This window comes from Streptomyces tagetis (genome assembly GCF_018069565.1).
Classification (GTDB): Bacteria; Actinomycetota; Actinomycetes; order Streptomycetales; family Streptomycetaceae; genus Streptomyces; species Streptomyces tagetis.
Genome location: NZ_JAGPNL010000002.1, coordinates 1 through 229,016, shown reverse-complemented (window position 1 = coordinate 229,016; position 229,016 = coordinate 1). Strand labels below are relative to the sequence as shown.

Sequence of the window (229,016 nt, the reverse complement as noted above, 5' to 3'; positions counted from 1 at the left end):
CGGAAGGTCGTCCGCAAGAAGGCGCCGGAGGGCTTCGTCGCCTGGTCGGAGACCACCTTCGAGAAGCTCATCGCCTCCGAGCCGGAACCGCTGACGTCCCGTTTCCGGGTGACGCACACGATGCTGCTGTCGGTGATCGCCCGCCCCGGCAACGCCTTCGACGCCATGCGGCACCTGCTGGAGGACAACCACGAGCCCCGCAGGCAGCAACTGCGGCACATCCGGCGGGCCATCGCCATCTACCGCTCTTTGCTGGACGGCGGGATCGTCGAGAAGCTGGACTCCCCCGACTCCGAGGGCCGCATCGTGCGCCTGACGGTGGACCTGCAACAGGACTTCGCGCTGAACCAGCCGCTGTCCACGTTCGCGCTCGCCGCCTTCGAACTGCTCGACCCGGAATCGCCCTCCTACGCGCTGGACATGGTGTCCGTCGTGGAATCCACGCTGGACGACCCGCGGCAGATCCTCGCCGCCCAGCAGAACAAGGCGCGCGGCGAGGCCGTGGCCGCGATGAAAGCGGACGGCGTCGAGTACGAGGAGCGCATGGAGCGCCTCCAGGACGTCACGTACTCGAAGCCGCTGGAGGAGCTGCTCTTCCACGCGTACGACACCTACCGCCGGAGCCACCCGTGGGTCGGCGACCACCCGCTGTCGCCGAAGTCGGTCATCCGTGACATGTACGAGCGGGCGCTGACCTTCACGGAGCTGGTCTCGCACTACGAGCTTGCCCGCACCGAGGGCATCGTGCTGCGCTACCTCGCCAGCGCCTACAAGGCCCTCGACCACACCGTCCCGGACGACCTGAAGTCCGAGGACCTCCAGGATCTGATCGAGTGGCTGGGCGAGATGGTCCGCCAGGTCGACTCCAGCCTCCTGGACGAGTGGGAGCAGCTCGCCAACCCGGAGGAGATGACCGCCGAGGAGGCCCAGGAGAAGGCCGACCAGGTGCGACCGGTCACCACCAACGCGCGCGCCTTCCGCGTCCTGGTCCGCAACGCCCTGTTCCGGCGCGTGGAGCTGGCCGCCCTCGACCAGGTCGCCGAACTCGGGGAGATGGACGCCGAGGCCGGCTGGGACGCGGACGCCTGGGGCGAGGCCATGGACGGGTACTGGGACGAGTACGACGACCTCGGCACCGGACCCGACGCCCGCGGGCCGAAGCTGCTGGTGATCGAGGAGGAACCGCGGAACAGCCTGTGGCGGGTCCGGCAGATCTTCGACGACCCCAACGGCGACCACGACTGGGGCATCAGCGCGGAGGTCGACCTCACGGCCTCCGACGCCGAGAGCCGGGCGGTCCTCCGTGTCACCCATGTCGGCCAGCTCTGAACGCGGGAGAACCTCACCGATGACGAACCCGGCCGAGAGCCTCGTCTCCCTGCTCGACCTGGAGCGGATCGAGGTCGACATCTTCCGTGGCCGCAGCCCCGAGGAGTCCCTGCAACGGGTCTTCGGCGGCCAGGTGGCCGGCCAGGCGCTGGTCGCGGCGGGCCGCACCACGGAGGGTGACCGCCCGGTGCACTCGCTGCACGCGTACTTCCTGCGCCCCGGACGCCCGGGGGTGCCGATCGTGTACCAGGTGGAACGGGTGCGGGACGGGCGGTCGTTCACGACGCGGCGGGTCACCGCCGTGCAGCAGGGGCGCACGATCTTCAATCTGACCGCTTCCTTTCACCAGCCTGAGGAGGGAAGTTTCGAGCACCAGCAGCCGCCCTCGCGGAAGGTGCCGGGGCCCGAGTCGCTGCCGACGGTCGCCGAGGAGATCCGGGCGCACCTGGGCGCGCTGCCGGACCGGTTGGAGCGGATGGCCCGCCGTCAGCCCTTCGACATCCGTTACGCGGACCGGCTGCGCTGGACCCCGGAGGAGGTGAAGGGCGCCGAGCCGCGCAGCGCGGTGTGGATGCGCGCGGTGGGCCCGCTCGGCGACGACCCGCTCGTGCACACCTGCGCTCTGACGTACGCCAGTGACATGACGCTCCTGGACGCCGTGCGCATCCCGGTGGAACCCCTGTGGGGGCAGCGGGGCTTCGACATGGCGTCGCTGGACCACGCCATGTGGTTCCACCGGCCGTTCCGCGCCGACGAGTGGTTCCTGTACGACCAGGAGTCGCCGATCGCGATCGGCGGCCGTGGTCTGGCCCGCGGCCAGATCTACGACACGCAGGGGCGTCTGCTGGTCTCCGTCGTGCAGGAAGGGCTGTTCCGCGCCCAGTAGGTCACGGATGCCCGCGCCGCAGCCGGCCCAGCAGCACGCGGAGGGCTCCGGGCCTCCGGTCCGACGGTCGTACCGGTGCCCGGCGGGTCCCGTCGGGCGACGGCCGGGAAACCGGGCGCGGGACGGTGCGGCTCGGGCGGGCCGACGGACCCGGCCGGGATGCCGGGCGCCCCGCGTGCCCGGCGCGGACCGGCCGGGGCTGTGGACGGTGGACGCGCGGGGGCACCGTCCCGCGGCCTACCCGGCGGGGTGTCCGGGGCTCCGGAAGCGGGCGTGGTGCCGCACTGTGCTGTCGGGCAGCCTCCGTCTCGGCGGCCAGATCGGCCCGGAGCCAGTCGGCCTCGTCGCCTTCGCACGCGGTCGTGATCGACTCGACGATGTGTGCCGCCGGGGAACCCGGCGGGCCCTGGACCGGCGGCGCCGGGCGAAGTACGCGCAGGTGGGAGCGCTCGTAGGGGTCCGGGACGATGTCCGAGACATGGACCGGGTCCAGTAGTGAGGCGACGGCCGCCGCCCGTTCCCACGGCGCGTCGCTCCGGCGGAGCAGATGACCCAGGTACCGGCCCCGCCAGTTGCGGGGCCGCAGGTCCAGCCCCGCGTCCAACTGCTCCCGCAACCCCTCGGGCATGCGGCGCCTGAGCAGGGCGGTGTTCCTGCCGTCGGCGGCGAACTGCCGCAGTTCCCCGGCCTGGTACAGCCAGACCACGGCCCGGTACCGGTTGAGATGGAAGGCGACGGGCACGAGGAGCCCCAGCCGGGCGAGGCGGGTGAACCGGGCCTTCGTGATCTCCATGAGGGCCGCGCCCTCCGTGGTCCCCACCGTGCGCACCTCTTCGCGGAGCGCGTCGGGGAATCCCTCCTCGGCACGGAGCCGCTCGATCTCGGCACGGGTCACGCGACGTCGGCCGCGCTCCGCCTCGTCGGGTACGGTGCGGACCCGGCCCTGTTGGACGGCGATGTCCAACTCGATCCGTTTGAGGCCCAGTTCCCGTGCCGCCTGGCCCACAGCGACCGAGCCGTCGCGGGCGGCGGTGATCTGCTCGGCGAGGGCCGTGCTCTCGTGTGTGACGGTGTTTCCGGACATGGCTGGTCTCCCCCGTGGAGTGTGCCGGCCGACGCGGTCCGCGCCTGCCTGGTACAGAACCGTAGCCGCCGCCGCGAGATCCGAGGCAGGCCTGTGGACAACTCCGCGCCAGCCCCTGTCCGAACTGTGAAGCCCCTGGTCAGGGCGTTGCAGGAGGCGTCTGTCCGGGCTGCCGGGCATCGATGTCGAGATGCTCGCCGACCCGGTTGACGAGTAACGTCATCTCGTAGGCGACCCGCCCTATGTCGGACTCGGCGCCGCTGAGCACGCACAGGCAGCTTCCCGCCCCCGCGGCCGTGACGAACAGCAGCGCGTCGTCGAACTCGACCATCGTCTGCCGGACCCCGCCCGCGCCGAAGTGGCGCCCCGATCCCTTGGCCAGGCTGTGCAGTCCGGACGAGACGGCCGCGAGGTGTTCCGCGTCCTCCTGTCGCAGGCTGGTGCTCGCGCCGGTCACCAGCCCGTCGTTGGACAGGATGAGCGCGTGCCGCACGTGTTCGACACGCTCGGTCAGATCGTCCAGCAGCCAGCCGAGCCCATGCTTCTCCGCCATGTTCGGTCTCCCCCCTGTGGTCCCCGTACGTCGTCCCCTGATGTGCGGTCTCCCCCGGTCGGGGGTTCTGTCCGCCAGCCTTCACCACGGCCGGGCTCGCGGCAAGGAGGATGCTGGTATGGCAGAGAAGATGACCGAGGAGCAGTGGCGGGCCTTCGTCTCGGACGGCACCCGCACGGCAAAACTCTCGACCGTTCGTGCCGACGGCAGTCCGCACGTGGCACCGATCTGGTACTTGCTGGACGGTGACGAGGTGGTGTTCAACACCGGCAAGGAGACCGTCAAAGGACGCAATCTGCTCCGGGACGGACGGGTCGCCCTGTGCGTGGACGACGACCGGCCGCCGTTCGCATTCGTCGTGATCCAGGGGCGGGCCCGGCTCTCGGAGGATCTCGACGACCTCCGGCACTGGGCCACCCGGATCGCGGCCCGTTACATGGGAAGGGAGCGCGCCGAGGAGTTCGGTGCCCGCAACGGGGTTCCGGGAGAACTCCTCGTGCGTGTGGCCGTCGACAAGGTCATGGCGCTGAGCGCCGTGGCGGACTGAGCCCTCGCCCGCCGGCGTGTGCCCGGGACCGGCCGGACGGGGTCGTGCGCGCGTCAGCGGACGGAGTCGAGCAGCCGTGCCGTGTGCACGCGCCCGGCGTACTCGACGAGGCTGCTGAGCACGTGCTTCCCGGAGTTCCGGTCCCGCGCGTCGCAGAACACCACCGGTGTCCCGGCATCCAGGTCCAGGGCGCGCAGGATGTCGGGGGCCGCGTAGCGGAGGGCACCCGTGAAGTGGTTGACGGCCACCACGAACGGGATGCGCCGCTGCTCGAAGTAGTCCACGGCGGGGAAGCAGTCCTGTAGACGCCGGGTGTCCGCGAGGACGACCGCGCCGAGGGCGCCCTGCGCCAGGGTGTCCCACAGGAACCGGAACCGGTCCTGGCCGGGCGTGCCGAAGAGGTAGAGGAAAAGGTCGGGCAGCATGCCGATGCGCCCGAAGTCCATGGCGACCGTCGTCGTGGTCTTCGCGTCGGTGTCGTGGCGCAGGTCGGTGCCGTGCGCGCCGCGCGTGTCGGTGAGGTGCCGGCCCGCCGCGCCGTGGGGTTCCTCCGTGCGCACCGGCCTGATCTCGCTGACCGCGTCCACCAGGGTGGTCTTCCCCACGCCGAATCCCCCGGCCACCAGGATCTTCAGGGCCAGTACGTTCAGGTCGCCCACGGGGGCGCCGGGGTGCTCGGGGACCATCCATCACTTCTCTCGGGAGTGCGGGCAACGGTCGACGCGCGTGCGTGCCTGCCCGGAGCCCCGCTCAGCCTCCTGTGCGGTCCCGGCCCCGGTGCGGGACGCCTGCATGATGACAACCGGGGGCGTTCTGCGCACGATGGGACCACTTTGCAACTGTTCTGACCGCCCGACGATCGTTCGATGACCGATCGACTCATGCAGCAGCACAGAAGCAGGCACACATGTGCCGTAAATGATCATTAGCGTTCATGGGCCCAGGACGGGTTTCGTGCCTCTCCCTCTGCCACCCCGGGGCGGCGGTACCCCGTGTGCGGGTGCCGCCGATGGGGGATCATGCGGTGCATGAGCGACGACCACACCCACGTCCGGGAGTTCTTCACGGCCCGTGCCGCCGAATGGGACCTCCGGTTCCCCGACGACGGACCGGCCTACACCGGTGCGGTCACGGACATGGGCCTGCGGGCGGGGGACCGCGTCCTCGACGCCGGGTGCGGCACCGGACGCGCGCTCACGCCGCTGAGGGCGGCGGTCGGGCCGTCGGGCGTGGTCGTCGGAGCCGACCTGACGCCGGCCATGCTCCAGGCCGCCGTCCGTGCCGGAAGGGACCGCGACGGGGCTCTGTTGCTCGCCGACGTCGCCGCGCTCCCGCTGACTACGGAGGCGTTCGACGCCGTGTTCGCGGCGGGTCTCGTCGCCCATCTGCCCGATCCGTCCGCGAACCTGCGCGAGCTGGCCCGCGTCGTGCGTCCCGGTGGGGTGCTGGCGCTCTTCCACCCGATCGGCAGGGCGGCACTGGCTGCCCGCCAGGGGCGCCGGCTCACGTCGGCGGACCTGCGGGCAGAGCACAATCTCCGCCCGCTGCTGGCCGGTTCCGGGTGGAGGATGACGTCGTACGCCGACGAGGACGCCCGGTTCCTCGCCCTGGCCCTCCGCGAGGCCTGACGGCCGAGGCGGTCACGGGTACTTCGGCCGCTTCGGAAGACTCCGGTGCGGTGTGTTCATTCGGCGGGCGCCGCCCCGAGGTGACGTACGGGGCAGCCGCCTGTGCCGGGGACCGGGTGGGTACCCAACTCGGCCACCCGGTAGCCGTTCGGATAGCCCTTGACCTCCCGGTTCTGCCGGGCGTGGTGCGGGACACGCCGAGGCGGCAGCAAACGCACGGCACGCCCGCGCAGACGGACGGCACGCCGGACGAGGGCACGGGTGGCGGGGCTCGGCGGGTCGTAGCGGAAGGCCCTCAGCAAGGGCTCGTCGAGCAGTGCCAGGGTCCCGGCGCGCAGTGCGGGGGCGAGTGGACGCGGGTACCAGGAGGTCATGAGGTCGAGGGTGGCGTCGGATACCCGGCGCGCACCCTCGTCCCACCCGAAGTGGGCCTCCTCGTAGGCATCGAGGCAGCTCTCGAACTCCTCGTAGGTCTCGGGGATGTCCTTGATCCCCATGTGGCGTCCCAGTGTGCGGTAGTAGACGGCGCCGGCGACGGTCTCGTGGCGGGACATCCGGCGCCAGCCGTACGCGTCGATCCAGCGTTTGGGCATGACGACGAAGGTGCACAGGACGTAGCGCATGTCGTCGTTGGTGATGTCGTAACTGCGGTGCATCTGGTTCATCCGGCGGATCGCGGTGCGTCCCTGCACGCTGCCGAAGCCGTGCTCGACGACGGCGTCGAGGAGCAGGACGGTGTCGTCGTAGCGCTTCTGGCTCCGGGCGGTGAGTTCGGCGGTCTCGGCGAGCAGCCGGCCGACGCTGGGAACGGCGTAGGTGCGGTAGAGGGCCAGTTCCAGGGCGCGGGTGTAGTCCCAGGGGAACTCGTAGGCGGAGGAGAGCCGGTGGATCTCCCACGCGTCCCGGTAGGGGTCCATCCGCCGGATCTGTTCGAGCCGTTCGAAGCGCTTCACCGTGTCCGTCCCTTCCGCAATGGAACCCCAACTCTACGTTGAGTGGCGGGAGATATACGGTCAGCGTTCGCCGAGGACACGGCGATGTCCCCTGCTCCCGCTTCCGGCGGCTCGGCGTCACGACACGCGCGGCCGGGCGTGTCGTCGCAGCCGGTCAGGAGCTCCGCGGCCCGGGTGTGTCGGGGAGTCGTGACAATCGGCTTCCCCTCGCACTAGGGTGCGCGCCGTTGACGGAACCGACGGGGAGGCTGGGATGGCCGAGACGCAAGGGGACACCGTCACTGGCGAGGACGATGCGCTCTATGTGCTGACGGCGGTGTTGCTGACACCCGCGAAGTTCCCCAGTGTGCTGGGTGACGACTATCCGGAGGCTTGTGCGGCGCTCGGTCTGACACCCCTGGCCGACGGCTACGGTCTGGTGCTCGGCCAGGACGGTGACGGCGCCCGGTGGACGGTCGTGATCGACGACGTGTCCCTGGTCGCGGTCGCCGTGGCGTCCTGGGACTGCGGTATGGAGTACGACCTGTCACCGGACGAGAGTTCGGTCGTCACGGCTCTGCCGGGCTGGCCGCTCGCGGTCGCCGTGTCCGCGCCCGGCGTACCCGCCCCGCACGATCCCGTTCCCGGGGCGGGTGACGGTCCCGCGCTGGCCCCGCCCGACACCACGGGGTGGGGTCCCGCGCAGCGGCGTCTCGGCGCCGACGAGATCGCGATGCAGTGGGCGCGGTGGCGGGACCAGGTCGACGACGCCGATTTCCTGGTGCCGGACGGGGTTTCCGTACCCGGGGACGGTGCCGGACAGGACGTGGCGGAGCGCACGGACCACGGGCCGGGGCGGGATGCGCCGGGCGGCATCGCGGACAGGCCCGGCAGCCCGGAGGGGGCCGGCGGCAGCGGGCGCGGTGGAGTCCGCCGGGTGCTCGCGGAGGCGCGTGCCTACGTCGACACGCCGCCGCCGCTCGGCAGGGTCCGGTCGTCGTTCGCGCCGGGCGAGGCGCGCACGCTGCGGGCGGACGGCCCCGGCTGGTCGCTCGTGGCGAGGACGGACGACATCGCGTTCGTGCTGCTGGACGAGGAGCCCGGCGAGGTCCTGCCGGTGGGGCGTGGACCGGAGCTGCCCGGCCTGCTGGCAGCGCTGGACGAGATGGCGGTCCGCCCGACCTGACCGCGCTCGGGCGGCTCTCGGGCGAGGCGGGGCGGCCGGGCGGACGTCAGCGGTCCATGCAGGTCAGCGGCCGGCCGGAGCGAAGGGGTCCGGTGCCTGGGTGTACGTGTCCGAGACGTTGCCGGACAGGTGGATGTCGTCCGGGTCCAGCGTCATCACGGGTGCGCCGGGTGAGAGGTCGAAGGCGCCCAGTTCGGTCCACAGGAGGTTCGGGCTGGTGCTCAGCTCGAAGAAGTACCGCTGGTTGGTCAGATCGCACACCGTGCGGTATTCGGTGTTGTACACGGCGAACCTGCCGGACGCGTACGGGGCGCCGAAGGGCACGGAGGCGTTGCGGGTGATGGCGAGCACGGCGGCGACGGCCTGCCGTTCGTTCTCCGGCTTCGGCAGCAGGGCGCGGAAGTAGGCGGCGCGCTGGAAGCGGTCGACGGGGTTCACGTTGCCCGGCAGCGGGACGTCACTGGCGGCCTTGTCGTAGCCCAGTTCGCGCGCCTTGCGCACCTGCTCCTCCAGCAGGCTTCGCTGTTCGTCATAGGCGGGCGCGTTGGTCATGACGGTGTAGGCGCGGTCGTGGTGCACGACTTGCTCGCCCGCGATGTGCTCGATGATCGCGGAGTCGCCCCGGGCGTCCTCCAGGGCGACGTGGACCGTGGCCGCGAATCCGTTCATCTCGATCATCACGAGCTGAAAGGTGTCCAGGAGCGCGAGGGCTTCCTCCACGGTGGCGGCGTTGTCGAGGAGGTACTGGACCCACAGGCCCATGTGCAGTCCGGGCCGGCCGGGGTCACGGGGGGCGAGTTCGGTGATGTCCAGGTAGAGCATGTGGGCGGCGAGGCCGCGCTCGTTCAGGCCGTCGACCGTGCCGGCTCCGTAGACGGTCGTCACGAGGCTGCCGAGTCTGCTCGTCCAGGTGAGCGGATTCTCCGCGATGACGGTCTGGCCGCCCAGTTCGCCGCCGTCGCGCTCCAGTCCCTGCGGCAGGACGGTGAGCACGGGGTCGGTCGACTCGGGCCAGTCCATCGTCCGGCCGGACAGCACGGCGAGATCGTTGTCGTTCCACAGGACCCGCGTACACATGGGTGAGCCCCTTGTCTCCGGAGGGTGGGATGCACTTCGCCCACAGCCCTTCCCCGTCGGCCCTCCCCCGCCACGACGACGGGGGCAGGCGTACATGGATGGACGAGTGAGGGTCCTCCGGATGCCCGCCATGCGCCGGGCAGCCTCGCGCCGGGCCCGCGCCCGCGCCGGCCCGTGATGTATCCGCCCGACGGAGGCACCCGCGTCACCCGCGCGAGGAAGGAGCCCCGCCGGTCCCTTCCTCCCCCGAGCGGGCGAACCGACGCGGGTGACTCCGTGCGGGCCCGCGCCGACGACCGGGTGCAGGCCCCGGCGGTCAGGCGGTCAGCGGCCGATCTCCTTGCGGGTGACACGGCGCAGCCGGCGACGCTGCGCGGGGTCCAGCGCGAGGTACGCGGCGGCCGGGACTCCGAGGACGATCAGCAGGGCGGCCCACCAGGGCAGCCAGATCAGCAGGATGAGCCCGACCGCCACACCCCCTGCGGCGATCTTGGCGTTGTTCGACATGGTGTCGCCTCCTTCGCGGCCTTCGCCGCTCTCTGTCCTGAAAACGGGTCCGCGCCACCCGCGGTTCCGTGCGGCGACCCTGAGACGCCCCTGAGACGTCCCCCAGACACCCCTTAGGTGCCCGCCGAAGCGGTCCGGGGAACCCTCGGCGGTGTTCGCCCGGAACCCTCCACCGCCATGGTGACTCGGAACCCGCCTTCCGCGCGTCCCTGGGAGGGGTACGGTGCGGGCCGACGCGCGGGCGCCGGGTCAGGGCGCGAGGGCGCCGGTTCGGCGGAGCAGGGGCAGGACGTGGTCCGTGAGGGCGGGTGAGAGGTGGACGTCCGGTTCGTCCCCGGTGATCCACTTCATGTGGGCCAGCTCGGCGGCGGGCCGGGGCGGACGGTCGATCCCGGCCTGGAAGACGGTCAGGTGCAGCGGCACGCCCTCCAGGGCGGCGACGGATTCGACGCGGTCCAGGAGCCGGGGTTCGAGGGGTTCGACGCCGAGTTCCTCGTCCAGCTCGCGGATGAGGGCTTCGAGGGGCTCCTCGCCGTGGTCGGGCTTGCCTCCGGGGAGGTAGAAGACGTCCGGCGCCGCCCGCTTGCTCACGACCAGCAGCCGCCCGCGTTGGATGATCACCGCGGCGATGACCACCAGCGGTTCTCCCCCGCCGACGCCCGGGTCCGCCGTCACTCCGCTCTCTCGTGTCATGAGGACCATCCTTTCAGGGCTCTCCGGAGCCCTTGACCACGCTCCACACGCGCGGGGACTCGCCCTCGGCCCTCGGCCCGGCGTGTCCGGCACGCGGGTCCGCCTGCCCGGCCCGCCGACACGGAAGCCGCCCCGGCCCACCCGAGGACGGGAAGACGGGAGCGGCGTTCCGGAGAGCGGGTCGGTCAGCGGACGCCCATGAGGTGGTCCATGGCGAGCTGGTCGAGGTGCTCGAACGCCATCCCGCGCGCAGCCGCGGCCTCGGCGTCGAAGGTCTCGAAGGCGGTGGGGTCGGCGAGCAGGGCGGCCAGTCCGTCCTCGGCGGTGGGCCGGGCGAGGTCGTCGAGCCGGGCGGCGGCGAGGGCTTCCCGTACGGCCGGGTCGGCGCGGAAGGCGGCGGCCCGGTCCTTGAGGATGAGGTAGTTGCGCATGCAGCCGGCGGCGGAGGCCCACACGCCGTCGAGGTCCTCGGTCCGCGGCGGCTTGAAGTCGAAGTGCCGCGGGCCCGCGTACCCGGCGCGCTCCAGCAGGTCGACGAGCCAGAACGCGGACCGCAGGTCGCCCGCCCCGAAGCGGAGGTCCTGGTCGTACTTGATGCCCGACTGGCCGTTGAGGTCGATGTGGAACAGCTTGCCCGCCCACAGCGCCTGCGCGATGCCGTGCGGGAAGTTCAGCCCGGCCATCTGCTCGTGGCCGACCTCCGGGTTCACCCCGTACAGCTCCGGGCGCTCCAGGCGCTCGATGAAGGCCAGCGCGTGGCCCACGGTGGGCAGGAGGATGTCGCCCCGGGGCTCGTTCGGCTTCGGCTCGATCGCGAACCTCAGGTCGTAGCCCTGGGAGACGACGTACTCGCCCAGCAGGTCGAATGCCTCCTTCATGCGCTCCAGCGCGTCGCGCACGTCCTTGGCCGCCCCGGACTCGGAGCCCTCACGGCCGCCCCAGGCGACGTAGACGCTCGCGCCCAGCTCCGCCGCCAGGTCGATGTTCCGGATGGTCTTGCGCAGCGCGTAGCGGCGCACGTCGCGGTCGTTGGCCGTGAAGGCGCCGTCCTTGAACACGGGGTGCGTGAACAGGTTCGTCGTCGCCATCGGCACCTTCATGCCGGTGGCGTCCAGCGCCTGACGGAACCGCTTGATGTGCTCCTGCCGCTCGCTGTCGGACGAGCCGAAGGGGATCAGGTCGTCGTCGTGGAACGTGACGCCGTGTGCGCCCAGTTCGGCCAGCCGGTGCACGGACTCCACCGGGTCGAGGGCCCGCCGCGTCGCGTCGCCGAACGGATCACGGCCCTGCCAGCCGACCGTCCACAGACCGAACGTGAACCTGTCCTCGGGAGTGGGCTGGTAGTTCATTCCGCGGCTCCTTACTCACTGACGGCTATTTCGTCATGGCAGTTTACAAATTAGTATGCAGATGCACCCCTGGGAAGGGACACGGTGTCCCCGACGGAGCGGATTCCGGGCCGAGTGGTCCGGCAGCACGACGAAACCCAGGCCAATGGCCCGAGAGCCGCGGAAGAGGGAGTAGCCCGATGTCAGCACCCGAGGGTCCGCTCGTCGTCGGTGTGGACTCGTCCACCCAGTCCACCAAGGCGCTGGTCGTCGACACGTCCACCGGCCGGGTCGTCGCCTCCGGGCAGGCGCCGCACACCGTGTCCACCGGGGCCGGCCGCGAGAGCGACCCGCGCCAGTGGTGGGACGCCCTGTGCGAGGCCCTCGGCCAGTGCGGTGACGCGGCCCGCGAGGCCACCGCCGTGTCGATAGGCGGGCAGCAGCACGGGCTCGTCACACTGGACGCCGACGGCGAGCCGGTCCGCCCCGCCCTGCTCTGGAACGACGTGCGCTCCGCGCCGCAGGCCCGCCGTCTCGTCGAGGAGCTGGGCGGGCCCAAGGCGTGGGCGGAGCGCGCGGGCAGCGTGCCCAGCGCGTCCTTCACGGTCACCAAGTGGGCGTGGCTGGCCGAACACGAGCCGGACGCCGTGCGGGCGACCAAGGCCGTGCGCCTGCCGCACGATTACCTCACCGAGCGGCTCACGGGTCAGGGCACCACCGACCGCGGCGACGCGTCCGGCACCGGCTGGTGGGCATCCGGGACGGAGTCGTACGACGAAGAGATCCTCGCGCGCGTGGCGCTCGATCCGGCACTCCTTCCGCGTGTCGTACGGTCCGGCGAAGTGGCCGGAACCGTCCGGGACGCGCAGGGCCTGCCCTTCTCCAAGGGGACCCTCGTCGCCGCCGGCACCGGCGACAACGCTGCCGCCGCGCTGGGCCTCGGCCTGCGTCCCGGCGTGCCGGTGATGAGCCTCGGCACCTCGGGCACCGTGTACGCGGTCTCGCGGCACCGGCCGGCGGACCCGACCGGCACCGTGGCGGGCTTCGCCGACGCGCGGGGCGACTGGCTGCCGCTGGCCTGCACCCTCAACTGCACGCTCGCCGTGGACCGGATCGCGGCTCTGCTGGGCCTGGACCGGGAGGCCGTCGAACCCGGCACGGACGTCACGCTGCTGCCCTTCCTGGACGGCGAACGCACGCCGAACCTGCCCCACGCCTCCGGCCTGCTGTACGGGCTGCGTCATGACACGACCGCGGGCCAGCTCCTCCAGGCCGCGTACGACGGCGCCGTCCACTCGTTGCTCGGCGCGCTCGACCTGGTCCTCGACGAGGACGCGGACCCTGCCGCTCCGCTCCTGCTGATCGGCGGCGGTTCGCGCGGGGCGGCCTGGCAGCAGACGGTACGGCGTCTGTCGGGCCGCCCGGTCCAGATCCCGCAGGCGCGGGAGCTGGTGGCGCTCGGGGCCGCCGCGCAGGCGGCCGGGCTGCTGACCGGGGAGGACCCGGCGGCGGTCGCCCGGCGCTGGGACACGGCCGCGGGTCCCGTGCTCGACCCCGTGGAGCGCGACGAGGCGGCGCTGGACAGGATCGCCGGGGTGCTCTCCGACGCCGCGCCGCTGGTGGAGCGGGGTCCCGGCAGCCGGTGACGGCGGGGCCGTCACGGGGGGGGCGTCAGGGAGCGTGACGGGGAGGCGTCACGGGGGCCGCGCCGGAGCCGGCGAACGGTGACCGTGGCGGCCGTACGGCACGACGCCGACCGGGCTGGACGGTACGGAGGCGGACCCTCCGTACCGGGAGCGGTTCTCGCGGGGTCGGCTGCTTCCGCGCCGTGGGCACTCCCCCGCGCGCGTGCCCACGGGTTTGCGACGCGCGTGCCCGTGGGTTCGGGACGTGGGTGCCCGCGGGTTCGGGGCGTGCGTGCCCGCGGGTTCGGGGCGTGCGTCCGCCCGACCGCGCGGCCGGTCCGGGTCGCGGTGACGGTGCTCCCGGCGGGCGAAGGGCACCGCTCGCCGCACGGCCGGACCGCCTGGACAGAGGGAGAGACCCGCGTGGCGTACGCCGTGGACGGGGGACCGAGATGCGACCGAGGACTGACGCAGGCATGACCGCACAGCCGAACGAATCCCAGCCGGGCCGCCCCGGACGCGCGCTGCCGGACACCCAGCGCGGGATGCGTCGCCGCAACCTCTCGCGCGTGCTGCACGCCGTCGGCGCCGAGGGGCCCCTGTCGCGCGCCGGCGTCGCCTCCCGGATCGGACTGACGCGGGCGGCGGTCTCGACCCTCGTGGACGAACTCATCCGCTCCGGCCTCCTGGAGGAGCTGGGCCCCGAACGCCCCTCCAGGGTGGGCCGGCCCGGCTGGGCGCTCGCCCTCAGCACCCACGGCCCGGCGGGGATCGGGGCGGAGGTCGGTGTCGACCACCTCGCGGTCTGCGCGGTCGACCTGCGGGGCACGGTACGGTCGCGGGCCGTGCGGTACGGCAGCAACAGGGGACGGTCCCCCGAGTCGGTCATCGAGCGGCTCACCGGCCTCGTCCGGCGTGTCGTCGCCGAGGCCGAGGCCGAGGGTCTGTGGCCGGCCGGGCTCGCCGTGGCCGTGCCCGGCCTCGTCGCCCGCGACGCGCGGACCGTCGTACGCGCCCCGAACCTCGACTGGCACGACACCGACCTCGCCGCCCTCTTCCCGTCGGACGTGCCGCTGACGGTGGACAACGAGGCGAACTTCGGCGCGCTGGCCGAGCTGTGGCTCGGTGACGGCACGCCGAGCGACTTCCTGCACGTCTCGGCGGAGATCGGCATCGGCGGGGCCGTGGTGGTCGACGGGCGGCTGCTGCGCGGGACCCGCGGCTTCGCGGGAGAGCTGGGGCACGTGCCGGTCTGGCCCGACGGTCCGGAGTGCCCCTGCGGCGGGCACGGGTGCCTGGAGCAGTACGCGGGTGAGAAGGCGGTGCTGCGCGCTGCCGGGCTGGAGCCCGGCGAGGACCGGGTCGGGGTGCTGGCCGGGCGCGCGGCGGAGGGCGACGAGAACGTACGGCGGGCCCTGCGCGAGGCGGGCACCGCGCTCGGCATCGCGCTGACCGGGGCGGTGAACCTGCTGGACCCCGAGGCCGTGGTGGTCGGCGGCGCGCTCGCCGCGGTCGCACCGTGGCTGCTGCCGTCGCTGCGCGAGGAACTGTCCCGGCGAACGGCCGGTCCGGCCTGCCCGGTGTCCGCGTCGGAACTGGGGCCGCAGGGTCCGCTGCTCGGCGCCGCGCACTCGGTGATCCGGGGGGTACTGGACGACCCGGCGACGGTGGCCGAGCGGGCCTGAGGCTCCCCACGGAGCGAACTGCCGACGAGCGGGCCGTACGAGCCTTCGACCGCCGGGGGCAGCGGCACGTCCCAGGCGCAGCCGTGAAAGCACGTCACCCGCGGCGGGGCACCTTGGCGTCCGGCCACTCCCCCGGCTCGCCGCCTCGGCGGCCTGCCTTCCACAAGGCTCCGTCAAACACCCGATCGGGTGAAGGAGTTATCCACATTCCGGCGGCCGTCCACGGAACCGGTCCGCCTCCTGCAACCCAACCCGCCCTGGCCGTAACGTGATTCCCGCGGGGCGCGACAACGCGACGGCCGTGGACGACCACGCCCGCACCCCCGTGCCCCGCATCACCCCCACCACCGAACCACCAGAGTGACCGAGCATCAGGTATCCGGCAGACCGAGGGAGCACCTCACCACCGCAGCACTCAGGGTGCCTCGGCTGGTCCCCCCACCGACGAAAGGCAGTCCGTATGGACCGGGACATGGAGCAGACACAGGCGAAGGCCACGACGCCGTCGCCGAGCAGACGCGGGCTGCTGCTGACGGGAGCAGCGCTCGCCGCCGCCCCCTACGCCCTCTTCTCGGGCACCCGGGCCGCCGCGGCCCAGCCCGGGGACGACGAGCCGAAGCTCACGGCCGCCCAGCCCGAAGACGATCGGTCGAGGGCCGTCGACTACCCGACCGCAGACTGGCAGGCGGCGGACCCGTCCAACTACAGCAGGTCGAGCCGCCCCGCCGCCTACCCCCTCGACTACGTGATCATCCACGTCACGCAGGAGACCTACGCCGACACCCTGTCCATCTTCCGCGACCCGGAGAGAGCGGTCTCCGCGCACTACGTCGTGCGATCCGCCGACGGGCACGTCGCCCAGTGCGTCGCCGAGACGGACATCGCCTGGCACGCGGGGAACTGGGACTACAACACCCGCAGCATCGGAATCGAGCACGAGGGCTGGGTGGACCGGCCGGAGTACTTCACCAACGCCCTGTACGAGGAGTCGGCCCGGCTCACCGCCGCGATCTGCACCAAGTACGGCATCCCCAAGGACCGGGCCCACATCCTCGGACACCACGAGGTGCCGGGCAGCGACCACACGGACCCGGGTCCGCTGTGGGACTGGACCCGCTACATCAGACTCGTGAACTTCGCCTGACCCCGGCGACCCGCCACGCCCGGACGACCGGGCCGGCCGGAAAGGTTGTCCGCGCGTACCCGGGGAGCAACCATGTCCTCCACCATCCCATCGCTGTCCGGGGAGGCCGAGATGAGCGATTCGTGGCTGGCTCTGGAACCGGGAGCCGACCCCGTCGAGCGCGCACGGACACTGCGGCGCGCACACGAGACCTTCACCCGGGCGGGCACCGTGTCACGGCCCGTGCGGGACGTGGTGGCCGCGTCATGGCGGCGGTCGGTGCGAGCGGGGGTCGGCCCGGACGGCACCGCGAGCGTGGAACTCATGGACGCCGACCTCAGCGCGTACCGGGCCGACCATCCGCTGGCGCGGGTGATGCCGCTCGTCCGTGAGCTGCTGGGCACGTTCGCCGCCGACGGAGAACACCTGCTGGCGGTGTGCGACGCGCACGGCAGCCTGCTCTGGGTCGAGGGACATCGGGCGACCCGGCGCCGGGCGGACCGGATGAACTTCGTGCCGGGTGCCCGCTGGGCGGAGTCGGCGGTCGGCACGAACGCGCCGGGTACCGCGGTGGCCGTCGGCCGGCCCGTCCAGGTCTTCGCGGCCGAGCACTTCATACGCCGTGTCCAGCCCTGGACGTGCGCGGCGGCTCCGGTCCACGATCCACGGACGGGGCGGGTGCTCGGCGCCGTGGACATCACCGGTGGGGACGGGCTGGCGCATCCGCACAGCCTCGGCTTCGTGCAGGCGGTCGCCCGCGCCGCCGAGTCTCACCTCGCCCTGTCCGCCCCGGAGCGGCCGGCGGAGGATCACGCCGAGCTGACCGCGCTGGGCCGCGCCGAAGCGCTGCTGACCACCGGAGGCCGCAGGGTCCGGCTCAGCCGGCGGCACAGCGAGATCGTCGTCCTGCTGGCCCTGCACCCGGAGGGGCTGACCGGCGACGAACTGCTCTGCGCGCTGTACGAGGACGAACGGGTGACCCCGGTGACGCTCCGCGCGGAACTCGCCCGTCTGCGCGGGGTGCTCGGACCGGGTCGGCTGGCGTCCCGTCCGTACCGGCTCACCGTGCCCGTGGAGTCCGACATCGCGGTGGTGGAGCGGCGGCTGCGTTCCGGGGCGATCACGAAGGCGGCGACGGCGTACGCCGGTCCGCTGCTGCCTGGCTCGCAGGCCCCCGCCGTGGTCCGGATGAGGCACCGGCTCGCCGACGCCCTGCGCAACGCGCTGATCGCGCGCCGCGACCCGGACCTGCTCGCCGACTGGGCGCACGCTCCCTGGGGCGAGGACGACCTCGACGTCTGGCGAGCACTGGCCACGGTCCGCCCCACCGCGGCGGCCCGGTCGCGGCTGGCCGCCCTGGAGTCCGAACTGGCGGTGCCGGGGAGGTGGTGAGACAGGGCGGACGACGCGCGGGAAGGGAGCTGCTTGCCAGGGGCCGGCGGCCCCGGCCGGCCCCTGGCAAGCGCCCGCCCTCACCCTCACGGTGCGGGGGGGGTGCCGGGAGACACGCAACGTCCCCGCAACCTCCGGCTCCCTACTCTCGCCTGGAGAGCTGTCCAACGGCGGGCGGCACTCGATCAGGGAGGCATCAGGATGACCCGTTACGCGGCGCCCGGCACCGAGGGCGCGATCGTCTCCTACCAGTCGCGGTACGACCACTTCATCGGCGGCGAGTACGTGCCGCCCGCGCGAGGCCAGTACTTCGAGAACCCGTCTCCGGTGAACGGGAAGCCCTTCACGGAGGTCGCCCGCGGTACGGCGGAGGACGTGGAGCGGGCGCTCGACGCGGCCCACGGGGCGGCCCCGGGCTGGGGACGGACCCCGGCGGCCGAGCGCTCCGGCATCCTGCTGAAGATCGCCGACCGGATGGAGGCGAACCTGGAGAAGCTGGCGGTCGCCGAGAGCTGGGAGAACGGCAAGCCGGTGCGCGAGACGCTGGCGGCCGACATTCCGCTGGCCATCGACCACTTCCGGTACTTCGCGGGCGTGATCCGGGCTCAGGAGGGTTCGCTCGGCGAGGTCGACGACGACACGGTCGCGTACCACTTCCACGAGCCGCTGGGCGTGGTCGCGCAGATCATCCCGTGGAACTTCCCGATCCTGATGGCGACCTGGAAGCTCGCGCCCGCGCTCGCCGCCGGCAACGCGGTGGTGCTGAAGCCCGCCGAGCAGACGCCGGCCTCGATCCACTACTGGCTGAGCCTGGTGGCGGACCTGCTGCCGCCGGGCGTCCTCAACATCGTCAACGGTTTCGGCGTGGAGGCGGGCAAGCCGCTCGCGTCGAGCCCCCGGGTGGCGAAGGTGGCGTTCACCGGGGAGACCACGACGGGGCGGCTGATCATGCAGTACGCCTCGGAGAACATCAAGCCGGTCACGCTGGAGCTGGGCGGCAAGTCCCCGAACATCTTCTTCGACGACGTGTGGGCGCGGGACGACGACTTCCGGGACAAGGCGCTGGAAGGCTTCACGATGTTCGCCCTGAACCAGGGCGAGGTCTGCACCTGTCCGTCGAGGGCCCTGATCCAGCGAGGCAACTACGCCGAGTTCATGGAGGCGGCCGTCGCCCGTACCGAACGGATCACGCCGGGCCACCCGCTGGACACCGACACGATGATCGGCGCGCAGGCGTCCAACGACCAGTTGGAGAAGATCCTCTCCTACCTGGACATCGGCAGGCAGGAGGGAGCCAAGGTCCTCACCGGCGGGGAGCGCCTGGAGCAGGAGGGCGAGCTGAAGGGCGGCTACTACGTCCAGCCGACGATCTTCGAGGGCAGCAACCGGATGCGGATCTTCCAGGAGGAGATCTTCGGCCCGGTCGTGGCGGTCACGTCCTTCGACGACTTCGACGACGCCATCAAGACCGCGAACGACACGCTGTACGGCCTCGGCGCGGGGGTGTGGACCCGCGACATCAACACCGCGTACCGCGCCGGCCGCGCGATCCAGGCGGGACGCGTCTGGACCAACTGCTACCACGCCTACCCCGCCCACGCGGCGTTCGGCGGCTACAAGCAGTCGGGCATCGGCCGGGAGACCCACAAGATGATGCTGGATCACTACCAGCAGACGAAGAATCTTCTGGTGTCGTACTCGCCGAAGAGGCTGGGCTTCTTCTAGACACCGAACAGGGCGCCTGACCAGGGCAGGTGCCCGGCAGGCGCCCCTCTCGGCGCGCATCTGAAGCAGCGAGCCGAAACGCGTCCTTACTCCCGATGCCTACCACCCCTGCCCCGGCTCCGACCAGCGGTTCCGGGGCATTTCCGGGCCGAGGAGCCCTCAGCGGAGGCGATCCATCCGTGCTCCCAGCGGCTCACTCCGCCTCGCGGACAGGGGGGAAGCGAAGGGCGTGCGTCATGAGAGGTGAGTCGGTTGCTCGTGTGTGTGCTCGCCCGGCCCAAGGCCGTCCTCGGCGTACGGACGTTCCTCTCACTTCGTCATCGACCGGGCCATCATGGTGAGGGCCTCGCGTCGCGGCATCGACAGGAGCGTGGCGTAATTCCCCCGGTAGTGCGGGCTGGGAATGTACGTCGGCCCCTCAGCCAGGTGCTCCAGTGCGCAACGGGCGACATCCTCCGGCGACATCAGGTCTTGCAGGCTCGCGGGATCGATGCCTTGCAGGCGCGGCGCCTCCGTGTCGGTGGCCCCCGGGCACAGGGTCAGGACGTCCACGCCCGCGGGCTCGAGTTCCGCCCACAGCGCTTCGCCGAGAGCATTCGTGTAAGCCTTGGTGGCCGAGTAGACGGCCGAGTACGGACAGCCCAGCAACCCTTCGACCGAGCTGGTGAAGAGCACACCGCCACGGCCCCTCAGTCTCATCCGGGGGACCAGGGCGTGCGCGAGTCGCATGGGTGCCAGGCAGTTCACCGCGAGCATGGACGAGAGGACATCGGCGTCCGTGTCCTCGAACCTTCCCTTCACACCGAACCCGGCGTTGCTCACCAACAGGCCCACATCCAGACCGTCTACCGCCTCGAGAATCCGGGCGGGCGCCGCCGGATCAGCGAGATCGGCCTGCACCACGGTGGCGCGCACCCGGTACTGGTCCCGCAACTCCTCAGCCAGCCGCCGCAGTCGATCGCCTCGTCGGGCGACAAGAACGACGTCAAGGCCGCGTCCGGCCAGTTGGCCGGCGAATGCGTATCCGATACCCGAGGAGGCGCCGGTGACCACCGCGACCGGACCGTACCGCTGGGCGAAATCAGTCATGCCACATCATCCTCGTCGTGTGTGCCGTCAGAGCAGCCCGCGACCGCTGGTCGGTGGCCACGGGTGCTTGCTGTCAGGCGAGTTGGGTGCCACCGTCGGCACACGGCACCTGGCCGGTGACAAACGCCGCCGGGTCGGATGCCAGGTAGACGACCGCCGCCCCGACCTCCGAATCGGTCGTACACGGCGTCGCGCAGGGCGGCCACCTCCGTCCGGTCGGTCACGTGGGCTCGGTGCCAGAAGGCGTCCGCCGCACCACGGTCACGCAACCCCGCACGCCTTGCGTCCTTGCTCTTCATCGCGGCCCGCGATCGGGACCGCCGCCCCTTCCCTCGCGAGGGCCGCAGCGGTGCTCCTGCCGATGTTGGCACTTCCGCCGGTGACGACGACCGAGCGTCCGGCCAGGCCGGTGTGCGTGTCCCTCTCGTCCCGCGCCGGGGCCGTAGACCGGCCCCGCATGCGATGTGCCGGCGGTTCGCTCTCGTGGTGACATCCGCACGACCGGAGTCACCAGGTCACGGGCAGCTCGTGCAGGCCGTAGATCACCGCATCGTACTTGAAGCGGGTCTCCTCCAGCGGGACCGCCGCGCGCAACGTGGGAATCCGGCGGAACAGCGTCGGGTAGAGCACCTGGAGTTCCAACCGGGCCAGTGGCTGGCCGATACAGTGGTGGGTACCGCCGCCGAATGCCTGATGCTGCCGGGCATTGCGAGTGATGTCGAGGCGGTCGGGGTCCTCGAAGACCAGAGGGTCGCGGTTGGCGAGTTCCCCGAGGAGAATGACGCCTTCCCCGGCCGAGATGGTCTTCCCGGCGATCTCGATGTCCTCCACGGCGGTGCGCCGACGGCCGAGGTGCACGATGCTGAGGTAGCGCAGCAGTTCCTCGACGGAGTCGACGACGACGTGCTGGTCCTCCGCGTCGCGGATGGCGGCGAGCTGCTCGGGATGCTGAAGCAGCAGCAGCGTGCCGAGACTGATCATGTTGGCGGTCGTCTCGTGGCCTCCCAGAAGCAGAAGGACGCCCATGGTGGCCGCCTCGCGCCGGGTCAGCTCGCCCGCCTCGACGTGTCGGCCCAGTTTCGACAGCAGGTCGTCACCCGGTTCGGCGATCTTCTCCCCGATCAGACCGTCGAGGTACTGCGACAGCGCCGCGTGGGCGGTCTGACGCTGTTCTCCGGTCGCCACGGCGGACACCAGGGTCTTGCTGTTCGTCTGGAAGAACTCGTGGTCCGCGTAAGGAACGCCGAGCAGTTCGGAGATGACCAGAGAAGGCAGGGGCAGAGCGAGGGCCTGCACGAGGTCGACGGGCTTGGGGCCGTCCAGCATCTCGTCGATGAACGTGTCGGTCATCCGCTGGATGCCCGGACGCATCGCCTCGACTCGCTTGATGGTGAAGGTGCCACTGATCATCCGGCGCAGCCGTGCGTGCTCAACATCGTCCATGCCCACGAAGCTCAGGTCGGGCCGCGCGTGGGGGTGGCTGTACTGAGGATCGACCGGGCTGGGGAAGCCGGGGTTGGCGAAGTCGACACTCAGCCGTGGATCGGCCAGGAGGGCCTTTTGCTCGGCGTGACCGGTTACCACCCAGGGGGTGCTGCCGCCCCAGGAGCGGACACGGCTGACCGGTCCGCCGTCCGCCAGTGCCCGCATCTGTGGGGACGGAGCGAACGGGCAGGACGCCGAACGGGGCGCCGGGAAGTCAGGAATGGCCGTCGTGTCGGTGGGTACGGGGTGCGTCGTCATGGTGGTTCCTAAAGGTGGGCTTGAGAAACTGTGTGTAACGGATGGTTGACGGCCCGGCGGATGTCCGCCCACGTGGTCTCGTCGGACGAATCACGTGGCGCCGCATCCCCTGCCGTTGGGGGGGGCACACCGCCGGGCCCGTCCGGGAAACGGGAGCCGTCTTTGGGTACAGGTCGCGAGGAGGGCGGCGCCTCGCCGCGATCACGGCGTGGCAGGCTCCGGCGGTCGCGTGTACTGATCGACGATGCTCGCCCGGTGAAGACGTGCTTGCCGGGGCATCTTCCAGCCGAGTACGCCCATCGGTCCTCGCGGACCGTTGTGGCGTACCACGAATCGGCTTTCGCCGGGGTCGCCCTCGACGATCTGGGCCTGGGAGTCGGCTGAGGGCAAGCCGTATGCCTGCAGCTTCACGTCGAACTGGTCGGTCCAGAAGTACGGCACCGGGAGATAGGGGCGATTCTCACCGAGGATGTCGGCGGCCACGGCCAACGCCTGTTCCGAGGCATTCGTGCGGTTCTCCAGTCGAAGCAGCCGTCCCAGCCCCTGATGGTGCCAGCGAGCCACGTCTCCGACGGCCCACACCCCCTCGGCGGCGCGGCAGTGCTCGTCGCACACGATGCCGTCGTCCAGCCGTAGGCCGCTGTCCGCCAGCCAGTCGGTGGCAGGCAGGCCGCCGACAGCGGCCACGACCACGTCGGCCGGCAGGTCCTCCCCGTCGCTCAGTCTGACACCCGTGACGGCGCCGTCCCTGGACACCAGTCCCTCCAGCAGCACTCCGCTGTGAAGGCAGACGCCATGGCGGCGGTGAAGATCTGCGAGGTGGTCTGCAACGAGCGGTCCCAGTTGTTCGGTCATCGGGGCGGGCTGCGGACCGACCAGGCAGACTTCCAGCCCCATGGACCGGGCGGTGGACGCCGTCTCCGCACCGAGTACGCCGTCGCCCACGACGACGACCCGCTCGGTCTTGAGCAAGGCAGAGCGCAGGCGGACGGCGTCACCCACGGTTCGTATGACGTGTACGCCGCTCATGCCGGCCTGGTCCGGCAACTCGCGCGCTTTCAGACCCGTGGCGATGACGATCGCGTCGGCTGTCACCCTCAGCCCCGAGGCGGTACGGACCCGGCGGCCGTCGGCGTCCAGTTCTACGGCTGGATCGCCCAGGACAAACTCTGCGGCCAAGGCATCCAGCGCTTCCTTCGGACGTAACTGCGCACGGGTGGTGTCCCAGGCTCCGGAGAGAACCTGCTTCGACAACGGCGGCCGGTCGTAGGGCAGTTCGCTCTCGGCGCCCACCAACGTCAGACGCCCGTCGAATCCCTTGCGACGCAGCGCCTCGGCGGTGCTGAGGCCGGCTGCGGAGGCACCGACCACCAGCACGTGCTGGGGAGTGTTCACGCCTTCTCGTCCAGATGGATGGCGGCGGCCGGGCAGACACTTGCCGACTCGCGTACCACGTCCTGGTGTTCGGCGGCGGGTTCGGCCTCCAGCAGGACGACGATGCCGTCGTCGTCGCGCTGGTCGAAGACCTCGGGGGCGATGAGCACGCACTGGCCGGCGCCGCAGCACTTTTCCTCGTCAACGGTGATTTTCATCATGCTTCCTGAGTGTGGGGGTGGGTGATCGGAGCCGCGAAGAGGCCATAGACGGCATCCTCGAGCTCATTGGCGGTGTCCGACCAGGTCTGGGACGGCACGGCCGTTTCGTCGGCCAGGTCCCGTTCCTGCTCGGCACAGGTGTGGGTGATGAGATGACGGGCCATGGCACCGCGCCTTCGGCGGACCCCGGCGGGAAGCCCGGCCAGGTGTCGTTCCAGCCCTCGAATCACGACGGCGAGCCCAGGCCGTGCGAGTGCGTCCTCGGTGACCAGGTTTCGGGTCACCGGGTCAGTGAGGACCTGAACCATGCATCGGGCCTGCCAGGACGGGCTGCCCAGCCCGGCAAGGTGCTCGGTCACCGGCCGCACCAGGCAGCGCACCCAGGCGCGTAGGTCGGCACCCTCCGCGACCTCACTCGCGTGGCGGGCTCGCAACAGGTCGACCGCTTCGCCGTGCCGGGCCATGACGGCGCGAACCAGATCCAGCCGGGTGCCGAAGTGGTAGTTGACGGCCGCGATGTTGCCTTGGCCGGCGGCCTGGCTGACGCTCCGATTGGAAACCGCCGCCAAACCCTCCTCGGCATAGAGCTGTTCGGCCGCCGTGAGGATCGCCTCGCGGGTGGCCACCGAGCGAGTGTTCACGCGGGGCCGTCCGACGCTCACCACGTGACGGGCAGTTCGCGCCGGGGAGCGGTGAGCATGCCGTCGTGGCGACAGAAGTCTCCGGGGTTCACGGGGAGGCCCAGCGTGGGGAGCCGCTCCAGCAGTACGCCAAGCACGGCTTGGAACTTGGTACGGGCAAGGGGCCGGCCCAGGCAGGAGTGCCGGCCGGAACCGAACGTGCCGTTGCGGTCGAAGCGCAGGGTCTCTTCCACCGCTGACCTGATCTGCGAGCGATCGGCGAGGAGCAGTTCCCCTCGCGCGTGGTCGGCTGACAGGTGTGCGGCCATCGTGGCGATAGACCCGGCTGTGGTCTCGTGATCGGCCGGCAGCGGTGCCTGCCCGGTGGCGACCAGACCCTCCTCGGGCATCGGCGCACCCTGGCTGTCGCTGCCGAGAAGGAGCCGGCTGATGAGGTCGCCTCCCGGCGCGTCCCACTTCGTCCTGACGAGACGCGACATGCAGTCGGCGACGGCCTCGTGTGCGGACTCGTTCTCCTCACAAGAGGACTTGGTGGTGTTGATGACCAGGCAGTCCCGCCGCAGCTCTCCCCACTCGGTGGGCGGCTCCGGGGCCGCGGGCGCGGTGAACGGGTGACCAGGCGCCGCCTCCGGGCCAACATCCTTCATGGGTACTCCAGTTGGGGGAGGGAGAACCGTCTCGCAGAAGCAAATCGCACGGCTTCAAATAAATCAAGCGCTTGAATTAAATGGCCGGAACGTGTGCTTCCAGAGTCGTTGGAGCCGGTCGGCGGCCCCGCACCCGGCCTGGCGAAAACCCCCCGAGCAGGAACCCGTGGCCGCTCCGACCTCACGGCCGCGCTCCACGTCGGGCCCGCCGGGCCACAGAAGAGGCCCAGATCAGCGTCACCCAGCCCTTCGGCCTCGTGGCCGACAACTGGGCCACCGTCGTCACCACCCCGCGTCCCTCAGCCTGGCCTGGGCGAAACACGCCGGGACCGTCGCACGCCGCAGCGGCCTCACCGCCACACCCGCCGAGGGCGTCGCCCCGCTCCACGACGAGCTGCGGCTCAGCATCGTCCGGATCGCCACAATCACCGGTGCGGAACCGGCGACGGCATCCGTCCTCCTTGCAATCCATCTCCTTTGGCTGGGTGGACTGTTGGCTGTGGCGGGGATTGTTGAGTGGCTGGTTCCGGACGAGTTGTGGGAGCTGTTCCAGCGTGTGGTGCCGGAGGCGCCGTCGCGGCCTCAGGGTGGTGGCCGGCGCCGCCATGGTGACCGGGAGGCCCTGGCGGCGATCGTGTTCGTGGCAACGTCGGGCTGCACGTGGCAGCAGTTGCCCTCGGCGTCGTTCGGGCCGTCCGGTGCGACGACCCCCCGCCGGTTCACCGAGTGGACGAAGGCCAGGGTGTGCGCCTAGCTCCACCGCCTGGTCCTCGACGAACTCGGCCCCCGTGGCGACCTGTACTGGTCGAGGTACGCGATCGACTCGGTGAACATGCGGGCTCTGAGAACGGCTCCGCCGGTGCCGGTCGACGTCCACGTCACCGGGGCGATCCCCGCTGGTGCGGGGAGCAGTCCCGGAAAATGTAGGGGATGGCGCCGGAGGTGGGGCCATCCCCGCGGGTGCGGGGAGCAGACCATACCCCTAGTAGTGGGCAGTACACCCCCGGGGCCATCCCCGCGGGTGCGGGGAGCAGCCCTCGGAGTATGACCGGCTGCCCGCACACAGGGGGCCATCCCCGCGGGTGCGGGGAGCAGCGGAGCAAGCCTCCGAACGTGCTCATGCGCTGGGGGCCATCCCCGCGGGTGCGGGGAGCAGGCTGGATGGCCTGCGAGTTTACTGCCGTCAGGGGCGTTTTCCGCGCACTTTCTTCGATTCCGGCAAATGGGGCACAGATTGCTTGATGGACATCAGCCTCTGCCGAAGCGTCAACGCCTGACGCCCCTGCGCCAGGTCGGCGCCCCTCGCGCAGGCCAGCCGCAATGAGCTACTTTCCCTGAGCTGTTGCAGCAGGTCTATTGCCACGGTCAGACCGGCGTTCGCCCGCTATCACGCCACCCCGGGCATGCCAGGAGGAGATCCAGGGTCTCCTGCTTTGAGAGCGTCTTGCCCTGAGAGATCGGGGTGCTGTCCGCATTGGCCTGCGGGAAGACAACCAAAGCTCAGTGTGCGCGGCTCGTCGCTGGGCGAAGACCTCCAGGGCTTGATCCCGCACAGGTCCTGTACGGGCCGGCAAGGCATCGCCTGCCGGACGAGGCGCCCGCCGACCGTCAAGTAGGCCACCTTCATTCCCGCAGGTCAGCAGCTATCTCACTCGCGCACCACCAGCAGACCAAGAACCTCCTGGTGTCGTACTTCCCGAAGAAGCTCGGCTTTGTCGGGGCACGGGGAAAAGGGCGCCTGAGCAGCGGGTCGAGATGCTGCCTCAGCCCGGATATGTCCCACCGGTCCTCAAGTCGCCCGAGAGCTACCTCGCAGGACTCGATCTCCGCGCGACAACCGTCTGGATCAGCGGCCTCCTTCAAGCCCGTTGGTCACCACCGCGGGTAGTTCCTAGCGGACCCACATCTCCCAGTAGCCGTTGTTCCAGCGGCACTGGAACTCGGTGTAGCCCTGCCTGTTCTCCTGCATGTACGCCGTTCCCTCCACCTGGCACGTGTGGTGGTCCCTGAACCCGGCGGCATGGTGGAAGCCGTCGGGGTCGGTGGCGGCCGACGCCGAGCCCCCGGTCAGCACGACGGCGACCGCCGCGGCCCCGACAACGGCAGCGACACGAGAACGCCACGCCTTCATGTATCTCTCCTTCACGGGCGGAGCCGGGCCGGCGGCCCCTCGTACGGTTTTCGCAGACACAACGACTGCGTCGCGGGGAAGGTTCAACCCAATCACGAGCAAGGCGACTTGGGGCTCTGTGGTGCTGACTCGCGCGCCGTGACTTGATCCACCCAGATTCTAATGACATCCATTTTCATGTATCGTTTCCCTTCCATCACCGATCACGTCCGGAGGTCCTCATGGCCGTGCCCAAACGCAAGATGTCGCGCAGCAACACCCGGCACCGTCGCGCGCAGTGGAAGGCCGCGACGCCCCAGTTGGTGACGGTCACCGTGGACGGTGTGCCGTACCTCGTCCCCCAGCGGCTGGCCAGGGCCTACGAGCGCGGTCTGCTCCGTCCGGACGGCTGACCCCGGGGGCCCGGCGAAGCCCTGCCCCCTTCCGGCCGCTGACAAGGGCAGGCACTACCGTCTTCAATGGCGGCGTGGCCACGTCGATACCCATACCCCCGCCCCCGCCCGTCTGCCCGGAGACGATCGCGGGTGGCGCTGCGCTGGACGAAGTCCTGGCGTGTCTCCGCGCGCGGCGGCCGGTGTTCCACTCCGAGGCCGATCTCCAGCACGGTTTCGCCCTCGCGGTGGGCGAGGTCGCGCCGGAGGTCAGGTGCCGTCTCGAGCTCCCGGTGCGCGGGAGCGGCGCCTCGGAGTACCTGGACCTGCTGTGCCTGGGGCCGGCGGGGCGTACGGCGATCGAATTCAAGTACGTCACCCGGAAGTGGTCGGGTACGGCGGGGACGCCTCCCGAGGAGTACGCCTTGCGCGGGCACAACGCGCCGGACCTCGCGCGCAGGGACTTCCTGCGGGACGTGGGAAGGCTGGAACGCTTCTGCGACCGTGAGGACCAGAACGGGCTGGCCCTGCTCATCACCAACGAGGCGGCCCTGTGGCGCCCCAGGCAACGCGGTACGCCCACCAGGGACGAGGAGTTCCGCATCCACCACGGCCGCGAACTGAGCGGCACCTTGCTGTGGGCGGGCGGTTCCTTCCCCGGCAACACCCGAGTGCTACGGGGCGCCTACACGCTCGCCTGGCGTCCGTACAGCCGGTTGGAGGGAGCGAGTGGCGAGTTCCGCTGCCTCGCGGTGTTCGTCACTCCCGGACCGGCGCGGCCCCGGCCGCCGCACGAGGCGTGACCAGGGGGCTCCCTCCGCACCGGCGTGCCCTCCCCAGGGGCCTTCCGGTCAGTGCGTTGACGTGTCGAACGCGACGAAGCGTAGTTCCGAGGTGTACCGGCGTCCGGCGTCGTCCCGGAGCCAGGTCTGCTCCGGGGTGGGCAGCATCTCCGTGAACGTGACCATGCCCTGTTGGTCCCGGCGGGCCAGCCGGCGCAGCGCCTTGGCGAGGATGGTGACGTAGACGGGGCTGTCGAAGTCCACGTAGAAGGGGCGGGACTCGGTCGGCGAGACGACGAAGACGTAACGGGGCAGGCCGAGTCGGGCACGCCAGCGGCGGGCGCGGACGAAGCGGCGGGCCTCGTCCTTGTCGTCGGCGAAGCCGGCCCCCGCCGCGGGCAGTCGCCAGGTCTCGCGGGCCACGGTCATGCGGTCGATGGTGACGCGCGGAGTGTGGTCCTCCGGTGGCAGGAGCCGGAAGAGATCCATCGACAGGGTGGTCAGGACGTGCGAGAAGACGTCCGTGACCGGAAATCTCGCGCCGTCCGGGAGCCGGACGACGAGGTCGCCACCGTCCTCCTCCACGACGGTGTCGGCGCTGCGTACGGACCGGGGACGGGTGGGGTCCGCGGTGAAGTCGGTCAGGGCGACCTGGTAGTCCTGGGGCCGTATCAGGGTGTGCCGGACCCGGGTGGACAGCCGGGCGCGGTGCTCCTTGGGGAGCAGCGGCAGCAGGCGCGGGCCGGGGTGGTCGCGGTCGGTGAGACGGAGCAGTTCGCCGACGTCCGGGTGCTGGTGGGTGAAGAGGGAGGCGCCCAGCGTGTTGGCGGCCAGGTGGAGTTCACCGAGGACGAGGGTGAAGTCGCCGCGGGCCACCGCCTCGGTGCCGTCGGCGGCGATCATGATGTCCGGGCTGAGGTAGCGGGCCGCCGTCCAGCCGCCCGCGCCGGGGAACCCCTCCCGCACCGCCGCCTCGATGTCCGCGGAGCGGACGTCCACGCGGCGGGCGCCCTCGGGGACCTTGAGGACGCGCCGCCACAGGGCGGTGAACTCTTCCTGGAGTTCGCCCGCGGTGGCGCGTACGGGGCCGTGCAGCACCGGCAGGCAGGCGAACCAGAAGGCGGCCAGGTCGACCGGGCCCTCGGCGGCGAGGCGTTCGTACACCGGACGCATGCCGGTCCGCAGCGCGGCGGCGAGCCGTGAGGTGAGCCATCCGGCGCTGTCCATCAGCAGCCGCAGCGGACGCAGCGCCTCCAGCACCTCGGGGCCGAGGCGGGCCGTCGCGGAGCGCCGGGAGTCGTGGTAGACCAGCGCCCGGCACGGCGCGGTCGACGCGGACTTCTCCCGTACGGCGGCGGTGTCGGTCAGCTCGGTGAAGTCCCGCTCCAGATCGGTCATCGCGCCGACCAGCGCGTCCACGTCGCGGGCGTCCGCCACCGCCGCGCGCCCCTCCTCCAGTCGGTCCAGCGCGGCGAGGCCCCGACGGCGCGGTCCGGGTGCGCCGACGGTCTCCAGCCAGCTCCGCAGGTACCGGTCCGGGTGCGTACCCGCGGGGACCTCCAGGCGCCAGGTCACCCAGCGTCGGGCGACCAGGCCGGCGAGTACGGAGGGCACGTCGAGGTCCGGGAGGGCGGCGGTGATCGCCCGTGCCGGGCGGACGCCGTCGCAGAGGGCGAGGACGGCCGCGGTCTCGGCGGGGACCGTCACCGGCCGCCTGCCGGGTACGCGGACCTGCCGGCCGTCCACCGTGACGAAGGGCACCCGGCGGGGGGCGATCCACTCCCGCAGGCCGGGGTCGGCGTCCAGCGTTCCGGCGAGCGCGTCGATGCCCCAGCTCGCCCAGTAGACGGTGGACTCGGCGACCAGACCGGACCCCGTGCGGAGGGCGGCACCGGACGTCTCGGCGTCCCAGCGGCCCCAGCCGACGGGTCCGAAGAAGCCGATGGTGTCGTTCTTCACGCAGAACCGCTGCCAGTAGTGGGCGACCAGTTCCTCGCGCTGGCGGGGCATGCTGCTGCGCTTGTCCACGCCCGGCGTCCAGCGCAGGAACGGCGCGATGCCCGAGGTGAGCACCGGGCGGTTCTGCCAGGCCACGGCCTCCCGGAAGGACGGCATGCGGGCGATGTCCTGGAGGGTGTGCGCGCTCTCCACGGCGGCATCGGCGAAGAGCCGGGAGAAGTCCTCCCAGCGGGCGCCGTCGAGGGGGGCGTCCGCGTCGAACTTGTCGGCGGCCTCGGCCAGTCCGGGCGGGGCCAGGCGCAGCACGCCGTCGGCGGGGAAGCCGGGGCCGCGCAGGGCGAACTGCTCCCACAGGCGCCAGCGGCCGAGTGACGGCAGGAGGTCTTCGGGCATGGCAGGGCTCTCCTTGCGAGCGCGGGGGCGGACGGGCGGGGGCACGAGGCGTGCCGGGCGGGCAGACGGGCCGGGGGCACGAAAGGTGCCGGGGGCGGACGGGCAGGCAATAGGAAACGCGCCGGGAGCGGACGGGCAGGGGGCACGAAACGTGCCGGGCGGGTGGAATGGCCGCCGGGCGGCGGGCGTACGGGGGGCGGCGGCCCGCACCCGCCTCCCGGTCCCGGTGCGGGTGCCTCGCGCCGGCGTCGGGGACGGGTGGGTGCGCGGGGGGAGCCGTGGGGTCAGGGGCGGCCGTAGTCGGTGTCGACGACCTCGGCCAGGTCCCGTGGCGTGGGGTAGGCGAAGACCAGGGAGACCGGCACCTGCTCGCCGAGGATCTCCTCCAGGCGGCCGGTGATCTGGAAGGCGGTGAGCGAGTCGCCGCCCGCCTCGTAGAAGTCGGTGTCCTCGGTCAGGTCGGGCAGGCCGAGCACCTCGCGGAAGATGTCGACCAGCAGGTCGGCGGTACGGGTGGCGGTGGCGGCGTTCTCGGTCATGACGCGTACTCCTCGGTGGTGGGTGCCACGGTGTTTTCCGTGGGGTCGGCGGTGCTCGTGTGGTGCAGGACGTGCAGGCGGGCGGGTGTGTTGCCGCCGGAGACGACGGCCACGGCCCGCTCGCGGCGGCCGGCGCGCACGGCTCCGGCCAGTGCGACGGCTCCGCTGGGCTCGGCGTCGACGCCGAGGCGGCGCAGCAGGGCGAGGGCGGCGAGGATCTCGTCGTCGCCCACGGCGATCAGGTCGTCGACGCGGTCACGGATGATCGGGTAGGGGACGCGTCCCGGCCGCTGGCCGCGCAGGCCGTCGGCGACGGTGGCGCAGGGCGGCACCTGCACCGGGTGCCCGGCGGCCAGGGAGCGGGCGTAGCGGGGGCCCCGGTCCGGTTCGACGCCGACGATCCGGACCGGACGGTCCGCTGCCGCGAGGCAGACGCCGGCGAGGAGGCCGCCGCCGCCGGTCGGGACGTAGACCGTCTCGGTCTCGGGGGCGTCGGCGATGACCTCGGCGCCCACCGTGCCCTGGCCGGCGACCACCAGGCGGTGGTCCGAGGAGGGCACGAGGGTGGCGCCGGTCTCCCGCGCGAGCGCGCCGGCGTGTTCGTCCCGCTCGGCCACTCCCCCGCCGACCCGGACGGTCCGGGCGCCCGACGCGCGGATGGCGGCGGTCTTGGCGGGGTCCGCGCCCGCCGCGAGGACGACGGTCAGGCGGACGCCGAGGGTGTGGGCGAGCCGGGCGAGGGCGATGCCGTGGTTGCCGGACGAGCCGGTGACGACCCGCTCGGCCCGGAGCGCCAGGAGGGCGTTGGCGGCTCCGCGGATCTTGAACGAACCTGCGTGCTGGAGGTGTTCGGCCTTGAGCAGCACTTCCGTGCCGTGCGCCGCCGGGACCGGTCCGCTCAGCAGGGGCGTACGGCGGACGTGGGGGGCGATGCGGGCGGCGGCCTCGGCGACGTCGGCGGGGCCGGGCGTGGTGCCGGCCGTGGACGGGCGCACGCCGGTGGCGGTCACCGGGCGCTCCCCACAACCAGCCGGCGGCGGATCAGCGTCGCCGGGCCCGGTCTGGTGACGGCCGGGGACGGACCCACACCGGTGGCGGTCACCGGACGCTCCCCACAACCAGCCGACGACAGACCGCCGTCACCAGGACCCGGTCCGGTAACGGCCGAGGACGGACGCACGCCGGTGGCGGTCACTTGGTGCTCCCTACGACCAGTCGGCGGCGGTCCGTCTTGCCGCTGCGGGTGGTGGGCAGCGTGTCGTGGCGCTGGAAGTGACGGGGCATCAGGTGTGGCGGCAGCGAGCGGGCGAGGTGGGCGCGCAGTCGTGCGTCCTTCGTGGTGGCCAGGTCGCCGGTGACGTGGGCCGTGAGGTAGGCGCGTCCCCGCTCGTCGGTGTGCGCGGTGACCACGGCGCCGCTGACGAGGGGGTGGGCGAGCAGGGCGCCCTCGATCTCGGCGGGGTCCACACGGTAGCCGCGGATCTTGACCTGCCGGTCGGTGCGCCCGGCGTAGGTCAGGCCCCGCGGGCCCCAGCGTCCGAGGTCGCCGGTGCGGTAGAGGCGGGCGCCCGGCGGACCGTAGGGGTCGGGCAGGAAGCACTCGGCGGTGCGGTCCGGGCGCCCGCCGTAGCCCCGGGCGACACCGGCCCCGCCGATGTACACCTCGCCCACGGTGCCGTCGGGTACGGGCGCGAGGCCGGCGTCGAGCACGCGGACGACCGTGCCGGGGCGGGGTGCTCCGACCAGGTCCGCTGCCGCGTCGGGCTCGGCGGGGACGCGGTGACGGGTGGTGGTCATGGTGCACTCGGTCGGGCCGTACTGGTTGACGAGCGTGCCCGGGACCACCCGCCGTCCGCCGGCGGCCAGGAAGGGGCGCAGGGATTCGCCGCTGGAGGCGACCAGGGTGACGCCGGCCAGCGGGTCGGGCAGCTCCGGTTGGCCGGCCAGGTGGGCCAGGAAGGACGGGGTGGTGCTGAGCAGTGCGGTCACCCGGTGTGCGCGCACGGTGTCGGCGAAGTCGGCGGGCCGCAGCAGCCGGGAGCGTTCCACGATCACCAGTCGTCCTCCGGCGAGCAGCGGGGCGAAGGTGTCCCGGATGGAGGCGTCGTAGCCGAGCGGGGCCGTCTGGAGGGCGACGGTGTCCGGGCCGAGGCCGAAGGCGCGGGCGGTGTCGCGCAGGTAGGCGTCGAGGGCGTGGTGCTCGACGAGGACGGGGCTGGGTTCACCGGTGCTGCCCGAGGTGTGGCTGACGTAGGCCAGGGCGTGCGGATCGACCCGGGCGGGCGGTGTCGCGGGCGTCTTTGGCGGGGTGACGGGGCCGTCCAGCGGGACCGTCCGCAGGCCCGGGTCCGGGTCCAGGGCGCGGAGGTGCGCGGAGGTGGTCAGCAGCAGTCGGGTGCCCGCGCTGCGGACGAAGGCGGCGAGCCGGTCGCGGGGCTGGGTCACGTCGAGGGTGAGGAAGGCTGCTCCGCGGCGCAGGACCGCGGCGATGGCGGCCACCGCGTCGGCGCCGTGCTCGAGGGCGATGGCGCACACCGTCTCCGGCCCGGCCCCGTGGTCGCCCAGCAGGCGGGTCAGCTCATCGGTGCGTGCGGCGAGGCGGCCGTACGTGACGTGCCCCGCGGGGGTCTCCAGGGCGATGCGGGCCGGGTGGCGGGCCGCGTGTGCGGCGAGGTCGTCGGCGACGGTGCGCATCACGCCTCCCGGGTGCCGGTGACGGTCAGGTCGACGGCCACGAAGCGGAGTTCGGAGGTGTAGCGCTGCCCGTCGGCGTCGGTGAGCCATGCCTGCTCGGGGGTGGGCAGCATCTCGCTGACCTTCAGGCGGGCCCCGGGGTCCTTGCGGGCGAGCCGGCGGGCCGCCTTGGCGAGGATCGTGACGTACACGGGGCTGTCGAAGTCGACGTAGAACGGCCGGGGTTCGGCCGGGGAGACGACGAACACGAAGCGGGGCAGGTCGTGGCGGCGCTGCCAGTGCCGGGCGCGGACGAACCGGCCTGCCTCGCTCTTCTCGTCGGCGAAGTCGACTTCGGTGACGGGCAGTTGCCAGGTCTCCCGGGCCACGGTCAGGCGGCCGATGGTGATGCGCGGGGTGTGCTCGCCCTCGGGGCGGAGCGTGAAGCGGTCCATGACGCGCTGGGTGAGGGTGTTGGCGTAGGCGTCGAGGACGTCGTGGACGGTGCCGTCGGGCAGTACGGCCCTCAGGCGTCCGTCCCGTTCCTCGACGCGGACGTCGGCGCTCGGCACCGAGTTCGGGCGGTGCGGGTCGCCGGTCTGGTCGACCAGGGTGACGTAGTGGTCCTCGGGCCGGTCCAGGGAGGGCCGGCTGCGGGTGGACCACTTCAGGGGAAGCTCCTTGGGCAGGGTGGGCAGCAGGCGGGGGGCGGGGAAGTCGCGGGTGGTCTCGGCGACGAGCCGGTCGCGGTCGGGGTGCTGGTGGACGAAGAGGGAGGCGCCCATGGTGTTGAGCGCGCAGTGCATCTCGCCGAGGACGAGGTCGACGTCGCCGCGGGCGAGGGCGTCCGGGCCCTCGGCGACGACCAGGACGTCGGGGCTGATGTAGCGGGCGAGGGACCAGCCGTCGCCGGGCTCGGCGAACTCGCGGCGCACGCGGTCGGCCAGTTCGGCCGTGGTCAGGCGGACGCGGCGGGCGTCGGGGGGCAGGTCGAGGACTCGTGCCCACTTGGCGCGCAGTTCGGCCTGGGCGGTGTCGATCAGGTCGCCGGCGTCGGGGTGCGGGGAGGGCAGGGTGTGCATCCACAGGGTGGCGAGGTCCACCGGTGTGCCGTCGGCGCTCAGGCGGGCGTGGACGGTGCGCAGGCGGGCGCGGATGGCGTCGGCGAAGCGGTTGGTCATCCAGCGGGCGGCGGTCAGGCACAACTGGAGGGGTTCGAGGTGCTCCAGCAGGGCGGGGCCGGCGGTGGCGGTGGCGGAGCGCCGGGCGTCGGAGTACACCAGTCCGCGGCAGGGGGCGGTGCGTGCGCCCTTGGCGCGCTGGGCGTCGCTGTCGGTGAGGGCGGCGAAGTCGGCCTCCAGGGCGCCGATCGCGGCGGTCAGCGCGGGGGCGTCGGTGCCGGCGGCGCGTACGGCGTCCCGGCCGCGTTCCAGCACGGCGAGCTTGGCGAGGGCGCGGTCGCGGGCGGCCTCGTCGGGGACGCGTTCGAGGATGCGGCGCAGGGCCCGGTCGGGGTGGGTGGCGGCGGGCACCTCCAGGCGATGGGCGACCCAGCGCCGGCGGACCAGGTCCGCCACGATGCCGGCGGCCTCGTCGGGGTCCAGCTCCAGGTCGGCGGCGATGGCGGCCGTGTGCCGGGTGCCGTCGCAGTGCCGGAGCACGGCCTGCCGGAGTTCCCCGACGGGCTGGGCGGGCCGCCCCGGGACCCGTACCGTGCCGTCCTCGCAGCGTACGAAGGACATCCGGCGCGGCGGGACCCATCGCATCAGCTCGGCGTCCTCGGCGAGCACCTTGGCCAGGGCGTCGACGGCCCAGCCGGAGAAGTAGACCTCCTGGGCGGCGAGGAAGCCCTGTCCGGCGTCGACGGTGACGGCGTGCGGTGCGGCCGGGTCCCAGCGGCCCCAGCCGACGGGTCCGAAGAAGCCGATGGTGTCGTTCTTCACGCAGAACCGCTGCCAGTAGTGGGCGACCAGTTCCTCGCGCTGGCGGGGCATGCTGCTGCGCTTGTCCACGCCCGGCGCCCAGCGCAGGAACGGCGCGATGCCGGTGCGCAGCACGGCCGGGTTCTGCCAGGCCAGGGCCGCCTGGAAGCGGGGCCGGGCGGCGATGCGCTGGAGGTGGCGGGCGGTGTCGACGGCCGCCGCCGACAGTTCCTCGGCGAAGTCGTCCCACTCGGGTCCGGACAGGTCGGTGCCGGGGCGGAACTTGTCGGCGGCCTCGGCCAGTCCGGGCGGGGCCAGGCGCAGCACGCCGTCGGCGGGGAAGCCGGGGCCGCGCAGGGCGAACTCCTCCCAGAGCCGCCAGCCTCCGCCCGGTAGCAGGACCGGTGCGTGCTCGTCCGACATCACGTGCTCCTTCCGGAAAGGGGGTGCGGGCCGGCCGGGCGGTGGCCGCTCGGCCGGACACCGGGCTCCCCGGCCGGACAGCACCGTCCCGCGGCGGGGCGGTGCGCCACCAGAGAAGATCCGGCAGCAACGCGCGCCGCCGGTTCGGCTCGTTCGTCCCTGCCCCGGGCGGGCGGGTGCCCGGCACGCTGTCGGCGTCGGCCCCGACCTGCGGCCGGCCCCACCACCTGCGGGAGGTTCACCATGACGCAACCCGACTCCACGACCGGCGCGGGCGCCGACGAGGTCCGTCCGGACACCGACGAGGTGTACCTCGTGGTGCGCAACGACGAGGAGCAGTACTCGATCTGGCGGGCGGACCGCGAGGTGCCCGCCGGCTGGCACCCGGAGGGCATGCGGGGCGGCCGGCAGGAGTGCCTGGACCACATCGGCGTGATCTGGACGGACATGCGCCCGCTCAGCCTGCGCCGCCGGCTGGCCGGGGCAGATGTCTGAGCCACGGTCGGGCCGGCTGCCGGCCCCGCCCGCGCACGCCCCGCCGCCGGCGCCGTCCGGGCTGCTGTGTCCGGCCGTGCTGGACCTGTCCGGGGTACGGCGGCGGACGCGGGCGCCGGGCCCCCGGGTCCTGCGGGGGCCGCTGGAGCTGTACCTGGCCCGTGTCGGAGCCCAGGACGAGCGGGCCCTGCGGGACGCGCGGGAGCTGCTGGACGCGGAGGAGCGCGAGCGGGCCCGCGCGTTCCGGCACGACCGTGACCGGACGGCGTACGTGGTCGCGCACGCGGCGCTGCGCGACGTGCTGAGCGTGTTGCTCGGCGTGCGCGCCGAGGCGCTGCCCCTGGCGCGGGAGCCGTGCGCGGGGTGCGGCGGGCCGCACGGGCGGCCGGTGCTGCGCACCCCGGGTGTGCACTTCTCCCTGTCGCACAGCGGTGACCTGGTGCTGGTGGCGCTCGCGCCGGCGCCGGTCGGCGTCGACGTGGAGGGGCTGGCCACCAGCCGGGCGGTGCTCGGCGCCCAGTCGGCGCTGCACCCGGCGGAGGCGGACGAACTGGCGCGGCTGCCCGCGCACGGGCGTCCGGCCGCGTTCACCCGTGCCTGGGTGCGCAAGGAGGCGTATCTGAAGGGCCTGGGCACGGGTCTGGTGCGCGATCCGGCGCTGGACTACGTGGGCACCGGGCCTCTGCCGGCCACCCCGGCACCGGGGTGGAGCGTGCGGGACGTCCTGGTCCCGGCGGGGTACGCGGCGGCGGTGGCCCTGCGCGTGCCCTGACGCCTTTCGGCGGAACACGGAGGAACGCGGAAGAACGCGGAAGAACGCGGAAGAACGCGGAAGAACGCGGAAGAACGCGGAAGAACGCGGAGGGGACCGGTCCGGTGGACCGGTCCCCTCCGTCGTGCCGCGGTCGTGCCGCGGTCGTGCCGCCGCCTGGCCACCGGCGAGCCACCGCCGAGCCGCCGCCGGGCCCCCGGCCCCCGCGCGGTCCGCCGTCCGCGCGGGGCCGGGGGCGCGATGCCTTCACCAACGGCTCACCATTCCACCGGAGTCGACGCGCTACGATCACCCGCGTGACCGCTCCGGAACCGACCATCGTCGCCACCTCCGGAGGTCATCGCGTCGGCGCGCGCACCCGGGTCCTCTTCGATGCCCTGGTCCACCACGCGGTCGATCTCTCCGGTGTGCACGGCAGGCGCCCCCGCGTCCTCTACCTGGGCACGGCGGTGGGCGACGCCGAGCACGTCACGTCGCGGGTGGGCGAGGCCGCCCGGGTGGCGGGCTTCGACCTCACCCCGCTCCACCTCTTCCCGATGCCGAACGTGGAGGACGTCGAGGGCACCGTGCTCGGCCACGACGTGGTCTGGGTGATGGGCGGATCGGTGGCCAACCTGCTCGCCGTGTGGCGGGTGCACGGGCTCGACGACATCCTGCGGCGTGCCTGGCGTGCCGGGGTGGTGCTCGCCGGGGTGAGCGCGGGTTCCCTCTGCTGGTACGAGGGCGGCACCACGGACTCCTTCGGCCCCGAACTCCGCCCGGTCACCAACGGGCTGGGGCTGCTGCCGTACGGCAACGGGGTCCACTACGACAGTGACGGCGGCCGGCGGCCGCTGATCCACCGGCTGGTCGCCGAGGGCGTCTTCGCTTCGGCGCACTGCACCGACGACGGCGTGGGACTGGTCTACCGAGGCACCGAGCTGGTCGAGGCGGTGGCGGAGCAGCGGGACAAGGGCGCCTACGTGGTGTCCCGGGACGGCGACCGGGCCGTGGAGGAGCGGATCGAGCCCCGCCTGCTGCCCGCCCCTCCCGGCTGACGGCCGCCCGGGGGCGCGGACGGCCGGCCGCGGGAGCCGGAGGGCACCCGCGGCCGGGGCGGACCTCTTCGGATCGCCCCGGGCCATGGCGCACCCGGTCACACCAGGCCGTGGCGTACGGCGTGGGCGACGGCGTGGGCCCTGTTGCGGGCCTGTAGCCGGGCCATGATCTCGTAGATGACGTTCTTGACGGTGTGTTCGGAGCAGCGCAGCAGCAGGGCGATGTCCGCGTTGCCGTGGCCCTCGGCCATGAGGCGCAGCACCGACGCCTGACGCGCGGTCAGGACGGGTCGGCCGCCGCGTCCGGCCGGGTCCGCGGAACGTGGCCCGCCGGTCAGCAGGTGGGAGAGTTCCGGGTAGGGAATGCTCGGGTGCGGGTGGGTCGCGCGGCGTACCGCGGCGACCAGGTTCTCCTCGGTGAGGTCGGCGGTCCGCAGGACGGCCGCTCCGGCCCGCAGCGCGAGCCGCAGGTCCGTCCGGCCGACGGTGTCGCACACGAGGACCAGGGGGCCGGTGTCCCGACGGCCGTTCAGGGCCCTGGCGGCGTCGGTGGTGGCGACCACGGTGACGGTCCTGGTCCCGCCGTGCTCCGGCGCGCAGGCGAGCCCGGCCCGGCGGGCCACGCAGCGGACACGGTCCGCGCCGGGCAGGGGCGCGATGCGCAGGACGACGGGTGCGTACGTCGCGCCGGCAACGGGCGCCGGGGGCGCGGTGGTCACGCCGCCGGCACCGGGCGCCGGGGGCGCGGTGGTCACGGTCGCGGTCACAGCAGGCCCGCCCGGAGCGCGTAGGCGACCGCGTGGGCGCGGTTGCGCAGCCGGAACCGCCGGGTGATGTCGTGGACCACGGTGGTGACGGTGCGCGGCGAGTAGGCAAGCCGCTGGGCGATCTCGGCCGTCTCGTGGCCGTCGGCGAGCAGCCGCAGCACCGAGCGTTCCCGGTCGGACAGCATGCCGTCGCTCCAGCCCCCGGTGGTGTACCGGGCGTCGGCCGGGCGGTCCAGGAGCTGTTCGAGCAGGCGGGGTGGCAGGGTGCAGTCGTCGCGGGAGGCTGCCAGCACCGCGTGGGCGAGGCGTGGCGCGTCGGCGTCCCGCCGCGGCAGCAGGCCGCGGGCACCGGCGGCGAGGGCGTGGAGGGCGTCGGCGGAGGCGAGGGCGCCCGCCACCAGGACGACGGCGGGGCTGTGCCGCAGGGCGCGGGTGGCGCGCACCATGTCGAGTTCGGCCGGTCCGGGGCGGTCCACGGTGAGGACGGCGACCCGCGCGTCCGCGGGCTCGCACACGGTCAGGTCCGGGCAGGCCAGCAGGGTGGTGCGCGTACCGGTCTCCAGTACCGGGTCGAGGGCGACCACGCCGACGGTCACGGGTGCTCCCATCTGCTACTCCTAGGAAGTTCGTCCGCCCGGTCGTGCGCGCTCCGGGCCGGTTCTGCGGTGGGGACTGCGGTGGGCACTGCGGGGTGGCACTGCTGTGAGGGCTGTGAGGGCTGTGGGGGGGGACTGCGGTGGGGGCTCGCATCACCGTGCGGCGGGCGGGGGTTCGCCGGCATCGGTAACCGGTCCCCACCTTTCCGGCCGGCCGGGCCGCCCCCGTCCGTGCCGGCTCCCCCGCGCCCGCCTCGCCGCCCGCCTCGCCGCCCGTCGCGCGGCGGTCGCCGGCCGGCCGGTGCGACGGCGGTGATCTGCGGGGGGAGGCGCCGGCGCCGCCGCGGGGGCGGCGGGAACCGGCCCTGGGGGTCCGTCCCCCTGAGGAACGGGGCGCAGAGGGGTCCAGGCACACGCCGGGCGCGGGCACCAGGGCCGAACGCGCGGAACCGCGTTCGGCCCGGCGTCCCGTTACCCATGGACACCTACCGGGTGCCCCCAGCCGCCGACCTGCGGTTTCCCCCCGGTCCCGGGCCGGCCGACGGGCCGGGTGCGGCGGGGCCGCGCAGAATATGGGGGACGCCTACCCATGTGGGGGTCACCGGGGTCTGCGACCTTCTTACTCGTGACTGAGACCGCCGGCCCCCCGGCTCCCCGGAGCACCGCCCTCCCGCCCTCGTGGTGGGCACCGGCGCTGTCCCTCGCGGAACGGCTCGCCGCCCCCGGCCTTCCCGGGGCGCCCGCCGAAGCCGCCGCCGGCCCCGCTCCGTGGGCCGCCGGGGACGCCGAGGGCTTCGCCCTGCGGCTGGCCCACCTCGGCGTGGAGGAGGCCACGGCCGCGGCTCTGGCCGCCGAGCCCGCCGAGCGGCTGGCCGCACGGGCCGCCAAGCCCGACTGGGCGCGGTACACCGAAGCCGTCCTCGCCGGAGCCTTCCCGGAGCCGGCCGGCCGAGGGGGCGAGGGACCCGACGCCTTCGCCCCGGTCGTACGGCCGCTCGTCGCCGCCGCCACCGCGCGACTGGCCGGACTGCTGCCCGCGGGTGCCGAACAGGACGTGTGGCGGGAGGCGTTCGCGCGGCGGCTGACGCGCCAACTGGTCCGCCAGGCGGCGCGGACCCTGGTCCACGAACTCGACTCGGCGCGGCGCGGCGGACGACTGGCCGGTGCCGGGCCCCGGGAGCGGTTCGACGCCTTCGTCGCCGCCACCGGCACCCGGCAGGGCCTCGGCGCGCTGTTCGCCTCCCGCCCGGTACTGGCCCGCATGCTCGCGCAGACCTCGCTCGACGCGACCGCGGCCACCGCCGAACTCGCGGCCCGTTTCGCGGCCGACCGGGAGGAGCTGACCGCCCGGCTCCTCGGCGGGCGCGACCCGGGACCGCTCACCGGGGTGGATCTCGGTCTCGGGGACGCCCACGAGGGCAACCGGTCCGTCGCGGTCCTGCGCTTCGCCGGCGAGCGGCTGGTCCACAAGCCGCGTCCGCTCGGCCAGCACGCCCTCCTCGACGAGCTGGTGGCCTGGCTCAACGCCAAGGTCCCCGGGCTGGAGCTGCGCACCCCGCGCAGTCTGCGCCGCGAGGCGTACGGCTGGCTGGAGTTCGTCGAGCACCGCTGGTGCCGGTCGGTGACCGAGACCGACGCCTTCTACCGGCGTCAGGGCGCGCTGCTGGCCCTGCTGTACACGGTGGACGGCGCCGACATGCACTACGAGAACGTCATCGCCTGCGGCGACCAGCCGGTCCTGGTGGACGCCGAGACACTGCTGCACACCGGGCTCGCGCAGGCCGTGACGGCCGGTGCCGACCCGGCGGCGGAGGCGCTGCGGGCATCCGTGCACCGCACCTGTCTGCTGCCGCACCTGCTGATCGGCGAGCACGGGGCCCTGGACATCTCCGCGCTCGGCCGCTCCACCGACGGCACCTACCCGAGCGAGGGCCTGCACTGGCGGGACAGCGGCCTGGACACCATGCGCGCCGTGCGCGGACCGCTGCTCAGTCCCGCGGCGCAGAACCAGCCGCTGCCCGCCGGCCGCCTCCTGGAGGGCGCCGACCACAGGGCCGCGCTGCTGGAGGGCTTCCGTGCCGCGTACGCGGCCCTCGCCGCCGACGGCGACGAACTGCTCCGCGAGGACGGCCCGTTGATGTCCGGCGCGGACCGTCCCGCCCGGCTCGTCGCCCGCGCCACCCGGCTCTACGCGACACTCCTGGAGGAGTCCGCCCACCCGTCGCTGCTCGGCGACGCGCTCGCCCGGGAGGGGGTCTTCGCGGTGCTGTGGACGGAGTCCGAGCACGACGAGCCGCGCCGGCGGCTGATCGAGCACGAGACGGCGGCCCTGTGGCGCGGTGACGTCCCGCTGTTCACCCACCGCCCGTCCGGGACGGCGGTGCGGGCCGACGACGGCACCTGGCTGCCCGGTCTGCTGCCGGTGGCGGGGGTGGCCTCGGTGCGGGAGAAGATCGCCCGGATGGACGAGGTCGACTGCCACGACCAGGAGTGGATCATCACGGCCACGATCGCGGCGCGGGGTGCGGGCTCCCCGCTGGGGCGGCCCCGGTCCGAGCTGGCGGTGGAGCCGGTGCCGGCCGTCGCGCCCGACCCGTCGCGGCTGCTCGCCGCCGTGTGCGGGATCGCCGACGAGATCGCCGCCCGCGCGGTGCGCGACGGCGACCGGACCAACTGGCTCGGCCTGGAACGGGTGTCCGGCCCGCACTGGGCGGTGCTGCCGATGGGCGCCGGACTCGCGCAGGGCTACTGCGGAGTCGCGCTGTTCCTGGCGCACACGGACGCGCTGGCCGGGGCCGGCCGGTACACCGCGCTCGCCCGGGAGGCGATCCGCCCGCTGCCCGCACTGCTGAAGGCCCTGGCCGACGATCCCGAACTCAGCGCGGCGGCCGGGCCGGGCGCCTATGACGGTCTCGGCGGCATCGTGTACGCGGTGCTGCGGCTGTCGGCACTGCTCGGCCCGGAGCCGGCCGAATGCCTGCCGGACGCGCTCACCGCCCTCGGACACGCCGCGTCCGCCTCGTCCGATCCGGGGTTCGCCACCGGTACGGCCGGGGCCCTGACCGCCGCCGTCGCCGTGCACGAGGCGACCGGCGACCCGGCGGCGCTGCGGCTGGCGACCGCCCTGGCGGACCGGCTGCTCGGCGCGGTGTCCGGCCCCGAGGGGGCGCCGGGGGCCGCCGCCGACGCACGCGGCCTGCCCGGCGGTTTCGCCGACGGCGGCGCGGGCATCGCGTGGGCCCTGCTGCGGTACGCCGCCCGCCTTCCCCGGCGGACCGCCGCCCACACCGCCGCCGCCCGGACGTTGCTGGAGACCGCTTCGCGGGGCACCGGGGACGCGTCCTGGTCCGGCGGGCTCGCCGGGGCGGCGGCCGTCGCCGCCCACCTGCCCCCCGTACCCGGGTCTCCGGCCGCGGCGTGGCCGGTGGACCCGGAGACGCGCCCCGACCTCAGCCTCGGGCAGGGCACCCTCGGCACGCTGGAGGCCCTGGCCGTACGTGCCGGAAGGGGCGAGCCGGCCGCCGCCGCACCGCTCGCCCGGCACACCGGACGGGCACTCGCCCTCGTCGAGGCGCGGAACCACCGCTGCGCCACCCCCGACCGCGTTCCCTCCCCCGGACTGCTCGACGGGCTGTCCGGCATCGGGTACGGGCTGCTGCGCCTCGCCCACCCCGGCACCGTCCCTTCCGTCCTGCTCCTGTCCCACCCCGGCCACCGGCCGGCAAGGCACCGCTGAAACACGGCACTTCCACCTCCGCCCCGTACCCGCCGTACGGACATCAGAAGGGGAACACCCATGGACCAGCACCTGAACACCACCGCCGCCGCGTCCACCGCGACCACCGCCGTGGACACCGCAGCGAACACCGCAGAGGAGCGGGACGCGGCGGGCGGGATCACGCTCACCGGCCGCAACCGCGCCTGCGCCCGCGCCCGGGTCCTGGCCGGGATGGTGCTGACCAGCGGCATCGTCATCACGCTGACCTCGCTGGACACCTCGGTCTCCGCGCCGAGCTGATCCCACGCGGTCGTCACCTCGCGTGATGGCGCGGGTCCGGGGGACGGGCCCGCGCCGCGGCGCGCGCGGCGGCACCGTCCGCTCCCGCCCCGGCGGCGGGCCGTTCGGCGCCGGGCCCGGCGGGTTCACGGTGCGTGATCGCACCGATGCGGGCTGCCCCGGATTCCGGCATTCTGACTATCATCTGCGTTCATGCGTTCCCATGCGCCTTCCCTCGTCGGGCGAGACCCCCAACTCCGCCTGCTCGACAGCGCCTTGGCCGAGGCGCGAGAGGGACGGGGCGGTGTCGTCCTCCTGGTCGGTGAGGCCGGGGTGGGCAAGTCACGGCTCGCGGCGGAAGCCGTGGGCGGCGCGCTCGGCGCGGGGATGCGGGTACTGCGCGGACGCAGCAGCACCACCGGCCCCGCGGTGCCCTTCCGTCCGCTGACCGAGGCGCTGATGCCGCTGTTCCGCGGCGGCGAGCCCTTGGACGACACGGCCCTCGGCCCGTACCGGCCGGTCCTGGGGCGGCTGATACCCGAGTGGGACACCGGGGAGCGCGAGAGCACCTCCATGGTGATCCTGGGCGAGGCGGTGCTGCGGCTGCTGCTGGCCGCCGGGCGCGGGCAGGGGCAGTTGCTGCTGCTGGAGGACCTGCACGACGCCGACCCGGAGACCCTCGGCGTCCTGGAGTACCTGGTGGACAACCTGGAGTACACGCCGGTGCTGCTGCTGGCCACCGTGCGGACCGACTTCAGCGACGCGCTGGACCTGGCGCAGTCCGCCCGCCGCCGGGGCGTGGCCACCCTCGCCGAACTGCCGCCGCTGACCCGGTCCCAGGTGGCGGAGATGACGGCGGCGCACCTGGGGGTGGACGGCCCCGGCGAGGTGCCGCCCGCGGTCGGGGACCGTCTGTGGGAGGACAGCGCGGGCAGCCCCTACCTGGTCGAGGAACTGCTCCAGTCCATGATCGGGGCGGGCACCCTGGTGCAGGGCGCCGACGGCTGGCGCACCGTCGGCGATCTGCGGCGGGACGTCTCCTCCACCCTGGCCCGGGGCATCCTGCGCCGTATCGACCGGCTGGGCGCGCAGGGCCTGACGCTGCTGTCGGCCGCCGCGGTGCTGGGCCGCCGCTTCCCGCTCACCGTGCTCCAGCACATGACGGGCGTCGACGACCGGACCCTGCTGAGCCATCTGCACGCGGGCGTCGCCGCCCGGCTCGTCATCCCGGACGAGCCCGCACCCGACTGGTACTCCTTTCGCCACTCCCCCACCGTGGAGGCCCTGTTCACCCAGATGACGCCGGGCCAGCGCGCGGAGCTGTCACGGCGCGGGGCGCGCGCCGTCGAGGAACTGCACCCGGGCCTCGACGGCGACTGGTGCGCGCTGGCGGCCGGGCTGCGCTGCGAGGCCGGGGACCGGGTGGAGGCGGGGCTGCTCTACGCGGACGCCGGCGGGCGGGCCCTGGCGGCGGGCGCGCTGGGCTCCGCGGTGACCCTGCTCAGCCGGGCCGAGGGGCTGCTGGCCGAGGCCGGTGATCCGCAGGCCAGGGCCGCGGTCCTGGAGGACCTGCTGCCCGCGCTCGCCGAGGCCAGCGACTTCGCCCGCGCCTTCGACCTGGCCGAGGACCTGCACGCGCTGGGCGGGGCCGGGCTGAGCGCCGTACGGCTGGCCACGCTGCACACCCGGCTGGCCAAGGTGGCCCACACGGCGGGCCGGTGGAGCGACGGCAACCGGCAGGTCGCCAGGGCCCGCGAGGTCCTGGCGGGGGCCCCGGACGAGGCGACGGCCGCGGCCGTCGACGTCACGGCCGCCTACCTCGCCCTGGACACCCCGGGTCCGGACCGCACCCAGCACGCGGAGAAGCTGGCCCGCTCGGCCGCCGACACCGCCGAGCGGCACGGCCTGCCGGTCGTCGCCTGCCAGGCGCGGGAGCTGCTGGCCACCGTCGCCCGCGAACGGGACCCCGAGGAGTCCGCCGACATGCTCCGGCAGGCCCTGCGGACGGCGGAGCGGCACCGGCTGCCCTTGCAGCGCATGTACGCGGCCACCCGGATGAGCGGCAACGCCTGGCTCGCCGAGGGGGACACCTCCGGCCTGCTGGCGGCCCGCGAGGAGGCGCTGCGGCTCGGCTCGGTGAACATCGTGCACACGGTGGACGGCATCCTCGTCCTGGACGCGGTGCTGCGCGGCGACCACGGGAGCGCGCGGTCGGCTGCGGCGGAGTGCCTGTCGGTGGCACGGCGGCTGCGCCTGGCGCCCGTCGTGCGGTACGTCCTGATGGCGCGGGCCACCCTGGAGGCGCACCGCGCGGACCGGGCGGCGATGGAGGCGACCCTGGCGGCGTTCACCGAGTGGGACGGCGCGGGTTCGCAGGAGGAGCCGCTGAGCCTCGGCCTGGCCCGCGCCTTCTGCGCGCTGCTGGAGGAGGACCGTGACCTGGCCCGCGCCGAACTGCGGGCGGTGCAGTCGCTGGAGGCGGGCAACCCCTCCACCTACCACCTCGGCGGCACCCACGGCCTGGTCCTGCTGCTGGACGTGCTCGCCGGGGACGCGGACCGGACGCGGCACGAGGAGACCACCGCCACCGCGATGGCCCGGATGCGGTGGAACCGCCAGTTCGTGCTGCTCGCCGACGCCGTGCTGCTGGGCCGGGAGGGCGCGGGGCCGCGCGCGGTGGCGGCGGTGGAGGCCGCGCTGGCCGCGGCGGAACCGTATCCGCTCGCCCGGCACCTGGGGCTGCGGCTGATCGCGGACGCGGCGCACCTGGACGGCTGGGGCGACGCGGTGGGCTGGCTGCGGCAGGCCGAGCACTACTTCCACGAGCGGGACGTCGTGGCCGTCACCGGCGCCTGCCGGGCGGCGCTGCGCCGCCTGGGCGCCCCGGTGCACCAGCACCGCTCCGGCACCCGCTCGATCCCTCGGGAACTGCTGGCCCAGGGCGTGACCGTAAGGGAGTTCGACGTGTTCCGGCTGCTCGCGGAGCGGCTCAGCAACAAGGACATCGCCGACCGGCTGTTCATCTCGCCGCGCACGGCGGAGAAGCACATAGCGAGCCTGATCACCAAGACGGGAGCGGCCAACCGCGCGGACCTGTGCGCGCGGTCGGCCGCCCTGAAGGAGTAGGTCACGGCCGGCGTGGGCCCTCTACCGCATCTCGCGCACCGCCCGGGACGCCAGCACCGCCAGTCCGGTCGCGGCGAGCAACGCGGCCGCCACCCCGAACAGGGCGGAGACGTCCCTGCCGGCCAGCGCCCCGCACACGATCAGCGAGAGCGGGGCGACGGCGTAACCGAGGACCATGTCGACGGAGACGACACGGCCGAGCACGTCCTGCGGGATGTTGCGCTGAATCCAGCTCAGTCCGAACACGCCCTGGAATCCGATGGCGAAGCCCATGGCGAGGACGGTCGCCACGACGACCGGGGTGCTGTGCACCAGGCCGAGGACGGCCATTCCCGCGCCGAGCCAGCCGGCCAGGGCGGCCACCAGCAGGCCGACCCTGGGCCGCCCGCCGAGGGCGCCGCCGGCGAGCGTGCCGAGCACGGCTCCCGCGGCGAGTGAGCCGTTGAGCACGCCGAGCGTGGCCGAGCCGCCGCGCAGCACCTGGTTGGCGAGGGTGGCGAAGCCGACCGTGAAGGGCCCGGCGTAACAGAAGTTGACGGCGGTGTCGAGGGCGACGACGGTGCGCAGCCGGGGGTCGCGGGCGGTGTACGTGATGCCCTCGCGGATGCGGGCGGCGAGGGACGCCTGCTTCTCGGGCGTGCCGTCCGTGCCGGTGCGGGGCGGCCTGGGGCGGGTGCGGACGCGGGACACGCACAGGCCGCACAGGGCGAAGCAGCCGGCGTCGACGAGGAAGGCGACCGGTGCCTGGGTCAGCGCGATGACCAGGCCGCCGATGGCCGGTCCGATGACGGCCGCGGTCCGCGCGCCGGCTCCCATCAGCGCGTTGGCCGGGGTGAGCAGGTCGTCGTCGACGACCGAGGGCAGGATGGAGACGCGCGCGGGCTGGAAGAAGGCGTCGACGGTGCCGAAGGCGGCGGCGGCGGCGCACAGCATCCACACCGTCAGGTCGCCGGTGAGCCCGGCGGTGCCGACGGCCGTCATCAGGGCGGCCCGTGTCCAACTGGAGGCGACCATGAGGGTGCGCGGGGACATCGAGTCGCCGAGGGTGCCGCCGACCAGGGTGAACAGGGCGCGGGGGACGGCCTGGAAGGCCAGGACGTAGCCGAGGGCGAGGGTGGAGCCGGTCAGCGAGAGGGTGATCCAGGAGAACGCGACGACGCTGAAGCCGTCGCCCAGCAGGGAGAGTGCCTGTCCCGTCCACAGGAGCCGGAAGGACCGGTGCCGGACGGGGGCCCACAGGCGTGGGCCGGCGTCGGCGAGGGTGGTGGCCATGGGTGCCTTTCGTCGGACCGGGGTCCGGTCAGTAGCGGACGGGCAGGGCGGTGAGACCCCTGTTGAGCAGGGAGGGCTGCCAGACCGGCCGGGCGGGGTCGGCGAGGGTCAGGCCGGGGTGGTCGCAGACCAGCGTGCGGACGGCGGCCACGGCGACCAGGCGGGCCAGGGCGGCGCCGATGCAGAAGTGGGCGCCGAAGCCGAAGCCGAGGTGGGTGGCGCCGCCGCGGCGGACGTCGAACCGGCCGGGGTCGGGGAAGCGGGCCGGGTCGCGGTTGGCGGCGGCGGTGACGAGGAAGATCCGGTCCCCGGCGCGCAGGGTGCGGCCGTCGAGGTCGAGGTCGCGGGCGGCGGTACGGATGGACATCTTGGACGGGCCGTCCAGGCGGAGGGTCTCCTCCACCGCCCCCTGGGCCAGTTCGGGTTCGGCCCGGACGGCGGCCAACTGGCCGGGGCGGGTGTGCAGGGCCAGGACGGTGTTGGCGATGAGGTTGCTGGTGGTCTCCCCGCCGGCGAACGCCATCTGGGTGAGCATGCCGGTGAACTCCTGCTCGCTGACCGAGTCGCCGACCCGGCCCTCCCGCAGGACCTGGCTGATCAGGTCGTCGCCCGGCTCGGCCCGGCGCCGGGCGACGAGCGCGCCGAGGTAGTCCTCAAGGCTCACCAGCGCCTGGAGGGAGGCCCGGTACTCGCTCTCCTCCTGGGCGGTGCCGAGGACGAGGTCGGCGACGCGGGTGTTCCAGTACCAGAAGGAGGGGCCGTCGGTGGGCGGGATGCCGAGCCAGCGGGCGAACACGAGGGCGGGCAGCGGTTTGGCGACGTCGGCCAGGAGGTCGCCGGTGCGGCCGGGCCGTGCCTTGCGGGCGAGGACTGCCCGGGTCGCCTTCTCGGTGAAGGCGCGGTAGCGGGCCACGGCGCGTGCCGCGAACGCCTCCTGGAAGACCTGGCGGAGCCTGCGGTGCCGGGGCGGGTCGTTGAAGACCATCCAGCGCGAGAGGATGCCGAAGGCCCGTTCGGCATCCTCGCGGGCGCCCTGCGGGACGGCGTCCATCAGGGGCCGTACCCGGTCGGCGGAGACGGCGGGGTCGCGCAGGCAGCGCATCACCTGGTCGTAGCCGGTGACGAGCCAGGCGTGGTGCAGGGGGCTCCAGTGGACGGGCGCGTGGTCACGCAGGGCGTCGAGGTGGCCGTAGGGGTCGGCGATCATGTCCGGGGAGAGCAGGTAGCGCTCGGTGGGGGCGGGGGCGTGGGTGGTCATCGGGTCTCTCCCTTCCCGGGGCGCCCGGCGGTGCCGGTGGTCCCGGTGGTCCCGGCGGTCCCGGTGGTCCCGGTGGTCCCGGCGGTGCCGGTGGTCCCGGTGGTCCCGGTGGCCTCCGCCGTGCCGGAGTCGTCGGTGCCGGAGTCGCCGATGCCGGTGAGCAGGGCGGCGATGCCGCGCACCCGGGGCTCGGCCATCATCGACATGTGGTCGCCGTCGCTGATGTGCAGCGTGAGCCCGCCGCCGGCCACCTCGCGCCAGCGGGCGACGTAGGTGTCGTAGTCGACGTCCAGGCCGGGCATGGCGCGGCCTCGCGGCAGTCCGGCGGCCTCGCTGCCCACCACCAGGTGCACATGGCCGGGGTACGGGCGGACCTCGTACGCGGCGAGGGCGGCGAGCAGCGCGTGCCACACCTCGATCGGGGCGCCCTCGACGAGGGCCGCCTCGGACGGGCTCATGCCGGCGCCGAGCAGGGCCGCGGTCAGCTCGGCGGTGGCCCGGTCGCGCCGCGGGGAGGGCGGCAGGCCGCGCAGCCCCTCGCGCATGCGCAGGGCCTCCCGCAGATCCCGGGTGACGCCCAGGAGCCGGTCGCGGGCGGCGGTGTTGGGCAGGTAGGGCTCGATGAGGACCAGCGGGGCGACGGGGTGTCCGGCCCGGTGGAGCTGGGTGGCCATCTCCAGGGCGATGTTGGCGCCCATCGACCAGCCGAGCAGGGCGTGCGGGCCGGTGCCGCCGCGTTCGGTGATCTCGGCGACGTAGTTGGCGGCGATGCCGGTCACGGTGCTCGGGTCGGTGCCGCCGAGCAGGCCGCGCGCCTGGAAGGCGTGCACGGGGCGGCCGGGCGGCAGGGCGCGGGCGAGCGGGACGAACCAGGCGGCGCTTCCGCCGGTGGGGTGCACGCACCACAGGGGCTCCCCGGTGCCCTCGCGCAGCCGTACCTCGGAGGTGACGGCGGCGGGCAGCCCCTCGCCCGCGGCCCGTACCGCGTGCCGGGCGAGCCGGGCGAGGGTGGGGTGCTCGATCAGATCGGCCACGGAGACCGGCAGGCCGCGCGCGGCGGCCATGAGGGAGACCCGGACGGTGGACAGGGAGCTGCCGCCGATGCGGAAGAAGTCGTCGTGGACGCCGATGCGGGACAGGCCGAGGACCTCGCGCCAGATCTCGGCGAGGATCTTCTCGGCGGCACCGCGGGGGGCGACGTACTCGGTGTCCGTGCGGTCGGGTTCGGCCGGCGGCAGGGGCAGTGCCCCCTTGTCGGTCTTGCCGCTGCGGTTGACGGGCATCTCGTCGAGGACGACGAACCGCGCGGGCACCATGTACTCGGGCAGGGAGGCCAGGAGGGCGCCGCGCAGTTCCCCGGGGGCGGGCCGGTCGGCTCCGGAGACGACCAGGTAGGCGACGAGGGCCGGTTCGCCGGGCAGGTCGGTACGGTGCAGGACCACCGCCTGCCGGACCTCGGGGAGTTGCCTCAGCGCGTGCTCGATCTCCCCCAGCTCGATGCGGAATCCGCGGAGTTTGACCTGGGAGTCGCGGCGGCCCAGCCACTCCACGGAGCCGTCCGGCCGGTGGGTGCCGAGGTCGCCGGTGCGGCACAGTCGCTCGCCGGGGGCCCCGTACGGGTCGGGGACGTAGGTGGCGGCGGTCAGGGCGGGCCGGCCCAGGTAGCCGCGGCCGACGGCGTCGCCGCCGAGGTGGATCTCGCCGGGGGCTCCGGCCGGGACCGGCTGGAGGTCGTCGTCCAGCACGTGGACGCGGGTGTTGCGTATCGGGGTGCCGACCGGCGGACGGCCCCCTCCGGGCTTCAGCTCGGCGGCGAGGGACCACACGGTGGTCTCGGTGAGGCCGTAGACGTTCTGGAAGCGCCGGTTGCCCGACCACCGGTCGGCGACCTCGGCCGGGCATTCCTCGCCGGCCACCTGGAGCACCCTGAGGCCGGGGAAGGCGTCCTCGCCGAGGACGGCGAGGGCGCTGGGCGGCAGCATGGCGGCGGTGACGCGGTTCTCGCGCAGGGTGCGCGCGAGGTCGGGACCGGGGCGCAGGGCGTCGGCGGGGGCCGTGACCAGGCAGCCGCCGTTGGAGAGGGACCAGGTGAGTTCCAGGATCGAGGCGTCGAAGCCGAAGGAGGCGAATTGCAGGACCCGGTCGTGCGGGGCGGGGTCGACCAGGTCGCGCTGGCCCTCCAGCATGTTGGACAGGCCGCGGTGCGGGATGCCGACGCCCTTGGGCGTGCCGGTGGAGCCCGAGGTGTAGATGATGTAGGCGAGGGTGTCGGCGTCGGCCGCCGGGCCGCCCGGCACGGGCTCCTGGTGTCCGGCGGGGGCGTCGAGGTGGACGACGGGGCCGTCGAAGGGCACCGTGCCGGCCAGCCCCCGCTGGGTCAGCAGTACCCGCATGCCGCTGTCCCGCGCCATGAACGCGAGCCGCTCGGTGGGGTGTCGCGGGTCCAGCGGCAGGAACGCGCCGCCGGAGCGCAGCACGCCGACGGCGGCGCGCACCAGGTCCGGGCCGCGTTCGGCGCAGATGCCGACCACCGTCTCGGGTCCGACCCCGAGCCTTCGCAGCCGGCGTGCCAACTGCTCGGCCTGTTCGTTGAGTTCGGCGTACGTGAGCTGGTGTCCGAGGTGCTCGACGGCGGGGGCGTCCGGGGTGCGGGCGGCGTGGCCGGCGATGTGCTCGTGCAGCAGCAGCGGGGAGGACGGCACGACGGGGCCGCGGGCCCAGTCGTCGAGAGCGGTGGCGCGGGCGGCGCCGGTGAGGGCGGGCCGGGTGACGCGGCCGTCGGGGGCGGAGGTCATCGCCTCCAACTGGGCGCAGTACACGTCGGCCAGTTGCCCGGCGGTGGCGGGGGCGAGGTACTCCGGGTCGGCGTCCAGGGTGAAGGCGTTGACACTGGCGTTGACCAGCAGCGGGAACATGGTGCGGGCGATCTCCAGGGAGTCGTCCCAGGAGTCGTGGGAAAGACGGTGGAAGTTGACGTAGTTGAAGACGGCGTCGGTCAGCCGCGGTTCGGTGGGCCGGAGTTCGGCGATGCGGACCAGGGGGACCCTGCGGTGCGGCAGCATGCCCTGCTCGGCCCGGAAGACGTCCCGCAGGTAGGCGAGCCAGGTGCCGCGCGGGCGGGCCACCCCGAACGGCACGGTGTTGAGGAACAGACCGCGCATCCCGTCGGCGCCGGGCAGCTCGGGGCGGCCGTTGGTGACCAGGCCGATGCTGTGGCCGAGGGCGTCGTCGTCGCGGCCGGCGAACAGGCTCATGGTGTGGTGGAAGGCGGCGATGAGCACGGTGCGGCGCGGTACGCCCGCCTGTCTGGCGAGCCGGCCGATGCGCTCGGCGAGGTGGGCGTAGGAGCGGCGGACCTCGTGGACCGGCGGGTGGTCCCCCGCGACGACGTCGGCGCGGCGGCGGAAGGTGACGGGCCGCAGCTCGGCGAGCCGGTCGCGCCAGTACGCCAGTGACTCCTCGCTCCGCAGCGCGGCGCGTTCGAGGGCGACGTACTCGGCGAACGGCGGGGCGTTCGGCGGCTGCGGGGCGGTGCGGTGGGCGACGGCCTCCCGGTGCAGGGCGAGCAGGTCGGCGACGAGGGAGGTCAGGCTCCAGCCGTCCAGGACGACGTGGCAGTCGGTGAGGACGAGCCGCAGGTCGTGGTCGGTGACGTGGTGCAGGTGGAGGCGGACCAGGGGGGCGGCGGTCAGGTCGAAGCGGCGGTCGAACTCCTCGTCGACGAAGCGGCGCAGTCGCGCCCGCTGCTCCTCGCGCGGCAGTGCGCGCAGGTCGGTGTAGCCGACGGGGAGGTGCGCGGTGCGGTGGACGAGCTGGAGGGGCTCGCGGTAGGTGACGAGGTCGACGGAGGTGCGCAGGATGGGGTGTCCGGCGACCACCGCGTCCACGGCGGCCTGGAAGGCGCCGAGGTCGAAGCCCTCGGGGACGGTGATCTTCAGGTCGGTGACGTTGTGGTAGGCGCCGCGCCGGGGGTCGGCGAGCATCTCGTGCAGCATGCCCGCCTGGAGCATGGTGAGCGGGTAGGCGTCGGCGAGGTGGCCGGGCAGCCGGGCGGCGTCGGCGGGGTCGAGCTGGGAGAAGGGGGCGACGGGCTCGGGGGCGTCGACCGCGTCGGTGACGAGCGCGGCCAGGTCGGCCAGGGTGCGGGCGCGGAAGACGTCGGCCACGCTGAAGGCGAGCCCGGCGAGGCGGCCCAGGCCGACCAGGCGCAGGGCGAGGATGGAGTCGCCGCCGAGGTCGAAGAAGTTGTCGGTGCGGCCGATGTGTTCGGTGCCGAGGACCTGGCTCCACACCCCGGCGAGGGTCTGCTCGACGGGTCCCTCGGCGGGCACGTGGGCGCGGTGTCCGGCGGCCCCGCCGCCCACGGCGGCCAGCGCGGCGCGGTCCACCTTTCCGTTGGCGGTCAGCGGCAGCCGCTCGTGGCGGACGAACAGGGCCGGGACCATGTGGTCGGGCAGGCTCAGCCGCACTCCCTCGCGCAGGGCGGGCGGGTCGAGGGGGCGGGCCTCGGGCGTGACGACGTGCGCGACCAGCCGGGCCGTGCCGCCGTCGGCGCGGGCCACCACGGCGACGTCCCGGACGCCGGGCAGGGCGCGCAGCGCCGTCTCGATCTCGCCGGGCTCGATCCGGTACCCGCGGATCTTCACCTGGTGGTCGGCGCGGCCCACGTACTCCAGCCGGCCGTCGGGCAGCACACGCACCAGGTCGCCGGTGCGGTACATGCGGGCGCCGGGGGCGGCGAAGGGGTTGTCCGGGAAGCGTTCGGCGGTCAGTTCGGGCCGGTTGCGGTAACCGCGGGCGACGCCGCCGCCGGAGACGTACAGCTCGCCGACGGTGCCGGGCGGGGCGAGCCGGCCCCAGGGGTCGAGGACGTATCCGTGCTGTCCGGCCAGTGGCCGTCCGATCGGCGAGCGGACCGTGCCGCGGACGTCGTCCTCGGTCACGGTGTGGACGGTGACGTGCACGCAGGTCTCGGTGATGCCGTACATGTTGACCAGGGCGGGGCGGCGCCCCGGGGCGGTGAACCAGTCGCGGTAGTCGCGCACGTCGAAGGCGTCGCCGCCGAAGATCACCGTGCGCAGCGCCAGGTCGTCGAAACCGGCCCCGGCCTCCTCGATCCGGGCGCGCAGCCCCTTGAAGGCGGCGGGGGTCTGGTTGAGGACGGTGACGCGCTCCTCCCGGAGCACGCGGTGCACCGCCTCGGGGTCGCGCACCTCGTCCGCGCCGAGCACGACGACGCGTCCGCCGCGGGTGAGCGGCGCCCACAGTTCCCACACGGAGAAGTCGAAGGCGGGCGAGTGCGTCAGCGTCCACACGTCGGCGGGGCCGAAGTCGAAGTGGTGGTCGGCGGCGGCGAGGAGCCAGGCCAGGTTGGCGTGGGTGACCTCCACGCCCTTGGGCCGGCCGGTGGAGCCGGAGGTGTAGATGACGTAGGCGAGGTCGTCGGGGGCGGGCCGGATGTCACCTCCGTCGTCCGGGGCGGGCTCCCGGCCGGCGTCGTCGAGCAGCACGAGCCGGGCGGGCAGGGAATCCACGGCGGTGCGCGTGGCAGTGTCGGTGACGATCCAGTCGACGCCGGCGTCGGTGATCGTGAACTCGCGCCGGGCGCGCGGGTGGGAGGGGTCGAGCGGGAGGTAGGCGGCGCCGGCCCGCCAGATGCCGAGCAGGGCGACCGCCAGGTCGGGGGTGCGGTCGAGGCAGACGCCGACGAGTGAGCCGCGGGCCACCCCGGCGGCGCGCAGCCGCCGTGCGAGCGCGGAGGCGCGGGCGTCGAGCCGGGCGTAGGTCAGGGAGCGGCCGGAGCCGCTGACGGCGACGGCGTGCGGGGTGCGGGCCGCGTGTCCGGCGAACCGGTCGGGCGCGGTGCGCGGGTCGGCGGTGAGGGTGGCGGCGGTGTTCGCGGGGCCGTCGGGGCCGAGGAGCCGGCCGCGTTCGGCGGGGGTGAGCGGGTCGATGCCGCCGAGCCGGGTGTCGGGGGTGTCGCAGAACGCCTGGAGCAGGGTGACGGTGTGCCGGGCGAGGGCGGCGACCGTGGCCTCCTCGAAGAGGTCGGGCCGGTAGACGAAGGCCAGTTCCGTGCGGTCGGCGCCGTCGCGCAGGTCCAGGGTGAGGTCGAACTTGGCGGTGGTCAGGCCGATCGGGTACGGCGTCCCGCTCGCCCCGCCGAGGGAGATGCCGGGCGTGGCGGCGCCGGAGTGCGTGTAGAGCACCTGCACGAGCGGGTTGCGGGCCAGGTCGCGGTCGGGGCTGAGCGCGTCGACGACCCGCTCGAAGGGCAGGGACTGGTGCTGGAACGCCTCCAGGACCAGGTCCCGGGTGCGGGCGAGGAGTGTGGCCGGGGTCGGGTCGTCGGAGAGGTCGCCGCGCAGCACGAGGGTGTTCACGAAGAAGCCGACGAGCTGCTCGGTCTCGACGCGTTCGCGGTTGGCCACGACGGTGCCGACGGCGATGTCGTGCTGACCGGTGTGGAAGGAGAGCGCCGCCTGGAACGCGGCCAGCACGGTCATGTAGGCGGTGGTGCCGGCGCGGCGGCCGAGTGCGGCCAGCTCGCCGGTGAGGGCGGGCGGCAGGGTGACGCGGTGGACGGCCCCCCGTCCGGAAGGGGTCTCGGGACGGGGGTGGTCGGCCGGCAGTTCGAGCGGGGTGAGCCCGGCCAGGCGGGTGCGCCAGTGCTCCAAGGCGGCGGACTGGTCGTCCTCGCGCTGCCATATGGCGTAGTCGGTGTATTCCAGGGGGAGTTCGGGCAGTTCCGCGGCGCGTCCCCGCGTCCTGGCGCCGTACAGCTCGGTCAGGTCGCGGACGAGGAGGTCGAGGGACCAGCCGTCGGAGACGATGTGGTGCATGCCCAGGACGAGGACGTGGTCCTCGGCGCCGGCGCGTACGAGGCCGGCGCGGAAGGCGGGTTCGCGGGCGAGGTCGAAGGGGCGCAGGGCCGCCGCGTGCACGGCGGCGGCCAGCCGGCGTTCGCGGTCCTCCTCGTCTTCCCCGGTCACCTCGGTCACGTCCAGGACCGTGCCGCCCGCGGGCAGGACCCGCTGGTGGGGCACGCCCTCGTGCTCGGGGAAGACCACGCGCAACTGCTCGTGCCGGGCGGTCAGGTCGGCGACGGCCGCGGTGAGGGCCGGCACGTCCAGGGGACCGGTCAGACGCCAGGCGGCGGGCAGCAGGTAGGTCGGCGTGCCGGGGTCGATCCGGTCCAGGAAGTACAGGCGCTGCTGGGCCGCGGACAGCGGGACCCGCTCGGGTCTCGGCCGGACGGGGGCGGGTCCGCTCTCCCGGGCGGCGGACCGGCCGCGCAGCCGTTGTTCCAGCAGGCGCCGGGCGGCCGGGGTGAGGGGGCCGCCGGTCGTGACGGGGCCGGGACGCACGTCGGATGTGGTCATGGGGCGCTCCGATCTCGGTTCTGGGGAAGGAAGTCGGTGGGGGCGCGGTCGCCGCCGGTACGGGCGGGCGGTGTGGCGGGGCGGGCGGCCGGTGTGGCGGTCAGAGGACGGCTGTCAGAGGTCGGCCGTCAGGGACAGGTCGATCTCGTCGTCGCTCATCTGCGAGATCAGCTCCAGCAGGCGCCGCTCCACCTCGGCGGCGAGCCGCTCCACGGTGGGGTGCTCGAACAGGTCGCGGACCTGGAGCGGGCAGTCGAAGGCGGTCCGCAGGCGGGAGGCGACCGCGACCGCGCGCAGGGAGTGGCCGCCCAGGGCGAAGAAGTCGTCGTGGACGCCGACCTTCGGCAGGTCGAGCACCTCGCACCAGATCTGCGCCACGACCGTCTCGGCCGGGGTGCGCGGCGCGACGGCGGCGTGCGCGGAGGACGCCTCGGGCTCGGGCTCGGGCAGCGCGGCGGTGTCCAGCTTGCCCTGCACGGTCAGGGGCAGGGCGTCCAGGAGGACGAACGCGGCCGGGACGAGGTAGTGGGGCAGACGGGCCCGGCAGTGGGTACGCAGGGACTCCTCGGTCACTCCGCGGCCCGCGGCGTAGCCGACGAGGGCCGGCTCGCCGCCCCGGGTGCGCACCACGACGGCCGCGCCGCGCACCCCGGGATGCGCGCGCAACACCGCTTCAGCCTCTCCCGGTTCGACGCGGAAACCGCGGATCTTGACCTGGTCGTCGTTGCGGCCGAGGAACTCCATCTCCCCGTCGGGCAGTCGGCGTACGACGTCGCCGGTGCGGTAGAGACGGCCACCGGGCGGGCCGAACGGGTCGGGGACGAACCGCTCGGCGGTGAGGGCGGGCCGGCCGAGGTAGCCCCGGGCCATCTCCGGTCCGCCGAGGAGGAGTTCGCCGGGCACGCCGACGGGTACGGGTTCGCCGAGCGGGTCGGTCACGTAGGCCCGGCGGCTGCCCAGGGGCCGGCCGATGGGCACCCGGCCGGCCGGGGCCTCGCGGGCGGTGTGCGCGGTGGCGGAGATCACCGTCTCGGTGGGGCCGTAGGTGTTGGCCACGGGGACGCCGGGCAGGCGGGCGAACCAGTGCGCCAGCGGGTCGGCGGGCAGCGCCTCTCCCCCGGTCACCAGCAGCCGCAGGGTGGCCAGTCGGGGGGCGAGCGTGTCCAGGCGGGCCACCAGTTCCGTCCAGTACGAGGGGGTCAGCTCCATGACCGTCACCCGCTCGGCGGCGACGTACGCCGCCAGTTCCTCCGGCGTCCAGATCTCCTCGGGGCGCACCAGCACCGTCGCCCCGGTGCTCAGCGCGGGCAGGACCTGCTCCAGCGAGGCGTCGAAGGAGGTGGAGGCGAAGGTGAGCACCCGGTCCCGCGCGGTCAGCCCGAACGTCTCGCGGGCGGTGGCGACATGGGCGTCCAGGGCGTGGTGCTCGACGCCGACGGCCTTGGGTCTGCCGGTGGAGCCGGAGGTGAAGATGACGTAGGCGAGGTCGTCGGGGAAGGGGGCGTGGCGGGGCCCGGCCGGGTCGGGGAGGACGTCGCCGACGTCGACGCTCGTGCCGCCGAGGGCCGCCGCCAGGTCCCGGGTGCCCGCGTCGCACACCAGGTGTCCCACCGCGGCCTCCTCGCACATGTGGCGCAACCGCTCCTCGGGCAGCCGGGGGTCGAGCGGGACGTGGACACCGCCCGCCCGCCAGACGGCGAGCATCGCCGCCACGGACCACACACCGCGGCCGACGCACACGCCCACGGCGTCGCCCGGGACCGTGCCCGCGCGGACCAGCGCCGCGGCCAGCCCGCCGGTGAGGGCGTCCAGGCGCGCGTGGTCCAGGGTGGTGTCCCCGCAGACGACCGCCGGGGCTCCCGGCACGCCCCGCACCTCGAACGGCGGCGCGGGTTCCGCGTCCCGTCCGGCGTCCGCGACGAGGTTCCGCCGCTCGTCCGCCGAGAGCAGGGCGGCCTCGTCGGCGCGGGCGGCGGGGTCGGTCAGCAGGGCGTCGAGGACGCGGCCGACGTGATGGGCGAACCGGGTCGCGGTGTCCGGTTCGAACAGGTCGGCGGCGTACTCGACGTTGAGCGCGAAACGGTCCGGCCGGATCACGAAGGTGGCGGTCAGGTCGAACTTCGCCGACCCCCAGGGCAGCGCGAAGTCGGCGGTCCGCAGACCGGGCAGGCCGCCGCCGGCCCCGGAGGACTCCTGGACGTCGACCATGGCCTGGAACAGCGGGTTGCGGGAGAGGTCGCGCTCCGGCCGCAGCCGCTCCACGACCTGTTCGAACGGCACCTCCTGGTGGTCGAAGGCGCCGAGGACCACGTCGCGTACCCGGTCCACGAGGGCGCCGAAGGCGGGCCGTCCCGACAGGTCGGTACGCAGCACGACGGTGTTGACGAAGAAGCCGATCAGCGGCTCCAGTTCGAGCCTTCCGCGGCCGGCGACGGGCGTGCCCACGCAGATGTCGTCCTGCCCGGTCCAGCGGGCCAGCACCGTCTTCGCGGCGGCCAGCAGCACCATGAAGCGGGTCGCGCCGTGCTCGCGGGCGAGGGCGTCGACGCGGTCGACGAGCGCGGGCGGCAGGTCGATCTCCACGGCACCGCCCCGGCCGGTGAAGGCGGGGGGCCGTGGCCGGTCCGTGGGCAGTTCCAGCACCGGGGCGCCTTCGAGGACCCGCTCCCAGTAGGCGAGTTGGGGTTCCAGGGCGCCGCTGTCGGCGCGCTCGCGCTGCCACACGGCGTAGTCGCCGTACTGCACGGGCAGCGGGGCGGGGCGGGCACGCCCGCCCGTCGCGCGGGCCGCGTAGTGCCGGCCGAGTTCGTCCAGCAGCACGTCCTTGGACCAGCCGTCGGTGACGGCGTGGTGGAGGGCGAGCAGGACGACGTGGTCGTCGTCGGCCAGCTCCCAGACGCCGGACCGCAACAGCGGCGGCCGGCCGAGGTCGAAGCGGCGGGTGGCGTGCGCCGCGGCCAGGTCCCGTACGGCCTCCAGGCGGGTCCGCTCGTCCGGGGCCGGTGGCGCCGGTTCCCAGAGCAGCGGCACCGTGCCCGGGTCGCAGACCTGCTGCACGGGGCGGCCGTCGATCTCGACGAGGGCGGTGCGCAGCACCTCGTGCCGCTCGGCCAGGTCGTCCAGGGCCGATTGCCACGCGGCGCGGTCCAGACCTCCGCGCACCCGCCGGCAGTACCAGAGCAGGTACGACTCGCCGTGGTCGGAGGTACGGTCCAGGAACCACAGGCGTTCCTGCGCGAAGGACTGCGGCAGCGGTCTGGCGCGGTCGACGGGGACGATCCCGGCGGCGCCGACGGCACCCGCCGCCGCCACCCGGGGGGCGAAGTCGCGGATGGTGGGGTGCTCGAAGACGGTCCGCAGTTCGATCTCACGGCCGAGGCGCTGGGCGATCCGGGAGACCGCCATGGTCGCGAGCAGGGAATGGCCGCCGAGGTCGAAGAATCCGTCGTCGATGCCGATCCGGTCCAGGCCGAGGACGTCGGCCCACACCTCGGCGACGATCCGCTCGGTCTCGTCGCGGGGCGCGGTGTAGGCCGGATCGTCGGCGGGGCGGGTGTGCGCGGGGTCGGGCAGGGCGGAGCGGTCGAGCTTGCCCGACACGCCGACCGGGAGGGCGTCCAGGACGACGAACTCGGACGGGACGGCGTAGTGCGGCAGGTGGCGGGCGCACCAGGCGCGCAGTTCGGCCCGGCCGGGCGGGGCGGGCGCGTCCGGGGCTGGTACGACGTAACCGGTGAGGCCGCGTCCGGTGGCCCGGTCGGGACGGGCCGCGGCGGCGGCGACCAGCGGGCAGGCCCGCAGCACCGTCTCCACCTCGCCGAGTTCGATCCGGAAGCCGCGGATCTTGACCTGGTCGTCGCGGCGGCCGAGGAACTCCAGCTCGCCGCCGGGCGTCCAGCGCGCCAGGTCGCCGGTCCGGTAGAGGCGTCCGCCGGGCGGCCCGTAGGGGTCGGGCACGAAGCGCTCGGCGGTCGGCCCGGGGCGCCCGAGATAGCCGCGGGCCAATTCCGTGCCGCCGACGAGGAGTTCGCCTCCGACGCCGGCCGGGACCGGTTCGCCCTCGGCGTCGACGACGTACACACGGCGGTCGCCCAGAGGCCGGCCGATGGGCACGGTGTCCCCCGGCGGGCCGACGGCGTCGTGGGTGGTGGCGGTGACGGTGGTCTCGGTGGGCCCGTACGCGTTGCAGACCCGCACTCCGGGGACGGCGGCGTGCCAGGCGGCGAGGGTGTCGGCCGGGACGGCCTCCCCGCCGAGGACGAGCAGTCGCAGGGAGCCCAGGGCGGCGGCCAGCCGCCGGTCGAGGGAGAGCGTCAGCTCCGACCAGTAGGTGGGCGGCATGTTGACGACGGTCAGGCCGTGCCGCTGGACGATCTCGGGCACCTGCGTGGGCAGCCAGGGCTCGTCGGGCCGCATGACGACGGTGGCGCCGCAGGTGAGGGCGGGCAGCACCTGGTCCAGCGAGGCGTCGAAGGCGAAGGAGGCGAAGGCCAGGACCCGGTCGGCGGAGGTGATACCGAAGCGCTGCCGGGCGGCGGCGACGTGGGAGGCGAGGGCGGCGTGCTCGACGCCGACCGCCTTGGGCCTGCCGGTGGAGCCGGAGGTGAAGATGACGTAGGCCAGTTCGCGGGGGTGCGGCCGGTGACGGGGGGCGTCCGCGGCCGGGGGGAGCGCGGCGACGTCCACCGTGACCGGGGCGAGCCGGGCGGCGGCCCCGGCGGTGCCGGGTTCGGTGACGACGCAGGCGAGCCGGGCCTCCTCGGCCATGTGGCGCAGCCGCTCGGCGGGCAGTTCCGGGTCGAGGGGCACGTAGGCGCCCCCCGCCCGCCAGACGCCCTCGATGGCGGCGACCGACCACGGGCCGCGGCGCAGGAGCACGCCCACGGGAGCGCCCGCGGTGACCCCGGCGGCGCGCAGCGCGGCGGCCAGCGTGCCGGTCATGGTGGCGAGCCCGGCGTAGCTGACGCTGTCCTCGCCGCAGCGCAGGGCGGTGGCGCCGGGATCGCCGCGGAAGGCGACCGGCGGCGCCGGCTCGGCGGGGCGGTCGGCTGCCCGGTGCCAGTCGGGCCGGGGCCGGCCGCGCCCGGCGGGGCCGACGAGGCCGTCGGGCAGGGCGCGCAGCAGCTCCCGCACGGGGGTGTCGGGGTCGGCCAGGACGGCCCTGAGCAGGGCCGTGTAGGAACGGGCGAAGGCGCGCATGGTGGCGGCGTCGAAGAGCGCGGTGGCGTACTGGAGTATCGCGGCGACGCTGCCGTCGCCGCGCAGGGTCAGGTCCAGGAAGACGTCCAGCGGGGTCTCGGTGAGCGGCGGTTCGACCAGCGTCACCTCCAGACCGGGCATCCGTACCGGCCGGATCGGCGCGTTGAGCAGGGTGAACGACGCCTGGGCGAGCGGGTGGCGGGACAGGTCCCGGGAGCCGCCGAGGGCGGCGACGACCAGGTCGAAGGGGGCCTCTGCGTGGGCGAGGTCCACCGGCACGCGGCCCTGTGCCCGGTCCAGCAGGGTGCCGAAGCCGGGCCGGCCGGCCAGGTCGGCGCGGAGCACGACGGTGTTGACGAGGGGCGCGATGAGCCTGTCCGCGCCGCGCCGGGCCCGGTCGGCGAGCGTGCTGCACACGGCGACGTCGGTACTGCCGCCCGCCCAGTGTCCGAGGAGCGCCTGGTAGGCGGTGAGCAGGAGGGTGTACCGGGTGACGCGCCGGGAGCGGGCGAGGGCGTCGACCGCGGTGACCAGTTTGGCCGGCAGGTCGAAGCGGACCACGTCGCCGGAGCCGTCCCAGACCCGTGGACGCGGCCGGACGGTGGGCAGTTCGAGCGGGGTCAGACCGCGCAGCCGCTCGCGCCAGTGGCTCAGGAGACGTTCCAGCCGTTCGCCGCTCAGCCGTTCGGTCTGTGCGCGTGCGAGGTCGGCGTGGCGCAGCGGGGGCGGGGCGACCTGCTCACCCCGGTAGCCGGCGGCGAGTTCGTCCAGGAGGATGCCCCAGGACCAGCCGTCCACGGCGATGTGGTGCACCTCGACGAGGAGCAGGTGCTCGTCGGGTGTGACGCGGGCGAGCACGGCCCGCAGCGGGTGCCGCGCGGACAGGTCGACGGGGCGTCCCAGCCTGCGCGCGAAGAGTTCCTCGGGCCCGTCGGCCTCGATCCGCTCCAGTACGACGCCCGCGGGCGGGTCGACCACGGGTACCGGCTCACCGCCGACGGCGCGGAACCGGGTGCGCAGCACCTCGTGCCGCGCCACGATGCCGGACAGCGACCGCTCCAGCCGGTCCGCGTCCAGTGGGCCCCGCAGTCGCAGGACCAGCGGGAGCGTGGAACCGGTGGAAGAACCGGCCAACTGGTCCAGGAACCACAGGCGGCGCTGCGCGAAGGATGCCGTGTCGGGGCCGACGTCGTTCGGAGCCTTGTCGTGGGCCGGTCCTGCTGTCACTGTGAGCCTCCAAGCGGTGTTTCGCAGCAGACTGCCGCCGGCGCTCGAAGGCCCATAGGGAAGAAGACGCAGCACCGCGAGCAGAGCCGGCCGCGGTGGTGGAAGCGACACGGAAGCGGACGCGGAATCCGGTGCCGGGGGCGCCCGCGGTGCCCGGCACGGCGGCGCGCACGCGGACGGCGTGGAAGGGTGCCTGAGGCACGGCGGCCGTCACCGGCACCCCACGCGTGGCCGGCGCCGGGGGTACCGGTGCCGGGCTCAGCGGACGGTGCCCGAGGGGAGCGGCGCCGTCGGGGTCCAGGGGGCCTGCGTCCCGGTGGACGGGGGGCGGGAGTGGTGGCGGCCGATGGGGAGGACCAGGGGTTTGCCGGAGAGCGGGTCCTCGATGACCTGGCTCTCCATGCCGTACAGGGCCCGGACGGTGTCCTCGGTCATCACCTCCTCGGGCGTTCCCGCCGCGTGGAGGCCCCCGGACGCCAGGGCGATCAGCCGGTCCGCGTAGCGGGCGGCGAGGTTGAGGTCGTGCAGGACCATGACGATCGTGGTGCCGCGGTCCCGGTTGAGGTCGGTCAGCAGGTCGAGGACCTCGACCTGGTGGCTGATGTCGAGGAACGTGGTGGGCTCGTCGAGGAGGAGCAGGTCCGTCTGCTGGGCGAGGGCCATGGCGATCCACACCCGCTGGCGCTGGCCGCCGGAGAGTTCGTCGACGGCCCGGTCGGCCAGGTCGGCCGTCCGCGTGGCCTCCAGCGCGGCGGCGACGGCGAGGTCGTCCCGCGCCGTCCAGCGGGAGAAGGCCCGTTGGTGGGGGTGGCGGCCCCGGCCGACGAGGTCCAGCACCGTGATGCCCTCGGGGCTGACCGGTGACTGCGGCAACAGGCCCAGGGTGCAGGCGAGTTGCTTGGCCGGTGTGCGGTGCACCTCCTTGCCGTCCAGGACGACCCGGCCCGAACGCGGGGCCAGCAGCCGGGACATCGAGCGCAGCAGGGTCGACTTGCCGCAGGCGTTCGCGCCGACGATCACGGTGATCCGGCCGGCCGCCAGCTCCAGGTCGAGGTTCTCGATGACGGCACGGTCGCCGTAGCCGAGCGTGAGGTCCTCGGTGGCGAGGGAGTGGGACGCGGTCACAGTGAGCCTCCGGCCCGGTTGGTGCGGACGATCAGGTAGACGAGGTAGGGCGCCCCGAGGACGCCGGTGACGACGCCCACCGGGTAGCGGGTGTCGAAGGCGTACTGGCCCGTGAAGTCGGCGGCCAGCACCAGCAGGGAGCCGACCAGGGCCGAGGGGATCAGCAGGGAGCCGCCGGTTCCGGTCAGCCGGGCGGCGATCGGCCCGGAGAGGAACGCGACGAAGGCGATGGGGCCGGCGGCGGCCGTGGCGAAGGCGATCAGTGCGACGGCCGCGACGATGACCACGATGCGGGTGCGTTCGACCCGGACGCCCAGGGCGGACGCCGTGTCGTCGCCCAGTTGGAGCGCGGTGAGGTTGCGGGCCTGCGAGAGCAGGACGGGGCCGAGCACCAGTACGGCGAGCACGGTGGGCACGGTCTGGTCCCATGTGGTGCCGTTGAGGCTGCCGGTGAGCCAGCGCATCGCTTCCTGGAGGTCCCACTCCGCCGCCTGCGACAGGACGTAGGAGGTGACGCTGTCGAGCAGGGCGGAGATGCCGATCCCGATGAGGATGAGCCGGGTGCCGGCCACCCCGTCGCGGAACGCGAGGGTGTACACCAGCAGCGCCACCCCGAGCGCGGCGGCGATCGCCAGGGCCGACACCGAGGTCTCCCCCAGCGACAGGGTGACGATGGCGATGGCCGCCGCGGCGCTCGCCCCCGAGCTGATACCGATGACGTCGGGGCTGGCGAGCGGATTACGGAGCATCGTCTGGAAGGTGACGCCGGCCATGCCGAAGCTGAGGCCCGCGGTCAGCGCGAGCACCGCCCGCGGCAGCCGCAGCCTGCCGACGGTGAACGACGCGCCCGGGACCTCCTCGCCCGTGATCACGCGCAGCACGTCGCGGGCGGGGTAGAAGGTGTGCCCGGCCATGAGGGAGGTGACGAACGCGGCGACGACGAGCAGCAGGAGCGTCAGGAGGATCAGCCGGCGCCGGCGGGAGCGGCGGACCCGGCCGCGGGTGACCGTCCGCAGCGTGGACGAGCCGGTGACGGCGGGGGCGCTCACAGGGACCTGACCTTCTGCCGGCGGACGATGTGGATGAAGAAGGGGGCGCCGATGATCGCGGTCAGGATGCCCACGTCGATCTCGGCGGGGCGGGCCACGACCCGTCCCACCACGTCCGCGGCGGTCAGGAGCGCGGCGCCGCCCAGGGCGGAGAACGGCAGCAGCCAGCGGTGGTCGATGCCGATCAGCAGCCGGCAGGCGTGCGGGACCACCAGGCCGACGAAGGTGATCGGGCCGGCGACGGCGGTGGACGCGCCGCAGAGCATGACCGCCCCGAGCGCGGCCGTGGCACGGACGAAGGCCACGCGTTCGCCGAGCCCTGCGGCCAGTTCGTCGCCCAGCGCGAGCGAGTTGAGGGCGCGGGAGCAGGCGAGGCAGATCAGGAAACCGGCGAGGAGGTACGGCAGGACGGTGCCGAGCTGTGCGTACGAGGCGCCCCCGACACCGCCGATCTGCCACAGCCGGAAGGTGCCGGAGATGTCGTTGCGGGGCAGCACCACGGCGCTGACCAGGGAGGCGAGCGCGGCCGAGATGGCGGCACCGGCGAGGGCGAGCTTCAGCGGGGTGGCTCCGCCGCGCCCGAGGGAGCCGACGGCGTACACGAACCCGGCCGTCAGCGCCGCGCCGAGCATGGCCACCCAGATGTATCCGGACGCCGAGGCGAGGCCGAAGTAGGCGATCGCGGTGACCACGGCGAGCGAGGCGCCCATGTTGACGCCGAGGATGCCGGGGTCGGCCAGCGGGTTGCGGGTCACGCCCTGCATGACCGCGCCGGAGAGTCCCAGCGCGCCGCCCACCGCGACGGCGAGGAGGGTGCGCGGTATCCGCTTGGTGACCGCGGCCTCTTCCAGCGTGTGGGCGGCGCCGCCGAGCGCCGACCACACGTCGGAGGCGGCGACGTCGCGGGAGCCGAACGCCAGCGAGCAGGCCATGAGGACGAGGAGGAGGACGGCGAGCACGGCGAGCCAGGTGACGCGCACGCGCGCCGGCCGTCCTGGCAGGACGGGGTCCGGCGCGCGCGGGGTGTCGGTGAGCCTCACTTGACCTTGTCCGCGGCCTCGGCGAGCGCCTTCACGTAGTCGTCCAGGACGTACGGGATGGAGAGCGGGGTCGGGTTCGCGGCGGTCGCCAGGGGGGTGCTGCCTGGCAGCAGGTAGAGGGAGCCGCGCTCGACGGCCGCCAGCTTCGAGGTGAGCGGGTCCTTCTGGAGCGCCTTGAGGAGTTCGCCCTTCTCGTCGCCGTAGCCGGTGATGATGTCGACGTCGTTGAAGTCGTCGATGCGCTCGGCGCTCTTGGTGAGCACGAACTTCTTGGTCTTCTCGGACGGTGCGGAGATGCTGGCCGGGATCTTCATGCCGAGGTCGGTGAAGAACTGGGTCCGGGTGTCGTGCGTGGTGTAGAAGCCGACCTCGCTGACGTCCTTGGACGAGACGTGCGTCATGAACATCGCCGTCTTGCCCTTGAGCTGCGGGTACTTGGCGACGGCCTCGCCGATCCGGCCTTCGAGGTCGCCGATCAGCTTGTCACCCTCGTCGGCCAGTCCGATGGCCTTGCTGTTGAGCCGGATGATGTCGCGCCACGGGGTGGCCCAGGCGGCTTCCGGGTAGGCGACGACGGGCGCGATCCGGCTGAGCGTCTCGTAGTCCTGCTTCGTCAGCCCGGAGTACGAGGCGAGGATGACGTCCGGCTTGGTGTCGGCGACGGCCTCGAAGTCGATTCCGTCGGTCTCGTCGAACAGGACGGGCGTCTTGGCACCGAGTTCCTGGAGGCGCTCCTCCGTCCAGGGCAGCACCCCGTCCCCGTCGTCGTCGCCGAAGTTGGCCTTGGCCATGCCGACGGGGACGACGCCCAGGGCGAGCGGCACCTCGTCGTTGGCCCAGTTCACCGTGGCGACGCGCTGGGGCTTCTCGGGGATGACGGTGGTCCCGAGCGCGTGCTCGATCGTCACGGGGAACCGTCCCGAGCCGGCGTCGGCGGCCTTGCCGCCGTCCTCGTCCCCGGACTCGCCGCCGCAGGCGGTGAGTCCGAGCAGGAGGGCAGCCGCGAGGGCGAGTACACGAAGGCGTGGCGTTCTCATCGACCCTTGGTCCATTTCCGGTCGGGGGTGCCGGGGCCGCCCTCACGTCCGGACGGTGACACGGGTCGTGGAGCGGGGCACCCACCTTGAAAGCAGCAGGTTAGGTAAGGCTTGCCTGCACAGCGTAGGGAGTGGCTGTGCGGAGAGCAATCGAGCCTTTGTGACACCACTTGTAGCGATCGGGACATCACCGCGTCGTGGCCCCGCCCGCCTCGCGGCGCCGGGCACGGATCAGGGCAGCCGGAACCGGCCCGGCGTCGTCCCGGTCGTCCGCCGGAACGCCGCTCCGAAGGCGCTCGCCGACCGGTAGCCGACCGCCTCGGCCACGTCGTCGACCTCGGTCCCCTGGACGAGCAACTGCACCGCCCGCTGGGCGCGCACCGCGGCGACCCAGCGCGCGAAACTGGTCCCCGCCTCGACCCGGAAGGCCCGGGTCAGCGTGCGCGGACTGCACCCGAGCAGGGCCGCCCAGCCCGCCAGGGTCCGCTGGTCGGAGGGGTCGGCCCGGACGGCGTCCACGATCGGGCGCAGCAGGTCGGAGGTGGGCAACTGCACCAGCAGGGCCCGCTGCGAGGGGCGCAGCACGTCGAGGACCATCGCCTCCGTCACGGCCCGGGACTCCGGGGACAGGCCCTTCTCCTCCAGCCGCTCCAGGAGCAGTTGGAGCAGGGGGGTGATCTCCACGGCCACGGGCGCGTCCGGGAGCGCCGACGTGGTGCCGTACCGGAAGAAGTGGGCGCGGAAGGAGGTGCCCGCGATCGCGGAGGCGGAGTGCGCCTGCCCGGCGGGCATCCACAGACCCAGCGTGGGGGTGATGCACCAGACCTGACGGCCCACCACCGCCGTGGACGCCCCGCGCTCGTTCCACAGCAGTTCGTGCCAGGGGTGGGAGTGCTCGTCCCACGACGTGTCCTCGGTGAGGACTTCCTCGTAACTCTTGATCACGAAGGGGACGTCCACCTCACCCGCGGCGAAGGACGGCAGGGTTCTTCTGACACGCATACGCCCAGGCTAACCGCGCCGGGCGCCGGGCCCCCGAGGGCCGTCGGCCGGCCGGGCCGGGTCAGGGGAGGAGGATGCCGCGCAGGTTCGGGGTGAGGTGCCGGACCAGTTCGTCGTCCGACATCTCGGCCAGCGAGCCGCTCTTGAGCACGTACCGGGAGAAGGTCACCCCGATGAGGTAGGCGCCCACCGACGCGACCCGCTGGTCGATGTCGGGGCCCGGAATCACCTGCCGGTACATCTCCAGGCTCTCCTCCTGCATCACGGCGAACAGCCTCTCGGCGGCACCCTCTCCCGAGGCCACGGCCCGGATCAGGGCGACGAAGGGATCGCAGCCCCCGCTCCGCGACATGCGCCGGACGTAGGACCGTGCCACCCGCGTCGGCAGCGACCGGGGGTCGCCGGCGATCTCGGCCATCAGGTTGTGGGAGCTGGGGACGGAGGCGAGGAAGAGCCGTTCCTTCGAGCCGAAATGACGGATCACCAGGCCGTGCGTGACTCCGGCGCGGCGTGCCACCTCGCGGATGGTCGCCTTGGCGAAGCCCTGCTCGGCGAAGGTGGCGCGAGCCGCTTCGACGATGGCCGCACGACGCGCCTCCGGATCTCGGGTCCGCTTCTTCGCGGGGTGCGGTACGTCCTCGTCGGCCGTGGCCTCTGCCTGGGATGCCTCCATGAGATCAGTATACGTACGGTCATTAACCGCCCGTTTCCCCGAACGGCGTCGAGGCGACCCTCAGGAGGAGCATTCGGCCATTCCTCCTGGTGATGCGAGGTCCGCGTGCCGCTGGACCGCCGCGCGGCCAGTAACCATGTGGACACCGACCCGACGGGATCGTAAGGTCTTAGTGACCACTTGGTCACTAGCACGGCAGGCGGGGCGCTCCGTCTGCCGCCACCTCCTCCGGAAGGGCACCCATGACTCCCGAGCCCCTCACCCCGGCCGACACCACCGTCGTCCTCGTCGACTACGCCGTCGGATTCGCCAACCTCATCGGCTCCCACGACCTGGCGCACCACATCAACAACGCGGTCGGCCTGGCGAAGACGGCGAAGTGGTACGAGAGCGGACTGGTGGTCACCAACGGGCGGTCCAGCAAGCCGTCCGGCCCGCTCTACCCCGAACTGCTCCAGGCCCTCGGTGACCATCCGGTCATCGAGCGGGCGACCGGCTTCGACTCCTTCCTGGACGAGCGGTTCGCCGAGGCGGTCCGCGCCGAAGGCAGGCGGAACCTGGTGATCGGCGGCATCGCCACCGACGGCTGCGTGCTCCAGACCGTGCTCGGCGGGCTGCGTGCCGGCTACCGCGTCCACGTGGTCGTCGACGCCTCCGCCGGACTCTCGGCGGAGACGCACGACGCGGCGATCCAGCGCATGGTCCAGGCCGGCGCCGTCCCGGTCACGTGGTTCTCCCTCGCCGCCGAGTTCCAGCTCGACCCCCGGTTCCAGGACGCCCCGCACCGGATGCGGCTGATGCGGGAGCACGTGCCCGCCATGGCCATGAGCGCCGCGTCGTTCGCCAACGCCCTGGAACCGGGCGGGAAGGCCGGCCGGCCCGCCTGACCCGGCGGCGGGCCCGGCGCGGGCGGACCGTCAGCGCACCAGGGGGAGGAAGATCGTGTCGACGATCTCCTCCAGGACGTGCTCGGGCACCGGGGCGAACGTCGAGAGGATCTCGTGGCGCAGCAGGACGAAGGGGAGGGTCTTGATGCGCTCGGTGAGCAGCTCCGGCTTGATCTCGCCGCGGTCGACGGCACGCTCGAAGAGGCCGTCGAGCGCTGCCGTGCGGCCCGTCACGACGGGATCGAAGAGGTCGCCGGGGCCCCTCCCCGTCTCCCGGTAGTAGCTGGCCAGGTGCGCGTACATGACGGTGACCAGGCGGACGTGGGTCGTGCCGATCTCCCGCATGAGGGTCAGGACGTCCTCCCGCAGGCTTCCCGTGTCGGGAACGGCGGGGCGGGACTCCCTGAGGACGTGCACGATGGTCGCCCGGACGAGTTCGTCGCGGTCGGCCCAGCGCCGGTAGAGCACGGGAGGGCTGGTGCCCGCGCGCTTGACGACGGCGTCCATGGTGAATCTGGCGTAACCGCTGTCGGTCAGCTCGTCCCAGGCCGCGTCGAGGAGTGCCTTCTCCAGTGCCGCCCCGCGGCGCCGCTGAGTCATCGCCCGCCTTCCCTGACGTAGATAGAGTTGCCTTTCTTACTGTACCGGGCCTACCGTGAGGAGATAAGGAAGAGCCCTCTATCTTAAGGTGCTGACCGTGAGCACTCCCCGCCAGGCCGGGCCCACCCCCTCCGACCCCACCCCCGCAGATCCCGGGCGCGTCGACCCTGCCGTGTGGCGCATGGCGATCACCCTTGTCGTCGGGGCCCTCGGCGTCGTCTTCGACACCACCATCATCAGCGTCGCCCTGAACGATCTGACCCAGGACCTCGACGCCCCGCTGTCGACCATCCAATGGGTCGGCACCGGCTACATGCTGGCCGTCTTCCTCACCATCCCGCTCGCCGGATGGGCCCAGTCGCGGATCGGCGGCCGGCGCCTGTGGATCACGGCCCTGGGCGGGTTCCTCGTCTGTTCGAGCCTGAGCGCCCTGGCCTGGAACGCCGGCAGCCTCATCGTCTTCCGCCTCGGCCAGGGCCTCGCGGGCGGCATCATGATGCCGCTGATGTACACCCTGCTCATGCAGGCCGCCAAGGGCCGCGACATCGGCAAGGTCATGGCCGTCATCACCGTGCCCACGGCACTCGGCCCGGTCCTCGGCCCGGTCCTGGGCGGTCTCATCCTCCACCTGGCCGACTGGCGCTGGCTGTTCGTCGTCAACATCCCCTTCTGCCTCCTCCGCATCCGGCTCGCCCGGCGTGAGCTGCCCGACGACCGGCCCGCTCCCGGCCGCCCCCGCGCTCGCCTGGACGTCGTCGGCCTGCTCCTGCTCTCCCCCGGTTCCGCGGCCCTCCTCTACGGCCTCTCCCGGGTCGACGGCACCACCGGCTTCGCCGACGTCCGGGTCCTCGTTCCCCTGCTCGCCGGCCTGGCCCTGATCGGGGGCTTCACCGTCCGGGCGCTCACCCGGGACACCGGCGCCCTGGTCGACGTGCGCATGTTCCGGCACCGCTCGGTGGCCGGGTCCTCCACGCTGCTCTTCCTGGGCGGCATCTCCCTGTTCGGGTCGATGATGCTGCTGCCCCTGTACTTCCAGTCGGTTCGCGGCGCGACCCCGCTCGGCGCCGGATTGCTGCTCATCCCCCAAGGCGTCGGCGCCCTCGCCGCCCGCGGCCTGGCAGGCAGGTACATGGACCGCGTCGGCCCGCGTGCGGTGGCTCTCGTGGCCTTCGCCTTCGTCGCCGTCTCCACCGTGCCGTTCGCCTTCGTCACCGCGGACACCAGCGAACTCCTGCTCATGGCCGCGCTGTTCGTCCGTGGCGTCGCCCTGGGCGCCGCCATGATCGCGCCCATGGGTGCCGCCTTCGTCGGACTGGCGCACGAGGAGATCCCTGACGCCGGCATGATCACGCGCGTCGCCCAGCAGATCGGCGGCGCGGTGGGGGTCGCCGTCCTCCTCGTCGTCCTCCAGCGGAACATCGGCGCCGCCCACACCCCCAGCGCCCTGGCGACCGGCTTCGGCCACGCGTTCTGGTGGGCCGCGGCCCTCACCGCCTGCGCGGTCCCGCTCTGCCTCCTCCTGCCCGGCCTCCCCGAACCGGCGGCCCCCGCCGACGACACGGCGGAGAACAGCGAGAACACGGGCGCGACCGCGCGGTGAGCACGCGCCGCTCCACGTCATCCGACCGATCGCCCGACGGCGTCACCGTCGGTGACCACCCCTCCGCCTCCCCCGCCGGGTCCGCCCCGGGCCGCACATGCCCGTCCCCGCGTCCCGTCCACTCGGGCAACGGGCGATCATCGATCAACGCCGCATCGTGCCGGCCGTTGTTCGCCGCCACCGCGATGTGACACACCGTCAGTCCGGCATCTTCTTGATCTCGAACCAGCGGCCGGTGGGGACCTTTTCGAGCGCGGTCTTCTGGGGCGGGTCGCCCTTCTCCGGCGTCCACCACACCTTCTGCGTTCGATGAACGGACCCGGCACCACGATTGCGGCTTTCGTAGAGCGGCCAGAGGTTGGTTTCGTCGTCGGGGCCGTCGAAGGCCAAGTCCACGACGTGATCGATATCGGCCTTGTAGGCCAGGTCGCGGCCCAGCTCGATTCCCTCCGCTTCAAGCTCCCGCTTGAATCGACTCATCCCACTACCTCTCGACACACCTCCACGGTATCGAAATTTCATTCCCTCATGCGGCCAAAAATCGACCCCCATGGCAAGACCATTGTCGTACACGTGGTGCGGGAACATGGAGATTTTCTCCTGACGCCCGCGCACCGAAGGCCGAGTCAGATAGCGAGGATACCAGTCCGCCGATTTATACCAGACCATCAGAATAGCGCCACCCTTGGTTTTCCCGGTCCGTGAAATATCGTCCTCTGCGTCACGCTTCTTCACCGCCAGGGCTCCGAGTCTTTTCGCCACCGGAATATTTCGTCCGCCCTTCTTCAGCCCGCCGCCGAACAGGTCCGCGGCGGCACCGGCGGGGAGCCGGATATTGCGGCCCAGGATTTCCATGGGGGAGCCCTTGGCGAAGGTGAAAGCACCCTCCGCACCGATCACCGTGTCCATATCAAAAAGGTGGAAGGTCGGCGTGGTGTACTCGCCATCGAACAACGACGGTCCACGGCCGGCCGACTCCTCCATGATGTTGAGCAGCGAGCCCACAAGTTTCAGCCGTGCCTCGGCCTCAAGACTCAACGCCAGCGAGGCTGAAGGATTCAGCGTGAACACACTGCGTACCAGCTTGCCGTCACGGAAGCGCAGGGTGATACCGCCGGACATACCGAACGATGCGGCGGCGGTCACATACATGACCGTCTGCAGTTCGACACTGGCCTTGGCCAGCCATTCGAAACCGGTGAGAGCGAAGGACAGCCTCACGAACGGGGTGTAACGCAGGCCGACCTTGCCCGACAGTCGGCTTTCCTTGAGCTGGGCGGTCACATCGAAGTCGCCATGGAAGAGATCGTACAGAGATTCGCCGATGTTTCCGGCGAGTGCGCCGCCCGCCTCGGCTCCTCGTTTGGCGCCGACGCCTGCCCCGATGACCCTGCCGCCAAGAACTCCCGCCGGCCCCAGAAGTGCCCCGGCGACCGTGCCCACGGCGCCGCCCAGGGTCATCCCGGCGAGTCCGCCGGCAATGCCGCCGGCAGCGGCGGCGAAAGCGCCCACACGTGTCCGGCTCTCGGCTGACTCGGCCTCATCGGCCCGATTCCTGGCCACTTCTTCGGCACTGATCCAACCGATGACCGGATCGAGGGTGAGGGTCGGCTGGATGAGCATGATCGGATTGTGGGAACCGATGGTGGCGGTCGCCGAGACGAACTCGCCGACCGGAATCTCAGGAGTCTTGATCTGCCCTTCGCCCAGCCCGAACTCACTGAAGTCACCGATCTCGAAAGCGATCTGGCGTCCCGACGAGAAGACCACCTCCATGCCGCCCTCCCTCGGAAGTTCCACCGGGGCGCTCTCACCCGCTGTCGCCGCTCCTTCGGGCACCGGTGGCGATGGCGGCGCGCTTCCCGCCGCCGGCCGCGGGGCTCGCGCCGCTTGCACGGCGAGTTCACCCACCGAGGCGGGGGTGTTGACGCCGGTCCGAGGTCCGCCCGCTGCGTCGGTACTCCGCTCCGAGGCAGGCCGGGACTGCCTCGCCGGCGCAGTGGACTCGGCCTGGTGATCGGCGTCGGACGTGGCGCCCATGCGCTCATCCGCCCTGGACGACGTAGTGGAGGGTCACGATGGCCCGCCCCTCTTCCGAAGCCAGGGCAACCCGCTGCACCCATTGCCTGCCAGGCGACAGCCGAGGATCAGGATCGCCTGCCGCTCGTCCGAAGCCAGGGCAACGTGCGCGATGCGCTGCCCGTCGAGCGAGAGCCGAGGCGGAGCGGCCTGGGCCGTGACCCCGGTGACGAACTCCCCGGCCGCCCTGATCAGCAGACGTTCGGTCTCGGGATCGGACCCGGACCACTCCGGGTCGATCCACAGCACCGGGGAGAAGCCCTCGACGATCCGGCGCCTGACGGCCCGGTTGGTCGCGTCCAGCGTTGTCCCGAAGGTCTCCTGGTCGAGGCTTCCGTCCGCGATCCGGACCGTGCCGAGCGTCGTGGCCATACGTTCGACCGCGTCGAGATCCTCATCGCGTACGGCTTCCCCGGGCTCCCGGTCCGAGGCATCCCCCAGCGCGACGACCTGAAGGAGGCCGGTCTTCACGGGCCTGGACGGATAGGCGATGAGGAAGACGCTGCCGTCGGTGCCCGGTTCGAGCAGGCCGGACGGCACGGCGGCCGGGGCGATCTCCGCCCCCGGAGCGAGGACGGCGGCGGGTGGCAGCGCCACGGCGACAGCGGCCGCTCGCTCCTTGCCGGCCGGCATCGGCCCGCAGGCCCCGAAGCCGACGTGACGGATCGCCGTCGGGGACCCGGTGCCGGTGTAACTGCCCCGCAGTTCTCCGGGGGTACGCAGGCGTGCCGTGCCGCCGTCGAACCGGACCGCGCGCACCCGTCTCCAGGGGAGTTCCGCGGCATTGCGTCCGTCCAGGAGTGCCGCCCACTCCGAGGCCATGTCGCGGTGGTCCGCGGCGGCCACCCAGACGACCACCTCGGCGGCGGCCGGCGGAGCAGCCGACGGCGGCTCGACTCGGCGGCGCCGGAAGGCCACCCAGTCCCGGGTCGCGGTGAGGACGGGTGCGCCACCCTCGGTGCCGGACGCTCCGAACAGGTCGGCGCGGGCCCGGTCGTAGAACTCGGCCTCCGCGGTCCGGGCGCCGCGGAGCAGGCCCAAGGACAGCTCGGCGAGCAGTCGCAGCGGGTTGTCCGGCCCGAGGACGTCCGGGTCCCTCAGGAACTCGGCGATGAACTCGTCGTCGGGGGTCGCGCACACCACCGAGCCGTCGTTCCTCAGCTCCAGCGTCATCGGCCGGTCACGTTCCGACCCGCGGATCTCGAACAGCCGGCCGTCGGGCCGCTCCCTGAGCTTCACCGTGACGTCGAACCGCACGGATCGCCCGGGGCCGGGCCGGTCACCGCGGTCGACGCCGAGCTGGCCCGCGAACCGGAACCTCCGGGCGGCCCCCGTGTCGACCGTGAACGGGGGCACCTCCACCCGGCCGAAGAGCTCGAAGAGGGCGGCTGCCGGGCCCCTGCCGTCGTCACCGTCGGGCGGGACCCGGTACGGCGCGTAGAGGTCGAGTTGCGCGGTGACGAGCGCGGTCTCTCCGGGCTGCAACCGCCACAGGTCGTGGTCACAGGCCAGCGCGCCCCGTACCGCGATCGGTCTGCCCTCCTTCTCGTCGAAAGCGGCGGCGAAGAGCCGGCGTCGGCCCGCGGATTCGGCGGCGAACCGTCCGGCCTCGTCGGCAAGGCGGCGGAGACGGTCCCGTCCGAGTTCCCTGTCGGTGGAGGGAGGGACGATGACGTGCGAGTGCTCGTGGATCGAAACGGCCTTCGCCAGGGTGTCGACGAAGTCGACGCCGTCCGGGTCGGTGGAGACCGTGCAGAAGCCGGCCGTGGCCAGCGTGAACCCCGGGGCGTACCGGGCCGGACGGCGCGCGACACCGTGGTAGGTCACCGACTGCTTGCCCCGGCCGAGGCGCATCTTGGCCACAAGGCCACGACCGGTCACCGGCCGCGCGGACGCGATCCGTCCGTCCGGCACCAGGACGTCGACGTCCGCTCGCGCCGACGGGTCGTCGATGCCGACGAGCAGCGAGATCCGGTCCCGGTGCCGGACCTCCTCCACTTCATGCGGCACCTGATCCGCCGGAACGGGCACAAAGCGCAGATCGACCCCGGGCCCCAGCAGCGAGCCGACCTGCCGGACGAGGTCGGCGGCCGGATCGACCGGCAGATAGCCCGCAGGCGGCAGCTCGACCAGCCCCGCGTCGACCAGAATCCGGCCCGCGTGCGACTCCGGCAGTCCGGCGGACGCCAGCCGGGCAAGCTGACACTGGAACTGCGCCATCTGGGCCGCGAAGACGCTCCGCGGGCGCATCGCCAGCCGGCCGTCGCCGTGGCGGCGTGCCGGGGATTCCAGCAGCTCCCTTCGCGCGGTCCAGACATCGACGAACGTCGTGGTCTGTCCGGACCGCCCCAGGACCGCCAGCGGCACCTCGCTGCCGGCCGGGCCGAGGGCGCCGCGGCACCACGTCGACGAGGCGAGGAAGGCGGCGGACATCGCGGGACCGGCCGCGGACCGTTCGTCGGCGAAGTACGCGGCGGCAACGCGTGAACGAAGGTGCCTCTCCTCCAGGAGTACCGCGGCGGAGGCGGGAAGCGGGCTGGTCAGGGTGAGGGGGCGCAGGCGGAGCGCGACCGCGTCGATCCGGTACGGGCGCCCGGTGCTCGTGGCGCATGCCTGCTCGCACGGTGCCCCGTACACCTCGATGGTGCCGCACAGTCCTTCGGCCCACGCGATGGTGAGCAGGTAGAGGGCGGTGCCCCCGACCGTATCGACCGGTGGGACCGAAGCGCTCGTCTCGCAGGGGGCGAACGAAGCTGCGCCGGGCCGGTCGGGCTCGGCGCTCGGGATCACGCCTCGGGTGGCGTCGAGCAGGTCGTCGACGGTCGCGGTCACAGAGGCGGGAAGCAGCAGCATCCGGCCGCCAGGGTCGATCGCCAGCCCTGGAGAGAGCGTGATGTCCTCCCCGGCGAGTGTGATGTCGAGCCCGTGGGCCACACCGGGGCCACCGGTGCGCCCGAGCGCGAACAGCAGTTCACGGCCCGCCTTCTGTTCCCGGGTGAGGTCGGTCCCGCGCAGGGGGCGCCCGTCGAAGAAGTTGAGCCGTGTCAGCGGGGTCGGAACGGGGATCACCACGTACGCGTCCACCTGGCGGGTGGGCACGACCGGGCCCGCGGCACCCGGCAGCAGTTCCGTCATGGTCAGGCACCTCCATGAACCATCGCGCCGGCGGAGGCCAGCTCAAGCAGGGTCGCCGTGTCCACGTGGGACGTTCGGGTCGCGACGTCGACCGTGCCGACGCCGGCGGTGGTGGTGCCGGCCTCGGTGACGATGCGGAGGTCGAGCAGATCGCCCAGGACAACGCCGGCGTCGCCGGTGCCGGGCAGGAGGACGGAGCCGTCCCCGTCGTCCAGGCCCCCGGGACGGTGATCGACCGTGTCCAGCGCGGCGCAGCGTCGCACCGCGTCCAGCCAGGCCCGGGACCGGCCGGCGTCGGACGCGGCCGTGACCTGGGCCCGCAGCGGGTCCACTTCCTGGCCGATCGCGGTGTCGATCTCGGCGTCGCCGGTGCCGGGCAGGCCGAAGAGCCGACGCAGTCGCGGGTACCGGCTGGTCCTCCCGGACCGGCCGGGGACCAGGAGGAGCTCGGTCGTCTCCCGCAGCCGGGAGTACGCGGTCTCCGCGTCGGCGCCGTCGCACGAGGAGGCCAGAGCGGGTACCGGCCGGGCCAGGCAGGCCCGGAACCGGGCCACCACGTGGGCATCGAAGGCGACACCGCCCGGGATCTCCCGGCTCTCCACCTCCTTGTCGTGTTCGGCGTACCACTGGGCGAGGTCGAGGCAGTTCAGGACCGGGAGGTACAGCTCGCGGCCGAGGTCGTCCAGGGCCAGTCCGGGGCTGATGCGCAGCTCACGACCGGGGCCGTCGACGCCGATGCCGAACCCCCAGACAACGCCTCCGCCGTGCAGCCAGGCGTTGTGCAGCCGCATCTTCGCCCACGGGTGACCGACCACCGCCTCCAGGTCGGCGACGCCGAGCAGCATCCCGAAGTGGGCGGCGAGAGAGGTGAACGGGTCGGCTGCCGGGAGGGTCACGCTCCGGTCGTCCCGCATGTCACGCCTCCCCACGGACGAGGGCGGCGCGGCGGGCCGCGGCCACCGCGCGCCAGGCGTCGGCCTTCCCGGCGCGGGCGGTGACTTCGGCAGCCAGCCGCTCGGACACCGCGGCGGTCCTCGCCGCGGCCTTCAGCGCGTCGACGAGCGCGTCACACTTCCGGGTCACCGCCGTGACGAGCTGATGCACGTGCGTGCCGGTCAGTTCGCGCAGTGTGGCATCGGCGGTGAGGAAGGCGAGAACCTGTTCCTTCAGCGCGTCCGGGATCGCCGCCTCCCACATGTCGAGTGCCCTCCGGTCCCCCGCGAGTTCCTGTTCTCTGGTGAACAGCTCCTCCTGGGCGGTGGCGACGGCCGCGCGTTCCTTGGCCACCTGTGGCGAGGTGCCCGGGTCGAAAGCCGGGTCCTCCCGGATCTTGCCCAGTGCCTTGTCGTCGAGCCGCATCCGGGCCTCTCGCAGGTTGTCGGCTGCGGTGAGTACCGCCTGTTCCCTGGAGGCAGCGGTCTCGGCCGTCTCGCGCAGGCTGTTCATCCTGTCCTGCTCGGCCGGGGTCGGGTCCGCTCCGCCCCGGATCGCCGCCAGTCGGCTCAGCGCCGCCTCGAACCGGAGGGGCGCCCCTTCCGCGACGGCTCGCAGCGCGGCGACGGCGGCGTCGTACGCGTGCCGGGCGCTCAGCACGGCACCGGATGGGTCTCCGCGCTCGACGAGCGATTTCCAGCGGGCTCTGCGGGCCCTGTCCAGCCCGTCCGCGATCTCGGCGTCGCGTTGGCCGGCTTCCCTCCCGCGGGCCAGGAACAGGTCGACGAGCGCTTCGCCGAGCAGGCTGTCGAGCCGGTTCCGCGCTTCGGTGTACGGCGCCGCCGCCAGGGCCGGGGCGGCGCCGCCGAGCGCGTCACCGACCGACCGGCCCTGGGCGGTGGCCAACCACTCCCCCGCACGGTCGGCGTCCTTCTGCACGCTCGTCATCGTCTCGGCAGCGGTCTCCAGCGTCCGTCGGGCGCCGTCCAGTGCCTGGGCGATCGCGTCGCGCTCGCGTTCCTTCGCGCCGAGGGCGTCGGCGGTGTGACCCGCCGTGGCGACGGCGTACTGGCGCTCGATCAGCTTGGCCGCGAGCTGCTCGACCAGGCTGTCGGCGTCGGCGGGCAGCGGTGCGAGGGCGAGCCGCCGACGGATATCGGCCTCGTCGGCGGCGACTCCCGCGAGTGCCGTGGTCGCGTCCGCGGCGGCGGTCTCGGTCTTGGCAAGCTCGGCATCACACGTCGCCAGCCGTGCTGTCAGGTTCTTGACGGTCTCGGTCGCCTTGTACTTGTTCTCGTCGGCGAATTCGGTGAGGGGTGTCGTCACGGACACGGCGACTCCTTGACTGTGTGGGCGTCGGCTCGTAGAGGCTCCGCGTCGGCTGCTCCGGGCGGGTCCCCCGGGTATGCCTGGCCCGCCTTGGCGTACTCCCGGCGGACCGCCAGCGCCAGGTGCTCCGGGCCGATCGCGGTGCCCGCCTCCGCGGCGAAGTACGCGGCGGCGACCGCGGCATTGCGGATCAGGGACCCGGACAGCGGGTAGAGCGCGGCGAGTTGACCGAGATCGACGCGAGCGTCGAGCGGTGCGCCGGAAGGCAGGTTGTGGCGCCACAGCGTCCGGCGCTCGGCCTCCCCGGGCAGATCGAACGGCACGATGAACTCCAGTCGCCGGGCGAACGCCTGGTCGATGTTCTGGCGCAGATTGGTGGCGAGCACCGCCAGGCCGTCGAAACAGGCGAGGCGGGACAGCAGGTAGGCGGTCTCCAGGTTGGCGTAACGGTCGCGGGCGTCGCCGACCTCCGTACGGCGCCCGAACAGCGTGTCCGCTTCGTCGAAGAGGATCAAGGCGTCCCCGCGCTCGGCGGCGTCGAACGCCTCGGCGAGGTTCTTCTCGGTCTCGCCGATCCACTTCGAGACGATGCGGGACAGGTCGACGACTAGCAGCTCTCGGCCCACCGCACCCGCGAGCACCTCGGCCGCGAGCGTCTTCCCCGTACCGGGCGGGCCGTAGAAGAGCAGCCGGACGCCACGCCGTCCTGGCCGCCCTCGGAGGAACCCCCAGCGGTCCAGCACCACATGCTGCCGGCGGACCTGATTGACGGCCTCGCGCAACTGGGCGAGACGGTCGGGCGGAAGCACCAGCCCGTCCCAGCCTGCGGTGGGGCGCAGCCGCACGACGCCCTGCGGAGTGCGGTCGGTCTCCCGGGCGTCGAGCGCGGCGCGCAGGTCGGCCGGTCGGAGGGGTTCACCGCGGATCAGGGCCCCGGCGGTGGCATTCCGGGCCAGCTCCTGCGCGGCTGCCGCCCCGAGTGTGCACGGCACCGTGTCGGCGGTGCCGGGCAGGTCGGGAGCCAGCCGGCGCCACAGCTCGCGGTGGGCGGCGAGCGGGGGCGGCGGCACGTCCACGCTCAGCAGTGGCCGACTTGTGGCGCCGAGGGCGGCGCCGGGTGGGGGCGCGAGTACGGCCGGGGCCGGGACGTCGTCGAGTGCGGCCGCGCCGTCGGGAAGCTCCTGCGCGACGAGCACCGGCGTGACCCCGTGGGCCAGCGCCACCAGGGCCACCGCGCGGGCGGCGGACCGGTCGAGGACGGGCACGTCGAGAACGGCCGGCTCACGGCCGGTGGCGGTGAGCAGCGCGGCGATGCGTAGCGCGGCATCGGCCGGGTCGTCGGAGCGGAGGACGACGGTGGCCGGGACGCCGCGGCCCACCGCACGGAGCACGGCCGCCACCGCCGGGTTCTCGGCGCGCAGGCCCGGCGGTACGAGTCCGATCAGCGCCGGGTCGGTGCGGCGGGTTCCGGCGGGCCACAGCGGTGCGGCGTGCAGGGCGTCCCACAGCCCCTCGGCGAGGTCGAGGGTGCGGTCCCAGAAGGGGCCGCCGCCCTGCGGGCGCACCGCGCCGGAGGCGACCAGCGGGCCGCCCCGCAGGAGCCTTCGCAGCCAGAGCCGGGCAGTGAGCGGGTCCGAGGGCGCGCCGGTGAGGGCGCCTGCCTCGGCGAGTACCGCCGCGAGCCCGGTGGTCGCCGCGGGTACCCGTCCCGGGTGCAGTTCGCGCAGCACACTGGAGAGGCCCTCGTGCTCGTCCGCGAGCCCGGCGAGGAGCAGCACGTCGGTCTCGGCGGGACCGAGGCCCAGTCCGCGGGCCAGTCTGTCGACCGGCTGCTCCTCCGCGTCCTCCTCCGCGCCCCGCTCCTTTCCGGACGGTCGCTCGCCCTTGGCGGCTTGCGGTACGGCACGGCCGGCGAGGGCGGTGAGGAAGCCGTGCGCGTCGTGGTCGGCGCCGAGTGCTTCGCCGATCCGGCCGGCGATTTCCATGGCGGCTCGGTGCAGCCGCGTCGAAGCGGCACCGGGCCGCCCGGAGGACCCGACACCTGCGGAGAGTGCGACATCAGACATAGCGGAACCTCACGATGCAGCCGAGCGCCGGCAGCCAGCCGGGGTCGAGGTCGAGGCCGGCCGCGCGCAGATCGACCGAGACGTCGTCGAGGTCGAACCGCAGCTCGAGCCAGCCGGGAGAAGCGATGATCTCGCCGCGCCGATGCAGCAGTTCGGCGAGGAGCGCGGTCTGCGGAAGACCGGCCGGGGGCCGTCCGGCCACCCTGAGGCGCAGTGCGCGGACGGTCCGGTCGGCCAGGCGGGCGGCTTCGCGCCGGACGGCGCCGTGGTCGGCGTCGCCCGCCGGGCCGGGAGGTCCGGCCGACGGCGGAAGGCCGCAGAAGGCGAGCAGTGCCGGGTCGGCCGGGTCCGGCGCGCGCGGTCTCGGGGCCGAACGGCGCAGCAGCTCCGTGCCGAGCGCGTGCATCGCCGCGCGGGTGCCCAGGCCGTCCAGCGCGAACAGGGGCGCACACTCTTGCGGCGAGCCGGCCCGGGACATGAGGGGCGCGATCAGGTGGAGACAGAAGAGCAGCCCGGCGTTCCCGCTGACAACCGGGCACGCCCGCTCCGCGCCATGGGTGCAGGGGGCCGGCCGTCTCCCGTCCTCGTGCCCGTCCACCGGGGCGGATTCCGGCACGGCCGGCTCCCGCACTGCTCGCTTCCGCACGGTCTGCCGGCGCGCCGCAGGCTCGCTCAGGGCCAGGCGCAGCAGGGCAGCGCCGTCGGAAGCCACCCGACCGGGGTCGGCGTCGGCGATCGCCAGAGCGGTCAGCGCGGCACGAACCCGGGCGTCGTGCCCGTCGAGGGCCGCGGCGCCGAGCGGCGAGCGCGACAACAGCTCGGCTGCGGCACCGGAATCCCCCGGCGCCGGCGACGTGAGACCGCTGGTGAAGGGCCCGCCGTGGGTCGCTCCCGAGGCAGGGGCGGCCGGAGCCGCGGCACCGGTCCGGATGTCGGGGGCTCCTGCCGGGCGGACCTCCTCCGGCGCCCCGCCCAGCGCCTGCCAGGCGACCGTCGCGAGCCGTTCCAGGCGTGGGGGCCCGAGCACGGCGACCACCCGCGGCAACGCGCCCCGCGCGGCGACGGCTGCCAGTACGGGCGCGACCGCCATGGGCTGCGCGGCCAAAGCGGCGGACACGGCGTCCGCGACGCCGGTGCTCGTCCCGCCCCCGGCCGCGGTGGTGGCCGGCCACAGGCCCAGTCTGGTCCACGCCCAGACCGGCGAGGTGTCTCCGGCGCAGGCGCGCAGGGTGAGATCCAGCAGAGCGGCGGGCCGGCTGGGGTAGCGCACCACCGAGGGGCCGCCCGCCGCCAGTTGCCCGGCGACGGCCGCCGCGACCTGCCGCGCCCACGCACCCGCGGCCTCTGCCGTGAGGCCGGCGCGGACGCGCACGGGTGGCACGTGTACCGATCTGATCGCCACCTGTTCGTCCGCGGCCACGATCCCGGCCAGTGCCTCGTCGAGGACGTCCTCGAGCAGCACGTCGAGCAGCGTCTTCGCCTCGTGGCGCAACTGCGGTGCGGCAAGCCGCCAGCGCACCGCGAACCGGTCGATCACGGCATCGGTCATGGTCCGACCCCCGTGTCCGCGCCGATCCGTCCTTGGCCGACGGGATGTCCGCCGGTCGGCCGGCCGAGTACGGCGTACCTGCCGAGGGTGCCGCCGACGGACAGGGGCTGGAAGCCGCTGTTCCTGCCGACCACCGAGGTGAGTCCGAGATGCCATCCTTCACCGACCCGGGCCCCGCTGTCGGCGGAGCACACCTCGACCACGGTGTGGGCAGGGCGGTGCAGGTCGAGCAGGTGCCTGACCGTGGCGAGCCGCTCGTCGGAGAGCGCGCCCGGGACGACCACGGCGAAGCGGTGGGCGTAGTCGGCGAACGTGCCCCCGACCGCGGTGAGATCCGGACCTCGGACCTTGCCGAGGCCGCGGAAGCGGAACCGTTCGACCAGGACCGGCGCCACCCCGAGGTAGATCTCCAGCATGCGCGTCAGCCCGGCGACCGTCCCGCGGAGACGGAACAGCTCCACGGCCTCGGCGAGCATGGTCCGGCGTACCGGATCGGGCCATCGCCCATCCAGGGTGAGCCCGATCAGGGAGGCGAGCCAGGCGAGAGATTCCGGTGGCGCGTGCGCCGGGTCGAGCATCAGGTGCCGTTCGGCGGCGCGGGCGTCGAGGTCGGCCAGCGGGCCGCTCAGGAGAGCGAGGAAGCGGTCGAGGAACGCCGTCGCCCGCGGCTCGGCGGAGTAGACGGCCGGGAGCCGGTCGAGCAGGCGGTGACCGGAACGCTCGGCCCGCAGTGCCAGGACCCGCGGAGCCGCCCCGGGTGTTCCGGTGAGGATGAGCCGGAGCCACAGGTAGCGTCCGGGCGGGGCGTTCACCGGGGCCTCGTAGGTGACGAACGGGTCGGATGCCTCCCGCCGGGACCACGGCACCTCCCGGGGGCCACGCCGGTACAGGTCGCCGCACCCGCCGGCGCCGCCGCCCGGTTCGGTGCCGTCGCCGAAGAGCCGTTCCGCGGCCTCGGCCGGTGCCAGCGGCGGTCCGGGCGGCAGCACGGGCAAGGGGATGTGCGCATTGGACGGCGGAGTGTGCGGAAGGGAGGTCACGCCGTCCTCGGTGGGAAGGTCGTCGGCGGTGAGGAATCCGACCTTCAGCGATGTTCCGGGCGGCAGGCAGGCATCCACGAACAGCCGCCCCCACCGCTGCCCGTACGTCCCGCTGTCCAGTGCGAAGGTGTCGACCCGGCCCTCGGTCCGGTACCGGACGCGGGCCTCGAACGCCGTCCGTACGCCCCTGCCGCTCCAGTAGCCGATCCGGCCGTCGGGGGTACGCGCCAGGCCGCGCCCGTCGTAGGTGGGGGCCCGCAGCGGCCGCTCTTCGGCGACACCGCCGTCGCGGAAGGCGATGCGGCGCAGGTCCGCGCCCGGCGGCCCGGCCACGACCACCGCCCCAGTGCCGTCCAGTTCCAGGTCGGAAGCGCCGGGAAACGGGCCGAGCACCTGTCCCGTCCGGTGGTCGGCGACGGGCACCGCCCAGCCGTTGTCCTCCGGGTCCCGCCACAGGAGCCACACCTCGCCGCCCCGGCCGACGGCCACCCGGGACGGCACCGCCCCGACGGGCAGCGCGGCTCGCGGGCCGTCCGGAACGGGGAGCCGGCGGGGCGGACGCTGTCGGTCCAACCGCCGGAGCGGGGCGTCCGGTTCGGCGCAGGCGACCAGGAGACCGTGGTCGTGGAAGGCCAGGTCGACCGGGGTGCCGGGCGGCCGGAGCCGGCGCAGCGGACGGCGCTCGACCGGATCGAGGACGAGTACGGTGCCTTCGCAGACGTCCAGCAGGGTCAGCCGGTCGTCCGAGTCCACCACCAGCGCCGCTGCCCGCACATGCCGCACGGGGGTGCCCGTCGCCGGGGCGAAACGGCCGGACGGCGGGCCGGGTACGGGCGGGGGCTCCAACAGGTCCTCGACGAGGACCTCGCCCTTCCCGCCGCCCGGCCGCCACGGCACCCGGACGATCCTGCCCTCCTCCGGCACCGCGTGGTAGGCCGTGCCGCCGGGGCCGAACGCCAGCCCGGCCGGTCCGGGGCCGCTGTCGGTCCCTGATACCGCCTCCGGGACCTGCCACTCCAGTGTGACGGCGCGGTCGTCGGCCGTCAGCGCGGTGCCGACGTGTGCGCAGCGAAGCCATTGGGCGGCGACCGCGACGGCGGCGGACCTACCGGCGTCCATCAGCACTCCTCGCTCGGGACCGGCACGGGTACGGGGGTGCCCGGCGCGGAGGGTGGTGACGGCTGTTCCCCGACCGGCAGTGGCGTGCCCCCGGCGACCTCCGAGATCGCGGTGGGCTCGGCGACCTCCCACGGCCGCAGCTCGACCGTGCCGAGGGTCCACGAGCCGTCGTCGGACCGCTGCGCCACGTCCAGTCCGGTCAGGTACTCGACCCCTTCGACCTGCAGCACCGCCGCCTCCAGCTCCGGACCGTGCACGCGGCGGCCGAGCGGCCAGCCGCCGCCCTCCGGCCCGTACGGCGGCAGTGGCGACAGGTACTGGCGGAGGACCAGCTCGGCCCAGTGCCGCGCGGCGTCCGCGCTGTGGCCGGGCTTGACCGAGAGCCCTACGGAGACGGCCACCTTCCGGTACGCCGGCGGCACCACGTACAGCTCCGTGGTGACCGGTCGACGGGCGTCGAGGTGGGCGCAGACCCGGCGCAGCAGTCCGCGGTCGGGGACCGGTGCGTCCGGGTGGAACGCGTCGTGGCGGGGCCAGACGACGACGGTCACCACGCCCGCGGCGTCCAGTGCCTTCGTCGGGGGGTGGAACAGCGGCAGGCACTCCGCTCGCCCGACGTCCCCGCCCGGAGTGAGTGCGGCGAGTTCGGCGAAGTCCGAGGCGGTCACCGCCCGGTCGTGCCGCCGGAACTCACCGGGAATCCGGCCCAGCGCCGCATCGAGTGTCTCCGCCTCGGTGCCGCCCTCGGTGGCCAGCGGGTTGCTCACCGTGGCAGGCTCGCCACCGGGCAGCCGGGTGAGGGAGCCCGCCGCGACGTTGCCCTGCACGCCGCCTCCGTAGCGGTAGCGCAGCACCCGGACCCGCTCGCCGATCTGCGGAGCCCGGCCGCGGACGGTGTCGCCGAAACCGCCCTCCCCCGCGTCGCCGTCCAGCGTCCAGTGCCGGTCCTCGGGACCGCTGGCGGCGAACGATTCGACACGCTGCCACGGCCGCCAGACGCCGTTCTCCTCGACCTCGACGACCACCGGGGGCACGTCGGGCTGTACGGGCCGGTGAGCGAAGGCGTAGCGCTGGTCAGGCATACCGGTGCCGGTGCCGAGGTATTCGGGCTGCGCGGTGACGGCCTGGACCACCTCGGCCGCGTTCACGCCGACCCAGCGCAGTGCCGGGATCTCGGCGGCGCCGGCGAGGGGAAAGGCGCGCAGCCAGAAGAGCACGGCCTCCTCTCCGTCCAGCGCGGGCGGGTACGCACCGACGCCCACCCCGTCCGGGGCGTCGGGGACCGGCACCCCGAGTCGGGTGAGATCTCGGGGCAGGCGCAGCCGTACCACCCCGTCGCGGCGCAGCCCGCCCGTGGAGTCCGCGAAGAGTTGCAGCGTCTCGTAGCGGGGCTCACCGCCGTCCTCCCGGTCGATCGTCGAGATCTGCCACTCCACCTGCGGGGGAGGCCCCCCGGCTGCCGGCCCGGCGCCGGGGCACGGCTCGACCGCGAACATGTCCGGCACCTGCGGGTCGAGTGCCACCCCGAGGCTCAGCTCGGCCCCGGCGAGTGAGGAATCGCCGTGCCGCAGTGCGCCGGCGTCCTTGGCCTCGTCGGCGATCACAGCGAGCCACAGGGTGCCGTCGACGGCGTTCGGGACCTCGAGCGGCTGCGCCCCCGGCACGGTGGGAACGTCGGGGAGCACCACCGCGCGATAGAAGACGGGGTCCTCGTCGTCGCCGAGGCCGTACGCGTCCAGTGCTGCCTGCACAGCGGCCATGTCGTCGTGATCGGTGGGCGCCGGAGCGGCGGTCTTCGCCACGGCGCGGACCCGTACCGGGAGGGCGGTGACGTCCTGTTCGGTCTCGAATTGCACGGAGCCGGCGGCGACGACCGTCGCCGCGGGCAGTTCGACGGCGTCCGGGGTGCCGTCGGCCCGCCGCCTGACCGGTGTGAAGGCGACCATCCCGCGCGCGGGATGGGCCGGCCGCAGCGGGACCCGGAGAAGTCTGAGCAGCCACGCTCGCGTGGCGTCGGGGATCTGGTTGAAGCGGTAGAGCAGCTTCTCGCCGAGGAAGGCCACGAGTTCCAGCAGGGTGATGCCGGGGTCACTGGGGTTACGGTCGGTCCACTCGGGCGTGTAGACCGCGATCCGCTCCAGCAGTTCGCTGCGGAGGTCGTCGTAGGAACGGTCGTCGAGTGCGGGCGGAGGGATCGGCACGGTCATACCCCCGTCGTCCGGGCCGTGCCGACGGGCACGGCGATCCGCAGGTCGGCTGCGCTGCCGTCGCGCACGTGGGTGTACGACACGGTGATGACGGCCAGCGTCGGGTCCACGCCAGGGCTGACGTCCACGGCGCTGAGGGTGATGCGTGGCTCCCAGACGGACAGCGCGTCCTCCACGGCGCGGGCGATCGCGGCCCGCGTGCCGGGGGTGTTCGGCGCGCTCAGGAACCGGCGCAGTCCGCAGCCGAAGTCCGGGCGCATGAGCCGCTCGCCGGGTTCGGTGACCAGGATGATCCAGACCGACTGGCGGAGCAGCATGGCACCGCTCGCCAGATCCATGACCCCACGCCGAGGCAGCGGCTCGACGGGGAACGCCCAGCCGCGGCCCAACCGGTCAGCGTGCAGGCCGGTCACGCGGTGAACACCTCCTCGCGTTCCACCCGGGGTTCGTAACGCAGGTCGTCGTCGGGCGCGGAGAGCGCGTGGGCGCCGCCGACGACGGACCGTGCGATACGGAATCGTTCGGTCGTCGGCTGCCCCTTGAGGCCGGACCCGAAATCACCCATCTTGGGGGGCTTGATACCGGCATTCGTGGCCGAGGCCCCGACCGCCTTGGCGAACGCGTCGAGCGCCGCGTCGGCCTTGGCTCCGAATCTGGCCTCGAAGTCCGCGTCGGCTTCGAAGTCCACGGGTTTCGCGGCGAGTTCCGCTTGCAGGTCGGCATCGACGGACAGGCTCGGCGGGATGCAGATCTTGAGGGCGAGCAGGAACCACAGCCCGAATAGAAGGACCACGACCGGCAGGAACAGCCGCAGCACGAAGGTGGCGATGATCGTGATCAGGGGGATCGAGAACGAACAGATCTGGTAACCGCCTCCGGGCACCGGATCGAACTGCATGTCCGGCGGGCTGCCCACTCTGACCCCGCCGATGCCCGCGCCGAGTCCGACCGCGGCCCGCAGCTCCGCCTTGTCCGGCATCCTGATCGTCACCGGGCGGTTGGCCGTGCCGCGCGGGTCCAGCGGGCCTGCCAGCCGGAATGGCTCGCTCGGCTCGCTCCAGGTCAGTGGCCCGTGGCAGTCCCGCTGCCCGGGTCTGCGCGGGCAGGCGGGATCGTGCCGGCGCACGTAGCAGCGGATTTCGTAGACCGACACGTCGTCGAACCGTGGCACACGGTCCGCCGGCGGTTCGCCGGAAGGGGCCGCCCCGGCCACGGGGAGCAAGGCGAGATCGAGCGTGCCGGTCGGGACGACGCCGAAGTAGAGCGTTCGTCTCGCGCCGTCGTGAGCCTCGTCCGCCGGGTCGGGCACCAGCGGGTAGAGGGGGAACGTCGCCTCCGTGACTTCGTGCGGCAGCTCGCTCACCCGCTCCCACCGGCCCAGTCCGGGCAGCGGTCGCAGCGCCGCGCAGGGCCGCTCCGGCAGGGGCACGACCCCGCCGGCCGCGTCGACGCAGAGCGGCCGCCAGCCGTCCAGGGCGCGTTCGACGCCGGCGGCCTCGGCCCACGTGTGCAGCGCGGAGCGGTGGGTGTCGACCTTCCGCTCGGCGGTGGCGTGTTGTTCCAGCAGGCCACCGCACCGGGACAGCTTCGTGCCGCCTGCCCGGAGGGCCTGGGCGAGCCGTTTGTCGACCGCGCCCAGCCGGGCGCGCGCCAGCGCGAGATCGCGGAGCATCCTTCGTGCCTCGGCGGCTGCTCCGGGCGGCACCGAGGCCCGGCGACGCCGGACCACGAAGCCCGCCTCGCACACCTCGTCACGACGCGGGCTGGGCAAGCCGGGCCGGTCGCAGTGCAGTTCCACGGCGACGAGATAGTGCCGGTGGTGGGTGGCGAGGTACAGCTTGCGCACCTGTGCGGCCGCCGCGGCGACGAACCTCACTCCGCCGGACGGAGCCGGCCCCTGGTCGGCGACGTCATCGAAGACGAGCCGACGCTGCGGATCGGCGAGGAACTCGTCGACCAGCGCGGGCGTGGCGTACTTCTGCAAGGCGGGCCTGGTGTGCGCGGGAGGAACGCCCTGGCGGGGCCAGTGCCACCACGGGGCGGTGAGCAGCCAGTCGTGCGGGGTCGGGACGTGGGCTGTCATCGGCCGGCTCACCACACGTTCCCCGCGCCGGGAGTGTACGAGGGCGAGACGACCGCGGTGGTCTGCAGCGTCGTACAGGTGACGGTCCCGTCGAAGGTGGCGGTCGCCGCGTGAACGTTCACCGCCGGGGCGGAGATGTCGAGCGGCGCGTTCGAGGTGATCCGGACCTGGCCGCTCGCGGTGAGTGTCATCCCGAAACCGTCGGCATGGGTCAGCCGCACCTCCCGGGAACCGCCGTCGAGGACGAGCGTGTGACCGCCGTCGGTCTTCACGGTGAGCTTGGGCGCTGCCTCGGTGTCGTCGAACTCCAGCACGCTGCCGGCCCGCGATCTGAGCATCCGTTTGTTGTTGGGCCGGGTCGCCTCGACGGGCGCCGTCTCCTTGCCGTTCCAGCAGGAACCGACGACGTACGCGCGGTTGGCGTCGCCCGCTTCGAATCCGATGACCACCTGCGATCCGACCGCCGGATAGGCGACGAAGCCCTGGCCGTCGTCGGCGTAAGGGGAAAGCAGCGTCGCCCGGACCCGCAGCTCGTCGCCGGTCGTGCCGAGCGAGGGCAGCCGTACCTCCACCCGGCCGAGCCGGTCGGGGTCGACGATGTCGGTCACCAGTGCCGGGTACAGCCCGTACAGTCCCTCGCTCACCGGCCGTCCTCCGCGTTGACGGTCGCCCGCTCGGCTTCGAAATGGCTGCGCAGTCCGCCGGCGCCACGCTGGAAGGTGTGCCGTACCCGGGTCGTGTAGTAACCGTCGCCGTCGAACGGCCTGCCGACGCCGGTGAGCGTGATCCGGCTGCCCACGGTCAGCTCCGGAGTGCCCCGGCTGGTGCCGACCGCGGTGACGAAGCGGCGGGCGCGCGCCCGCAACCGGGCCGCCGCCCAGGACCGGCCCTCCGCCTCGGCCAGCGGCACCATCCGGGTGAGCTGGTCGAGCCGTGGTCCGACGGTGCCGGCCAGGACGGCCGGACCGGTCCGCCCGGCGGGCACCTCGGCCGTGACGACCGCCCCGTCGGCCTCGGCGTCGATCCTGTCCCGGCCGCGCGCGTCGTAGCCGGAGACCCGCACCGCGCTGCGCTGGTGGGCGAGGTCGGCGCGCACGGCGACCGTGAGGAGGTCCCGGCCCTGGGCCAGCCGCAGTTCCGGTCCCCGGCGCCGGTCGCGGGTCGCGAAGTGCAAGGTCCTGCCGGTCACCCAGACCTCGGCGCCGAGGAGCGCCGCGCGGGCCCTGACGAACGCGAGGTCGGACTCGTTGACCTGCTGCACCAGCGGGTACGTCGGTCCTGCCGCGTCCGCGTCGGCGGACAGTCCGTGGTCCGCTGCGATCCGCCGCGCCAGATCGGCGTCGCTCACCTGACCGTACGTACGCGAGCGCCGGGTCATCCGAAGCGCCATCAGGGCGTCTTCGGCGAAAACCGTGACGTGTGGGGTGTCGCCCTCGTCGAAGGTGGCCTCCAGCGCCGAGACACTTCCGGCGAAGACCACGCGCTCGTTGCCCGGGGGCCCGAGCGAGACGGACAGCTCGCTGCCGAAGGACAGCGTCCGGCCGTCCAGATACTCCACGACGTCGTCGTTGGGCCGTCGTCGGGGAGCGACGGCGAGGAAGTGCGCGGTGAGAGTACGCAGCCCCGCCGTGGTCTCCTCGACGCTCAAGGCCAGGCAGTCGCGGGCCAGGTCCGGCACGCGCTGTCCGGCCACGGTGAAGACCGGGTCGGAGGCGATGAGGCGGTCAGTCATGGCGGGCCTGCCCGGGGGAGCACACGGTGGGCCACGGGAGGGTGGGGCTGTCAGCCATGGCGGTCCTCCTCCGCGGTACGGGAGGCGTCCCGGGCCTCGGCCTCGGCTCTGCGGCGGTGCCGGTCGCGTTCGGCCCATCCCGGTTGGTGGGCCGCCGTGCGTTCGGCCGGCCCTTCCGCGGTGCGGGCGGCGTCGTCCACCAGCACCTCGTTGCTGATCTCACCAATGCGCAGGGTCATGGTTCTCCTTCCTCGCGGCGGCATGGGCGCCGTGTCCCGCCGGGGCCCCGCAGTCGCATCGAGGCCCCGGCTCCGTCCCGTGGGCCGCCTGCGGGGCGCGCAGGGCGATCCAACGGGGAACAGTCGGGTCGTCGGTGAGGGGCACGTCACCGGCCCCGGGGGAGGGTGGCCGCACGCGGGGCCGCAGCGGTACCCCGGAGCCGTAGGTCAGAGCGCGCCGGTCGCACCTCTCCGGCCCGCCTGTCCGATCCGGCCGGCCGGCGCCTCGACCGGCCGTCGCGGGTGCCGGGCGTCCGGACGTCGGCGGCGACGCGGCCGGCGGGGTGGGCGTGGTCGCGGCCGTGCCGGGGGCGCCCGGTACGGCGAATCCGGCACGCCGGGCGTCCGCGGCAGCGGCAGCGCGCCGGCCGGCCTGCTGGTCGATCGCGCTCTGCAGCCCGCCCGCCGAGGTGACGGCCCGCGGTTCCGGCTCCCTCCCGTCGAGCACGAAAGCCCCGGCCGAGGCGCCGACCGTGACGCCGGCGGAGAGGCCGAGGCCGATCGAGGTGGACGCGGAGAAGTCGACCGCGGTGCCGGCCGCGAGGCCGAGCGGGTCCTGGCCGCCGAAGTCGAGGGCTGCCCATCCCGCCGGGTCGAGTCCCATCCGGGCGGCGAAGTCCGGGGCGCTCTCCCCTGTCAGCGCGGTACCGGTCCGGTCCGTACGCGCCGCGGGCGCGCCGCCCGCCAGCAGGCCCTGGTCGTCCTGGGCGCCCGCACCGGTGTTGGCCGCGGGGCCCGTCCGGCCGTCCTCGTACCGCGTCAGTTGCTCCTTGATGGTCACGGCGAGCTTGGCGCGGAGCGGAACCCCGGAGGCGGAGAACAGGTCGTACTCCTGGCCGAGCGCGCTCATCACGCCGACCAGTTGGAAGGTCCCGTAACTGAACTGCACTTGCGGCGGCACGGACTTGGTGCCGTTGGCCGGGAGCATGAAGCGCTCCACCGCCCTGGCGCGGGTGCGGACGTCGACCGGCTCCTTTGTGGAGCCCTCTTCACTGGTGTCGAAGACCAGGTCGAAGGAGAGGGTGGAGGAGGATGTCCCGTCGTACTGGACGGCGGGCCGCTTCCCGAACGCCTTCTTCATGTCGACGTTGTTCGCCATCTGCAGGCGCAGCGAGGCAGGGTTGAACTGCACGGTGACCGGCTCGGGCTGCGGAGCAGGGGGGCGGGTGCCGATCTCCTGGAGGGTGGCCTTGGCCAGTGGCGTGGTCACGGCGCCACCATCCGCAGTCCCTCGTGGGCGAGGGTCAGCTCTTCGATCGCCACCTCGCCGGTTCGGGCGTTCAACTGCGGACCGACCACCTTGGCCGGCAGGGCGCGGCGGAACGCCCAGGTGGCGACCGGCTCGTGGTCGGCGCCCAGAAGCTGGACCAGTCCGTCGTAGCGCCGTACGGGGCGCACACCGCCTGTCACATCGGCGATCCACGTCCACATTTCGGGTACGACCCGGCCGGCCCCGCCGATCACCATGCCGCGCCTCAGGACCAGCCGGGCGACCTTCATCCGGCCGGCCCGTTGGACCACCCCGTCGTTGCGGCCGCCCTCGGCGTACTCGCCGACCTCCATCTCGACCTCCAGCCCGGTGCATTCCTGGAATCCACCGCTGCCGAGATCCGTGGGTGCGCCGGGGGCGGGGGCCCCGGGTCCGGGCAGGGTGAACGTCACCCGGAACCGGTACGCGGTGGCGAGCAGTCTGTTCTCGGTCACCGGCCGCCCTCCGTCCTCAGCGTGCCGTCGTCCATCCGGAGCACCCTCACGACGAGGAACTCCAGCGGGGTGCCGGGCGCCACCCCGATCTCGCACAGCAGGTCGGCCCCGCCGGTCGCGGTCCCCGCCGCGGTGCCCGCGGCGGGGACCCGGACGAAGAACGAGTCGGCCGGGCTGCCGCCGGCGAAGGCGCCGGCCGCGAACAGATCGAGCAGCAGGTGTTCCACCGCCACCCGGACGCGGTCGCGCAGCAGGGCGTCGTTCGGTTCGAACGCGGCCCAGGCCAACTGCTGCTCCAGGGTGCGTTCCAGGTAGCTCACGGTGCGCCGGGCGGTGAGCTGGCCCGACGCCGGGTCGCGGGCGAGGGTGCGGGCGGCGGTGATCCGTGCTCCACTCCGGCCCAGCACGCAGACGTTGATCCCGGCCCGGTGCAGGGTGCCCAGCGCCTCGGGGTCGGCCGGCCCGGACCCTGTCCTGCGGCCGGGTCCTTCCGCCACGTCGACGACGCCGGCCAGCGGCGCCTGGGCCGGGCCGAACGGCGTCCCGCGGGCGTGCTCGGCCGCCGCGAGCGTACCGGCCGCGTAGGGTGCCGGAGCCACGGTGACCAGCCGGTTCACCCGGGGGTCGGGCACCCGCGGCCAGCCGTGGTAGGCCGCCGCGTACGAGGAGTCGAAGGCCGAGCGCCAGCTCAGCACGTCCCGCGGGCGCAGGCCCGGGGGCACGTCGAGCAGGGCCACCATGTTCTCCCGCTCGGCGAACGCCACCACCCGCTGCTGCAGTGCGACGACCACCGCCCGCTCCCCGCGGTCCAGGGGGTCGCACCGCAGTCCGGGCAGGTCCGTGGGGGGCCGCCTGGTCGGGCCGGAGCCCGGGACCGGCACACACGGTGCGAAGTCGGCCCCGGCGAGGGTGGCCGGTGTGCTCACGCTCTCGGCGGCGGGCGGCTCGGCCGGGGCATACAGGTCGGGAACGACCACCGTCGCGCAGTCCGGCAGGTCGCGGAGCGCGTCCAGGCCGCCGGGCGGCGCCTCCGGGTCGGCGAGAGGGGCACCGAAGAAGTCCTCGGGGGTGAGGAAGACGTACCGGTCGGTGCCACAGGTGGTGACGGTGGCGAGGGCGGGGGCCAGCCGGGAGTCCGCGGGCAGGACGGCTTCCGTCGAGGGCATCGGCTCGACGAGCCTGGAGCCGGTGGACAGCGCGGCGCCCAGCCATCGGGGGTGTCCGCTCGTCAGACCGAGGTCGGTGAAACGCTCGCTACGGGCCCGGCCGGGATCGCCGTCCACCACGTCGAGGACCGCGGTGACTTCCTCGGCGCGCTCCAGGGGGCCGGTGACGGGCGCGTCGAGCGCGGCCAGCAGTTCCCAGCCGGTTCCGGCCCGCGCGGGGCGCCGCATCACCCCGGTGACCAGGCGCAGTTCGTCCGTGCCTCCCCTCGGGCGCAGCCGCAGCAGACTGCCGGCCGTCACGGTGGTACCGGGGGTGAGCACCAACGTCCGCCCGTCCAGCCCCGGCACGGGCATCGCCACCACGCCGAACGTCAACGTGGCTGTCAGCAGCGCCCCCCACCTGCCCTCGTTGCGGGCTTGCAGCCGGAGAGCGGCCCCGTTCCCGTCCGTCACCCCGGAAGCGAAGGTCAGCACGGCGCGGGCAGGCGGGACCTGCGCGTCCTGCGTGGGCACGGGTTCCCGGGGCACGATCCGTACGATGTACGCGCGGCTCCCCCCTTGGGCGAAGAAGGCGGCCACCGCGTGGGGGAGCAGTCCGGGGCCGGCGTACCCGCCGAACACCTCCTCGTACTCCTGCCAGCTCTGCACCGGCACGGCCACCGAGCGTGCCCGGTCCACGGCCGGGCCGTCCGCGCGCTCCCAGGCCGGACCGCGCGGCGCGACTCCGACGAAGGCGCAGACGTCCATACGGACCGGGAGCGGCGGCCGGCCGGCCGCGTCCGGCGCGAGATAGACGCCGGGTGCGCCGAGCGCCGGAAGCGGGGCGGAGGTCGCGGGTGCCATGGGCGAGGTCATCTCACAGGCCCACGTACTCGATGCCCTCGTGGACGAGGTGCAGTTCCTCCATGGCGACCTCACCGCTGCCCTTGGCCGCCAGTGTGGGCCCGACCCACTTCTTGGGCTGGGCGTTGCGCAGGTACAGCGCGAGGACCTTGTTGCGGGCCTCGTCGAGGACGGTGATCGTCACCCTGCGCGGCGCGTAGGCACCGTCGCGGACGTCCTTGAACCAGGCGAACACCTCGGTCGAGCCGATCAGACCGCGCTTGAGCGTCACCTCGTCCGTCTTGTTGGTGTTGGGGATCTTGCGGACGACGTTGTCCGGGTCGCTTCCCTCCCGGTAGTCGGAGAAGTTGATCTCGTTGCCGAGTCCGGAGACGTCGGAGAACCCAGCCGTGATCGGGTCCCCGCCGGCCGGTGTGCCGTCGAACTCGACCTGGAAGTTGAAAGCTCCGTACGGGTTGCTGCGTGTGGCCACCACGGGCTCCTCTCAGGGCGGCGCCGGTTCAGGAACGGGCGTCCGCCGTCCACTGTCCGATGCGGAAGATGACGAATTCGGCCGGCCGGACCGGGGCGACGCCGACGAGGCAGATCAGGCGGCCGTTGTCGAGGTCGTTCTGGGTCATGGTGGTGCGGTCGCAGCGGACGAAGTACGCCTGCGCCCGGGTCGCGCCCAGCAGGGCGCCGTTGCGCCACTGGAGGTCGAGGAAGTCCTCGACGGCACGCACGATCTTCTGCCAGAGGTCGGGACCGTTGGGCTCGAACACCGCCCACTGGGTGGCCTTGTCGATCGAGTGCTCAAGAAGGATGAAGAACCGCCGGACGTTGACGTACTTCCACTCCGGGTCGCTGCTCAGCGTGCGCGCTCCCCAGACCCGGTTGCCGCGTCCGGGGAAGAAGCGCAGGGCGTTGATGCCCTCGGGGTTGAGTACCTGCTGACGGCCGGTGTTGATGTTGGCCTCGAACCGGGTCAGGCCGAGCACCACCTCGTTCGCGGGTGCCTTGTGCACGCCGCGGGTGATGTCCGAGCGGGCGTAGATGCCGGCGACGAAGCCGGAGGGCGGGAGCAGCAACTTGCCCGGCAGGGACCCTTGTTCCGGGCTCTCGTTGGGGTCGAGGGTCTCGATCCAGGGGTGGTAGAGAGCGGCGTAGGAGGAGTCGAACTGACCACGGAAGGACCGGATCTTGTTCATCGACGCGCTCTTCGGACCGTCCACGATCGCGATCCGATACGCGCCGGGCGCCTCCGCGTGCGCGATCAGGTACTGGACTGCCAGCCGGCTCTGTTCGTCGTCGTCGAGGTCGGCGGCGTCGGGCAGGGCGACGATCGCGATGTCGTCGATCTCGGCCAGTGCCGCGAGCCCGGTCGCCTTCCTGGTGGCGTCGTCCAGGTCGGCCTCCTCGCCCTTGAACATCTCGGCCGTCGGCAGCCGGCCGTCCAGTCCGCCGGTCAGCTCGAAGCGGCCGCGTACGTTCCTCTCGGTGTCGGTGCCGTTGGTGAGCGCCACGGCCAGCCCGATCGGATTGGGCCGGTCCGCCTTGAGCCAGACCACGGCGGCGTCGTCCTCGGGATCGTGCAGGTCCAGGATCTTGCCGATCCAGCGTCGGTGGTCGGTGTGGCAGCCGAGGCCGGTGGCCCGGTCCGTCCGGTCCGGATCGACGAGTACGGTGACCTCGAGTTCGACCAGGACGAGCTGGTCCGTCGCGGTCAGCGGGTCCATGTCGCCGTTGGCCCGGTGGAAGGTCTGACGTCCGGCGGAGTCGACCTCGACGGTCCGCAGCTTGTCCATGTCCAACGGGGTCTTCCGGTCGGGCAGGGTGGCTCCGGCCGGTGCCACCTCGACGAGGGAGCCGTTGCGGACGCGGTTGGCGCGCAGCGCCGCGGGGGCCCCGGACGGAGCGGGCAGGGCCACATTGCGGCTGCGGACGGGGCGTACCTCGACAAAGACGTTGCCCATGCTTCCCGGCCAGCGCGCACACCACGTGACGGTCGACGCGGTGCCGGCCGGACTGTTGACGACGACGTCGGTCTTGGCCACCCCCGTGCCGTCACCGGGGTTGTAGACCCGGGAGACGTACAGCCGTTGGCCGCCGTTGAGGAAGAAGGCGCGGACGGCATGGGCCAGATAGGGTACGCGGTCGCCCAGCGGTTCCAGCTTGCCGTAGAGCCTCTCGAACTCGACGAAGCTGGTGACCAGGCGCGGCTCCGTCGACAACGGGCCCCCCTGGTAGTGCACCGGCCCGTACCGGGTCATCCCGGCGAGGCCGGTCGTGCTCGTCGGCACCCCTTCGATGGACTTCGCGCGGAAGCTGACCTCTTCGACGAAGACACCGGGTGCGAGGTACTCGGGCATGGCTCCTCATGGGGGCTCAGGGGAGAATGAACGGACTGGGGGGACTCACCAACCGGCCGAGCAACAACGGCACGACGACCGTGCTGCGGGCCGCGTGTGCGTCGGGCACGGTCATGCCGTCCGAGACGTCGTCCGGCGTACCGACCGGCGGCAGCACCTCAAGCGGCAGGTCTGCGAAGGGATCGTGCCGCGTGACGGCCGAACCGGCGGGGGGCGGCGTCGACCGTGCCGCCAGCGTCAGCCGGACGGTGAAGGCGGAGCCGCTGGGACTCGCGTGGCTCGTCGGCGGGACCCCGAGGACCAGGAGAAACTCCCCGCGGTCGTCTCCGTGAGCATGTCCGAGCACGGTGCCCAGGGCGGAATGCCAGGCCGTGACGCGCACCCAGCGCACCGGCCCGCCCGTCGGGCCGACCACCCGGCCGCGGACCCCGGTGGCGTTGCCCTGCGGGCTGTACGCGGTGCCGGGGAAGACCGCGATCCGCCGGGCCCTGGCCGCCGGCCTGGCCCCGGACGCCTCCTCGGCGAGGACGGCGGCGAGCGAGGCGAACGGCACTTCCAGACGGCGGGGCACGAAGCGGCGGGCGGTGTCGTAGACGCGTACCCGTACGGGAGGTGCGACACGGTCGCCGAACAGCAGCCGGAACCGGCCGGGGTGCCGTCCCCGCGTCAATCGCGGCAAGCCCATGCCCGGGTTGTAGAGCGCTGCCGCTGCCTCCCGGACTGCCGGCCGGGGCATCGCGTGCGACGGCGGCACCTCCTCGACCGCGACCGCGACGTCCGCCGGCTCACCGCGCAGCGCATCGACGACCTGGAGGCCGAGGGCGAGCCGGTGTGTCCGCACCACCGGGGCCGCGGCGAGGAAGGGGCCTTGGGGGGCAGGGGGCAGCGGGCCGGTCACAGCCGCGCCCCGGTGACCACGGTGAGGGTGTCCGCTGGAGGCGCCACCGACGGCCCGGTGACGACCACCACGCGAGCGACGTACGGGAGGGAGAGCCGGAAGTCCACGGAGAGCGCCTCGAATGTGCGCATGAGGTCGTCCATGGACACGTCCTCCAGCAGCAACTGCACCCCCTCGTCCGGCTCCCATTCCCCGGAATGGTCGAGCAGCGGTCCCGAGAGCACCGCGACGTCGTCCAGCGCCTGAAGCGTGCGGCCCAGGATGAGGTGTTCGTGTTCGGCGTTGTCCGCCCAGGGCGTGAGCAGGTAATGCAGGTCCAGCGGGAGATAGGAGCGGCCGTCCTGCGAACCGCGCGCGGACCAGCTCGCCCGCGTGCTCTTGTCGAAGTCCACGCGGTAGAGCAGCAAGGAGAGCGCCGGGAACCGGATCTCCGTGTTCTGGGCCAGATCCAGATCGTCGGTCCGGATCAGGACGGCTTTGGTCGACTCCCCCGGAACCGGTTGTGCGCTGATGAAGGCCAGGTTGAGGAGACGTTCGAGACTCCTGCCCACCGCGCTGACTCCACTGAATCCGGCCATGCGCACATGCTGGAGAAGTGGTGTCCCGTCTCTGTCGTGCCGCTCGTGTCGGAGCATGTGGAAAGCCGCGTCGCGGCGGCGTCGACGCCCACGTCGATGCGGCGTCGACGCGCCGTCAGCACAGGCGAAACGTGCCGGTCAGCCGCTTACGAGGGGTGCCCGCCCAGGCCGGCGATTCCTTTGCGGAGCATGACGCGTCCACCTGGGTGAACTTGGCGGCCGAAGGCCCACGATCCGTCACCGAGGGCGAGAGCAAGGGGGCAATACTGCGCAGCGTCCGCAAGCGATCTCCCGCGCCGCGGTGGCGCGTCCGACCTAGGGGGATGCATGTCCGGGAATGACCATCATCCAGGAGACGTCTCGGCAGGGCCGGGTGTCCGCCTTCGCCTGCTGCCGACTTTCGAACTCAGCGATCACGGTGGACACATCCGGTTGCAAGGGGGAGCCCAGCGCCTGCTGGCCTTCCTCGCCATGTGCCAGAGGCCGCCGCACCGCAGCCTCGTCGCCACACGGCTGTGGGCGGACCTTCCGGACGAGAGATCCAGCGCCGCGCTGCGGACCAGCCTCTGGCAGGTCCGGCGGGCCGCACCGCACGTGGTGGTCGACCACCACTCTCATCTGCGCTTGTGCGGCTCCGTGGAAGTGGACGTGCACGAGGCCGCCCGCTGGTTGCGTCTGCTCGAAACGGGTGAGCGCACTGAGAGACATCTGCCCGACTGCCTGAGTCACGATCTGCTCCCGGACTGGCCGGATGAGTGGGCGGTCATCGAGCGGGAGAGGTTCCGGCAGATTCGCTTGCACGCCCTGGAGACGCTGTGCCGCCGGCTCACCCAGGCGGGAGAGCACCGGTGCGCGATCGAGGTGGGGCTGAGCGCCGTGGCCGCCGACCCTCTTCGTGAGACGGCCCAGCGTGTCCTGATCGAGGCGCACATCGCGGAGGGAAACCTCTCGGAGGCAGTTCGGCAGTACCGGAGCTACTCGCGGATGCTTCACCTCGAACTCGGTGTCGAACCCACCGTCTTGCTCACGGCCCTTCTCCCCCGCGCCGCACACGCCCACTCCGCAGGCCGGATCGCCGCCCGTCGCTGACGGACGCCGTCCGTCGCCGGCCGGGCCGGGCGTGTCCGGCCGGCACCTGGTGGCGCGGCAACGCCCGAGCGGGGTCGCGGGGTCCGCCCCGCGCCCCGCACCCCGCCGGGTCCGCCCGGTCAGGGCCGGGGTGGTGTCCGGGTGGGGGCGGGGTCGGCCGAGGCGCGGAGCTGGTCGATCACGTCGTCCAGGTGGGCGGCGGCGGCGCGGGCCGCCGCCGGGGCGTCGCCGCCGACCACCGCGTCGATGATGGCCAGGTGCTGGGGCAGGGACTGGGCGGGGCGTCCCGGGCGCAGGGCCAGCCGGAACTGGAAGCGCACCATCGGACCGTTGAGCCGCTCCAGGTGGCGCCGGGCGACCTCCTGGCCGCTGGCCTCGACGACGAGTTCGTGCAGCCGCTGGTTGAGGGCGGAGTAGGCGTCCCACGCGCCGTCGGCGACGGCCTGGCGCATGTCGGTGCCGATCCGGCTCAGTTCCGCGCGCTGTTCCCCGTCCGCCCGCTCGGCCGCCTTGCGGGCGCACAGTTGCTCCAGCACCGAGCGGCACTCGGTGATCTGGATGGCCTCCTCGACGGAGACCGCGCGGACCCGGGCGCCCCGGCGGGGGATGATTTCGACGATCTCCTCGGCGGCGAGGTCCTGTAGTGCCTCCCGGACGGCGCCGCGGGTCGCCCCGTAGGACTCGGCGAGGTCGTTCTCGACGAGCCGCTGCCCGGGTACGAGGTCCCCGGAGCGCAGGGCATGCCTGATGGCGTCCGCCACGTACTGCCGGCCGGCGGCGCCCGTAAGCTTGTCCGTCACTCGGTCGACCCCTTCCCTCGTCTTCCCGCGTCTTCCACCGTCTTACGTCGTCTTCCGTCGACGACTCGTGCAGGGAGAACCCTAGTGTGCGGGCCGGGTGCGACCTCACCCGGGACCCCAAAGATCGGCAATTTCATCGGAACATCTTGTCAACAATCTCGTTGATGATTTAGTTTCCTCTGCATACCCCCGTTCACGAAGGAGCGGCCATGCCCGCCGTAGCAGCCGCCGGGGCCCCCGAGGTCACCAGGCGCGGCTCCCAGACCGCGATCCCCTGCCTGTTCATGCGGGGCGGTACGTCACGGGGGCCGTTCTTCGACGCACGGCTGCTGCCCGAGGACACCGGCGTCCGGGACGCCGTACTGCTGGCGGCGATGGGCTCCCCCGATCCGCGGCAGATCGACGGCGTCGGCGGCGCGCACCCCTTGACCAGCAAGATCGGCCTGGTGCGCCCGGCCGCCGAGGCCGCCGTCGACCTGGAGTGGACCTTCGCCCAGGTCCAGCCCGCCGGGGACGTGGTCGACACGTCGTCCAACTGCGGGAACATGCTCGCCGCCGTGCTGCCGTTCGCCGTCGAGACCGGCATGATCGCGCCCACCGGCGACCGCACCACCGCCCGTGTGCTGACCCGCAACACCGGCATGGTCTGCGAGATCACCGTCGCCACCCCGGCCGGCCCCTCGGGGGACCGGCACGTCGCCTACGAGGGGACGGCCCGCGTCGACGGCGTCCCCGGCACCGCCGCTCCGGTCGAGATCGGGTTCCTGGACACCGCCGGCTCCGTCGCCGGATCGCTCCTGCCCACCGGGCGCGTACGGGACACCCTCGACGTGCCCGCGGTGGGTCCGGTCGACGTCACCCTGATCGACAACGGCCAGCCCCTGGTGATCGTGGCGGCCGAGCGCCTGGGCGCCACCGGCTACGAGACACCGGCCGAGATCGACGCCGACGACGCCCTCCGCGCCCGGGTGGAGGCGCTGCGCCTGGTGTGCGGCGCGGCCATGGGGCTGGGCGACGTCACGACGCGGAACTACCCGAAGATGACGCTGGTCGCGCCGCCCCGGCACGGCGGCACCCTCTCCACCCGCAGCCTCATCCCCCGGGTGTGCCATCAGTCCATCGGCGTGCTGGCCGCCGTCACGGCCGCCACCGCCTGCGTCTTCGAGGGCAGCGTCGCCCACGACGTGGCCGCCGCCGTGTCCGGCACCCACCCCACGGTCTCCGTCGAGCACCCGTCCGGCGAGTTCGGCGTCACCCTGGCGCGCGACCCGGACGACCCCCGGCGGATCACGCGCTCCGCTCTGCTGCGCACCGCCCGCCTCCTCATGGCGGGCGACGTCCTCGTCCCCCGTTCCGTCTGGGACCCCGTTCCCACCGTTCAGGAGAAGAAGCCCGCGTGATCATCGACATCCACGGCCACTACACCACGGCCCCCGCCCCCCTCGGCCGCTGGCGCGAGGCCCAGGCCGCCGCGCTCACCGACCCGGTGCAGGCACCCGATCCGGCCGGTCCCGTCATCAGCGACGACCAGATCCGCGAGTCCCTGGAGGCCAACCAGCTACGGCTGATGAACGAGCGCGGCATCGACGTCACCGTCTTCTCCCCCCGCGCCTCCTTCATGGCCCACCACATCGGCGACTTCGAGACCTCCTCGACCTGGTCCCGCATCTGCAACGACCTGTGTCACCGCGTCTCCGAGCTGTACCCCGACCGGTTCGTCCCCGGGGCGATGCTGCCGCAGTCGCCCGGGGTGGACCCGGCCACCGTGGTCCCGGAGATCGAACGGGCCGTACGGGACCTGGGTGCCGTCACCGTCAACCTCAACCCGGACCCCAGCGGCGGCCACTGGACCGCTCCCCCGCTGACCGACCGCTCGTGGTACCCGGTCTGGGAGAAGCTCGTCGAGCTGGACGTACCGGCCGTGGTGCACGTCTCCACGAGCTGCAACCCGGCCTTCCACACCACCGGGGCGCACTACCTCAACGCCGACACGACCGCCTTCATGCAGCTCATGGCCGGGGACCTGTTCGCCGACTTCCCCGAGCTGCGCCTGATCATCCCGCACGGCGGCGGCGCGGTGCCGTACCACTGGGGCCGCTTCCGGGGTCTGGCGCAGATGCTCGACCGGCCCGACCCGGAGGAGTCGCTGCTGCGCAACGTCTTCTTCGACACCTGTGTCTACCACCAGCCGGGCATCGACCTGCTGCTGGACGTGATCCCCCTCGACAACCTCCTGTTCGCCTCGGAGATGATCGGTGCCGTCCGCGGCGTCGACCCGCGCACCGGTCACTACTTCGACGACACCTACCGCTACGTCAAGAACGCGGGCCTGTCCGCCGAGGACCTGTCGGCCCTCCAGGAGGGCAACGCCCGGCGGGTCTTCCCGCTCCTGGACGCCCGCCTGACCGCCCAGGGCCGCTGAGCCCCACCCGCGACGCGGGGGAAGGCGGGCGCCCCGCCGGTCTTCCCCCGCCCCCGGCCGCTCCCGTCCCGCCAAGAACGCCAAGAACGACAAAAAAGCCAAGAACGTTAAGAACGATAAGAACGACAAGAACGACAAGAACAAGGAGCCTCACCATGCACCACCTCGGAGTCGTCCACCGGACCATCGAACGCGCCGACCGCGCCGCCGTCGAGGCCCTGTCGGAGTTCGGGGTCGCCACCGTGCACGAGGCCATGGGCCGCCTCGGCCTGATGCGCCCCTACATCCGGCCCGTCTACGAGGGCGCGAAGCTCTGCGGCACCGCCGTGACCGTGCTGCTTCAGCCCGGCGACAACTGGATGCTGCACGTCGCCGCCGAGCAGGTGCGGGAGGGCGACGTCGTGATCGCCGGCTGCACCACCGAGAGCGAGGACGGCTTCTTCGGCGAGCTGCTCGCCACCTCGCTGCGCGCCCGCGGCGCCCGGGGCCTGGTCATCGACGGCGGCTGCCGCGACGTGGACGACCTGCGCCGGATGGACTTCCCCGTCTTCTCCCGCGCCATCAGCGCCAAGGGCACCGTCAAGGCCACCCTCGGCTCGGTCAACGTCCCCGTCGTCGTCGCCAACGCGCTGGTCAACCCCGGTGACGTGGTCGTCGCCGACGCCGACGGCGTGGTGGTCGTCCCGGCCGCGCGGGCCGCCGAGGTCGCCGAGGCCGCCGCCAGGCGTGAGGCCGCCGAAGAGGGCAAGCGGGCCCGGTTCCGCGCCGGTGAGCTGGGCCTCGACCTGTACGCGATGCGCGGCCCCCTGGCCGAGCTGGGCCTGACCTATGTCGACTGACGTCCCGAGGAGCACCTCCCCATGAACGACCCGGCTTTCACGGTCACCCCCGGCTGGCTCGACTGGTACCGCGGCCCGAGCACGCCCCGGTTCGTCCCGCCGCCGGGGGCCGTCGACGCCCACTGCCACGTGTTCGGCCCCGGCGCCGAGTTCCCCTTCGCCCCCGAGCGCAAGTACACGCCCGTGGACGCCTCCCGGCACGACCTGTTCGCCCTGCGCGACCACCTCGGCTTCGACCGCAACGTCATCGTGCAGGCCACCTGCCACGGGGCCGACAACAGCGCCCTGGTGGACGCCCTGCTGAGCGCCGGCCGGCGGGCGCGCGGGGTGGCGACCGTCCGTCCCGACGTCGGCGACGGGGAACTGCGGCGCCTGCACGAGGCCGGCGTGCGCGGCGTGCGCTTCAACTTCGTCAAGCGCCTGGTCGACGCGGCGCCCACCGAGGCGCTGGAGGCCATCGCCCGCCGCATCGCGCCGCTGGGCTGGCATGTCGTCCTGTACTTCGAGGCGGCGGACCTGCCCGGTCTGGAGACGTTCTTCGCCTCCCTGCCCGTCCCCCTCGTCATCGACCACATGGGGCGCCCCGACGTCACCCGCAGCCCGGACGGCCCCGAGTTCGCGCGTTTCCTGCGCTTCGTGGAGGCCAACGACGTCTGGGTCAAGGTCTCCTGCCCGGAGCGCCTGACGGTGACCGGCCCGCCCGCCCTCGACGGGGAGCGGCACGCCTACCGGGACGTCGTGCCGTTCGCCCGCACGGTCGTCGAGGAGTTCACCGACCGGGTCCTGTGGGGCACCGACTGGCCCCACCCGAACCTCAGGGACCACATGCCCGACGACGGTCTGCTCGTCGACCACATCCCGCACGTGGCGACCACGCCGGCCCGGCAGCAGGCCCTGCTCGTCGACAACCCCCTGCGTCTCTACTGGCCCGAAGAGGCCCGCTGACGTCACCCCGGCCCGGCGACGGCGCCGGGTCCCCCCTCTCAGGAGCGTGCAGTGCAGCACATCCGCACCATCAACGCGGCGAACCGGCTCGACCGGTTGCCGATCTCCAAGTTCCACAAGACCACCCTCGTCGCGGTGGCGTTCGCGTACTTCTTCGAGTTCGCGGACATCAACACCTTCGCCATCACCGCCCCGGTGGTGCGCGAGCAGTGGGGTGCCGAGGTCAACCACATCGCCTACGTGACGTCCTCGTCCTTCGTGGGCATGTTCATCGGCGCCATCGTGGCCGGCGGGCTGGCCGACCGGATGGGACGCAAACGGACCCTGACCGTGACCACGCTGTGGTTCACCGTGTGGTCGTTCGCCTGCGTCTTCGCCTGGGACATCTGGTCCCTCGGCGTCTTCCGGGTGCTGACCTCGGCGGGTCTGTCGGCGATGACCGTCGTCGCCGTCGTCTACATCAGTGAGCTGTTCCCCAGCGCCAAGCGCGGGAAGTACCAGGCGTACGCCATCGTCATCGGCATCTGCGGCACCCCCGCCACCAACCTCATCGCCTCCGCCGTGGTGCCGATGTCCGACTGGTCCTGGCGCCTGGTCTACCTGTGGGGTTCGCTCGGCGTGCTCTTCCTGTTCTTCGTGCGCAAGCTGGAGGAGTCCCCGCAGTGGCTGGAGTCCCGTGGCCGCCACGAGGAGGCCGAGGCGGTCCTCTCGCGCATCGAGGCGAGCGCGGCGTCCGAGTTCGGTGAGCTGCCCGCGGCGCAGGAGCCCAAGCCGCAGGGCCCGGTGGTCAAGCCGGGTCTGGGGATGCTCAGGGACAAGAAGTTCCTCTACCCGACGCTCCTGCTGTCGGTCCTGTGGGTGACGCAGACGATCGGCTTCTTCGGCTACTCCAGTTGGGCTCCGACCCTGCTGGCCGCCGAGGGCGTCAGCGTGGAGGACTCGATCTTCTACGTCGCCCTGACGACGGTCGGGGCGCCGCTCGGCTCCTTCCTCGCGGCGATGGTGACCGACCGCTTCGAGCGCAAGTGGTGCCTGGTGGTCTTCGGGCTGGTCATCGCCGCGTCCGGCCTGATGTACGGGCTGACGTTCACCCCGGTGCTCATCGTCGTCTTCGGGTTCCTCGTCAACCTCTTCGAGCGCGGCTACACGGCCCTGGCGTACGCGTACTCCCCCGAGCTGTTCAACACCAACGGCCGCTCGCTGGGCACCAGCATCGCCTACGGTCTGGGGCGCCTGTCGAACGCGGTGGGCCCGCTGATGATCGCCGGTATCTACAACGGCGTCGGTTACAAGGCGGTCTTCATGTTCATCGCCGGTACGTGGACGGTCGGCGCCATCGTCCTCGCCCTCTTCGGACCGGCCACGCGCCGCCGGCGGCTGGCCGCCGAGGCCGCGGCGCGGGCACAGCCCCACTCCGTCACCGCGACGTCCTGAGGCCGGACCGGCGAGGGCCGGCCGGGGCCCGCCGGCCGACGGGTCCCCGCTCGGGCGCCGGGTCCCGGCGCCCGCCCCGCGTGACGCGGGCTTCAGAGATCGACCACGATCTTCCCGTGGACGTGACGGTCCGCCTGCACCCGCACGGCTTCCCGGATCTCCTCCACGGGGTAGGTGGCGTGGATCGGCACGGTGATCTCTCCGGCGACGACGGCCTCGGAGATCCGCTCCAGGTCCCGCGGGTCCGCGTCGAAGCCTCCGGTGGCGCGCACTCCCCCGGCCTGGCCGGGGCCCGCGGCGATGGTGGAGATCCGCTCCGGCGGGACGCCGAGCGCGAGGGCCGCCTCGACCGTCTCGGTGCCGTGCAGGTCGGCCGCCCCGCTGACGCCTTCGGGCGCCATCGCGCGGACGCGCTCCTCCAGACCGGGTCCGTAGGCGACGGGGTCGGCGCCCAGGCGCCGGAGGAAGTCGAAGGTGCCCTCGGAGGCGGTGCCGATCACGCGGGCACCGGCGAGCCGGGCGAGCTGGACGGCGAAGACGCCGACGCCGCCCGCCGCGCCGCCGATGAGGACGGTGTCACCGGCCCGTACGCCGATCGCCGCGAGCGCCGCCGCGGCGGTCAGCCCGGCCACCGGGAGCGTGCTGGCGACCCGGTCGTCGATCTCCGCCGGGGTGCGGAGCAGGGTGCGCGCGCTGTCAGGGGCGATCACCACGAAGTCCGCGGCGGCCCGTCCCGTCGCCGATCCGTGGACCCGGTCGCCCACGGCGAAGCCGGAGACCCCCTCGCCGACCTCGTCCACCGTGCCGGCGAAGTCGGCGGCGAAGCCGGAGGGCAGGGTGACACCGAACCGCTCCGCCATCTCCGGCCGGGAGGACAGCACCCAGTCCATGGGGTTGAGGCCGACGGCGGCGACCCGCACCCGGACCTCGCCCGCTCCCGCGTGCGGCTCCGGGACCTCGCGCACCTCCAGGACCTCCGGTCCTCCGAACGTCTCGTACATGACGGCTCGGCTCATGACGTGCCTCCACGATCAGTGAGGGGACTTGGTCCTGTCACCGTACAGGGTGATGAGACCAAGTCCCGTAAGGTGGGCACATGGCTCGCTGGGAACCCCACGCACGGCAACGTCTCGCCGACGCCGCCCTCGAACTCTTCGCCGAGCGGGGCTACGAGGAGACGACCGTGCTCGACATCGCGCGACGCGCCGGGCTCGCCAAGAGCACCTTCTTCCGGCACTTCCAGGACAAGCGCGGGGTGCTCTTCGCCGAGGACGCGCCGGCCGGGCCGCTCGTGGCCGCCATCGCCGCCGCGCCCGCGCAGGCGGGTCCCCTCGACGCGGTGGAGTACGGGCTCGACGCGCTCGGGCGGGACGTCTTCACAGCCGACCGCCGCCCGTTCACCCTCCGCCGGCGAGCGGTGATCGAGGCCCACCCCGACCTCAGGGAACGCGAGGCCCTGAAGGAAGCGGGCCTCACCGCCGCGATGGGCCGGGCGATAGCCGGCCGGGGCGTTCCCGGCCTCGCCGCCCGGGTGACGGCGGAGCTGGGCGGCCTGGCCCTGAAGGCCGCCTACGAGCGGTGGAGCGACCCGGCCGGCACCGAGGACTTCGGCGACATCGCCCGGCAGACCCTCGACGAGATACGGAGCGCCGTCGCGGAGGTGCGGGGATGACCGTCCGGTTGACCGTGGAGGGCTTCCGCCGCGCACGAGGGCGGGCCGGCCGGGCCGTCGGTCAGGTGGCGGGGTCGAGGAGGTGGGGGCCGTTGTCGCGGACGCTGTTCACGGCCGTGGAGACGGGCCGGGCGGTGAGCCGCCCGCCCGCGGGCCGGATGAGCAGGGCGCGCAGCTCGTCGGTGTCCTGGTGGCGGGGGTCGAGCCAGGCGTCGTAGTGGTCGGGGGCGAGGGCCAGCGGCATGCGGGGGTGGACGCGGCCGGCCTCGTCGGTGGCATCGGTGGTGATGATGGTGCAGGTCATCAGCCAGGCGGCCGGATCGCCGTCGTCCTCGACCTCCGGGTCGCGCCAGTACTCGTACAGGCCCGCGAGGGCCATGACCTGGCCGTCGTCGGGGTGGATGAAGTACGGCTGCTTGCGGGTCCGGCCCGTCGCCTCGTCCTTGACGGGGTCCCATTCGTAGAAGCCGTCGGCGGGCAGCAGGCAGCGGCGCTTGGCGAAGGCACGGCGGTACGCGGGCTTCTCGTGGACGGTCTCGACCCGCGCGTTGATCATCCGCGCGCCGCCCCTGGGGTCCTTCGCCCAGGAGGGCACCAGCCCCCACCGCAGCGCGCGCAGCTCACGGCGCACCCGGTCGGTGTCGTCGCGGGCGGGCCGTTCCAGGACGGCGTACACCGGGTCGGTGGGTGCGACGTTCCAGCTCGGGGACAGTTCCTCCTCGGGGTGCCATTCGGTCACGTCGAAGAGGCTGGTCAGGTCCTGAGGGCCACGGGTGGATGCGTAACGGCCGCACATGCCGCCACTGTGCCACCTCGGACCCCGCGAGCGCCCCTGCGGCCGGGGGTCGAGGACGGATGGCCCGGGTCGGCTCGGCCGGGCGGCCGGCTCCGGAGGAGGGGACGGTGCCCGTGGCGGCCCCGGAGGCGGCACCGCGGCCGATCAGGTGGTGCGGGGCGGTCACCTCCGCACGTCGACGAGGATCTTGCCCGGAGGGCCGGGCGCCGGGTTCCTGAGGTGGTCGGCGAGTCCGGTGAGCCCGACGCGGACCCCCACGGCCGTGCGCAGCCGCCCGCGACGCAGGTTCGCGAAGACGGGTGCGAAGAGTGCGGACAGGCCCTGTCCCCCGTCGCGTTCCCCGTCTTGTTCCCCGTCTTGTTCCCCGTCCCGTCCCCCGTCGCCGTGCACGGTGTCGCGCAGGCGGAAGAACTCCACCCGGGCGCCGCCGCGACCGCTCGGGCGTTCCACCGGGAGCGGCGTTCCGGACAGCAGGCCGTAGTGGACGAACGTACCGTCGGCCGCCGTCTGCGTGTAGACGGCGCCGCCCGTTTCGCCGCCGACGCAGTCGAGGGCGACCTCGGCACCCCGCGGTCCGACGGCAGCCCGCAGCCGGTCGCGCCATCCGCCGTCGTCCGTGCGGACCACCTTGCGCCACCGGGCCGGATCGGCCACGGCCCGCCCCGGCGTTCCCCGGACGACGCCGACCGGCGTGACGCCCCGGTCGGTGAGCAGTTCCGCCAAGTGCCCGCCGATGGCCGACGTGGCGGCCGTGACCACGACGTTCCGCGCGCCGGGCGGGCAGAACCGTTCGACCATCAGCGTGGCCGTCAGCGGGTTGATGTAGGCGAAGCAGGCGACCTCGTCGGGAAGGTCGTCCGGTACCGGGACGCACCAGGAGTACCCGAGCCGTTTGTACCGCTGCCAGTTCCCCGCCGACCCGAGCGGCAGCACACGCCGGCCCACCGCGTCGGCGGGCACCCCCGGACCGACGGAGTCGATCACGCCGACGCCCTCGAACCCCGGGATGAAGGGGAACGACGTCCGTGACCCGTACGCCCCCGAGACGGTGACCGCGTCGGAGGGGTTGACGGTCGACGCGAGCATCCGCACCACCACCTCACCGGCGCCGGGAGCCCCGGGACCGTCGACCTCCCGGACGGCCAGGACCTCGGCGAGCCGGCCGGGCGAGTCGGCGACAGCAGCCAGCATCAACGGCCCCCTCCGTCCGCGCGTGTCAGAACACCTCATCGTACGAAGGCCGGAGGGTACCCACGGGGCGGGGCCGCACCGTGCGGGCGGCGGCGGGGGCACGCCCCCTCGGCGCCGTCGGGGCCCGTGGGCCCGGCACGTGTTCCTCCGGGCCGGCCGGCGCTCACGCGAACGTGGGAAAAAAGTTGGGCCGGGGATGTCGAGGAGCCGGGCGTGGCTCCGTCCCCGGGGTGAGCGTGGCCACAATGGCCGCACCAGCACCGAGGAGAGCGACGATGGCGAAGTACCTGCTGCTCAAGCACTACCGGGGCGCTCCGGCCGCGGTCAACGACGTGCCGATGGACCGGTGGGCGCCGGAGGAGATCACGGCCCACGTGCGGTACATGAACGACTTCGCGGACCGGCTGGAGAGGACCGGCGAGTTCGTCGACGGCCAGGCCCTCGCCCCCGAGGGCGCCTGGGTCCGGTACGACGGCGAGGGGCGCCCGCCGGTCACCGACGGCCCGTTCGCGGAGACCAAGGACCTCATCGCCGGCTGGATGGTGATCGACGTCGACGGTTACGAGCGCGCCGTCGAACTGGCCGGGGAGTTGTCCGCCGCCCCCGGAGCGGGTGGCAAGCCGATCCACGAGTGGCTGGAGGTGCGCCCGTTCCTGACCGCGCCGCCCACCGTCACCGAGTGACGGCACCGATGGACGAGGCCCTGCTCCGGAGCCTCACCCCGAGCGTGCTCACGATCCTCGTCCGCCGCGGAGCCGGCTTCGCGGCGGCCGAGGACGCCGTGCAGGACGCGTTGGTCGAGGCCGTCCGCGTCTGGCCGGCCGACCCGCCGCGGGACCCGAAGGGGTGGCTGGTCACCGTCGCCTGGCGCCGGTTCCTCGACGCGACCCGGGCGGACGCCGCCCGGCGCCGCCGCGAGGACCTCGTCGAGGAGGAGCCGGCGCCGGGGCCCGCGCCCTCGGTGGACGACACGCTGCGGCTCTACTTCCTCTGCGCCCACCCGTCGCTGACGCCGTCGTCCGCGGTCGCGCTCACGCTGCGCGCCGTGGGCGGGCTCACCACCCGCCAGATCGCCCGCGCCTACCTCGTGCCCGAGGCGACCATGGCGCAGCGGGTCAGCCGCGCCAAGCGGACCGTCTCGGGCGTACGGTTCGACCGCCCCGGCGACGTCGCCACCGTGCTGCGCGTCCTCTACCTGGTCTTCAACGAGGGCTACTCCGGCGACGTCGACCTCGCCGCCGAGGCGATCCGGCTCACCCGGCAGCTCGCGGCGGTGTCCGATCACCCCGAGGTGGCGGGGCTGCTCGCCCTGATGCTGCTCCACCACGCCCGGCGGGCCGGCCGGACCGCGCCCGACGGCAGCCTCGTGCCCCTCGCCGAACAGGACCGCGGCCGGTGGGACACCGCCTTGATCGCCGAGGGCGTGGAGATCCTCCAGGCGGCCCTCGCCCGCGACCGACTGGGCGAGTTCCAGGCCCAGGCCGCCATCGCGGCCCTCCACGCCGACGCGCCCACCGCCGAGGAGACCGACTGGGCGCAGATCGTCGAGTGGTACGACGAGCTGACCCGCCTCACCGACAGCCCCGTCGTCCGCCTCAACCGCGCCGTCGCCGTCGGGGAGGCCGACGGACCGCGCGCCGGCCTGGCGGCACTCGCGGCACTGGACGACTCCGTGCCCCGGCACACCGCGGTCGCGGCGTACCTCCACGAGCGCGACGGCGACCCGGCGACGGCGGCCCGGCTCTACGCCGAGGCGGCCCGCCTCGCCCCCAACCTGGCCGAACGCGACCACCTGACCCGCCAGGCCGCCCGCCTCAACGCCCGCCGGGACCGCTGACGGCCGGATCGGAAGGTGTCGTCCAGGTCCGGTGCCCCGGCCCGGCTTCGCCTCCTCAGCGGCGCAGCAGGAGGGGCGTGACCCCGAGCCGCCCGCTGTGGATCCAGACGTCGGAGTACTCGACCGGGCGGTCGTCGGCGAGGTAGGTGACCTGCTGGAGGTACTGCACCGGGGCGCCTTCGGCGAGGTCGAGGGAGTCGGCGACGTCGGCGCCGGCGGCCTCGGCGCCGAAGGTGCGGCGGGCCGTGGCGATCTTCAGTCCGTAGGTGCCCTCCAGGACGCCGAAGAGGCTGGAGGAGGTGAAGTCGACCTCCTCGATGCCCGGCGCCAGGTCGGTGCGGACGAAGTTGAAGAGCAGGGCCACCGGCCCCTGCTCGGTACGGCGGACCCGGACCAGACGCAGGACCCGGGTACCGGGGGCCACGTCCAGCAGGGCGGCGACCGGCTTGGGCGGCGCGATCAGCGCGCACTCGCGCACCGTGGTCGTGGTCACCACACCCTGGTCGGCGAAGTCCTCGGAGAGGGTGCTCAGCTTCTGGGCGATGGCGGGCTCGATCGTCGTCGAGGTCACGAAGGTGCCCCGGCCCCGCACCTGCCGCAGCAGACCCTCCTCGATGAGCGTGGTCAGCGCCCTGCGCAGGGTGCCACGGCTGACACCGAACTCCTGGGCCAGCTCCGGCTCGCTCTTGAGACGGTAGTGCGGCGGCCACTCACCGGCGGCGATCCGCAGCCGGATGTGCTCCGAGATCTGGACGTGGATCGCCGTGGGCACGTCCCGCTTGATACCCGGGACTCCGCCTTTGCCGGCCGTCACAGTGGTCGCATCCCCTTCTCCGTTCCCGCGTCGCCCCGCGTCCCCACGGGTCGGGCGGTCATGTCCCACGGAGACGAGCACCTGCCGGTGTCGGCAGAATGTGCTGCGACCAGGTATAGACAGGCCATTACCATGGAGGCAAGGCGCTTGCCTATGAGGCAAGGAGCCGAGCGGCGTCGAGCCCGGGGAGGGCCGGGCGGACCCCGGGGCTCCCCGCCCGACGGAAGATCCTCACCACGCCGCCGCCTCTAGGATGGTGCCCCCGCGCAGACGCTCCGCCGGGCACCGTCCCTCCCGCGCCGCACGGGCCCCGCTCTCGAACGGAACGCCCCCACTCCCTACGGAGAACGTTCTCCTCATGCCGATCGCCATCGCCGCCGTGGGCATCACGGTCTTCTGCCTCACGCTCTGGTGCTCGCTCACCGTCGCCCGGATGCGGCACCTTCCCGCGTGGCGCGGATACCTCCCCCTGTCCCTCGTCCTGATCGCGCTCGGCGCCGGCCTCCTGCGTGCCTTCGGCGTCACCCGGATAGCCGACGCCATCGCCTTCCCCCTCGTCCTCGCGGCCATCGCGGTGTCGCTGTGCGAGATCCACGCCCGCCGGAGAAGGAACCGCGCCGGGATTCCCACCGGCTGAACCCGCGCACACGGGCACAGGGCCGGGCCGCGACCGCGCCGGCCGGCGTGCCCTGCCCGCCGCAGCCCGCCGCGGCCCGCCGGAGTCGGATATCGGGTACGTGACCGGGGTCCGGCTTCTGGCGAGCCGCCACTCGGTGAGCCCGTGAGGGCACGGCGCACGGTTCCGGGGATGGCGCGAGGCCGCCGGCAGGTCCGCCGAGGCGGGGAACCGGAGGGGGCTCCCCGGGCGGGATCATCCCTCGTCCGGCCCCGGCAGGGTGTCGCTGAGGACCTGGGTCAGGGCGGTGGCGCCGCCGTCGGCGACGTAGGTGCCGCCGGTCATCCAGCCCGACGCGTCCGAGGCGAGGAGGAGCGCCAGTCCGGTGAGGTCGGCCGGCGTGCCCCAGCGGCGCATCGGCACGGAGTCCTCCCAGGCGGCGACGGCGGCGGCGGGGCGCGGGCCGGGGCCGCCGATGCCGGTGACCACGGGGCCCGGCGCGAGGGCGTTGACGCGGACGCCGAACCGGGCGAGTTCCAGGGCGGCTTGGCGGACGAGGCCCAGGACCGCGGCCTTGGAGACCACGTACGGGTAGCTGACGCGGGGCTCCGCGCGCAGGCCCGCCGTGGAGGCGGTGACGACGATGCTGCCGGACCGCTGGGCCTTCATGACCCCGGCGCACCGCTGGAGGCAGTGGAAGAGGCCGTCGAGGTTGACGTCGAGGACCCGGCGCCAGTCCGCGAAGGGCAGGTCGTCGATGGCGCCGCCGGGCTGGAGCGGCGAGGGGACGCCGTTGACGCCCGCGTTGAGGTAGGCCACGTCGAGGCGGCCGGAGGCGGCGATCACGTCGTCGACGAGGCGGCGCACCGCCTCCGGGTCGGTCACGTCGCACACGTGGGCGACGGCCGCCCGGAGGCCGGTCATTCCCGCCGCCGCCTCGTGGACCGTGTCCGCCACGTCGGCGAGGTGGACGACGGCGCCCTCGGCCGCGCAGGCGCGGGCGATCTCGTGGCCGATGCCCGCGGCGGCGCCGGTCACCAGGACCACCCGTCCGTCGATGCGCAGCGTGTCCATGGTCAGCCTTCCCTTCGGATCAGTACGGTGCCGGCGGTGCCGTCCACCTCCAGCCCGTCCCCCGTGCGGATCGCCCCGGCGGTGGCCAGGCCGGTCACCGCCGGGACGCGCAGGACGGCGAGCCCGAGGGCCAGTTTGCTGTTCATGTGGCCGAACACGATGGCCAGGGGTGCCGTGCCCAGGAGTTTGGCCAGGTGGAACTGGCCCGACCAGCCGGACGAGCCCTTGGCGCCGGGCACGACGAGGACCGTACCGGCGACGCTCCGGCCGTGCTGGGGGTGGCCGTTCTCCACGATGGTGCCGGTCGCCGGGTCGATGCCGCCCCAGCCGGAGACGGGTGCCGTGCAGACCAGCGCCGGTCCGCTCGCCCGGCCGGCGACGACCCCCCGTCCCCGCAGCAGCTCAGGCATCGGGCCACCGCCCGTCGAGTGCGGCGGTGACACAGGTCCGCACGGAACCGAACCAGCCCTGGACGCCCATGATCGCGGGCAGGTAGTGGGCCTGCTTGGCGGAGTCGGTGGCGAAGACGCGGGTGCCCGGGGGCAGGAACTGCCCGATCGCGGGGCAGGTGTCGGACAGGACGCGGGCGCCGGCCTTCTCGATGGCGGCGACGTAGCCGCTGCGTTCGGCGACCGTGCGCAGCGCGCGGGGGGTGAAGACCCACAGGGCGGTGGAGTCGGCGAGGCGGCGGCCCTCCAGCAGCCGGGCGACCTCGCGTACCTGCTCCAGCGACGCGTGCGGGCAGCCGATCATGACGAAGTCGACGTCGCGGTCGGTGGCCGTGCGGCAGAGCGAGGCGACGGTGGCGGCGCGTGCCCCGGCGTCGTAGACGGAGACGGCGGCGGGTTCCCGGCCGCCCAGCGCCTCCGGCACCGTCCTGGCCTCGGGGGTGACCCCGGGCAGGTGGAACATCTCGACGTCGCCGGAGGAGGCCGCGGCGGCGCCGAACTGCTTGAGCTGCACCGGGGTCGGCACCCCGGTCGCGCCGGTCAGCCCCGGCCCGGTGAGGACGGGGACGGCGTCCTGCACCTGGCGGCCCACCCAGTAGCCGAGGACGTTCCAGTCCTCGGTGGTGCGCACCGGGTGCCGGACGTCGACGAGGTGCGTGGCGCGGCGGTGCGCGTCCAGGTGGTAACCGCAGTACGGGGTGCGGCCGGTGAGCATGGAGGCGGCCGAGGACTCGCGGCCCTCGGTGTTGGTGCGGGCCCCGAGGACCGAGTTGATGTAGACGACGGCGGAGGACTCCATCCAGGCGCAGTGCTCGCCGTACCGGGGGACGTTGCCCACCTGGTAGGGCGTGCAGGTGGAGAGCAGGTCGACGCCCTTCTCGGCGAGGTAGCGCTCGCTGTCGTCCATGGCGGCGGCGTCGTCCGGGGTGATGCCCTGGAGGTCCCACCGGTCCCGGTCCCGGGGCCCGATGAGCTGGCAACTGTGGGCGCGGAACGGGGGGACGTCCACCGTGGCGTCCAGGTCGAGCGAGAAGCGGGAGAAGAGCGCGGCCGGGTCGGTGGTGCCCAGGACGCGGGCGTGGCGCGGTCCGAAGATGTTGGCGCCGCACACGTTGTCGGTGTCGACGAGCCGTTCGGCGCCCATCAGGTCGCCGTAGCGTACGAGCAGGTCGAGGGCGGCGGCGACGGCGGGGCCGTGGTCGCCGGCCAGCATGCGTTCGTCGGCGGGGCTCAGTTGCATGTCGTCCTCACAGCGTCAGACACGCTCCTTCCGCTTCGAGTTCGGCGCGCAGGGCCGTGACGTCGACGTCGGCGGCGCTCACGCGGTCCTTGAGGGCGAGGTGGGCGGCGGTGCCGGCGGCCTGGCCCATGGCGAAGCAGGGGCCGGCGACCCGGGCGGCGGACTGGCCGTCGTGGGTCATCGAGGCGCACCGTCCGGCGACGAGCAGGTTCCCGGGGCCTTCGGAGGGGACGAGCATGCGGTAGGGCAGTTGGTTGTAGCCGACCGGGTCGTCGCCGTAGGGCCAGCGGATGTCGAGGTCTCCGTCGACGTGGGCCTCCACGGGCCAGCCGTTGAGGCCGATGGAGTCCTCGAAGCGGGCGCAGGAGCGGACGTCCTCCTCGGTGAGCAGGTACCGCCCGATCAGGCGGCGGGTCTCCCGGATGCCGATCTCGGGGCCGATGTCGACGATGTAGGCGCCTTCGAAGCCGGGGAGGTTCTCCCGGATGAAGCCGAAGACCTCCTGGGCCTGGGCGCGGCCCTGGACCTCTCCGTGGGTGAGCTGCCAGACGTCGGTGCCGTCCACGGCGCTGCCGTCCGGGTTGCGCAGTTGGGTGGCGTTGGCCCGCCACTCGATGGCGTCGCGCTGGGGGCGGACGATGGCGCCGCGGCGGGGGAAGCGGGGCCTGCCCGCGGCGACGGCCTCGTCCATGAGGCGGGGCAGGATCTTCCAGGCGGGCCCGGCGCGCTCGTCGTCCACGGCGTTGATGCGGAACATGGTGGACGGGTAGAGCATGGTGCCGTGCGGGTCGGCCTTCTCGTGGGCGGTGCCGGTCCAGGCGAGGAGGTCGCCGTCGCCGGAGCAGTCGATGACCATCCCGGCGCGCAGGACGCCGCGGCCGGACTTGGACTCGACGACGATCCCGTCCACGGTGGTCTCGCCGGTGACGGCGCCGACCGCGAAGGCGTGGTAGAGGAGTTGGGCCCCGGAGGAGAGCACCTGGTCGTCGGCGGCGCTGCGGTAGGCGGGGATGTCGTACGCCTGGGCCTGGATGCGGTCGCCGAAGGAGAGGTGGGGGGCGCGCAGTCCGCCGAGCCGGTCGATGCGTTCGAGCAGTTCGGTGGCGTGGCCGCGCACGGTCAGGACGTGTTCGCCGTGGACGTTGGAGTACATGCCGCAGAAGGTGGAGAGTCCGCCGCCGGTCCCGGCGCCGCCGAGGTAGCCGCTCTTCTCCACGAGCAGGGTGGTGCGTCCGGCGCGGGCGGCGGCGGTGGCGGCGGCGAGTCCGGCGGGGCCGCCGCCGAGGACGACGACCTCCCATTCGCCCAGCACCGGGGTCCTGCGGGTGGGTTCGGTGACGTAGGCGGTCACGTGACGTCCTCTCGGTGGGTCGGCCCGGTGGCTGCCGGGTCCTGGTCCGGCCCGGTCCAGTGCTCGGTGAGCAGGGTGTGCAGCCGGTCGGGGATTTCCTGGGTGAGCAGGTGTCCGGCGCCGGGCAGGGCGAGGTGGCGGGCGCCGGGCACGCGGGCGGCGATGGTGTGGGCGTGGTGGGCGGGGACGACGGCGTCGGCCAGGCCGTTGACGGCGAGGACGGGGCAGCGGACGTCGGCGAGCCGTTCGCGCAGGTCGATGCCGGCGATGGCCTCGCAGCAGGCGGCGTACCCCTCGGGGTCGAGCCGTCCGACGCCGGCGACGGTCTCCGTCATCAGCGCGGTGGGCGCGGCGGCGGCCTCGGGCGCGTACCAGCGGCCGAGCAGGCCGCCGGTGGCGACGGTCATGCCCTGGGCGCGGACGGCGGCGGCGCGGTCGCGCCAGAACTCCGGGTCGTCGGCGACGACGGGCGAGTTGACGGTGACGAGGCTGCGCACCCGGTCGGGGTGGCCGGCGGCCAGCGCGAGTCCGACGGTGCCGCCGAGGCTGACGCCGACGACGTGGGCGGAGTCGATGCCCAGGGTGTCGAGCAGGGCCAGGGCGTCGTCGACGAGGCCGGCGAGCCGGTACGGTCCGGGCGGCGCCGGGGAGTCGCCGTGGCCTCGGTGGTCGTAGGCGATCACGCGGTACTCGTCGCGCAGGCGTTCGCGCTGGGGTGCCCACATCGCCGCGGTGGTGCCGAGCGAGGCGGAGAGCAGGACGGGGGTGCCGGAGCCTTCGTCCGTGTGGGCGCTCATGCGGCGGCTCCCGTGCCGCGGCGGCCGGCCTTGGCGTCCTGGATGCCGCGGTGGACCCGGGCGCGCAGGGCCGCGAACTCGGGGGTGGAGCGGCTGGTGACCTGGTCGCGGTCGGCGGGCAGGCCGATGCGTACGTCGTCGAGGACGTGGGTGGGCGAGGCCGACAGGACGAGGACGCGTTCGCCGAGGTAGACGGCCTCGTCGATGTCGTGGGTGACGAAGAGGGTGGTGATGCCGAGGGACCGCCACAGGGAGCGTACGAGGTCTTCGAGGTCGGCGCGGGTCTGCGCGTCGACGGCGGCGAACGGCTCGTCCATGAGCAGCACCTGCGGTTCGTACGCGATGGCGCGGGCGATGGCGACGCGCTGCTGCATGCCGCCGGAGAGCTGCCACGAGTAGGAGTCGCCGGCGTCGGCGAGGCCGACGGCCGCGAGGGACTCGGTGACCAGCTTCTCGCGCCGGTCCCGGGGCAGTTTCTTCTGGCGCAGCGGCAGGTCGATGTTCTGCCGCACGGTCTTCCAGGGGAAGAGGCTGCGCCCGTACTCCTGGAAGACGACGGCCATGCCGGGCGGGGGCCCGGTGACGGGGGTGCCGTCGATCCGGACCTCGCCCGCGGTGGGGGCGAGGAGTCCGGCGAGGCATTTGAGCAGGGTGGTCTTGCCCGCGCCGGACGGGCCGACGATGCAGGCGAACTCGCCCCGGGCGACGGCGAAGGTGATGTCGCCGATCGCCTCGACGCGGCGGCCGGTGGACTCGTACACCTTGTTGAGGCCCTTGACGGTGACCATCTCGGTCATCAGCCGTTCCTCCTCTGCGACTCGCGCAGGCCCAGGTACCAGCGCAGGGCCCGCTTCTCGACGACGGTGAACAACGCGGACAGGACGAACCCGATGAGGCCGAGCAGGATGATGCCGCTCCACATCTGGGGGATCGCGAAGGTCCGCTGGAACTGCACGATGCTGAAGCCGAGTCCGTTGGTCGCGGCGAACATCTCGCCGATGACCATGAGGATCAGCCCGATGGACAGGGACTGCCGCAGTCCGGCCGCGATCTGCGGGGCGGCGGCGGGGAGCACCAGATGGCGCAGCCGGGCGGTGCCGTGGACGCCGTAGACGCGGCAGGTGTCGACCATGACCTCGTCGGCGGCGCGGACGCCCTCGACGGTGTTCAGCAGGACCGGCCAGACGCAGCCGGAGACGATGACCAGCGTCTTGGAGCCGTCGCCGATGCCGGCGACGATGGCGATGACCGGGACGAGCACGGTGGGCGGCACGGCCCGGACGAACTCCAGGACCGGTTCGGCGCCGCGGCGCAGCGCGTCGGTGAGGCCGAGGGCGACGCCCAGGGCCACGCCGAGCACGGCGGAGACGGTGAACCCGGCGAGGAGCCGGAGCATGCTGGGGACGACGTCGGCGGTGAACCGGCTGGAGAGCCAGAGGCGGCCGAACTGGTCGAGGATCTCCGGCAGCGGCGGGAAGTAGTAGCTGGTGCTGCCGGCGCTGGTCACCCACCACAGGGCGACGAGCGCGGCGGGCAGGCCGAGGGCGAGCAGGGTGCGGCGCAGGAGGCTCATCGGGCGTTCTCCGATCGCCGGACGGAGGGGTGCCAGCCGAGCGCGGCCCGCTCCGCGTACCGGAAGCCGACGTTGACCAGCGTCCCGAGGAGGCCGGTGAGCAGGACGAGGGCGAACATCCGGGTGGTGGCGCCGCTGCTCTGCGCCACGGAGATGAGCTGCCCGATGCCGGGGGTGCCGATGACGAGTTCGCCGGTGATGGCGAGGACGAGGGCGACCGAGGCGGCGAGTCTGATCCCGGTGAAGACGAAGGGCAGCGTGGTGGGCCAGACGACGTGCAGGACGCGGGCGCGGAGCCCGAAGCGGTAGGAGCGGGCGGTGTCGTAGGTGACCGGGTCGACGTCCTGGATGCCGTAGAGGACCTGGACGAGCACCTGCCAGAAGCCGGCGTAGACGATGAGGACGACGCCGGACTCGAAGTCGGTGCCGAAGATGAGGATGACCGCCGGGATGAGCGCCACCGAGGGGATGGGCCGCAGGAACTCGACGGTGGAGGCGGTGACCGCGCGGAGCACGGGCACGAGTCCGATGAGGAGTCCGGCGGCGACCCCGGCGACGACGGCGGCGGTGAGGCCGATGGCCCAGGTGCGCAGGGTGCGGCCGAGGGCCTGCCACAGGGTGGCCTCGCCGGCCTCGCTGACGAGTTCGGCGACGACGGAACTGAGCGGTGGCAGCACGCCGTCGGCGATCACGCCGGTGCGCGGGACGATCTCGGCGATCAGCGCGGCGACGGCGATCCCGACGAAGGGGGCGACGCGCGGCCGGCGCCCGCGCGGGCGCGGGGTGGTGACGGGCGGTGCCTGGCCCGGCGGGGCGGTGTCGAGTGCGGTCATCTGGCGCCTCCGGGGGTGGGGGCGGGGGTCCGCCCGGGGGCGGGGTCGGGGTCGGGGGTGGGCCCGGCGGCCGGATCGGGGGTCCGTCCGGCGGCGGGGTCGGGGTCGGGGGTGCGGTCGAGGCTCGGCCCGGCGGCCGGGTCGGGGTCGGGGGTGCGCCCGGCAGGGGTCCCGCATGCGGTGCCGCACTCCGGGCGGGCCAGGACGGCGCCGCAGGCGGGGCTGGTGACGGTCCGGTCGTACGCGGCGAGCCAGCCCGGCGTCCGGACGGTCTCCGCCGGGGCGGTCTCGCGGCCGGCGAGGACGTCCGGGTCGACCTCCAGGTCGACGGTGCGGGTGGTGAGGTCGATGGTGATGACGTCACCGTCCCTGACCCGGCCGAGCGGGCCGCCGACGGCGGCCTCGGGCGCGACCTCGCCGACCACGATGCCCTTGTTGACCAGGCCGGAGAGCTGGCCGTCGGTGACCACGGCGACCTTCTCGCCGAGGCCGGCGCCGTCGAGGGCGAACACGAACGCGGAGGCCATGGCCATGCCGGGTCCGCCGTGCAGTCCCATCCCGCGCAGGACGACGACCTCGCCCTCGCGCACCTCCCCGGCGGCGAGCCCCTCGACGGCGGCTTCCCGGGAGGGGTAGCAGCGGGCCGGGCCGCGGAAGCGCAGGGGGCGTTCCTCGTCGACGGGCAGTTTGACGATCGCCCCGTCCGCGGCGAGGGAGCCACGGAGGACGACGACGGACGGCCGCGTGGAGAAAGGTTCCTGCAAAGGGCGGACGTACGTCGGGTCCGGTTCCGGCGCCTCGGCGATCAGCTCGGCGAGGGGGCGGCCGGTGACGCCGACGGTGCCGGTGTCGAGCAGCGGGGCGAGGGTACGCAGGACCCCCCGGGTGCCGCCCGCGTCGTCCAGTTCCTCGATGAGGTGGGGCCCGTTGGGGCGTACGGCGGTGACAACGGGGACCCGGTCGGCCAGTTCCTCGTACGTCCGCCACACGTCCACGTCGAGTCCGGCCTCCACGGCGATGGCCTGGAGGTGCTTGACGGAGTTGATCGAACCGCCGACGGCGAGCATCACGGTGACGGCGTTGCGGATCGCGGCCGGGGTGAGCACGGTACGGGCGGTCAGCCCCTCGCGCACCATCTCCACGATGCGGCGGCCGGCCGCGTGGACGGCCTCCCACATCACCGTGCCGTTGGCCCGGGTCGGGGTGGTGCCGGGCAGGGTCATGCCGAGCGCCTCGGCGGCCATGTGCATGGTGTTGGCGGTGCCCATGCCGGCGCAGACGCCGGGGCCCCGGATGGCGCTCTCGGACATGGCGAGCAGGTCCTCGGCGGAGGTGCGACCCAGGGCGGTGTGCCCGGCGTGCAGGAAGACGTCCTCGATGTCGGGGCCGCCGTCCTCGTGCAGGGCGCTGCGCTGGTAGCCGCAGGCGACGAGCAGGGTGGGCACGTCGAGCCGGCCGCCCGCCATGATGTGGGCGGGGCCGGTCTTGTCGCAGGAGCTGAGGCAGACCATGCCGTCGAGCAGGGCACCCTCGACGACCACCTCGATGTCGTTGACGATGAGGTCGCGGGTGGGCAGGACGTACCGGCCGCCCGCGCCGGCGCTGGTGACGAAGTCGGACGGGGCGACGGTGCGTATCTCGAAGGGCAGTCCGCCCGCGTCGCGGACGGCCTGCTTGAGCACCGGCACGATGCCGTCGAGGTGGGCGAAGCAGGCGGCCAGGTCGGACGAGGAGTTGACGATGGCGATCTTCGGCCGGGCCATCTCCTCGTCGGTGATGCCCAGGGAGCGCCATTCGGCCCTGCGTACGGCCCAGCGGGAGGTGCCGGCCTCCAGATCGCTGCGGAGCCTGGTCGTCATGTCAGCCGGCCGTCCCCGACCAGACGAGGTCGTGGTAGGCGAGGGGGCGGTCGATGATGCCGTACTTGCCGGCGGCCTTCACGAACGCGTCGACGGACGCCTCCGGGATCTGCGGCGAGAACGTCGGCAGGGTGACCTTCTTGGCGACGGCCGGGTCGATCGTCATGAAGGAGGCGAGCTGCGCCCGGGTCTCGTCGGGGTGGGCGTTCGCGTAGGTCAGTGAGGCGTCGATGGCGGCCTTGAGCCGGGTGAACAGCCCGGGGTTCTTCTTGAGCTGGTCCTCGGAGGTGAAGTAGACCGAGGTGGTCAGGCTGCCGTCGGACATCTCCAGGTAGGGCGAGGCGATGACCCGGGTGCCGTTCTGGGCGGCGATGGTGTCGAACGGCTCGGCGGTGACCATGGCGTCGATGTCGCCCTTCTTCAGCGCGGTGACCGCGTCGGGGAAGGGGAGTTCGACGAACTTGACCTTGTCGGGGTTGCCGCGGGCCGCGGTGACGGCGACCTCGCCGAGCATCTGGAGCAGGTTGTTCAGGGTGTTGACGCTGACCTTCCTGCCTTCGAGGTCGGCGGCGGTCCTGATGGGGCTGTCCTCGCGGACGCGGATCATCGTGACGTCCTTGCCGTCCACGCCGGTCGAGTTGGAGCCGGCGGCGATGATCTTCAGGGGCAGGCCCTTGCTGCGGGCGGCCAGGACCGAGACGACGTTGCTGAACGCGAACTGGTACTGCCCGCTGACCACCGGCGGCACCAGCGCGGCGCCGCCCTGGCCGGTCTTGATGTCCAGCTTGAGGCCATGGTCGGAGAAGAGGCCCTGCTGCTGTCCCAGGTAGAGCGCGGCGACGTCGATGACCGGGATGAACCCGGCCTGCACGGTCACCGGCTTCTTCGACGAGGGGGAGCCCCCGCCGGCCGTGGAACCGCCGCTGCCGCACGCGCTGAGGGAGAGCGCCAGTCCTGCTGCTCCGGCGAGTGCTGTTCTTCTTCGCATGATCGGGGACTTCACCGTTCCTCCAGGGAAGGGGGACCCGCGTCGACGGGCCCGACGTGCGTTGGAGAGGACCATACACATCTGAACAGTCGTGCGCCAGACGAACGCACACCTGTGCGCTATGCGTACACTCTCCATGTCCGCAGGCCCCGACCGGTCCCGCGGATATGGGAAAGTGATGCAGCGCAACACCGCCGGAACAGGAGATGCGGCATGACACAGCCCCAAGACGGTCCAGGTGACGCGGACTTCGTCCAGTCGCTGGCGCGCGGACTTGAGGTGATCAAGGTCTTCGACGCCGAGCACCCCTACCGTTCGCTCAGCGACGTGGCCAAGGCCGCCGACCTGTCCCGCGCGGCGGCCCGGCGCTCCCTGCTGACCCTGCACCGGCTCGGTTACGTACGCGTCGAGGGCAGCCGCTTCGGCCTCACACCCAAGACCCTCGAACTGGGCCACGCCTATCTGCGGGCCCTGTCCACCCCGCAGATCGCGGAGCCCCATCTGACGGACCTGATGCGCGACGTGCGCGAGACGACCGCGCTCTCGGTGCTCGACGGCGACGACGTCGTGCACGTCGCCCGGGTGCCGGTGCGGGGGATGATCACCGTCTCCATCCCCGTCGGCTCCCGCTTCCCCGCGTACGCCACGGCCATGGGCCGGGTCCTGCTCGCGGGCCTGGACGAGGACGCCTTCGGGACCTACCTGGAGCGCGTCGACCTCCAGCCCCTCACCGACCACACCGTCCGCGACACCGAACAGCTCCGGGCGATCATCACCGCGGCCCGGGAGGAGGGCTACTGCGTCGCCGACCAGGAGCTGAACCAGAGCCTGCGCGCGGTCGCCGTCCCCGTGCGCGACCGCTCCGACGTCCCCATCGCCGCCGCCAACATCGCCGCCAGCACGGGCACCCGCACCCTCGACGAACTGCGCGCCATGGTGCCCCGCCTCCGGCAGTGCGCCGGCGGCATCGAGACCGACCTCCGGCTGGTCTCCGGCCCCTGACCACGCCGCCCGCCACCCCGCCCGCGCGGTGCCGCGCGGCGGGGGCGTCCCCGTCGGCGAGGGGCTCCCGGGGCGGCGGACGGGCGCATTCAGGACACGGTCATTGAAAGTGCAACTACCCCTTGTTCCGTGGCCGTTGGGCGAGTGAGACTCGGTGATGGCCGTCGTCCGGCCGTGCCGGCCGACGGACGCCTTCGCGCTGCCCCGGCGCGTCAGATCAGGAGGTATCGATGCGAACCAGCAACCGTGCGGCCGGATTACTCGTGGGTCTGACCTCGGCACTCACCTTGACCCTGGCCAACGCCGCACCGTCCGCGGCCTCGACGGCGACGTGGACGCTGGAGGCACAGGGCCAGCGGATCTGCGTCAGCCCGCAGTACGGCCACCCCAACACCTACGCCCTGGCCCCGGTCTCCGGGACCTGGTCGGCCCCGATCACGACCGGGGTCCGGAACCTGCCGCCCGGCTCGTCCAGCGTGGGCGGCACCACCATTCCCCCGGGCACCAACGACCCCCACCACGTCAACGGCTTCGTCGGGCTCTCGATCGCGCCCGCCCCTGCCGGTGAGTACACCGCGGAGATCTGGGCCACCGACGGCACGGTCACCCAGACCGACTCCCTGCTGATCGTCTTCCGCGCCGGGTGCTGAGGCCCTGACGCCCGCTCCCCTGGCAGGCACCCCAACGCGTCGCCCGCGCCCGGCCGTTGTCCGGCGGCCAGGCGGCGGGTGGGCGGGGTGTCGCGCCGCGGATCACCGGTCCCCGCGCAGATAGCGCGTGACCATGTCCACCAGTTCCCCCTCGAAGATCTCCACCGGGACGGCCCGCGGGTCGGCCATGAGCTTGTGCGTGTTCGTCTCCACGGTGAACACGATCAGTTCGGCGGCGGTGCCGAGGTCCCGTACGCGGACGTCCGGGTGCCGGGCCAGGAGGTCCCGTACCTGGGCGACGCGCTTTCGCCCGTGCCGGTCGATGGTGTCGAGCAACTCCTGTGAGAGCGGCGCCGCCTCCATCATGATCCGGAGCAACTGGGGGTCGTCGCGGTGGTTGTCGACGGCGTCGCGGACCAGCGCCCGCACCATCGCCTCCAGGCTCCCCGGGGACAGGTCGAGCCGGTCGGCCTGCGTCCACATGCCGCGGTCGATGTGCCGCACCGCCAGCTCGGCGAGGATCGCGTCCTTGTTCGGGAAGTACTGGTACAGCGAGCCGATCGAGACACGGGCCCGCTCGGCGATGCGGTTCGTGGTGCCGGCGGCGTACCCGTACTCGGCGAAAACGTGAGCCGCGGCGGTGAGGATGCGCTCGCGGGTCAGCTCGGCGCGCACCTGCCGAGGCTTGCGACGTGGCTGAAGACGGCGTTCGGCCGACGGCATCCGGAGGTCCCTCCCAGGCGCGGAAAGCGAGTAGCGAAGAGCTGAGTCATTGCTCAGAATAATGGCATGACCTGCGGAAACGGGGCCATGCCCGAGGTGGGTCGCGGGCCGGTCCGGTCCGCCCCCTGCCGAGAGGACTCCCCCGTGCGGCAAGCACCCCCGTCCGGCGCCCCGCGCCGGCTGACGACGGCCGGCGAGGTCGAGACGGTCATCGGCCGCCCGGCCCCGGTCATCATGATGAAGCAGGTCAGCGCCCTCGACGAGGGCTGCCGGACCGTCCTCGCCCTGTCTCCGGTCGCGGCCTTCGGCTACCGGGACGCCGAGGGCACCGGCAGGACCACCTTCCTCGGCGGCACACCGGGGTTCGCCCGCGTCCACTCGCCCACGCGGATCTCCTTCTCGCTGCCCGAGCCCGGCGAACCCCACGGTCCGGTCTCCCTCTTCTTCCTGCTGCCGGGCGTCGGGGAGGTCCTGCGCGTCAACGGCTCGGTGGCCGCGCGCCGGGGCGCCGAGACGGCGATCGACATCGGCGAGGCGTACGTGCACTGCGCCCAGGCCGTCCTCCGGTCCCGCCTGTGGCAGCCGCCCGCCCCGTCCGGGCTCGCCACGGGGGTCACGCCGGAGGGGATCACGCCGGAGGGGATCACGCCGGAGGGGAGCGGCGGCGCGGCGGACCGGACCGCCGGGGACGGCCCCCTGTACCGGCCGGGTGTCGCCGGGTTCCTGGCGGCGGCACCGTTCCTCGCGCTGTCCACGTGGGACTCCTCCGGGAGCGGCGACACGAGTCCGCGCGGGGACCGGCAGGCGGCGGCGCGAATCCTGGACGGCCGCACGCTCGTCATCCCGGACCGGAAGGGCAACAAGCGCGCCGACACGCTGCACAACCTGCTGGAGGACGACCGGCTCTCGTTCGCCGCGCTGGTCCCGGGGCGCAGCGGCGTGCTGCACGTCCGCGGGCGTGGCGCGATCACCGACGATCCGGACCTGCTGGCGCCGATGGCACTGCGCGGGATGCCCCCGCACCTGGCGCTGCTCGTCGACGTCGAGGACGCCGAGGTGATGGGCAGTCAGGCCGTGGCGCGCTCGCGGATGTGGGCCCCCGGCGCCCACCTCGACCGCGCCACGGCACCGGACCTGATGGCGATCGCGGGCGGTCACCTCACCGCCAACTCGGCGCAGAGCAAGGGTGGTTTGCCCACCGTGCTGCTCAAGGCCCTCGGGGCGGCCCCAGGGGTGACGCGGCTGATGCGGCTGGTGATGAACCGCGCCTACCGTTCCGGGCTGCGGAAGGAGGGGTACGACGACCTCGGACCCGGGTACGAGGACGTCGGACCCGGGTACGAGGACGTCGGACCCCGTACGGGCGGCCGGCGCCGACGCCCTGCCGACGGGGGCGCGGCGCGGGACCCGCTGCGGGAGGTGCGGGTGGCCGAGGTGCGCAGGGAGACGCCCAGCGCTCTCACCCTCGTCCTGGAGGACGCCGGGAGGAATCCGGGGCCCTTCGACTTCCGGCCCGGACAGTTCTTCACGCTCGTCGCGGATGTCGGGGGCCGTACGCTGCGGCGGGCGTACTCGGCGTCGTCGGTGCCCGGGGCGGCCCGGCTGGAGGTGACCGTCAAGCACGTCGAGGGCGGCCAATTCTCCACCCACGTCCACCGCGGCCTGCGCGCCGGGGACCGGCTGGCGGTGCGCGGTCCGTCGGGGTCGTTCCACGCCGGGGCGGGGGCCGCGGAGGAGGTCGTGCTCGTGGCGGCGGGCAGTGGCGTGACGCCGATGATGAGCATGATCCGCACGCGGCTCGCCGCCCGGCCGGACGGCGACCGGATCTCCCTGCTCTACAGCAGCCGCGATGCCGACGAGATCATCTTCGGCGAGGAGCTGACCCGGCTGGCGAAGGAGCACCCGGGCCGGCTCTCGGTCACCCATGTGCTGACCCGGCGGGACGGACGGCTCGACGCGGACGGGATACGCCGCTGGGTCACCGGGCTCTCCCCCGCCCGGGACGCCCACTACTTCGTCTGCGGTCCCGGCCCGCTGACGGACACCGTCCAGGAGGTGCTGACCGGCCTCGGCGTCCCGGACGAGGCGGTGCACCTGGAGCGTTACACCAGCGGGGCGGACCCACGGGGCGCGACGGCCCCGCCGCGGGAGATGACCGTCGTGGAGGGCGGCGCCCCCGTCGGCACGGTGGTGGTCGAGCCCGGTCAGACGCTGCTCGACGCGGGGCTCGCCGCGGGGCTGCCGATGCCGTACTCGTGCACGGTCGGGAACTGCGGCGAGTGCGTGGTGCGGCTGCGCGGCGGAGAGGTCACGCAGAACGAGCCGAACTGCCTGACCCCGCGGCAGAAGGCCGACGGCTACGTGCTGACCTGCGTGGGCCGCCCCCGCTCGAAGGTCACCCTCGACATCGCGGACCCGTGACCGCCCATCCGGGCCTCCGTGACCTCCCATCCGGGCCTCCGTGTCCCCACACCGGGGACGCGGCCCCGCACCGCCCCCGCCCGGAGGCCCGCCGTCGCCGGCGAGGCCCCCGGTCCACCGGGCCTCAGCAGGTCGCGGAGGAGGAGATGCGGATGCCCGTGAGCGTTCCGGTGAAGGACGTGGTGTACTCCGGCGGCAGGCACACGGTCGTGCCGTTGGCGAACCGGATGTAGGCGACGTCGTCGTGCCGCGTGTTGGTGACGACGATGGGCGAGGCGCTCGTGCCGGTCGGCTTGGACGGCAGGGCCTGGAAGCCCGAGGTGACGTCCTGGAACTGACCGATGCGCACCCCGTCCTTGAACAGGCACACGTACGGGTACGGACAGGTCGCCGCCGCCTCGGCCGGGGCGGTGGCCGGCGCGGGCACGGTCGCCGGGGCGGCTGTGGCCGCCCCCATGGAGGTGGCGAGGAGTCCGGCCGCCGCCACGGCGGACCAGGCGGCTCGGGCGACGGAACGGCGTGTGGTCTTCATGTCTCCCCCTGGGTCGGTGCGGTCGGTGCGGTCGGTGCGGTCGACGGGCGGGCGGGCGGCTCAGCCACAGGTGGCGGACGAGGAGATGCGGATGCCCGTCAGGACGTAGCCGGTGATGGTGAAGGTGCTGTTCGGGGTGACGCACGCCTGCGATCCGTTGGCGTACCGGATGTACGCGACGTCGTCGTGCCGGGTGTTGATGATGTTGACGTTGCTCGGCTGGGACGGCAGCGCCTGCCAGCCCGAGGTGACGTCCTGGAAGCGGCCGATGATGGCTCCGTCGGAGATCCGCTGGATGCAGACGTACGGATAGGCGCAGGTCGCGGTGGTGGTGGCGGGTGCGGCGGAAGCGGTCGCGGTGCCCAGCGAGGCGGCGGCGCCCAGCGCGAGGGTGGCGCAGGCGGCACGGGCGAGCGTGCGCGTGGTGCTCATGGACCCCCCAGTCCTGTGGATGAGGCGTCGCCGCGGGGGCGGACGCCCGACAACGGTCGCCGTGACAGTAGCGGCGGAACCGGCACGTCAGGAGCGTCAATTCCGGTCAGGGTGTGGCGCACGGGACGGTGGTGCCCCGCCGCGGCGGGGACGCGCGGTTCAGCCCAGTCCGGCGGAGGCGACGGCGAGGGCGGTGCGCAGGGTCGCCCTCAGGTCGGCCTGGGCGGTCGCGGGGCCGGTGCCCGGTTCGGGCGGATGCCAGGCGTGGTGCTCGACGGCCGTACGGAGCGCGGCGTTGAGCATGGCGGCCCGGACGGCCGGGCGTACGTCGTCGGCGGGCAGCCCGGCCCGTTCGGCGAGGGCGCGGGCGAAGGCGGGTTCCGCCTCGTCGTGGGTCTGGAGCCAGACCGCGCGCAGTCCCGGTTCGGTACGGGTCAGCCGGAGCAGGGCGCCGACGTCCGGCACCGCCTCCTCCGGACGCGCGGCCCAGACGTGGTCGAAGGCGTCCTGGAGGGGCCGGCCCGGCCGCCACTGGCGCAGCGCGGCGACGACCGTGTCGAGGCCGGTGGAGAGCAGGGGCCGTACGCAGCTCTCCTTGGTGGGGAAGTAGCGCCACACCGTCCGCGCCGAGACGCCGGCCGCCCGTCCGATCTGCTCGCCCGTGGTCGCGGCGACGCCCTGGGCGATGAACAGACCGACCGCGGCGCGGGCGATCTCCAGCCGGATGGCGGCCTTGCGTTCCTCGGTGAGCGGGGGGCGTCCCGTCCGTCCGCGGGTCGCGGTCATCTGCCCCTCCTCCGCCGGTGGCCGTGTCCCGCGTATTGTCCACCACGACTTTATGTCACTGAGAGACAGGAATGGTTAGAGTGGCGGCGCGGTGCGACAGGAGTCCGCCGCGACGGCACCTCAGCGAGCGGAGTCCCCTCATGACCGACGGCCTGGACGGGCGCAGTGTGATCGTCACCGGAGCGGGGTCGGGCATCGGCCGCGCCGCCGCGCTCGCCTTCGCCGCGCAGGGCGACCGGGTCGTGGTGGCCGACCTCGACGCGGCGCGGGCCGAGGCCGTCGTCGAGGAGATCGGCCGGGCGGGCGGCACCGCCGTGGCCGTCACGGGCGACCTGAGCGAACAGGCCGTCGTCGACCGGGTGACGGAGACGGCGGTGGAGCGGTTCGGCGGGGTGGACGTCCTGGTGAACAACGCCGGGATCATGGACAGCATGTCGGCGGCGGCCGATGTGGGCGACGCCGAGTGGGAGCGGGTGATCCGGGTCAACCTGACCGCGCCCTTCCTGCTCACCCGGGCCGTCCTGCCGCACATGCTGGAGGCGGGCCGGGGCGCCGTCGTGAACACCGCCTCCGAGGCCGCCCTGCGCGGCAGCGCCGCGGGTGCCGCGTACACGGCCTCGAAGCACGGTGTGGTGGGGCTGACCAAGTCGCTGGCGGTGATGTACCGCAAGCAGGGCATACGGGCCAACGCCATCTGTCCGGGCGGCACCGCGACCGGGATCACGGTGGACGCCGACCGGTCGGCCCACGGGCCGTCGGCGCTCGCCCCGCACTTCGTCAACCTGGGCCGGGTGGCGCGGCCGGAGGAGCAGGCCGCGGCGATCGTCTTCCTCGCCTCGGAGGCCGCGAGCGGTGTCAACGGGGCGATCCTGCCCGTCGACGACGGGTGGTCGGCGGTCTGAACCCGCCCCCGGGAGAGGGAAGCCGGCGCCACCGCGGTCCCGCTCGCGGTGGCGCCGGCAGGGGGTGCGGCGCTCAGGGCCGCGCGGCGGTCCGGGGCCGTAGTGCCTCGTGCAGGGAGTCCTCGCGCCACCGCCGCAGGAGTTCGTGGAAGGCGAAGGCGCCGTGGGGGTAGGCGGTCGGGCCGTTGGGCCGGCCGCGCCCCTCGCCGTTGTAGTAGCCGGGGGTGCAGTCGGCGTGGAACCACTCGTGGTCGGGGGCGGCCCCGGCCAGGAGGGCGTTCCACGCGTCCTCGGCCTCGCGGGACGGTTCGATGACCGCGCCCTCGGCCTCGGCGGCGGCCACCAGGGCGGCGGCGTGGACGGCGTGTTCGTCCAGGACGTGGGTGAAGTTGACGCTGGCGGCGCTCTGCGGGGCGCCCAACTGGATGAGGTTCGGGAAGCCGTGGCTGGTGAAGCCGTGCAGGGTCCGCATCCCGCGCTCCGCCCACGCCTGCGGCAGCCGCAGACCGTCCCGTCCCCGGACGGGGAGGCTGCCGGTGTGGAGGCCGGAGGCGCCGACGGAGAACCCGGTGGCGAAGATCAGGCAGTCCAGGGCGTATTCGGTGTCGCCGACCACGACGCCGCGGGCGGTCATGCGCTCGATGCCGTGGGTGTCCGCGGTGTCGACCAGGGTGACGTTGTCCCGGTTGAACGCCTGGAGGTACGTGTCGGAGAAGGTGGGCCGCTTGCAGGCGTACCGGTACCAGGGCTTGAGCTTCTCCGCCGTCGCCGGATCGGTGACGGTCCGCTCGACGCGGGCCCGGATCTCGTTCATCCGGGCGGCGTCCGCGGCCTCGTAGGCGGCTTCGAAGGCGGCCGGGTCGCCCTCCCGGCGGAAGCTCGGCAGCAGTTTCTCCAGCAGGGCGGCGGACGCCGTCCACCCGTCCGCCACCCGGTCCTCCCCGGACGGTTCCCCGGAGACGATGCGCAGAAAGTTGTCGCGGCGTTCGCGTGCCCAGCCGTGGTGGTCGGCGCCGACGTCCCCGGCGGTGGTGGGGCGGTTGGCGCGCACGTCCACGCTGGAGGGGGTGCGCTGGAAGACGTAGAGGTGGCCGGCGTCCTCGGCGAGCATCGGGATGACCTGGACGCCGGTGGCGCCGGTGCCGACCACGCCGACGCGCTGGTCCGCGAGGCCGCTCAGGCCGCCCTTCGGGGAGCCCTTGGTGTAGGCGTAGTCCCAGCGCGAGGTGTGGAAGGTGCGGCCCTCGAACTCCTCGATGCCCGGGATGCCGGGGAGCTTCAGGTCGGTCAGGGTGCCGGTGGCCGTGATGACGTACGTGGCCCGGAACTCGTCCCCCCGGTCGGTCGTGACGAGCCACGTCCCGGACGGTTCGTCCCAGGTCAGGGAGGTGACCGCGGTGGAGAACAGGGCGTCCGCGTAGAGGTCGGACTTCTCCGCGATCCGCACCGCGTGGCGGCGGATCTCCTCGCCGGGGGCGTACTTCCACTCGGGCACGTACCCGGTCTCGTCGAGCATCGGCAGGTACACGTGCGACTCGATGTCGCAGTGGATGCCGGGGTACCGGTTCCAGTACCAGGTGCCGCCGAAGTCGCCGCCCCTCTCGACGATACGGACCCGGCCGACGCCCTGGGCGCGCAGCCGGGCGCCCGCGAGGATGCCGCCGAATCCGCCGCCGACGACGGCGACGTCCACCGTGTCCTTCAGCGGCTCGCGCGGGGCCGGCGCCGCCGCGTGGGGGTCGGCGGCGTAGGAGCCGAAGGCGGCGTCGGCGCCGACGTACTGGCGGGGGCCGTCGGCGCGTACCCGGCGCTCCCGTTCGAGGCGGTAGCGCCGCCTCAGCCGGTCGAGTTCGTCCGGGGACACCATCTGCGAAGACGTCACGTGGGGGGACCTCAATCCTTCCGGTTCGCTGCCGTATGACCGCTCGCTCGCCATGAACTGACCTGTGCAGCACGGGACTTGGGCGGTCATGCACTACCGTAGCAACAACCGGACAGTGCTGTCCGGTTGGAGCGGGGACGGCTCCCGCACACCTCGGACAGGAAGAGTGACCCCCCATGCGACGACTCACGGTCCGGTCCCTCGCCGGGCTCGCCACGATCGGCCTGCTGACCCTCACCGGGTGCGGCACCGAGGCGGACCACTCCGCCGCCGGCGCGGCGGCCGGCCCCGGCGCGGGCCGGATCATCCGCGCCCAGCAGTTCATGCGGCTGACGGACGTCCACGAGGCGACCGGGATGACCCTGCTGGAGGGGCCGGTCTTCGACGCGGACGGCGCCCTGCACGTCGTCGACGTCACCGCGCCGCCCGGCGCACCGAAGGTCCTCCGCGTCGACGTGCGGCGAAAGACCGCGAAGGGCGTCCACACCGACGACCGCGGCGCCTACACCTCGGCCCAGTTCAGCCCGTACGACGGGCGCCTCTACCTGACCGACTTCTCCCACGGCGAGATCGTGAGCCTCGCGCCCGACGGGAGCGATCCGCGGACCTTCTTCTCCGGCGAGGTCGACGGAGCGCGGATGAACCCGGACGACCTGGCCTTCGACCGGGACGGCCACCTCTACGTCAGCGACTCGCGCGGCATGTCCACCGGCGAGGCGACGGGCCGCGTGGTCCGCGTCGACCGCGACGGCCGGAACGCCAGCGTCCTGGCGGACGGGCTGGCCTCGCCGAACGGCATCTCGTTCGACGCGGAGTACCGGGGGCTGTGGTTCAGTGAACTCACCGAGAACCGCGTCTCCTACCTCCGCCTCGGCGGCCCGGCCGGCATCGCTCCCCGGCACACCGCCATCCGGGTCGACGGCGGCCTCGCCCAGACCGACTCGATCGCCGTCGACGCGGACGGCAACCTCTACCAGGGGCTCCACGGCCGCCCCGCGATGGCGGTGTACGACAAGCACGGCGAGCGCCTGGCCACCGTGGAGGTGCCGGCCCGCGCCGCCGAGGGACTGGAGTCGGCGACCAACGTGGCCATCGTGCCCGGCGGGACCCGGGCCTACATGACCGTCAGCGGGCCCGCCGGGGGCTACCTGTTCACCTTCGACGCCCTGGGCAAGGGCACCCGGCAGTCCAACGGCGGCTGAGCGCGGTGCGCGGTGCGCGGTGCGCGCGCCTGAGCCCGGTGACCGTCCGCGCGGTGGACCACCGTCACCGGTCCGCGCGGCCGGGCGCCGCCACCGACGCCGGTGGTCGGCCGCCGTCACCGGCCCCTGCGGCTGGGCGTCGTCACCGGGCCACGGCGGCCGGCCGCCGTCACTCCTCGTGGGGCCGTACCGCGCCCACCTCGACCCCGAGCAGCGCCCACGCCGTCAGCGCCCGGCGCTCCCGCTGCTCGCGGGTGGGGCCGGTGACGGCGCCGGAGACCATGGCGACGGCGAGCCGGAGTCCCTCGTCGACCCCGGCGAGCCGGTGACCGTCCGGCAGATGGCGCCGCAGGGAGCGCTCGACCCGCTCGGACAATTCCTGGGCGTACGCGGGCACGGCGGCGCGGCTGTCCGCGCCGTCGGCGTGGAGGAGGCCGATGAACGCCGTTGACCGGGTCAGATGCCAGGTCAGGACGCCGAGCACCCCGGCGAGATCGGCGTCCGGCTCCGCCGCCGCCCGCTCGATCTGCCGGACGTTCTCCTCCAGGACGGCGGTCGCCACGGCGGCCCGGTCGGGGAAGTGCCGGTAGAGGACGCCCTGGCCGACGCCGGCCCGGCGCGCGATCGCGGAGAGCGGAGCGCCGAGACCGTCCTCCGCGTAGATCTCGCGGGCGGCGGCGACGAGTGCGGCCCGGTTGCGGGCGGCTGCCTTGCGCCCCTCGTTCGCGGGCCGCCGCTCATCGGATGGGGGCTGCTGCTTCACGCGGTGAGGGTACCGGGCCGCCGCTCCGGGGGCGGTCGTGGTCCGGCGCTGGGTTATGGTGGGCGGATTGATTGGTTGCCTGATTGCGCAATCAGATCATCTTGTCGGACGCGCCCACCGCGGGGGCCGCCGTTCGCCGCGGACGCCGGCCGACGACTTCACGGGACCCGGTGACGGCGTGCGGGGGCGAGTGCCGTAGCAATGGGGGGAGACCCCACGACGGTACGCGATCCGGAAGGGACCATGAGATGTGCTGGAAGCCGGCTCCGGAGCCCGGCCGTACCGGTGGCCGCGGAGGCCGCCGGACGAGTCCGCACCGACGCGGTCCGGGGGCGTGCCGCCCCTTCGGCCGATGTACCGGCGGTGCCGCGCCCGGACGAGGGAGGTGTCACCGAGATGCTGGGTGAACCTCCCAGTCCGCATACCGCGTAGGAGCCCCCGGCCGTCGCCACGGGAGCGGCGGCGCCGATGGCTCCTCGCGTCGTCTCGTTGATGTCCCTGGTCAACCCCCTGCTGTATTGAGGACGCTGTCATGCCGCAAGCACCCCTGCCCTCCGGCTCGGACGCGGAGCCGACCGAGCCGTTGCGGACCATCGTCAAGGACCAGCGGCTGGACGCCGCCCAGGCGTGGCTGGAGAGGTATCCGCCCCATGTGATCGCCGACGAACTGGCGCGCATGGACGCGGTCGACGCCGGGGTGGCCTTCCGGCTGCTCCACAAGGACCGGGCGCTCGACGTGTTCGAGGAGCTGAAACCGGTCAATCAGCAGCAGATCCTCGAAGGGCTGCGGGACCGTTCCTTCCTGGACCTCGTCGAGGGCATGGAGCCCGACAACCGGGCCCGGATGCTGAAGGAGGCCCCCGCGAAGGTCGTCAAGCGGGTGCTGGCCGGACTGAGCCCGAACGAGCGGCGGATGACCTCCGCCCTGCTGGGCTACCCGGACGGCTCGGTGGGCCGCTTCATGACGCCGGAGACCGTGGCACTGGCGCAGGACCTGACCGTCGAACAGGCCCTGCGGACGGTACGGCGCAAAGGCGCCGACGCCGAGACGGTGTACACGCTGCCCGTGGTGGACTCCGGCCGCAGGCTCACCGGCATCGTGGAACTGCGGGAGCTGGTCCTCAACGAGCTGGACACGCCGGTCTCCGACCTCGTCGTCACCGAGCCCGCCTACGCGTGGGCCACCGACTCCGCCGAGGCGGCGGCCCGCCTGATGCGGGAGACCAACGACCTGAACCTGCCGGTCGTCGACAGCGAGGGCCGGCTCGTCGGGCTGTTCACCATCGACGACGCCGTGGAGGTCATCGAGGCCGCCGACACCGAGGACGTCGCCCGCCAGGCCGGTGCCGCGCCGTGGGCCGGGCACTACATGGCCGCCACCGTCTGGCAGCTCGCCCGCTACCGCGCCCTGTGGCTGAGCCTGCTGCTGGTCGCGGCCACCCTCACGGTCGGGGTCACCCAGGCGTTCGAGGCCACACTGGAACAGGTCGCCGCCCTCGCCCTGTTCATCCCCATGCTCATCGGGGCGGGCGGCAACGCCGGTGCCCAGGCCGCCACCGCCTGCGTCCGCGCCCTGGCGGTCGGCGAGGTCCGCGGCTCCGACCTGCTGAAGGTGATCTGGCGCGAGTGCCGGGTGGGGCTGGTGCTGGGCGCGTTGCTGGCCGCGCTCGGCCTGGTGGTGGGCACGGTGTTCGTCAGCGCGGACATCGCCCTGGTGGTCGGGATCACGCTGGTGCTGATCTGCGGGTGGGCGGCGACCATCGGCGGCGCCATGCCCCTGCTCGCCAAACGGCTGCGGATCGACCCGGCGGTCGTCTCCGCCCCCATGGTCACCACCCTGGTGGACGCCACCGGCCTGATCATCTACTTCCTCACCGCCAAGGCCGTCCTGGGCGTCTGACACACGGCGCCCCGGGCACGGGGGGCGCGGCGGGCGCGGGCGCGGCACGGACGCGGCGGGCGCGGACGCGGCGGACACCGGCACGGCGGGCCACGGACGGCCGGGGCGGCCGGGGCGGCCGGCTTGACCTTGACACGGTGACAAGCCCTTCACTGTGGCCGAGGAGGTGGTCCCCATGACCGAGACGGCACAGGACGCGCACACGAGGCGGGCGCTGCGGGGGCTGGAGCACGACGACCCGTCGGTCCGGCTCCGGGTGGCGCTGGCGATCGGCTCGGCCCCGGACCCGTCGTTCGTCGGCCCGCTGGTCGAGCGGTGCGCGGTGGAACCCGATTTCTCCGTACGCGAGATGCTGACCTGGGCGCTCACCCGCCACGCGGCGTCGGCGACGGTCCCGGCGCTGCTCGACGCGGTCCGCTCGGAGCGGGCGCGGGCCAGGAGTCAGGCGCTGCACACCCTGTCCAAGATCGGGGACCGGCGGGCGTGGCCCGCGCTCACCCCGGCGCTGCTCGCCGACGCCGACGACGAGGTGGCCCGTAGCGCCTGGCGGGCGGCGGTGGTGCTCGTGCCCGAGGGCGGGCAGCGGGAGCTGGCCGTAGGGTTGGCGACGCAGCTCGGGCGCGGTGCGGAGGAGACGCGGCTGAGCCTCAGCCGGGCGCTGATCGCGCTCGGGGAGGCGGTGCTGCCGGTGCTGGAGGCCGCGGCGGGCGATCCCGACCCGGAGGTGCGCGCGCACGCGATCGCCACGGAGCGGCTGTGGCGTGACCCGGACGCCGGATTCGCGTACGCGGTCGAGGAGGCGAAGCGCGTCGTGGCCCTCGGCGGTGCGGGTGGGAGCGGCGGCTCGGGCGAGCGGGTCGGGCCCGGCGGGGCGAGCGCGTCCGGCGGGACGGCGTACGGTCCGGCAGTGGCGGCCGGCGGGGAGGAGCGGTAGGCGGTGCTGATCGGTGAGGTGGCCCGGCGGTCCGGGGTGAGCGCGCGGATGCTGCGGCACTACGAATCGCTCGGCCTGGTGCGGCCGACGGGCCGTACGGCCTCGGGTTACCGCACCTACTCCGGCGAGGACATCCGGCGCGTCTTCCACATCGAGAGCCTGCGGACGCTGGGGCTGTCGCTCGGTGACGTCCGGCGGGCGCTCGACGACCCGGAGTTCGCCCCGGCGGAGTTGGTCGGCGACCTCATCCGCCGTACGCGGGAGCGGCTCGCGGCGGAGACGGAACTGCTCACGCGGCTCCGCCGCATCGGCGCCGCGGAACCCGCCGACTGGGACGAGGTCCTGCGGACCGTCGCCCTCCTCCAGGCGCTGCGTTCGCGGAGCCCGGGGGCGCGGCAGCGGGCCGCCCTGTCGGCCGTGGAGGACGTTCCCGTACCGGTGGAGGCCCTGGTCGAGGCCGTGCTGAAGGAGGCGGACCCGCATGTCGCCGGCGCCCTGCGCTGGGCTCTGGCCCAGTCGGGAGCCGAGGGGGCGGCGCTGCTGGCGGAGGGCCTCGGCTCCCCCGCGCCCGAGACGCGCAGGCGGGCCGTCCAGGCCCTCGCGGAACTGCCGTACGGTGCGGCGACCGACGTGCTGCGGGAGGCGCTCGCCCACCCGGACGCGGTGGTCCGGGCGTACGCGGCGCCGGCCCTCGGCGCCCGGGGCGTGGCCGACGCGATCCCGGTACTCGTCGGCCTGGCCGTCGAGGAGGGCAACGACGTCGACGCGGCCGACGCGCTGGGCACGCTGGCGGCCGATCCCGAGCTGGCGGAGCGGATCGCCACCGGCCTCGTCGGACACCTCGCCGACGGCACGCTCGGCCCCTCCGCACGCCGTCGGCTGGCACAGGCGCTCGCGGAGATCCCCGGGGAGACGGCGTCACGCGCCCTCGTCGGCCTCTCCGCCGACGAGGACCGCGGCGTAGCGGTGACGGCGACCTACGTCCTCACCCTGCGCGACACAAAACACTGACCCGTCCCCCGAAGGACACGGCCGACGTCACCGTGGCCCGAGCTGAGGGCCGGTTTCCGAACAGGTGCCTTGGCACAGGGGCGGGAGCGACCGCCGGAGTGCATCATCGTCAAGAGCCAGTTGCTGCCCCACACCGTCACGGAGACCGCACGGGGGCATATCGCCGTACGCAGGCGCACCGGGCACTGGCCCGAACTGCCGGGCTCAGTCCCATTCGATCCGCTGGCCCTCGGCGCTGACAGCCATCCGCAGTCGCTCGCCCGTGGGCTCACCCGCGACGCGCCAGCGGGTGATCGACTCGGCCACCGCGTCCCAGAGACGAACCGGCCCTCCCTGCCGGGCCAGCCAGCGGCCCCCGTCCTCGAACACCGCGGCCCATGACCCGCCGTCCACGTCCACCAACACGTGCTCGGTGCGTCCGTTGCGGGGCATGACGAAGTACTGCGCCGTGGGGGCCGCGAACTGTGCCACGAACCGGGCCGCCCACTGGCCGAGCACATCAGCGCCGACGCCCGCCGGACGGGCCTCGGCCTGATCGAGCGCGGGCAGCATGCCGAGTGGCGGGGGCGTGTGCGGACGGGCGAGCATGAACGACACACCGCCGCCCAGCACCGGACCTGCCGCCGTGCCGTCCTCGGCCACCGTGAGCCGCACCAGCTCGGAAGCGTTCATCCAGCCGCCCACGGTCACCAGGATTTCGCCGCCCGGCCGGGTCTGCGCGATCCACTCGGCCGGAACGGTCCGGACCCCGCACGTGGCGACGATCCGGTCATACGGTGCACCCTTGGCGTGACCGGCGAGCCCGTCACCGGTCACCAGCTCGGGCCGGTACCCGAGTCCGCCCAGCGCCACGGACGCCCGAGCCGACACATCCGCGTCCACCTCGATCGACGTCACCTGATCGTCGCCAAGGGCGTGCGTCAGCAGCGCAGTCGAATAGCCGGTGCCCGTCCCCACCTCCAGCACGGACATGCCGGACCGCACCCGCAGGTCTTCGAGCATCCGGACCACCAGACCGGGCAGCGTCGAGGACGACGTGGGCACCTGCGCCAACCGGCCCTCGACCTGCCGGGGCACCACGCGGCCGGCGAGCTGAGTCACCAACGTGTCGTCCTCGTACACGCGGCCGATCAGCTCGGGCGACCTCTCCAGCGACACGGGCCGGTACCACCCATCGCCGTCGTACTCGAACCAGCCGTCCCGCAAGAACGCCTCACGCGGGACAGCCAGCACCGCCGCTTCCCACGCGGCGGTCAGGATCACCCCCGCTTCCCTGAGCTGTGCGGCCAGCACCGCACGCAGACCCTCGGACTCGTTCACCGGGTCACTCCGTTCTCCAGAAGATCCGCGATGGCGGACGTGATCGGCAGGCCCGCCGCGTGCTCCAGCCACGCCCATTGACCGTTCGGGTTGCACTCCAGGAACCACCATTCACTCCCGGGGGTCACGGCGAAGTCGAACGCCCCGAAGCACAGCCCGAACTCACCGAGGAACCGCAGCAGGGCGGCCCGGACCGGCTCGGGACAGTCCACGGGTTCGTACGCCAGGTTCCGGTACTGACTGCGCCAGTCGATCACCCCGGGCGGGGCAGTGATCAGCGCGCAGAACACCTGCTCCCCGACCACCACGGCGCGCACGTCGCCGGACTTCGGTACCTGCGCCTGAAAGAGATGCGCGCAGTTGCCCACGGCGCCGGTGATCTCTCCGGGCTCGACCGGTGCCGCCCAGATACCGGCGGGCTCGCCGTCCACGTGGTAGGCCCCGGCGTGCAAAGGCTTGTAGATCGTGGGGTGCGCAGCGGCGAACAGCTTTGCTTCGGCCGGGTTGTTGGTGATCAGCGTTGCCGGAACCGGCAGCCCTGACCGGGAGGCCACGAAGAGTTGCGCGGGCTTGTACTCGGCGCGGGCGATGGCCTGCGGGTGGCTCAGGTAGAGACAGCCCGGAAGCGCGCCGAGCACGCCGTTGAGCCCCCGGCGGTTCTCCTGAGCGGCGAACCGGTCGGCCTGGTACTCGCTTTGCGGCGTGTACGGGTTCGGCCGCCGATGGTAGAGCGCGCGGATGCGCGAGAGATCGGCAACCCGCTTGCCGACGGTGAGGCGCCCCGACCAGCCGTCAGCCGTCACCGACGCGGCCAGCGTCGCGCGGGTCGGGAAGTCTCGTCCGGGGTCGAACCGGAGGACGGGCACCCGGCGCCGGTTCAGCTCCGCTATGACCAGATCGGCGGTCGGGTCCTCGGCTTCGGTGGAGACCAGCACTGGGCGTCCGTTCACGCTGTGCTCCCCTAGTCCTGCGTCGCGTCGTGGCCGGAGTCGCCGTCGACCTTGCCGTCCTTGCCGACCTGGGTGGGCGGGTAGGTACCCACGGACGTCCCGTGCTTACCCAGCTCGGCGGGGACCATGGTGCCGTCCTCGCCGAACCACAGACCGGTCTGCGTCGCGGGGTCCAGTCCCGCGTACTGCCACTGCGACGGCTCGCCGTTGCGCAGCGGCGCCATGCGCCCCATGCCCCACGGGACAACGGGGACGAGTTCGGTAGCGGTGCTCAACGTTCCTCCTACGTCTCGGTGTTGCTCGGAACAGCGAGGGACCCACCGTGCCTGCCCCGGCTCGTCACCGGTTGGGAACAGCCGATGTGGGGTTGTGCCCCGCCCCGGGCACGGCGGTCGACAGTGCGCGAGGCGTTGAGTGAGGCACCAGTTCAGAGCCAAAGCTCCCGCTTGGACAGAGCAGGGATGACGCACTCCTGCGGCATCCCTGTCTCACAGTCTCCGCATCGTCTGCCCTGACCTGCTAGAACGGTGGCCAGAGACAGGGAGGCGTGAGTGGCAGCTCGGCGCAGGGCTTTTATTGAAAGGCGAAAGGCCCTTGGGTTCACCCAGGATTCCTTGGCTCAGAGCGTGGGCGTGGATCGCTCCACCGTGGCGCGATGGGAAAGCGGAAAAGTAGCCCCACAGGATTGGCAGCGCCCCACGCTCGCCAAAGTTCTGCGGGTCACGCTGGCCGAGCTTGATGCCATTCTGTACGGTGTCGGGAATCCAGAGAATCCACGGGACGCAAGAAATCCTGCTGTCGCCTCAGGCTACGACGATGAAATCGAAGCATTGGAGCTTGCACGCAGGGTATCGGCCAGCGATGTGGGAAAAGAAACACTTGAACGCCTTGAGCTGACATTCCATGACCTTGCCGTCAAATACCCGACAGTTGCCCCGCAAGGACTGTTGGGGCAGGTGCGGAAATATTCGGCGTACGTGACCAGCCTGATGGGCGCAAGAAAAACCCTCGCCGAGCACCGGCAGTTGCTGGTTACAGGTGGGTGGTTTTCGCTACTGGGCGCCACTCTGCACATTGATCTGAATCAGCAGGATGCCGCAACGGCAAGGCTGCGGACGGCAATGACTCTAGCGCAGCACGCCGGACATTCGGAAATTCAAGCATGGTGCTTTGAAACTGACGCTTGGCGGGTACTGACGGGCGGTCACTATTCTCAGGCTGCGGAACTCAGCGCGGCGGCCCAACAGTTGGCTCCTGCCGGAAGTTCGGTCGAGATTCAAGCCCTTGCCCAGCAGGGCCGAGCGTTCGCGCGGATTGGACACTCGACTGAAACGTATTCGGCAATAGATCGAGTGCAATCTCTTTCCTCTGCCATCGGAACACCGAACCAGCCGGAACATCACTTTCAGTACGACCCGGCGAAAGCCATTGCATATGCCGCAACCACCCTGGCATGGCTCGGTGATCCAGCGGCCGAAACTTACGCGAGAGAGGTTATCTCGCGGCTTGAGCCGTCGAGTGATCTGACCAAGTGGCCGCGCCGGGTAGCGTCCGCAAATATTGATCTCGCACTCTCTCTGGCGACGACCAATCGCCTTGACGAAGCGTGCTACGCAGCACAGCGCGCCATACTTTCAGGTCGAGTTGCGCCATCGAATCACTGGCGCGCCCTGGAAGTGGTAAATGCTGTGGAAATCGGGGAGATTTCTGAAGCACGCGACCTTCGGGAAGCATATGAAGAAATGCGACTCCAGATAGAGCCTGCCGATTGATGCGCTCTCGTGCGAGAGATCGGCCGCCGGCAGTCATGCGTCTCCAGACGGCCCGGCCGTCCCGAACCCCTGAAGGGGTCTTGTGCCGGGGCCGTCCTCCGGGCTGATGGCCTGAAAAGGGGCGGGAGAGGTGGGGTTCTCTTGCTAGGGTGCGCCGATGTCATCGATCAGGCAGGTGCAGATCACCTTCGACTGTGCGGAACCCGAGCGGGTCGCCCGCTTCTGGTGCGAGGTGCTGGGGTACGTCGTCCCGCCGCCGCCGGAAGGGTTCGCCACGTGGGCCGAGTTCGAGCGCTCGTTGCCGCCCGAGCGGTGGGGCGCGTCGTTCGCGTGCGGTGATCCCTCGGGCGTGGGTCCTCGGCTGTACTTCCAGCGTGTGCCGGAGGGCAAGGTCGTCAAGAACCGGCTGCATCTCGACGTGCGGGTCGGCACGGGGCTCGTGGGGGACGAGCGCCTCGCCGCCCTCAAGGCCGAGTGCGAACGGCTGCTCGCGCTCGGCGCGGTCTGCGTGCGCGTGATGGAGGCCGACGAGGAGAACGAGTCGTGCATCGTGATGCAAGACGTCGAGGGCAACGAGTTCTGCCTGGACTGACCGGACGTCCGGGAGGCGTGGCCCGTTCGGGCCCCGGAGTGCGGCGCCTACCCGGGCGTGCGCAGGGCGGTGTCCAGGGTGCGCGTCAGTTCGCCGACGCGTCCGCCGCCGTCAGGTGCTCGCGGAAAGCGTCCGAGGACGTCGACGACGGCCGGTGTGGCGCGTCGTAGCGCCCGTTCCAGATGGCCGGCAGCCACGCTCCGGTCGTCGCCGGCGGCGAGTTCGGCGGCTCTGGCGGCATGGGCAGCGGCTCCGAGGATGTGCTTGACCTGCGTGGGCTTCGCCAGCGGGTGCAGGTAGGCGGCGGCTGCCGCGGACATCGCCGCCCAGGCCGCCTCCCGGCCGGCCGCCGTGTCCGTCGCCCTGGCCGCCTTGAGGGCCGCCGCCGCCGTGTCGCGCAGCGGCTTCCCTCGCTTGCCGCCCCGGGCGAACTCCCAGGCGGCGGCGATGGCTTCACGGGGCCGTGTGTCGTCGGGCCGGTCGGCCTCGAACGTCCGGAGCGCCGTCTCGGCGCATGCCGCCGCGAAGGCGGTCACCGCACGGAGGTCCCGCGTGCTGAGCACGACCTCGTTCGTTTCCGCTGTCATGGTTCCATCATCGGGGTCGGGGCGTCGGCTCCGGGACGCGCAGGTCGCCGGCGGTGTTCCGGCCTGCCCGATGGCTACAAACGGTGTCCCGGAAACGCGATTGCGGCAGGGATGGGCACACCGTACAGTCCATCGAGGCATGTAAGCCTTACCTAAGTGATTGTCCCGGGGGCCCGTTTCCACTCCACCGCGTCCGCCTGTGCGCCGGGGCGGACGAGCCGGCGCCTCCCGCGTCCGGAACCGTGGAGTCCATCCGTTGTCCCCCCTCCAGAAGCCCGCGAAGGCCGCAGAACCCCCGAAGCCCAGGGCGTCGGCGAGGCTCGCCGCGGTCTTGCCCGACCTCTCGCCCTGGCGGTCCTCCCGCGACTTCCGGCTCCTGTGGGGGCAGGGGCTGATCACGTACTTCGGCAGCGTCATGGCGCTGATCGCGCTCCCGCTCCAGATCAAGGAACTGACCGGATCGCCCCTCGCCGTGGGCGCGATGGGCGCCGTCGAACTGGTGCCGCTGGTCGTGTTCGGGCTCTACGGCGGCGCGCTCGCCGACGCCGTGGACCGTCGCAAGGTGATCGCGCTGACCGAGGCGGGGCTCGGGCTGCTGGCCGTCGTCCTGCTGGTGAACGCGATGCTGCCGCAGCCGTTGCTGTGGCCGCTGTATGTGGTGGCGGGGTGCGTGGCCGGCCTCGCGGGGCTCCAACGGCCCGCGCTGGACTCGCTGCTGGTCCGGATCGTCCCGCACGACCAGCTCGCCGCCGCCGCCGCGCTGAACGCCCTGCGCTGGCAGGCCGGCGCCATCCTCGGGCCTGCCGCGGCCGGACTGGTCGTCGCCTACGGGGGCAACGTCCCCGCGTACGGGACCACCGTGGTCTGTTTCGTCGTCTCGGTGGCGATGTGCCTCCGGCTCGCCCCCGCGCCGCCCGCCGAGAACGCCGGGCGACCGTCCCTGCGGGGTATCGCCGAGGGGGCCGCCTACGCCTGGTCGCGGCCGGTGCTGCTGGGCACGTACGCCGTGGACCTCGCGGCGATGTTCTTCGCCTTCCCGAACACGATCTTCCCGTTCCTCGCCCACGAGCTGGACGCCGAGTGGTCGCTCGGCCTGATGTACGCCGCCGGGTCGGTCGGTTCGCTGCTGGTGAGCCTGACCAGCGGCTGGGTGTCCCGTACCCGGCGCCACGGGCTGCTGGTCGTCTTCGGCGCGGCGGTGTGGGGGCTGGCCATCGCGGCGGCCGGCTGGACGGGGAACGTCTGGCTGGTGCTGGTCTGCCTGGGCGTGGCCGGCGCGGGGGACATGCTGAGCGGGCTGGGCCGTTCGACGATCTGGAACCAGACCATCCCCGAGGAACTGCGCGGCCGGCTGGCCGGCATCGAGGTCCTCTCCTACAGCGTCGGCCCGCAGCTCGGGCAGGTGCGGGCGGGGGCGATGGCCGGCTGGACCGGGGTCCGTCCGGCCATCTGGACCGGCGGTCTCGCCTGTGTCGCCTCGGTGGGCCTCCTCGCCGTCGCGCTGCCCAGGCTGCTCACCTACGACGCCCGCACCGACGAGGACGCCGTCCGCCGCGCCGCCGGCAGCGCCCCGGCCCAGGCGTAGGGAACCGGCGCAGGACCCCCGCCCGCGTCACCGCGCGGCACCGCCCCGCCCGGTCGGCCCGGTCGGCCCGGTCGGTGGCGTCGGCCCCGTCGCCGGCAGCAGCCCCGCGACCAGCGCGTGGAGACCCTCCAGGTAGGTGTCCCGGGCGGAGAGGGTGACCCACCGGTCGCCGATCCGGGCCAGGCTCGGCACCCGGGCGGCGTCGAGGCGGTCGAAGGCGGTCGCGCGGTCGGGGGCGGGGGCCTGGCCCGCGCGGCGGTGGACGGTGTGGGCGCGGACCAGGATCTCGCCGACCGTGTAGTACCAGATGCTGCGGAAGACCATGACGGCCCGTTCGGTCGCGCAGCCGGAGCGGGTGGCCCCGTCGACGACGGCCTCGACCATCCACAGCGCGGACTCGTCGAGGAGGCCGACGAACCCGTCGACGGTGAGGGTCTCGGCGGCCCACGGCCAGGCGGTGAGGGCGTCGTGCATCGCGGTGGCGGCGGCGATGACGCGCTCGCGCGGGTCCTCGGGCAGGGCGGGGCGTTCGAGCTGGTCGATGTAGTGGTTGAGCAGGAGGATCAGCAGGTCCTCCTTGTTCTCGATGTGGTGGTACAGGGTCGTCGCGCCGATGCCCAGTTCGGCGGCGAGGCGGCGGATGGTCAGCTTCTCCCAGCCGTCCCGGTCGATGAGCCGCCGGGCCGCCGTCAGGATCTGCGTGCGCGAGGTCACCGGGGGCCGGCCGGTGCGGCCTCGCGGTGTGGACGATCGGGGCATTGATCCATCATGCCGCCCCGCCTTGCCCGCGGTGCGGGCGGCCGGGGAAGTCCGCCGCGCGGGTCACCGTGCGATACGCGCGGATCGCGGAACCGGGTTCACAGCGCGGGGCGGTCGATGCTACTTTCGGAACACGTTCCTAAAGATGCTGCGACTAGTTCCCGAGGTGGAGCGCATGGCACGGAAAGAGGCGGAGAAGGCCACGTCGGCGGGGGCGGTGGCCGGGCCGGGGCTCACCCTCGCCGCGGTGGCCGTCGTGCAGTTCATGGTGTCGCTGGACCTCTCGGTGGTGAACGTGGGCCTGCCCGAGATCGCCGACGGCCTCGGCTTCGGCGCGGCGGGCCTGACCTGGGTGATCCACGCCTACGCGCTCACCTTCGGCGGGCTGCTCCTGCTGGGCGGCAAGGCCGCCGACCGGTACGGCCGCAAGCGGGTCCTGCTGTGCGGGCTCGGCCTGTTCGGGCTCGCCTCGCTGCTCGGCGGTTTCGCCCAGGCGCCCGGCCAGCTCGTCGCCGCGCGGGCCGCGCAGGGCATCGGCGCGGCGGCCCTGGCGCCGGCCGCGCTGGCCCTGCTGACCGCGACGTTCCCCTCGGGCAAGCCGCGGGTCCGGGCCTTCGGGGTGTGGAGCGCGATGAACGCCGCGGGCGGCGCCTTCGGGGTCCTCGCCGGGGGCCTGCTCACCGAGTACGCGGGCTGGCGCTGGGTGATGTTCGTGAACGTGCCGATGGCCGCGGTGGCGCTGGCGCTGGTCCTGCGCGGGGTCCCCGGCGACCGGGCGACCGTGCGCGGCGGGCGGCCCGACGTGCTCGGCGCCGTCCTGGCGACGGCGGGGCTGACGCTGCTGGTCTTCGGCGTGGTCCGCACCGACCGGTACGCGTGGACCTCGCCGGTCACCCTGACGACGCTGGCGCTCGCCGTGGTGCTGCTGGCCGCATTCGTCCATGCCGAGCGCACCACGACCCGCGAACCGCTGGTGCGGCTCGGCCTGTTCGCCAACCGGGCGGTGGCCGCCGCCAACGGCTACAACCTGCTGCTGGGCGCGGCGATGGCCTCGGCCTTCTACTTCATGTCCCTGTACCTCCAGCGGGTGCTGGGCAACGGGGCGGCGATGACGGGGCTGATGTTCCTGCCGTTCGCCCTCGGTGTGGTGGCCGGCTCGGTGATCGCCATCAAGCTCGGCTACCGCGTGGCGCCCCGTACGCTCCTGGTCGGCGGCGGGCTGCTCACGGCGGCCGGGTTCGCCTGGTTCGGACTGATCAGCCCGGACGGGTCGTTCGCCGTCGACGCCCTCGGCCCCTCGCTCGTGGCCAGCGTGGGCTTCGGCCTCTGCCTCGGGCCGGTCGTCTCCACGGCGACGGCGGGGGTAGCGCCCGAGGAGACCGGCACCGCGTCGGGACTGCTCAACAGTTCCCGGCAGATCGGCGCCTCGCTGGGGCTCGCCGCGCTGGGCACCGCGGCCGAGCACCGCACCGGGGACACCGTCACGCCGGCCTCGCTCAACGACGGGTACGCGCTGGGCCTCGATCTGAGCGCCCTCCTGCTGGTCGCCGCCACCGTCATCGCGCTGACCGTGCTGCGGCGGGGCGGCACGCCCGGCGGGGAGGCGGCGGAGCCGCCCGCGCAGGCCCGCCCCGAGACGGCCACCCGATGAGCGGGGCCGGCCCGGCCGTCCACCGCGCCCCTCCGCCACGTCCGTAACACGCCGGAATACGCCGGAAAACGGCCGGGCGGTGTCCCGGACAATACGCCGGACAACACGTCGTCATTTCACATGGGCCACCGTGCATTCTGCACGGTGGCCCATGTGAAGTGAATCTGTCACCCTTTCACCGCTGCCTGCTACCGTTCTCAGCGCCGACCGGAATCCGGCCGGCATATTGATGTACGGGGAGGTAGGACGTGCCGCACCACGTCACCGCGACATCGGTGCCCTGGGAGAAAGTCGCGAATTCCATCGAATTCATTCCCGCCGCTTATTCGCGCAGGACCCATCCGGAATCCACGGCGCGGGAAATGCTGGGGTGCGCCTCGGCGGAGCTGGACGTTCTGGTGGACGCGGGCCTGCCGTTCGAGGAGCGCGCCGGGGTGCGCCACTTCGACCCGAACGACCTCTACAACCTCGGCATGTACTCGGGGCGGACGACGACCCAGCCGGAGCTGGCGTTCCGGATGCTGTTCCGCTTCACCCGCCGGCCGGTGGAGGAGCTGCTGCGCCGCAAGTCCTGGAGCTTTCGCCTCCGGCTGGAGTGCCCGGAGTGCGCCGGACCGGCGCCGTGGCACGTGGCGGAACCGGACGTCGCCCGGTTCGGCGGCGGCCTCGCCGACGTGACGGCACCGGCGGCGGGCGCGGGCCGGGCCGCGTACGCGGCGACGGTCACCACGACCGGCGCCCGCACCCCGCTGGTCTCCCCCGCGCTGCGCGCTCTCGTCGCCGACTACCTCGGCGCCGGGCACCGCTGGCAGATGCTCCCCGTCGCGATGCAGGCCGACTTCCGGCTGGTGCACGCCCTCGGTGCCACCAGTTGCGTCGCGGCGAGCCTCCTGCTGGCCGACCGCTTCCGCGGCGCGGGCTTCGAGGCCGAGGCCCGGCGGGGCTGGTTCTGCGGGGTGCTCGGCGGGGCGCTCGACCTTCCGCACGCCTGCGTCGAGGTCCTGGACGAGGACGGCGTGCTCAAGAGCATCGACATCGCCAAGGCACAGCTCGCCGCACGGCTCTCGGCGGACACCGAGGAATTCCGGGAACTGTGCCTCGGCTCGATCCACAACAAGGCGATCCCCTCCACCGCGTCCGCGAATGCGCCCCTGGCCCGGCACGCCTGCGGTTCCCGTGTGCCGGTGGAAGTGCGCTCGGACATTCGCGCGGTGCGCTGAATCCGACAGTCGGCCATCGCCGGGACATTGGAGTGAAAATGGCGGTACGCGAGGTCGAGCCGATCGTTCTCGACCTGAACAGGCTGGAGAATCTGGCCGAGTCCGGCTATTACAACCCCTATACGATGTTCGACTGGCCCGACGCCATCGACCCCGGGCAGCCGTGGATGAGCGAGAGCCTCACCACGCTCGCCGGCACCCCCATGTGGGACGGGCTCACCCGCGCGCAGCAGCTCGCGCTGACCCGGTTCGAGGCGATCAACTTCTTCAGCCTCAACATCCACGGCATCCGCGAGCTGATGAGCGAAGTCGTGATGCGCATCCACGAGCGCCCCTACGCCGACGTCTCCGAGTTCCTGCACCACTTCATCGGCGAGGAGAACGAGCACATGTGGTTCTTCGCCCAGTTCTGCCTGCGGTACGGCGGCAAGCTGTACCCGACGCAGCCCTCGCTGACGGCGGACTCGGTCGACCACCTCTCCCCCGTCGCCCGCGAGCTGGTCGTGTTCGCGCGCATCCTGATCTTCGAGGAGATCGTCGACCACTACAACGCCCACATGGCGACCGACCGGACGCTGCCGGAGATCGCCCGTGAGATCAACCGGGTGCACCACCAGGACGAGAGCCGGCACGTCGCCTTCGGCCGGATGATCTTCACCAACCTGCTCGGACAGGTGGCCCGGCGCGACCCCGACGAGGTGCCCGTGGTCGCCGAGTACCTGGAGAAGTACCTCCAGTACAGCATCGCCACCCTCTACAACCCCGCGGCCTACCGCGACGCGGGCATCCCGGACCCGCTGGCGCTGCGCCGCCGCGCCCTGGAGCACCCGGCGCGGGTGGCGGCCCACGACGAGGTCCTCAAACGGACGAGGAAGTTCCTTTCCCGGTCCGGCGTCGGCAGGGAACTCCTGCCATGACGCATCCGATGCAGACCGTCCGTGAGTTCATCCTCGGACGCAACCCCGGGCTCGCGGAGGTATCCGACGACCTGGACCTGATCGACAGCCGGGCCATCAACTCGCTGGCCTTCGTCGAGTTCCTCTTCCTGCTGGAGGAACTGACCGGCGAGCCCATCGACCCGGAGGACGTGGCCGTGGACGACTTCCGCACCGTCACGGCGATCGAGGCCCGGTTCTTCGACCGGAAGGCGGCGCGATGACCACGGCGACCGACAACGGCCTGCGTGTCCTGGACGGTGCCCAACTGCGGCTGCTGCGCGCCGTCGACGCGGTGTTCCTGCGCCTCGCCGCCGACTGGGACGCGCCGGAGTTCCGGTACCCGTTCCTGATGCGGTGCCAGGACCTGGACCGGTTCGACTTCTACGACAACTTCCCCCACCTGGGTCTCACCGCCACCCGGCTGGAGCCGGAGCGCGTCGCCCCGCTGCTCGCCGGGGCGTCCCGCCCGCTGGAGCGGGTCCCGGCCGAGGTGATGGAGCCGGCCGCGTTCGCCCTGCCCTCGGCGGCGTGCTACCCGCTCTACGCGGACCTGGCCGGTGCCCGGCTGGACGCCACGACGACCCGCACCACCGTCGGCACCTGCTTCCGCAACGAGGACCGCTTCGACGGCCTCCAGCGGCTGCTCGGCTTCTCCATGCGGGAGATCGTGTGCGTCGGCTCCGAGGAGGACGCCAAGGGCCACCTGCTGCGGGCCAAGGAGGCCGTGGTCACCCTCTGTTCCGCGCTCGGCCTCGACGTCCGACCGGAGGTCGCCACCGACCCCTTCTTCGACCCGAACGGCGGCAAGGCGCGGATGCAGCGGCTCTTCCCGGTGAAGGAGGAGTTCGTGGTGGGCGGACTGGCGATCGGCTCGGTCAACTACCACCGGAACTTCTTCGGCGAGCGGTGCGACATCCGGGCGGGCGGCGCGACGGCGCACACCAGTTGTCTGGCCTTCGGGCTGGAGCGCTGGGTGCACACGCTGACCGAGCGGTTCGGCGGCGTGGAGGCGGCGACCGCCGCCGTCGAGGGAGTGGGCTGATGCGCCGCGCCCTGACGGACGTGCTCGGCGCGCGGGTCGCCCTGCTCCAGTCGGGCATGGGCGGGGTCGCGGGCGCCGAACTGGCCCGCGCGGTCTCCGAGGCCGGCGCGGTCGGCTGCGCCGGCGGCTACAAGCTGACCGGTGACGCGCTCAGCGCGCTGCTCGCCCGCCTCACCGCCGGCACCGGCCGGCCGGTCGGGGTGAACCTGATCCCCGAGGTGGTCGGCCCGGACGGGCTGGTCCGGCAGGTCCGGCAGGTGCTCGACGAGACACCGGACCGGGTGCACCTGTCGTTCTTCGGCCCGCCCCCGGACGCCGTGCTGGAGCGGGTCGGCGCGCTGGGCCGGGCCGCGGTGGTCCAGGTGGGGACCGTGGCGGACGGGGTGCGCGCGGCCGGACTGGGTGCCGTGGTGGTGGCCCAGGGGATCGAGGCCGGGGGCCACCTGCTCGGCACCGAGCGGCGCGACGACCTGGTCGCGGCGCTGCGGGAGCGGCTGCCCGGCGCCCCTCTCGTCGCCGCGGGCGGCATCGGCTCGCCCGCCGAGGCCGCTCGGGCCGTGGCCCGCGGCGCCGACGGCGTCCTGCTGGGCACCGCCTTCGTCGTCGCGCACGAATCGCGGGCGCACGCCCGGTTCAAGGCGGCCGTCGGTGCCGCCGCCGCGAGCGACACGGTGATCACCGACGTGTACGCGATCGGGTGGCCGGGCCGGCGGCACCGCGTGCTGGCGACGGCCGCGACCGCCGAACCGGGCCGGGCCGCCACGTTCATCGGCCGCACGGTGGTGGAGGGACGGCCGTATCTGGTGCCGCGGTTCAGCGCCGCCGTGCCGACGGACGCCACCACGGGCCGGATCGAGGAGATGGCCATGTACTGCGGACTGTCCTGCGGGGCCGTCTCCCGCGAGGCCGCCGCGGCCGAGGTCGTGGCCGCCTTCGCGGGGGTGCTGCCGCGGGCCGGGACCGTGAACGACGACACAGGGGGTAGGAACCATGCCAGCCGATGACGAACAACCGGGGACGGATCTGTCGTACCACGAGGACACGCCCCGTATCCGCACCAGGGACGGCGTCGGGCTGTACCACGAGTCCCGTGGCACGGGCACCGCGCTCGTCTTCCTCAACAACTTCTTCCTGACCAGCCCGTTCTGGCGGGAGTACACGGAGGAACTGGCCGGGCACCACCGGGTGGTGACGTACGACCTGTGCAACCACGGGGCCTCCTCGCGGCACGACCGGGAACCGACGTGGGAGGAGCACGCGGCCGACGTCGTCGGACTGCTGGACGGCCTCGGGATCGAGTCGGCCCACCTGATCGGCACCTCGGCCTCCACACAGCTCGCCCGGGACGTGGCCCTCGCCCACCCGGACCGGGTCAGGGGACTGGTGCTGGCGGGACCGGTGTTCGGCCTGACCGGGATGCGCCGGCACCGGCAGCTCAACCGGTCCTGGCTGGTGACGCTGAAGAGCGAGGGCATCGCCGCGCTGTACAACCAGATCTACCCCGAGGTGATCTCCGGGCGGATGAACGAGGACGGCGGCACCCCGGGCTTCCTCGGGCTGCGCGAGAGCTTCATGGCGATGAACACGCTCGACCAGCTCGTCAACGGACTGACCCTCGCCCAACAGGGCGACCCGGACCCCGCGTTGCTCGGCCGGGTGACGGCGCCGACGCTGATCGCGCTCGGCGACGACGACATCCTGCTCAGCCCGGGACGCGGTCACGACCTGGCCGCGCTCTTCCCGGACGCCCGCTGCCAGATCATGCCGAACGCCGGTCACGTGCCCTACCTCGACGACCCCGAGGGGTTCCAGGGGCTCGTCCGCAAGTTCGTGGAGGAGACGGAGTCCCGTGTCTGATCCGGTGAGCGCGGTCCGGCAGCGCATCCGCGGACTCCTCGTCGACCTGTTCGGAGCGGAGCACCCCGTCCACGCCGCACCGGACGAGGGGTCGCTGCGGGCCGCCGGGGTCTCCTCCACGGGACTGGTCAGGCTGCTGGTCGCCATGGAGGACACGTTCTCCTTCGAGTGGGACGACGAGGTCCGGCCGGAGGTGCTGCGGTCGATCGACTCGCTGGCGGGCCACGTCGTGGCCGTGCGCGGCTGAGGGACGGCCGGTGGACCTCCGGCCGGACCGGGCGGCGGCGCCGGGCACCGCGGCCGTACGGGCGGTGATACGGGTCCGGGCGGTGCCGTGGCCGCACGGTCCGGCCGAGCAGTCCGCGGCCGGGCGGGCGGCGGCGGCCGAGGCGCTGGCGGCGGCGGGGTCCACCGAGCGGACCGTGCCCCGCGGCCCCGGCGGCCGGCCCCGGTTCCCGCCGGGGTTCCCCGGCTCCATCTCCCACACCGGGCGGCTGGCGGTGGCGGTGGTGGTGCCGGGGGCCGAGGCGGTCGGGATCGACGTGGAGGACGCGGTCGTGACCGCGCGCACGGCCCGGTTCGTGCTCGGCGAACGGGAGCGGCGCACGCTGCTCGCCCCGGCCGGACCGTACCCGCCGCGCGAGCTGTTCGCCGCCAAGGAGGCGGCGTTCAAGGCCCTGAGCGGCACGGGAGACACGCCGGACGGCCTCCCGTTCTGGCGGATCGGGCTCAACCGGTCCGGCGGCCGGCTGACGGCCCGGTACGGCGGCCGGTCGGTGCCGGTGTGGACCCGCTCGCGGACGGACCACTCACTCGCCCTGGCGATCCGGCGCCGACCTGCACACCTCGCCTTGATTGGGGATGGCAAGCCATGACTCACGACGTCTTCGCGGTCGTCGACGAACTGTTCCGCACCCGACTGCACGTGCCCCGACCGGACCCCGACACCCCGCTGCTGGACTACGGCCTGGACTCGGTCCGGTCGCTCGACCTGATCGTGGAGCTGGAGCACCGGTTCGACGTACGGATCTCGGACGAGCAGGCCGCGGCGATGCTCACCCTGCGGGACGTGGCGGCCCAGGTCTCGGCGTCGCTGGCGGCGCGCGAGGGGGACGGGAACCGACGCGAGGGGGACGCGGAGCCGACGGGGCACCCGGCGCACGCCGAGCGCGCGGAGCGTGCCGGATGAGCGGCCCCGCCGACTTCGCGCGCCACACCCGGCCCGAACTGGCCCGGCTCTTCCGGGCGTTGCGCCTGGACGTCACCTATCTGACCGGGCGGGGCGACCACCTCACGCCGGAGCGGTCCGAGGGGTCCGGCGAGCCCGGCGAACCCGTGCTGGACCTGGTCGGCGGCGCCGGTTCCTCCCTGTTCGGCCACCACCACCCCGAGCTGGTCGAGGTGGCCCGGCGCTGCCTGGCGGACGGCGTCCCGTTCAACGCCCAGGGCAGCGTCCGCCCCGGCGCGGCCGTGCTGGCGCGGCGGCTGTCGGACCTCGTCGGCGCCACCACCGGCGCGCGCTATGTGGTGACCCTCGGCAGCACGGGCGCCGACGCGGTGGAGGCGGCGGTCAAGCACGCGGCGGTCGAGCACCGCAGGCGGCTCGCCGCGGCACAGGAGGAGACGGAGCTGACCCTGCGCCGGGTGCGCCGGGACGGGCTCGCCGCCGCCCCCTGCGCGAGCGGCCCGGCGGCCGGCCGGCCCTGCGCCGAGGTGCTGGCCGGGGCCGTGGAGCGGATCGCCGTCCTGCGGCGGCGGGACCCGCTGTACGTCTCGCTGCGGAACGCCTTCCACGGCAAGACGGCCGCCGCCGGCACCCTCACGCACGGCGGCAACGTCCCCCACGACCTGCGCGTGCCCGGCCCCCGGCACCACCGGCTGCACGACTGGGCGCCCGGGGCCGTGGTGGGCGCGCTGGACGCGGAGCGCGTCCCGGTCCCCTCGGTCGTCCTCGGGCGCGACGGGGTCCCGCACTCCGCCGAGCGGTACCTCTCCCCGGTCGCCGCCTGCTTCGCGGAGCCGGTGCAGGGCGAGTCCGGGGTGCGCGAGGTGCCGGCCGCGACGCTGGCCGCGCTGCGGGAGCTGGCCGACCGGCACGGGGCGGCGCTCGTCTTCGACGAGATCCAGTGCGGCATGGGACGTACGGGACCCTTCCTCGCCTCCGAGGCGTCCGGGGTGCGGGCCGACTACTACCTGTTCTCCAAGTCGCTGGGCGGCGGACTGGCCAAGGTGTCGGCGCTGCTGGTCGCGGAGGACCGGTACGTACCGGAGTTCGGCCGGCACCACACCTCGACCTTCGCCGACGACGACTTCTCCGCGCGCGTCGCGACGGCCGCGCTCGGCCTCTCCGTCGCCTACCGGGACCGGATCACCGCCGCGGGGGCGCTGCTGCGCGACCGGCTGGCTAGGGTGGCCGCCCGGTGGCCGGAGGCCGTCGCCGAGGTCCGGGGGCGCGGGCTGCTCCTCGGGGTCGAGTTCCGCCTGCCGGCCCCCGCATCCGGGCTGCTGCGCGAGGTGTTCGACTCCGAGTCGCTCGGCTACCTGATCGCCGGGCGGATGCTGCACACCCACCGGATCAGGGTGCTGCCGACCCTCTCGGCGCCGACCACCGTGCGCGTCCAGCCGTCGGCGCTGATCGGGGCGGACGACATCGAGCGGGTCGGCGCCGCGTTCGACGAGGTCGCCGGGGTCCTGGCGAACGGGGAGTACGCGACCCTGCTGGAGCACCTGACGGTGCCGCCGGCGCAGCCGTGGCAGCCGCCCCGGCACGTCCCGCGCCCCCGCGGCGACCGGCCCGCCCCGGCGGGCGCGGGGCGTCCGGACCCGGGCCGCCCGGACATCGGCCGCCGGGACCCCTGCCCCCGAGGCCCCGGCCGCCCGGACGGCGTACCGCGGGTGGCGTTCCTCGCCAACCTGGACGTGCCGGGCACCCTGGGGGCGATGGCGCCGGAGCTGGCGTCCTGGTCAAAGGCGCGGTGCACGGCCGCCCTCGACCGCATCCAGGGGGAGCTGGACCCGTTCGAGGTGGTCCGGCACCACGTCCGCTCCGAGGCGGGCGGGAGCGTCGAGGTGATCATGGTGGCGGTCCCCTTCACCGCCGCGCAGGCCAACGCGGCGCTGCGGGCGGGCCACGGCCCCTGGCTCCGGCGGACCGTGCTGGACGCGGTGGAACTGGCCGTCGGCCTCGGCGCCGGCGTCGTCGGGCTCGGCGGGCACACCTCGATCGTCACCAACGCCGCGCGGGACGTGGTCGAGAGCGACGTCCGGGTCACCTCGGGCAACTCGCTGACCGGCGCCTGCGCCCACGACCTGCTCCGCCTCACGCTGGCGGAGTCGGGGGCCGGGGAGCGGCGGGTCGGCCTCGTCGGCGGCATCGGCAACATCGGCTCGGTGATGGCGGAACTCATCGCCCCGCACTGCGCCTCGCTGGTGCTGGTCGGCCGGCCCGGATCGGCGCGGCGGCTCGCCGCGCTCGCCGAGCGCGTCGGCGCGACGACCGAGGTCGAGGTCGCGGAGGACCTGGCGGCGCTGCGGGACTGCTCCGTCGTGGTCGGCGCCACCAACTCCGCCGAACCCGTCGTCCTCCCCGGCCACCTGGCCGCCGACCGCAAGGTGCTGGTGTGCGACCTCGCCGTCCCCGGCGACGTCCACCCGGCGGTCGCCGCCCTGCCGCACGTCACCCTGGTCTCGGGCGGGCGCATCCAGCTCCCCGGGCCGCAGACCCCGCACTTCCCCGGCATCACCCTGCCGCCGGGGGTCCTCTACTCGTGCCTGGCCGAGACCATCCTGCTCGGCTTCGAGCCCGGCACGCCGAGCCCGTCGTACGGCGGGCTGAGCACGACGGGCGTGCTGGCCGCCCGGGACCTGGCCGTCCGGCACGGGTTCCACCCCGCCCGCATCGTCTCCGACGACGTCTCGGTACGCCCGTGGTTCGTCGACCGGCTCGGCAGCTCCATCGAGGAGAGCATCGGATGACCGCCATCGCCACCCCCTTCCCGACCGTCTGGCACGCGCTGCTCGCGGAGGCCGAGCGCGACCCGGCCGGCTCCCGGCTGACCCTGCTCCCCGAACCGGACGTCGCGGAGGAGGTGGGGTACGCCGCCCTCGTCGAGAACGCCGCCCGGTGCGCGGCGGCCCTCGCCGAGCACGGGGTCGGCCACGGCGACCGGGTGCTGCTCTGCCTGCCCACGGGCGCGGAGTTCCTCACCGCCTTCTTCGGCACGCAGGTGCTCGGCGCCGCGCCGACGGCGATCGCCCTGCCACTGCGGCTGGGCGGCACGGCCGGGTTCGAGGGCCGGCTCAAGGACCTCCTCGGCTATCTGCGCCCGGCGGCGGTCGTCACCACCGCGGCGGTCATCGCGGCCCTGCCCCGGCTCACCGACGTCCCCCTGGTCGACGGGGCCGTCCTCCAGGCGCGGGCCACGGCGGCCGACGCTCCGCGCCACCCCCTGCGCCGGCCCGACGGGGCGGAGACGGCGCTGATCCAGTGCACCTCGGGATCGACGGGGCGGCCCAAGGGCGTCGTCGTCTCGCACGCCAACCTGGCCGCCAACTGCGCGCAGCTCACCGGCGCGGTCGGCTGGACCCGCGCGGACACCACCGTGAGCTGGGCCCCGCTCTACCACGACATGGGGCTGATCACCGGCGTGCTCTGCCCGGTCTTCGTCGGCGGGAACACGGTGCTGATGCCGCCGACCCGGTTCCTGCGGGCGCCCGCCGAGTGGCTGCGCCACCTCAGCGCGTACCGGGGGGCGGTCGCCGCCGCACCCAACTTCGCGTACGGGTACGTCACTTCGCGGGTGCGGGACGAGGAGCTGGACGGCGTCGACCTGTCGTGCTGGCGGATGGCCTTCTGCGGCGCGGAACCGATCCAGCCGGCCACCGTGCGGCGCTTCGTGGACCGCTTCACCCGCTGGGGGCTGCCCGCCCACGCGTTCACCCCCGGGTACGGCATGGCGGAGGCGACGCTCGTGCTCACCACGAAACGGCTGGGCACCCCGTTCACCTACGACTCCATCGACCGGCAGGCCGCCGTCACCGGGGCGCGGGCGGTCGACGTCGCCCCCGAGAGCCCGCGGGCCGTGCAGGTCGTCGACTGCGGTGAGCCGGTGGCCGGCACGGAGATCCGGATCGTGGACGACGCCGGCACACCCCTGGAAGAGGACCGGATCGGTCACATCCAGTTCCGTGGGCCCTCGCGCACGGCCGGGTACTTCGCCCTCCCGGAGGAGTCCGCGGCCTCGGTGGCCGCGCCGGACTGGTGGAAGACCGGGGACGTCGGCTACCTGCGCGACGGCGGTCTGCGGATCACCAGCCGGGCCAGGGACCTCGTCATCATCCGGGGCGCCAACCACTTCCCCTCCGACTTCGAGCAGGCCGCCGAGACCGTGCCCGGGGTGCGGCTGGGCGCGGTGGTCGCGGTCGGCCACCGGCCCGAGGGCGCCGACTCCGAGGAACTGCACCTGATCGTCGAGACGGAACTCGGCCCGGAGCACCACCCGGAGCTGCGCCGGGCCGTGGCGGGCGCGGTCGGCTCGCGCACCGGCGTCTCCCCCGCCGCGGTGCACCTCGTGCCCCGGCGCGGCATCCCCAAGACGACCAGCGGCAAGCTCCAGCGGGCCAGGGCGCGCGAGCTGTTCGTGGTCCGCCCGGGGCTCGCCGGGTCCGACGGGGCGTGACACGGGCCGGAGCCTTCCCGGGCCCCGGCCGCGCGCGTCACGGCCCGGTGCGGCCCGCCCGTACCGGGACCGCCCCCAGGACCGACCCCCAACCACCGACCCCCTCATGCACCGACCCCTCATCCACCGGCCCCGCCGCGGCCGTCCGGCCCGGCGGGGCGCATCGCGCCGTGCCTGCGGCGGGAAGGAGAACCAGGGCCATGGCCGCATTACCGGACGCCGCCAGTGCCGCCGCGGTGCTGCGCGAGCACGCCCGTACGGTGCCCGGACGCACCGCGGTGATCTACGTGGACGACGTGGAGCGCGCCGACGGGGCGACCCGGTGGACGTACGCCCGCCTGGACGCCGAGGCCCGGCGGATCGGCGCCTGGCTGCGGGCCCGCTACCCGGCCGGGACCCGGGTGCTGCTGCTCTACCCGACCGGGCTCGACGTCGTCGCCGCCTACGCGGGCTGCCTGTACGCCGCCATGGTGGCCGTCCCGGCACCGCTGCCCGGCCGGTACCGGCACGAGCGGGAGCGGGTCACCGCCATCGCGCAAAACGCCTCCGCCTCCGTGATCCTCACCGACACCGGGAGCGGGGCCGCCGTCACGGCGTGGGCCGGGGAGGAGGGACTCGCCGGAACGCGGGTGCGTGCGACGGACGGTGACGGTACGCCCGCCGAGGAGACGTGGGTGCCGGACGGGTCTCCCGGGCCGGATCACCGGACCGTCGCCATGCTCCAGTACACCTCCGGCACGACCGGCCGGCCCAAGGGGGTCGTCCTGCGCCACGGCCATCTCCTGCACAACGTCGAGGGCCAGCGCCGGGCCTTCGGGCTGAGCGAGCGCTCGCGCACCGGCGGCTGGATACCGCACTACCACGACATGGGGCTCCTCGGTCAGCTCCTGCCCGCGCTGCTCCTCGGCGGCACCTGCGTCCTCATGCGCCCCGGCGCCTTCCTCCAACGCCCGCACCACTGGCTGCGGTTGATCGACACGTACGACATCCACTGGTCCGCCGCCCCGAACTTCGCCTACGAGCTGTGCTGCGCCCGCATCGGCGACGGCCAGGTCGCCGGCCTGGACCTGTCCCGGTGGCGGATCGCCTCCAACGGTTCGGAGCGGGTCGACATCGCCACGATGGACGCCTTCGCGAAGCGCTTCGCCGCCGCGGGCCTGCGCGACGACGCGCTGTGCCCCTCCTACGGCATGGCGGAGGCCACCGTCTTCGTCTCCGGGGCGCCCCGGCGCCGGCCGGTGGTGACGACGGTCGACGCCGCCGGGCTCGGGCTCCACCGGTTCACGCCGAGCGCGTCCGGCATCGCCCTGGTGAGCTGCGGGACGCCGCGCGAGTACGACGTCCTGATCGCCGACCCGCACACCGGCGAGGAGGTGGGCCCCGGCGGCGTCGGCGAGATCCTGCTGCGCGGGCCGAGCCTCGCCCGGGAGTACTGGGCCGACGCTCCGGCGAGCGAACGGGCCTTCCTGCCGGGCGGTTTCCTGCGCACCGGGGACCTCGGCGCGCTGCACGAGGGCGAGTTGTACGTCACCGGGCGGCTGAGCGAGGTGCTGACGGTGGGGGGACGGCACCTGTATCCGCAGGACGTCGAGCAGCGGGTGCGGGCCCGGCACCCCGAACTGGCGGGGGTGGGCGCGGTGTTCACCGTGCCCTGCTCCGGGCGCGACGCCGACCCCGACCCCGACCCGGGCTCCGGCTCGGGCTCGGGCCCCGGCTCCGGTTCCGGCGGAGGCGCCCTCGTGGTGACGCACGAGGTCCGCGGGCGGCCCGCCGAGGACGCGTTGCGACGGCTGGCCGCCGCGATCGGGGAGACCGTGCTGGACGCGTTCGGGGTGCGTCCCGCCGCCGTCGGGCTGCTGCGGCGCGGCGGCGTCCGGCGCACCACGAGCGGGAAGATCCAGCGCGGGGAGATGCGCCGGCTGTTCCTGGACGGCGCGCTGGACCCGCTCCACACCGGCCGCGGAGCGGACCCGGCCGCCGTACCTGGCCCCGGCCCGGACCCCGCGCGACGGGAGTGACCGGCCGGTGCGCGGCGGGAGCGGGCCGCCGAGGCCCGGCCCGTGCCCCGGCCGGCCCGCCCGCCGGTTCCGACCGGTGCCCCGGTCAGTCGCGTCCCGCCGCCTCCGGGGCCCGGCCCGGCGCGGGCCGCCGGATGCCCGGCGCGGAGCGGAGCAGCGCGTCCGTCTCGCGCAGGACCCGCCCGGCGCAGGCGGCGGCCGACGGCACGACGCCCTGCATCAGGAAGTACCCGTGCACCAGTCCGGGCCCGGGGACGTGCCGGACGGGAACGCCGGCCACGGCCAGTTTGTCGGCGAGTTCGACGCCCTCGTCGTGGAGCGGGTCGAACTCGGCGGTGGCGACCACCGCCGGCGGCAGGTGCCGCAGGTCCGCGCCGAGCAGGTCGACGGCGGGGTCGCGGCGCCGGCTCCGGTCGGGGACGTACAGGTCGTAGTGGTAGGCCATGTCGTCGACGGTCAGCAGGTACCCCTCGGCGTGGGCGCCGGCCGCGGCGAACAGCAGCCGGGGGTCGGCCGGCGGGTAGATCAGCAGTTGGGCGGCGGGACGAAGGCCGCCGTTGTCCCGGGCGTCCAGGGCGACGCCCACCGCGAGGGCGGCGCCCGCGCTGTCCCCGGCGAGGACGTGGGCCCGGCCGGGGAAGACACGGCTCGTCCAGCGGGCGGCGGCGACGGCGTCACGCAAGGGGGTGGGGTACGGGAACTCCGGTGCCCGGCGGTAGCCGACGGAGACGACGACCGCCCCGAGCGCGGCGGCGATCCCCCGGCAGACCCCGTCATGGCTGTCGAGGTCGCCCACCACCCAGCCGCCGCCGTGCAGATAGGTGACGACCCGGTCCCCGTCCCCCTCCGGGGTGTAGACGCGGCAGGGGATCTCCGTGCCGTCCCCGGCGGCGACCGGCCGGTCGGCGCGGGTGACGCCCTCGGGCGGCGCCGCGTCGGCGAGGACGGCGTTGGCGCGGTAGCGCTCGCGGGCCTCCGCGATGCCCAGGGCGCGCGCCGGCGGCGGGGGCCCGTCGGCGCGCTGCCAGGCGATGAGGCTGCGGAGTATGCGGTCCAAGGGCATGGCGGTCCCTCCCTGGAGATCGTGGAAGTCGCTCCGAACAGCGGGAGTCCGGCGGTTCCCCACCCGTCGCCGCGAAATGCGAAGCCCAGGTTTCCGGCGGTAATTCAGAGGGTCACTGTACTCGGCCGTCCGGCTCGGTCACCCGAAGTCCCGGGGGTGTGTGAAGAATGCACATGGCGGCATGCGCTGCGCACGTTGTGACCGGCTGAACTGCGCCGGTAACCTGGCGGCGGAATTCTCCGATGCCACGTGGTGCCCGAATGTCTCCGCACCCGTCGACCTGTTTCCCCTCCGTCGACAGCGGACGGTGCACGCGACACGGTACAGCAGAGAAAGGGCACACGGGATGATTGTTCTGGGCTGCAACGGATTCAGCCGGGGCGCCGAGGTGTTCGCCGAAAGGTTCGGCGCGGTCGGCACCGAGAAGCACTACATCCTCGGGCACGACTCGGGTGCCGCGCTCCTGGTGGACGGCAAGCTGGTCGCCGCCGTCGAGGAGGAGCGGCTGAACCGGCGGAAGAAGACCTCCGACTTCCCGGCCAACGCCGTGCGGTGGTGCCTTCGGGAGGCGGGCGTCGACTTCTCCGACGTCGATCTCATCGCGATTCCCTGGAACTTCACCGACCAGGTCTTCGACACGATGATGCGGGAGCTGGCCGACGCGCCGATGCCGCCGGCGGAGAAGGCCGGGCGGCTCGGCCGCATCGGGGAGCTGTTCGGCAAGGTGCTGGGGCAGGAGGCGATCCTCGCGGACTTCGCCGCCCGCACCGGTCACACCCCGGACCCGGACAAGGTGGTGTTCGTCCCGCACCACCTGGCCCACGCCATGACCGGTTACCACATGGCGGGAGTGCGGGACACGGCATTCCTCGTCAGCGACGGGCGGGCCGAACTGTTCTCGTCGGTGACCGGCGAGATACGCGACGGGAAGATCACGGTATTCGAGGAATCCGCCATCAGCGCCAACGATTCGCTCGGCAATCTCTTCGCCTCGATCACCCGTTTCCTGGGATTCGTGCCCAACAATGACGAGTACAAGGTCATGGGCCTTTCCGGATTCGCCGGTCCGCCGTCTCCGAACCCCTTCCTGGAACACGTCCTGCGCCTGCACGAGGACGGCCGCTATTCCCTGAGCCGACCGATCGACACCGAGCGTCCCCGGTCCTACGACGACCTCTTCGAGAAGCATTTCGGCCCCTTCGAGGACACGGTCGCGTACAAGGCCCGGATCGCCGCCGCGGCGCAGGAGATGCTGACGGTGGCCACGAGCCACCAACTGCGCGCCCTGTCCGCCCGGACCGGCCTCGACCACCTGCTCTTCGAGGGCGGTCTCGCGCTGAACTGCGTCAACAACACGCACCTGCTGGAGGGTTCGCGCTTCCGGGACATGGCGGTCGGCTTCGGCGCCAGCGACACCGGCGTCGTCATCGGCGCCGCCGTCCACGCCTGGGCCAACCACCCCGACACCGCCGACGGGCCCGCCTACGCCAACGCGGTCACCCCGTACCTCGGACCGGAGTACGACGAGGCGGAGATCGAGCGGACGCTGCGCGAGTTCGGCGACCGGGTGCGCTGGACCCGGCGGACGCCCGAGGAGATCGTCGAGGACGTGGCGGGGCTCCTCACCGAGAAGGTCGTCGTCGGCTGGTTCCAGGGCCGGCTGGAGCACGGGCCGCGGGCGCTGGGGCACCGCAGCATCCTGGCGAACCCGCGGTTCCCCGACATCAAGGACGTCATCAACACGCGGGTCAAGCACCGCGAGCCCTTCCGCCCGTTCGCGCCGATCGTGCTGGAGGCGGACGCGCCCAAGATCTTCGAGATGGGCCGCAAGGAGCGCTCGCCGTACATGACCTTCGTCTTCCCGGTGCGCGAGGAGTACCGGTCCCTCGTCCCGGGCGCGACGCACGTGGACGGGACCTCCCGGGTCCAGACGATCACGGACGAGGGCGCTCCCCGGCTGGCGGCCCTGCTGCGCCGGTTCACCGCCCTGACCGACGTACCGTGTCTCATCAACACCTCGTTCAACGTGGCGGGCGAGCCGATCGTCTGCTCCCCCGCCGACGCGCTGAACTGCTTCCTGGGCACCGAGATCGACTATCTGGTGCTCGGCGACCACCTGGTCACGAAGGCCGGCCCGTCCGCATGACCCCCGAGGCCCGTGCGCCGGGACGCCGCCCCGCGGTGTCCCGGCCCCCCGGCGACGAGGGGAGTCCCGCCGTGGACGTCTTCCCCGGGACCACCGACCTCACTGCGGTCGCCCGGGAGCTGGAACGCCTCGCCCTGGAGCTGTGCGACGGGGAGCGGCGGCGGCTCCCGGCGGAGCTGAGCGCCGCCGGCGACGCCCTGGTCTGCGCGGCGCTCCTGCTGCGGGCCCGGCAGGGCGCCTCCGACGGCACCCCGGTCCGCCCCGAACTGCTGCACGACGCCGTCGCGCTGGCCCGCAGCACCGTGGAGACGGCGAAGTACGCCTGCCGCGAGCACCCGGGGACCCGGCTCGGCGCGGGCCGCCGGAGCTGAACGCCCGGGGCCGAGGCGCCCGGAGCACGCCGCCCCGCCTGTTGGCACGGATCACACAGGACCCTGCACGCCGGCTGCAACTGTCCTGAAACTCCCTTGAACAGGCTTTTCATACGCTGGCGCGACAACGGCTTCCCACCACGCCGAGCGAGCACGGGGAGCCGGGCCGACCGCGCGTCCGGTACGCCGCGGACCGCCCGGTCCTTCCCCGCCCGGTCCCGTGCCGAGGCACGTCCGTCCGCGTCCCGGGCCACGGCGACGCTCCGACCCGAACAGGAGGAGGCGTGGGCACCACTCCCACCCCCGACGCAACCACCACCTCGGCCGAGCCGTCCGCGGCGAAGGCGCCGCCCCCGCCGCGCGGAGGTCCGCTGGAGCGCTTCGGTGCCTGGCTCGCGCGGCGCAGGACGCTGGTGATGGTGGCCGCCCTGATCGCCGTGATCGTCGCCGTCCCCTTCGGCGCCGACGTGGAGAGCCGTCTCTCCCAGGGCGGCATCACCGCCCCCGGCTCCGAGGCGGCCCGCGCCGACGATCTGCTCAACACCGTCTTCAAGTCCGGCTCGCCGCACCTGGTGTTCCTCGTCAAGGCGCCCGCCTCGGTCGACGACGAGGACGTCGCCGAGAAGGGCCGGGCGCTGACCGGCCGGCTCGGCGACGAGCCCGGCGTGGTCCAGGCGGCGTCGTACTGGTCCCTGGACCGGGCGCGGCCACTGCGCTCGTCCGACGGCCGGACCGCGCTGGTCATGGTGCGGCTCGACGGCGACGAGGACACGGTCCGCACCACCGCCAAACGGCTGCTGCCGCGGACCGTCGGCGAGCGCGACGGTCTGGAGATCACCGCGACCGGGGCCACCGCCGTCCGCATGGACATCGAGGAGCGCAGCGAAGAGGACCTGGTCAAGGCCGAACTGCTCGCGGTGCCGGTGGTCTTGGTGATCCTGCTGCTCGTCTTCCGCAGCGTGGTCGCGGCCCTGCTGCCGCTCCTGGTGGGCGCGATCGCGGTCGTGGGCTCGTTCGTGATCCTGCGGCTGCTGGACATGGTCGTCCCGGTGTCGGTGTTCAGCGTCAACATCACCACCGCACTGGGGCTGGGGCTCGCGATCGACTACAGCCTCTTCGTCGTCACCCGCTACCGGGAGGAACTCTCCCACGGTCACGAGGTGGCCGACGCGGTCGCGCGGACCGTGCGCACGGCCGGCCGCACGGTCGTCTTCTCCGCGCTGACCGTCGCCCTGTCGCTGTCGGCGATGCTCGTCTTCCCCATGTACCACCTGCGGTCCTTCGCCTACGCGGGGATCGCCGTGGTGGTGCTGGCGAGCATCGGTTCGGTCGTGGTGCTGCCGGCGCTGCTGGCCGCGCTCGGCCGGCGGGTGGACGCGCTGGACGTCCGGCGACTGGTGCGCCGCCGGGGGGCGGCGGACAAGCCGCCGCGCTCCCCGGAGGAGGGCTTCTGGCACCGGCTGGCGCTGGTGGTGATGAAGCGTCCGCTGGTGTTCTCGCTGGCCGTGGTCGCCTTCCTGGTCACGCTCGGACTGCCCTTCACCCGGGTCGAGTTCGGGGACAGCGACGACCGGGTGCTGCCCGCCTCGTCCGCCGCGTACCAGGGTGCGCAGGTCCTGCGCGAGGACTTCGACAGCCGCGAGGGCTCGCCGCTGTCGGTGGTGCTGCCCGGCCTGGACGCCACCTCGGGGGCCGGGGACGTCACCGCCTACGCGACCGCGCTGTCGGAGGTGCCCGGGGTGACCCGGGTGGACGCCGCCACCGGCTCGTACGCCCACGGGCGCCAGGTCGCGCCCCCTGACGAGGCGTCCGGGCGCTTCGGGGCCGCGGAGGGCACCTGGCTGTCGGTGGTCTCCGACACCGAGCCGTACTCCGAGGCCGGACTCGGTCTCGTCGGCCTGGTCCGCGACGTCCCGGCGCCCTCCGAGGCGCTGGTGGGCGGTCAGGCGGCGCTGCTGGTGGACTCCAAGGCGACCCTGGGCGACAAACTGCCTGCCGCCCTGGGCATCATCGCGGTCTCCACCTTCGTGCTGCTGTTCCTCTTCACCGGCAGCCTGCTCATCCCGGCCAAGGCGATCGTGCTGAACCTGCTCAGCCTGACCGCCACCTTCGGCGCCATGGTCTACATCTTCCAGGACGGTCATCTGCGCTGGCTGGTGGGCGACTTCAACGTCACCGGCCTCATCGACATCGACACACCGGTGCTGATGTTCTGCGTCGCCTTCGGACTCTCCATGGACTACGAGGTGTTCATGCTCTCCCGGATCAAGGAGGAGTACGACCGCACCCTGGACAACACCGCCGCCGTCGCCTGGGGGCTGGAGCACACCGGCCGGCTGATCACGGCGGCGGCGGCCCTGGTCGCGGCCGTGCTGCTGTCCTTCGCCACCTCGGGGCTGACCCCGTTGAAGCTGCTCGGCATCGGCCTGGCCCTGGCCGTCGTCGTCGACGCGACCCTCGTGCGGGGCATCCTCGTGCCGGCCTTCATGCGGCTGGCCGGGCGCGGCAACTGGTGGGCCCCGCCCTTCCTCCGGCGCCTGCACCGCAGGATCGGCCTGTCCGACTGACGGCGCCCGCCCCGCGGCGGCGGTACCCGGTCTCCCCCGGGTACCGCCGCCGCTGCCGTGTGGCGGGAAACGGCGTCTTCGCCGCCCCCTCGCGTACGCCGGCCGCCCCGGCCCGGGAGCGCCCGGCGCCCCGGTGCGGCGGCCCGGGTCCTCCGCGTCCGTTGCCCCAAGTCCCCCGTTCCGGGCGGAAAATTCGTACAGCTCTTCTACAACAGAACTCAAACGCGGGTTAGTCAATCTTTAGACACCGCTGCACCGGTCCTGAAGCCACGCTGCATGGCCAGTTCCTAACGTGGTGACCGCCGACGAGGCCGAAACCCACACGGGAGGCCGCGAGTCGGCGAACGGTCGTTCATCGTACGGAACCACGGGGGAGAGTACCGATGAGTGTGCGTTACCTGGAACGCGAACGCGAGCTGCTCGACCACTACCTGCCCGGCCTGGACGCGGCCCTCGCGGCCCGGCCCCTGGCCGCCCTGGAACGCCCCGGCGGCGAGGCGCTCACCGCGTTCCGCGCCGCCGGCGGCCCCGGTCTGCTGGTCCCCGCCGAGCACGGCGGCAAGGGCGCGGACCTGCTGAGCGCGGTACGCGTGCAGCGCGCCGTCGGCTCCCGGTCCCCCTCGCTGGCCGTCGCCACCACGATGCACCACTTCTCCGTCGCCTCCCTCGTCGAGACCGCCGCCGTCAACGACGGGCCGGAGTGGCTGCTGCTGTCCGCCATCGCCCAGGACCGCCTGCTCCTCGCCTCCGGCTTCGCCGAGGGCCGTACCGGACAGGGCATCCTCAGCCCCTCGCTGACCGCCCGGGTGGACGGCGACAAGGTGTGGCTCAGCGGCTCGAAGAAGCCGTGCAGCCTCGCCCGGTCCATGGACCTGCTGACCGCCTCCGTCGTCCTGCCCGATCCTGACGGCTCCCCGCGCATGGCCGTCGCGCTGGTCCCCGCCGACTCCCCCGGCGTCTCGGTGCGCCCGTTCTGGGACAGCCCGGTCCTGGCCGGCGCGGAGAGCGAGGAGGTCGTCCTGGAGGACGTCGAGGTCCCCTCCGACCTGGTGGTGCGCACCGACGTCACGGCCGACGGACGGCTCGACCGGCTCCAGACCGCCGGCTTCGTCTGGTTCGAGACGCTGATGACCGCGAGCTACCTCGGCGCCGCCTCCGCCCTCGTCGAACGGCTGCTGTCCGCGCCGAAGGCCGGCACCGCGGCCAGGGCCGAGGCCGCCACCGTCCTGCACGGTGCCGTACTGGCCCTGGACGGGCTGGCCCGCACCGCCGGCACGCCCGACGAGAACGTCCTCGCCGACGCCCTGGTCTGCCGCTACGCGGCGCAGCGCGCCATCGACCAGGTCGCCGACCTGTGCGTGGAGGCGCTGGGCGGCATGGCGTTCATCTCCTCCGGCGACGTGGCGTACCTCAACTCCGCCTGTCGCGCGCTCGCCTTCCACCCGCCGTCCCGGAACCGGATGGCCGGCGCCCTGGCCGACCACTTCACCGGGCACCCGCTGCACATCTCCTGACGCACCAGCCACCGGCCGCGGGCACCCGCCGCGGCGCCCCTCCACGACACCCGCGCGCCGGGCCACCACCACCGCGCCGGCCACCGCCGGCCCGGCCCGGCGCCTGGGCGCCCGTGCGGCGCGGTGTCCACGCGGACCCGTCGCACCGTACCGGCCGCGCCCGGCTCAGCCCACCGATCCGTGAGGTGACACACCCGTGCCCGCTGCCCCGACCGTGCTGCTCACCGGAGCCTCCGGTGTCCTCGGCACCGCGATCTCGCAGGAACTGGCCCACTGCCATGTCATCGCGCTCACCCACCGGGCGCCCTGCCCCACGGCCGACGAGCAGATCACCGGCGATCTGACCGCTCCGTACCTCGGTCTGGACCGCGCCTCCTACGCCGCCCTGGCCTCCCGGGTCGACACGGTGGTGCACGGCGCCGCCGTCACCGGCTTCGCCGAGGGCCCCTCGGCCACGCACCGGCTCAACGAGAGCGGCACCCGCCGGATGCTGGAGTTCGCCGCCGACGCCGGCGCGGTCCTGCACCATCTGTCCACGGCGTTCGTGGCCCGCCACGACCTGACCCGCGCCAACCTCGGCCGGGACGCCGGGGACGCCACGGCCCGCCCGGAGGACTACCTCGACTCCAAGCGCGCGGCGGAGGCCGCGATCCGCGACTCCGGCCAGCCGGCGGTGATCGTCCGCCCGTCGGTGGTGATCGGGGACTCCGTCACCGGGGAGATCTCCGCCTTCCAGGGCATGCACGGCATCATCCACGCCCTGCTGCGCGGGCTGCTGCCGCTGGTGCCGGTCCCCGGCCCCTCCCGGGTCGACTTCGTCCCCTGCGACGTGGTGGCGCGGGCCGTCGCCGCCCTGGTGACCGAGGGACGGTCGCGGGGGGAGGTGTGGCTGACCGCCGGAGAGAGCGCGCCGACCGCCGAACGGCTCCTGGAGCTGACCGCGAGCACCGCCCGCCACCTGGGCATCGACATGCGGGTCCCGCGCATGGTGGGCCCGGACATGATCGACCGGCTGATCCGGCCGGTCTTCATCAGCAGCCTCCACCCGCGGGCGCGGCGCCGCTTCGACGACATGCTGGCGATGACCGCGCTCTTCGCCGACGCCGAGCCCTTCCCGAGCAGCCTCGACCGGTTCCCCGCGACGGCCGGAGCCGCGTCCCCGACCCGGGTCGAAGCCGCCTACGTGGCCTCGGTGGCGCATCTGGCGCGGGCCAGGAAGCTCATCCCCGCCGCCGCTGCCGTCCCGGCCTGCCAGAGGGAGGTGCCGGTCGGATGAGCACCTTCACGACCGGCCCGGACACCGACGCGGCGGCGGTGCTCGACGCCTACCGCCGCCATGTCAGCCGGGGCCGGGCCCGGCTCGCCGCGATGACCGGCTCGGTGGTGGAGACGGCCTCCGAGGGCACCTCCGTGTGGGACGCGGCCGGCCGGGAGTACCTGGACTGCGGCGGCTACGGCGTCTTCCTGGTGGGCCACCGCCACCCGCGCGTCGTCGCCGCGGTGACCGACCAGATCGGCCGTCACCCGCTGGCCACGCGCCTCCTGCTGGAACCGGTGGCGGCCACCGCGGCCACCGCCCTGGCCCGCGTCACCCCGCCCGGCCTCGACTACGTGCACTTCGTCACCTCGGGCGCCGAGGCCACCGAGACCGCCGTCAAGCTCGCCCGCGCGCACGGCAAACGCCGACTGGTCTCCGCCGTCGGCGGCTACCACGGCAAGACCACCGGCGCCCTCGCCCTGACCGCGAAGCCGTTCTACCAGGCCCCCTTCCACCCGCTGCTGCCCGCCGAGCACGTCCCGTACGGCGACGCCGCCGCCCTGGAGACGGCCCTGTCCGCCGGGGAACCGGCCTGCGTGGTGATCGAGCCGGTGCAGGGCGAGGGCGGGGTCGTCGTCCCGCCGGCCGGCTACCTCGGCGACGTGCAGCGGATCTGCGCGGACCACGGGGCGCTCTTCGTCCTGGACGAGATCCAGACCGGGCTCGGCCGGCTGGGCACCTGGTGGGGCGCGACCCCCGAGGACGTGCGCCCGGACGTCCTCCTGGTCGGCAAGAACCTCTCCGGCGGCGTCATCCCGGTCGCCGCCGCGGTCGCCACCCGTGAGACGTACGCGCCGTTCGACCGCGATCCCTTCCTGCACACCTCGACCTTCGCCGGTGCCCCCGTCGCCATGGCCGCCGCCGCGGCGGCCGTCGGGGTCATCGACGAGGAGGGCCTCGTCGCCCGCGCCGCCGGCCTCGGCGAGAGCCTCCTGAAGCTGCTGCACGAGGCCCTCGCCCCGGTGCTCGGGGACGTGGTGACGGAGATCCGCGGGCGCGGACTGCTGATCGGCGTCGAACTGGCCGACGAGCACCTGGCGGGCGAGCTGGTGCTGCACCTGCTGGAGGCCGGGGTGCTGGTCAACCACTCGCTCAACGCCCACCGCGTGGTCCGCCTGACCCCGCCCGCCCTGCTCTCCGCCGCGGACCTGGAGCGGCTCTCCCGGGCGTTCACCGCCGCCGCCGGCGCCCTGGCCCGTACCGCCACCCGGAAAGGGATATGACCCGCCATGCCCAGAGTGACCCTCGACGCGATCCTGCCCGGCACCACCGACACCGGCGCCGTCTTCACCCGCCTCGCGGACTTCGCCGCGTACCCGAAGTACACCGACGCGGTGCGTGAGGTCACCCTCACGGGCATCGAGGACGGCCAGGTCGCCTCCCACTGGTCGGTGAACTTCCGCAGCGGCGTGCTCTGCTGGTCCGAGCACGACCGGATCGACCCGGTGGCGCTCACCATCGACTTCACCCAGGTCGAGGGCGACTTCGACCGCTTCGACGGCTCCTGGCGGGTCACGGCCGCCGAGACCGGCACGCGGGTGCGGTTCACCGCCGCCTTCGACCTGGGCATGCCGAGCCTCGCCGCGATCATCGACCCCATCGCCTGCCAGGCGCTGGCGGAGAGCATCGGGCTGATCCTGCGCGGGCTGTTCGGCGAGCACATCACGGTCGCCGAGCCGGTCACCGCGGCCCAGGGCGGCTGACCGTGATCCCCCCGACGGTCGCCCCGGCGGTGTCGGCGGACGGGCAGGCGACGCCCCGGCAGTTCCGCGACGCCTTCGCCCGGCTCCCGGCCGGGGTCAGCGTCCTCACCACCTTCACGCCCGAGGGGCCGTGCGGGATGACCGCGAGCGCCGTGTGCTCGCTCTCCCTCGACCCGCCCCTCGCGCTGGTGGCGGTGGCCCGCACCAGCCAGACCCTCGCCGGCATCCTGGCCGGCGGCAGCTTCGGCATCAACGTGCTCCACGCCGACCAGGCGGCGCTGGCCGAGCGGTTCGCGCGGCCGGCGTCCCGCCCGGCGGACCGCTTCGCGGGCGTCGCCCACGACCGGATCGCCCGGGTGCCCGTCCTGCGCCACGCCCTCGCCTGGCTCGCCTGCGACCTCCAGGCCGCCTACCCCGGCGGCGACCACACGATCCTCACCGGCCTGGTCCGCGCCACCGGACACACCATCGGCACCCCGCTGGTGTGGCACGAACGCCGCTTCACCAGCCCGGCCTGAACCCAGAGCACCGCCCACCGACCGGCACCCCGTGCGGGGCCGCACTCCTGGAGGAGATGTGTCCACGAAACTGACCGGCAAGGTCGTCGCCATCGCAGGCGGCAGCCGCGGCATCGGCCTCGCCACCGCGGAACGGTTCCGCGCGGCCGGGGCGAAGGTCGCCATCGGCGCCCGCAACCTCGACCACGCCCGGTCGGCCGCCGGCCGGATCGGCGCGACCGCCCACCGGCTCGACGTCACCGATCCGGTCAGCGTGCAGGCGTTCGTCAAGGCCGTCGAGGCCGAACACGGCGATCTCGACATCCTCGTCAACAACGCCGGCGAGATGCTCGTCGGCCGCTTCGAGCACGAGAGCGACGACGCCACCGCCCACCAGATCAACGTCAACCTGCTCGGCACCCTCAACGGCATGAAGGCCGTACTGCCGTCGATGCGGGCCCGCGGCCACGGCCACGTGATCAACATGGTCTCCGCCGTCGGCATGATCGGCCTGCCCGGCTGCGCCACCTACTCCGCCGCCAAGCACGGTGTCGTGGGGCTCTCCGAGGGCGTGCGCGCCGAACTGCGGGGCTCCGGGGTGCGCCTGTCCATCGTGCTCCCGATCCCGGCGCGGACGGAGCTGACCTCAGGTGTCGGCAAGGGCCGCTTCGTGCCGCTGCTCACCGCGGACGACATCGCCCGCAAGGTCGTCGCCACCGCGCGCCACCCGCGCCGGTACAACGTGTACGTGCCGGGGTGGACCAACCCGGTCACGCGCTCGCTGTTCCTGCTCCCCCAGTCCTGGCGCGACGCGATGGGCCGCTTCCTCAAGGCCGACCAACTGCTGCGCACCACGGACGCGGCGGCCCGGCGCCGGTACGAGGAGCGCGTCCTCACCTCGTCCGGGAACGGAGCCGGCGCATGACCACGTCCGCCCCCAACCCGTCCGGCAGCAAGGGCGCCGTCCGGCGCGGCAACGCGCCGGCCGAGTTCTCCAGCCGCCTCCTGGACAACGTCGTCCACGTCCACCCCCTCACCACCACCCTCATGTTCGGCCCGGTCGTCGCGGTCTGCGTGTACTTCGCGCTGGGCCGGGCGGGCGGCTGGGCGCTGCTGGGGTGGGCGGCGGCCGGGTACCTGGCGTGGACGCTGTCGGAGTACTGGGGACACCGCGTCGTGCTGCACTGGGAACCCGAGCAGGGCTTCGGCGCCCGCCTGCACTGGCTGCTGCACGGGGTCCACCACGAGTACCCGCAGGACGCCCGGCGCTCCATCCTCAGCCCGATCCTGTCGGTGCCGATGGTCGGCGGCGCGGTCTACCTCTCCTCGGGGCTCGGCTCGCTGCCGCTGACCTTCGGCGCCGGGTACACCGTCGGCTACCTCAGCTACGACCTGTTCCACCTCTACCTGCACCACGCCCGGCCGAAGAACCGGCTCCTGCGGCACCTGCGGGAGCTGCACATGCGCCACCACTTCCGCGACGACACCAGGGGGTTCGGCATCAGCGCCCCCTACTGGGACGAGCTGTTCGGCACCTCCATCGCCCGCAGGCAGGGCAACTCCCCCACGTAGAGGCCACGGTGGAGGGGACGGGTCCCCTCCACCGCACCGGCCCCGGGCACCCGCCCGCGGCCCCCGGAGCGTGGGTGCCCGCGCAGGCCGACGGCCGTCCCCCGTGCCGTCCGATGCCCCCTGCGCGGGCACCCACTCCCCGCGCCACCGCACCGGCGCCGCCGCCCGGCGCGCGGTACCCGGAACCACCCGCCACCCGCGAGGACTGCCATGAACTCCGAGACCCTGCCGGCGCGCACGCCCTCACCTCCCGCCTCCGCCCCGGCCGCGCACCACGGCGGCGCCGTCGCCGACCGGGACGAGGCCGAGGAGTTCCTGCGCCTCGTCCACACCGAGCTGCCCGACCGGCCGACACCGCTGAAGACCCGGCTGGACCAGGTCCGCGCCGAGATCGACGCCACCGGCACCTACGTCCACACCCCGGCGGAACTGACCCACGGCGCGCGGGTCGCCTGGCGCAACTCCAGCCGCTGCATCGGCCGCCTGTACTGGAACAGCCTGACCGTGCTGGACCGGCGGGACGCCACCACCGCCGAGGAGATCCACGGCCACCTCTGCGAGCACCTGCGGCTGGCCGGCAACGGCGGCCGTATCCGCCCGGTCGTCTCCGTCTTCGCGCCCCGGGTCCCGGGCCGGCCGGCCCCCAGGGTCTGGAACGAGCAGCTCATCCGCTACGCCGGATACCGGGAGGCCGACGGCACGGTGACCGGCGATCCCGCCTACGTGGACTTCACCGACCTGGTGCGCGGCCTCGGCTGGCAGGCGCCCGGCGGCGCGTTCGACGTGCTGCCGCTGGTGATCGACGTGCCCGGCGACAAGCCCCAGCTCTTCGACGTCCCGCGCGAGGTGGTGCTGGAGGTGCCGATCGTCCACCCCGACCAGCCGCGGATCGCCGAACTGGGGCTGCGCTGGCACGCGGTGCCGGCCATCTCCCACATGCGGCTGCGGATCGGCGGCGTCGACTACCCGCTGGCCCCCTTCAACGGCTGGTACATGGGGACGGAGATCGGCGCGCGCAACTTCGTCGACGAGGACCGCTACGACCTGCTGCCCGTCATCGCCGGACTGCTCGGCCTGGACACCGCCACCGAGGCCACCCTCTGGCGCGACCGGGCCCTGGTCGAACTCAACGTCGCCGTGCTGCACTCCTTCCGGGCGGCGGGCGTCAAGGTGAGCGACCACCACGGCGAGTCCCGCCGGTTCCTCACCCACCTGGCCCGGGAGGAGGCGCGGGGCCGGACCGTGCCCACCGACTGGAGCTGGATCGTCCCTCCGCTGTCGGGCGGCATCACACCGGTCTTCCACCGCTACTACACGGAGGCCGACCAGCGCCCCAACTTCTATCTGGACGACCACGCCCGCGCTCTCGGCCGGGGCCACTGCCCGTACCGTCCGTGAGCCCGGGGCACCCGGCGACGGCACGCCGGCGGCCCGGGGCCGCCGCGCACGAGGGGCCGGTGGCCCCGGCGCCGGGTGGAAAGAGACGACGGGGAGTTGCACATGGGGATCGACGTCCTGGTCTTCGACTGCCTGGAGATATCCCGGTCCGCGCTGGCGGCCCTGCTGGAGCGGCGCGAGGGCCTGCGGGTCACAGGGCTGGCTGCGGACCCGCAGGCGGCGCTGGAGTTCGCCGAGCTGCGGCGGCCCGACGTGGTGGTGGTCAGCATGGAGGGCAGGGAGAGCGGCCTGCTGGAGGTCGCCCAGAAGATCGTGAGCCTGCCGCGGTGCCGGGTCCTGCTGCTCGCCACCGCCTGTGTCCGCCCGGTGGTCCGGGCCGCCTACACCGGGGGGATCGACGGCGTGGTGCGCCGCGACGACCCGCCGCGACGCCTCTTCGAGGCGATCGAGCTGGTGCACCGGGGGCAGCGGGCCTTCGACCCGGAGATGATGGTCACCGCCCTGGTCGACGGTGACTTCCCGCTGACCGCACGGCAGTTGACGGTGCTGGAGCACCTGTCCCGGGGGGACACGGTGACGCAGATCGCGGCCCGGATGTTCCTGTCCGAGGGCACCGTGCGCAACTACATCTCCTCGACCGTGGCGAAGCTGGGCGCCCGCAACCGCGTCGACGCCCTGCGCATCGCCCGGGAGTCGCACTGGGTGTGACGCCCCCTCCGGCGGGGCTCGACGGGCGGGGCCCGTCAGGCGGTCCCCTCGGCGGCGGCCCGGAGCCGGACGAGGGTGAGGTCGATGTTGTGCCGGTTGCGGGCGTCCCGGTCCCCCACGCCCGTGAACAGGACCGAGAACAGGCGCAGCAGCCCACCGCGCGAGTCCCGCGTGCTCTCCGTGACCCGGCTCCCCCGCAGGGTGGGGACGATGTCGTACCGCCAGGTGGAGACGGGCATCCCGAAGGCCCGGACGGCGAAGGCGAGGGTCCGGGACGGCTCGGCGTAGAGCACGGTCGTGGTGGTGCGCCAGCGGAAGGCGCCGGCGTGGTTCCACGCCCGGAAGGTGGCGCCGGGCTCCAGCCGCAGCGGCAGGTCCTCGGGGCTGATCCGGGTCTCCGCGGCGAACCTGCTCCAGGACGCGAGGTCGGAGATCAGGCGGTACACGGCGGCGGGCGGGGCGGCGATGTCGATGCTCCCCACGATCACCGGTCGAGGCATGTCGTTCCTCCCGAGGGCCGTGCCCTCTCCCAGGTGTCCAAACGCCGGTGCCCGGGAGCCCGCGGGGCGCGCGGACCGGCTGTTTCCGGACGGCCGGCGCCGGAGTTCACGTCAGCGTACGGTGGCGTCTTCGCTCACGCTACCGGCCCGTGGGAAAGCGGAGTGGCAGGCGAGTTGCAGAGGTACGGCAAGTCGTCGGGGAGAGAAGGCGCGCGGCGAAGAGGCTCCATCACGAGCGCGAACGGCCCTGATATCGCCGGTACTTGCCCCCAGCACGCCCGCCCGGCACATGTTAGGATTTTCGGGGCCCGATATCCGAGGGGTGTGCGACTCATGATTTTCCTGATTCCGCCTCCGGCGCCGGCCGGCGCGTCGGCCACCCGGAATGGCACGGACGATTCCGTCGCACCCGCCGGGCCGTCGACCTGCCGTATCACCGCCGTTCACTGTTCCGTACGAGAGGCCGGACCGGTCGGCCGGTACGGCGCTTCCGCCGTCCCACCGGCCCATATCATGTGAACCATCGTGTTCTCGGTGGCTCTTCATGGGGGGAATCATGCGTGTACTGCTGGTGGAAGACGACGAGAACGTGGCCGACGCACTGACCACGGTGCTGCGCCAACAGGGGAATGACACGGTCTCCGTCTGCACCGCCTCGGAAACGATGGCCGTGCTGGACGGAATCGATCTGGTCCTCCTCGATTTGGAACTCCCGGACCTCGACGGTCTCGAAGTGTGCAAACGGATCAGGGACACCAGTTCCGTTCCGATCATCATCCTCACCGGCCGGACCAATGAAATCGACAAGGTTCTCGGATTACAGGCCGGAGCGGACGACTACATCACGAAACCCTATTCCGTCCATGAATTACGGGCGCGGATGGAAGCGGTGACCCGGCGGGTGTGCCGCTGCGGCACCCCCTCCCCGGAACACCGGCCGAGCTGTCGGGACGAGCGGGGGGTGGCCACCGCCGGGCCGCTCTCCCTGGACCCGCGCAGCAGGGAAGTCACCCTCGGCGGACGGCCCGTCCCCCTGACCCGCAAGGAATTCGACCTCCTCGCGATGCTGATGGAGGAGCCGGGGAAGGTCCACACCCGCAAGGACATCATCTCCCGCGTCTGGGACGAGAACTGGTACGGCTCCACCCGCACCCTGGACGTCCACATCGGCGCGCTGCGGCAGAAGCTCGGCTCCTACCACTGGATCGAGACCACGCGCGGGGTCGGTTTCCGCCTCGGCGCCCCCTCGCCGGTGTCGTGACCACCGCCCCGCGGGGTGCGACGGCCGTACGGCGGCGGGCCCTCGTCTCCTTCCTGCTGCTCGCGGCCCTGCTGCTGCTCGCCACGGGCATCCCGCTCGGCTTCAACCAGGCGATGAACCACGCCCACCAGGCGGTGGCCCGGCAGGTCGCCGAGGCCACCGCCCTGGCCGTCACCGCGCCGGCCGGCACCGGGGGCCCGGCCGGTGCCGGGTGGCGGGCCCGCGCCGACGCGTACGTCCGCGAGCACCGGGCGACGGTGGTCCTCCTCGACGCCCGGGGGCGCCAGGTGTACGCCACGGGCCCCGACACCGGGGCCGTGGACTCCGCCGCGGGGCGGGCCGCGCTGGAGCGGGCCCTCGGGGGCCGCAGCGCCGTGCCGCCCGACCACCGCTTCCGGTTCGGCGCACGGCCGTTGCTGCTGGCGGAGCCGGTGCTGCGCGACGGCGAACCGGTGGGGGCGGTCGTCACGGTGACCCCGAGGCCGCCGCTGGGTCCCTCCGAGGGGGCCGGGGTGCTGCTGCTGATGGGGGTCGGGGTGGCCGCCCTCGTCGGGGCCGTCTGCGCCGGCGCCCCCCTCGCGCGGTGGTCCCTGCGGTCGGTGGGCCGGCCGCGGAGGGCGGACCGGCGGCTGTCGCAGGACGAGTACGCGGCCCTGGAGCGGGCCGGCCTAGGCCCCGTGGAACTGCACGAACTCTCCACCACCGGACAGGCGGTGACCGACCACCTGGTCACGGCGCTGGAGGCGCAGCGCGGCTTCGTCGCCGACGTCTCCCACCAGATGCGCAATCCGCTGACCGCGCTGCTGCTGCGGGTGGAGGCGCTGGAGCCCCTCGTGCCGCCGGAGGGACGCCGGTACCTGGAGTCGGCCGTCGCGGAGGCGGACCGGCTGGGCCGGGTCCTCGACGAACTGCTGGCGCTGGCCAACGCCATGGCGGGCGACCTCGGCACCGCGCCCATCGAGGTGCGCGCCGTCGTCGAGGCCCGCGCGCAGGCGTGGAGCGAGCGGGCGGCGCGGGCGGACGTCACCATCGTCGTGCACGGCCGCCGGGCCGCCGTGCGTGGCCTGCCCGGCGCCCTGGACCAGGTCCTCGACATCCTGCTGGACAACGCCATCGGCTTCTCCCCGCCGGGCGGACGCGTCACGGTGCGGGTGCGCTCCGACGAGACGCGGGTGTACGTGGAGGTCGAGGACGAGGGCCCCGGCATGCCGGACGCCGACAAGGGGCGGGCCACCGACCGGTTCTGGCGGGGACGGCGCCAGCCGGCCCGCCGGCAGGGGTCGGGGCTGGGGCTGGCCATCGCCTCCGCGCTGCTGTCGGCCGGCGACGGGCGGCTGACGCTGGAGGACGCCCGCCCGCACGGTCTTCTCGCGCGGGCGATCCTGCCCCGGCTCCTGCCCGCCTCCGCCGTCAAGCGCCCCGTCTCCGCCCCGTCGGGCCCGGACGGCGACGGCCCGGCACCCACCGAGGTCACGTCCACCGCCCGGAGGCTCCCGGACCGACCGGACTGACCCGGCGCCCGCCGGACGGGACCGGCTCCCCCGGCGCGTCGGCGGCGCCGCGGGGCGTACGGGGCGTACGGGGCGTACGGGGCCGGTACCGGGGGGGCGTCCGGCCGCTGCCGGGGGCGGTGGGGAAGGGGAAGCTGCTCATGGGGACCGTCCGTCGTCCGTGGCGGGGCGCGCGGGTGCGCGCCGGGTGCGGCCTGCCCGAGGTCAGTGCGTGGGCACCTCCTCCGGGGCCGGGCACGGCCGGGCGGCGCGGCGCGTGGCGGCGCCCGGCGGCCCGGCCGGGAAGTCGCGGCGGCGCATCAGGAGGAAGCCGACGAGCCCGCCCGCGACGGCGAGGACGCCGCCGATCCGCAGGACGAGGTCGAGCCCCGCCACGAGAACCTCGTCGGCCGCGCCGCCGGCGAAGTCCGGCGGGGGGACCAGTCCGGCCGCGTCCCCCGGCCGGCCGGCGGCCACCGACTCGGCGATCCGGTCCGCCGCCATGTCGGGCAGGCCACCGGAGCGGGCCACCGCCCCGGTGAACTCGTCGTGCATCCTGTTGTGCGCCACCGAGCCGAGGGCCGCCACGCCCAGGGCGACGCCGCACTGCTGGAGCGTCTCGCTCATGCCGGAGGACATGCCGCCCTTCGAGAGCGGCATCAGGGCGACGGCGGTGGCCGCGCGCACCGGGTTGAAGGTGCCCATGCCGAAGCCGGCGAGCAGCATGCCGGGGAGCAGGTCGGTCCAGGAGGACTGCGCGGTGAGACCGTCGGAGGCCAGCATCCCGAGCCCGATGGCGACGCAGCCGACCCCGACGAGCAGCCGGGCCGGGAACCGGCCGGCGACGGTGCCCGAGACCAGCGCGGCGAGGAAGACGGCGAGGGCGAGCGGCAGGTAGCGCACCCCGGCGCCGTACGCGGAGAAGCCCAGCACGTACTGCATGTACAGGATCTGGAAGAGGACGGCGGTCATCAGGGCGGCGTTGGCCGCCACGGTGGCGGCGGCGAGGCCGTCGAAGGAGCGGATGCGCAGCAGCGCGAGGTCGAACAGGGCGTCGCGCCGCCTGCGTTCGATCAGGACGAAGGCCAGCAGCAGCACGCCGGCCGGCGCGAAGAGCCCGAGGACGAGCGCCCCCGACCAGCCCTCGGCCTCTCCCCGGACGAGGGCGAGCACGAGCAGGGTGAGCGCCAGGGAGAACACGGCGAGGCCGGGCCAGTCGAGGCGGCGCCGGCGCGGGTCCCGCGACTCGGCCACGCGGGTCAGCACGATCGCGGTGATCACGATGCCGACGGGCACGTTCAGCAGGAAGATCCAGCGCCAGCCGAGGCCGGTGAGCGCGCCGCCGGCCACGGGGCCGAGGGCGACGGCCAGTCCGCCGGCCCCGCCGCACACGCAGAAGGCGACGGCCCGGCGGCGCCCCCGGAAGCCGTGGGCGATCAGCGCGGGCGCCACGGCGTACATCACGGCGCCGCCCACCCCCTCCAGGGCGCGGCCCAGGTTGAGCACGAGGGGCGTGGTGGCCGCCGCGCACAGCAGGGACGCCGCCGTGAACAGCGCGGTCCCGGCGGCGAAGACGCGGCGCCGGCCCAGCCGGTCGGCCACGGTGGCGGCGGCGAGCAGGAACACTGCGAGGGTGAGCACGTACGCGTCGACGACCCACTGGAGCTGGGAGAAGCTCGCCCCCAGCGACCGCTGGATGTCCGGCAGGGCCACGTCGACCACGGTGACGTCGAGGATCAGCGTGAAGGTGGCCGCCGAGACGGCGCCGAGCGTCCATCCGCCGGCGGGCGCGGGCGGCGTCGGCGCCGGGGCGGGCGCGGCGGACCGGACCGGAAGCTGTTCGAGCATCTCAGGGACTCCGGAGGCGTGGTGGGAGACGTGGACGGCGAAGGCGGGGCCGGGCGGGCGGACGGCAGCGGGCCGCGCCTCAGCGGCGGGGCACGGCGGCGGGCCGCGCCTCAGCGGCGGGGCACGGCGGCGGGCCGCGCCTCGTCCCCCTCCGGGGCGGCGTGGCAGGCGCCGGACGCCCGGAAGGGTTCGGCGATCTGCGCCAGGTAGGCCGTCGGATAGCGGGGTTTGGCCGCCATGCCCAGGTCGTCCGAGGTGAAGCGGCGGGCGGCGTCGTAGGAGTGGGTGCCGAGGAGGCGGTCCCAGAGCAGGGTGAAGAGACCGAAGTTGACGTCCCCGACGCCGGCCCACTTGAGGTGGTGGAAGCGGTGGCCCTCGTTGAGCGCGAGCACGTGGACGAGGGGGCCGACGCGGTAGTCGGCGTTGGAGTGCTGCATCAGCAACTGGACCCCGGTGGCGAGGGCGGCGGCGGTGGCCACGTCGGCGGGCAGTCCGGCGAGGAGCAGCGGGGTGAACCCGGCGGCGGTCTCCAGGGTCTGGTGCAGCGGGTGCTTCATCAGCCCGTTGAGGCCGTAGAAGCGCTTCACGGAGTGGTGGACCGCGTGCAGCCGCCACAGCGCGCCCACCTTGTGGCTGGCGTAGTGCACCAGCGTGATCCCGAGGTCGGCGACGAGCACGGCGAGGAGCGCCTGGAGGACGAACGGCCAGGCGGTGGGCCAGATCCCGGTCCAGGGCGTCAGCGCGGAGAGCACCGGCACGACGGCCAGCCCTGCCAGCACCACCGCCTCGTTGACGAGGGCGTGGGCGACGTCCCGGCGGGTGTCGTGGTGGTCCTCGTTCCAGCCGTCGCGGTACGGGATCAGCCGCTCCACGGCGAAGGAGAGGCAGACCGCGCCGCCGAGCAGGACGGGCAGCCACGCCTTCGGGGCGCCGGAGGAGATCAGGAGGAGGCCGGTGCCGTTGACCCCGAGGAGCATCACCGGGGCGTAGCCGTAGCGGGCCAGCGCGGCGACGGCCACCCTCGTGCCGCCGGAGGCCGGGGGTACGGAGGGACCGGACGTGTCGGTTGCCATGGTCCCCAGCCTGGTGTCCGGGCCGGTGGCGGGGCTTGTACGAATCCGCTGACTCTTCGCCCCGGCCGCTGCGCGTCGCCTAACCGGGGAACGGCCCGGGGCGGCCCGGGGGGAGGCGGGTGGCGGCGAGGGCCGTGCTGGGCGTGATGCCGAACATGGCCCGGCAGGTGCGGGTCAGGTGCGCGGAGTCGGTGAACCCGGCGGCGTGCGCGGCGGTGGTCAGGGAGACACCGGCCCGCACCGACTCCAGGGCGTGCAGCAGCCGGGCCCAGCGCCGCCAGGTGGGGTACGGCAGGTGCAGGTGCTCGGCGAAGAGGTGCCCGAGGCGGCTGGCGGAGAGGCCGACGTGCCCGGCCAGCTCCTTGAGCAGCAGCGGGCCGTCGATGAGCTGCGGGGCCAGCGCGAGGGCGTGCCGCAGCGGCTCGGGCAGGGTGTCGGGCCCGGCGAGGGGGGTCTCCAGGGCGGCCACGAGGTCGGCGAGGGTGCCGATCCCGGCGAGGGCGCGGGCGGCGTCCCGCCAGGCCCGCGCGGAGGCGGGGTCGTGCCCTTCCTGGCGCAGCCGGGCGTGGGCGGCGCGGCCGGCGCATCCGGCGGGGTCGAGGTAGGCGGCCAGGCCCCCTGCGTCCGGTGAGGCGCGCAGTTCGTGCCGGGCGCCGGCCGGGATGATCGCGGCGCGCGCCTCGTGGGCGTCGCCGGCCGGGTCGATCAGGGTCACCGAGCCGGTGGTCAGCAGCAGCACCTGGACGGCGGCGTGGGCGTGGGGGGCCGCGTCGCCGATCCGCCCGGTGAAGGCGAAGAGCCCGGCGGAGGCGCTGGCCGCGCCGAGCCACTGCGGGGTGCCGGGCCGCGCCGCCCGCTCGTCTGGGTGGCCGCCGCTCGGGTACCGCCCGCCACACCGGTCACCGCGTGCCGCCGGGGACGCACCCCGCATGCCTGTCCACCTCCACGGATCGCCGCCGGACGGGAAGCCCCGTCGAGATCACGAGATTACGTTTCGCGCCGTCGCGCAAGGGTGTCTCGGGCCATTGCCCCGTTGGCCGGAGCCGTTCGCCGCCCCGGCACCACCCGCGCCGGCACCGCCCGGCCTCGCCGACCACCCCACGTCCCCGGACTCAGACCCCCGATCGCCCCCGGCACACGGCGACCAGTTCCACGAGAACGCCCAGCGGATCGTGCAGGACGAGGTCGATGCCGGGGCGTTCCCGGTCGGGGGTGGTGTTCCGCTGGGGCCGTCTCCTCTGGGGGGCGTGGGGCGTTCACCGTGTGGGTATCGCCCGCGCCTCGTACGGGCCCGTACGACCGCGCCATCGCACCTGGAGTGAGGCCATGACCGTCGCCGTCGTCCTGTTCACCTCGGACCTGCGTCTGCACGACCATCCGCCGCTGCGTGCCGCGTTGCGGGCGGCGGAGGAGGTGGTGCCGCTGTTCGTGCTGGACCCCGGTATCCACGCGGCGGGCTTCGACGCGCCCAACCGGCGGGCGTTCCTCGCCGACTGCCTGGGCGATCTCGACGCCTCGCTGCGCCGGCGCGGCGGCCGGCTGGTGGTCCGTTCGGGGCCGGTGGAGCGGGAGGTGCGGGCGGTCGTCGCCGAGTCCGGGGCGGGCGAGGTGCACCTCTCCGCGGGCGTCACCGCGTACGCCCGGCGCCGCGAGGAGCGGCTCCGGGAGGCGCTCGGCGACAGCGGCGTGGCGCTGCGGGTGCACGAGGCGGTCGTCACCGCCGTCGCCCCGGGCGCGGTGACGCCCGCGGGCTCCGATCACTTCGCCGTGTTCACGCCGTACTTCCGCCGCTGGTCGGGGGAGCCGCTGCGCGATCCGCTGCCCGCCCCGCGGACCGTACGGGTGCCCGAGGGGGTCAGGGGCGGGCCGCTGCCCGCGCGGGACGCGGTGCGGGGTGTCTCGGAGGGGGTGCCGGCGGGCGGGGAGAGCGCCGGGCGGGAGCGGTTCTCGCGGTGGTCGCGCTCCGGCCTCGCGCGGTACGAGGACCGGCACGACGATCTGGCGGGCGACGGGACGTCCCGGCTGTCGCCGTACCTGCACTTCGGCGCTCTCTCGCCGGTGGAGCTGGTGCGGCGGGCCCGGGAGCGTGGCGGGCCGGGCGCGGAGGCGTTCGTGCGCCAGGTGTGCTGGCGGGACTTCCACCACCAGGTGCTGGCCGCGCGCCCCGCGGCGTCGGCGGCCGACTACCGCCCCCGGCGCGACCGCTGGCGTGACGAGGGGAACGCGGGCGAGGACATCGCCGCGTGGCGCGAGGGCCGTACGGGCTACCCCGTCGTCGACGCGGGGATGCGCCAACTGCGCCACGAGGGCTGGATGCACAACCGGGCCCGGCTGCTGACGGCGAGCTTCCTGACCAAGACGCTCTACGTGGACTGGCGGATCGGCGCCCGGCACTTCCTGGACCTGCTGGTCGACGGCGACGTCGTCAACAACCAGCTCAACTGGCAGTGGGTGGCCGGCACCGGCACGGACACCCGCCCGAACCGCGTGCTCAACCCGGTGGTCCAGGGCAGGCGGTTCGACCCCGACGGGAGGTACGTACGGCGCTGGGTGCCCGAGTTGGCCGAGGTGGAGGGGCGGGCGGTGCACGAGCCCTGGAAACTCCCCGAGGAGCGGCGCGCGGCCCTCGGGTACCCCGCCCCGCTCATCGCCCTCGCCGACGGGCTGGCCCGCTTCCGGCACGCCCGGGACCGCGACTGAGCCGTCGGGACGCCGGTGATCCGGTGCGCCGCCGCCTCGCCCAGCGCCTCCTGGCGGGCGCGGGTGTACCGGCCCGGTTCAGCGGCCCACCGGGAACGCGGTGCGGCGCGCGGCCAGGACGGCGGCGAAGGCGACGAGGGCCGCGGCGCCCATCACCGCCGGCAGGACCGTGGCACCCGCGCTCTCGACGAGGAGGCCGCCGACGACCCCGCCGGCCGCGATGGCCAGGTTGAAGCCGACGGTGAAGAGCGAGAGGGCGACATCCGTGTCCGGGCCGGCGGACTCGGCCAGCGCGGTCTGCATCTGCGTGGCGCCGCCGCCGAAGCCGAGGCCCCACAGCACCAGGCCCGCCACGGCGAGCGCGTCGGACACCCCGCCCGCGGCCAGCAGGCCGCCGGCCGCGAGGAAGAGCGCCAGCGAGGCCAGGGTGATCCGGCGCAGCGCCCGGTCGACGACCGTGGCGGTCACGGCCAGTCCGGCCAGCGACGCGACGCCGAAGACCAGCAGCGCGAGGTCGACGCCGAGCGAGACGCCGAAGCCCCGCAGGTAGGGGCCGACGTAGGTGTAGAGCACGCAGTGGGCGAAGATCCAGGCCAGGACGGTGAGCAGGATCGGCGTGACGCCGGGGACCCGGACCACCGCCGGCAGCGGTTTGCGCTCGTACGACCGCTGCCCCGGCGCGTCCGGTACGGCGAGCAGCGCCCAGCCGATGATGAGCGCGGACAGCACCGACATCGCTCCGAACGCCCAGCGCCAGTCGGTGACGCCGCCCAGCCAGGAGCCGAGCGGGGTGCCGACGGCCAGGGCGACCGGGGTGCCGGCCATCGCCACGGCGAGGGCCCGCCCGGCGAGCCGCTCGGGGACGATCCGCCGCACGTATCCGGCGAGCATGCTCCACAGCAGGCCCGCGAAGGCGCCGCCGAGCAGCCGGGCCGCCAGGGCCACCGGCAGCGAGGGGGCGAGGGCGGTGACGGTGTTGGCGACAAGGAAACCGGTGAGGCCGCCGATCAGCAGCGGCTTGCGGCGCAGACCGCGGGTGAGCACGGTGGCCGGCACCGCGGCGAGCACGGTGCCCAGCGCGTACACGCTGACCAGTTGACCCGCCGTCCCCTGGGAGGTGCCCAGGCCGGAGGCGAGCCCGGAGAGCAGGCCCGCGGGGAGTGTCTCCGTCATGATCACGATGAAGCTGGTGCCGGCCATCGCCGGCAGGGCTCCCCAGGGGAGCCGGTCGTCGTCCGTCGCCCGCGCGCGGGGTCCGTCCGTGGGAATCACGCTCATGTCAGGAATCTAAGACCTGATACTGATGTCACGATCACGATCACGATCACGGTCCCGGGGCGTGAGGCCGGCCACGCCGGGCCGTGGGCGGGCGGGGAAGGACCGTGGCCGGGCCTCTACGAGGCTGACCAGGCCGGGCCGGCTCAGCCGAGCAGCGGGGCGAGGAAGGCGTCCCGGCGCTCCTCGGCGAGCCGGGCCAGGGCGAACGGGCGGGTGAGGAAACCGTGCGGCGCGTCCGGCCACACGTCGAGGACGGCGGGGTTGCCTGCCGCCCGCCAGCGGGTGGCGAGGAAGAGGGTGTCGTCCAGAAGGGGGTCCTCCGTGCCGACGGTGAAGTGCGCCGGGCACAGCCCGTCCAGGGGCGCGTAGAGCGGGCTGACCTCGGGCCCGCGCCGCCGCTCGGCGCTCCGGCCGGGCAGGAAGCCGGTGAGGAACCAGGCCAGGTCGGCGGGGCTGAGCACCAACGGCCGCCGCCACTGCCGGGCGCTCGGCGTCAGGCCCAGGTCGTACCAGCCGTAGGCGAGGCAGGCGGCGTGGAACGCCCCCGCGGCCTCGGGCCGTTCCCGCAGGGCCAGCAGGGTCAGCACCGCCAGGTGGGCCCCGGCGGACTCGCCGCCGATCACCCAGCGGGCGGGGGTGCCCAGTTCGGCGGGGCCGTGGCGCAGCAGCCAGCGGGCCACGTCCTCGCAGTCCCGTGGCGCCGCCGGCCACGGGTGTTCCGGGGCGAGGCGGTACTCGACGCTCACCGCGCGCAGGCCGGTCGCCGCGGAGAGCCGGAGCAGGGCGTCGTCCTGTTCGTCGGCGGCGCCCAGGGTCCAGCCGCCGCCGTGCAGGTGGACGTAGAGGCCGCGCGGCCGGGCGGGCGGCGGCAGCACCCGGACGGTGACCGGGCCGGACCGGCCGGGGACGGTGCGGGGGACGGCTCCGGGCGCGAGCGCCGGGCGCAGGGCCGCCCGGCGCTCGGACCGTACCCGGGCGGCCGGCAGCGCGGACCGCTCCTCCCGCCCGGCGGCGGCCCGCTCCTCCCGCGCGGCCCACGTCCGTACCTCGGCGCGGGCCGTCGCGGGTGCCGTCCGCGGCCGGAACGGCTCACTCATCGGCGGCTCTCAGTTCCTCCATGACGATCGGGGCGGCCGTGGTCGCCGCGTGGATGCCGATCACGCTGACGATCTCCAGGACCTCCATGATCTCGCCCACGGTGGCGCCGTAGCGGACCGCGTTGCGCAGGTGCAGCTTGAGACCGGGGGCGTACAGATGGGTGGCGGAGGCGTCGAAGGCGACGTAGACCAGTTCCTTGACCTTGGGTTCCAGGACGCCGTGGTCCCACGGTACGGCGGAGAACTCCAGGTAGGCGTCGAAGAGTTCGGGGTCCACTTCGAGGAGCCCGTCCCAGAACTCGTGCCAGTAGCCGCGCCGTTCCTCGAAGTCCGCGCGCAGCAGGCGCCGGCGCTCGTCCAGCGGGGCGGGGCCGTCGCGCAGGCCCTCCTCGTCCAGCACCTCCAGCAGGAGCGGTACGCCGATGTTGACCGCGTGGATGCCGAGGGTGCTGGTGAGGGCCAGCACCTCGGCCAGTTCCTGGGCGGTGGCGCCGTGTTCCAGCGCGGCCCGCACATGCTGGCGGATGCCGGGCTCGTAGAGGTGGGTGGCCGCGGCGTCGGCGGCGATGTAGATGAACTCCTTGACCTTGGGCGGCAGATGGGAGGTGCGCCAGGGCACGGTGGAGAACCGGAGGTAGGCGGCGAGCAGGTTCGGGTCCAGCCGCAGGATGCTCTCCCAGGCCGGGCCCCAGGTGCCGCGGACCTCCTGGAACTCGTCCTTGAGCTGCTGTTGCCGTGCGGTGAGCGGCGCGTGCGGGTCGTGCGTCACGGGATGTCCCCTCTTCTCTTCTCGGGCGAAAGCGCGGGCGTGTCCGGGGCGGGCCGGTGCCGTCGCTCCAGCCAGCGCACGATCTCCGTGTGGTCTGCGGTGGGCGGCAGGTCGGCCGCCGCGCTCTCCCACAGCTCCAGGGCGGCTTCCCCCAGCGGGGCGGCGCCGCCGGTGGACGCGGCCAGTTCGGTGGCGGTGCGCATGTCCTTGACCATCAGCCGCAGCGCGAACCCGGAGTCGAAACCGCCGGGCAGGACGAAGCGGGGCCACTTCTGCTCGGTGGAACCGCTGCGCCCGCTGGAGCCGTTGACCGCGTCGAGCATCACCGCTGGGTCGATGCCGAAGCGGCCCCCGGCGAGCATCGCCTCGGAGGTGACGAGCAGGTGGGTGGCGGACATCAGGTTGTTCAGCGCCTTGAGGGCGTGTCCGGCGCCGGGCGGGCCGACGTGCAGGACCCGGCTGCCCAGCACGCGCAGCAGCGGCAGGGCGCGTTCCCAGTCCGCGTGGTCGCCGCCGGCCATGACGGTGAGCATGCCGGCCTCGGCTCCGGTGACCCCGCCGGAGACCGGGGCGTCCACCAGTCGTACGCCGCCCCGGGCCGCCCGCGCGGCCAGGTCCCGGGTGCGCTCGGGCTGCGAGGAGCCCATGTCGACCAGGAGGGTGCCGGACGGGAGCCGGTCGAGGAGCCCGCCGTCGAGCAGGACGGACGTGACCACCGCCGAGTCCGGGAGCATCAGCACCACCACCGCGGCCCCGTCCACGGCGGCCTCGGCCGACGCGGCGAACGTCACGCCGGGTGCGCCGTCGAGCCGGGCCGCCGCGCCGGGCGCCGGGTCGTGGCCCGTCACGCGGTAGCCGGCCGCGCCCAGCCGGCGGGCCATCGGCGTCCCCATGCTGCCCAGGCCGAGGAAGGCGACGGCCCGGTCCGCGTCAGTCCTGGTCACGGAGGTCTCGCAGGACGCCGTCGGCCACCCGGAACGCCTCCAGCGCGGCCGGCATGCCGCAGTAGACGGCCACCTGGAGCAGGCACTCGCGGATCTCGTCCTCGGTGACGCCGTTGGTGATCGCGCCCCGGACGTGGACGCCGAGTTCGTGGTTGCGGTTCAGCGCGGCGAGCATCACCAGGTTGAGCATGCTGCGGGTCTTGCGTTCCAGGCCGTCGCGCGCCCACAGGGCGCCCCAGCAGTGCTCGGTGACGAAGTCCTGCGCGACGCGGGAGAAGTCCGAGGCCGCGGCCAGGGACCGGTCCACGTGCGCCTCGCCGAGCACCTCGCGGCGGATGCGCAGGCCGGTCTCGTACAGGTCGGAGTGGGGTGCGGTCATGATGTCTGGGCTCCCTCGGGGGTGGGGGTGGGGGTGGGGTCGGTGGCGCCGGTTTCGGTGTCGTCGGCGGCGGCGGTGGTGTCGGTGGTGTCGGTGGTGTCGGTCGCGGCGGGGGTCTCCTGGGCGGCGTCGACCGGTTCCATCCACTCGGTGGTGCCGAGCGAGATCGCCAGGTGGACCAGGAAGGAGTCCTCTCCCCCGCCGTGCCAGTGGATCTCGCCCGGCGGCACCCACACGGTGTCTCCGACGCGCAGCGGGCGGACCGGTCCGCCGCGGCTCTGGATGCGCCCGCCGCCGGCGGTGACCAGCAGGATCTGGCCGTGCTCGTGCCGGTGCCAGTGGGTGCGCGAACCGGGGGTGAAGAAGACCTGGTTGACGGTGACGCCGTCGGTGGTCGGCAGCACCGGGTCGGTCCACACGGTGCCGGCGAAGGTGTCGGTGCGGGGGCGGGCCTCCTGCGGTGCCCTGCCGGGGATGATGATCACGTGCCTGCCTCCTGGTGGGGGTCGCCGGCCTGGTCCGGGGCCGGGTCCGGGCACCCGGGGCGGGCCGGGGCGCCGGCGAGGTCGCCGAGCGCGTCGAAGACGCGGTTGCTGATGAGGTCGCCGTAGCCGAGCCGGGCGGCGGCGCCGAAGGAGGCCACCGGTCCGGCCGCGTTGAGCGAGGGCACCCCGAGGTCGCGCAGGTGCGCGAGGTACAGCAGGACGTCCTTGAGCATCAGGTCGCCGGTGAGCCCGCCCTCCAGGTAGTCGCCGCGCACGATGTGCGGGAAGCGGTTCCTCGTGGCGAAGTTCATGCCGCTGCCGGAGTTGAAGACCTCCAGCAACTGCGCCGGGTCGAGGCCCGCGCGGTCTCCGGCGACCATCACCTCGGCGGTGGCGGCGAGGCTGACGGCGTTGAGGAAGTTGTTGAGGAGCTTGGCCGAGTGCCCCGCGCCGACCGCGCCCATCCGGTGCACCCGGGCGGCGAACAGACCGAACAGGTCTGCCAGCCGGTCGAGTTCGGCGTCGGGACCGCCGGCCATGACGGTCAGCGCGCCGCGTTCGGCCGCCGCCGCGCCGCCGGTGACGCCCGCGTCCAGGAGCACGGCCCCGCGCTCGGCGAGCAGCCCGTGCAGCCGGACGGTCGACGCGGGGGCGGAGGTGCTGAGGTCCACCACGGTCTGCCCGGGGCGGGCGTGGGCCAGCAGTCCGCCCTCCCCCTCCACCACGGCCTCGACGACGGTGCTGTCGGGCAGGGAGAGCAGGATCGTGTCGCAGCGGCGGGCGATCTCGGCGAGGTCGGCGGCGGGTTCGGCCCCGGCCTCGCGGACCCGGCCGGTCTCCCGGTCGTGGCCGAGGAGCGGGGTGCCCGCGTCGGTGATGCGCCGGGCGATCCGGCCGCCCATGTTGCCGAGGCCGACGAATCCGGTCGGCGCGGTGCCGGGCGCGCTCATCGGTCCACCTCCGGCGGGGTCCAGGCACCGGCTCCGCCCGAGGGCCGCACGGTGTTGACGACACTGGCGCCGCCGTCGGCCGGCAGCACCGCGCCGGTGACGAAGGAGGCCCGGTCGCTGAGGAGGAAGGCGACCGCGTCGGCGATCTCCTCGGGCCGCCCGGTACGGCGCACCGGCGTGGTGCTCGCGCGCCGGGCCATGTCGTCGCCCGCCCCCGGCTCCCGGGCACCGGCGAACAGCCCGGTCGGGACGAGGCCCGGCGCGACGGCGTTGACCCGGATGCCCCGGGGCGCCCCGTAGACGGCACCGCCCTCCACCAGTCCCCGGACGCCGTACTTGGACGCCTGGTAGGGCAGCAGGTCGGCGCTGCCGCGCAGGCCGGCGATGGAGCCGGTGATCACGACGGCGCCGGTGCTGCCCTGGTCCCGGTAGGCCCGGAAGGCCCCGCGCAGGCCGAGGAAGACCCCGCGCAGGTTCACCCCGAGGACCAGGTCGAAGTCCTCGGCCGTCAGATCGGGCGGGGCGGCGAAGGAACCGACGACACCGGCATTGAGGTGGTGCAGGTCGACGGCACCGAAACGTTCCCTCGTCGCGGACAGGTAGTGGTCGACGTCCTCTTCCCGGGACACGTCGGCGGTGATGGCCAGCGCCGGTCCCGGCAGCGCGGCGGCCACGGTGCGGGCGGCCTCGGCGTCGCGGTCGACCACCGCCACGGCGGCGCCGTCCTCCGACAGCCGGCGGGCGCTGGCCGCCCCGATCCCGCTTCCGCCGCCGGTCACGACGGCGGTCTTCCCCTCCAAGGGGCCGTTCGGCATGGCTGTGCTCCCGTTCTCTGGGCTTGCCGTGTTTCCCGGCCGGTCGTCTCCGCGGTCGCGGTCGGCCCGGCTGTCTCACTCGGCTCGGTTGTCTCGGCTGATACGGCAGATACCGCTGTCTCGGCTGGTGCGGCTGATACGGCAGATACGGCTGGCTCGGCTGGTGCGGCTGGTGCGGCTGGTGCGGCTGATACGGCTGTCACGGCCGCATCTGGCGGCCCGGCCGGCCGCCACTCGCGCGCCGCGCCCGGCCGGCCTGTTCACAGGCGTTGACCGCGCTCATCGCGTTCACAGTGATCGACGTGTTCACAGGGCTCGTTGGCCCGGCCCCGCCCCTCAGGCGACCCGCCGGACCAGTCCGCCCGTTCCCGGCTCGGCCGGAAAGCGGCGTACGACCTCGGGGTCGTGTCCCGGCACCAGCACCCGCCCCGGCCGCTCCACCAGCTCCTGGAGCAGGTCGAACCCCCGGTACATCGCGGGCAGGTCGGCCACGAAGGCGAACGGCCGGTCCAGCTCCAGTTCCTCGTAGTAGTGCAGGGCGTCCGAGGCGAGGACGACCTCGCCGCCCGGGACCTCGACCAGCACGACCAGTTGGCCGGGGGTGTGTCCGCCGACCGGCAGCACCCGGATGCCGGGGGCGATGGGCACAGGACCGTCGACCAGCGTGAGCCGGCCCTCGTCCCGTACCCGCCGCAGGGCGTCGATATCCTCGGCCTCGACCGAGTGCGCGAACTGCGCCCGGACCGCCAGCGGCCCCGTCCAGAAGTCGAACTCCGCCCGTGCCATGACGACCTCGGACCGGTCGAAGGCGCCCAGGTTGCCGATGTGGTCGTAGTGCGCGTGGGTGACGACGACGAGCGGGGCATGCTCCGGGCCCGCGCCGGCCCGGCGCAGTTCCGCGACCGGGTCGGTCAGGGTGGTGCGGCCCCGGCGGGCGCCGCCGCGCGGGCTGTAGCCGGTGTCCACCACGACGGGTCCGCCGGGTCCGGTCACGAGCCACACGTAGTAGTCCATGTCCAGGGGGCCGTCGGGCTCGCCGTGGATGGAGTGGTTGAGGTAGATCTCCGCGCGGGTGCCGGTGCGGGTGCCGTAGCGCACCGCGAACACCCGGCGCTCCTCGCCCTCCCCGGCCCCGCTCCCGGTCCCGGCCCCGGTGGTGGCGCCGTTCATCGGTACAGCAGTTCTGCGGCGTTGGTCCCGAGCATGCGGCGGACGTCCTCGGCCGGCACCCCGGCGTCCAGGAGTCCGCGGGCGGCCCGGCGGAAGAGGGTCACCGGGAGCGGGTTGTGCCGCTGGCCGGAGTCGGAGGAGAGCACGGTGCGCCCGGGGCCCGCGGCGTCGATGTAGGCGAGCAGTTCGCCCAGGTCGCGGCGGCGCTCGGGGCGGCCGAAGTACATCACCACGCAGTGCTCCACGGTCACGCCCTGGCGGGCCCAGGCACGGACCTGCTCGGCGGGCGCCCCCACCACGAAGCAGGGGTGGTTGACGAGGACGCGCCGCACCCCGGCGGCGAGCGCCCCGTCGATCAGCGCCTGGGACTCGTCGACGCCGAGGTGGCCGCAGGTGAGCACCGCGTCCTCGGCGGCGATCACGTCGAGGACGTCGTGGACCTCGGGGAGCAGCGCGCCCTTCTCGTCGACGACGCGCAGGACCTCGTTGGGCCGCAGCTCCACCACGCTGGTGGGGAAGCCGGTGTCGTGGGTGCGGTGGTGCTCGATGTGCGCGTGGGAGGAGAGCGTGGGGAACCACACCACGCGTCCGCCCATCCGCAGGGCGAGTTCCACGGCGTACGGGTTGAGGCCGCCGACGGTGCGGTTGAGGGCGATGCCGCCGAAGACGTCCACGGAGAGGTCGTCCAGCCCGCCCTGGCCGAGGGCGAGGATGTCGGTGACCATGCTGTGGTGGTGGGACTTGGCGACGATCGCCCGGTAGCCGGCCGCGTCGGCGTCGCGGGCCGCGTCGAGGATGCTCATGCGGCGCGGGAACGGGCTGGGGCCGGGGTGCTGGTGCAGGTCCACGGCGCCGCGCAGCAGCTCGTCCGCTTCCTCGTCGGGGGTGCCGCGGTCGCCGTCGAGTTCGGGGTCGAGGAGGTCGGCGGTGGTGGTCATGGGGGCTCCTGGCGGTACGGGTCGGTCGGTGGGCGGTTCAGGGGGTGACGAACACCTGGTCCTCGGGGCGCCAGTGCGCCAGGACGGCTTCGCCGGCGGTGACGGACGGGGTGGCCTGGGCGGGCCGGACCACGCACCCGGGGCTCTCGTCGTCGTAGCGGAGTTCGACGCGCTGGTAGGTGCCGTAGAAGGAGACGTCGGTGACGGTGGCGGGGGCGGTGCTGTGGCCGGACGGGACGGGGTCGGCGGCCGGGATCACGCCGAGCTTCTCGGGGCGGACCACCAGGTGGCGGCCCTCGGTGCCGGCGGCGCCGCGGCCCAGCGGCCAGACACGGTCGCGCCAGCGGTAGCCGTCGGGGCCCGCGGTGCCCTCGAAGAGGTTGGACTCGCCGAGGAACTGGGCGACGAACCGGGTCCCGGGGTCGTGGTAGAGGCCGTCGGGGGTGCCGACGGCGTCGAGCCGGCCCTCCCGGAAGACGGCGATGCGGTCGGAGAGGGTCATCGCCTCGTCCTGGTCGTGGGTGACGAAGACGAAGGTGAGGCGCAGTTCGTCGTGGAGCCGCTTGATCTCCCGTTGCAGGGACTGGCGGAGCTTGCGGTCCAGGGCGCTCAGCGGTTCGTCGAGCAGGAGCACGCTGGGCGAGAAGACGACCGCGCGGGCGAGGGCGACGCGCTGCTGCTGGCCGCCGGAGAGTTCGTGCGGGCGCCGGTTCTCCTTGCCGCGCAGGTCGGTGAGTTCGACGACCTCGCCGACCCGGCGGGTGATCTCGGCCCGGTCCAGCCGGCGTTCCCGCAGCGGGAAGGCGATGTTCTGCGCGACGGTCAGGTGCGGGAAGAGCGCGTAGCTCTGGAACACCATGCCGAAGTTGCGGCGGTGCGGCGGGAGCGGGGAGATGTCCTGGTCGTTGAGGAGGATGCGGCCCTCGCTCGGGTCGGTGAACCCGGCGATCATGTTGAGGGTGGTGGTCTTGCCCGAGCCGCTGGGCCCGAGCAGGGTGATGAACTCGCCCGGGGCGATGTCGAGATCGACGCCCGAGACGGCCATCGCACCGGAGCCGAAACGTTTCCCCAGTCCGTCGAGCCGGATGCGGCCGCCGGCCGCCGGCGGTGCGGCCGGGGGCGCCGCTTCGGAGGCGGGCCGACGTGTCTGCCTGTCGGTGCCGAGTACGGGAATCCTCACCGGGTGCCTGCCTTTCCGCGGCGTGCGCCCACCAGTTGGGCGAGCAGGATGGGAACGCTGACCAGGATGACCATCACGCTCGACGCGGCCGAGATGGTCGGGTCGATCTGGATGGTGACGCTGTTGAACATCTGGACGGGGAGGGTGAAGACCCCCGGTGCCTGGAGGAAGAGCGCGACGACGACCTCGTCCAGGGAGGTGACGAAGGCGAGGACCGCTCCGGAGAGCACGCCCGGCAGGGCCTGCGGCAGGGTCACCCGCCGGAAGACCGACCAGGGCCGGGCGCCCAGGCCCGACGCGGCCGTGGCCAGCCGGGGGTCCATGCCCTGGAGCCGGGCGAAGACCGCGATCACCACGTACGGCAGGGCGAGCGCGGTGTGCGCCAGCATGATCCCGCCGAGGGTGCCGTTGAGCCCGAGCCGCAGGAAGGCGGCGAAGATGACCAGCGCGACCAGGATGTTCGGCACGATCAGCGGGGAGAGCAGCAGCCCGAACAGGACGCCGCGCGAGCGCGGGCCGAGCCGTTGCAGTCCCATCGCCGCCGCGGTGCCCAGCACGGTCGCGGCGAGCGCGCTCACCAGGGCCACCTGGAGCGAGTTGCCGATGGACTCGGTCCAGGCCGGCGAGTGCGCCAGGTTGTCGTACCAGCGCGTGGACCACTCCTCGGGCGGGAACCGGAAGGTGGTGCCGGCCGAGAGGCTCATCGGGATGACGACCAGGGTCGGCGCGGTGAGCAGGAAGCCGACCAGGACGGTGTAGAGCCGCAGCCACGGTCCGGACCCGCCCCCGCCGGGCCCCGCGGGCCGGGCCGGGGCGGCGACGCCCGGTACGGAGCTGAGGGTGCGCCCCTTGGCAATCCGCTGGGCGAGACCCATCACGAGCAGGGTCACGACCAGGACGAAGATGCCCATGGCGCCGGCGCCGCCGAAGTCGAGCCGGTCACGGGCCCGGACGTTGATGATCTGGGCGATCATCGCGTTCTGCGGGGAGCCCAGCAGGGCCGGGGTCACGTAGAAGCCGAGGGCCAGCACGAAGACCAGGGAGGTGCCGGCCATGACACCGGGCATCGACAGCGGCAGGTAGATCTTGCGGAAGCTGCGCAGCCGGCTCGCCCCGAGGCTCTGCCCGGCGTCCAGCAGCCGGCGGTCGATCTGCTGCATGGAGCTGTAGAGCGGCAGGACCAGGAAGGGCAGGAGCACCTGGGTCATGGAGAGGGCGACGCCGGCCGTCGTGCCGAACAGCGGTTCGTCGCCCAGCCCCACCGTGCGCGAGAAGCGCTGGATGAGACCGCCGTCCTGGAGCAGGACCAGCCAGGCGTAGTTGCGGGCGAGCATGCTGGTCCAGAACGGCACCAGCACCACGGTGACCAGCAGGGCCCGGCCGACCGGCCCGGCCAGGGTCATCGCGTAGGCGTACGGGTAGGCGACGAGCAGCCCGGCCACGGCCACGATCAGGGCGACCAGCAGGGTCCGGCCGAGGACGCGCAGGGTGTAGCCGTCCGTGAACAGGCCGATGTAGTTGCCCAGTCCGGCCTGGGGCTCGGTCACGCTGCGCACGGCCACGCTGATCATCGGGAGGACGAAGAGCAGCAGGAGGGCGATGAGGGCGGGGAGCAGGAGCAGCGCCGCGGCGGTCCGGTTGCGCCCTTCGGCGCCCCGGACCGGCCGGGCGGTGTCCGGCGACCCACGGGTGACGGTCGCGGTCGTCATGGCGTCAGCCGATCTTCCATTCGGTCCAGCGTTCGAGGACCTTGTCGGTGTTCTCGATCCACCACTTCTTGTCCTGCTCCGCCAGGCGGCCCCGGTCGGGCAGGAAGGCGTTGAAGGACTTCTGTACGTCGCTGTAGTCGATGGACTCGATGTCCACGTCGGTGCGGGCCGGCGCGGTGCCGGTCAGCGCGGCGTACGCCTTGGCCTGCTCAGGCTCGATGGCGAAGGCGATGGCGTCCTGCGCCAGATCGGCGCGCGGGGTGCCCTTGGGGATGACGAGGGCGCCGATGTCGGTGGTGTTGAAGTCCCACACGGCCTTGAGGTTGGCGCCGGACTCGGCGGTGGCGATGGCGCGCGCGGTCACGGTGATGACCATGGCCGCCTGCTTGTCGACCAGCATCTGCTGGACGGCGCCGTAGCTGGGCGCGAAGACCAGTTGGTCCTTGATGGTGTCCAGCTTGCGCAGGGCGCGCTCGACGTCGAGCGGGTAGAGGTCCTTGGGGTCGACGCCGTCGGCGACCAGGGCGGACTCCAGCAGGCCGTTCTTCGGGTAGTCGAAGACGATGCGCTTGCCGGGGAAGCGCTTGGTGTCGAAGAAGTCCTTGATGTTGTCGGGCTGTTCGCCCTTGTAGAGGTCCGCGTTGTAGGCGAAGACGTTGGCGAAGCGGTAGGTGGGGACGAAGCAGTCGCCGGTGGTGCCCTCGGGGAAGAGGCTGCGGTCGAGGTCGCGGTGGTCGAGCTTCTCGTAGAACTTGTCGCAGTAGGCGCCGGCGTAGATCCAGCTCATGTTGGCGAGGTCCCACACGGGCCGGCCGGACTCGACCATGGCGCGCACCTGCGCGGGGTCGGCCGGGCTGACGTTCTTGAACTTGGTGCCGGTCTTCTCGGTGAACGGCTTCTGCAGGGCCTCGATCTCGTTGTCCTGGAACTGTCCTCCGGTGCTCGCCCAGGTCAGGGTCTGGGGGCCTGAGGAGTTCTGGCCCTTGTCGGAGCCACAGCCGGCCAGCATGAGCGAGCCGGCGGCGAACAGGGCGGCGAGCTGCACGCCTCTGGCGCGGGTGAAGCGTCTCCTCATGGTGCTGCCTTTCTCGGGCGGAGGGCGTCCTTGCGCTCCGCCCTTGTCGGATCGGGCCGTGTCGGCCGGTCCGCGGCGGTCCGCCCCGGGGGGGGCGGGTCCGAAGCCTCAGCCGGACTCCACGTCGTGGACCAGCGGGTCCGTCAGCTCCCGCTGGAGGGTGGCCGCGGCGGCGGTGAGCGCCTGTGCGACCGGACTGTCGTCTTCTTCGGGGACGAGTTGGGCGATGCCGACGACCGCGAGCGAGGCCACCAGCCGGCCGCTGCCGCCCCACACGGGGGTGGCCACGGCCCTCACCCCCTCCTCGTCACTGGTGCGCACCGAGACACAGGTGCGGTGGATGGCGGCGGTCTCCGCCTCGGTGAGCGCGGTGACCGGGCCGCCGGGGCGGTGGTAGCACTTGTCGGGGTAGGCCGCGAAGAGGGCCGCCTGCGCGGTGTTGGGCCGCAGGGTGCTGCCTCTGCGGATCGACACGTGCGCGGTGCGGCTGGCGTCCTCGTGGACCTCGGCCACGACGGGGGCGTGGCCGTTCCAGATGCTGAGCACCACGGTGTGGCGGACGCGGTGGCTCAGTTCCTCCATCACCGGCCGGGCGAGGTCGACGACCCCGAGGCGGGTGAGGGCGGTGATGCCGAGTTCGGCGAGCAGGGGGCCGACCTCGTAGCGGACCCGGTCGAGCCGCTGGAGCAGTCCGTGGGTCTCCATCGAGGCCAGATAGCGGTGGGCGGTGGACTTGCCGACGCCCAACTCCTTGGCGGCGTGGGCCAGATCGATGGCCCCGTCCTCGTTGAGGCGTCTGAGGAGCTGGACGGTGCGGGCGATCACCTGGATGTCGCCCGTGGGCGTCTCCACGCCGTGGGCGGACGGTTTGCGCGACGCACCGGACATCTCTGCCTTCCCCTCTGCTGTCCCGTATCGCGGGTCAGCCGTTCTTCAATGCGGTACGGCGGACTCTAAGGCAGCCTCACCCGAGGCTGTCAAGACGTCGGAAGCGGACCATTTCGCCCGGCCGGCGGGTCGGGCGGAGGTGCTGCGCACCCCCTTGACAGAACCCGTCCGGCGAACCTAGCTTGCAAAGCCATTCCCGCATAGCAGGAATTTCATCCCGCTTTACGGGACGTCTGGAGGGTCCGGACCCGGGCCCCCACGGCGGCCCCGGGGCCCTCGGCTCCGGGCCCTCCGGCGCGAACACCGCCACCCCGAGCCACCGAACACCGCCGTCCCGAGTCGCCCCCGTACGCCGGTCCCGGCCCACGCGAGGCACGCCCCGTACCCCTCCTCCCGCATCCCGGCCCCGTTCCGGAAGAAGGCACACCGCCCATGCACATGCTCGAACGTCTCTCCGACCCCTCCCGGACGCCCCTGATCGGCACCTGGGTGAAGATCCCGGCCCTGGAGACCACCGAACTGCTGGCCCGCGCCGGATTCGACTTCCTCGTGGCCGACATGGAGCACAGCCCCATGACCCTGGAGGCCGTCTACCGCATGACCACGCTGGCCCAGGCGCTGGGCCTGCACGTCCTGGTCCGGGTCCCCGACCGCAGCGGCAGTCACATCCAGCGCGTGCTGGACCTGGGCGCCGACGGCATCCTGGTCCCCCGCGTCGGCAGCGCCGAGCAGGCCGCCGCCGCGATCTCCGGCATGCGCTTCCCGCCCCACGGCGACCGCGGCCTCGGCACCACCTCCCGCGCCGGGGCCTGGGGCCTCGACACCACCGCCGACTACCTGGAGCACGGCGAGAGGGACATCCTGCGCATCCCGCAGTTGGAGGACCCCGGCGCCCTGGACGAGGCGGCGGCCATCCTCGACACCCCCGGACTGAACGCCGTCTTCCTCGGCCCCGGGGACCTGTCGCTCGCCACCGGCCTGCCGCCCGGCTCCCCCGAGCTGACCCGGATGGCCGACGGCCTGCTCCGCGAGGCCGCCGCCCGCTCCCTGCCCTGCGGCACCGCCGTCCGCGACGCCGACGCCGCCGCCCGCGCCGCGGCCCGCGGCTACTCCTTCGTCATGGTCGGCAACGACGCCCACCTGTTCGGGCAGGCCGCCCGGCAGCTCTGCGGCGACACCCGGGCCGGCGTCCGCACCGCCCGCGGCCACTGAACCCCACCGCCCCGCACCACCCCGAGAGGAACGACATGGTCTACCACGCCAGCGACGCCCGAGCGGCCCTGCGGCAGGCCGGCGACGGCACCCCCGCCCCCGCCCGCGCCACCGGACAGGCGGCCCCGGCCGAGTACGTGCCCTTCCCCGATGTGCCCCCGCACTCCACCGGCGACGGCGGGCGCACCTGGTTCGCCCGCGGACAGAACCTGGTCGTCGGCTACACCGAGGTCGCGGACGAGACCACCGTCGCCCTGCCCGCCGGCCCCGACGAGCACGCCCTGCTGCTGCCCGAGGACACGGTCGGCGCGGTGGTGGAGACGGGCGGCGAGCGCACCGAGATCGCCGGCCACACCCTGACCTTCCTGCCGCCCGGCGCCGCGGAGATCACCCTGCGCGGCCGGGGCCGGGCCGTCACCCTCGGCACCACCCGCTGCGCCGAGCTGGCCGCCCGCGCCGTCAACGCCGACTCCTACGCCACCGCGCACCCGCACGTCACCCCGCTGACGCCGTGGCCCGAGCCGGTCGGCGGCCACCGGGTGCGCACCTACCGGCTCGACGTCCCCGGGCTGGAGAACCCGCCCTTCCGCATCTTCCGCTGCTCCTCGTTCATGGTGAACGTGCCGCACCGCCGCAGCGGCCCCCGCGACACGACCCGGCTCTCGCCCCACACGCACGACGACTTCGAGCAGTTCTCCCTCGTCATCGACGGCGACTACACCCACCACCTGCGCTGGCCCTGGACCACCGACCTCTCCGAGTGGCGCGAGGACCAGCACCTCACGTGCCAGGCGCCGTCCCTGACCGTCATCCCGCCGACCGTCGTGCACACCAGCCAGGGCACCGGCGCGGGCGTCAACCACCTGCTCGACCTCTTCTCCCCGCCCCGCGCCGACTTCTCCCGGATGCCGGGCTGGGTCCTCAACGCCGACGACTACCCGATGCCGGACCAGGGATGAGCGAGCGACTGGGCGGCTGCGCCGACCCCGGAGCGCTGGACGCCGACGCCCTGGCCCTGTACCGGGAGCTGGTCCACGGCCGCCGTGCCGAACGCCCTCCCGCGTTCCCGCTGACCGGCCCGTCCGGCCGGCTCAACGGCCCGGCCGCCACCTGGCTGCTCCACCCGCCGCTGGGCACCGCCCTGGAACGGCTCGGGGCCACGGTCAGCTACGACCTCACCCTCTCCGCGCGCTGCAAGGAGACGGTGATCCTCACCGTCGCGCACCACCACGACAGCGTCTTCGAGAAGTACGCGCACCGGCTCGGGGCCGCCCGCGCCGGGTTCACCGCCGAGGAGACCGAGGAGCTGTGCGCCGGGCGGACCCCGGCCTCGGCCGGACCGGAGGAACGGTGCACCCACCGCGTGGCCCGCACCCTGCTCGCGGACGGCCGGCTCGACGACGCCTCCCACGCGGAGGCCCTCGCCGTGCTCGGCCCCAAGGGGCTGTTCGAGGCGGTCACCCTGACCGGCTTCTACACCCTGCTGGCCTATCAGCTCGGCGCGTACGCGATCGTGCCGCCGGCCGGCGGCTGACCACACGAGACGGCCGGCGCGGCCGGCCCGGCCGCGCCGATTGGAAGGGAGCACCACCGCATGGGCGCAGCACCCGCCGAGACCACCGGCGTCGTCATCATCGGAAGCGGATTCGGCGGGATCGCCGCCGCCGTCAAGCTGCTGCGGTCGGGGGTGAGCGACTTCGTCATCCTCGAACAGTCCGAGGGGATCGGCGGCACCTGGTGGGACAACCGCTATCCCGGCTGTGAGGTGGACATCCCCTCGCACGCCTACTCGTTCTCCTTCATGCCGCACGACTGGCCGCGCACCCACGCCGGGCAGCCGGAGCTCCAGCGGTACGCGGAGGCGACCGTGGACCGCTTCGGGCTGCGCGGGCACATCCGGCTGGGCACCCGCGTGGAGGCGGTGCGCTGGCAGGAGAGCGAGGGCCACTACCGGGTGGAGACCGGCTCCGGGACGCTCCACGCCCGGTTCGTGATCAGCGCCGTGGGGCTGCTGAACGTACCGAGGTACCCCGAGTGGCCGGGGCTGGAGGAGTTCGCCGGCGAGTCCTTCCACACCGCGCGCTGGGACCACTCGGTGGAGCTGGAGGGCAAGCGGGTGGCGGTGGTCGGCACCGGTTCGACCGCCGTGCAGGTGGTGCCGGCCATCGCGGACCGGGTGGCCCACCTCTACGTGCACCAGCGGGAGCCGGGCTGGGTGGAGCCCAAGGGGGAGCGGGCGTTCAGCGCGGCCGAGCGGGAGCGGTTCCGGCGCCGGCCGCTGTACCGCAGGCTCTACCGGTACGCGCTGTTCGCCCAGTCGATGGGCCGGTTCCGGGCGTACGACGCCGGGAGCCGGGCGCAGCGGCGGATGCGCGAGCTGTGCCTCGGCTACCTGGACCGGGCGATACGGGACCCCGAGACCCGGCGGGCGCTGACGCCGGAGTACCCGTGGGGCTGCAAGCGGCCTATCTACGCGTCGAGTTACTACCCGGCGTTCAACGAGCCGCATGTGGAGCTGGTCCCGCATCCGGTGCGGTCGGTGACGCCGAAGGGCGTGGTCGACGTGCTCGGCGAGGAGCGGGAGGTGGACGTGCTGATCCTCAGCACCGGCTTCCAGCCGACCCGTTTCCTGTCCGCGTTCACCGTGACCGGCACCGGCGGCAGGGACCTCCAGGAGTACTGGGGCGACCGTCCGCGGGCGTTCCTCGGGGTGACGGTGCCGGAGTTCCCGAACTTCTTCATCCTCTACGGGCCGAACACCAACGGCGGTTTCTCGATCATCGCCCAGTTGGAGCGCCAGGCGGAGATGGCGGCCCGCGCGATCCGGGCGGCGCGGCGCAAGGAGGCGCGGGTGGAGACCGAGCCGGCCGCGCTGGAGCGGTATGTGCGCTGGCTGGACAGGCAGTTCGGCAAGCGGGCCTCGGCGATGGAGGCGGGGTGCAACAACTACTACCACACGCCCTCGGGGGCGAACGTCACCCAGTGGCCCCGTACCCACCTCGCCTATTACGTCCTGACGAAGACCCTCGCCAGGAGGGGTCTGACCCTGCGCCGCCGCTGACCGGACCCGGTCACGGCCGCCGCCACGGGGGCGCGCGGCGGGTCGCCGGTGTGCTCCGGCGACCCGCCCGGCGTGCGGTCACACCGTGAACGGCAGCACCAGCCGGGAGGGGTGCGCGGCGTCCCGGTAGATCTTGTGGGTGACGGGGCGGCCGACCGGGAGGTGGAAGGCGTCCGGCGGCAGCAGCGCGTTGTGCGCGTCGGCCAGGGGCTCGTCGTTGGACAACTCCGCGACCAGCCGGTGTCCGGGGAGGAAGGTGGCGGCGAACGGGTAGAGCCGCAGCACGTACTCCTCGATCGCCCCGGGCTCGACCGGCACCGCGCGGGTGTGCGGGTGGTACGGGTCGCCCTCGGTGGTGCGCTCCTCGTCCAGTTCCCGGTGGGACGCCTTGAGGTAGCCGGTGGTGACCAACTGCCGCCGGCCGCCGGGGGCCTCGTCCCACAGGCGCAGGATGAAGTTGGTGTCCTCCTGGTCGATCTCCGCGAAGAGGTGGGCGGCGCCGGTGCCGATCAGCTCGGTGGGCTCCTCGAAGGGCTCGGTGCTCCAGGAGAGCGTCTGCACCGTGTCGGTGACGGTGAGCGGTGCCTGGTAGAAGCCGTCGGGGGCGGCGTACTCGGCGCCCATCGGCTCGGGTTCGAAGGAGAGCCTGTGCCGGGGGCGCAGGTGGAGCGCCCGGTGGGCGATCTCCTTCGGCGGCCACTGGGCCGCGGTCACCACCTCGCGGGAGCCCTCGACGAAGACGCTGACGGCGGGCTCGTCCATGATCCCGGTGTCGATGCCCTTGAGCCAGTGGTCGTACCAGCGGAACATCTTGTCGTGCTCCTCGATCCAGGGGCGCGACTGCATCGGCGGGTAGGAGCCGATGTCCAGCTTCTTGGGGCCCTTCAGGACGTCGAACAGCTCGATGTGGCCGTCGACGGTCCAGCCGCGTCCCTGGTCGATCTGCAGGTAGACCGGGATGTCGATGTTCCGGGCCAGGGTGATCGGGTTGCGTTCCTCGTACCAGTCGCCGTCGAGGGGGTTCATCACGATGTCGAACCAGAACTCGCGGTTCTCGGGGTACTTGAGGACGTGCACGAGGTTGGGCCAGGCCGCCACGTCCGGGTCCCTCAGCCGCTCCTCGACGAGCCGGTTCAGCTCCTCGGGCGGGTACACCTCCCGCATCCGGGACCGGACGTCGGTGTGCGCGATGCCGGAGTCGCCGCCCCGGCCCTCGCGGGCGGCGCGCGGCATGAACCACATGACGCCGCCGTGGTAGGTCGTCTCGTAGAAGTCGAAGTGGCCGCCGCTGACGAAGATCGCCTTGAGGTGCGGGGGCCGCTCGGCGGCGGCGAGCACCTGCATGGAGCCGAAGTACGAGATGCCGGTCATGCCGACGTTCCCGTCGCACCACGGCTGCGCGGCGACCCACTCGACGAGGTCGTACAGGTCCTGGCCCTGGGAGACGCCGCCGAAGTTGTAGTTGCCGATCATCACGCCGCCGGAGTCGCCGGTGCCGCGCATGTCGCCGATGACGTGGACGTACCCCTCCCCGACGACGCGGGCGATGTCGCCGGCCTCGATGCAGCCGTCCCACATCGGGCTGGGCCGGCGCTGCGGCGGTGTGGTCAGGGCGAGGGCCTGGAGTTCCTTGCCGTAGGCGCTCATGGCGATCAGGGCGGGGCGGGGGGTGTCGTCCGGGGCGTGGTAGGCGTCCACGGCCAGGTCGACGCCGTCCCGCATGGGCACCCGGAGGTCCTTGCGGACGGTGATGGTCCGCTCCCCCGCGCGGAAGGTCTGCGTGTCAGTCATGGGTGGCGAGGCTCCTGTGTCACGGGTTCGGGTCGAGAGGGGTGCGGTAGCCGGCCATCGTGGTGAAGAACGGCGACGGCTCCGCCGTGGGATCGCCGGTGTACCCCAGTTCTTCGGCGACGCGGGCGAACGGCGAGTACGGCGAGTCCGTCTCCCGGGGTCCGTCCGCGAGGCACCGGCGGACCGCCTCGGTGATGCGCCGCTCGGCGGCGAGGCTCTGGTCGAGGGCCTCGCGGGCCTGGCCGGCGTCGAGTTCGACGCCGTACGGGGTGCCGTCGGCCCGGCGGTAGGGGTGCCCGAGGTAGAGGTGCCGCGGCCGGACCTCGTCCCGCAGGTGTTCCAGGGCGGTGCGGTACGCGGCCGGGTCGGTGTAGCCGGGGAAGCCGTTGGCGGCCCCGTGGACCTGGACGGCGTCCCCGGCGAAGACGGCCCGGCGGTCGTCGACGACGTAGGCGACCGATCCGGGGGTGTGGCCCGGCACCGAGTGGACGGAGACGGTGACCCCGCCGCCGAGGGAGAGGGTCTCGCCGCCCCTGACCAGCAGGGAGGGCTCCATCTCGCCGGAGATGACGGCGTACGTGGCGGCCGTCACCGCGGCCTCGCCGTTCGGGTCGCGCAGGTGGCGGCCCCGGCCCGCGCGGTACTCCGCCACATGGGCCCGGCGTGAGCGCAGCATCGGGGCGTCGGCCTCGTGGATCACCACCCGGGCCCGCCGGCCGGTCAGCTCCCACAGGGCGTGGGCCCCGCCGACGTGGTCGATGTGTCCGTGCGTCAGGAGAATCCAGCGGACGTCCTCGACGCGGCGGCCGATGGCCGCGAGGGCGGGGGCCATCCCCTCGGCGGGCGAGGAGGCGATCCCGGTGTCGACGACGGCGGGTTCGGGCGCGTCGATGTAGAAGCTGTAGAGGCCGAACCGGCCCCACGGCGAGACCAGGGGGTGGATGGTGGGTGAGTGCGTCATGAGGGTGTTCCTTCCGCGTCCGTCCCCGGGGGCGGGCCGGGTCACCGGCCGTCGAGGAAGTCGCGCGTCCGAGCGAAGACCCCCTGGTACTCGGGGAGCCAGGAGAAGTGCTGGACGAAGCCGTGTCCGGCGCCGTCGTACCGGGTGACCGTCGCCGCCACGCCGGCCTCCCGGAGCCGGTGGCCGTACGCCTCGCCCTCGTCCCGCAGCGGGTCGTACTGCGCGGTGACGATCAGCGCGGGGGGCAGTCCGGAGAGGTCGGCCCGCTTGGCCGGCGAGACGAGCGGGTCGGCGGGGTCGGCGCCGCTGCCCAGGTAGAAGGCGTTGAACGGCTTGAGCCCGGCCGTCTCCAGTCCGTACCCCACGGCGTTCTCCCCGAGGGAGGCGTAGCGGCCGGCGTCGAAGTCGAGGTCGAGGGAGGGGTAGTAGAGGATCTGGTGGGTGATCCCGTCGAAGCCCTCGTCGTGGGCGCGGGCCGCGACCGCGGCGGCGAAGGTGCCGCCGGAGCTGTCGCCGGCCACGGCGAGGGTCGTGCCGTCCCAGCCCAGGTCCGCGCCGTGCTCCGCGACCCAGCGCACGACGGCGTGGCAGTCGTCGAGGCCGGCGGGGAAGGCGGCCTCGGGCGCCAGGCGGTAGCCGACGGAGACGACCTTGCGCCCGGTCTCCTTCGCCAGCGAGCGCGCCACGTGGTCGTGGGTCTCCAGGCTGCCGAGGAAGAAGGCGCCGCCGTGGAAGTAGACCAGGATGCCGTGGTGTCCGGCCCCGTCGGGCGTGTAGATCCGTACGGGCACCTCGCCGGCGGACGTGTGCGCGGTGACGTCCTCGACCGCGTGGAGCGGGAGCCGCCGCGCGAGGGGGGTCAGGTGCGCCTCGTCGGCCGCGCGCATCGCGGCCGGGTCGAGCGGGCCCTCGGGCGGGGCCGGCAGCCGGGCGAGGAACGCGGCGATCTCGGGGTGCAGTGCCATGGTGTCACTCCTGCGGTGCGGCGTCCGCGGGCTTCTGCCCGGGGAAGACGTCGTCGATCTCGTCCTCGCTCCATCCCTGGCGCGAGATGTGCTGGAGCCGGTCGGTCACCGGCTTGCGGGTGGCCTGGTAGAGGGCGAGCGCCTCCGGCAGGGTGTCGGCCTCGCGCAGGGCGTCGGCGAGCGCGCCGGCGTCCTCGATGGCGGAGTTGGCGCCCTGGCCCTGGTGGTGGAGCATCGAGTGGGCCGCGTCGCCGACGAGGACGACGGAGTCGGAGTGCCAGGTGTCGACGGGGTCGATGTCGTACACGGCGCGGATGTTGACGGTGCTCATGTCGAGGCCGCGGGTGATGGCCACGAGGCGCTCGTCGAAGCCGGCCACCGTGGCGAGGAGGTCGTCCTTGGTGACCTCGGGCGACCAGGTGGCGTCCGGGCACAGGGCGGTGATGTCGAACGAGACCTGGCCCCGGTGGCGCAGCGGCAGCAGGTAGACCTTGGTGCCCCGGCCGATGTACATGCGGAGGTTGTCGTCGACGACCATGCCGTGCGCGTCGGCGGTGGAGATGACGGCGCGGTAGGCGTGCTCCCCCGAGAACACCGGCTCCCGCTCGCTGAAGAGTTCGCGGCGCACCACCGACTTGATGCCGTCGGCGCCGACGACGAGGTCGGCTTCGGCGCCGGCGCCGCCGGTGAAGGTGAGGTGGGCACGGTCGCCCAGGTCCCGGACGGTCTCCAGCCGGTGGCCGAGGTGGACCATGCCCTCGGGGAGCACGCCGAGGAGGGCGTCGATGAAGTCGCCGCGGTGGATGAGGTGGGTCTTGGTCTCCTCGGCGAAGTCGTGGATGCCCGGCCACGCCTCCTTCATGATCGGGTCCCCTCCGGCGGTGAGGATCTCGAAGCAGTCGCTCGGGGAGCTGACGCCCGCGACGGCGTCGAAGATCCCCCACTCGCGGAACCGGTTCATGGTGGCGGGCCGCAGACCGATGCCGGCGCCGACCTCCCGGATCTCGGGGGCCTGTTCGTAGACGTCGACGCGGGCGCCGAGCAGGCTGAGCGCTTTGGCCGCCGCGGCGCCGCCGTATCCCGCCCCGACGACGGCGATCTTCAGATTCTTCAGGTCCGAGCTGTCCATGGTGGTTCTCTCTACTTCTGGAGGGTGAGGAAGCCGGCCGGGTTGTCGACGAAGACCGTCCGGATCGCGGCCTCGTCGAGACCGGCGGCCCGCAGGTCGGGGAGGAGGTCGTCGAAGAGGTAGTTGACGGTGTGGCCGCGCACGCCCGGCCAGCCCAGGGGGCTGCAGTTGGCGTCGGCGGAGGCGAGGACCTGGGTCAGCCGCCCCTCGCCGACGAAGCGGAGGAAGTGGTCCAGGCGCTCCTGGCGGGGGCGGGCCCAGAACGGCGGGTCGGGCAGCTCGGTCTCGTAGCCGAAGGTGTCGAAGCCGATGCGTCCGCCCTGCTCGGCGATCCAGGTGTCGCGCGTCCTGCCGGCGTTCACGCCGTCGTCGACGTGTCCGAACAGGACGCGGTGCAGGGGCAGTCCCTCCTCCTCGAAGACGGCGATGGCGTTCTCGGCGTCGATCGCCAGGTGGGTGAGGACCGGTACGCCGGTGGTGAGCGCGGCGCGGGCGGCGGCGCGGTAGATGCGCTTGTCCAGGTCGGTCATCCGGCCGCCGCGGCTCACCCCGACCTTGATGACGCCGGCGAGGCTGCCGGTGTCGCCGATGCCGACGGTGATCTCGTGGACGAACTGCCGGGTCAGCTCCTCCACGCCGGCCCGCGCGAAGTAGGGCAGGGCCGTGTCACCGCCGACGAATCCGGTGCAGGCGACGATGTGGACGCCGGTCTTGGCGGAGAGCGACTTGTAGTAGTCGACGTCGCGGCCGTTGCAGATGCCGGTCACGTCGACGAAGGTGCCGCCGCCGTGCTCACGGAAGGCGCGCAGCTTGGGGACGGTCTCCTGGTACCGCTCCTCGGGGGACTTCCACCACGTCGTGTCCAGCTCGGAGCCGGGCATGCCGTAGCCGATGTGCTCGTGGATGGCCACGAACCCCAGTTCCTCGGCCGGGACCGGTCCCAGCACGGTGTTCACACGCGACACAACACTCACCTTCGGGAGAGAGAGACTTGACGGTCGTCCGGGCCGGCGCTCAGCGCACCGACAGCAGCTCGCGCGGGTTCTCGACGAGAATCCGCCGCGTGTCCTCGTCGCCGAGGCCCCGCGCCTCCAGGAGCGGGACGAAGGCGGTCAGGAGGTGGGCGTAGGGCACGTCGTTGCCGGGGTGGCCCTTCGCCACGCCGGTGGCGCCGCAGGAGAGCAGGACCCGGTCGCCCAGGCCGGCGCGGACCAGGTCGGCGACGAGCGCGGCGCGTTCGGTGTCGGTGAGGTGGTCCGCGTCCGTGCCGCCGACGTGGTCGAGGGCGACGTAGGCGCCGCGGCGGGCGACGGCGAGGGGGGCGCCGGCGGCCACGGCGTCCCTGCGGTCCAGTCCGCCGACGACGACGCGGTCGGCCGGCAGCTTCTCGTCGAGGACGACGTCGAGGTCGTGGACGGCGTCGTGCCCGTGGCGCAGCGAGACGGCGACGCCGGTGCGCAGGGCGGCTCGGGCCGCCCCGCGGAACAGGCTCTCGTCCGTCGCGGTCATGCCGGTGCGGGTGGCGGCGGTGGCGATCAGGCCGGCGGCACCGCGCCGCTCGACGCGGGGGACGACCATGCCCTCGTCGACCTCGCGGGCGAAGAGGCCGGCGAACTTCTCCGCGGGCCAGGGCGTCGGCGGGTTGGTCTGCGGGGTGAGGAAGTAACCGCCGAGCAGCTCCTCCGGGCCCTGGCCGGTGGAGGCGACGAGGTGCACGCCGGTCGTGCGGGACAGGGCCTCGTAGAGGCGGACGTCCCGGCCGTGGAACATGCCGGTGGCGTCGACGACGGTGCCGCCGCCGGCGGCGCGGAACTCCGTCAGCCGGGCGGCCAGGGTCTCGAAGACCTCGGCGCGGTCGAGGGTGACGTCGACGGCGTACTGCGCGCCGGGAAGCACCGACAGCAGCGCCTCGTGGACCGAGACGACGCCCAGGTCCTCGGCCGGCACCGGTCCCAGGACGGTGTTCACGGTGTTGCTCTTGACGCTCATGCCCTGCCTCACGTGTCCGGGATGGGGTGCGCGGCACCCTGTGGCTGCGGTCACCGTAGCCATTCGCTTTACATGTCGTCAATGAAATGAACGGAAGGAACAATGAACGAGCGCACCGTGGCGTGAGGGTGTGACATGCATGCCGTGCATGCGGAAGGATGCGCATCATTCATTTGATGAATGTGCGGTCCGCCACTTCACTGGGCGCATGACCACGCCGCCTGTCTCCGACGTCGACCTCTTCGCCGACGAGGTCGTGCTCGACCCCTATCCCGTCTACGCCAAGCTGCGGGAGCTGGGCTCCGTCGTCCGCCTCCCGCGCAACGGCGTCTACGCCCTCACCCGGTACGACGCCGTCCGCGGCGCCCTCGCCGACTGGGAGTCGTTCTCCTCCGCCTCGATCGGCTTCAACCCCGCGGTCAACGAGGCGCTCACCGGCACCTCGCTCGCCTCCGACCCCCCGGTCCACACCCGGCTGCGCGCCACCCTCACCGAGAACCTCTCGCCGCGCGCCCTGCGCGGACTCAAGGGGCGGATCGAGGCCAAGGCCGACGCGCTCGTCGCCGAGCTGGCCGCCCGGGGCTCCTTCGAGGCGATCGACGCCCTCGCCCGCGCCTTCCCGCTGGAGGTCGTCGCCGACCTGATCGGCTTCACCGGGCACGCCCGGGAGAACATGCTGCGCTGGGGACAGGCCGCCATGCAGGTCATCGGCCCGATGAACCGGCGCACCGTCGAGAGCCTGCCCATCGCGGGCGAACTGTACGGCTGGTGCTCCGAGGTCACCGCCGCCGACCTCGCCGAAGGGTCGGTGGGCCGCGCCATCTTCGACGCCGAGGCGCGCGGCGACATCCCGCCGCGGACGGCCGGCCACATCATCCACCAGTACCTCGGCGCCGGCGTCGACACCACCATGGCCGCGATCGGCAACGTCGTCGCCCTCCTCGGCGCGCACCCGGACCAGCTCGCCCTGGTCCGCGAGGACCCCGCGCTGGTGCCGGCCGCCTTCAACGAGGTGCTGCGCTACTGGGCGCCCGTCCACGCCTGGGGCCGCCGCGCCACCCGGGACGTCGTGGTCGACGGCGCCGTGGTGCCCGCGGGGGCGCAGATCGCGGTCCTGTTCGGCGCCGGCAACCGCGACCCCCGCCACTACGCGGACCCCGACTCCTTCCTCGTCGGGCGCAACCCGGCCGACCACCTCTCCTTCGGCTACGGCCCGCACGGCTGCGCGGGCCAGGGGCTCGCCCGCCTGGAGGCCCACGCGGTCATCGGGGCGCTGGCCCGGCACGTCGAACGCCTCGTCGTCGGACCCGAGGTCCGCGTCCCCGGCAACATCACCCGGAGCATCGAGCGGCTCCCCGTCCTGGAGGTGATCCCCGTATGAGGATCGTTCTCGACCGCCCCCGCTGCGAGGGCCACGGCCTGTGCGAAGAGGCCGCGCCCCGGCTCATGCACCTCGACGACGAGGGGGTCCTCGTCCTCGACCGCGAAGAGGTCGGCGAGGCCGACGCGGCGACGGCCGACGCCGCGGTCCGCGTTTGCCCGGTCGCCGCGCTGAGGCTGGTGTGAGCGGGCGCGCGCGGCGCGTGGTGGTCGTCGGCAACGGCATCGCCGGGCTCACCTCGGCCCACACGCTCCGCGAGGCCGGCTTCGACGGCGAGCTGACCGTCGTCGGCGACGAACCGCACCCGGCCTACAGCCGCCCGGCGCTGTCGAAGGCGCTCCTCGCCGACCGGGCGGACACCGCGGCGCACCACCTGCCGCCGCCCGGCCACGGGGCGACCGAACTGCGGGGCGTGCGCGCGACCGGGCTGGACACCGGCCGGCGGATCGTCACCCTCGACGACGGTACGGAGCTGCCGTACGACCGGGTCGTCCTCGCCACCGGCTCCCGGGCCCGGCGCCTGTCCGCCCTGCCCGGGGAACTCACCGTGCGCGCGCTGGACGACGCGCTGCTCCTGCGCGAGCGGCTCGCGTCCCGGCCCCCGGTCGTCGTGGTGGGCGGCGGGCCGCTCGGCATGGAGATCGCCTCGGGGTGCCGGGCCGCGGGCTGCGCGGTCACCCTCGTCTCCCAGGGGCCGCCCCTCGTCGACCGGCTCGGCGCCCACCTCTCCCGCGTCTTCGCCGCCGCCGCGCGCGAGCACGGGGTCACCCTCGTCGAGTGCGGCTCGGCGCGGCTGGAGGAGGGCGCCGGGCACACCCGGGTCGTCCTCGACGACGGCAGGGTGCTGGAGGCCCCGACGCTCGTCACCGCCGTCGGCGACGTGCCGAACACGCGGTGGCTCGCGGGCACGGGACTCGTGGCGGACTCGGGCGCGGTCCCCGTCGACGCGCGCGGCCTCGCCGCTCCCGGCATCGCGGCCGTCGGGGACCTCGCGGCCCTCCCCGCCCCGCACGGACCCGGCCGCGTCCCCCTGTGGAGCAGCGCGATCGAGCAGGCGAAGGTCGCCGCCCGAGCCCTGGTGCGCGACGACGAGGAGCCGCCGCCCCGGCTCGAACCGTACTTCTGGACGGAGCAGTTCGGGCTGAGCCTGAAGGCGGTGGGCCGGCTGCCCCGGCAGGGCGCACCGGAGTACGTCGAGGGCGGGCCCGGGGGCGGTCCGGCGCTGATGCGCTGGCCGCACCCGGACGGGAGCGCCGCGGTGGCGGCGCTCGGCCTGCGGGTGCCGGTCCCCCGCCTGCGGCGGATGAGCCGGGCCGCCTCGTAGGCTGCGGGCCATGGAACACGAGGGCGAGGGCACCACCAGTACGGGACTGGACCGGCTGGCGTCGGTCAACCTGAACCTGCTGGTGCCCCTCCTCGCGCTCCTGGAGGAGCGTTCGGTGACCCGGGCCGCCGAACGGGTCGGCCTGTCCCAGCCCGCGATGAGCCACGCGCTGGCCCGGATGCGCCGTCTGCTGGGGGACGAACTCGTCGTCCGGCAGGGCAGCGGCGTCACGCTGACGCCACGGGCGCTCCGGCTCATCGCCCCGCTGCGCAGCGCCCTGCACCAGACGGCGCACCTGGTGAACCCGCCCGGCTTCGACCCCGCGACCGACCGGCGGGTCGTCACGGTCGCCATGACCAACAGCACGGCGTTCGTCGTCGGCCCCCACCTGACGCGGCTGGTCGCCGAGCGCGCCCCGCACGCCACGCTGCGGCTGCGCACGATCACGGTACCGACCGAGGCCACCTTCACCGACCAGGGCGTCGACGTGGTGCTGGTCTCCGAGGGCCACTTCTCCCCATACCCGCGCGAGCGGCTGTACGACGACCGGTGTGTGGTGGTGGCCGGGCCGGACGCGCCCCCTCGGGCGAGCGCGCTCGACCTCCTGTCCGCTCTGCCGCACGTGGTGGTCGACACCGAGCGGCGGGTCTTCCCGTACGCGGTGCTGGAGGAGCACGACGTCCCCTACCGGGTGGGCCAGTTGGTCTCCGACTTCCTGCTGGTGCCCTTCCTGGTCGCGCGGGCGGGCGGTGTCGCGCTCCTGCGCCACCGGGTGGCCGTCACCATGGGCACCCTGGCCGACCTGCGGATCGAGGAGTTCCCCTTCCCTCTTCCCGGGCTCGGGATCGATCTGGTGTGGAACCCGCGGCTGGCCGACCGGCACTTCGCCGAGTGGCTGCGGACGCTGCTCTTCGACGCCGCCGCGCGCCTGTGACGCGGGCGGCGCCGCGCGCCGGGGCCGCCGTCAGGTCAGCAGCCGCACCCAGCTCGCGGAGAGTTCCTCCAGCATCTGCTCGCGGGTCAGCTTCCAGTCGGCGCGGTCCCAGTGCTGGGCGACGAAGTCGAGTTCGGCCATGGCGAGGACGCCCCGGAAGCGGCGCTGGTGCGGCTCGAAGCGGCCGGCGCCGGTCAGTCCGTCCTCGATGTCGCTGATGGCCTCCTCCAGCCACCGTTCCACCAGGTCGGTGAGTTCCGGGTCGATGACGGCGGCGTCGCGGCCGATGCGGATGATCGGCCGGATCGCCGGCCAGCTGTCGGCGGTGTGCCGCAGCCAGGCGGCGATCGCCTCGGGCGTGCCCTCGGCCACGGTGGCGACGAGGCTCCGGGCCGTGGAGCCGTGCTCGGGGGAGACGACGCGTTGCAGCGCCTCGTTGAGCTGCTCGTCGATGAGCGCCCTCATGAGCGCGCTGCGGGAGGGGAAGTACGCGTAGAAGGTGACGCGGGTGGTGCCGGTGGCGGTCGCGATGTCGTCGACCGTGGTGGCGGCGTAGCCCTTCGTCGTGAAGAGTTCGAGTCCGGATTCCAGCAGCAGGCGGCGGGTCATCCGCTTCTGCGCCTCACGAAGGTTCGCCATGGACGGAGATCCTAGCGCGCCGCCCCACCCGCGCCGTACACGGCGAATCCCTGCCGTACACCGCGCACGGCTCCCTTACGGTAGGTAAAGGAGCTGTGCGCCGGCGTTCACGTGGGCAGGCCGGCGGCGTCCCGCTCGTCGCCGAGGTGCGCCGAGGCGAGCGGGACCGGGGTGAACATCGGGGGTTCCTCCTCGGGGGTCAGCGCGGTCGGGCCGTAGACCCAGTCGGTGAAGGCGTAGTCGTACGGGTCCCGCTCCCGCATGATCGCGTTGCGCCGCAGCCGGTCCTCGCCGTCGAGGTGCCACAGCTCGCCCCAGGCGCGGGCGGTGGTCTGCACCCGGCGGCAGTGCTCGACCCGGACCGCCTCGTACGCCGCCACCACGGCGTCCCAGTCGGGCGCGGCGCCCTCGGGGGCGGCCTCGGCCTGCCGGGCGTGGTGCCGGGCGAGGGTCCAGCCGTCCTCGATCGCCATGATCGCGCCCTGGGCCATGTACTGGAGCGGCGGGTGGGCGGCGTCGCCGAGGAGCGCGATGCGGCCGTGCACCCAGGTCTCGACGGGGTCGCGGTCGAGCATCTGCCACCACCGGTCCCGCCACATCAGCGGGATGCCCCGGCGGACGGTGTCGCAGGTGCCCTCGAAGGCCGCGTCGAGTTCGTCGGGGGTGCCCCAGTCGTCCCGCCCGGCCAGGGCCTTGGGCGACTCGAAGACGGCGACCTGGTTGAACATCTCGCCGCCGCGCAGGGCGTACTGGACGAAGTGGCAGCGCGGGCCGACGTAGACGGTGACGTCCCGCTCGGCGACGCCGTGGTCGCGGACCCGCTCGATCGGGACGGCCGCGCGGTAGGCGACGTAGTCGGAGCTGACCACGGCGTCGCCGATCAGGTCGCGGCGGGCCACGGAGTGCAGTCCGTCGGCGGCGACGACCAGCGGCGCCTCCTGGGCGGTGCCGTCGGCCAGGCGGACCAGGGCGCCGGCGTCGGTGTTCTCGTAGCCGGTGACCGTGTGGTCGGTGAGCAGTTCGACGCCGGCGCGCTCACAGGCGCGCAGCAGGATGCCGTGCAGGTCGCTGCGGTGGATGACCAGGTACGGGAAGCCGTAGCGGCGTTCCAGGTCGGCGAGGTCGAGCCGGGTCAGTTCGCGGGCGTCGAGCGCGTCGCGCATCACCATGTTCTCGGGGACGACGCCGAGGGCGCGGGCCTCGTCGAGCAGTCCGTACTCGGCGAGGATGCGGGTGCAGTTGGGCGCGATCTGGAGGCCGGCGCCCACCTCGCCGAATTCCGGGGCGCGTTCGAGCACGCGCACGGCGAGTCCCCGGCGGGAGAGGGCGAAGGCGGCGCCGAGGCCGCCGATGCCGCCGCCGACCACGAGGACGTCGGGTTGCCCGGCGGGGCTGGGTCGAGGGGTCATGAGGGTTCCTTCGGTCGCGGGGCGGGCCGGGTCAGAGCCAGGGGCCCAGCGCGGGTGCGGGGGTGCCGTCGGCGGCGGGCGGGCCGGCGTCCCGTCCGGTGAGGTAGGCGGCGAGGGCGGGCAGCTCCGCCGTGACGAGGGCGGCCTCGCCGTCGCCGGGCAGCTCCCAGCCCGCCCCGCCGGACGGCAGGCCGAGGGCCACGGCGGGGCCGCCGGGGGCGGCGGACCGCTTGGCCACGACGTCGTCGCACAGGGCGGCGAGGAAGTCGTCCGGCAGGTCGGCGAAGGAGACGCCGCTCGCCAGGTCGACGGCGTGCACGCACACCTCGCGGGCGCGCATCCAGGGCACCTCCGTGGCGGGCACGGTACGGCCCTGCGCGGTGACGACCGGGGTCCGCCACTGCTCCTCGCCGAGCGCGTCCATCCCCGCCTCCAGCGCCCCGGCGCTCTCGCGCAGCCACGCGGTGAGGCCGTCGGCGGGCAGGGCGCGGCCCCGCGCGATGCCGGCGGCGCGTTCCTCGGGCGAGGCGTACATCGGGGTCGGTTCCCCGGTGGCGGCCCAGTGGACCAGGCGGGACAGCGCCTCGGCGTTGGCGGCGACGTGGGCCGCCACGTGGGCGCGGCTCCAGCCGGGCAGGGTGCTGGGCCCGGCGTAGGCGGTGTCGTCGAGGCCGCCGGCGGCCCGGAGCACCAGGCCGGTGCCGAGCGCGGTCCAGCGGCGGGCGTCGTCGAAGGTGCGGGCCATCAGGCGGACTTCTCCGCCACGACCCGGTTCTCCAGGCGGCCGATGCCCTCGATCTCGGTGACGACCAGTTCGCCGCCGGTCAGGTAGCGGGCCGGGGTGCGGGCGTGGCCGACGCCGCCGGGGGTGCCGGTGGCGATGAGGTCACCGGGGTTGAGGCGGGTGACGGTGGAGACGTACTCGACCAGGTCGACGGGGTCGAAGAGCAGGTCGCCGGTGGTGTCGGACTGCATGACCTCGCCGTCGACGGTGAGGCGGACGTCGAGGGCGGGGCGGACGCCGCCGGGCAGTTCGTCGGGGGTGACGAGGTAGGGGCCGACGGGGGTGGAGGAGTCCCACATCTTGCCCTGGAGCCATTCGCGGGTACGGAACTGCCAGTCGCGGCAGGTGATGTCGTTGAGGACGGTGAAGCCGGCGATGGCCCGCTCGGCCTCCTCGCCCCGGGCGCGGCGCACCGGCCGGCCGACGACGACCGCCAGTTCGACCTCCCAGTCGAAGGCGTCGGTCTCCTCCGGGCGCTGGATGTCGTCGCCGGCGCCGATCAGCGAGTCGGCGAACTTGGCGAAGAGGGTGGGGTGTTCGGGCAGGTCCCGGCCCATCTCCTGGATGTGGTTGCGGTAGTTGAGGCCGACGCAGACCACCTTCGACGGGCTCGGGACCACGGGCGCGAAGTCGGCTCCGGTCACGGGGTACGTACGCGCGTCCCCGGCGGTGACCGCCGCCGCGTGCTCGGCCCAGTCCTCGCGGGCCAGGAGCGCGCCCAGGTCGGGGGCGCCGAGGTCGACCAGGAGGTCGCCGTCGAGGCGGACGGCGCGGGTGGTGCCGCCGGTGCGGAGGGTGGCGAGCTTCATCGGGTGGTTCCTTCCACGTGGGTGCGGTGCAGCCGCAGGGCTTCGAAGATCGGGGCGTCGCCGAACCGGAACAGGTCCAGGGCGCCGGAGTCGGAGTCGTCGGCGCCGGCCTCGGAGCGCACGGACAGCGGCTGCCAGGACGGGACGACGAACAGGTCGCCGCGCGTCACGGACCAGGAGGTCTCGCCGACGGTGACGGTGCCGGAGCCGTCGAAGACCTGGTAGACGGACGAGCCGGTCTCGCGCACCGGGGCGGTCTCGGTGCCGCGGGCGACGCGGTGCACCTCGGCCCGGATGGTGGGCAGCACGTCGGCGCCGGTGGCCGGGTCGGTGAAGCGGACGGCGGCGTGGCCGGGCTCCACGGTGCCGCCGTGGCCCTCCGCCTCCAGGGCGAGCTGGTCGGTGAGGGCGCGGTCGGTGTGCTCCCAGCGGTAGGCGAGCAGCGGCGAGCCGGGGCCGGTGGCGCCCTGGGAGACCGGGCGCAGCCCGGGGTGGCCCCAGAGGCGTTCGGAGCGGGAGCGGTCGGGGGTGGTGCGCTCGTCGTCGCCGAGTTCGTCGCGGCCGAACTCGAAGAACTGGGCCTCAGAGGCGTACTGGAACGGGATGTCCAGGCCGTCGATCCAGGCCATGGGCTCGGCGGTGGCGTTGTGGTGGGCGTGCCAGTTCCAGCCGGCCTGGGGCAGGAAGTCGCCGCGCCGCATGGCCACCGGGTCGCGTCCGACGACGGTCCACACGCCCTCGCCCTCGACGACGAAGCGGAAGGCGTGCTGGGTGTGGCGGTGCTCGGGGGCGTCCTCGCCGGGCATGAGGTACTGGATCGCCGCCCACAGGGTCGGGGTGGCGAACGGCCGGCCGCCGAGGGAGGGGTTGGCCAGGGCGATGGCGCGGCGTTCGCCGCCGCGGCCGACGGGGACGAGGTCGCCGGCGCGGGCCGCCAGTTCCCGCAGCCGCTGCCAGCGCCACAGGTGCGGCAGGGCGCGCGAGCGCGGGTGGGCGGGCATCAGGTCGCCGATCTCGGTCCACAGCGGGACGAGGAGTTCCTGTTCGAAGCCCCGGTACAGCTCTTCGAGCGCCGGGGTGACCTCGGGTTGCCCCTGCGCGGAGACGGCCTGGAGCCGGACCGGGGAACCCGTGCCGATGTCGTGGGCGAGGGAGGTGTCAGTCACGGTCCCAGCGTGGGCCGTATCCTCAGGAAGAACACGAGGATTCTGGAGTGCAGAATCCTCGGCCGCCGGGGGAGCGCCCGAGGGGGCCGTTCCGGGAGGGTCGCGCCATGGACAAACCGCTCAAGACGCCGCCGCCGTACCCGATCGCCAGCGTGGACCACGCGCTGCGCGCGGCGACCATCCTCCAGATGGAGGGCGGGGCGACCGTCTCGCAGCTCGCCGAGCGGCTGGGCGTGGCCCGCTCGACCGCGCACCGGGTGCTGGCGATGCTCGTCTACCGGGACTTCGCCGTACAGGGCGAGGACCGCGTGTACCGGGCGGGGCCGGTGCTGGAGCTGGCCGCGCACTCCCAGTCCCTGGTGTCCCGGCTGCGGGCGGCGGCCCTGCCGCATCTGCACCGGGTCGTGGACCTGCTGGACGAGACCACGAGCCTGCTCGTGCGCACCGGGGACACGGCCAGGTTCATCGCCAGCGTCGAGTGCCGGCAGACGCTGCGGGTCGGTTCCCGGGAGGGGATGGTGTTCCCGGCCCACCGCACGACGGCGGGGCTGCTGCTGCTCGCCGACCTCTCGGACGAGCAACTGGAGGAGGTCTACGCCGAGGACCGCTACCGCGACCGTCCGGCGGACCGGCCGGATCTGGCCAGGCTGCGGACGGAGCTGAGGCGGCTGCGCCGCAACGGGTTCGCCGTCAACCGGGAACGTTCCGAACGCGGTCTGGTGGCCGTCGGTGTCCCGGTGCGCGACACGGACGGCGCCGCGCTGGCCGGGCTCTCGCTGTCGATGCCGAGCGTGCGCTACGACCCGCACCGGCTCCAGTCCCTGGTCACGGCCCTGGACACCGCGGCCCAGGCCCTGGAGAGGGACCTCGCCGAGCAGGGGTGAGGCCCGGCGGCGCGAGCATGTGCGCGACTTCACGCGACATCAGGTGACTTCCCAGTCGCCGACCTTACACACACGGCACTCCCCTTAGTTTGCGCACACATCATTGACGTGGCGTAAAGCGAGTGTCATTCTCCACGGCATCGCACCGGCAGCGTCGTGCCCTCTCCCCCACCGCGTACGCAGAGCCGAGCCCTTCCACGCTCTCGACGCTCCCGCCCGCGGGACGCCGTCCTTCCCAGCCAGGGAGAACAGCCATGACACTCGACAACGGGACGACGACGTCCCCGGCCCCCGCGAAGAGGACCGCCCGGATGCCGGGCTACGCGGGGACGCTGGCCGCCGCCTGCGGCGCGGTCTTCGTGGCCCAGGTCGCCAACGCGCTGCCCGCCTCGCTCAACGGGCTCTTCCAGCGCGACCTTCAGACCCACGGCTCCCAGCTCACCTGGATCACCGCCGCCTTCATGATCTCGGTGGTCTGCTTCGAGTTCACCTTCGGCGTCCTCGGCGACCTCTTCGGCCGCCGCCGGCTGATCGCCTCCGGTACGGTGCTGGTCGCCGCGGGCAGCTCGGTGGCGGCCCTCGCCCCCACCGTCCAGGTGCTGTGGATCGGCGCCGCCCTCAACGGACTCGGCGCCGGCGCCATGTTCCCCGGCTCGCTCACCGCGATCACCTCCGTCACGCGCACCGCGCGGGAACGGGCGCACGCGGTGGCCCTGTGGAGCGGCTTCCTGTCCGCCGGAGCCGCCGTCTCCCCGCTGCTCGGCGGCGCGTTCGCCAAGGTCGGGTCGTGGCGGGGCTCCTTCTGGGTCCTCGTGGCACTCGCCCTGGCCAGCGTGGTCCTCACCCTGACGCTGGCCACGGAGTCACGGGCGCCCGGGGGCCGCAGACTCGACGTGGCCGGCCAGATCACCTTCGCCCTCGGCCTCGTCCTCGTCCTCTACGGCGCCGTCGAGGGCCCCGAGTCGGGCTGGACCACCCTCCCCGTCCTCCTCGCCTTCGGCCTCGGCGCCTGCTTCCTCGCCGGCTTCGTCGTGGTCGAACTGGGCGCCCCCTCCCCGATCTTCGACCTGAGCCTCTTCCGCAACCGGGCCTTCACCGTCTCGTCCGTGGTCGCGGTCATCGGCATGCTCGCCTTCCTCGGCGCCTGCTTCGCGACGAGCATGTGGCTCGGGCCCGTGCAGCACCAGGACCCGCTGCGCGTCGCGATCCCCTTCCTGCTCCTCCAGGGCCCCGCCTTCCTGCTCATCCCGGTGGTCTCCCGGCTCCTCCACCGGGTGGCCGCCTCCGTGCTGCTGACCTCGGGCTTCGTCCTGATGGCGATCGGCTGCCTGCTCTGCACCCGGCTGGACGTCACCGACCCCGGACTCGGCGCCTTCATGGCCCCGGCCCTGCTGATCGGCATCGGTTTCGCGCTGACGGTCAGTTCGGTGACGGCCGTGGCGCTGAACAGCGTGCCGCCGCAGCTCGCGGGGATGGCCAGCGCCACCACCAACATGCTGCGCGATCTCGGCTTCGTGCTCGGTCCGGTCGTCGTCGGCGCGGTCGCCCTGAGCAACGCGGGCTCGGCCTTCGCGGCGAAGCTGTCCGGCGCCGGCCTGCCCGTCGACCAGATGGCGGCGGCACGCCGGATCGCCGAGGCCGGAGGGCCCATCGCCGTGAACGGCCTGCCGCCCGGCGCCCCGGGCTCCGCCGCCCGGGGTCTCGCCCTGGACGCCCTGGGCAGCGGCTTCGGCACCGCGTTCCTGGTGTGCGGCGTGGCCGCCGCGGTCGCCGCCGCCCTGACCGCGTTCGGCATGGCCGGCACCTCCCCCACCCGGCGAACCGGCACCGACGCCTGACGGGGCCCGACACCTGACCGGCCCCGACACCTGACCCGGCCGCCCGCGCCCGGCCCGGTCAGGAACGTCGGCGGGACGTGAAGCGCAGGAGGGGCGGGGTCATCATGCTCGTCGTGAAGACGGCGAGGCCGAGGAGGGAGAGCGGCGGCATGGCGTGGGTGCCGCCGATGTAGAGGAGCGGGAGGGCGAGGGCCGCCGCCAGGGTCGACCACGCCTGGGTGCGTGCGGTGGGGTTCAATGCGTCTCTCCATTTTGTGGGTCGTGGGCGGGCGCGGCGGGGCGCTACCCGAGCAGGAAGAACGGCAGCCCGACGAGGGCGGTCATCACCAGGGTCAACGGCAGGGTCCGCCGCAGGACTTGCCCCTCCTGGCCGGAGATCCCGGCGGTGGTGGTGCCGAGCAGGATCTTGCTCGGGGAGATCATCGTGCCCAGCGCGCCGCCGGTCGTCTGGGCGCTGAGGACCTGGGCGGTGCTGAGCCCGGCCGCCTGGGCGGTGGTCTGCTGGAAGGCGCCGAAGAGCAGGTTGCTCGACAGGTTGGAGCCGGTGATGAAGGTGCCGAAGACCCCGACATACGGGCCGAGGAGCAGATAGATCCCGCTGGTCCAGGCGGCCACCTTGGCCGCCAGGACGTCGGCCTGGCCCGAGCCCTGCATCACCGAGGCCATCGCCACGAGGGTCACCACGGCGATGGTCGGCCCGATCGCCTTCTCCACCGTGCCGCTCAGGATGGAGCGGTACGCCCGCCGCCGCAGGTGTCCCGCCCTGCGGTAGAGGACGTAACTGATCACGGCGGTGACGAGCAGCAGCGTCCCCGCGTGGGTCAGCAGCGCCAGCGTCGACGTCGACGCCGGGGTGGTGAAGCCGAGCCCGGTGGTGACGGCGGGGAAGTCCACGTCGACGGTGGGCCTGCCGAGCACGCTCTTCAGCGGTCCGATCAGCAGCACCACCCCGGTCACCACCAGCAGGGTGGAGTACGGCAGGAAGGCGCTGTTCAGCGACATCGCGGCGGCGGGTACGGGGGCCCCGGCGGGCGGGACGGCCACGGGGGTGGGGCCGCCGGACGGGGTGCCGGGCGCGGGGGCGGAGGCGGGGGCGGTCCGGTCCGGCGTGGGCTCCCTCGCCGGGGCGGGCCGGTCCGGGGCGGGCTCTCCGGCCGGGGCGGGCTCTCCGGCGGGGGTCGGCGCCGTGGTGGTGGGGGTGCCGGGCGCGAAGACCGGGCTGTCCGTCACCCGGGAGGGGCGGCGGTAGCGGGGCAGGCGCGCGAGGGCGGCGACCACCAGCAGGCCGACGAGGCCGGCGGCGAAGCCGTTCAGCGTGTCGTCCCACTGCGACAGGGCGAGGGTCACCCCGCCGTGCGCGAGCGAGATCACCAGGACCGCGGGCAGCCCCTCCCACACGCCGCGCAGCCGTCCGTAGAGCCAGCAGATGGTCAGACCGCCCGCCAGGTTCACCATCCACAGCAGCAGGGAGGTCTGGACGGCGGTCGTGGCGTACTCCCCCGGCGACAGGTCGGTGACCTGCTTCATGCCGATCCAGGCGGCGGAGAGGGTGCCGAAGGTGTTGTTCCAGGCGTGCCCCACCAGGGCGATGACCACCGCGTGCAGCGGCCGGACCCCGATGCCCACGAGCAGCGGGGCGCACACCGCGATGGGCACGCCGAAGCCGGTGATGCCCTGGAGGAAGGAGGCGAAGACCCAGCCGATCGCCATCACCTGGAGCAGCGGATGGGCGAAGAGCCGCGTCATCCCGCGCTGGAAGGGGACGAAGGCGTCCGCCTCCTTGGCGACCTCGTAGATGAGGATCGCCGAGACGATGATGTACACGATGGTGACGGCCTCGACGACCCCCTTGACCGTCTCCAGCCCGACGGCCTCCATGCGCAGGTGGAAGACGGTGAGCGCGATCAGCGAGGCGACCAGCCACCCCACCGAACCGGCCTCCGCCGCTCCCCAGCCCCGGCCGATCATCAGGAAGAGCAGCAGGGCGAGCGGCGCCAGCGAGGCGGCCCAGAGCCAGATGCTCGCGTTGTCCATTCTCGGGAACTCCTCTCGTCCGGCCGTACGGGGGCAGGCGTCACCAGCCGAGGGCGAGACCGTCGCCCCGGGGGTCGGCACCGCCCATCAGCACGTCGTCGGTGACCCGGATGGCCTGGGCGTGCCCCATCACCCCGTCCCAGCTCGGCACTTCGCGCACCGGGTGGCCCCGGGTGCGGAGCCGGTCCAGCGTCTCGGCGGGGAAGCGGTCCTCCATCCGCAGGTCGCGGCGCTCGTCGCCCCAGGTGCGGCCGTAGAGCCAGCGCGGCGCGTCGATGGCCGACTGGACGTCACGGCCGAAGTCGACGACCCGGGTGACCAGGGCGTTGGAGGTCTGGGGCTGGCCTTCGCCGCCCATCGTGCCGTAGACGAGGTCGAGTTCGTCGCCGCGGAAGAGCATGCCCGGCATGAGGGTGTGGAAGGTGCGCTTGCCGGGTTCGAGGCGGTTCGGGTGCGCCTCGTCGAGGGAGAAGAACGAGCCGCGGTTGTGCAGGAGTACGCCCGTCTCGCCGGCGATGAAGCCCGAGCCGAACTCGTGGTAGAGGCTCTGGATCACGGAGGCCGCGTTGCCGGCCGAGTCCACGACGACGCTGCACGTGGTGTCGCCGCCCATGCGCGCCGAGGGGACCGCGGGCGCCGGGTCGGCCGAGATGCGCCGGCTCAGGTCGGCCGCGTGCTCCTTGGAGAGCAGTTCGCCGAGCGGGATGTCGTGGAAGGCGGGGTCGGTGAGGTGGCGGTCGCGGTCGGCGAAGGCCAGGCGGGTAGCCTCCACCAGCAGGTGGACGTAGTCGGGGCTGTCGTCCGTCATCCCGCTCAGGTCGAAGTTCTCCAGGATGTTGAGGGCGATCAGGTGCGCGAACCCCTGGGAGTTGGGCGGGTGCTGGTAGCAGCGGTAGCCCCGGTACGTGGTGGAGATCGGCTCGGTCCACTCGGAGCGGTGGGCGGCCAGGTCCTCCGCGGTGAGCAGCCCGCCCGCCTCGCGCAGGCTCGTGGCGATCTCCTCGGCGACCGCGCCCTCGTAGAAACCGGCGCGGCCCTGGTCGGCGACGGTCTGGAGGGTGTCCGCCAGCCGGGGCAGGGCGAGGACGTCGGCCATGAGCGGCGCCCGGTCCCCCGGGAGCAGGGTGCTGCGGGTGAGCGGGTGGGCGCTCAGCACCTCCGCGACCTCGGCGGCGCAGGTGGCGTAGCTGTCGCACACGGCGAAGCCCTCGCGGGCGTAGGTGATGGCCGAGCGCAGGAGCCGGGAGAGCGGCAGACTGCCGAAACGTTCATGCGCGGCGCACCAACTGTCCACGGCGCCGGGCACCGTCACCGAGGCGAGCGGACCGCGGACGGGGATCGCGTCGTGGCCGCGCCGGCGGAAGTACCCGCGGCTCGCCTGGGCGCCGGACCGGCCGCTGCCGTTGAGCGCGTGGACGCGGCCGGTGGAGGCGTCGTGGATGAGCCAGAACGCGTCCCCTCCGGGGCCGGTCATGTGCGGATAGACCACGCCGAGCGTGGCGTTGATGGCGATCGCGGCGTCGACCGCCGTGCCGCCCTCCTGGAGGACCTGGAGTCCGGCCGCGGAGGCGAGGTAGTGCGGTGTGCTGACCATCCCGTTGCGCGCCAGGGCCACCGGGCGGGTAGTGCGCGTCATGCCGGCTCCTTCGAGTCAGTCTTCGCGTCAGGTCATGCCGGGGGAAATTGCATACGTTATGGAGTAGGCAGTATTCTGTGGGGGTGACGTTGCCCTGTCCAGGGGTCGTGCCGACGTTTGTGGTGCGCGGCCCTCCTGCTCGGTGCGCGCGCTCCCCCGGGGTCCTGCCCGCAGCCGGGGCCCGCTCAACTCGCCCCCGGTGCCCGTCGGTCACGGTTGGCGGCGGTGGCGGAGTCGGCGTGACGGCGCATCGACTCGCCCGCCCGCTCCGCCTCCCCCTCCGCGACGGCCTCGATGATCTCGGCGTGCTCGGCCCACGCGTCCGCGCCCCGCAGCCGGGCGACGGGCGCGTGGTACCAGCGCACCCGGCGGTCCACCAGGGCGATCAGACGGGCCAGGACGTCGTTCCCGGCCGGCGCCGCGACGGCGCCGTGCAGCGCCGAGTCGGCCGCCACCAGCCGCCCGGCGTCCCGCCGGGTCAGCCCCCCGCCCCGGGCCAACCCCCGGGCTAACCCCCGATGGCGGACATCGGCCGGGCGGGCTGGAGGAAGGCCGGGTCGTCCAGGCCGGAGCCCGCCTTCTTGCCGGCCATCGCCGTCCGCCAGAGCCCGGCGATCTCCTCGTCCGGCGCCCCGGAACGCAGCGCGGTGCGCAGGTCGGTCTCCTCGCGGGCGAAGAGGCAGGAGCGCACCTGCCCGTCCGCGGTGAGCCGGGTGCGGTCGCAGGTCCGGCAGAAGGGCCGGGTCACCGAGGCGATCACGCCGACGGTGGCCGGACCGCCGTCGACCCACCACCGCTCGGCGGGGGCCGATCCCCGCACCCCCTCGTCCTGCGGGGTGAGGGCGAAGGACCCGGCGAGCCGCTCCAGGATCTCGGCCGCGGTCACCATCCGCTCGCGCTGCCACCCGTGCTGGGCGTCGAGCGGCATCTGCTCGATGAAGCGCAGGTGGTAGCCGTGCCGGAGGGCCCAGTCGAGCAGTTCGGGCGCCTCGTCGTCGTTGAGGCCCCGCATCAGCACGGAGTTGACCTTCACCGGTTCCAGTCCGGCGTCGCGGGCGGCGGCCAGTCCGGCCAGCACGTCCCGGTGCCGGTCGCGGCGGGTGAGCCGGGCGAACCGGTCCGGGCGCAGGGTGTCCAGCGAGACGTTGACCCGGTCGAGTCCGGCGTCGCGCAGCGCGGGCGCGGTCCGGGTCAGCCCGATCCCGTTGGTGGTGAGCGAGAGCCGGGGGCGCGGGGCGAGCGCGGCGCAGCGGGCGACGATGCCGGGCAGCCCGGGGCGCAGCAGCGGTTCGCCGCCGGTGAAGCGTACGTCGGTGACGCCGAGGCGGGTCACCGCGATCCGTACCAGGCGCACGGTCTCGTCGTCGGTGAGCTGTTCGCTCCGGGGCTGCCAGGCCAGGCCCTCGGCGGGCATGCAGTAAGTGCAGCGCAGGTTGCAGCGGTCGGTCAGCGAGACCCGCAGATCGGTGGCGATCCGGCCGTGGGTGTCGGTCAGCATGGGTACCGCCTTCCTCGGGTGGCGCGCGGAGCGGCCGGCGCGGGGTCGGCCGCTCCCCGGTCACAGGGCCTTCAGCTCCTCGGTGATCTCGGCGACGGAGGACTTCGCGTCGCCGAAGAGCATCGACGTACGGGCGTCGAAGTACAGCTCGTTCTCGATGCCGGCGAAGCCGGGGCTCATACCGCGCTTGAGCACGATGACCGACTTGGCGTGGTCGACGTTGAGGATCGGCATGCCGTAGATCGGTGAACCGGGGTCGGTCCGGGCGGCCGGGTTGGTGACGTCGTTGGCGCCGATCACCAGGGCCACGTCCGTGCGGCCGAACTCGCCGTTGATGTCGTCCATTTCCCTGAGCTGCTCGTAGGGCACGTCGGCCTCGGCCAGCAGGACGTTCATGTGGCCGGGCATGCGTCCGGCGACGGGGTGGATGGCGTGCTTGACCTCCACGCCGCGCGCCTCCAGCAGACCGGCCATCTCGCGGACGGCGTGCTGGGCCTGGGCGACGGCCATGCCGTAGCCGGGGACGACGACGACCTGGGCGGCGTAGGCCATCTGGATCGCCGCGTCGGCGGCGCTGGTCCGGCGCACCGTCTGGTCGGCCGGGCCGGCGCCGGGTCCCGCGGCGGAGGCGGTGCCGCCGAAGCCGCCGGCGACGATGGCCGGGATCGACCGGTTCATCGCCTTGGCCATCAGGTCGGTCAGGATGGTGCCGGAGGCACCGACGAGCATGCCGGCGACGATCATCGCCGTGTTGTCCAGGGCGAGTCCGGTGGCGGCGGCCGACAGTCCGGTGAAGGCGTTGAGCAGCGAGATCACGACGGGCATGTCGGCGCCGCCGATGGGCAGCACCACCGTCACGCCGAGCACGGCCGAGGCGGCGAGGATGCCGAGGAAGAGCGCCGGGGAGGCGTGGCCGAGGCCGATGGCGACGGCGCAGGCCACCGCGGCGAGCAACAGCACGAGGTTGAGGGGCTGTTGGGCACGGCCCAGGCCGATGGGCCGGCCCGGCAGGATCTCCTGGAGCTTGCCGAAGGCGATCAGCGACCCCCAGAAGGAGAGGGAGCCGACGATGGCGGCGAACAGGGAGGTGACGGCGACGTGGGCGGCCTGGTGGGCGTAGCCGTCGCTGCCGCGGAACTCGACCCAGGAGATGAGGGCGACGGCGCCGCCGCCGACCCCGTTGAAGAGGGCGACCATCTGCGGCATGGCGGTCATCCTGATCCGCCGGGCGGCGGGGACGCCGATCACCGTGCCGACGACCAGGCCGAGCACGATCAGCGGCCAGTTGCCGGTGCCGGGGGTGAGCAGGGCGGCCACGGCGGCGATCACCATGCCGGCCGCGGCGGTGAGGTTGCCGCGTACGGCGGTCCGCGGGCCGGTCAGGCCCATGAGGCCGTGGATGAAGAGGGCGAACGCGACGATGTAGAGGATCGTGATGAGGTCATCCACGGCCGGTGGTCTCCTTTCCGGTTCCGGTGGCGCCCGGCTTCCTCTTGAACATGCCGAGCATCCGGTCGGTGACGAGGAATCCGCCGACGACGTTGATCGTGCCGAAGACGATGGCGACGACCAGCAGCACCCGGTCGACGGTGCCTCCCGCGGACCGGCCGAGCAGGATCAGGCCGCCGAGCAGCACGATGCCGTGGATGGCGTTGGTGCCGGACATGAGCGGGGTGTGCAGGGTGTTGGGCACTTTGGAGATCACGGCGAAGCCGATGAACCCCGCCAGCACCAGGATCGCCAGGTTGGCCAGGAACATCATCGGGCCTCCGTGAGCTGGTCACTGTGGTGGGTCACGCAGCAGGCGGCGAGGATCTCGTCGGAGAGGTCCGGGGCGAACTCGCCGTCCTTCAGCATGAGTTCGAGCAGCGCCTGGACATTGCGGGCGTACAGCTCGCTGGCGTGCTCGGGGAGGGTCGCGGGCAGGTCGAGCGGGGCCGCGACGGTGACGTCGTGCCGGACCACCCTCTCGCCGGGGCGGGTGAGTTCGCAGTTGCCGCCCGTCTCGCCGGCGAGGTCGACGACGACGCTGCCGGGGCGCATTCGGCGGACGGCCTCGGCGGTGACGAGTGTCGGCGCGGGGCGGCCGGGGACCAGCGCGGTGGTGATCACCACGTCGAAGCCGCTGATCGCGTCGGTCAGCCGGCGCTGCTGCTCCGCCTGTTCCTCCTCGGAGAGGGCGCGGGCGTAGCCGCCCTCTCCGGAGGCGCTGACGCCGAGGTCGAGCCACTGGGCGCCGAGGGAGCGGACCTGTTCGGCGACCTCGGGGCGGACGTCGAAGCCGGTGGTGCGGGCGCCGAGCCGCTTGGCGGTGGCGAGCGCCTGGAGTCCGGCGACGCCCACGCCGAGCACCAGGACGGTGGCCGGTTTCACCGTGCCGGCGGCCGTGGTGAGCATCGGGAAGAAGCGGGTGGAGCAGTCGGCGGCCAGCAGGACGGCCCGGTAGCCGGCGACATTGGCCTGGGAGGAGAGCGCGTCCATGGACTGGGCGCGGGAGATGCGGGGCACGGACTCCATGGCGAAGCCGGTCGCGCCGGCCAGCCGCAGCCGTTCGGCGACCTCCGGCCGGGTCAGCGGGGCCAGGAAGCCGATCACGGTGGAGGCGGGACCGAGCAGCCCGGTCTCCTCGGGGGTCGGCGGGTTCACCTTGACCACGACGTCGGCCGCCCACGGGTCGCCGATGGCGGCTCCGGCACGCGCGTACGCGTCGTCGGGGATCAGCGCCCCGGCACCGGCCCCGGCCTCGACCACGACGCCGAGGCCCGCGGCCCGCAGCCGTTCGACGACTTTGGGTACGAGGGCGACCCGGCGTTCGCCGGCCGCGGTCTCCCGGGGCACTCCGATCAGTGTCATGTTCCTCTTCCCGGATGTGAGGGGGCGGGTCGCCCGCCCGGCGGCACGGCGCGGTCCGGGGCGGACCGGGGCGCGGCGGGCGGACGCGGGGTCTGGACGGGGACGGCGGGACCGGTGCCGCGCGCGGTGGCGGCACCGGCGGTACGGGG

196 protein-coding genes, 2 pseudogenes and 1 CRISPR repeat array (1 of these 199 running past the window's edge) are annotated in these 229,016 nt (G+C 73.6%); of the genes and pseudogenes, 80 read left to right on the top strand and 118 right to left on the bottom strand.

Annotated elements, in window-relative coordinates:
- Positions 1-1,329, top strand: the 3' portion of a protein-coding gene (locus tag J5Y05_RS09305; RefSeq protein ID WP_210870222.1) for a DEAD/DEAH box helicase. It extends 1,185 nt beyond the left edge of the window; 1,329 of the gene's 2,514 nt are visible here — the last part of the coding sequence; the start codon falls outside the window, past its left edge; its stop codon occupies positions 1,327-1,329.
- A gap of 19 nt (positions 1,330-1,348) precedes the next feature.
- Positions 1,349-2,215: an acyl-CoA thioesterase gene (locus J5Y05_RS09300; RefSeq protein ID WP_210870220.1), complete on the top strand. Its 867-nt coding sequence runs from the start codon at positions 1,349-1,351 to the stop codon at positions 2,213-2,215.
- Position 2,216: 1 nt separating this feature from the next.
- Here the strand turns inward: J5Y05_RS09300 and J5Y05_RS09295 are convergent, their stop codons facing one another.
- A complete protein-coding gene (locus J5Y05_RS09295) occupies positions 2,217-3,299 on the bottom strand; it encodes a DUF6397 family protein (protein ID WP_210870218.1) in 1,083 nt (360 codons plus the stop codon).
- A gap of 139 nt (positions 3,300-3,438) precedes the next feature.
- Complete coding sequence (locus J5Y05_RS09290) at positions 3,439-3,852, bottom strand: roadblock/LC7 domain-containing protein (protein WP_210870217.1); 414 nt, start codon at positions 3,850-3,852, stop codon at positions 3,439-3,441.
- 118 nt (positions 3,853-3,970) lie between these two features.
- Here J5Y05_RS09290 and J5Y05_RS09285 point away from each other — a divergent pair, with 118 nt between their 5' ends.
- A complete protein-coding gene (locus J5Y05_RS09285) occupies positions 3,971-4,399 on the top strand; it encodes a PPOX class F420-dependent oxidoreductase (protein ID WP_210870215.1) in 429 nt (142 codons plus the stop codon).
- Positions 4,400-4,452: 53 nt separating this feature from the next.
- On the opposite strand, the gene J5Y05_RS09280 is transcribed toward J5Y05_RS09285, so the two are convergent.
- Positions 4,453-5,085, bottom strand: a complete 633-nt coding sequence (locus tag J5Y05_RS09280; RefSeq protein WP_210870212.1) for a GTP-binding protein — start codon at positions 5,083-5,085, stop codon at positions 4,453-4,455.
- Between the two features lie 333 nt (positions 5,086-5,418).
- Here J5Y05_RS09280 and J5Y05_RS09275 point away from each other — a divergent pair, with 333 nt between their 5' ends.
- Positions 5,419-6,027 (top strand): class I SAM-dependent methyltransferase, encoded by a 609-nt coding sequence (locus tag J5Y05_RS09275; protein WP_210870210.1) that lies wholly within the window; start codon positions 5,419-5,421, stop codon positions 6,025-6,027.
- Positions 6,028-6,083: 56 nt separating this feature from the next.
- Here J5Y05_RS09275 and J5Y05_RS09270 read toward each other — a convergent pair whose 3' ends face one another.
- A complete protein-coding gene (locus J5Y05_RS09270; RefSeq protein ID WP_210870208.1) occupies positions 6,084-6,980 on the bottom strand; it encodes an oxygenase MpaB family protein in 897 nt (298 codons plus the stop codon).
- Between the two features lie 253 nt (positions 6,981-7,233).
- On the opposite strand from J5Y05_RS09270, the gene J5Y05_RS09265 reads away from it, so the two are divergent.
- On the top strand, positions 7,234-8,145 hold the full coding sequence (locus tag J5Y05_RS09265) for a hypothetical protein (RefSeq protein ID WP_210870206.1): 912 nt from the start codon (positions 7,234-7,236) through the stop codon (positions 8,143-8,145).
- A 63-nt stretch (positions 8,146-8,208) separates the two neighbouring features.
- Here J5Y05_RS09265 and J5Y05_RS09260 read toward each other — a convergent pair whose 3' ends face one another.
- The 4 genes from J5Y05_RS09260 to xylA all read right to left on the bottom strand — a co-directional run bounded on the left by J5Y05_RS09260 (position 8,209) and on the right by xylA (position 11,771).
- Positions 8,209-9,222 carry a linear amide C-N hydrolase gene (locus tag J5Y05_RS09260; protein ID WP_210870205.1) on the bottom strand — a complete coding sequence of 338 codons (1,014 nt, stop codon included), beginning with the start codon at positions 9,220-9,222 and terminating at the stop codon, positions 8,209-8,211.
- Positions 9,223-9,546: 324 nt separating this feature from the next.
- Positions 9,547-9,729 (bottom strand): tail-anchor membrane protein, encoded by a 183-nt coding sequence (locus J5Y05_RS09255; protein WP_030417642.1) that lies wholly within the window; start codon positions 9,727-9,729, stop codon positions 9,547-9,549.
- 249 nt (positions 9,730-9,978) lie between these two features.
- Positions 9,979-10,422, bottom strand: a complete 444-nt coding sequence (locus tag J5Y05_RS09250) for an NUDIX hydrolase (protein ID WP_210870203.1) — start codon at positions 10,420-10,422, stop codon at positions 9,979-9,981.
- Positions 10,423-10,607: 185 nt separating this feature from the next.
- Positions 10,608-11,771, bottom strand: a complete 1,164-nt coding sequence (gene xylA / locus J5Y05_RS09245) for a xylose isomerase (protein WP_210870201.1) — start codon at positions 11,769-11,771, stop codon at positions 10,608-10,610.
- A gap of 179 nt (positions 11,772-11,950) precedes the next feature.
- On the opposite strand from xylA, the gene xylB reads away from it, so the two are divergent.
- The 5 genes from xylB to adh all read left to right on the top strand — a co-directional run bounded on the left by xylB (position 11,951) and on the right by adh (position 19,300).
- The gene (gene xylB / locus J5Y05_RS09240; RefSeq protein WP_210870199.1) at positions 11,951-13,396 is read left to right on the top strand and encodes a xylulokinase; all 1,446 of its coding nucleotides are present in this window, start codon (positions 11,951-11,953) and stop codon (positions 13,394-13,396) included.
- 455 nt (positions 13,397-13,851) lie between these two features.
- Positions 13,852-15,060 carry an ROK family transcriptional regulator gene (locus J5Y05_RS09235; RefSeq protein WP_210870197.1) on the top strand — a complete coding sequence of 403 codons (1,209 nt, stop codon included), beginning with the start codon at positions 13,852-13,854 and terminating at the stop codon, positions 15,058-15,060.
- Positions 15,061-15,532: 472 nt separating this feature from the next.
- Positions 15,533-16,204: an N-acetylmuramoyl-L-alanine amidase gene (locus J5Y05_RS09230; RefSeq protein ID WP_210870195.1), complete on the top strand. Its 672-nt coding sequence runs from the start codon at positions 15,533-15,535 to the stop codon at positions 16,202-16,204.
- Between the two features lie 111 nt (positions 16,205-16,315).
- A complete protein-coding gene (locus tag J5Y05_RS09225; RefSeq protein WP_210871401.1) occupies positions 16,316-17,575 on the top strand; it encodes a GAF domain-containing protein in 1,260 nt (419 codons plus the stop codon).
- Between the two features lie 201 nt (positions 17,576-17,776).
- Entirely contained in the window at positions 17,777-19,300 is a 1,524-nt protein-coding gene (gene adh / locus J5Y05_RS09220; protein ID WP_210870193.1) for an aldehyde dehydrogenase, read from the top strand.
- A 309-nt stretch (positions 19,301-19,609) separates the two neighbouring features.
- Here adh and J5Y05_RS09215 read toward each other — a convergent pair whose 3' ends face one another.
- The 7 genes and pseudogenes from J5Y05_RS09215 to J5Y05_RS09185 all read right to left on the bottom strand — a co-directional run bounded on the left by J5Y05_RS09215 (position 19,610) and on the right by J5Y05_RS09185 (position 25,015).
- Positions 19,610-20,389, bottom strand: a complete 780-nt coding sequence (locus J5Y05_RS09215; RefSeq protein WP_210870191.1) for an SDR family NAD(P)-dependent oxidoreductase — start codon at positions 20,387-20,389, stop codon at positions 19,610-19,612.
- A 73-nt stretch (positions 20,390-20,462) separates the two neighbouring features.
- A pseudogene (locus tag J5Y05_RS32595) lies at positions 20,463-20,558 on the bottom strand (hypothetical protein); the annotation flags it as partial.
- Positions 20,559-20,896: 338 nt separating this feature from the next.
- Positions 20,897-22,132, bottom strand: a complete 1,236-nt coding sequence (locus J5Y05_RS09205) for a cytochrome P450 (RefSeq protein WP_210870189.1) — start codon at positions 22,130-22,132, stop codon at positions 20,897-20,899.
- A gap of 201 nt (positions 22,133-22,333) precedes the next feature.
- Positions 22,334-23,527 (bottom strand): NAD(P)/FAD-dependent oxidoreductase, encoded by a 1,194-nt coding sequence (locus tag J5Y05_RS09200; RefSeq protein WP_210870188.1) that lies wholly within the window; start codon positions 23,525-23,527, stop codon positions 22,334-22,336.
- On the bottom strand, positions 23,524-23,724 hold the full coding sequence (locus J5Y05_RS09195; RefSeq protein WP_210870186.1) for a ferredoxin: 201 nt from the start codon (positions 23,722-23,724) through the stop codon (positions 23,524-23,526). The genes J5Y05_RS09200 and J5Y05_RS09195 overlap by 4 nt, the downstream gene beginning before the upstream one ends.
- Positions 23,724-24,353 (bottom strand): TetR/AcrR family transcriptional regulator, encoded by a 630-nt coding sequence (locus tag J5Y05_RS09190; RefSeq protein ID WP_307853796.1) that lies wholly within the window; start codon positions 24,351-24,353, stop codon positions 23,724-23,726. Before J5Y05_RS09190 ends, J5Y05_RS09195 begins: the two co-directional genes overlap by 1 nt.
- A gap of 32 nt (positions 24,354-24,385) precedes the next feature.
- Positions 24,386-25,015, bottom strand: a complete 630-nt coding sequence (locus tag J5Y05_RS09185; RefSeq protein ID WP_210870182.1) for a cytochrome P450 family protein — start codon at positions 25,013-25,015, stop codon at positions 24,386-24,388.
- 499 nt (positions 25,016-25,514) lie between these two features.
- Here J5Y05_RS09185 and J5Y05_RS09180 point away from each other — a divergent pair.
- Positions 25,515-25,863, top strand: a pseudogene (locus J5Y05_RS09180) (transposase); the annotation flags it as partial.
- 35 nt (positions 25,864-25,898) lie between these two features.
- Positions 25,899-26,171: a CRISPR direct-repeat array (repeat unit 29 nt; unit sequence GGGGCCATCCCCGCGGGTGCGGGGAGCAG).
- Between the two features lie 735 nt (positions 26,172-26,906).
- Here J5Y05_RS09180 and J5Y05_RS09175 read toward each other — a convergent pair.
- Positions 26,907-27,146: a hypothetical protein gene (locus J5Y05_RS09175; protein ID WP_210870180.1), complete on the bottom strand. Its 240-nt coding sequence runs from the start codon at positions 27,144-27,146 to the stop codon at positions 26,907-26,909.
- Between the two features lie 221 nt (positions 27,147-27,367).
- On the opposite strand from J5Y05_RS09175, the gene rpmF reads away from it, so the two are divergent.
- Positions 27,368-27,538 carry a 50S ribosomal protein L32 gene (gene rpmF / locus J5Y05_RS09170; RefSeq protein ID WP_210870178.1) on the top strand — a complete coding sequence of 57 codons (171 nt, stop codon included), beginning with the start codon at positions 27,368-27,370 and terminating at the stop codon, positions 27,536-27,538.
- Positions 27,539-27,612: 74 nt separating this feature from the next.
- On the top strand, positions 27,613-28,320 hold the full coding sequence (locus J5Y05_RS09165) for a hypothetical protein (RefSeq protein ID WP_307853794.1): 708 nt from the start codon (positions 27,613-27,615) through the stop codon (positions 28,318-28,320).
- A 48-nt stretch (positions 28,321-28,368) separates the two neighbouring features.
- Here J5Y05_RS09165 and J5Y05_RS09160 read toward each other — a convergent pair whose 3' ends face one another.
- From J5Y05_RS09160 to J5Y05_RS09140, 5 genes are all read right to left on the bottom strand, one after another.
- Positions 28,369-30,651 carry a lantibiotic dehydratase gene (locus tag J5Y05_RS09160; protein ID WP_210870176.1) on the bottom strand — a complete coding sequence of 761 codons (2,283 nt, stop codon included), beginning with the start codon at positions 30,649-30,651 and terminating at the stop codon, positions 28,369-28,371.
- Positions 30,652-30,935: 284 nt separating this feature from the next.
- The gene (locus tag J5Y05_RS09155; RefSeq protein WP_210870174.1) at positions 30,936-31,190 is read right to left on the bottom strand and encodes an acyl carrier protein; all 255 of its coding nucleotides are present in this window, start codon (positions 31,188-31,190) and stop codon (positions 30,936-30,938) included.
- The gene (locus J5Y05_RS09150) at positions 31,187-32,200 is read right to left on the bottom strand and encodes a threonine ammonia-lyase (RefSeq protein WP_210870172.1); all 1,014 of its coding nucleotides are present in this window, start codon (positions 32,198-32,200) and stop codon (positions 31,187-31,189) included. Before J5Y05_RS09150 ends, J5Y05_RS09155 begins: the two co-directional genes overlap by 4 nt.
- 181 nt (positions 32,201-32,381) lie before the next feature.
- Positions 32,382-33,884: an amino acid adenylation domain-containing protein gene (locus tag J5Y05_RS09145; protein WP_210870170.1), complete on the bottom strand. Its 1,503-nt coding sequence runs from the start codon at positions 33,882-33,884 to the stop codon at positions 32,382-32,384.
- Positions 33,884-36,208 (bottom strand): lantibiotic dehydratase, encoded by a 2,325-nt coding sequence (locus tag J5Y05_RS09140; RefSeq protein ID WP_210870168.1) that lies wholly within the window; start codon positions 36,206-36,208, stop codon positions 33,884-33,886. Before J5Y05_RS09140 ends, J5Y05_RS09145 begins: the two co-directional genes overlap by 1 nt.
- A 243-nt stretch (positions 36,209-36,451) precedes the next feature.
- On the opposite strand from J5Y05_RS09140, the gene J5Y05_RS09135 reads away from it, so the two are divergent.
- The 3 genes from J5Y05_RS09135 (at position 36,452) to J5Y05_RS09125 (ending at position 38,512) form a co-directional block, all read left to right on the top strand.
- Positions 36,452-36,703 carry an MbtH family protein gene (locus J5Y05_RS09135; RefSeq protein ID WP_210870166.1) on the top strand — a complete coding sequence of 84 codons (252 nt, stop codon included), beginning with the start codon at positions 36,452-36,454 and terminating at the stop codon, positions 36,701-36,703.
- Positions 36,696-37,475, top strand: a complete 780-nt coding sequence (locus J5Y05_RS09130) for a 4'-phosphopantetheinyl transferase family protein (RefSeq protein ID WP_210870164.1) — start codon at positions 36,696-36,698, stop codon at positions 37,473-37,475. The genes J5Y05_RS09135 and J5Y05_RS09130 overlap by 8 nt, the downstream gene beginning before the upstream one ends.
- Before the next feature lie 296 nt (positions 37,476-37,771).
- Positions 37,772-38,512, top strand: coding sequence for a Type 1 glutamine amidotransferase-like domain-containing protein (locus J5Y05_RS09125; protein ID WP_210870162.1), 741 nt, complete (start codon positions 37,772-37,774; stop codon positions 38,510-38,512).
- Positions 38,513-38,610: 98 nt separating this feature from the next.
- Here the strand turns inward: J5Y05_RS09125 and J5Y05_RS09120 are convergent, their stop codons facing one another.
- Both J5Y05_RS09120 and J5Y05_RS09115 read right to left on the bottom strand, forming a co-directional pair.
- Entirely contained in the window at positions 38,611-39,279 is a 669-nt protein-coding gene (locus J5Y05_RS09120; RefSeq protein ID WP_307853793.1) for a helix-turn-helix transcriptional regulator, read from the bottom strand.
- Positions 39,276-39,887, bottom strand: coding sequence for a response regulator transcription factor (locus J5Y05_RS09115; RefSeq protein WP_210870160.1), 612 nt, complete (start codon positions 39,885-39,887; stop codon positions 39,276-39,278). Before J5Y05_RS09115 ends, J5Y05_RS09120 begins: the two co-directional genes overlap by 4 nt.
- Positions 39,888-40,500: 613 nt before the next feature.
- Between J5Y05_RS09115 and J5Y05_RS09110 the strand changes: the two genes are divergently transcribed.
- From J5Y05_RS09110 to J5Y05_RS32200, 3 genes are all read left to right on the top strand, one after another.
- Positions 40,501-43,611, top strand: a complete 3,111-nt coding sequence (locus tag J5Y05_RS09110; RefSeq protein ID WP_210870158.1) for a type 2 lanthipeptide synthetase LanM family protein — start codon at positions 40,501-40,503, stop codon at positions 43,609-43,611.
- Positions 43,612-43,671: 60 nt separating this feature from the next.
- The gene (locus J5Y05_RS09105) at positions 43,672-43,893 is read left to right on the top strand and encodes a hypothetical protein (RefSeq protein ID WP_210870156.1); all 222 of its coding nucleotides are present in this window, start codon (positions 43,672-43,674) and stop codon (positions 43,891-43,893) included.
- Between the two features lie 192 nt (positions 43,894-44,085).
- Positions 44,086-46,998, top strand: coding sequence for a helix-turn-helix transcriptional regulator (locus tag J5Y05_RS32200; protein ID WP_210870154.1), 2,913 nt, complete (start codon positions 44,086-44,088; stop codon positions 46,996-46,998).
- Between the two features lie 21 nt (positions 46,999-47,019).
- Here J5Y05_RS32200 and J5Y05_RS09095 read toward each other — a convergent pair whose 3' ends face one another.
- The 10 genes from J5Y05_RS09095 to J5Y05_RS09050 all read right to left on the bottom strand — a co-directional run bounded on the left by J5Y05_RS09095 (position 47,020) and on the right by J5Y05_RS09050 (position 69,262).
- Entirely contained in the window at positions 47,020-48,270 is a 1,251-nt protein-coding gene (locus J5Y05_RS09095) for an MFS transporter (protein WP_210870152.1), read from the bottom strand.
- A gap of 28 nt (positions 48,271-48,298) precedes the next feature.
- Complete coding sequence (locus J5Y05_RS09090) at positions 48,299-49,528, bottom strand: cytochrome P450 (protein ID WP_210870151.1); 1,230 nt, start codon at positions 49,526-49,528, stop codon at positions 48,299-48,301.
- Complete coding sequence (locus J5Y05_RS09085) at positions 49,525-56,910, bottom strand: non-ribosomal peptide synthetase (RefSeq protein ID WP_247614418.1); 7,386 nt, start codon at positions 56,908-56,910, stop codon at positions 49,525-49,527. The genes J5Y05_RS09090 and J5Y05_RS09085 overlap by 4 nt, the downstream gene beginning before the upstream one ends.
- A 114-nt stretch (positions 56,911-57,024) precedes the next feature.
- Positions 57,025-63,336, bottom strand: a complete 6,312-nt coding sequence (locus J5Y05_RS09080) for a non-ribosomal peptide synthetase (RefSeq protein WP_210870149.1) — start codon at positions 63,334-63,336, stop codon at positions 57,025-57,027.
- Between the two features lie 258 nt (positions 63,337-63,594).
- Positions 63,595-64,461 (bottom strand): ABC transporter ATP-binding protein, encoded by an 867-nt coding sequence (locus J5Y05_RS09075; protein WP_210870147.1) that lies wholly within the window; start codon positions 64,459-64,461, stop codon positions 63,595-63,597.
- Complete coding sequence (locus J5Y05_RS09070) at positions 64,458-65,510, bottom strand: FecCD family ABC transporter permease (RefSeq protein WP_210870145.1); 1,053 nt, start codon at positions 65,508-65,510, stop codon at positions 64,458-64,460. Before J5Y05_RS09070 ends, J5Y05_RS09075 begins: the two co-directional genes overlap by 4 nt.
- Positions 65,507-66,490, bottom strand: coding sequence for a FecCD family ABC transporter permease (locus tag J5Y05_RS09065; RefSeq protein WP_372450477.1), 984 nt, complete (start codon positions 66,488-66,490; stop codon positions 65,507-65,509). Before J5Y05_RS09065 ends, J5Y05_RS09070 begins: the two co-directional genes overlap by 4 nt.
- Positions 66,491-66,546: 56 nt before the next feature.
- Complete coding sequence (locus tag J5Y05_RS09060; RefSeq protein ID WP_210870143.1) at positions 66,547-67,587, bottom strand: iron-siderophore ABC transporter substrate-binding protein; 1,041 nt, start codon at positions 67,585-67,587, stop codon at positions 66,547-66,549.
- A 231-nt stretch (positions 67,588-67,818) separates the two neighbouring features.
- A complete protein-coding gene (locus J5Y05_RS09055) occupies positions 67,819-68,589 on the bottom strand; it encodes a helix-turn-helix transcriptional regulator (RefSeq protein ID WP_210870141.1) in 771 nt (256 codons plus the stop codon).
- A gap of 61 nt (positions 68,590-68,650) precedes the next feature.
- Positions 68,651-69,262: a TetR/AcrR family transcriptional regulator gene (locus J5Y05_RS09050; RefSeq protein ID WP_210870139.1), complete on the bottom strand. Its 612-nt coding sequence runs from the start codon at positions 69,260-69,262 to the stop codon at positions 68,651-68,653.
- Between the two features lie 242 nt (positions 69,263-69,504).
- On the opposite strand from J5Y05_RS09050, the gene J5Y05_RS09045 reads away from it, so the two are divergent.
- Positions 69,505-70,149, top strand: a complete 645-nt coding sequence (locus J5Y05_RS09045) for an isochorismatase family protein (protein WP_210870137.1) — start codon at positions 69,505-69,507, stop codon at positions 70,147-70,149.
- A 30-nt stretch (positions 70,150-70,179) separates the two neighbouring features.
- Here the strand turns inward: J5Y05_RS09045 and J5Y05_RS09040 are convergent, their stop codons facing one another.
- On the bottom strand, positions 70,180-70,749 hold the full coding sequence (locus J5Y05_RS09040; RefSeq protein ID WP_210870135.1) for a TetR/AcrR family transcriptional regulator: 570 nt from the start codon (positions 70,747-70,749) through the stop codon (positions 70,180-70,182).
- 181 nt (positions 70,750-70,930) lie between these two features.
- Between J5Y05_RS09040 and J5Y05_RS09035 the strand changes: the two genes are divergently transcribed.
- Positions 70,931-72,349 (top strand): DHA2 family efflux MFS transporter permease subunit, encoded by a 1,419-nt coding sequence (locus J5Y05_RS09035; RefSeq protein WP_210871393.1) that lies wholly within the window; start codon positions 70,931-70,933, stop codon positions 72,347-72,349.
- A 198-nt stretch (positions 72,350-72,547) separates the two neighbouring features.
- On the opposite strand, the gene J5Y05_RS09030 is transcribed toward J5Y05_RS09035, so the two are convergent.
- The 20 genes from J5Y05_RS09030 to J5Y05_RS08935 all read right to left on the bottom strand — a co-directional run bounded on the left by J5Y05_RS09030 (position 72,548) and on the right by J5Y05_RS08935 (position 99,436).
- Positions 72,548-74,125, bottom strand: a complete 1,578-nt coding sequence (locus tag J5Y05_RS09030; protein WP_210870133.1) for a hypothetical protein — start codon at positions 74,123-74,125, stop codon at positions 72,548-72,550.
- Positions 74,126-74,422: 297 nt separating this feature from the next.
- Complete coding sequence (locus J5Y05_RS09025; RefSeq protein WP_210870131.1) at positions 74,423-77,563, bottom strand: hypothetical protein; 3,141 nt, start codon at positions 77,561-77,563, stop codon at positions 74,423-74,425.
- Between the two features lie 2 nt (positions 77,564-77,565).
- Positions 77,566-78,477: a hypothetical protein gene (locus J5Y05_RS09020; RefSeq protein ID WP_210870129.1), complete on the bottom strand. Its 912-nt coding sequence runs from the start codon at positions 78,475-78,477 to the stop codon at positions 77,566-77,568.
- A gap of 1 nt (position 78,478) precedes the next feature.
- A complete protein-coding gene (locus J5Y05_RS09015) occupies positions 78,479-79,822 on the bottom strand; it encodes a hypothetical protein (RefSeq protein ID WP_210870127.1) in 1,344 nt (447 codons plus the stop codon).
- On the bottom strand, positions 79,819-81,810 hold the full coding sequence (locus J5Y05_RS09010; protein WP_210870125.1) for an ATP-binding protein: 1,992 nt from the start codon (positions 81,808-81,810) through the stop codon (positions 79,819-79,821). Before J5Y05_RS09010 ends, J5Y05_RS09015 begins: the two co-directional genes overlap by 4 nt.
- A 73-nt stretch (positions 81,811-81,883) precedes the next feature.
- Positions 81,884-83,440, bottom strand: coding sequence for a hypothetical protein (locus J5Y05_RS09005; protein ID WP_210870123.1), 1,557 nt, complete (start codon positions 83,438-83,440; stop codon positions 81,884-81,886).
- A complete protein-coding gene (locus tag J5Y05_RS09000) occupies positions 83,437-85,599 on the bottom strand; it encodes a phage tail protein (protein ID WP_210870121.1) in 2,163 nt (720 codons plus the stop codon). Before J5Y05_RS09000 ends, J5Y05_RS09005 begins: the two co-directional genes overlap by 4 nt.
- A complete protein-coding gene (locus tag J5Y05_RS08995) occupies positions 85,599-87,806 on the bottom strand; it encodes a putative baseplate assembly protein (RefSeq protein ID WP_210870119.1) in 2,208 nt (735 codons plus the stop codon). Before J5Y05_RS08995 ends, J5Y05_RS09000 begins: the two co-directional genes overlap by 1 nt.
- A complete protein-coding gene (locus tag J5Y05_RS08990; RefSeq protein WP_210870117.1) occupies positions 87,803-88,144 on the bottom strand; it encodes a GPW/gp25 family protein in 342 nt (113 codons plus the stop codon). Before J5Y05_RS08990 ends, J5Y05_RS08995 begins: the two co-directional genes overlap by 4 nt.
- A 71-nt stretch (positions 88,145-88,215) precedes the next feature.
- Positions 88,216-89,889: a hypothetical protein gene (locus J5Y05_RS08985; protein ID WP_210870115.1), complete on the bottom strand. Its 1,674-nt coding sequence runs from the start codon at positions 89,887-89,889 to the stop codon at positions 88,216-88,218.
- Positions 89,890-89,897: 8 nt separating this feature from the next.
- Positions 89,898-90,533: a phage baseplate assembly protein V gene (locus tag J5Y05_RS08980; RefSeq protein ID WP_210870113.1), complete on the bottom strand. Its 636-nt coding sequence runs from the start codon at positions 90,531-90,533 to the stop codon at positions 89,898-89,900.
- Positions 90,530-91,621, bottom strand: coding sequence for a phage late control D family protein (locus tag J5Y05_RS08975; RefSeq protein ID WP_210870111.1), 1,092 nt, complete (start codon positions 91,619-91,621; stop codon positions 90,530-90,532). The genes J5Y05_RS08980 and J5Y05_RS08975 overlap by 4 nt, the downstream gene beginning before the upstream one ends.
- A gap of 50 nt (positions 91,622-91,671) precedes the next feature.
- A complete protein-coding gene (locus tag J5Y05_RS08970; protein ID WP_210870109.1) occupies positions 91,672-91,860 on the bottom strand; it encodes a hypothetical protein in 189 nt (62 codons plus the stop codon).
- A complete protein-coding gene (locus J5Y05_RS08965; RefSeq protein WP_210870107.1) occupies positions 91,841-93,109 on the bottom strand; it encodes a CIS tube protein in 1,269 nt (422 codons plus the stop codon). Before J5Y05_RS08965 ends, J5Y05_RS08970 begins: the two co-directional genes overlap by 20 nt.
- Positions 93,106-93,603 (bottom strand): phage tail protein, encoded by a 498-nt coding sequence (locus J5Y05_RS08960; protein WP_210870105.1) that lies wholly within the window; start codon positions 93,601-93,603, stop codon positions 93,106-93,108. Before J5Y05_RS08960 ends, J5Y05_RS08965 begins: the two co-directional genes overlap by 4 nt.
- A complete protein-coding gene (locus tag J5Y05_RS08955; protein ID WP_210870102.1) occupies positions 93,600-95,612 on the bottom strand; it encodes a phage tail sheath family protein in 2,013 nt (670 codons plus the stop codon). Before J5Y05_RS08955 ends, J5Y05_RS08960 begins: the two co-directional genes overlap by 4 nt.
- Before the next feature lie 13 nt (positions 95,613-95,625).
- On the bottom strand, positions 95,626-96,084 hold the full coding sequence (locus tag J5Y05_RS08950; RefSeq protein WP_210870100.1) for a phage tail protein: 459 nt from the start codon (positions 96,082-96,084) through the stop codon (positions 95,626-95,628).
- Positions 96,085-96,112: 28 nt separating this feature from the next.
- Entirely contained in the window at positions 96,113-97,960 is a 1,848-nt protein-coding gene (locus J5Y05_RS08945; RefSeq protein ID WP_210870098.1) for a phage tail sheath family protein, read from the bottom strand.
- A gap of 16 nt (positions 97,961-97,976) precedes the next feature.
- Positions 97,977-98,858 (bottom strand): hypothetical protein, encoded by an 882-nt coding sequence (locus J5Y05_RS08940; RefSeq protein ID WP_210870096.1) that lies wholly within the window; start codon positions 98,856-98,858, stop codon positions 97,977-97,979.
- Entirely contained in the window at positions 98,855-99,436 is a 582-nt protein-coding gene (locus tag J5Y05_RS08935; protein ID WP_210870095.1) for a Pvc16 family protein, read from the bottom strand. Before J5Y05_RS08935 ends, J5Y05_RS08940 begins: the two co-directional genes overlap by 4 nt.
- A 327-nt stretch (positions 99,437-99,763) precedes the next feature.
- Between J5Y05_RS08935 and J5Y05_RS08930 the strand changes: the two genes are divergently transcribed.
- Positions 99,764-100,525, top strand: a complete 762-nt coding sequence (locus J5Y05_RS08930; protein ID WP_210870093.1) for an AfsR/SARP family transcriptional regulator — start codon at positions 99,764-99,766, stop codon at positions 100,523-100,525.
- Positions 100,526-100,644: 119 nt separating this feature from the next.
- Here J5Y05_RS08930 and J5Y05_RS08925 read toward each other — a convergent pair whose 3' ends face one another.
- Positions 100,645-101,325, bottom strand: a complete 681-nt coding sequence (locus J5Y05_RS08925; RefSeq protein WP_210870091.1) for a GntR family transcriptional regulator — start codon at positions 101,323-101,325, stop codon at positions 100,645-100,647.
- A 209-nt stretch (positions 101,326-101,534) separates the two neighbouring features.
- Here J5Y05_RS08925 and J5Y05_RS08920 point away from each other — a divergent pair, with 209 nt between their 5' ends.
- The 5 genes from J5Y05_RS08920 to J5Y05_RS08900 all read left to right on the top strand — a co-directional run bounded on the left by J5Y05_RS08920 (position 101,535) and on the right by J5Y05_RS08900 (position 106,965).
- Positions 101,535-102,725: a 4-oxalomesaconate tautomerase gene (locus tag J5Y05_RS08920; protein ID WP_210870089.1), complete on the top strand. Its 1,191-nt coding sequence runs from the start codon at positions 101,535-101,537 to the stop codon at positions 102,723-102,725.
- On the top strand, positions 102,722-103,747 hold the full coding sequence (locus J5Y05_RS08915; RefSeq protein WP_210870087.1) for an amidohydrolase family protein: 1,026 nt from the start codon (positions 102,722-102,724) through the stop codon (positions 103,745-103,747). The genes J5Y05_RS08920 and J5Y05_RS08915 overlap by 4 nt, the downstream gene beginning before the upstream one ends.
- Positions 103,748-103,902: 155 nt before the next feature.
- On the top strand, positions 103,903-104,586 hold the full coding sequence (ligK, locus tag J5Y05_RS08910) for a 4-carboxy-4-hydroxy-2-oxoadipate aldolase/oxaloacetate decarboxylase (protein ID WP_210870085.1): 684 nt from the start codon (positions 103,903-103,905) through the stop codon (positions 104,584-104,586).
- A gap of 21 nt (positions 104,587-104,607) precedes the next feature.
- A complete protein-coding gene (locus J5Y05_RS08905; protein ID WP_210870083.1) occupies positions 104,608-105,531 on the top strand; it encodes an amidohydrolase family protein in 924 nt (307 codons plus the stop codon).
- A gap of 51 nt (positions 105,532-105,582) precedes the next feature.
- Complete coding sequence (locus tag J5Y05_RS08900; protein ID WP_210870081.1) at positions 105,583-106,965, top strand: MFS transporter; 1,383 nt, start codon at positions 105,583-105,585, stop codon at positions 106,963-106,965.
- Between the two features lie 92 nt (positions 106,966-107,057).
- Here J5Y05_RS08900 and J5Y05_RS08895 read toward each other — a convergent pair whose 3' ends face one another.
- Positions 107,058-107,981 carry an NADP-dependent oxidoreductase gene (locus J5Y05_RS08895; protein WP_210870079.1) on the bottom strand — a complete coding sequence of 308 codons (924 nt, stop codon included), beginning with the start codon at positions 107,979-107,981 and terminating at the stop codon, positions 107,058-107,060.
- 80 nt (positions 107,982-108,061) lie between these two features.
- On the opposite strand from J5Y05_RS08895, the gene J5Y05_RS08890 reads away from it, so the two are divergent.
- Positions 108,062-108,637: a TetR/AcrR family transcriptional regulator gene (locus J5Y05_RS08890; protein WP_210870077.1), complete on the top strand. Its 576-nt coding sequence runs from the start codon at positions 108,062-108,064 to the stop codon at positions 108,635-108,637.
- A 61-nt stretch (positions 108,638-108,698) separates the two neighbouring features.
- Here the strand turns inward: J5Y05_RS08890 and J5Y05_RS08885 are convergent, their stop codons facing one another.
- Entirely contained in the window at positions 108,699-109,433 is a 735-nt protein-coding gene (locus J5Y05_RS08885; RefSeq protein WP_210870076.1) for an SOS response-associated peptidase, read from the bottom strand.
- A gap of 162 nt (positions 109,434-109,595) precedes the next feature.
- Complete coding sequence (locus tag J5Y05_RS08880; RefSeq protein WP_210870074.1) at positions 109,596-110,624, bottom strand: zinc-dependent alcohol dehydrogenase family protein; 1,029 nt, start codon at positions 110,622-110,624, stop codon at positions 109,596-109,598.
- A gap of 275 nt (positions 110,625-110,899) precedes the next feature.
- Here J5Y05_RS08880 and J5Y05_RS08875 point away from each other — a divergent pair, with 275 nt between their 5' ends.
- Both J5Y05_RS08875 and J5Y05_RS08870 read left to right on the top strand, forming a co-directional pair.
- Positions 110,900-111,307: a YciI family protein gene (locus tag J5Y05_RS08875; RefSeq protein ID WP_210870072.1), complete on the top strand. Its 408-nt coding sequence runs from the start codon at positions 110,900-110,902 to the stop codon at positions 111,305-111,307.
- 8 nt (positions 111,308-111,315) lie between these two features.
- Complete coding sequence (locus J5Y05_RS08870) at positions 111,316-112,461, top strand: RNA polymerase sigma factor (protein WP_210871391.1); 1,146 nt, start codon at positions 111,316-111,318, stop codon at positions 112,459-112,461.
- 55 nt (positions 112,462-112,516) lie between these two features.
- Here the strand turns inward: J5Y05_RS08870 and J5Y05_RS08865 are convergent, their stop codons facing one another.
- Positions 112,517-113,275: a GntR family transcriptional regulator gene (locus J5Y05_RS08865; RefSeq protein WP_210870069.1), complete on the bottom strand. Its 759-nt coding sequence runs from the start codon at positions 113,273-113,275 to the stop codon at positions 112,517-112,519.
- 358 nt (positions 113,276-113,633) lie between these two features.
- On the opposite strand from J5Y05_RS08865, the gene J5Y05_RS08860 reads away from it, so the two are divergent.
- On the top strand, positions 113,634-113,912 hold the full coding sequence (locus tag J5Y05_RS08860; protein WP_210870067.1) for a hypothetical protein: 279 nt from the start codon (positions 113,634-113,636) through the stop codon (positions 113,910-113,912).
- Between the two features lie 234 nt (positions 113,913-114,146).
- Here J5Y05_RS08860 and J5Y05_RS08855 read toward each other — a convergent pair whose 3' ends face one another.
- The 10 genes from J5Y05_RS08855 to J5Y05_RS08810 are packed head-to-tail and all read right to left on the bottom strand — an operon-like array spanning position 114,147 to position 124,070.
- Positions 114,147-114,965 (bottom strand): SDR family NAD(P)-dependent oxidoreductase, encoded by an 819-nt coding sequence (locus tag J5Y05_RS08855; RefSeq protein WP_210870065.1) that lies wholly within the window; start codon positions 114,963-114,965, stop codon positions 114,147-114,149.
- A gap of 2 nt (positions 114,966-114,967) precedes the next feature.
- A complete protein-coding gene (locus J5Y05_RS08850; protein WP_210870063.1) occupies positions 114,968-115,375 on the bottom strand; it encodes an aconitase X swivel domain-containing protein in 408 nt (135 codons plus the stop codon).
- Positions 115,368-116,654 carry an aconitase X gene (locus J5Y05_RS08845; RefSeq protein WP_210870061.1) on the bottom strand — a complete coding sequence of 429 codons (1,287 nt, stop codon included), beginning with the start codon at positions 116,652-116,654 and terminating at the stop codon, positions 115,368-115,370. The genes J5Y05_RS08850 and J5Y05_RS08845 overlap by 8 nt, the downstream gene beginning before the upstream one ends.
- A gap of 7 nt (positions 116,655-116,661) precedes the next feature.
- Positions 116,662-118,005, bottom strand: a complete 1,344-nt coding sequence (locus J5Y05_RS08840) for an FAD-dependent oxidoreductase (RefSeq protein ID WP_210870040.1) — start codon at positions 118,003-118,005, stop codon at positions 116,662-116,664.
- Complete coding sequence (locus tag J5Y05_RS08835; RefSeq protein WP_210870039.1) at positions 118,002-118,802, bottom strand: alpha/beta fold hydrolase; 801 nt, start codon at positions 118,800-118,802, stop codon at positions 118,002-118,004. Before J5Y05_RS08835 ends, J5Y05_RS08840 begins: the two co-directional genes overlap by 4 nt.
- Positions 118,799-119,599 carry an ABC transporter ATP-binding protein gene (locus J5Y05_RS08830; protein ID WP_210870037.1) on the bottom strand — a complete coding sequence of 267 codons (801 nt, stop codon included), beginning with the start codon at positions 119,597-119,599 and terminating at the stop codon, positions 118,799-118,801. Before J5Y05_RS08830 ends, J5Y05_RS08835 begins: the two co-directional genes overlap by 4 nt.
- Positions 119,599-120,375 (bottom strand): ABC transporter permease, encoded by a 777-nt coding sequence (locus tag J5Y05_RS08825; protein ID WP_210870035.1) that lies wholly within the window; start codon positions 120,373-120,375, stop codon positions 119,599-119,601. Before J5Y05_RS08825 ends, J5Y05_RS08830 begins: the two co-directional genes overlap by 1 nt.
- Positions 120,372-121,208, bottom strand: coding sequence for an ABC transporter permease (locus J5Y05_RS08820; RefSeq protein WP_210870033.1), 837 nt, complete (start codon positions 121,206-121,208; stop codon positions 120,372-120,374). Before J5Y05_RS08820 ends, J5Y05_RS08825 begins: the two co-directional genes overlap by 4 nt.
- Positions 121,205-123,067, bottom strand: coding sequence for a dihydroxy-acid dehydratase (gene ilvD / locus J5Y05_RS08815; protein WP_210870031.1), 1,863 nt, complete (start codon positions 123,065-123,067; stop codon positions 121,205-121,207). Before ilvD ends, J5Y05_RS08820 begins: the two co-directional genes overlap by 4 nt.
- A gap of 1 nt (position 123,068) precedes the next feature.
- Positions 123,069-124,070 carry an ABC transporter substrate-binding protein gene (locus J5Y05_RS08810; RefSeq protein ID WP_210870029.1) on the bottom strand — a complete coding sequence of 334 codons (1,002 nt, stop codon included), beginning with the start codon at positions 124,068-124,070 and terminating at the stop codon, positions 123,069-123,071.
- A 198-nt stretch (positions 124,071-124,268) separates the two neighbouring features.
- Here J5Y05_RS08810 and J5Y05_RS08805 point away from each other — a divergent pair, with 198 nt between their 5' ends.
- Together J5Y05_RS08805 and J5Y05_RS08800 are read left to right on the top strand one after the other, a co-directional pair.
- Complete coding sequence (locus tag J5Y05_RS08805; protein ID WP_210870027.1) at positions 124,269-125,057, top strand: IclR family transcriptional regulator domain-containing protein; 789 nt, start codon at positions 124,269-124,271, stop codon at positions 125,055-125,057.
- 230 nt (positions 125,058-125,287) lie between these two features.
- Positions 125,288-125,707 (top strand): DUF5980 family protein, encoded by a 420-nt coding sequence (locus J5Y05_RS08800; RefSeq protein WP_210870025.1) that lies wholly within the window; start codon positions 125,288-125,290, stop codon positions 125,705-125,707.
- A gap of 102 nt (positions 125,708-125,809) precedes the next feature.
- On the opposite strand, the gene J5Y05_RS08795 is transcribed toward J5Y05_RS08800, so the two are convergent.
- Positions 125,810-126,430, bottom strand: coding sequence for a TetR/AcrR family transcriptional regulator (locus J5Y05_RS08795; RefSeq protein ID WP_210870023.1), 621 nt, complete (start codon positions 126,428-126,430; stop codon positions 125,810-125,812).
- Positions 126,431-126,574: 144 nt separating this feature from the next.
- On the opposite strand from J5Y05_RS08795, the gene J5Y05_RS08790 reads away from it, so the two are divergent.
- Positions 126,575-128,851 carry a 2Fe-2S iron-sulfur cluster-binding protein gene (locus J5Y05_RS08790; protein WP_307853790.1) on the top strand — a complete coding sequence of 759 codons (2,277 nt, stop codon included), beginning with the start codon at positions 126,575-126,577 and terminating at the stop codon, positions 128,849-128,851.
- A gap of 124 nt (positions 128,852-128,975) precedes the next feature.
- Here the strand turns inward: J5Y05_RS08790 and J5Y05_RS08785 are convergent, their stop codons facing one another.
- From J5Y05_RS08785 to J5Y05_RS08775, 3 genes are all read right to left on the bottom strand, one after another.
- Positions 128,976-129,383 carry a hypothetical protein gene (locus J5Y05_RS08785; protein WP_210870022.1) on the bottom strand — a complete coding sequence of 136 codons (408 nt, stop codon included), beginning with the start codon at positions 129,381-129,383 and terminating at the stop codon, positions 128,976-128,978.
- Between the two features lie 60 nt (positions 129,384-129,443).
- Positions 129,444-129,815: a hypothetical protein gene (locus J5Y05_RS08780; protein ID WP_210870020.1), complete on the bottom strand. Its 372-nt coding sequence runs from the start codon at positions 129,813-129,815 to the stop codon at positions 129,444-129,446.
- A 159-nt stretch (positions 129,816-129,974) separates the two neighbouring features.
- Entirely contained in the window at positions 129,975-130,601 is a 627-nt protein-coding gene (locus tag J5Y05_RS08775) for a TetR/AcrR family transcriptional regulator (protein ID WP_210870018.1), read from the bottom strand.
- A 140-nt stretch (positions 130,602-130,741) separates the two neighbouring features.
- Between J5Y05_RS08775 and J5Y05_RS08770 the strand changes: the two genes are divergently transcribed.
- Positions 130,742-131,503, top strand: coding sequence for an SDR family NAD(P)-dependent oxidoreductase (locus J5Y05_RS08770; RefSeq protein ID WP_210870016.1), 762 nt, complete (start codon positions 130,742-130,744; stop codon positions 131,501-131,503).
- Between the two features lie 73 nt (positions 131,504-131,576).
- Here the strand turns inward: J5Y05_RS08770 and J5Y05_RS08765 are convergent, their stop codons facing one another.
- Complete coding sequence (locus tag J5Y05_RS08765) at positions 131,577-133,370, bottom strand: flavin-containing monooxygenase (RefSeq protein ID WP_210871387.1); 1,794 nt, start codon at positions 133,368-133,370, stop codon at positions 131,577-131,579.
- Between the two features lie 191 nt (positions 133,371-133,561).
- Between J5Y05_RS08765 and J5Y05_RS08760 the strand changes: the two genes are divergently transcribed.
- Positions 133,562-134,587: an SMP-30/gluconolactonase/LRE family protein gene (locus J5Y05_RS08760; RefSeq protein WP_210870014.1), complete on the top strand. Its 1,026-nt coding sequence runs from the start codon at positions 133,562-133,564 to the stop codon at positions 134,585-134,587.
- Positions 134,588-134,756: 169 nt separating this feature from the next.
- Here the strand turns inward: J5Y05_RS08760 and J5Y05_RS08755 are convergent, their stop codons facing one another.
- The gene (locus J5Y05_RS08755; RefSeq protein ID WP_210870013.1) at positions 134,757-135,350 is read right to left on the bottom strand and encodes a TetR/AcrR family transcriptional regulator; all 594 of its coding nucleotides are present in this window, start codon (positions 135,348-135,350) and stop codon (positions 134,757-134,759) included.
- 532 nt (positions 135,351-135,882) lie between these two features.
- Between J5Y05_RS08755 and mgtE the strand changes: the two genes are divergently transcribed.
- The 3 genes from mgtE (at position 135,883) to J5Y05_RS08740 (ending at position 139,195) form a co-directional block, all read left to right on the top strand.
- Complete coding sequence (mgtE, locus tag J5Y05_RS08750) at positions 135,883-137,250, top strand: magnesium transporter (protein WP_210870011.1); 1,368 nt, start codon at positions 135,883-135,885, stop codon at positions 137,248-137,250.
- A 175-nt stretch (positions 137,251-137,425) separates the two neighbouring features.
- On the top strand, positions 137,426-138,184 hold the full coding sequence (locus tag J5Y05_RS08745) for a HEAT repeat domain-containing protein (RefSeq protein ID WP_210870009.1): 759 nt from the start codon (positions 137,426-137,428) through the stop codon (positions 138,182-138,184).
- A gap of 3 nt (positions 138,185-138,187) precedes the next feature.
- Positions 138,188-139,195 (top strand): HEAT repeat domain-containing protein, encoded by a 1,008-nt coding sequence (locus tag J5Y05_RS08740; protein WP_210870007.1) that lies wholly within the window; start codon positions 138,188-138,190, stop codon positions 139,193-139,195.
- Between the two features lie 204 nt (positions 139,196-139,399).
- Here J5Y05_RS08740 and tgmC read toward each other — a convergent pair whose 3' ends face one another.
- The 3 genes from tgmC to tgmA are packed head-to-tail and all read right to left on the bottom strand — an operon-like array spanning position 139,400 to position 141,740.
- On the bottom strand, positions 139,400-140,515 hold the full coding sequence (tgmC, locus tag J5Y05_RS08735; protein WP_307853786.1) for an ATP-grasp peptide maturase system methyltransferase: 1,116 nt from the start codon (positions 140,513-140,515) through the stop codon (positions 139,400-139,402).
- Complete coding sequence (gene tgmB / locus J5Y05_RS08730) at positions 140,512-141,450, bottom strand: ATP-grasp ribosomal peptide maturase (protein ID WP_307853785.1); 939 nt, start codon at positions 141,448-141,450, stop codon at positions 140,512-140,514. Before tgmB ends, tgmC begins: the two co-directional genes overlap by 4 nt.
- A gap of 26 nt (positions 141,451-141,476) precedes the next feature.
- Positions 141,477-141,740 carry a putative ATP-grasp-modified RiPP gene (gene tgmA / locus J5Y05_RS08725; RefSeq protein ID WP_247614417.1) on the bottom strand — a complete coding sequence of 88 codons (264 nt, stop codon included), beginning with the start codon at positions 141,738-141,740 and terminating at the stop codon, positions 141,477-141,479.
- Positions 141,741-142,016: 276 nt separating this feature from the next.
- Between tgmA and J5Y05_RS08720 the strand changes: the two genes are divergently transcribed.
- Together J5Y05_RS08720 and J5Y05_RS08715 are read left to right on the top strand one after the other, a co-directional pair.
- Positions 142,017-143,237 carry a helix-turn-helix transcriptional regulator gene (locus J5Y05_RS08720; protein ID WP_210870003.1) on the top strand — a complete coding sequence of 407 codons (1,221 nt, stop codon included), beginning with the start codon at positions 142,017-142,019 and terminating at the stop codon, positions 143,235-143,237.
- Between the two features lie 157 nt (positions 143,238-143,394).
- On the top strand, positions 143,395-143,829 hold the full coding sequence (locus J5Y05_RS08715) for a VOC family protein (protein ID WP_210870001.1): 435 nt from the start codon (positions 143,395-143,397) through the stop codon (positions 143,827-143,829).
- Between the two features lie 47 nt (positions 143,830-143,876).
- Here the strand turns inward: J5Y05_RS08715 and J5Y05_RS08710 are convergent, their stop codons facing one another.
- Positions 143,877-144,416, bottom strand: coding sequence for a putative immunity protein (locus tag J5Y05_RS08710; protein WP_210869999.1), 540 nt, complete (start codon positions 144,414-144,416; stop codon positions 143,877-143,879).
- A 331-nt stretch (positions 144,417-144,747) separates the two neighbouring features.
- Between J5Y05_RS08710 and J5Y05_RS08705 the strand changes: the two genes are divergently transcribed.
- On the top strand, positions 144,748-146,001 hold the full coding sequence (locus J5Y05_RS08705) for an MFS transporter (protein ID WP_247614416.1): 1,254 nt from the start codon (positions 144,748-144,750) through the stop codon (positions 145,999-146,001).
- 27 nt (positions 146,002-146,028) lie between these two features.
- On the opposite strand, the gene J5Y05_RS08700 is transcribed toward J5Y05_RS08705, so the two are convergent.
- Positions 146,029-146,760 carry a TetR/AcrR family transcriptional regulator gene (locus tag J5Y05_RS08700; protein ID WP_210869995.1) on the bottom strand — a complete coding sequence of 244 codons (732 nt, stop codon included), beginning with the start codon at positions 146,758-146,760 and terminating at the stop codon, positions 146,029-146,031.
- A gap of 175 nt (positions 146,761-146,935) precedes the next feature.
- On the opposite strand from J5Y05_RS08700, the gene J5Y05_RS08695 reads away from it, so the two are divergent.
- The 13 genes from J5Y05_RS08695 to J5Y05_RS08635 all read left to right on the top strand — a co-directional run bounded on the left by J5Y05_RS08695 (position 146,936) and on the right by J5Y05_RS08635 (position 161,164).
- Positions 146,936-148,411, top strand: a complete 1,476-nt coding sequence (locus tag J5Y05_RS08695) for an MFS transporter (protein ID WP_210869993.1) — start codon at positions 146,936-146,938, stop codon at positions 148,409-148,411.
- Between the two features lie 362 nt (positions 148,412-148,773).
- A complete protein-coding gene (locus J5Y05_RS08690) occupies positions 148,774-149,631 on the top strand; it encodes a hypothetical protein (protein ID WP_210869991.1) in 858 nt (285 codons plus the stop codon).
- 38 nt (positions 149,632-149,669) lie between these two features.
- On the top strand, positions 149,670-150,548 hold the full coding sequence (locus tag J5Y05_RS08685; protein ID WP_210869989.1) for a diiron oxygenase: 879 nt from the start codon (positions 149,670-149,672) through the stop codon (positions 150,546-150,548).
- Positions 150,545-150,790 carry an acyl carrier protein gene (locus J5Y05_RS08680; protein ID WP_210869987.1) on the top strand — a complete coding sequence of 82 codons (246 nt, stop codon included), beginning with the start codon at positions 150,545-150,547 and terminating at the stop codon, positions 150,788-150,790. Before J5Y05_RS08685 ends, J5Y05_RS08680 begins: the two co-directional genes overlap by 4 nt.
- Positions 150,787-151,611, top strand: coding sequence for a class-II aminoacyl-tRNA synthetase family protein (locus tag J5Y05_RS08675; protein WP_210869985.1), 825 nt, complete (start codon positions 150,787-150,789; stop codon positions 151,609-151,611). The genes J5Y05_RS08680 and J5Y05_RS08675 overlap by 4 nt, the downstream gene beginning before the upstream one ends.
- Positions 151,611-152,615 (top strand): nitronate monooxygenase, encoded by a 1,005-nt coding sequence (locus J5Y05_RS08670; protein ID WP_210869983.1) that lies wholly within the window; start codon positions 151,611-151,613, stop codon positions 152,613-152,615. Before J5Y05_RS08675 ends, J5Y05_RS08670 begins: the two co-directional genes overlap by 1 nt.
- Positions 152,602-153,468: an alpha/beta fold hydrolase gene (locus J5Y05_RS08665; RefSeq protein ID WP_210869982.1), complete on the top strand. Its 867-nt coding sequence runs from the start codon at positions 152,602-152,604 to the stop codon at positions 153,466-153,468. Before J5Y05_RS08670 ends, J5Y05_RS08665 begins: the two co-directional genes overlap by 14 nt.
- Positions 153,461-153,715 carry an acyl carrier protein gene (locus J5Y05_RS08660; protein ID WP_210869980.1) on the top strand — a complete coding sequence of 85 codons (255 nt, stop codon included), beginning with the start codon at positions 153,461-153,463 and terminating at the stop codon, positions 153,713-153,715. The genes J5Y05_RS08665 and J5Y05_RS08660 overlap by 8 nt, the downstream gene beginning before the upstream one ends.
- 10 nt (positions 153,716-153,725) lie before the next feature.
- A complete protein-coding gene (locus J5Y05_RS32445; protein WP_210869978.1) occupies positions 153,726-154,343 on the top strand; it encodes a 4'-phosphopantetheinyl transferase superfamily protein in 618 nt (205 codons plus the stop codon).
- Positions 154,340-154,657 carry an acyl carrier protein gene (locus J5Y05_RS08650; RefSeq protein WP_210869976.1) on the top strand — a complete coding sequence of 106 codons (318 nt, stop codon included), beginning with the start codon at positions 154,340-154,342 and terminating at the stop codon, positions 154,655-154,657. Before J5Y05_RS32445 ends, J5Y05_RS08650 begins: the two co-directional genes overlap by 4 nt.
- Complete coding sequence (locus J5Y05_RS08645; RefSeq protein WP_210869974.1) at positions 154,654-157,443, top strand: aminotransferase class III-fold pyridoxal phosphate-dependent enzyme; 2,790 nt, start codon at positions 154,654-154,656, stop codon at positions 157,441-157,443. Before J5Y05_RS08650 ends, J5Y05_RS08645 begins: the two co-directional genes overlap by 4 nt.
- Positions 157,440-159,146 (top strand): fatty acyl-AMP ligase, encoded by a 1,707-nt coding sequence (locus J5Y05_RS08640; RefSeq protein ID WP_210869972.1) that lies wholly within the window; start codon positions 157,440-157,442, stop codon positions 159,144-159,146. Before J5Y05_RS08645 ends, J5Y05_RS08640 begins: the two co-directional genes overlap by 4 nt.
- Positions 159,147-159,346: 200 nt before the next feature.
- Positions 159,347-161,164, top strand: coding sequence for a fatty acyl-AMP ligase (locus J5Y05_RS08635; protein WP_210869970.1), 1,818 nt, complete (start codon positions 159,347-159,349; stop codon positions 161,162-161,164).
- An 85-nt stretch (positions 161,165-161,249) separates the two neighbouring features.
- Here J5Y05_RS08635 and J5Y05_RS08630 read toward each other — a convergent pair whose 3' ends face one another.
- Positions 161,250-162,227, bottom strand: a complete 978-nt coding sequence (locus tag J5Y05_RS08630; RefSeq protein WP_210869968.1) for an alpha/beta hydrolase — start codon at positions 162,225-162,227, stop codon at positions 161,250-161,252.
- A 346-nt stretch (positions 162,228-162,573) separates the two neighbouring features.
- Here J5Y05_RS08630 and J5Y05_RS08625 point away from each other — a divergent pair, with 346 nt between their 5' ends.
- The 12 genes from J5Y05_RS08625 to J5Y05_RS08570 all read left to right on the top strand — a co-directional run bounded on the left by J5Y05_RS08625 (position 162,574) and on the right by J5Y05_RS08570 (position 176,021).
- Positions 162,574-164,373: a carbamoyltransferase family protein gene (locus tag J5Y05_RS08625; RefSeq protein ID WP_210869966.1), complete on the top strand. Its 1,800-nt coding sequence runs from the start codon at positions 162,574-162,576 to the stop codon at positions 164,371-164,373.
- A gap of 71 nt (positions 164,374-164,444) precedes the next feature.
- Positions 164,445-164,744 carry a hypothetical protein gene (locus J5Y05_RS08620; protein WP_210869964.1) on the top strand — a complete coding sequence of 100 codons (300 nt, stop codon included), beginning with the start codon at positions 164,445-164,447 and terminating at the stop codon, positions 164,742-164,744.
- 284 nt (positions 164,745-165,028) lie between these two features.
- Positions 165,029-167,311, top strand: coding sequence for an MMPL family transporter (locus J5Y05_RS08615; RefSeq protein ID WP_307853782.1), 2,283 nt, complete (start codon positions 165,029-165,031; stop codon positions 167,309-167,311).
- 383 nt (positions 167,312-167,694) lie between these two features.
- A complete protein-coding gene (locus J5Y05_RS08610) occupies positions 167,695-168,825 on the top strand; it encodes an acyl-CoA dehydrogenase family protein (protein WP_247614415.1) in 1,131 nt (376 codons plus the stop codon).
- Between the two features lie 196 nt (positions 168,826-169,021).
- Positions 169,022-170,101, top strand: a complete 1,080-nt coding sequence (locus J5Y05_RS08605; protein WP_210869962.1) for an SDR family oxidoreductase — start codon at positions 169,022-169,024, stop codon at positions 170,099-170,101.
- The gene (locus tag J5Y05_RS08600) at positions 170,098-171,366 is read left to right on the top strand and encodes an aspartate aminotransferase family protein (RefSeq protein ID WP_210869960.1); all 1,269 of its coding nucleotides are present in this window, start codon (positions 170,098-170,100) and stop codon (positions 171,364-171,366) included. The genes J5Y05_RS08605 and J5Y05_RS08600 overlap by 4 nt, the downstream gene beginning before the upstream one ends.
- A gap of 6 nt (positions 171,367-171,372) precedes the next feature.
- Positions 171,373-171,846 carry a type II toxin-antitoxin system RatA family toxin gene (locus tag J5Y05_RS08595; protein ID WP_210869958.1) on the top strand — a complete coding sequence of 158 codons (474 nt, stop codon included), beginning with the start codon at positions 171,373-171,375 and terminating at the stop codon, positions 171,844-171,846.
- 2 nt (positions 171,847-171,848) lie between these two features.
- A complete protein-coding gene (locus J5Y05_RS08590) occupies positions 171,849-172,364 on the top strand; it encodes a flavin reductase family protein (protein WP_210869956.1) in 516 nt (171 codons plus the stop codon).
- 58 nt (positions 172,365-172,422) lie between these two features.
- Entirely contained in the window at positions 172,423-173,268 is an 846-nt protein-coding gene (locus J5Y05_RS08585) for an SDR family oxidoreductase (protein ID WP_210869954.1), read from the top strand.
- On the top strand, positions 173,265-173,915 hold the full coding sequence (locus J5Y05_RS08580; RefSeq protein WP_210869952.1) for a sterol desaturase family protein: 651 nt from the start codon (positions 173,265-173,267) through the stop codon (positions 173,913-173,915). The genes J5Y05_RS08585 and J5Y05_RS08580 overlap by 4 nt, the downstream gene beginning before the upstream one ends.
- A 210-nt stretch (positions 173,916-174,125) precedes the next feature.
- Positions 174,126-175,313, top strand: a complete 1,188-nt coding sequence (locus J5Y05_RS08575; RefSeq protein WP_210869950.1) for a nitric oxide synthase oxygenase — start codon at positions 174,126-174,128, stop codon at positions 175,311-175,313.
- Positions 175,314-175,415: 102 nt separating this feature from the next.
- A complete protein-coding gene (locus tag J5Y05_RS08570) occupies positions 175,416-176,021 on the top strand; it encodes a response regulator transcription factor (RefSeq protein ID WP_210869948.1) in 606 nt (201 codons plus the stop codon).
- A 35-nt stretch (positions 176,022-176,056) separates the two neighbouring features.
- Here J5Y05_RS08570 and J5Y05_RS08565 read toward each other — a convergent pair whose 3' ends face one another.
- The gene (locus J5Y05_RS08565; protein WP_210869946.1) at positions 176,057-176,521 is read right to left on the bottom strand and encodes an SRPBCC family protein; all 465 of its coding nucleotides are present in this window, start codon (positions 176,519-176,521) and stop codon (positions 176,057-176,059) included.
- A gap of 556 nt (positions 176,522-177,077) precedes the next feature.
- Between J5Y05_RS08565 and J5Y05_RS08560 the strand changes: the two genes are divergently transcribed.
- A complete protein-coding gene (locus J5Y05_RS08560; protein WP_210869944.1) occupies positions 177,078-177,782 on the top strand; it encodes a response regulator transcription factor in 705 nt (234 codons plus the stop codon).
- Positions 177,779-179,293 (top strand): sensor histidine kinase, encoded by a 1,515-nt coding sequence (locus J5Y05_RS31645; RefSeq protein ID WP_210869942.1) that lies wholly within the window; start codon positions 177,779-177,781, stop codon positions 179,291-179,293. Before J5Y05_RS08560 ends, J5Y05_RS31645 begins: the two co-directional genes overlap by 4 nt.
- 204 nt (positions 179,294-179,497) lie before the next feature.
- On the opposite strand, the gene J5Y05_RS08550 is transcribed toward J5Y05_RS31645, so the two are convergent.
- The 3 genes from J5Y05_RS08550 to J5Y05_RS08540 form a co-directional block, all read right to left on the bottom strand.
- A complete protein-coding gene (locus J5Y05_RS08550) occupies positions 179,498-181,120 on the bottom strand; it encodes an MFS transporter (RefSeq protein ID WP_210869941.1) in 1,623 nt (540 codons plus the stop codon).
- A gap of 110 nt (positions 181,121-181,230) precedes the next feature.
- Positions 181,231-182,193, bottom strand: coding sequence for a sterol desaturase family protein (locus tag J5Y05_RS08545; RefSeq protein WP_210869939.1), 963 nt, complete (start codon positions 182,191-182,193; stop codon positions 181,231-181,233).
- A gap of 79 nt (positions 182,194-182,272) precedes the next feature.
- On the bottom strand, positions 182,273-183,124 hold the full coding sequence (locus J5Y05_RS08540) for a helix-turn-helix transcriptional regulator (RefSeq protein WP_210869937.1): 852 nt from the start codon (positions 183,122-183,124) through the stop codon (positions 182,273-182,275).
- 395 nt (positions 183,125-183,519) lie between these two features.
- On the opposite strand from J5Y05_RS08540, the gene J5Y05_RS08535 reads away from it, so the two are divergent.
- Positions 183,520-184,893, top strand: coding sequence for a cryptochrome/photolyase family protein (locus J5Y05_RS08535; RefSeq protein ID WP_210869935.1), 1,374 nt, complete (start codon positions 183,520-183,522; stop codon positions 184,891-184,893).
- Between the two features lie 78 nt (positions 184,894-184,971).
- Here the strand turns inward: J5Y05_RS08535 and J5Y05_RS08530 are convergent, their stop codons facing one another.
- The 14 genes from J5Y05_RS08530 to J5Y05_RS08465 all read right to left on the bottom strand — a co-directional run bounded on the left by J5Y05_RS08530 (position 184,972) and on the right by J5Y05_RS08465 (position 198,570).
- Positions 184,972-186,171, bottom strand: coding sequence for an MFS transporter (locus tag J5Y05_RS08530; protein WP_247614414.1), 1,200 nt, complete (start codon positions 186,169-186,171; stop codon positions 184,972-184,974).
- 143 nt (positions 186,172-186,314) lie between these two features.
- Positions 186,315-187,268 carry an alpha/beta hydrolase gene (locus J5Y05_RS08525; protein ID WP_210869933.1) on the bottom strand — a complete coding sequence of 318 codons (954 nt, stop codon included), beginning with the start codon at positions 187,266-187,268 and terminating at the stop codon, positions 186,315-186,317.
- Entirely contained in the window at positions 187,261-188,037 is a 777-nt protein-coding gene (locus J5Y05_RS08520) for a carboxymuconolactone decarboxylase family protein (protein WP_210869931.1), read from the bottom strand. The genes J5Y05_RS08525 and J5Y05_RS08520 overlap by 8 nt, the downstream gene beginning before the upstream one ends.
- Positions 188,034-188,981: an NAD(P)-dependent oxidoreductase gene (locus J5Y05_RS32440; RefSeq protein ID WP_210869929.1), complete on the bottom strand. Its 948-nt coding sequence runs from the start codon at positions 188,979-188,981 to the stop codon at positions 188,034-188,036. The genes J5Y05_RS08520 and J5Y05_RS32440 overlap by 4 nt, the downstream gene beginning before the upstream one ends.
- On the bottom strand, positions 188,968-189,360 hold the full coding sequence (locus J5Y05_RS08510; protein ID WP_210869927.1) for a carboxymuconolactone decarboxylase family protein: 393 nt from the start codon (positions 189,358-189,360) through the stop codon (positions 188,968-188,970). Before J5Y05_RS08510 ends, J5Y05_RS32440 begins: the two co-directional genes overlap by 14 nt.
- The gene (locus tag J5Y05_RS31630) at positions 189,357-189,845 is read right to left on the bottom strand and encodes a cupin domain-containing protein (protein WP_210869925.1); all 489 of its coding nucleotides are present in this window, start codon (positions 189,843-189,845) and stop codon (positions 189,357-189,359) included. Before J5Y05_RS31630 ends, J5Y05_RS08510 begins: the two co-directional genes overlap by 4 nt.
- Positions 189,842-190,795: an NAD(P)-dependent oxidoreductase gene (locus J5Y05_RS08500; protein WP_210869923.1), complete on the bottom strand. Its 954-nt coding sequence runs from the start codon at positions 190,793-190,795 to the stop codon at positions 189,842-189,844. Before J5Y05_RS08500 ends, J5Y05_RS31630 begins: the two co-directional genes overlap by 4 nt.
- Positions 190,792-191,610 (bottom strand): SDR family NAD(P)-dependent oxidoreductase, encoded by an 819-nt coding sequence (locus J5Y05_RS08495; protein ID WP_210869920.1) that lies wholly within the window; start codon positions 191,608-191,610, stop codon positions 190,792-190,794. Before J5Y05_RS08495 ends, J5Y05_RS08500 begins: the two co-directional genes overlap by 4 nt.
- 336 nt (positions 191,611-191,946) lie before the next feature.
- Entirely contained in the window at positions 191,947-192,780 is an 834-nt protein-coding gene (locus J5Y05_RS08490; protein WP_210869918.1) for an N-acyl homoserine lactonase family protein, read from the bottom strand.
- Positions 192,777-193,718 (bottom strand): DUF6282 family protein, encoded by a 942-nt coding sequence (locus tag J5Y05_RS08485; RefSeq protein WP_210869916.1) that lies wholly within the window; start codon positions 193,716-193,718, stop codon positions 192,777-192,779. Before J5Y05_RS08485 ends, J5Y05_RS08490 begins: the two co-directional genes overlap by 4 nt.
- A 37-nt stretch (positions 193,719-193,755) precedes the next feature.
- Positions 193,756-194,898: an ABC transporter ATP-binding protein gene (locus tag J5Y05_RS08480; protein ID WP_210869914.1), complete on the bottom strand. Its 1,143-nt coding sequence runs from the start codon at positions 194,896-194,898 to the stop codon at positions 193,756-193,758.
- Positions 194,895-196,607 carry an ABC transporter permease subunit gene (locus tag J5Y05_RS08475; protein ID WP_210869912.1) on the bottom strand — a complete coding sequence of 571 codons (1,713 nt, stop codon included), beginning with the start codon at positions 196,605-196,607 and terminating at the stop codon, positions 194,895-194,897. The genes J5Y05_RS08480 and J5Y05_RS08475 overlap by 4 nt, the downstream gene beginning before the upstream one ends.
- A 4-nt stretch (positions 196,608-196,611) precedes the next feature.
- Positions 196,612-197,682, bottom strand: coding sequence for an extracellular solute-binding protein (locus tag J5Y05_RS08470; RefSeq protein ID WP_210869910.1), 1,071 nt, complete (start codon positions 197,680-197,682; stop codon positions 196,612-196,614).
- A gap of 108 nt (positions 197,683-197,790) precedes the next feature.
- Positions 197,791-198,570 carry an IclR family transcriptional regulator gene (locus J5Y05_RS08465; RefSeq protein ID WP_210869907.1) on the bottom strand — a complete coding sequence of 260 codons (780 nt, stop codon included), beginning with the start codon at positions 198,568-198,570 and terminating at the stop codon, positions 197,791-197,793.
- A gap of 432 nt (positions 198,571-199,002) precedes the next feature.
- Between J5Y05_RS08465 and J5Y05_RS08460 the strand changes: the two genes are divergently transcribed.
- From J5Y05_RS08460 to J5Y05_RS08445, 4 genes are read left to right on the top strand one after another with little or no spacing between them, the layout of a single operon-like run.
- A complete protein-coding gene (locus J5Y05_RS08460; protein WP_210869905.1) occupies positions 199,003-199,782 on the top strand; it encodes an HpcH/HpaI aldolase family protein in 780 nt (259 codons plus the stop codon).
- A 35-nt stretch (positions 199,783-199,817) separates the two neighbouring features.
- Entirely contained in the window at positions 199,818-200,741 is a 924-nt protein-coding gene (locus tag J5Y05_RS08455; protein ID WP_210869904.1) for a cupin domain-containing protein, read from the top strand.
- The gene (locus tag J5Y05_RS08450; RefSeq protein WP_210869902.1) at positions 200,738-201,316 is read left to right on the top strand and encodes a carboxymuconolactone decarboxylase family protein; all 579 of its coding nucleotides are present in this window, start codon (positions 200,738-200,740) and stop codon (positions 201,314-201,316) included. The genes J5Y05_RS08455 and J5Y05_RS08450 overlap by 4 nt, the downstream gene beginning before the upstream one ends.
- 60 nt (positions 201,317-201,376) lie before the next feature.
- A complete protein-coding gene (locus J5Y05_RS08445) occupies positions 201,377-202,843 on the top strand; it encodes a flavin-containing monooxygenase (RefSeq protein WP_210869900.1) in 1,467 nt (488 codons plus the stop codon).
- A gap of 78 nt (positions 202,844-202,921) precedes the next feature.
- Here the strand turns inward: J5Y05_RS08445 and J5Y05_RS08440 are convergent, their stop codons facing one another.
- From J5Y05_RS08440 to J5Y05_RS08415, 6 genes are read right to left on the bottom strand one after another with little or no spacing between them, the layout of a single operon-like run.
- Positions 202,922-204,634, bottom strand: coding sequence for a CocE/NonD family hydrolase (locus tag J5Y05_RS08440; protein ID WP_210869898.1), 1,713 nt, complete (start codon positions 204,632-204,634; stop codon positions 202,922-202,924).
- Between the two features lie 19 nt (positions 204,635-204,653).
- Positions 204,654-205,595: an MBL fold metallo-hydrolase gene (locus J5Y05_RS08435; RefSeq protein ID WP_210869896.1), complete on the bottom strand. Its 942-nt coding sequence runs from the start codon at positions 205,593-205,595 to the stop codon at positions 204,654-204,656.
- A 41-nt stretch (positions 205,596-205,636) separates the two neighbouring features.
- Complete coding sequence (locus J5Y05_RS08430; protein WP_210869894.1) at positions 205,637-206,560, bottom strand: alpha/beta hydrolase; 924 nt, start codon at positions 206,558-206,560, stop codon at positions 205,637-205,639.
- 4 nt (positions 206,561-206,564) lie between these two features.
- Positions 206,565-207,689 (bottom strand): FAD-dependent oxidoreductase, encoded by a 1,125-nt coding sequence (locus tag J5Y05_RS08425; RefSeq protein WP_210869892.1) that lies wholly within the window; start codon positions 207,687-207,689, stop codon positions 206,565-206,567.
- Between the two features lie 11 nt (positions 207,690-207,700).
- Entirely contained in the window at positions 207,701-208,654 is a 954-nt protein-coding gene (locus J5Y05_RS08420; RefSeq protein ID WP_210869890.1) for a phosphotriesterase family protein, read from the bottom strand.
- A gap of 49 nt (positions 208,655-208,703) precedes the next feature.
- Positions 208,704-209,678 (bottom strand): phosphotriesterase family protein, encoded by a 975-nt coding sequence (locus tag J5Y05_RS08415; RefSeq protein ID WP_210869888.1) that lies wholly within the window; start codon positions 209,676-209,678, stop codon positions 208,704-208,706.
- 208 nt (positions 209,679-209,886) lie between these two features.
- Between J5Y05_RS08415 and J5Y05_RS08410 the strand changes: the two genes are divergently transcribed.
- Genes J5Y05_RS08410 through J5Y05_RS08395 form a run of 4 tightly spaced genes read left to right on the top strand, consistent with a single transcriptional unit; the run spans position 209,887 to position 213,317 of the window.
- Positions 209,887-211,059: a cytochrome P450 gene (locus J5Y05_RS08410; protein ID WP_210869885.1), complete on the top strand. Its 1,173-nt coding sequence runs from the start codon at positions 209,887-209,889 to the stop codon at positions 211,057-211,059.
- Positions 211,056-211,244 (top strand): ferredoxin, encoded by a 189-nt coding sequence (locus tag J5Y05_RS08405; protein WP_210869883.1) that lies wholly within the window; start codon positions 211,056-211,058, stop codon positions 211,242-211,244. Before J5Y05_RS08410 ends, J5Y05_RS08405 begins: the two co-directional genes overlap by 4 nt.
- Positions 211,241-212,383 (top strand): NAD(P)/FAD-dependent oxidoreductase, encoded by a 1,143-nt coding sequence (locus J5Y05_RS08400; protein WP_210869881.1) that lies wholly within the window; start codon positions 211,241-211,243, stop codon positions 212,381-212,383. Before J5Y05_RS08405 ends, J5Y05_RS08400 begins: the two co-directional genes overlap by 4 nt.
- Positions 212,384-212,393: 10 nt before the next feature.
- Positions 212,394-213,317, top strand: coding sequence for a LysR family transcriptional regulator (locus tag J5Y05_RS08395; RefSeq protein ID WP_210869879.1), 924 nt, complete (start codon positions 212,394-212,396; stop codon positions 213,315-213,317).
- A 30-nt stretch (positions 213,318-213,347) separates the two neighbouring features.
- Here J5Y05_RS08395 and J5Y05_RS08390 read toward each other — a convergent pair whose 3' ends face one another.
- The 5 genes from J5Y05_RS08390 to J5Y05_RS08370 form a co-directional block, all read right to left on the bottom strand.
- Complete coding sequence (locus J5Y05_RS08390; RefSeq protein ID WP_210869877.1) at positions 213,348-213,956, bottom strand: TetR/AcrR family transcriptional regulator; 609 nt, start codon at positions 213,954-213,956, stop codon at positions 213,348-213,350.
- A gap of 107 nt (positions 213,957-214,063) precedes the next feature.
- Positions 214,064-215,365: an FAD-dependent oxidoreductase gene (locus J5Y05_RS08385; protein ID WP_210869874.1), complete on the bottom strand. Its 1,302-nt coding sequence runs from the start codon at positions 215,363-215,365 to the stop codon at positions 214,064-214,066.
- Positions 215,366-215,396: 31 nt separating this feature from the next.
- Positions 215,397-216,110, bottom strand: a complete 714-nt coding sequence (locus J5Y05_RS08380) for a maleylpyruvate isomerase family mycothiol-dependent enzyme (protein WP_210869872.1) — start codon at positions 216,108-216,110, stop codon at positions 215,397-215,399.
- Complete coding sequence (locus J5Y05_RS08375) at positions 216,110-216,958, bottom strand: fumarylacetoacetate hydrolase family protein (RefSeq protein ID WP_210869871.1); 849 nt, start codon at positions 216,956-216,958, stop codon at positions 216,110-216,112. The genes J5Y05_RS08380 and J5Y05_RS08375 overlap by 1 nt, the downstream gene beginning before the upstream one ends.
- Positions 216,955-218,124 (bottom strand): cupin domain-containing protein, encoded by a 1,170-nt coding sequence (locus tag J5Y05_RS08370; RefSeq protein ID WP_210869869.1) that lies wholly within the window; start codon positions 218,122-218,124, stop codon positions 216,955-216,957. Before J5Y05_RS08370 ends, J5Y05_RS08375 begins: the two co-directional genes overlap by 4 nt.
- Before the next feature lie 107 nt (positions 218,125-218,231).
- On the opposite strand from J5Y05_RS08370, the gene J5Y05_RS08365 reads away from it, so the two are divergent.
- Together J5Y05_RS08365 and J5Y05_RS08360 are read left to right on the top strand one after the other, a co-directional pair.
- Entirely contained in the window at positions 218,232-219,008 is a 777-nt protein-coding gene (locus J5Y05_RS08365) for an IclR family transcriptional regulator (RefSeq protein ID WP_210869867.1), read from the top strand.
- A 254-nt stretch (positions 219,009-219,262) separates the two neighbouring features.
- On the top strand, positions 219,263-220,846 hold the full coding sequence (locus J5Y05_RS08360) for an MFS transporter (RefSeq protein WP_210869865.1): 1,584 nt from the start codon (positions 219,263-219,265) through the stop codon (positions 220,844-220,846).
- A gap of 58 nt (positions 220,847-220,904) precedes the next feature.
- On the opposite strand, the gene J5Y05_RS08355 is transcribed toward J5Y05_RS08360, so the two are convergent.
- The 8 genes from J5Y05_RS08355 to J5Y05_RS08320 all read right to left on the bottom strand — a co-directional run bounded on the left by J5Y05_RS08355 (position 220,905) and on the right by J5Y05_RS08320 (position 228,867).
- The gene (locus J5Y05_RS08355) at positions 220,905-221,084 is read right to left on the bottom strand and encodes a hypothetical protein (protein WP_210869863.1); all 180 of its coding nucleotides are present in this window, start codon (positions 221,082-221,084) and stop codon (positions 220,905-220,907) included.
- 44 nt (positions 221,085-221,128) lie between these two features.
- A complete protein-coding gene (locus J5Y05_RS32190) occupies positions 221,129-222,880 on the bottom strand; it encodes an L-lactate permease (protein WP_210869861.1) in 1,752 nt (583 codons plus the stop codon).
- A gap of 40 nt (positions 222,881-222,920) precedes the next feature.
- Positions 222,921-224,516, bottom strand: a complete 1,596-nt coding sequence (ggt, locus tag J5Y05_RS08345) for a gamma-glutamyltransferase (protein ID WP_247614412.1) — start codon at positions 224,514-224,516, stop codon at positions 222,921-222,923.
- Positions 224,517-224,701: 185 nt separating this feature from the next.
- Positions 224,702-225,016, bottom strand: coding sequence for an FCD domain-containing protein (locus J5Y05_RS08340; protein ID WP_247614411.1), 315 nt, complete (start codon positions 225,014-225,016; stop codon positions 224,702-224,704).
- An 8-nt stretch (positions 225,017-225,024) separates the two neighbouring features.
- The gene (gene moaA / locus J5Y05_RS08335; RefSeq protein ID WP_210869859.1) at positions 225,025-226,014 is read right to left on the bottom strand and encodes a GTP 3',8-cyclase MoaA; all 990 of its coding nucleotides are present in this window, start codon (positions 226,012-226,014) and stop codon (positions 225,025-225,027) included.
- Between the two features lie 60 nt (positions 226,015-226,074).
- The gene (locus J5Y05_RS08330; protein WP_210869857.1) at positions 226,075-227,463 is read right to left on the bottom strand and encodes an NAD(P)(+) transhydrogenase (Re/Si-specific) subunit beta; all 1,389 of its coding nucleotides are present in this window, start codon (positions 227,461-227,463) and stop codon (positions 226,075-226,077) included.
- Positions 227,456-227,773 (bottom strand): NAD(P) transhydrogenase subunit alpha part 2, encoded by a 318-nt coding sequence (locus J5Y05_RS08325; RefSeq protein WP_210869855.1) that lies wholly within the window; start codon positions 227,771-227,773, stop codon positions 227,456-227,458. Before J5Y05_RS08325 ends, J5Y05_RS08330 begins: the two co-directional genes overlap by 8 nt.
- Positions 227,773-228,867, bottom strand: coding sequence for a Re/Si-specific NAD(P)(+) transhydrogenase subunit alpha (locus tag J5Y05_RS08320; RefSeq protein ID WP_210869853.1), 1,095 nt, complete (start codon positions 228,865-228,867; stop codon positions 227,773-227,775). Before J5Y05_RS08320 ends, J5Y05_RS08325 begins: the two co-directional genes overlap by 1 nt.
- Positions 228,868-229,016 lie beyond the last annotated feature (149 nt).

Coding starts and splice junctions, on each gene's coding strand:
- J5Y05_RS32200 (WP_210870154.1), top strand. CDS start 44,086: ATGCGTTCCCATGCGCCTTCCCTCGTCGGGCGAGACCCCCAACTCCGC.
- J5Y05_RS08995 (WP_210870119.1), bottom strand. CDS start 87,806: ATGACCGTGCCGATCCCTCCGCCCGCACTCGACGACCGTTCCTACGAC.
- J5Y05_RS08775 (WP_210870018.1), bottom strand. CDS start 130,601: ATGACCGCGACCCGCGGACGGACGGGACGCCCCCCGCTCACCGAGGAA.
- J5Y05_RS08475 (WP_210869912.1), bottom strand. CDS start 196,607: ATGACGACCGCGACCGTCACCCGTGGGTCGCCGGACACCGCCCGGCCG.
- J5Y05_RS08860 (WP_210870067.1), top strand. CDS start 113,634: ATGCCGATCGCCATCGCCGCCGTGGGCATCACGGTCTTCTGCCTCACG.
- J5Y05_RS08390 (WP_210869877.1), bottom strand. CDS start 213,956: ATGGCGAACCTTCGTGAGGCGCAGAAGCGGATGACCCGCCGCCTGCTG.
- J5Y05_RS09145 (WP_210870170.1), bottom strand. CDS start 33,884: ATGCGCACCGTCGCCGACGACCTCGCCGCACACGCGGCCCGCCACCCG.
- J5Y05_RS09045 (WP_210870137.1), top strand. CDS start 69,505: ATGACTCCCGAGCCCCTCACCCCGGCCGACACCACCGTCGTCCTCGTC.
- J5Y05_RS08580 (WP_210869952.1), top strand. CDS start 173,265: ATGACCACGTCCGCCCCCAACCCGTCCGGCAGCAAGGGCGCCGTCCGG.
- J5Y05_RS08675 (WP_210869985.1), top strand. CDS start 150,787: ATGACCACGGCGACCGACAACGGCCTGCGTGTCCTGGACGGTGCCCAA.
- J5Y05_RS09005 (WP_210870123.1), bottom strand. CDS start 83,440: ATGACCGATGCCGTGATCGACCGGTTCGCGGTGCGCTGGCGGCTTGCC.
- adh (WP_210870193.1), top strand. CDS start 17,777: ATGACCCGTTACGCGGCGCCCGGCACCGAGGGCGCGATCGTCTCCTAC.
- J5Y05_RS09225 (WP_210871401.1), top strand. CDS start 16,316: ATGAGCGATTCGTGGCTGGCTCTGGAACCGGGAGCCGACCCCGTCGAG.
- J5Y05_RS08765 (WP_210871387.1), bottom strand. CDS start 133,370: ATGGTGTCCCCGGACGAACTCGACCGGCTGAGGCGGCGCTACCGCCTC.
- J5Y05_RS08990 (WP_210870117.1), bottom strand. CDS start 88,144: ATGGATCTGGCGAGCGGTGCCATGCTGCTCCGCCAGTCGGTCTGGATC.
- J5Y05_RS09030 (WP_210870133.1), bottom strand. CDS start 74,125: ATGGAGGTGGTCTTCTCGTCGGGACGCCAGATCGCTTTCGAGATCGGT.
- J5Y05_RS09115 (WP_210870160.1), bottom strand. CDS start 39,887: ATGGGAGCACCCGTGACCGTCGGCGTGGTCGCCCTCGACCCGGTACTG.
- J5Y05_RS09265 (WP_210870206.1), top strand. CDS start 7,234: ATGGCCGAGACGCAAGGGGACACCGTCACTGGCGAGGACGATGCGCTC.
- J5Y05_RS08780 (WP_210870020.1), bottom strand. CDS start 129,815: ATGAGCACCACGCGCACGCTCGCCCGTGCCGCCTGCGCCACCCTCGCG.
- J5Y05_RS09275 (WP_210870210.1), top strand. CDS start 5,419: ATGCGGTGCATGAGCGACGACCACACCCACGTCCGGGAGTTCTTCACG.
- J5Y05_RS08495 (WP_210869920.1), bottom strand. CDS start 191,610: ATGCCGAACGGCCCCTTGGAGGGGAAGACCGCCGTCGTGACCGGCGGC.
- J5Y05_RS08600 (WP_210869960.1), top strand. CDS start 170,098: ATGAGCACCTTCACGACCGGCCCGGACACCGACGCGGCGGCGGTGCTC.
- J5Y05_RS08440 (WP_210869898.1), bottom strand. CDS start 204,634: ATGACTGACACGCAGACCTTCCGCGCGGGGGAGCGGACCATCACCGTC.
- J5Y05_RS08830 (WP_210870037.1), bottom strand. CDS start 119,599: ATGACCGAGATGGTCACCGTCAAGGGCCTCAACAAGGTGTACGAGTCC.
- J5Y05_RS08445 (WP_210869900.1), top strand. CDS start 201,377: ATGGGCGCAGCACCCGCCGAGACCACCGGCGTCGTCATCATCGGAAGC.
- xylB (WP_210870199.1), top strand. CDS start 11,951: ATGTCAGCACCCGAGGGTCCGCTCGTCGTCGGTGTGGACTCGTCCACC.
- J5Y05_RS09135 (WP_210870166.1), top strand. CDS start 36,452: ATGACGCAACCCGACTCCACGACCGGCGCGGGCGCCGACGAGGTCCGT.
- J5Y05_RS08645 (WP_210869974.1), top strand. CDS start 154,654: ATGAGCGGCCCCGCCGACTTCGCGCGCCACACCCGGCCCGAACTGGCC.
- J5Y05_RS08395 (WP_210869879.1), top strand. CDS start 212,394: ATGGAACACGAGGGCGAGGGCACCACCAGTACGGGACTGGACCGGCTG.
- J5Y05_RS08635 (WP_210869970.1), top strand. CDS start 159,347: ATGGCCGCATTACCGGACGCCGCCAGTGCCGCCGCGGTGCTGCGCGAG.
- J5Y05_RS09060 (WP_210870143.1), bottom strand. CDS start 67,587: ATGAGAACGCCACGCCTTCGTGTACTCGCCCTCGCGGCTGCCCTCCTG.
- J5Y05_RS08630 (WP_210869968.1), bottom strand. CDS start 162,227: ATGCCCTTGGACCGCATACTCCGCAGCCTCATCGCCTGGCAGCGCGCC.
- J5Y05_RS08435 (WP_210869896.1), bottom strand. CDS start 205,595: ATGACGCACTCACCCACCATCCACCCCCTGGTCTCGCCGTGGGGCCGG.
- J5Y05_RS08850 (WP_210870063.1), bottom strand. CDS start 115,375: ATGCCTGAGCTGCTGCGGGGACGGGGGGTCGTCGCCGGCCGGGCGAGC.
- J5Y05_RS09130 (WP_210870164.1), top strand. CDS start 36,696: ATGTCTGAGCCACGGTCGGGCCGGCTGCCGGCCCCGCCCGCGCACGCC.
- J5Y05_RS08875 (WP_210870072.1), top strand. CDS start 110,900: ATGGCGAAGTACCTGCTGCTCAAGCACTACCGGGGCGCTCCGGCCGCG.
- J5Y05_RS08545 (WP_210869939.1), bottom strand. CDS start 182,193: ATGGCAACCGACACGTCCGGTCCCTCCGTACCCCCGGCCTCCGGCGGC.
- J5Y05_RS09185 (WP_210870182.1), bottom strand. CDS start 25,015: ATGAAGGATGTTGGCCCGGAGGCGGCGCCTGGTCACCCGTTCACCGCG.
- J5Y05_RS09295 (WP_210870218.1), bottom strand. CDS start 3,299: ATGTCCGGAAACACCGTCACACACGAGAGCACGGCCCTCGCCGAGCAG.
- J5Y05_RS08415 (WP_210869888.1), bottom strand. CDS start 209,678: ATGAGCGTCAAGAGCAACACCGTGAACACCGTCCTGGGACCGGTGCCG.
- J5Y05_RS08975 (WP_210870111.1), bottom strand. CDS start 91,621: ATGACTGACCGCCTCATCGCCTCCGACCCGGTCTTCACCGTGGCCGGA.
- rpmF (WP_210870178.1), top strand. CDS start 27,368: ATGGCCGTGCCCAAACGCAAGATGTCGCGCAGCAACACCCGGCACCGT.
- J5Y05_RS08380 (WP_210869872.1), bottom strand. CDS start 216,110: ATGGCCCGCACCTTCGACGACGCCCGCCGCTGGACCGCGCTCGGCACC.
- J5Y05_RS08845 (WP_210870061.1), bottom strand. CDS start 116,654: ATGCAACTGAGCCCCGCCGACGAACGCATGCTGGCCGGCGACCACGGC.
- J5Y05_RS08880 (WP_210870074.1), bottom strand. CDS start 110,624: ATGCTGGCTGCTGTCGCCGACTCGCCCGGCCGGCTCGCCGAGGTCCTG.
- J5Y05_RS08550 (WP_210869941.1), bottom strand. CDS start 181,120: ATGCTCGAACAGCTTCCGGTCCGGTCCGCCGCGCCCGCCCCGGCGCCG.
- J5Y05_RS08485 (WP_210869916.1), bottom strand. CDS start 193,718: ATGACCACCACCGCCGACCTCCTCGACCCCGAACTCGACGGCGACCGC.
- J5Y05_RS09155 (WP_210870174.1), bottom strand. CDS start 31,190: ATGACCGAGAACGCCGCCACCGCCACCCGTACCGCCGACCTGCTGGTC.
- J5Y05_RS08890 (WP_210870077.1), top strand. CDS start 108,062: ATGGCTCGCTGGGAACCCCACGCACGGCAACGTCTCGCCGACGCCGCC.
- J5Y05_RS08745 (WP_210870009.1), top strand. CDS start 137,426: ATGACCGAGACGGCACAGGACGCGCACACGAGGCGGGCGCTGCGGGGG.
- J5Y05_RS09285 (WP_210870215.1), top strand. CDS start 3,971: ATGGCAGAGAAGATGACCGAGGAGCAGTGGCGGGCCTTCGTCTCGGAC.
- J5Y05_RS08530 (WP_247614414.1), bottom strand. CDS start 186,171: ATGAGCGTGATTCCCACGGACGGACCCCGCGCGCGGGCGACGGACGAC.
- J5Y05_RS09000 (WP_210870121.1), bottom strand. CDS start 85,599: ATGGACGCCGGTAGGTCCGCCGCCGTCGCGGTCGCCGCCCAATGGCTT.
- J5Y05_RS08455 (WP_210869904.1), top strand. CDS start 199,818: ATGGTCTACCACGCCAGCGACGCCCGAGCGGCCCTGCGGCAGGCCGGC.
- J5Y05_RS09260 (WP_210870205.1), bottom strand. CDS start 9,222: ATGTGTACGCGGGTCCTGTGGAACGACAACGATCTCGCCGTGCTGTCC.
- J5Y05_RS09230 (WP_210870195.1), top strand. CDS start 15,533: ATGGAGCAGACACAGGCGAAGGCCACGACGCCGTCGCCGAGCAGACGC.
- J5Y05_RS08670 (WP_210869983.1), top strand. CDS start 151,611: ATGCGCCGCGCCCTGACGGACGTGCTCGGCGCGCGGGTCGCCCTGCTC.
- J5Y05_RS08855 (WP_210870065.1), bottom strand. CDS start 114,965: ATGGACACGCTGCGCATCGACGGACGGGTGGTCCTGGTGACCGGCGCC.
- J5Y05_RS08500 (WP_210869923.1), bottom strand. CDS start 190,795: ATGAGCGCGCCCGGCACCGCGCCGACCGGATTCGTCGGCCTCGGCAAC.
- J5Y05_RS08625 (WP_210869966.1), top strand. CDS start 162,574: ATGATTGTTCTGGGCTGCAACGGATTCAGCCGGGGCGCCGAGGTGTTC.
- J5Y05_RS08470 (WP_210869910.1), bottom strand. CDS start 197,682: ATGAGGAGACGCTTCACCCGCGCCAGAGGCGTGCAGCTCGCCGCCCTG.
- mgtE (WP_210870011.1), top strand. CDS start 135,883: ATGCCGCAAGCACCCCTGCCCTCCGGCTCGGACGCGGAGCCGACCGAG.
- J5Y05_RS08405 (WP_210869883.1), top strand. CDS start 211,056: ATGAGGATCGTTCTCGACCGCCCCCGCTGCGAGGGCCACGGCCTGTGC.
- J5Y05_RS09175 (WP_210870180.1), bottom strand. CDS start 27,146: ATGAAGGCGTGGCGTTCTCGTGTCGCTGCCGTTGTCGGGGCCGCGGCG.
- J5Y05_RS09050 (WP_210870139.1), bottom strand. CDS start 69,262: ATGGAGGCATCCCAGGCAGAGGCCACGGCCGACGAGGACGTACCGCAC.
- J5Y05_RS09205 (WP_210870189.1), bottom strand. CDS start 22,132: ATGACGACGCACCCCGTACCCACCGACACGACGGCCATTCCTGACTTC.
- J5Y05_RS09255 (WP_030417642.1), bottom strand. CDS start 9,729: ATGTCGAACAACGCCAAGATCGCCGCAGGGGGTGTGGCGGTCGGGCTC.
- xylA (WP_210870201.1), bottom strand. CDS start 11,771: ATGAACTACCAGCCCACTCCCGAGGACAGGTTCACGTTCGGTCTGTGG.
- J5Y05_RS08800 (WP_210870025.1), top strand. CDS start 125,288: ATGCGAACCAGCAACCGTGCGGCCGGATTACTCGTGGGTCTGACCTCG.
- J5Y05_RS09020 (WP_210870129.1), bottom strand. CDS start 78,477: ATGCGGGACGACCGGAGCGTGACCCTCCCGGCAGCCGACCCGTTCACC.
- J5Y05_RS09280 (WP_210870212.1), bottom strand. CDS start 5,085: ATGGTCCCCGAGCACCCCGGCGCCCCCGTGGGCGACCTGAACGTACTG.
- J5Y05_RS08650 (WP_210869976.1), top strand. CDS start 154,340: ATGACTCACGACGTCTTCGCGGTCGTCGACGAACTGTTCCGCACCCGA.
- J5Y05_RS08695 (WP_210869993.1), top strand. CDS start 146,936: ATGGCACGGAAAGAGGCGGAGAAGGCCACGTCGGCGGGGGCGGTGGCC.
- J5Y05_RS08325 (WP_210869855.1), bottom strand. CDS start 227,773: ATGTTCCTGGCCAACCTGGCGATCCTGGTGCTGGCGGGGTTCATCGGC.
- J5Y05_RS08715 (WP_210870001.1), top strand. CDS start 143,395: ATGTCATCGATCAGGCAGGTGCAGATCACCTTCGACTGTGCGGAACCC.
- J5Y05_RS09095 (WP_210870152.1), bottom strand. CDS start 48,270: ATGGCCACCACCCTCGCCGACGCCGGCCCACGCCTGTGGGCCCCCGTC.
- J5Y05_RS08430 (WP_210869894.1), bottom strand. CDS start 206,560: ATGGCACTGCACCCCGAGATCGCCGCGTTCCTCGCCCGGCTGCCGGCC.
- J5Y05_RS08570 (WP_210869948.1), top strand. CDS start 175,416: ATGGGGATCGACGTCCTGGTCTTCGACTGCCTGGAGATATCCCGGTCC.
- J5Y05_RS08970 (WP_210870109.1), bottom strand. CDS start 91,860: ATGACCCTGCGCATTGGTGAGATCAGCAACGAGGTGCTGGTGGACGAC.
- J5Y05_RS09010 (WP_210870125.1), bottom strand. CDS start 81,810: ATGGAAATCGCCGGCCGGATCGGCGAAGCACTCGGCGCCGACCACGAC.
- J5Y05_RS08595 (WP_210869958.1), top strand. CDS start 171,373: ATGCCCAGAGTGACCCTCGACGCGATCCTGCCCGGCACCACCGACACC.
- J5Y05_RS08665 (WP_210869982.1), top strand. CDS start 152,602: ATGCCAGCCGATGACGAACAACCGGGGACGGATCTGTCGTACCACGAG.
- J5Y05_RS08575 (WP_210869950.1), top strand. CDS start 174,126: ATGAACTCCGAGACCCTGCCGGCGCGCACGCCCTCACCTCCCGCCTCC.
- J5Y05_RS08685 (WP_210869989.1), top strand. CDS start 149,670: ATGGCGGTACGCGAGGTCGAGCCGATCGTTCTCGACCTGAACAGGCTG.
- ligK (WP_210870085.1), top strand. CDS start 103,903: ATGCACCACCTCGGAGTCGTCCACCGGACCATCGAACGCGCCGACCGC.
- J5Y05_RS08905 (WP_210870083.1), top strand. CDS start 104,608: ATGAACGACCCGGCTTTCACGGTCACCCCCGGCTGGCTCGACTGGTAC.
- ggt (WP_247614412.1), bottom strand. CDS start 224,516: ATGACGCGCACTACCCGCCCGGTGGCCCTGGCGCGCAACGGGATGGTC.
- J5Y05_RS09085 (WP_247614418.1), bottom strand. CDS start 56,910: ATGACCACATCCGACGTGCGTCCCGGCCCCGTCACGACCGGCGGCCCC.
- J5Y05_RS08540 (WP_210869937.1), bottom strand. CDS start 183,124: ATGCGGGGTGCGTCCCCGGCGGCACGCGGTGACCGGTGTGGCGGGCGG.
- J5Y05_RS09215 (WP_210870191.1), bottom strand. CDS start 20,389: ATGACTGATTTCGCCCAGCGGTACGGTCCGGTCGCGGTGGTCACCGGC.
- J5Y05_RS08945 (WP_210870098.1), bottom strand. CDS start 97,960: ATGCCCGAGTACCTCGCACCCGGTGTCTTCGTCGAAGAGGTCAGCTTC.
- J5Y05_RS09090 (WP_210870151.1), bottom strand. CDS start 49,528: ATGACCACCCACGCCCCCGCCCCCACCGAGCGCTACCTGCTCTCCCCG.
- J5Y05_RS08425 (WP_210869892.1), bottom strand. CDS start 207,689: ATGGACAGCTCGGACCTGAAGAATCTGAAGATCGCCGTCGTCGGGGCG.
- J5Y05_RS08450 (WP_210869902.1), top strand. CDS start 200,738: ATGAGCGAGCGACTGGGCGGCTGCGCCGACCCCGGAGCGCTGGACGCC.
- J5Y05_RS08375 (WP_210869871.1), bottom strand. CDS start 216,958: ATGAAGCTCGCCACCCTCCGCACCGGCGGCACCACCCGCGCCGTCCGC.
- J5Y05_RS08680 (WP_210869987.1), top strand. CDS start 150,545: ATGACGCATCCGATGCAGACCGTCCGTGAGTTCATCCTCGGACGCAAC.
- J5Y05_RS08985 (WP_210870115.1), bottom strand. CDS start 89,889: ATGACAGCCCACGTCCCGACCCCGCACGACTGGCTGCTCACCGCCCCG.
- J5Y05_RS08835 (WP_210870039.1), bottom strand. CDS start 118,802: ATGAGCGCCCACACGGACGAAGGCTCCGGCACCCCCGTCCTGCTCTCC.
- J5Y05_RS08365 (WP_210869867.1), top strand. CDS start 218,232: ATGGACAAACCGCTCAAGACGCCGCCGCCGTACCCGATCGCCAGCGTG.
- J5Y05_RS08870 (WP_210871391.1), top strand. CDS start 111,316: ATGGACGAGGCCCTGCTCCGGAGCCTCACCCCGAGCGTGCTCACGATC.
- J5Y05_RS08935 (WP_210870095.1), bottom strand. CDS start 99,436: ATGGCCGGATTCAGTGGAGTCAGCGCGGTGGGCAGGAGTCTCGAACGT.
- J5Y05_RS08885 (WP_210870076.1), bottom strand. CDS start 109,433: ATGTGCGGCCGTTACGCATCCACCCGTGGCCCTCAGGACCTGACCAGC.
- J5Y05_RS09025 (WP_210870131.1), bottom strand. CDS start 77,563: ATGACGGAACTGCTGCCGGGTGCCGCGGGCCCGGTCGTGCCCACCCGC.
- J5Y05_RS08955 (WP_210870102.1), bottom strand. CDS start 95,612: ATGGCACCCGCGACCTCCGCCCCGCTTCCGGCGCTCGGCGCACCCGGC.
- J5Y05_RS08460 (WP_210869905.1), top strand. CDS start 199,003: ATGCACATGCTCGAACGTCTCTCCGACCCCTCCCGGACGCCCCTGATC.
- J5Y05_RS09235 (WP_210870197.1), top strand. CDS start 13,852: ATGACCGCACAGCCGAACGAATCCCAGCCGGGCCGCCCCGGACGCGCG.
- J5Y05_RS09140 (WP_210870168.1), bottom strand. CDS start 36,208: ATGTCGGACGAGCACGCACCGGTCCTGCTACCGGGCGGAGGCTGGCGG.
- J5Y05_RS08690 (WP_210869991.1), top strand. CDS start 148,774: ATGCTGGGGTGCGCCTCGGCGGAGCTGGACGTTCTGGTGGACGCGGGC.
- J5Y05_RS08510 (WP_210869927.1), bottom strand. CDS start 189,360: ATGACCGCACCCCACTCCGACCTGTACGAGACCGGCCTGCGCATCCGC.
- J5Y05_RS08795 (WP_210870023.1), bottom strand. CDS start 126,430: ATGCCGTCGGCCGAACGCCGTCTTCAGCCACGTCGCAAGCCTCGGCAG.
- J5Y05_RS08710 (WP_210869999.1), bottom strand. CDS start 144,416: ATGACAGCGGAAACGAACGAGGTCGTGCTCAGCACGCGGGACCTCCGT.
- J5Y05_RS08640 (WP_210869972.1), top strand. CDS start 157,440: ATGACCGCCATCGCCACCCCCTTCCCGACCGTCTGGCACGCGCTGCTC.
- J5Y05_RS08535 (WP_210869935.1), top strand. CDS start 183,520: ATGACCGTCGCCGTCGTCCTGTTCACCTCGGACCTGCGTCTGCACGAC.
- J5Y05_RS09105 (WP_210870156.1), top strand. CDS start 43,672: ATGGACCAGCACCTGAACACCACCGCCGCCGCGTCCACCGCGACCACC.
- J5Y05_RS08895 (WP_210870079.1), bottom strand. CDS start 107,981: ATGAGCCGAGCCGTCATGTACGAGACGTTCGGAGGACCGGAGGTCCTG.
- J5Y05_RS09040 (WP_210870135.1), bottom strand. CDS start 70,749: ATGACTCAGCGGCGCCGCGGGGCGGCACTGGAGAAGGCACTCCTCGAC.
- J5Y05_RS08490 (WP_210869918.1), bottom strand. CDS start 192,780: ATGAACGGCGCCACCACCGGGGCCGGGACCGGGAGCGGGGCCGGGGAG.
- J5Y05_RS08770 (WP_210870016.1), top strand. CDS start 130,742: ATGACCGACGGCCTGGACGGGCGCAGTGTGATCGTCACCGGAGCGGGG.
- moaA (WP_210869859.1), bottom strand. CDS start 226,014: ATGCTGACCGACACCCACGGCCGGATCGCCACCGATCTGCGGGTCTCG.
- J5Y05_RS08465 (WP_210869907.1), bottom strand. CDS start 198,570: ATGTCCGGTGCGTCGCGCAAACCGTCCGCCCACGGCGTGGAGACGCCC.
- J5Y05_RS09160 (WP_210870176.1), bottom strand. CDS start 30,651: ATGCCCGAAGACCTCCTGCCGTCACTCGGCCGCTGGCGCCTGTGGGAG.
- J5Y05_RS08700 (WP_210869995.1), bottom strand. CDS start 146,760: ATGCCCCGATCGTCCACACCGCGAGGCCGCACCGGCCGGCCCCCGGTG.
- J5Y05_RS08525 (WP_210869933.1), bottom strand. CDS start 187,268: ATGAGTGAGCCGTTCCGGCCGCGGACGGCACCCGCGACGGCCCGCGCC.
- J5Y05_RS08760 (WP_210870014.1), top strand. CDS start 133,562: ATGCGACGACTCACGGTCCGGTCCCTCGCCGGGCTCGCCACGATCGGC.
- J5Y05_RS08610 (WP_247614415.1), top strand. CDS start 167,695: ATGAGTGTGCGTTACCTGGAACGCGAACGCGAGCTGCTCGACCACTAC.
- ilvD (WP_210870031.1), bottom strand. CDS start 123,067: ATGACGACCAGGCTCCGCAGCGATCTGGAGGCCGGCACCTCCCGCTGG.
- J5Y05_RS09300 (WP_210870220.1), top strand. CDS start 1,349: ATGACGAACCCGGCCGAGAGCCTCGTCTCCCTGCTCGACCTGGAGCGG.
- J5Y05_RS09035 (WP_210871393.1), top strand. CDS start 70,931: ATGGCGATCACCCTTGTCGTCGGGGCCCTCGGCGTCGTCTTCGACACC.
- J5Y05_RS08320 (WP_210869853.1), bottom strand. CDS start 228,867: ATGACACTGATCGGAGTGCCCCGGGAGACCGCGGCCGGCGAACGCCGG.
- J5Y05_RS09290 (WP_210870217.1), bottom strand. CDS start 3,852: ATGGCGGAGAAGCATGGGCTCGGCTGGCTGCTGGACGATCTGACCGAG.
- J5Y05_RS32190 (WP_210869861.1), bottom strand. CDS start 222,880: ATGGACAACGCGAGCATCTGGCTCTGGGCCGCCTCGCTGGCGCCGCTC.
- J5Y05_RS08785 (WP_210870022.1), bottom strand. CDS start 129,383: ATGAAGACCACACGCCGTTCCGTCGCCCGAGCCGCCTGGTCCGCCGTG.
- J5Y05_RS08930 (WP_210870093.1), top strand. CDS start 99,764: ATGTCCGGGAATGACCATCATCCAGGAGACGTCTCGGCAGGGCCGGGT.
- J5Y05_RS08820 (WP_210870033.1), bottom strand. CDS start 121,208: ATGACCGCACTCGACACCGCCCCGCCGGGCCAGGCACCGCCCGTCACC.
- J5Y05_RS09250 (WP_210870203.1), bottom strand. CDS start 10,422: ATGACACGAGAGAGCGGAGTGACGGCGGACCCGGGCGTCGGCGGGGGA.
- J5Y05_RS08805 (WP_210870027.1), top strand. CDS start 124,269: ATGACACAGCCCCAAGACGGTCCAGGTGACGCGGACTTCGTCCAGTCG.
- J5Y05_RS08565 (WP_210869946.1), bottom strand. CDS start 176,521: ATGCCTCGACCGGTGATCGTGGGGAGCATCGACATCGCCGCCCCGCCC.
- J5Y05_RS08560 (WP_210869944.1), top strand. CDS start 177,078: ATGCGTGTACTGCTGGTGGAAGACGACGAGAACGTGGCCGACGCACTG.
- J5Y05_RS08385 (WP_210869874.1), bottom strand. CDS start 215,365: ATGACCCCTCGACCCAGCCCCGCCGGGCAACCCGACGTCCTCGTGGTC.
- J5Y05_RS09055 (WP_210870141.1), bottom strand. CDS start 68,589: ATGCGTGTCAGAAGAACCCTGCCGTCCTTCGCCGCGGGTGAGGTGGAC.
- J5Y05_RS08920 (WP_210870089.1), top strand. CDS start 101,535: ATGCCCGCCGTAGCAGCCGCCGGGGCCCCCGAGGTCACCAGGCGCGGC.
- J5Y05_RS08360 (WP_210869865.1), top strand. CDS start 219,263: ATGACACTCGACAACGGGACGACGACGTCCCCGGCCCCCGCGAAGAGG.
- J5Y05_RS09195 (WP_210870186.1), bottom strand. CDS start 23,724: ATGAAAATCACCGTTGACGAGGAAAAGTGCTGCGGCGCCGGCCAGTGC.
- J5Y05_RS08410 (WP_210869885.1), top strand. CDS start 209,887: ATGACCACGCCGCCTGTCTCCGACGTCGACCTCTTCGCCGACGAGGTC.
- J5Y05_RS08825 (WP_210870035.1), bottom strand. CDS start 120,375: ATGAGCCTCCTGCGCCGCACCCTGCTCGCCCTCGGCCTGCCCGCCGCG.